The organism is Sphingomonas agri (genome assembly GCF_038148795.1).
Classification (GTDB): Bacteria; Pseudomonadota; Alphaproteobacteria; order Sphingomonadales; family Sphingomonadaceae; genus Sphingomicrobium; species Sphingomicrobium agri.
In genome coordinates this window covers 1-226,439 of the sequence record NZ_JBAPEU010000002.1, presented here as the reverse complement: position 1 = coordinate 226,439, position 226,439 = coordinate 1, and the positions used below count along the sequence as shown (strand labels likewise).

Here is a 226,439-nt window from a genome sequence, read left to right as displayed (position 1 = left end):
GCGACAATTGTACAATCGATGTGGTCGATGAAGGCGCCCCTAGCGCGAACCAGCTCGGCGGCGTGCGCGAGAAACAAAGAGGATGCAGCGCCCTTCCATTTCGCGTCCGAGGGCGGAAAATGTTCGCCGATGTCGCCGAGACCCGCAGCGCCCAGCAGCGCATCGGTAATCGCGTGGAGGACCACATCGGCATCACTGTGCCCGGCAAGGCCGCGGCCATGCGGCACTTCGATTCCCCCGAGCATCAGTGGGCCATCGCCCGCAAAAGCGTGAACGTCGAAGCCTATTCCGGTACGCGGCCGCAGCCGCCCGGCTAGCCATTGCTCGGCCCGCTCGAAGTCGCTGGGGAGTGTCAGCTTGTCCAGTGTTGGATCGCCTTCCACGGCTGCGACCTTCATTCCCGCAGCACGGACGACTGTAGTCTCATCGGTGGGAGAGGGGCCAATCCATTGTGCATAGGCCGATCGGAGGTCTGACAGCCGGAAGGCCTGCGGAGTCTGAACGCGCACCATGGCCGTTCGGTCGACTGCATCACCGAGGCCCTCGCAAATCTTTGCCAGCGTATCGCCGACCGGCAGGACGGGCGCTGCACCTTCGAAGAATTCCAGACTGGCGAGGAGCCGGTCGATGACGCTCATCGGACAGAAGGGGCGGGCAGCGTCATGAACCAGCACGGCGTCGCCCGTTACTTGCTCAAGGCCCTTTCGGACGGAGTCGGCGCGCTCGGCTCCGCCGACAATGAATGTTCCGACATCGAGACCTTCAAGAGCCGCCGAAGCCGCCTTTTCCTGACCCGGGCCGATGACGACGCGGGTCGACTGGACGGACGGATGACCGATCAGCGATTCCACTGCCCAGCGCAGGACGGCTTTTCCGCCCAGCACGCGAAACTGCTTGGGAACGCTGCCGCCCATGCGTGAGCCGCTGCCGGCGGCAACAATGAGAGCGGTGGTGGTCACGGCGGGCGCGTCTAGGGCTGCTTGCCTTGTCCGCCAAGGGCTTGTCCACTATCTCCCGCCGACCCCGAGGGAAAATGACGAGCAAGCTAAAGCCCATCTCGATCGGTCCGATCAGGATCGACGCGCCGGTGATTCTGGCGCCGATGACGGCTGTCACCGACTTGCCGTTCCGGCGGGTCGTGAAGCGCTACGGAGCGGGGCTTACCGTCAGCGAGATGATTGCAAGCCAGGCCATGGTCCGCGAGACGCGGCAGTCGATCCAGAAGGCGATGTGGGATCCGTCGGAAGAGCCCGTCTCGATGCAGCTGGCGGGATGCGAGCCCGAGGTGATGGCAGATGCGGCGAGACTGAACGAGCAGCGCGGCGCTGCGATCATCGACATCAACATGGGCTGCCCGGTCAAGAAGGTGGTCAACGGCGAGGCCGGATCTGCACTGATGCGCGATCTTCCGCTGGCTGCAAGGCTGATCGAGGCCACCGTCAAGGCCGTAAAGGTGCCGGTCACCCTCAAGACGCGGATGGGCTGGAACCACGAAAACCTGAACGCCCCGGAGCTTGCTCGCATCGCCGAGGATCTTGGGGTGCAGATGATCACCATTCACGGGCGGACCCGCTGCCAGATGTACAAGGGCGAGGCGGACTGGTCATTCGTGCGCAAGGTGAAGGAAGCCGTATCCGTCCCGGTGATCGTGAACGGCGATATCTGTTCCATCGACGACGCCCGGGAGGCACTGCGCCAGTCCGGGGCGGACGGCGTGATGGTCGGTCGCGGGGCCTACGGCCGCCCCTGGCTCGTCGCGCAGATCATGTCGGAGCTCTCGGGCGGTGGTCACCACCCGGATCCCAGCCTCGACGAGCAGCTCGAGACGATGCTCCGGCAATATGACGAGATGCTGTCGCTCTACGGCACCCAGACCGGCGTCAACCTCGCTCGCAAGCATATCGGCTGGTACACCAAGGGGCTTCCGGGCTCGGCAGAGCTGCGCAACTGCGTCAACCAGCAGGATGACCCGGCCGTAGTGACACGCATGTTGCAGGAATTCTATGCACCGTGGCTGCGCCGCTCGGCAGCCTGACCCGGTTGGTTCGAAACTGATTGTGTTTTTTATGCAACGGCCGTGCTAGGGCCGCTGGCAGATGGATGCGCGTGCGGCCGACTCGCCGGTGATTTCAGAGCAAGAAAGCTGGCTCCAGAGGGAGCGCGCGAGCGGACGCTTCTACGACCGCCTCGCCTGGGTGATTGCGGTCTTTCTCCTTGGAATGATCGGCCTCAGCATCTGGCTCCTCCGGCGCGGTGCCGAGCCAGGGACCCTGCTTTCCCCGCCGCTCATCGCACTGCTCCTGATTGCCAACCTCCTTCCCGCGATTGCGCTCATGGTTCTTTATTCGCGGCGGATCGCAGTCCGCCGCGCGGAGGAAGGGGGACTTGGCAGCGGCCGTCTCCACATCCGGCTCGTCGCGCTGTTTTCGGCGCTCGCCGCGGTTCCGACGGTGCTGGTGGCGATTTTCGCCTCGCTTCTGTTCCAGAGCGGACTTGAATTCTGGTTTTCGAACCGGGCGCGTACGATGCTCGAGAATACAGTGCAGGTCGCACGCGCAAGCTACGAGCGCGAGGTCGAACGGGTCGAGAACGAGACTGTCACTGCAAGCGCGGACCTGGCCGATTACCTGCGGGCAACGACCATCGATGATCCGCGTTTCGCGGAGGCCTTTGCCCGCAACCAGGTCCTGAACCGCAATCTCTCCGAAGCGATCATCTTCACTTATGGCCCCGACAGGCAGATCCGGACGCTTGCACTCGTCAATCCTTATGACCGGACGCTCGACAAGGTCATCACGCCGGCGAGCATTTCGGAGCTTGCAAAGCATCCGGTCGTGCCGCTCAATTCACCCGACCGCGTGGGAGCCCTCACGAGGCTCCAATATGGGCCCGATGCGTATCTCTACGCGGCGAGGGTGTTCGATCCCCAATTCCAGCAACAGATCCGGAGGGCCAACGGGGTCCTTCGGGACTATCACTTGCTGCAGCAGCGTTCGCGCATCAACCAGCTCCGCTTCAACGCCGCACTGCTGCTTGGCGCGCTGATCATCGTCGGCCTGTCGATCCTTACGGCCCTCCGCCTTGCCGATCGGCTCGTTCGGCCGGTTGGCGAGCTTGTGACGGCGGCAGGCCGTATCGAGGCAGGTGACTTTTCCGTCCGCGTTCCCGTCACGAAGTCGGAAGACGAGGTGCAGACGCTCACCAGCGCCTTCAACCGCATGGCGGGCCGGCTCGAAGAGCAGACGAGCGCGCTCAGAGCTGCAAACACCCAGCTCGATACGCGCCGGGCCTTCATCGAGGCGGTCTTGTCGAGCGTTACTGCAGGCGTGATTGCAGTCGACGGGGCCTCACACATCCGTCTCCTGAACCGCTCGGCCGAAACCCTCCTGCAAAAAGGCGAGGAGGAGATCGAGGGCAGGGACCTGCGCTCGGTCTCACCCGAACTCGACGAGTTCATGCGCGGCGATCAATCCGAGGCGAATGTCCTCATTTCAGACGACGGCGGACAGCGCACGCTCGCGGTGAAGCGCGTTCGCTACCAGGACGGCTCGGTCCTGACCTTCGACGACATCACAGATCAGCTCTTCGACCAGCGGCGCGCCGCCTGGTCCGACATCGCCCGCCGTATCGCCCACGAGATCAAGAACCCGCTTACCCCGATCCAGCTTGCCGCGGAGAGGTTGCAGCGGCGTTTCGCGGAGCAGATTTCTTCCGACAAGGAAACGTTCGAGCGGCTGACTGCGACGATCGTGCGGCAGGTCGGTGACTTAAGGCGCATGGTCGACGAATTCTCGAACTTTGCGCGCATGCCAAAGCCGCTTTTCCGGGACGAGGACGTCCACGAGATCGCAAGGCAGGCGGTCTTTCTCCAGGAGGTCGCACATCCCGGCATCGGCTTTACACTCGAGCCGGCAACCGGCGAGTTTCGCATGGTCTGCGACCGCCGCCAGCTCGCGCAGGCTCTCACAAATGTCGTCAAGAATGCCGTCGAAGCAATTGAAGGACGGAAGAATCGCGGAGAGCATAGTATTGCCGGCGACCGCGTCGATGTCCGCCTTCGCCGCGACGGAGGGAATTTCGTCGTCGATGTCCTCGACACCGGCGTCGGGCTTCCGGAGGATCGCGAGCGATTGACCGAGCCATATATGACGACCCGGGTGAGGGGGACTGGCCTGGGGCTCGCGATCGTCAAGAAGATCGTTGAGGAGCATATGGGGGAGATTGCCTTCCTCGACCGTCCGGGGGGCGGCACGCACGTTCGTATTTCCTTCGACACAGAAAAGCTCGCAGGGCTGGATGCGCATGCAGCGCAGCCCGCCGGCAGTGACAATGATGAGGATGCCTGATGGCTCTTGAAGTCCTGGTAGTCGACGACGAAGCGGACATTCGCGACCTCGTCAGCGGAGTGCTCGAGGACGAAGGCTATGCAGTGCGCACTGCCGCCGACAGCACGCAGACACTCGACGCGATCGAGGAACGGCGGCCCTCGATGGTCCTGCTCGACGTATGGCTGCACGGTTCCAAGCTCGATGGCCTCCAGCTCCTGCAGGAGATCAAGCGTCGCGATTCGACGCTTCCGGTTCTCGTGATCTCCGGACACGGCAATCTCGACACTGCCGTTGCTGCCGTGCGTGAAGGCGCCGTCGACTTCATCGAAAAGCCGTTCGAGGCAGAGCGCCTGATCTACCTGGTGGACCGGGCGACCGAGACCGATCGCCTGCGCCGTGAGAACGAGACGCTTCGACTTCAGGTTGGACAGGAGGACCAGCTGCACGGCAGCTCGGTCGCGATCAACACGGTCCGTGCAACGCTGAAACGGGTCGCCCCGACGGGCAGCCGGGTGCTGATCTCCGGTCCCCCGGGGGTCGGCAAGGAAATTGCCGCCCGGATGATCCACCACTGGAGTCCCCGCGCGCGGGCGCCTTTCATTGTGCTGTCAGCGGCAATGATGAGCCCCGAGCGCGTCGAGGAAGAGCTTTTCGGCAGCGAGTCTGAAGGGGCGGTGCGTCCTGGGCTACTTGAACACGCTCACGGGGGCACGCTGTTCCTGGACGAGATTGCCGACATGCCGCAGACGACGCAGGCCAAGATCCTGCGCGTGCTTACCGATCAAAGCTATACGCGCGTCGGCGGGCAGCGACCGATCAAGGTCGACGTGCGGGTGCTTTCAGCAACGTCCCGCAACTTGCAGGAGGAGATTTCTGCGGGGCGGTTCCGCGAGGACCTCTTCTATCGGCTGAATGTCGTTCCGGTGAAACTGCCGCCGCTTCGCGAGCGCCGGGAGGACATTCCCGAACTTGTCAGTCACTTTCTCGCGCGGTTCGCTGCGGAGCGCCGGATGCCCGCGCCCGGAATATCGGAGGAGGCAATGGCCGCGCTGCAGGCGCACGATTGGCCGGGTAATGTGCGGCAGCTGAGGAACATCATCGAGCGGACCCTGATCCTTGCGCCGGGAGACCGGGCACAGTGCATCGAGGTGGACCTTCTGCCCCCCGAGATCCTCGACAACCAGACCCCGATGGGCGGGGCGAGCACCACCATGGCGATCATGGGCAGTCCCCTGCGCGAGGCTCGCGAATCCTTCGAACGTGAGTATCTCAAGATCCAGATCAGGCGTTTTTCCGGCAACATCTCGCGTACCGCATCGTTCATCGGCATGGAGCGCTCCGCGTTGCACAGAAAGTTGAAGGCCCTCGGAATTGGCGACAAGCGGGAGGGCGAGGAACCATAAGGAGGGCGCTAATGGCGGCACGTTCGCTCAGCCTGCAGGATCATTTCCTCAACAGCGTCAGACGCGCCAAGCTCCCGGTAACGATCTTCCTGGTGAAGGGAGTGAAGCTCCAGGGGGTAGTCACCTGGTTCGACGCCTTTTCGCTGCTGCTTCGTCGGGAAGGCACCTCGCAGCTCGTCTACAAGCATTCCATTTCGACGATCATGCCCGCCGAGTCTCCCTCGGGATTCGTTCCGACATCGGCCGTTGTCGAGGGCCCAAAGGCGACGCTGCAGGACGTATTCCTTGCTGCTGCTGCCCGTGAGAACGAGCGGATGACCCTCTTCCTCGTCAACGGCGTAATGCTTCAGGGATGCGTGATCGGATTTGACCAGTTCAGCCTGGTGCTGGAGCGCACCGGACAGGTGCAGCTCGTCTACAAGCACGCCATTTCAACGCTTCAGCCGGCGCGGCCGCTCAATCTCGGGAACGAACAGGGTTCCGAAACTGCAGCCGAGGAGACACCTCCTGAATAGTTTCGACGGCAACGGCGCGATCGAAGTCGCACGCGGGGAACGGGCGGTAATTGCTGTTCCCGAGTTGCCGAGGGAAGCTTCGCGGCGATCGGCAGACGCTCGTCTCGAGGAAGCCGAAGGCCTTGCCGGCGCGATCGGAATCGACGTCGTCGCGGCTCGTCCCTTTCGGGTGAGGGCGCCGCGGCCGGCAACATTGCTTGGCAAGGGGCAGGTCGAGGAGATCGCCGAACAGGCAAAGGAGCAAGGGGCGGGGCTCCTGATCGTGGACGCCGCCCTGACCCCGATCCAGCAGAAGAACCTCGAGGAAGAGGTCGGCACCAAAGTGATCGACCGGACGGGACTTATCCTCGAGATTTTCGGAGAGCGTGCCGCCACCGCCGAGGGCCGGCTGCAGGTCGAGCTTGCGCATCTCGATTATCAGGCGGGCCGCCTCGTCCGAAGCTGGACCCACCTTGAACGCCAGCGCGGCGGTTTCGGCTTCCTTGGCGGTCCTGGCGAGACGCAGATCGAGGCCGACAGGCGGCTGATCCGGGACCGCATGGCCAAGATCCGGCGCGAACTTGAGCAGGTGAAGCGAACGCGTGCTCTTCATCGCGGCCGACGACAGCGGGCTCCCTGGCCGGTAGTTGCGCTTGTCGGCTATACGAACGCAGGAAAGTCTACGCTTTTCAATCGGCTAACAGGCGAAGCCGTGTTTGCGGAGAACCTGCTGTTCGCGACGCTCGATCCGACCATGCGGGACATTAGGCTTCCTGGCTTCGACAAGGTGATCCTGTCGGACACGGTCGGTTTCGTGTCCGATCTACCCACCGAGCTGATCGCGGCCTTTCGAGCTACGCTCGAGGAAGTGCGTGAAGCGGATCTCCTGGTTCACGTCCGCAACATGGCGCATCCCGACCGCGAAGCGCAGAAGGAAGATGTCGAAGATGTCCTCGCCTCGCTCGGCCTTGCGGAAGAGGGGGCTCCGGTCCGCATCGAGGCATGGAACAAGGTCGACCTCGTTGGCGGGGAAGAACGTCAGCGGCTCTACGAGGAAGCCAGGCGCCGCGACGACGTCGTGCCGATCTCGGCTGTAACCGGGGAGGGCCTCGAGAACTTGCGCGAGCTTATGGCGAAGCGTCTCCGGCACGGCGAGGAGGTTCACCGCATCCGCCTTCCGGCAAGCGCGGGCGAACGGATCGCCTGGCTGCATTCGCGCGGCGAAGTGCTCGACCAGAAACTCGACCGGGACGAGCTTGAACTGTCAGTGAGGCTGTCGCCCGACAACTGGGCACGGTTTCAGGCGCTGGAATCTGCCTGAGCCTTCTTGGCGCGCACCCACAGCGCTTCCTTGTCCTCGAGCGACATGTCGCCGAACCCGGGTTCCTGCTCGATGGAGCGGAACCGCCTTTCGAACTTGCGATTGGCTTCGCGAAGAGCCGCTTCAGGCTCGACGTTGAGATGGCGTGCGAGGTTCACGACGGCAAAGAGAAGGTCGCCGAGCTCGTCGAGCTTGCGGTCGTGATCGGTCTCGGTCTCGAGCTCTGCAAGCTCCTCGTCGATCTTGCTGCGCGGACCGGAAGCGTCCGGCCAGTCAAATCCGACGCGGGCTGCCCGGCGCTGCAGCTTCGCGGCGCGTTCGAGCGCGGGCAATGCGAGGGCAACGCCTGCAAGAGCGCTCTTGTCCGGGCTTGCTGAGCGTTCCTGGGCCTTGATCATCTCCCAGAGATGATGGCCGCCATGCCCGGCATCGCCGAAGATGTGGGGGTGGCGGCGCTCCATCTTGCTGCAGATGCGATCGAGCACGTCCTCGAGTGTGAACAGGCCGGCTTCCTCGGCCATCTGAGCGTGGAACACGACCTGCAGCTGGAGGTCGCCGAGCTCGTCGGCCAGCGCGTCCATTTCCTTGCGCGCGATGGCATCGGCGACCTCATAGGCTTCCTCGATCGTATAGGGAGCGATCGTGTCGAACGTCTGGACGGTGTCCCATTCGCAGCCGCTTGCCGGGTCACGCAGCCTGCGCATGATTGCCCTGAGGCGCTCAAGCGGCACGGGGGGCGTTCCGCGGCTTCATATCAATAAGTATGATAATATGCATTATGTAAAGTTCACTCATAGATCAGGATACTAGAACGAGCCATCGTCCCTCGACGCCCCACCGGCTCAAGGACGACAAATAGTTCATTCCAAGAACGTTCAGATCGTCGTTGTCCGCGATCTCCAGGCCGACGTTCCTGCGCGTGATACCCCCGATGGTCAGCTCATCTGCACGGCCGCTCGCAACACGGACGATCCCGTTGCCGGTGCGGACATAGAGATCTCGGCCCTGGGACACAGGCACGCCCGCACGAAGCGCAGTTTTCCGGTCGATGGTCGTCGTCGTCGCGCCGCTATCGACGAGGAACTTGACGTCACTTCCATTAAGCTTTGCCTGGACCCAGAAATGCCCGTCGATCGCCATCGGGATGCGCGTCTCACGACCTTGGCTGACCGGCGTACCTACGGCTTCCGCTCTGAGCCGCTGCGCGACCCAGCCCAGATTGTCACGGAATGTGAACAGCACGAATCCGGCCGCGAAAATCGCGATCCAGGCCAGCGCCGCCGTGAACAGCTTTGCGGCGGGTTCCCGGCGCGTCATCAGCGCTCCCAGCACGAGCATCGCTGCCATCAGCAGATAGACGCCGCCGAGCATGAGATTGTTGGTCATGAGACGAACTCGAGCCCATCGTAAGCCGGTGCCGCCCAATCAGGCAGCTCGGCAACCAATGTACGATAATCAAGGCTATTGCCCATGTGCACCAGGTATAGCTGGCTCACACCGAGATCTCTTGCGGCGCCAAGCACACCGTCAAGGTGCATGTGGGTAGGATGAGGTTCGCGGGTGAGACAGTCCGCGATCCAGACGTCCACGCCATCGTAAAGAGTCATCATGTCATCAGTTAAACCACTGAAATCTATCGCATAAGCGACTGAGAACCCGTTCTCGTCGAACCGCAGTCCAAGTGACAAGGGGCCGCCGTGGGGCTGGTCCACAAACCTTGTCCGGCATTGGCCAAAGCTCAGTTCCGCGCCGAGCTCGCGCGCCTCGACGATCGGCCTGTAGAGATCCGATTGCTCGAACGCGTAGGCGAAGCGCAGCTCCAGCTCGTCGAGTACGTTGCGCCGTGCATGGAGCGGCACCGGGCCGCCGATCGCCTGGGATACGGGCCGAAGCTCATCGATGCCGTGGCAATGATCTCCATGGGCGTGGGTCACGACGACGCCTTCGAGATGCCCGACGTGGGCTGACAGGAGTTGCTGGCGCAGATCAGGCCCGCAGTCGACAAGGATGTGCTTGCCTGCGCTTTCGACCATGATCGAAGTCCGCAGGCGGGCATTGCGCGGCTCGGCCGGATCGCATTGGCCCCACTGGTTTCCGATCTTGGGCACGCCGGTCGACGTACCGCAGCCGAGAATCCGGACCTTCACGCGGCCTTTTTGAACAGATTGAAGAAATTTGCCGTCGTCGCCTCGGCGAAACCCTCGGGCGTCTCGCCCCTTAGTTCTGCAACGAAGTTCGCCGTATCGGCGACAAACGCAGGCTCACACTTCTGACCCCGATGCGGAACGGGCGCGAGGAAGGGCGAATCCGTTTCGACGAGAATCTGATCTGCCGGCAGCCACTTTGCAGTCGCCTGCAGATCCTGGGCATTCTTGAAGGTCACGATGCCTGAAAGCGAGACATAGAAGCCAAGATCCAGCCCCTTTCTTGCAAGCTGTGCCGAGCCCGTGAAGCAGTGGAGGACGCCGTTTACGCCCCCTTCCCTCACTGCAGCGGACAAGATGTCGGCAGTGTCGTCCTCGGCTTCGCGAGTATGCACCACGAGCGGCAGGCCCGTTTGCCGCGCCGCATCGATATGCGCTTCGAAGCGGCTCCGCTGTGCGGCGCGGTCGGACTTGTCGTAGAAATAATCGAGGCCGCACTCGCCAATCGCGATCACGCGCGGATGCGCTGCGGCCTCGACGAGCACAGCAGCGCCAAGATCAGGATGATTGTCGGCTTCGTGCGGATGAACGCCGACGCTTGCCCAGACATCGGTTTCTTGCTCGGCAAGGCCGACGATGTCGTTCCACTCGCGCTGCCGGGTCGAGATGTTCAAGAAACCGGCAACGCCGCGTTCACGGGCATTCCGGAGCACTTCGGCCTGACGCTCGACCAGCCCTTCGTAGTTCAAGTGACAGTGGCTATCGATCAGCCTCATGCCGCGGCTTCTTCGTCTTCGGGCAGTTCGAGACGCGGAAATATCGGGCTCGGCGGCGAAAGCCTGAAACCGCTGCGGGCGAGATCAACGTACCATGAGCTATCGTCCAGGGCTGCTGCATCCCTCGCGCCTTGCGGGATGCCCATCGAGTCCAGCAGCCTGTCTGCAGACGCAGGAACGATGGGGCGGATGGCGATCGCGAGGTCTCGAATGCACAGGAAAAGCGTCGCAAGGACGGCGTTCATGCGCTCCGGGTCGGTCTTGCGAAGCGCCCAGGGTGCCATCCGATCGACATATTGATTGCACCGGAACACGGCGAGAAGCCACGCCTCGATCCCTTGCGAGAAGGCAAACTTGCCGAACTCCCGGGGCACCTGTGTCCTTGCCGCGTCAAATACCGAGCTCGTCAATTCAAGGTCATCTTCGCTTTGATCGACAACCGGAAGAACGCCGTCTAAATTCTTGGCAATCATCGACAACGTCCGCTGGGCAAGGTTGCCGAAGCTGTTTGCGAGCTCGGCATTCGCGCGGTTGACGATCGCCTCGGCGCTGTAACTGCCATCCTGTCCGAAGGTGACTTCGCGAAGCAGGAAATAGCGCAGGGTATCCACGCCGAAGCGGTCCGCCAGAATCATCGGGTCGACGACGTTTCCGACGCTCTTCGACATCTTCTCGCCGCGGCTCAGGAGAAAGCCGTGACCGTAGACCTCTTTTGGAAGTTCGATGCCGGCGGACATGAGGAACGCAGGCCAGTAGACTGCGTGAAAGCGCACCACGTCCTTGCCGATGAGGTGAACATCGGCGGGCCAGTAGCGGCGCCACAGCTCGGTGTCGTCGGGATAGCCAAGGCCCGTGATGTAATTGGTCAGTGCATCGAGCCAGACGTACATCACGTGATTGTCGCCGCCAGGCACCGGTACGCCCCAGTCGAAGCTCGTCCGGGAAATGCTGAGGTCCTTAAGACCGCTTTCGACGAAACGGACGACCTCGTTGCGACGGCTTTCCGGACGGATGAAGTCCGGATTGGCCGCATAATGATCGAGCAGGCGCTGCTGGTAGTTGGAAAGCCGGAAGAACCAGCTTTCCTCGACTGTCCATTCGACCGGTGTCCCCTGCGGCGAGAGCTTCGAACCATCGTCGCTGCTGACCAGCTCGTCAGGCTCGTAATAGGCCTCGTCGCGAACCGAGTACCAACCCTCGTACCGACCGAGGTAAAGATCACCCCTCTCCTCCATCGCCTTCCAGATCGCCTGGCTCGCACGATAGTGGTCCGGTCGCGATGTCCGGATGAAAAGGTCATAGGAAACATTAAGCGTGTCGCACATGTCCTGGAAAAGACGTGACATCTTGTCCGCCAGAGCTCGCGGCTCAATGCCCTGGTCGCGGGCTGCCTGCGCCATCTTCAGGCCATGCTCGTCGGTGCCGGTCTGGAAACGGACGTCGCGGCCCTGGCTGCGCTGGAACCGCGCGATCGCGTCAGCGGCAATGGCCTCGTAGGCGTGGCCGATATGGGGCGGACCGTTTGGGTAGCTGATCGCCGTCGTTATGTAGAAAGGTTCAGACATGCTCTGCACCCGCACCTAGCGGCGCGTGCCTAGCGCTTCAAGGAAGCGGGTTCGGCAACCTCGGCGAGGATTCCGCCGAGCTGGAATATCGTCGCCGCGGGATCGAGCGACAGCCGCGGCGCGATCACCGCAAGTTCGCGTGCTCTTGCATATGCATCAAGCGCCCGTTCGAGCGATCCGCCCCGCAGCCTCCGGGCCTCGCGGGCGATGAGCGAGGGCGCAAGATCGAGGAAGGCGGCGTAGCGATCCCCGGCGGCTTTCTTGCCCAGCTCCGATGCAAGCTCGGACCGCCTGGCGTTGGTGGGGTCGCCCTGCCTCAGAATTGCAATCGCCGCATCTTCAAGCTTGGCGAGGCCCAGTTCGGCAAAAGCGAGCGCTCGTTCTGCGGAGCCAAACGACATGGCGACGATGCGCTCGCGTTCCGCATTGCCGACGTCCGGCGCGTGCCTCTCAAGAATTGACGTCATGGCGTCGTCCGAGAGCCTCTCGAACTCGAGACGGCGGCAGCGCGAGCGAATGGTGGGAAGCAGTCGTCCAGGTGCATGGCTCACGAGAAAGAACAAGGTGTTGGGTGGCGGCTCCTCGAGGATCTTCAGCAGCGCGTTGGCACCCGATGTCTCGAGGTCGTCAACCGTATCGATGACCGCGACGCGCCACGGCGAGAGCGCCGGAGTCAGCGTCAGGAACTCTCCCAGCTCGCGGACCTGTTCGACGCTGATGTTGCGAGCGAGGTTTCCTGTCTTCTCGTTTACGAGCCGCTCGAGCCAACGCATGTCGGGATGGCTGCCGGCGCTGACGAGCTTCACGATGCGATGTTCGTCGTCCGTCTCAAGGGAAGGAAGATCGAACGGCGGTCCAGCCGCTTCCGCGAGGATCCGTCGCGCCGCAGCCTTTGCAAAACTGGCTTTGCCGACCCCCTTTGGTCCTGCAAGAAGCCATGCGTGGTGGAGCTTTCGCGTCCCCCAGGCGCTCGCAAGCTGTTCGACGGCCCTGTCCTGCCCGACGATCATGCCAGCAGGTCCTCGATCTCTTCGAGCAGGCGCTTCGTCACCTGTTCATGCGATCCAGAGGCATCCACCAGCCTCACCCGCTGGGGCTCCTCGGCCGCGATGATCTGGAAGGCTGCCTCGACCTTGCGGTGATATTCGTCCGGGCGGCTTCCGATCCGGTCGCCGTGCTCGCCGTCCCGAGCCCGGGCGCGGTCGGTGCCGCGGTCGAGCTCAAGTACGAGAGTGCGGTCAGGGAAATCCTCGCCGATGCCAAAGCCGTTGATTGCGCGCACTGCCTCGATCCCCAGACCGCCCGCGCCGCCCTGATAAGCGAGCGAGCTGTCGACGAAGCGGTCGCAGAGCACCCACTGACCCCGCTCGAGCGCCGGACGAATGGTCTTGGCCATGTGATCCGCGCGCGCAGCAGCAAACAGCAGCGCTTCCGCCCTTGCTCCCCATCGCTCTTCGTTGCCCCCCAGCAGGAGTTCGCGAATGCGCTCGGCGCCCTCGCTTCCGCCCGGTTCTCGGGTGATGAGGACGTCAAGACCACGATCGCGCAGTACCCGTGCGAGCGCTTTCACTTGAGTCGACTTTCCGACCCCCTCTCCTCCCTCGAGGCTGATGAAGCGTCCGCGGGCGCTCACGCCATCCCGAACAGCGACTTGAGACCGAGCCAGATGCGTCCGAAGAATCCCGCCCGGCCGACGTCCTCTCCGGCGACCAGCGGGACGATCTGCGGCGGGGTGTCGCCGGTGCTGACGACGAGCTGCGCCACTTCCTGGCCTTTCTGTATCGGGGCGACCAGCGGCCCCTCATAGCGAACCCTCATCTGGACCGCTTCGCCCGAGAGGCCTGCCGGCACGGTTACTGCAAGGTTTCTCGGAGCAACGAGGGGAACTTCGCTCAAACTTCCGAGCTGCACCTTGGCGACGCCCACCTTCGCGCCCTGCTGGAATAAGGGCTTCGCCTGCCAGGCATTGAAACCCCATTCGATCAGCCGGGTGGATTCCTGCACGCGGGCATTCCAGCTCGGAAGCCCTGCCAGAACCTCGATCAGGCGGCGGCCGTTCTGCTCGGCCGAGCCGGTAAAGCCGTAGCCTGCTTCGTCGGTATGACCGGTCTTGAGACCATCCGCACCAGCCACGTGGCCGAGGATCGGGTTGCGGTTCTGCTGGGTGATGTCCTGGTTGGACCCGAGCGTCTTTCCCCAAGTGAAACTGGGGAGCGAATAGAATTCCTTGTACAGCTTGTAATGGTGCTCGATCTCCCAGCGAGCGAGGGTCGCAAGGTCGCGGGCGCTCACATACGTAACGCCATTGTCGGGCCAGCCGTTCGCCGTGCCGAAATGGCTGTTCGTGAGGCCGATGCGCTTGCCAAGCGCATTCATCTGGTCGGTGAACGCCTGCTCGGTTCCCGCGATGCACTCGGCAAGCACCACCGAGGCGTCATTGCCCGACAATGTGACGATGCCCTTCAGGAGGTTTTCGACGCTGACCTGCTCGTTGGGTGACAGGAACATGGTCGAACCCGCCTGGGGTCCGTGCCACTTCTGCCAGGTCTCGGGCCGCACCGTGCACATCTTGTTGAGCGGAAGCTGGCCCTTGTCGATCAGCTCGAAGGCGACATCTGTCGTCATCATCTTTGCCATCGAGGCTGGCGGCATGCGCACGTCGGCATTCTTCGCGTAGAGCGTCGCTCCCGAAGAGAGGTCGATGAGATAGGCGACCTTGGCCGGCGTATCGAATTGGGGGGCTGCTGCTGGCGCAGCGCTGGCGAGAAGGACGGACGCGGCGGTGATGAGGAGGACGGAGCGCGACATGAATGAGTTAACTTCCCGATTCAGCTGGTGACTAGGGCTGTCTATCGCCGGGCAATCGCGTCCGCCAGAACCCCAACCGAGATCGCGTAGAAATTCGAACAATTATAATCGAGGATTGCTCGGTAGTTGGTCGTCGCAAGATATGCGGTCGCATCCGGACCATCGGGTTCGATGAGGCTCGCCATTTCGTTGTTCGGAAGAGACCGGCCTACGGGCGTCACTCCAAGCGCGCGCCATTCGCCCATGGTGAGCCAGCGACTGTGGCGGCGGTAGACCTGCGGGCAACGCGGAGCAGTCGTCCGGCTCACGATTGCAGCGCGGTTGAGGTTTGCCGGAGTACGAACCCTTATTCCCCAGGGCACATTGGGCTTCCATCCCGCATCGCGCATATAGGCAGCGATCGAGGCGAGGCCGTCGAGTTCGTTTGACCAGATGTCGGAATAGCCGTCGCCATCGCCGTCGGCGCGAAGGCGAAGGGCGACGGACGGCATGAACTGTGGATAGCCGGTTGCTCCCGCCCAGCTGCCCTTGAGGCGCCAGCGAGGAACGCCTTCGTCCATCAGCTTTAGCGCTGCCACAAACTCACTTTCGAAGAACTGGCGGCGCCTTCCGTAATAGCCAAGACTTGCGAGTGCCTGCAAAAGGTCGGTGCTTCCGGTGACGGTGCCGTAGCTGGTCTCCAGTCCCCAGATGGCCATGAGGACCGCAGGGTCGACGCCGTAGCGCTCCTCGAGGCTCCGGAGCGCCGAATAATTGTCTGAATAGTTCGCCTGTCCGCGCCTGATCAGGGACTGCGTCACGTGGGAGCTGAGGTACGGCGCCAGCGCTCCGACCACTCCACCCATGTTGTGAGCGACGGGCTCCGTCCGTTCAAGCTCGATCACCCGATCATTGACGCGAAGACCAGGGACGTTCCCTTCGATCGTTGCCTGACTGACCCCCTGCTGGCGAGCGAGCACTGCCAGGCGGGTCTTGTAGGTCGACCAGGGATCGCTCGACACAGCGGGATCCGCGTAGCCCGCGAGCTGCGCGCCCAGGGCGGCCGCGGGCGCGGCAGGATTGGACGAGGGAGCGGAGGCGAGCGAAAGGACGCTCAAGCTTACAACACCCCACCCGTTCAATCCCAACGCGACCTCCTCAGTAGGACCGAGGCTAAAGTGCAAAAGCGGGTTCAGGCCAGCTTGGTTCACCGCTTCTGCTGCACGGCTGGTCGGGAATGTTATGCGCCAGTGCCTTAAGGGAAGCTGGCGATGAGACTTGAAATGCGCGGGCACAGCCGTGAAAGCACTGTCCGACGGAGAGGTGGCCGAGTGGTTTAAGGCAGCGGTCTTGAAAACCGCCGTGGGTTCACGCTCACCGTGGGTTCGAATCCCACCCTCTCCGCCACTATAATAATTCAGCTTGCATTCACGCTACAAATGTAGCACTCTACAAATGTAGCGTGACGAATCCGTCGCGTCGAAGAGGTGCTGAAATGCTGAGCAAGCTGCCGCCGCGTGAACGCCAGATTGTGGACATTCTCTACGAAAGAGGCCCACTTCCCGTCGCCGACATCTGCGATGCGCTTCCCGTCCAGCTGAGCGGATCGGCCGTTCGGGCCATGCTCAAGCGACTCGAAGACAAGGGATTCGTCCAGCGCAGCGAATCTGAACGCGGCTATCTCTACAGCCCGGTTGTCTCCGATACCGTCGCCAAGAAATCGGCGCTGAGCGAAATCGTCCGGGTGTTCTTCAACGGCTCGCCTGCAAGCGCTGCGAGCGCCTTGCTCGGCATGTCGGACAAGCTCAAGGAAGACGAGCTCGACCAGCTCGAAGAAATGATCGCTCGCGCTCGCAAGGAAAAAGGGGGCCAGTGATGCATGTCCTCATAGGGATCGCGTTAAAGTCCCTGCTGATCGCCGGACTGACGCTCGGACTGCTTCAGCTGCTGAAGGGCCGCTCGGCGGCCGAGCGCTCGTGGGTCGCCCATGTTGGGCTCCTCGCGCTCGTCATCATGGCCTTTGCACCGCTCGTGCTTCCAAGCTGGAATGTGGAAGCGCCCGCGATATTGGGCGCACAGGTTCAGCCAGCGTCTGCACCAACGCTGGCGACTGCGCCCGAACCTTCGAGAAGGGCGTCGCCGCCCGTCGTCAGCCAGGAGATCGCGGTGAAGTCGCCAGCGGCCACGTCGCCCTCGCCGTCGGCACTTTCCTCGCTCAATCCGTCGGCCATAGTTGCCGCCCTCTATGCAGTGCCGGCCGCAGTTCTCCTCTTCATCACCCTGCTCGCGCTTGGACGGCTGGTCACTCTCCGGGCGCGCGCCGACGTCCTTGTCGATGGCCACTGGCTCAGTGCCCTTGCCCGCGCCCAGCGCCGAATGGGCTTCAAGCACGGAACCGCGCTTCTCACCAGCAACGAGCTCGCTTCGCCCATCAGCTGGGGCCTGATGCGACCGGTAATTCTGCTCAACAGCCGTGCGGTCGAAGCTGCCGACGAAGCGGAGGCCATCATTGCGCACGAGCTTGCGCACGTTGCGAGGCTCGACTGGATCAAGCTCCTCCTCGCGCGTGTCGCGACTGCGCTCTTCTGGTTCAACCCGCTCGTCTGGGTGCTTGCCCGCGAAGCTCACCAGCTGCGCGAGGAAGCAGCCGACGACAGCGTTCTTGGCGCCGACATCGTCGATACCGACTATGCCCAGCTGCTGGTCGGCGTCGCCCGGCACGAATGCCCTGGCTTGCTCTTGGGCGCGCATGGCGTTGCCCCCTCGAAGAGCTCGCTCGCGCGCCGCGTCGCCCGGGTCCTCGATGGGAAATCGGCGCGCGGTCCCGTCGCACGATCATTCGCTCTTGGGGTTTTCGCCGGCGCTATCCTGGTCGCCGCGCCGCTCGCAGCGCTGACGGTAACTCCAAAGGCCGCGAAACTTGCGAATAGCACGGCACCGCGGACAATCGTCCCAAATGGGCCCTCAAGGATTGCAGACGTCTCGAGTGCTGAGGTTCCGACGGACTTGCCGCATATCATCGCCAGCGGCGTCTCTACATCGGTCGCGACCGCAGTTGCCGCAGTCACGCCCCTCCCTGCTCCCTTCCGCGTCGTTGCGCCCAATGGTGCCACCGTCGAAGGCGCAAACGGAACCCTGGTCGCACGCAGTCCCAATGGAGCAACGGTGACCGTCTTCCCGCCCGATGCACAGGGACGCAGGAAGACCGTCGCACGGGCTCCTGATGGAAGGACGGTCATCAGTTATGCACAGAATGACGTTCGCTCGGACGGTGGCAGCTACAGCGATAGGCGGCAGGAAAGCATTATCGAGAAGGCCATTGAAGCCAAAGCGACGGGGGTCACTCCTGAATATATCGCTGCGATGCGCGCGGCGGTGCCGAGCCTTTCAAGGCTCGAGTTCGCAGACTTCAGCGGCATGAAGGCCGTCGGCGTGACGCCGGAATTTGCCCGTGACCTCGCCGCTGGCTTCCCGCGCATTTCGGCCGACGAGCTGACCGAAGCCCGAGCCGTCGGCCTGACCGGAGGCTATGTGAGCGCGATGCGACTGGCCGGCGTCGAGGGTAACCTCGACGACTTCATCCAGCTGCGCGCGGTTGGTGTTGATCCCTCGTTCGCGGCGCGCGTCAAAGCCTCGGGGATCAAGCCGATTCGCGCCGACGACCTCGTCGAGCTTCGAGCCCTCGGGATTTCTGCGATCCCCAAGGCGCCGCGGACCCCCGCGCCTCCCCGGCCGCCGCAATCGGACAGTGATCCCGGCGGCTGACCGCCGCGCACCAAGCGCTGATTTCACCTGACTTTCCCGGAATTTCGAACCGACCCTCAAGGTCGAACGGGAACTCTTGTCCTCGAGCCTTTCAAAGGAGAACGATTGTGAACCGTCCTCTCGCACTCATCTGCGCCCTGGTCCTTGCCTGCCTCAGCGTCTCGTCGGCCTGCTTCGCACAGCCTGTTGACTGGATCCACTTCAGCCTCGAGACGGAGCGCAGCAATCCGGGCAAGATCCAAGCCAGCTTCCGCAGCGACGTCCGGGGCTATCATGATGACAACTGGTCAACGGGCTTCATGCCTTCCGAGCTCATAGGGCTGGAGGTGTCCTCCTTTCACGCTGCCGGCTCGCGGCCACTTCACTTCGCCGTAGTGCGGGAGGCAGGAAGGCTCGATTGCTCCGGTCACGGAGGCGAGAATTACGCGGCCGGCAATTGTTCCTTCGCAGAGAATCCCGGCTTTGCGCAGCTCCTCGCCGATCGCGGCATTGGACGGCCGAGCCGAGAACAGGCTTTCGGACTGATGGCGGTCAATGCCCGCAGGGAGCTCATCGATGCGATCTCGGCAGCTCGTTATCCGATTCCCCGTATCGACGACCTCATGGCTCTCTCGGCACTGGAGGTCGACAGCCGCTACATCGCCCAAATGGCGCGAGCGGGATATCGCCCGCAGTCGATCGAGCGCCTCATCGAATTCAAGGCACTTGGCGTGACCCCGGAGTGGATCGGCGGCTTCGAGCGGGTCGGCTATGCGAACCTGCCCGGGGACGGCGTCGTGCAGATGCGCGCGCTCGGGATTACTCCCGACTATATCGCCGGCTTTCAGCGGATCGGATACCGCGCGCTTCCAGTCGAGACTCTCGTGCAGCTCAAGGCTCTCAACATCACGCCGGAATTCGTGTCGTCGGTTGCTGGCGAAGGAGCGCCGTTGCCGCCGGTGAACCGGCTCGTCGAAATGAAAATGTTCGGGAAGAGGCGCTGAGCTCGCCTGAGCTTCCGCCGTTTGTGCCGCGCCCAGTGCGCATTGGTCGAAACGTTGGCCGATTGATCGACGGCGCGTCGCGTCAGCCGTGATGCTCACTTAGTCGTCGATCGACCAACAAAGAGGGGATTTCAATTGGTTCGACCGCTGTTGCGCGCAACAGCGGGGGTGACGGCGCTCGCCCTCGCGACGGAAGCACTTGCCCAGAACGGCTCGGTTCAGGCGGTTCCGGCATCCGCGCGTCCCAGTCGGACGACTAGCTATGACGCGTCGTTCTTTGCCCAATATGCGCCCCGCACAGCGCTGGACATCGTGCAGCGCGTCCCCGGCTTCACGCTCGATCTTGGCGCGACGCAGACTAACCAGGGCAGCGTCGACGTCCGGGGTTTTGCGGGTACAGCAGGCAATGTCGTCATCAACGGTGCGCGGCCAAGCACCAAGGCCGAGACTGTCGACGTCACGCTGTCGCGAATTCCGGCGCAGCAGGTCGTGCGCGTCGAACTCGGTCCGGGCGATCTCTACGGTTCCGATTATGCCGGCAAGAGCCAGGTCCTGAACGTCCTGCTTTCACAGCAGTCGGGCATCAATGGGGAGATCACCGCCTCGGCCAAGCGCTGGTTCACGGGTTATGTGAATACCGACATCCAGGGATCGGCGTCGTTCCGGACCGGGCCATCCACATTCAACCTGTCGGCCGGCACGGGGCGTAATCGTCAGCTCGAAGAAGGCGATGATGATCTCACCGTTCCGTCGACCGGGGCGCTCGTCGAACATCGGCGCAAGCACAACAGCTATTTCAACAAGGACCCGTTCGTCACCGCAAGCTGGGCGCTCGAACGCGGTTCGAGCAACGCGCTCCGACTTAATGCACGCTGGCAGCCAAGCAGCTTTGACCTCTTTCAGACAAATCGGGTCTTCACCACCGGGGTTGCGCCGCACGACGACAATCTGATCCAGACCTACCGCGACCCGGTCATCGAGCTTGGTGGCGATGTCACTCGGCCGCTTGGAGGCGGAGCGCTCAAGTTCGTTGCACTGGTCACGCGCCGCAAGCGCAACGATGTCGATCAATATATTCAGCGGGCCGGCCTTCGCGAGGACAACGCGCGGGTGGACGGCGGCTTCGAGCAGACGGTTCGCGCACGCCGGAACGAAACGATCGGCCGGGTCAGCTGGACGAGGTCCAATCTGTGGGGTTTCTCATTCGAAACCGGCGCCGAAGCTTCGTTCAATACGCTCGATGACAATGTCGACCTCTTCGCAATCGACGACGGCGGTCAAAAAGTGCGCATCGATCTTCCGATCGCCAATGCCAAGGTCAGGGAGAAGCGCGGCGAAGTCTATGTGAACGTCGGCAAGACCTTCTCGCCCTCGCTTCGAGTGGACGGTGGAGTGAATTACGAATTCTCCAACCTGAAGGTCAGCGGCGATGCGCTGGCGAACCGGACGCTAAAGTTCCTTAAGCCCAGCCTGACGATCGATTGGAAACCAGGCGGCGGCTGGCACACCGAGCTTTCGGTTCGGCGAACGGTCGCGCAGCTCAATTTCTATGACTTCATCAGCTTTGGAGATCTCTCCGCCAGGCGATTGACCGGCAGCAATGCCGACCTCGAGCCCCAGCGCGCGTGGGAATTCCACGGGACGATCGAGCACCCGCTTCTTGGCGACGGGCTGTTCAAGCTCGACGTCGGACACGAGGTCATCAGCCTGCTTGAAGATCAGATCCTGATTTCTGACGGGCGCGGCAATGCGTTCAGCGGTCCCGGCAATCTCGGCACCGGCAAACGCGATTTCGCAAGCCTCACCGTGGACGCTCCGCTTGGCCGCTTCTGGACGGGGCTTCGAGCAAAGTTCACCGGTACACTCCAGCAAACGCGTGTCGATGATCCGATCAGCCATCAACCACGCAAGTTCAGCGGCTTTTGGCCGACCTGGCAGTGGGATCTGACCGTCCGCCGTGATTCGGGCCCGCTCTCCTACGGTTTCGAGATTAACGACAATCAGCATTTCACCTACTACCGCACTGACGAGTTCGACACGAACTTCAACCGCGGCGCCTACATGACGGCTTTCGTCGAGTATCGGCCAACACCGCGCACGGCGATCAACTTTAGCGTTGATAACCTTCTCGATACGCACGCCGCACGGGACAGGCTCCTGTTCTCGCCCAATCGCGCGCAGCCTGGCTCGATAATCAACGAATTCCGTGACCGGGATCGCCACCGGGCTTTCCAGATCACGATCAAACACAGCTTCGGCGGCGCTGGTGGAGCGAAGGTGGCCAAGTCGAACTGAAGAGACTAAGGAGCCCGCGACTTCTAGACATCGCGAGGATCTGCAGTTGGCGACTTCACGTATCGCGGACGTGCCTGAGCATCACGAGCCCAAGCTTCTGCCGTTCGACTGGCAGGACCCGTTCGACCTTGATCACCAGCTGTCCGATGAGGAACGCCTCGTGCGGGACACGGCGGAAAGCTATGCGCAGGAGAAGCTCCTGCCCCGGGTCACTTCCGCTTATCTCGAAGAGCGGTTCGACCGTGAGATCATGAGCGAGATGGGTGAGCTTGGCCTATTGGGCGCAACCATCCCGCACGAATATGGCGGCGCCGGCCTTGGCTATGTGAGCTACGGCCTCATCGCGAGGGCCGTGGAGCGCGTCGACAGTGGCTATCGTTCGGCGATGTCCGTCCAGTCGAGCCTCGTTATGTATCCTATCTACGCCTACGGCTCGGAAGAGCAGCGGCGCAAATACCTTCCCAGGCTTGCCAGCGGCGAATGGGTCGGGTGCTTTGGCCTCACCGAGCCCGACGCCGGCTCAGACCCCGGCAGCATGCGCACCCGCGCCGAGAAAACGGCAGGCGGCTACCGGCTCACCGGCACCAAGATGTGGATCACCAATTCGCCGATCGCGGACGTGTTCGTGGTCTGGGCAAAGTCGGACGCCCATGGCGGCAAGATCCGCGGCTTCGTGCTCGAGAAGGGCATGGCGGGCCTCACTGCGCCCAAGATCGGGGAGAAACTTTCGCTGCGTGCCTCGATCACGGGTGAAATCGTGATGGACGGCGTCGAAGTGGGCGAGGATGCGCTTCTTCCCGGCGTCGAGGGTCTGAAAGGGCCCTTCGGCTGCCTCAACCGGGCTCGCTACGGGATCAGCTGGGGCTCAATGGGGGCAGCCGAGGCCTGCTATCGTTCCGCCCGTCAATATACGCTCGACCGCAAGCAGTTCGGAAAACCGCTCGCTGCCAACCAGCTGATCCAGCTGAAGCTTGCCAACATGGTGACCGAGATCTCGCTTGGCCTCCAGGCTTCGCTGCGGGTCGGCCGCCGTCTCGAAGCTGGCGAACTGGTCCCCGAGACGATCAGCCTCATCAAGCGCAACAATTGCGGCAAGGCGCTCGAAATCGCTCGCGTTGCCCGCGACATGCACGGCGGCAATGGCATTTCGGCCGAATTCCACGTGATCCGGCACGCCGCCAACCTCGAGACCGTGAACACCTACGAGGGCACGCATGACGTCCATGCCCTTATCATGGGCCGCGCGATTACGGGGCTTAGCGCTTTCTAGGAGAGGGCGCGCTTGCGCCGCCAGAGGCTGATGGGCTCGCCGCGATACAGGCCGTCGGGCCTGCGCTCGAAGCCGAGACGCTGGGCGAGCCTGATCGACGGCGCGTTCTCGATCGAAATGATAGCCGCGATTTCCTCGGCCTCGACGCTCGCGTCAGCCCAGGAAAGCAGCGCCTCGCACGCCTCTCGCGCGAGGCCCTGGCCATGGACTTCAGCGGCGAAAATATAGCCGAGCTCGGGCATGCCTTCGATCGAGGGCCTGATTTCGCGGTGATAATCAAACAGTCCGACATGGCCCACAAACTTGCCGTCGGATTTCCGCTCGGCGGCAAGGAGTCCGGTTCCCTGCAGCTGCCACAAGCCGACCCCGCCGAGCAGCCGCCGCCAGGATTCTTCGCGGTCAAACAGGTGGCCGCCGAAATGCTTCATCACAACGGGATCGGAGAGGATCGCCGTATGCGCGTCGAGATCCTCTTCGATGAAACCGCGCAACGTCAACCGCTCGGTCTCCAGGGTTGGAGCCGAGGTCAGCGGCGAAAAACGCAACGCCTTACTTTTTGCCCAGGGAAAGACCGCCGAAGCGCTTGTTGAAGCGCGCGACCTGCCCGCCTTCGTTCAGCACACGGGCATTGCCGCCGGTCCAGGCCGGATGCACCTTGGGATCGATATCGAGGTGCAGTGTGTCGCCCTCCTTGCCCCAGGTCGAGCGGACCTGGAACTTGGTGCCGTCGGTCATTTCGACATTGATCATGTGGTAGTCGGGATGGATACCGGACTTCATCTTTGATTTCCTTGGCTTAGCTGCTGGTTTCCGACCAGCGGCAACAAGTTTGAGCGGCGCCTCTACAGACACCTGCCTGAAGTTGCAACTTCAACGCTGGATCAGGCCGGCTGCGGCTCCCCTGCCCTCAGTTGCGGGACCAGCCGCTCCGCGATCCGGAAACCGCCGAACAGCAAGGCGGCGTAGAAGAGATCCCCGACCACAGTATTCTGGAAGAACGGGATGGCGGCGACATAGCAAGCCTCGAGGCCTGCAAGAGTGCGCGGATAGAAGCCACTGAACATCCACATTCCAAAGTTGGTGATCACGAAGAAAAGTATGGAGCTGAGGACAGCTGCGCTGCCCACGCGCACGGCCGAAGTGCGCTTCAACGCTACCATGCCGATCATCACGACCAGCGCCACGCTGAAGTAGACGGTTGCCATGCCATGGTAGAAGCCGAGCACGAGATCGCTCAAAAGGAGAGCGCCGAGCGGCGCTGCAAATGCCAGTGGCCGCCGCCCGATATAGGCACCGCTAAATAGCGCCATTGCTCCGATGGGAGTGAAATTGGGCGGATGCGGCAGAAGTCGGAGTGCTGCGGCAACGATGATCGCGCTAAGGAGCGCGATAAGGCGGCTATGGTTGGCGGTCATGGAATCGCCATTAGCCTCGACCCGCGCAATTTGACAGCCCGCCGAGGCGGGGATTAGCAGGGCGCTGACCAGGGTGCCGCCCACAGATCCAGTCTGGCGGGGGCGGTTCAAAGGGAAGCCGGCGAGAATCCGGCGCTGTGCCCGCAACTGTGAACGTCGGGGCGAGATGTCCCGACAAAGTCAGGAACCTGCCTTGGTCGGTCGTCCGTTTCCCCGGCCGGGACCAGCCGCGGGGGCGTGGGCACTCTCGCCCTCTGTGACGACGTCGTCGTCAACGGAGGATCACATGCCCGCACTACCAATCGACACCGACCAGATCGTCATCACTGCATCGCGCGCGCTCGAAGCGGAGGCCGCGACGCCCGCGAGCGTCAGTATCATCGACCAGCAGCGGATCGAGCGGCTCGACGAGCCCCTCGTCGCGGCCTTGCTTCGACTGACTCCCTCGGCAGCAATCGCGACCTCTGGTCCGGCCGGCTCCTTGACCGAGGTTCGCATCCGCGGCGCCGAGGCAAACCACAGCCTGCTGTTCGTGGACGGAATCAAGGTCAACGATCCGGCTTCGGGCGATGCTCCGAGGTTCGAACTTCTCAATGCCGACCTTGCATCCCGGATCGAAGTGGTTCGCGGCCCGCAGTCCGCTCTATGGGGGTCCGAAGCGATCGGAGGTGTCATTGCCGTCAACGGCGTGGATGACGCCGCCGGCGAACGAGCAAGCGTAGAGGCCGGGTCCTTCGGCTTCCTGCGCGGAACCGCCTCGGCAGCGCTGGTTTCGAGCAACGCGGCCGTCGCTGGAGCGGTTGGCTTTCAGCGTGCCACCGGCATCGACAGCTTCAATGGCCACGGCGACAAGGACGGTTATCGCAATCTCTCAGGGCGCCTGCGCGCCTCGTGGCGGCCGGCCCCGAAGGTCGAGATCGGCGCCTCCGGACTGGCGTTGACCGGGCGAACCGAGTTTGACGGCTTCGACCCTGTCACCTTTGCGCATACCGATACGCTCGACAGCAGCCGGAACCGCCTCGGGGCAGCCCGGATCTGGGTGGACATTGGCGCGGAGAACTCCCCCTGGCGGGGGCAGCTGGCGGGGTCGATCCTTGGGTCTTCAAATCGCAATTTTCTCGCCGAGGTCGAACAGAACCGGACCCGCGGAGAACGGCGCAACGTCTCGGCACAGCTCGAGCGGCGCTTCGCGACCGGCGCCGTCAACCACAGGCTTGTCGCAGCAGCAGATCTCGAACGTGAGACGTTCCACGCGCGCGACACCATCTATGGGGGTCTGTCGAACCAGGATCGGAGCCGCAGGCACGAGGCTCTCACCTTCGAATGGCGCGCAGAGGCCAGGAAGGTCACCGCCGATGTCGCCGTGCGAAGGGACATGTTCAACCGCTTCAAGGACGCGACGAGCCTGCGCGCCTCGCTTCTTGCCGAGGTCGGCAGCGGTTTCTCCCTCGCAGGGTCCTACGGTGAGGGTATCGCACAGCCGACCTTTTTCGATCTCTATGGGTTCTTCCCCAATAACTTTGCCGGCAATCCAACGCTTAAGCCCGAAAGCTCGCGCGGCTTCGAGCTGTCGCTGCGTTACCGCAAGGGCCCTGTTGAAGCGGCGGTTACCGCTTATCGCCAGCGGCTTCATGACGAGATTATCGACGTATTCGACGGCGCCACCGGCCTTTTCAGCACGGCCAATTCGACCAAGATCAGTCACCGCTCCGGCCTCGAGGCTGGCCTTGGCTGGCAGGTCGGCCAGCAGCTGCGCCTTTCGGTGAATTACGCCTATCTTCGCGCGACACAGCCGGACGATGCGGCCTTGACCCAGGTCCATGAACTTCGGCGTCCGAAGCACAGCGGTTCAGTTGCGTTTGATGGAAAGTCTGGAAGTTTCACCTACGGCGGCTCGGTGGCCTATGTCGGTTCACATCTCGACCAGCGCGACACCTTCCCCTTCGACCGGGTAACGCTCGGCTCATACTGGCTGGCGGGTGCCCGGCTGGCCTATGCGATCAGGCCGGGAATCGAGGTTTTCGGGCGCATTAGCAACGCCCTTGGCCAGCACTATCAGGACGTGTTCGGGTATCGGACCGAGCCTCGCGCGGTCTACGCGGGCCTGAAGTTCAGCAAGCTCTGACCGATCAGCTGGCGGGCGGATCGGCGATCATCGCCGTGAAGCTCGCCTCTGCTGCAAGCTTGCCCTCGATCATGGCGCGGCCCGTGAACTTGCACACGGTCGACCGCTTCTGGACGAATTCGACCTCGAGTCGGAGGAGAACACCGGGTTCGACGGGCTGGCGAAACTTGGCTCCCTCGATCGCCATGAAATAGACGAGCTTTCCGGTGCCCGCGAGACCGAGCGCTTCGACGGCGAGGACGCCCGCAGCCTGCGCAAGCGCCTCCACGATGAGGACGCCCGGCATGATCGGGCGCCCTGGGAAATGGCCCTGGAAAAACGGCTCGTTGACGCTCACCGCCTTGATCGCGACGATGCCCTTGTCGGGATCGAGGCTCTCGACCCGGTCGACCAGCAACATCGGATAGCGATGCGGCAGCGCCGCCATGACCCGCCTGATGTCCAAGGGGCCCATGGCGGCGCTGGTCGAATGATCGCTCACCGGCGCTTAGCGGCCCTGCGTCTGCTGCTGGGTCGCGGCGGGCGCCGTCGTCTGCACCGAGGGAAGCTGGGCATTGAGCGCCGTCAGAACATCGTTGGTGACATCAAGCGTCGCGCCACTGGCCAGCGTCGCACCCTGCTCGATCATGACGTTGGCGCCGCGGCGCTGCATGACCTGCTGGTAGATCGGGCCGAGCTTGGTCTGGATTTGCTGGGAGATATAGGCCGTGTTGCGCTGGATCTGCTGCTGCTGGCGCTGCAGTTCCTGCTGGCCCTGCTGCTGCTTGGTCTCGAAGGCCGTAATGCGCGCCTTGAGGGCAGCGTCGGGTTCCTTGCCGTTCAGTGCGTCGACGGCGGCCTGGATCGACTTGCCTTCCGTCTGGAGAGGCGCCGCAAGGCTGCTCGAGCGGTTCTGGAGAGCCGTCAGCTGCGAGCGGAGCGCAGCCTGGGCAGCCTGGCAGGCCGTGCACTGGCTTTGAACCTTCTCGAGATCGACGACCGCGACGATCGCCGCGGGAATGGCCTGAGCGTGCGCCGCCGAGGGCAGCACCGCAGAAGCGATCAGCGAAATGGAAAGAAGCAGTTTCTTCATCAGAATTGGGTTCCTACGTTGAAGGTGAAGAGCTTGGTGTCGTCGCCTTTCTGCTTGAGAATTGCCTTCGCGAGATCGAGGCGCAACGGACCGAAAGGCGAAGTCCAGTTGGCACCGATGCCGATCGACAGGCGGGGCTTGGCAGAATTGCCCAAGAAGAGTTCCTTGAAGCCGGGCGAAACGGAATAAAGGGTTGTATCGCACGCCGGGTCGCCGGGGTGCTGCAGTTTTTGAGTAAGGCCCGTCGTCGTACTGATTGGCGTGCAGATGTTGACGATGTCGAGCAGCTGGGGCTGCCTTATGTTCCAGAGCGATCCGACGTCGACGAACGCCGACGGCCTGATACCGAGGCTCTTGAGACCCGAACTCACCGGGAACTCGAGCTCGAGACGACCAAGATAATAGGCGCGGCCACCAATTGCGTCGGTGATGTTCTTGTTGATGTCGAAGGTGCCGAGCGTTCCATCCGTATTATACGGGACACGAACGACGCGAGGGCCGATGCCGCGGATGTCGAAGCCGCGAAGCCCCGGGTCGAAGAAGCGGTCGGTCAATCGGATCGGGTCAGCCCCGGACGCTGGCGCCTTCTCCAGCGGATGGATGTAGCCGCCCTCGCCGTGCAGCGAGACTACCCAGCCGCCTCCGATGCCGTGATACTTGGTCGCATTGAGGCTCGAGCGGAGGTAGCGGACATTGCCGCCGAGACCCGCAAAATCCTCGGACCAGGTCAGGCGCTGGCCGCGCGTCGGGTGAACGCCGTCGGTGTCGTCATAGACGGTCGAGAAGCCGAGCATCGAGGTGAGGCGCTTGCCAATTTCGTCGCAAAGATAACGTCCGGCCTTTATCGGGTCGCACTCGAGGACCCCTGTTACCGGATTGGGGCTGTAGAAGCTCGATTTGTCGAGAGTGACCTTGTCCCACTCGAGCGTGTAGCGGCCGCCAAAACTCCAATATTCGGTGATCGGGAAGCCCATTCGGAGCGCACCGCCGGTGCTGGTCTGCGAATAGGTCGTGTTGCGGTTCGTGCCGACGAAATCGAAGCTGCGATAGTCGCGGCGAAAGAGGTTCGCGCCGACGAGGATCGACTTGTCCATGAAATAAGGATCGACGAATCCCAGCTCGACCGACTTCGAATAGAGGGACCAGTTGACCGACGCATCGACCGTCTGGCCCTTGCCCATGAAGTTGTTCTGGCTGACGGCAAGCTGGACAACGAAGCGCTCGAGGCTCGAATAGCCGCCCGAAAGGGAGAGCTGCCCCGTCGGCTTTTCCTCGACGTTCACACCAAGGACGACCCGGTCGGGCGCCGAGCCCTCCGTCTGCTTGATCTCGAGCTTGTCCTGGAAGAATCCGAGGCTCTGGATCCGGTCCTGGCTGCGCTTCACCTTGAGCGCGCTGAATGCATCGCCCTCGTTCAGGCGGAACTCGCGGCGGATGACCTTGTCCCGGGTGTTGGTATTGCCCGTGATGTCGATTCGCTCGACATAGACGCGCGGTGTCGGATTGACCCTGATCGTGAGGTTCATCAACCGCTTCTCGGCATCGCGGTCGTAAGCCGGGCTGATGTCGGCGAACGCATAGCCGAGATTGCCGGCAGCCTCGTTCAGATTTGTGACGGCATCCTCGACCGCCTTCGCGTTGAACCAGGTGCCGGCCTTCAGCTTCGCGATCTGGAGGACCTGCGCAACGGGGAAGTCGCGAAGGGCGCTCTCGGCCTTGATCGTTCCGAATCGGTAGCGCGGCCCCTCGTCGACCACGTAGGTGATGACGAAATCGCGCCGGTCGGGGGTCAGCTCGGCAAGTGCCTGGACGACCCGGAAGTCCGCATAGCCCTCCGTCAGATAGAAGGCGCGGAGCTTCTGCTGGTCGGCGGCAAGGCGATCAGGATCGTAGGTGTCGTTCGACTTGAGAAAGCCGAGGAAGCCTCCCGCCTGCCGGGTGTACATTTCCTTGCGCAGGCGTTCGTCCGAATAATGGCTGTTGCCCAGGATGTTGATCGCTCGGACCTTGGCAAGGTCGCCCTCGTAAATCTCGAACACGACGTCGACGCGATTCTGGTCGAGCTGGACGATCTTGGGCTCGACGCGGGCTGCAAACCGGCCCTGGCGCCGATAGAGCTCGAGGATCCGGTCGACGTCCGCGCGAACCGCCGAACGCGTGAAGATCTGGCGCGGTGCGAGTTTGATCTCTGGGTTGATCTTGTCGTCCTTGAGACGCTTGTTGCCCTCAAGGATGATGCGATTGATGACCGGGTTCTCGCGGACATTGATTACGAGGTCGCCGGATTCGGCGCCCGTGATCGTGACGTCAGCAAAGAGCTGGGTCGCGTAGAGGTCCTTCAGCGCCTGGTCGAGCGTCTGCGCCGTATAGGTCTGCCCAGGCGAGAGATTCGCATAAGCCCGGATGGTTTCCGGCTCGAGGCGCTGATTGCCGCGCACCGCGATCGACCGCACCGTCCGTTCGACCGGAGCCGGCGTTGCGGCGGGCGCTGGCGGCTGAGCCTGCGGAGCAGCCGTTGCCGGTGCAGCACTGCTCGTCCCCTGCGCAGGGGCAGGCTGGGCCAACAAAGGTCCGGCGGAGCTGCCAAGCACCGTTCCGACCAGAAGCAAAGCGCCGGCGCGCCGGTTAAAAGCCTTCGACCTTGAAATCACGCGTCCCCGCCTTGTGTGCAATTGGTGCAACGGCGCGCTTCGCCGTCAAGCCCCGGTTCCTGCCCTGCCCCAACCGTCCTAACCAATCAAGCGCTGTAGCCGGTCCCACAGGCCAAGCGAGCCCAAATCGTTAATCGTGGTGAAGAGAACCAGTGCGAGGATGACGGCAAGTCCGCCCCGGAAGGCCCATTCGAGCGCCCTGGCGCTGAGGGGCCGCCGCCGGATGGCCTCGACTGCATAGAAGAATAGATGCCCTCCATCGAGCATGGGAACTGGCAAGAGGTTGATGAATCCCAGATTAATTGAAAAGAGCGCAAGCAGCTGGACGAACGGCAATGCGCCGAGCGACGCCTGCTGTCCGGCGATCTGCGCAATTTTGATCGGGCCCCCCACGTCCTCCGTGCCCCGCCTGCCCGTCACGATCTGCGAAATCCCGACGACCATCGTCCTTACGATATCGATCGTGTAGCCGGTCGCGACCGGAAGGAGCTCCAGAGGAGGAACGCGCTCGGTGACGATGTGGGTCTGCATGATCCCGAGCATTCCGACCCGATAGACCTCGCCGAAGCGGTCATGTTCAGTCTGTACTCCGAGCCTCACCGGCACGCTGAGCTCATGGCCCGAGCGATTGATCGTGAGGGTGAGCGCCTCTCCGGGCCGAAGCGAGACGATCCGCTGGATCTCCTCGAAACTCGACACGGACTGGCCCGCGACGGCGTCGATGCGGTCGCCGGCTTTGAGCTGTGCATGCTCCGCCGGAGTGCCGGCACGGACCGATTCGATGACGTTGGGCGAGTGCGGCTTACCGACGATCGCAAACAGTGCAGCAAAGATGAGGATCGCAAGGACGAAATTCGCGACCGGGCCCGCCAGGACGACGAGGAAACGCTGCCATACCGGCCGAAGCTGAAACGCATGCTCGCGCATATCCTCGGGGATGCTCTCGAGCTCGGCAGGATTGCTGGCGGGAGTCATGTCTCCGACGAATTTCACGTAGCCGCCAAGGGGCAGCCATGCGAGTTTCCAGCGCGTTCCCTGCCGGTCCGTCCACCCGGCGAGCTCGCGGCCGAAACCGATCGAGAAGGTCTCGGCCGGAATGCCGAACAGGCGTGCGACAAGATAATGGCCGAGCTCGTGAAAAAAGACGAGCGGACCGAGCGCGCACACGAACGCGATCAGCACGAGCCAGAGTGGTGGTTGCGGAAGCATCGTTAGGAGCAGCTCGCCTTCATCATGGCTCGGGTCCGGCTCCGGGTCACCTGGTCGATTTCCAGAACGTCGCCGATGGAATGCGGCACATCATGACTCGCGCCGCCAAGCGCTTCCTGAACGACCGCGCTGATGTCTGCAAATCCGATTTCGCCTGCAAGAAAAGCTGCGACTGCGACTTCGTTGGCGGCGTTGAGGGTCGTTGGGGCCGCGCCGCCCTCTTCGAGCGCTTCGCGGGCAAGCCTCAAGGCGGGAAAGCGTTGGAGGTCGGGCGCGTCGAAGTCGAGCCGCGCGATCGAAGCAAGGTCAAGGTGCTGCGCCGGTGTGGACATGCGTTCGGGCCAGGCGAGCGCATAAGCGATCGGAATGCGCATGTCCGGGCTCCCAAGCTGCGCCAGTACCGAGCGGTCGACGAACTCGACCAGCGAGTGGATGACCGACTGGGGATGGATCACGACGTCCAGCTGGCTCGACGGGAGGCCGAAGAGATAATGGGCCTCGATGAGCTCAAGGCCCTTGTTCATGAGCGTTGCCGAATCGACCGATATCTTGGCTCCCATCGACCAGTTCGGATGAGCGACCGCCTGCCGCGGCGTTGCAGCGCGCATCGTCTCTGTTGAGGCAGTACGAAATGGTCCGCCGCTCGCAGTGAGGATAATTCTTGCGACATCCTCTCGACGTGCCCCCGCAAGACATTGAAAAATTGCATTATGCTCGCTGTCGACCGGGAGAATCGTAGCATTGCTCGTTGCTGCTGCATCGATCATCAATGCTCCGGCGGTGACCAGCGCTTCCTTATTGGCAAGGGCGACGGTCCTGCCTGCCTCGACAGCGGCCATCACCGGACGTAGCCCGGCACAGCCGACGATGGCGGCGATGACGAGCTCTGCGCTCTCTGTTGCTGCCTCGATGAGCGCCTCTTCGCCGGCGGCCGCGCGGCAGTTGGTCCCGACGAGCAGTTCAGCGAGATCTTCATAGCGGGATTCATCGGCGACTACGGCGAGCCGGGCTCCCGTGCGCCGGGCAATTTGCGCAAGTGCCTCGGCATTGGTCGCCGCCGTTACCACGCCCACCTCGAAACGGTCGCGGTTGCGCTCGATAAGATCGAGCGTCGACTTGCCGATGGAGCCGGTTGCGCCGAGGATGGAAATTCTTCGCATCACGTCAGCCCCAATAGCTGGGCAGCAGCGGTCAGCACAGCCACCGGCACAAGGCCATCGAGGCGATCAAGAGCGCCGCCGTGACCCGGCAGCAACGCGCCGCTGTCCTTGACGCCCGCCCGGCGCTTCATGCCGCTTTCGAAGAGGTCGCCGCCCTGGGCTGCGACCGCAAGGACCGGGGCGAGCGCCAGCAGGGGCAGCCCCAGGCCCGTCGCGAGCGCAAAGGCGCCCCCGAAGATGGTCGCTGCAGCAATGCCGCCATAGAGGCCTTCCACGGTCTTGTTGGGGCTGATTGCCGGAGCAAGCTTGCGTTTCCCGAATTTGCGCCCTGCAAAATAGGCGCCGATGTCTGTCGACCAGGTGACGATGAACGACCAGATGAGGAGCGCGAGACCATGAGCGTCTCGTTCGCGGATCCACAGAAGCGCAAGCGCTGGAAGCAAGGCGTAGAAGAAGCCGCTCATGTACCAGGCGGCGCCCCAACCCCGGACTATTCGGGTCCACTCGTAGAACATCAGTGTCGCAACGGCGGCAACCAGCACTGCAAGAATATTGCCGCCCTCGATAGCGGCAAGAAGCGCCGCCACAACAAGAACGGTCCCCGTCAGGGTGCGAAGCGCAAGTTCGTTCACCGGCCGCCGAAACGGCGTTCGCGCGCCGCATAGATGCTGAGTGCCTGGGCGAACATTTGTTCGTCGAAGTCGGGCCAGAGGACGTCGAGGAACAGCAATTCCGCATAGGCGGCCTGCCACAGCAGGAAGTTCGAGAGCCGCAATTCCCCCGACGTGCGGATCAAGAGGTCGAGTTCGGGAAGGTCCCTCGTCTGAAGCTCGGCGGCGAGGGCCGCTTCGTCGATGGAGGCCGGTTCGATCTCCCCTGCGCGGACCCTCGTCGCTAGTTTCCGTGCGGCCGCGGAAATCTCGGCTCGCGATCCATAGTTGAGCGCGATGACGAGAGTGAGGCGCGTGTTTTCCGCCGTGCGCTCCACGGCTCGCTCAAGACGATCGACAAGCTCGGGACCAAAGGCGCCATAATCGCCGATCAGCTTCAGGCGGACGCGCTCTTTTTCGAGGGTTTTCAGTTCACGCTCGAGATAGAAACGCATCAAGGCGGTGAGATCCGAGATTTCCTCGTCGCTTCGACGCCAGTTCTCCGATGAAAAAGCGTAAACGGTAAGCACTTCCACACCCTGGTCGGCGGCCGCCTGAAGCGCCCGCCGCACCGCTTCGGCGCCCGCACGGTGGCCGGCTGCCCGCGGCAGGCCGCGCTGCTTGGCCCAGCGGCCGTTGCCGTCCATGATGATCGCGACGTGGCGCGGGACCCTGCTGCCCCCTGCGAGCCCGGCCGCGCCCTCCTCGGGGGCCGGCGCGGGACTCACTTGCCGAGGATTTCCTTTTCCTTGGCGTCGGCTGCCTCGTCGATTTCCTTGATTGTGTCGTCAGTCAGCTTCTGCACCTCATGCTCGAGGCGCTTGCGCTCGTCCTCGCTGATCTCGTGCTTCTTTTCGCCGGCTTTCAGATGATCCATGCCGTCGCGGCGGACATTCCTGACCGCGATGCGGGCCTTCTCGGCATATTGTCCCACGAGCTTCGCGAGCTCCTTGCGGCGCTCCTCGGTCAATTCGGGGATCGGAAGACGGATCACCTGCCCGTCCGTGATCGGATTAAGGCCCAGACCAGCCGAGCGGATGGCCTTCTCGACCGGCTGCACGTTCGTGCGGTCCCACACCTGAACGGACAGCATTCTCGCCTCGGGGGTCGAGACGGTGGCAACCTGGTTCAGCGGCATGTTCGTGCCGTAGACCTCGACTTGAACCGGATCGAGCAAGGCGATGGAAGCCCGCCCGGTGCGAAGACCGGCAAGATCGTGTTTCAGTGCCTCGACTGCACCATGCATGCGGCGCTTGAGGTCGGCGGTACTGACTGTGCTGGTCATCTTTTACTCCCCATTCCGGACGACCGTCGCAGTTCCTCCACCGTCGATCACCTGAGCAAGGTTGCCCGGCTGGCGGATGTTGAACACGACGATCGGAATATTGTTGTCGCGGCAGAGCGCGACCGCGGCGGCGTCCATCACCTTGAGGTCGTCGCTCAGCACTTTGCTGAATGTCACGGTGTCATAGCGCTGTGCGCTGGACACCTTCTTGGGATCAGCCGTGTAGACCCCATCGACGCTGGTCCCCTTGAATAGCGCGTCGCAGCTCATCTCGGCAGCGCGCAGGGCCGCTGCGGTGTCAGTCGTAAAATAGGGGTTGCCTGTTCCCGCGGCGAACAGGACGATGCGGCCCTTCTCGAGGTGCCGAAGGGCCCGACGGCGAATATAGGGTTCGGACACGCTGGCCATCGGGATCGCGGAAAGCACGCGCGTGTCGACGCCGAGCTTCTCGAGTGCATTTTGGAGGGCGAGCGCGTTCATGACCGTCGCGAGCATGCCCATGTAGTCCGCCGTCGCACGGTCGAAGCCCTTGGCAGCAGCCGCCATGCCACGGAAGATGTTGCCTCCTCCGACCACGAGGCACAGCTCGTGCCCCTGGGCCTTGGCCGCTGCAATTTCGCCAGCGAGGCCGGCAACCGCTTCGGGGTCGATCCCGAACTGGCCCTGCCCCATGAGCGCCTCCCCGGAGAGCTTCAGGAGAATGCGGTTGAAACGCGGTCGGCTCATGCGGCTGCAGGGTCCCCAAGGATGCGAAGAAGCGGCCTCGCCTTTATGGCGAGCCTGTCCTGTTGCCAACTGCCTTACTTGCGGGATGGCTGCTTCCACGCCTGCCAACACTTGGGCCGCTCAACACAAAAAAAGGGCGGAGCGCAGCCCCGCCCTTCTCTTTCCTTTGCAGCAGATCAGATTCAGGCGACCGGCTCGGCCTTGTTCGCTCCAGCCGCCGCAGCGACCTCGGCAGCGAAGTCTTCCTGCTTCTTCTCGATCCCTTCGCCAAGCTGAAAGCGCACGAAGCCGGCGAGTTCGATCCCGGTACCGGCATTTTTTGCCGTCGCCGCAACGACCTCCAAGACAGGCGTCTTGTTGTCCATGACGAACAGCTGCGAGGTCAGCGCATTTTCCTTCCGGAATTTCGCAAGGCCGCCCTCAACCATCTTCTCGATGATGTTCTGGGGCTTGCCGCTTTCCTTCGCCTTTTCCATCGCGATTGAACGCTCGCGCTCGATCAGGGCTGGATCAAGCTCATCGGCATTGAGCGCCAGCGGGTGCGCTGCAGCGACATGCATCGCGATCTGTTTGCCGATCTCGGTCAAGGTCTCGGCGGGAGCCGCGCTTTCGAGCGCGACGAGGACGCCGATCTTGCCGAGGCCCGGGGCGACCTGATTGTGGACATAGGACACGACGGCCCCTTGCTTCACCTCGAGAATGGCAGCCCGGCGCAGCGACTGGTTCTCACCGATCTTGGCGATGTTGTCCGTCAGCTTCTCCTGGACGGTACCGCCGCCCGGATACTGTGCTGCGGCGAGCGTATCGATGTCGGTGCCCTGCTGGAGCGCGAGCTTGGCGACATTACCGACGAAGTCCTGGAAGATTTCGTTCTTGGCGACGAAATCGGTTTCCGAATTGACCTCCACGACGGCGCCGCGATTACCCTCGACGACGACTCCGACGAGACCTTCGGCCGCGGTGCGGCCCGCCTTCTTGGCAGCGGCGGACAGGCCCTTGGCGCGCAGCCAGTCGATCGCCGCTTCCATTTCGCCGTTCGTTTCAGCGAGCGCCTTCTTGCAGTCCATCATGCCGGCGCCGGTGCGCTCGCGCAGTTCCTTGACAGTCGCGGCCGTGATCTCAGCCATGTTTCGTTCCTTATCTCCCCACTCAACCAAGAGAGGGGCTGAGGGTGGTTACTGGTAGCTCGAAAGGTGGGAATTGCCGGCCAAGCCCGCAATTCCCTTCCCGCCTGCGGGAAGGTTCAGGCTTCCAGCGCTGCTTCGACCGGCGGCTCGGCCATCTCGCCGATATCCTGGCCGCGAGCAGCGGCATTGCCGCTACGGCCCTCGCCAACCGCTTGCGCGACGGCGTCAGTATAGAGGCGGATCGCCCGGCTGGCGTCGTCATTGCCGGGAACCGGGAAGGCGATGCCTGAAGGGTCGCTGTTCGAATCGAGAATCGCGACCACCGGGATGCCGAGCGTGTTGGCCTCCTTGATCGCAAGCTCCTCCTTGTTCGTGTCGACGACGAACATGATGTCGGGAAGACCGCCCATGTCGCGGATGCCGCCGAGGCTCTTTTCGAGCTTGTCACGCTCGCGCGTGAGCTGGAGGACTTCCTTCTTGGTGAGACCGGCCGTGTCGCCTGAGAGCTGCTCTTCGAGGGTCTTCAGGCGCTTGATCGAGTTGGAGATGGTCTTCCAATTGGTCAGCATGCCGCCGAGCCACCGGTGATTGACGAAATGCTGGCCCGAAGCGTTCGCAGCCCCGGCGATCGCGTCTTGCGCCTGCCGCTTGGTTCCCACGAACAGGACCTTGCCGCCGCGGGCAACGGTCTGCTGGACGAAGTCGAGCGCCCGCGCAAACAGCGGTACCGTCTGTGACAGATCGATGATGTGCACCCCGTTGCGGTCGCCGAAGATGTACGGCTTCATCTTGGGGTTCCAGCGATGGGTCTGGTGGCCGAAATGCGCTCCGGCCTCTAGCAATTGCTGCATGGTGACGACCGTGGCCGCCATAGTTCTTCTCCTTCCGGTTCTGCCTCAGCGGAGCCGAATGACCAACCTTACGGCTGGCACCGGTATGTAGGCTCCGCCTGTGGGATGCGCGGCGACCTAGTCGAAGTCGCCCATAGTTTCAAGGCTTTGGTCTGTTCCCGCCAGAGCCTCTTGACATATGAGAACATAACAGGAACATTTGTTCGTCTCGAAGGAGGCTTGAACGTGATGACTGCAGTGCTGGGTACCCTGCCCTTCCTTGCCACCTTGTGGCTTCTCGTCGTGTTGGGCGCGAAGGTTCTTGAGGAAAGCGGCGACAAGATCGTCGCCGCCCTCAAGGGCGAACCGGTGCAGCGAACGATCTTAAATGCCGGTCGGCCAAGGCATCGCTCGCGGCGGCAGAAGCCTACTGGCGCGCGTGCATCCCTGCGCGCCGCCGCTTGACCCGCAGATAGCTCGAAAACGCGACCGGGATCATGAGCAGGTAGACGCCGGCGAGAGCCAGCAACGTCATCCAGGGCGCAACCATCAGGGCCGCTCCGAACAGGGCAATTCCGGCAAGCGCGAATAGCCGCCAAGCAGGCCGGATCCGGATACTTGACCAGCTGTAAGTCGGAAGGCTCGAAATCATCAGCGCTGCAATGAACAGCGTCCATGCCATGACTCCTGGCCATGCCTGGAAACGGCTGTCGCCGGTGATCAGCCACAGGTAAATCGGGACGAAGGCAAGCCCCGCCCCCGCCGGCGCCGGCACGCCCGTATTAAACCCGGCGGATTTGTGCGGCTGCTCGGCAGCATCGAGCCTCGCATTGAACCGAGCAAGCCGCAGCGCGCAGCAAACGGCAAGTGCAAGGGCTGCGATCCAGCCAAAGCGCGGCGCTGTCCGAAGCGACCAAAGGAACAGGATGAGCGCGGGCGCCGTACCAAAAGCGATATTGTCCGATAGCGAATCGAGTTCGGCCCCGAACTTGCTCTGGGCACGCAAGAGGCGCGCGATGCGGCCATCCAGTCCGTCTAGAACGCCGGCAAGGATGATTGATCCCAGCGCTCTTTCCCAATTGCCATTGATCGCAAGACTGACGCCCGTCAGGCCGAAGCAGAGCGCGAGCGCCGTTATCGCGTTGGGGATCATCGCGCGAAACGGGATCCGTCTCGGATCCCGGTCGTCCGTCATTGGCTAAGTCCAGTCAGTGCGGCATCGTTGCCGACTTCCGCAATGACGGTCTCGCCGGCAATGGCGCGCTGGCCAAGAAGAACCCGCGGCGACGTGCCGGCTGGCAGAAAGACGTCGACGCGGCTGCCGAACCGGATGAGGCCGACGCGCTGGCCTGCCTCGACCACGTCGCCCTCGCGCACGAAGGCGAGGATCCGCCGCGCGACCAGGCCGGCGATCTGCGTGAAGCCGATGCGAAGGCCGTCAGACCCTTCAATGAGGAAGTATTGCCGCTCATTGTCCTCGCTCGCCTTGTCCAGGTCCGCATTGACGAACTTGCCCGGTACATAGGCGATGCGCCTGACACGTCCCGTGATCGGAGCGCGATTGATGTGCACGTCGAACACGCTCATGAAGATCGACACGCGCGTATAGTCGCCCTCCTCCAGCCCGTCGGCGCCTCGCAGCTCCGGCGGCGGTCCGACCCTTGCGATCATGGTGATCAGTCCGTCCGCGGGAGAAACGATCAGCCGGTCGCCGCGAGGGGTGGTTCTCACCGGGTCTCGAAAGAAAGTCGCAACCCAGATCGTGCCGCCGACCAACAGCCAACCGAGGAAATGGCTGAGAAGAAAGTAGACTGCGAGTGTCGCGAACGCGGCGATGACCACATATTTGCGTCCCTCGGGATGGACCGAGGGAAAGCGCCATTTGACCGTCGTGGTCGGCAGCGGGGTGTCGTGCTTGTCGAGCGCTGGCATCGCCCACGCCTTAGTGGCCGTTAGCCGCAGGCACAACGCTTCGGTTGCGCGCTTCAAAAGCCCAATCTAAGGCGCCGCCAACTCCTAAAACTCGGGAAAGCAAATGGCCAAGATCAAGGTGAAGAACCCGGTCGTCGAGCTCGACGGCGATGAAATGACGCGCATCATCTGGCAGTGGATCCGCGAACGTCTCATCCAGCCCTATCTTGATGTCGACCTGCTCTACTTCGACCTTTCGATCGAGAATCGGGACGCGACCGACGACAAGGTCACCATCGATGCCGCCAATGCTATCAAGCAACATGGCGTGGGCGTGAAGTGCGCCACGATCACGCCCGACGAGTCACGGGTCCAGGAGTTCGGCCTGAAGAAGATGTGGAAGTCGCCCAACGGGACGATTCGCAACATCCTTGGGGGCTGCATCTTCCGCGAACCCATCGTGATCTCGAACGTGCCGCGTCTCATCCCGGGGTGGACCGATCCGATCGTGGTCGGCCGCCATGCCTTCGGCGACCAGTATCGCGCGACGGATTTTCTGGTGCCCGGCCCTGGCAAGCTGACCATGAAATGGGTCGGCCAGGACGGGCAGGAACTCGACTTCGACGTTTTCGACTTCCCGGGGTCCGGGGTTGCAATGGGCATGTACAATCTGGATGCCAGCATCCGCGATTTTGCCCACGCCTGTTTCAACTACAGTCTGGGTCGCAAGTGGCCGCTCTACCTCTCCACCAAGAATACGATCCTCAAGGCATATGATGGTCGGTTCAAGGACATATTCCAGGAAATTTACGACAACGAATACAAGGGGAAATTCCAGGCTGCTGGCATCGAATATCAACATCGTCTCATCGACGACATGGTGGCCTCGGCGCTGAAGTGGAGCGGTAAGTTCGTCTGGGCCTGCAAGAATTACGACGGAGACGTTCAGTCGGACCAGGTCGCGCAGGGCTTCGGCTCGCTTGGCCTCATGACCTCGGTGCTGATGACGCCGGACGGAAAGACCGTCGAGGCCGAGGCAGCCCACGGCACCGTCACCCGCCACTACCGCATGCACCAGCAGGGCAAGGCAACGTCGACCAATCCGATTGCCTCGATTTTCGCCTGGACGGGTGGTCTTAAATACCGCGGGAAGTTCGACGATTCCCCTGAAGTGGTGCGGTTTGCCGAAACGCTGGAGCGGGTCTGCATCGAGACCGTCGAGGGTGGCCAGATGACGAAGGACCTCGCCATCCTCGTCGGCCCGGAGCAGCCTTGGCTGACGACGGAGCAGTTCTTCGAGGCGATCGTCCACAATCTCGAGGCGGCGATGGCTGAAGAAGGAATCGCCGCTTGAGGTGGAGGCGGCAGGCGTTCTACGTCGCCGCCGGGCTGATCTTGCTCTCGCCGCTTGAGGCGCCGCAGCTGCTCGCCTTTCCCTATGTCGAACAGATCGGGACGCACCGCATCTATTCGGAAGTCCCGATTGAGCCGGAACTGAAGGCGGTTGTGAGGGCCGGTGATGCCCTTGCTGCCCACTCGTCGATTGCGGATGCGGACGCTCATCAGGCGGTCTTCCTCACGAACGGCGGATGGCGCTGGGCGTGGCTCACACTGACGTTTGGGGGCGCCTTTGCAATCTCGCGGCCGGGCTCGGAGGTCATTATTGTCAACCGCAGCAATCCTGCCGCCGACGCCGTCTTCACGCCGCGGAATGTGGGCGGGAAGCGCGCCCTCTCGGCGACCCTCGCACACGAGATGACCCACGGAGCAATCCGCAAGCATTTCGGAATGCTTGCGGACTGGCGTTATCCCACGTGGCTGCGTGAAGGTTATTGCGACTATGTCGCCGGCGGCAGCAGTCTGACCGACGCAGAAGCAAAGAGGCTGACGGCAAGCGGCACCCCCCACCCCGCACTCGTCTATTGGCGCGGGCGAAAGCGTGTGGAATCCGAACTTGAGCGCAACGGCGGCTCAGTCGACGGCTTGTTTGCAAGGTTGGGCGCGTAAGGCGATGAAACCCGTTCGCGCCTGACGCCAAGACCAATCAACCGGCCCGGAATTCGCCTGAGCAGCGGGAAGCGGTCAAGAAGCCTGACGATCAGCGGAGCCTCCCGGATTGGCTCGCCGGGTTTGAGCAGGCGCCCGATGATGTTGTCCTGCGCAGCCTTTTGAGCCCACTGGATCACGCGGGTTGGAAATATGCGCCGTTCCTGCACTTTGCGCAAAAGGGGGTCGATTGCCTGCCCTGCAGCAAGCGGAGCGGCAAGGATGTTCGCAGCTGCCACTGCGTCCTGAACTGCAAGGTTGATCCCGATGCCACCGATCGGTGACATCGCATGCGCCGCATCGCCGATGGCTAGGAGTCCCGGACGATGCCAGCAGGTCAGGCGGTCGAGAACGACGCTCAAAAGCTTCAGGTCGCCGATATCGTCAAGCTGCGTCAGATCAAGATCCGGTGCCGCCTCGGCGACCTCCCTGCGAATGGCGTCGATGCCCTTTGCCTCGTAGGTATCGGCAGCGCCTTTCGGGATTAGGAAGGCACACTGCCAATATTCACTGCGGTCGATCATGACGAGGAGTCGGCTCCGCGCCACGTTGCCGCGCAGTCCGCCTTTTTCAGCCGGCGACTTTGGAATCCGGAACCAGAAGACGTCCATCGGGGCGCCGAGCGTCTCCAGCGGCAGCATTGTGCGAACAATCGAGGTGCGTCCGTCGGCGGCAATCGCAAGATCGGCGCGCACTTCCTGCCCGTTGGCGAGGCGTACTCCCGCTACCCTTCCCCCATCCTCGATGAAACCCTCGACCGGCGCTTCCATCTGAAGGTGGAAGCCCGGGTATGCCTTCGCCTGCTCGCGCAGGAAGTCGAGGAAGTCCCACTGGGGCATCATCGCAATGAAAGGCGCAGGTGTGTCGAGGTGCGACAGGTCGCCGATCATCCATTGCCGTCCCGCGATCCGCAGTTCAGCCGCGTCCAGCTCGCTGTGCGGGCGTTTCAGGAACTGGTCGAGCATCCCGAGCTCGGCGAGGATCTCCATTGTCGATGGATGAACCGTGTCGCCCCGGAAATCGCGGAAGAAATCCGCATGTTTCTCAAGTACGATTACCCGGCACCCTGCGCGGGCGAACAACAGCCCCGCCATCATTCCGGCTGGGCCTCCGCCGACAATGGCCAGATCAAAATCCGACGGCATGACGTCAGCTCTACCGTCAAAGCGATGAAAAGGGCAAAACCGCCAAATGGAGGGTGAATTCATCACGTCCGGCTTTAGCGACGCGCTCGTCATTCTGGGCGCCGCGGGCCTCGTCATTCCGGCGTTCGCGCGGTTGAAGGTGACCCCGGTCATCGGCTTCATCCTGGTGGGGGTCATCGCCGGGCCCTACGCCCTTGGATCACTTGCAAGCAGTCGGCCCTGGCTTCACCTCTTCTCGATCAGCGAGCCGGGCCGGATTGAGCCGTTCGCCGAACTGGGTATCATCCTCCTGCTGTTTTCTGCAGGTCTCCACATCAGTTTTCGCCGGCTTCGTTCAATGCGCGGAGTTGTGTTCGGCGTCGGAAGCGCCGAACTCATCGCCTGCGCGGTACTCATCGCAGCAGGACTATTTCTCAGCGGATCCCCACCCCGCGCCGACGTCATCATCGGCCTTGCGCTCGCCCTTTCTTCAACGGCCCTCGTCCTTCCCATCTCAGGCGTCGAGGGTCCGGTGGGCAAGACGGCATTCGGAATGCTGCTGTTCGAGGACCTCGCGCTGGTCCCCATCCTCTTCGGGATCGAGCTCGCCGCAGGTCACGAGGAAATCAGCGGCCTTTTCCGAACGGCGCTTCTCGGGATCGCGGTCGTCGGCGGAATGCTCATTTTCGGCCGCTTCGCGCTGGCCCCGGTTTTTGCGCAGGCCGCGAGAGCGAAGAATCCCGAGATCTTCCTCGCGATCAGCCTTCTGACGGTCATTCTTGCCAGCCAGGCGACGGGCGCGGTCGGGCTCTCGCCGATCCTTGGCGCGCTGATTGCGGGCGTTCTCATCGCCGAGACTGAATATCACGCCGAGGTTGAGGCGATCACTGCTCCTCTGGCGGGCCTGGCGCTCGGAATCTTCCTTATCACCGTCGGAATGCGGATCGACCTCGCTGCCGTGGTGAGCCAGTGGCCGGTCGTTCTCGGCGCAACGGCCGCCGTGCTGGTGGTCAAGGCTGCCGTGACCTCGGCCCTCGTGCGTGTCTCCGGCGTTCGCCCGGGAGCTTCGCTCGAGGCCGGCATCATGATGGCGAGCCCTTCCGAGACGAGCCTGATCGTTCTCTCGGCGGGCGCAGGAGCAGGGCTGATTTCTCAGACACAGGCAGGCTTCTGGACGACCGTGACGGCGATCGGGCTCACCGTGACGCCAGTTCTCGCCGCCATCGGCAAGCGACTTCGAAGACGCGTCGAGGATGTCTCTGAGAGCTCGGAAAGCGAAATTTCGGGCGCCGGACGGACGGTCATCTTTGGCTTTGGCCGAGTTGGGCGGATCGTCGCCGACATGCTGCGCGAGCATAATCGGCCCTACCTTGCGGTCGACAGCGCCATCGACGCGGTGCGCCACGCGCAAAAGGCGGGCTACGAAGTGGTTTTCGGGGACGTATCGCGCCCAGAGCTCGCCGACCGACTTCAGCTTGGCCATGCCGCCGCGCTCGTGCTGACGATGGATGATCCCGTCCAGGTCGCCCGAATTGCAAGGCGTGTGCGCGGTTGGGTGCCCGAACTGCCGATCATCGCCCGGGCGCGCGACACGGCTCATGCTGCGAGGCTCTACAAGGCTGGGGTCACCGATGCCGTTCCCGAGACGCTCGAGGCATCGCTCCAGCTATCGGAGGCGGTGCTTGTCGACATTGGCCTTGCGATGGGCCCGGTGATTGCCAGCATTCACGAGAAACGCAGTGAGCTGCGTACGAAGATCATGCAGGAAGCCGACCTCGAGGAGGAGCCGCTGCTGGGGCGCCGGCGCGTCGGGAATGCTCAGTCGGCGCGCTCGAACCGAAGCACTCCGGCGACATAGGTCTTGCGATCGGGATTGTCGGCCGGATGCCGGCTGCCGTCGAATACGACGAGCTCGGTGAAGTCAAAGGGCGACACTTGCTCGAGACAGGCAGCATTGACGCCGAACTGGTCTGGATTGGAGCGCCGCTTGTGGTGCGTGTAGATGCCGCACTGCGAGCAGAAATGATGCTCTGCGGTCCCGGTATTGAACCGGTAGGTCGCAAGCATGTCCTCGCCCTTCGTAATCCGGAACTCCGAAGGCGTTGACGTCACTGCAACGGCGCCGGGCATCCGGCAGATCGAACAGGTGCATCGCCGCGCCGAGGCAAAGCCCTCGGCGAGAGTGACGTCAAACTGCACGGCTCCGCAGTGGCACGAGCCCTTGAGCGTGACCCGGTCGGAAGAGCGCTTGTCGATCAGGCTGCAACCTTTTCCAGGGCGCCGCGGACGGCTTCCAGCGCCTCATGAGCCTTGGCGCCCTCGGGGCCGCCTCCCTGGGCCATGTCCGCTCGCCCGCCGCCTCCCTGTCCGCCAAGGGTCGCGACTGCGGCCTTGACGAGATCGACGGCACTGACTTGCCCGGCAAGGTCATCCGTCACTCCGACCGCAACGCTCGCGCGTCCGTCGTTCACGGCAATGAGGGCCGCAATGCCGGAGCCCACACGCTGCTTCATGGTATCAACAGTCGAGCGTAAGTTCTTGGGATCAAGTCCCTCGACGACCTGGCCGAGAAACCTGTGCCCGTTCACGTCCTCGGGTACCGGAGCATCTGCACCGGTAGCAGCGCCGCCCATGGCCAGTGACTTCTTTGCATCCGCAAGTTCGCGTTCGAGCCGCCGACGGTCCTCGACCAGCGAAGCGATCCGGGCCGGCACTTCGTCGGGAGCGCTTTTCAGCGTCGCGGCGGCTTCCCTCAGCTTTGCATCTCGGCCCGTCAGCCACAGCCGGGCGGCCTCGCCCGTCAGCCCTTCGATCCTTCGTACCCCTGCCGAGACGGCGCTTTCGCCTATGATCTTGAACAGCTGGATGTCCCCGAGCGCGCGCACGTGCGTGCCGCCGCAAAGCTCGACCGAATAATCGTTCTCGTCGATCCGGCCCATCGAGAGCACCCGGACCTCGTCTCCATATTTCTCGCCGAAGAGAGCCATGGCCCCGGCGGAAATCGCTTCGTCGGGGGTCATGAGCCGCGTCGTGACCACGTCGTTGGAGCGAATCTGGGCGTTCACCTCGCCTTCGACCGCCTCGATTTCCTCGCGCGTCAGCGCTTTTGGATGTGAGAAGTCGAAGCGGAAGTAATCGGGCGCAACCAGGCTGCCTTTCTGGGTGACGTGGGTGCCAAGATGCCGACGCAGCGCTGCATGGAGCAAGTGCGTCGCACTGTGGTTGGCGCGGACGCGGCTGCGCCGCTCGCCGTCCACCTTCTGATGGACCGTTTCGCCGATGCTGAGCTCGCCCGCCCGGACTTTCGTTCGCAACACCTGAAGCTTGCCCAGGGGCTTAAGTGTGTCCTCAACATCACCAACGAAGCCCTTGAGAGTGGTCAGTTTTCCTGTGTCACCAACCTGTCCGCCGCTCTCTCCGTAGAAGGGTGTCTGATTGAGCAGGATTTCGACCACCTGCCCGATCTCGGCATTGTTGACCCGCTCTCCGTCCCTGATGATCGCGAGGACGACGCCTTCGCCTTCCTCGCCCGAATAGCCCGTGAACTCGGTCGCGCCATATTCCTCGGCAAGGTCAAACCAGACGTCTTCGCTGGCCTTGGCGCCCGATCCTTTCCAGGCGGCGCGCGCCTTGGCCTTTTGCCCGGCCATGGCGAGGTCGAAGCCGGCCTGGTCGACCTTGAGGCTCTTTTCGAGGAGCGCCTGTTCGGTGAGATCGAACGGGAAGCCATAAGTATCGTAAAGCCGGAAGGCGACGTCGCCGGCGAGCGTTCCTCCCGAGGGGAGACCCGCCGTCGCCTCGTCGAGAAGCTTGAGCCCGTTCGCCAGCGTTTGACGAAATCGGGTTTCCTCTTGCTGAAGTGTTGCCTCGATGAGGGGCTGTGCCCGAAGGAGCTCGGGGTAGGCAGCGCCCATTTCTGCAACCAGCGCCGGCACCAGCCGATACATCAGCGGGTCGCTGGAGCCGAGCAGGTGCGCGTGACGCATCGCGCGCCGCATGATGCGGCGGAGTACATAGCCCCTTCCCTCGTTCGCCGGCAGGACGCCGTCCGCAATGAGGAAGCCCGAAGCGCGAAGGTGGTCGGCAATAATGCGATGGCTCGCCGCCATGTCGGCGGAATTGTTGCTGGTCAGCTCTTCACTGGCCCGGATAAGCGCCCGGAACGTGTCCGTATCATAATTGTCGTGGACACCCTGGAGCACCGCCGCGATGCGCTCGAGGCCCATGCCGGTGTCGATGCTCTTCTTGGGCAGCTCGGAGACGATCTCGCCGGCCGCCTGCTCATATTGCATGAAGACGAGATTCCAGATCTCGACAAAACGGTCGCCGTCCTCGTCGGGGCTACCGGGCGGGCCGCCGGGAATGTGATCGCCATGATCGTAGAAGATCTCCGAGCAGGGGCCGCAAGGGCCGTCGTCGCCCATTGCCCAGAAATTGTCCTTTGTCGGGATTCGGACGATCCGGCTTTCCGGCAGACCCGAAATCTTCTTCCACAGGTCAAAGGCTTCATCGTCGGTGTGATAGACGGTCGCAGTCAGGCGATCGGGGCTGACGCCCCACTCCTTGGTGATGAGATTCCAGGCAAGTTCGATCGCCCGGTCCTTGAAATAATCGCCGAACGAGAAATTCCCGAGCATCTCGAAGAAGGTGTGATGTCTCGCGGTATAGCCCACATTGTCGAGGTCGTTGTGCTTGCCTCCTGCGCGAACGCACTTCTGCGAGCTGCTCGCTTGGGAATAGGGCCGCGTCTCGAGCCCAGTGAAAACGTTCTTGAAGGGAACCATTCCGGCATTGACGAACATGAGCGTCGGGTCGTTCTGCGGGACCAGCGGCGCCGATTGCACGCGCGCATGTCCGTTCTTCTCGAAATAGTCGAGGAAGCCGCGGCGGACGTCGTTCGTGGAAGTCATGCCGGCGATGTAAATGCTGCGCTGCGGTGCGGCAAGGCGAGGTCTTGGCAGTAAGGCACCCTTGCCGCTAGGCGCCCTCAATGGTGAAGAAGCCCAAATCGACGATCCCCCGCTACCGGCGCAGGCGCGAGAGGTCCTGGCTCCGAAGGATTGCTGGCTGGGTCACCAAGCTGGTTGTCGCGGTGCTGCTGATTTCGGTTCTCTGGGTCCTTGCCTACCGCTTCATCAACCCGCCGGTTACCGCGACCATGCTCGGCGACATATTGGCTGGCCGGGGCGCTCAAAAGGAATGGATGCCGATGACGCGGCTTGATCGCGACATGGTGCGGGCGGCGATCTCCGCCGAAGACGGGAAGTTCTGTTCCCACCATGGCTTTGACGTTGAAGCCATTGAAAACGCAATGAAAAGGAATGCATCCGGAGGCATAATCCGCGGCGGATCGACGATCAGCCAGCAAACTGCGAAGAATGTCTTCTTGTGGCAGGGCGGCGGATATGCGCGAAAGGGCGCCGAAGCGTGGTTCACGTTCCTCATCGAGCATCTCTGGGGAAAGCGCCGGATTATGGAGGTCTATCTCAACGTGGCGGAGACCGGCATCGGCACCTATGGCGCCAATGCGGGCTCGGAGCGCTATTTCGGACATGACGCCAGCGCGATGAGTGCGACGGAGGCGGCCCGGATCGCGGCGGTACTTCCTCTCCCCAAGGAACGCGGAGCAATCGCGCCCAAGGGCTTCACCCGTCGGTACGGCAACATCATCGCGGCGCGCATCCCCATCGTTGCCCGCGATGCGCTCGATGCCTGCGTCTACAAGGGGACGATCCCGCCGCCGACAAAGGCGCCGCCTTCGGTCACGAAGAAGCCACGGCCGCAGCCGGGCGAAGAATATGAGAGCCCCAGGGCCGCGCCAGCGCAAAACGCGCCCGAGCAAGTGCCGCCGGATTCTGCAGAGCCCCAGACGGCGCCTGCGCCCCAGCCTGCCGAGGCGCCGACCGTGAACATGACCTCGGCTCCGAGCGGATCGGAGCAGCCAGGGAACGGCGCCTAGCCATTGCGCCGAACGGTTCGCGAAGCGGGCTTCGCGACCGGAACGGCGCCTCAGCTCCAACCGTTGACACGGTAAATCCAGCCAAGGAGGAGTTTATGGCAACGCGCACCCAGAATCGCCAGTCCAGTCGCTCGAGTTCAGCGGACGCCTCGAGCGAGAGGCGCAGCGGCGGCAACAGCAGTCGCAGTGCTTTCTCGTGGAGCGAGAACGCGGGCCCGCTACTTGGCGCAGCACTGGCAGGAGCAGCCATCGGCTTTGCTGCGAACTACGGCCGCAAGGCGCTGATGCAGGGCATGGAAGCCCAGGCCGGTGACTGGGACGAGATCCTTACCGCCGAGCATGAGATGGCGCTCGCCATCTTCGACAGGATGCTGGAAACCGACGAGACTCAGACCTTCAAGCGCAAGATGCTCTTCATGAAGCTCTGCCATGCGCTCGACAAGCATGCGCACGCCGAGGAAATGGTTGTCTATCCTGCCCTGCGCGAAGACGATGATGCGGTTGACGCAGACCACCTCGCGGGCGAGCACGGCTACATCAAGACGTTCATCTACGAACTCAACGAGATGGGGCCTGAGGGCCGTAACTGGCTCGAGAAGGTCCGGGAGTTCCGCGACCTCGTCGCCCGTCATGCCCGCATGGAAGAGGAACAGGTCTTTCCCAAGTTCAAGAAGGACATGAGCGAGGAGCAGAACGAGCGGATCACGAGCCTCGTAAACCGCGACGGCTTCTGGATGGCTTAAGTCAGCCTACGAGGGCGAGCCTTGGCGGCTCCTGGACAGAAAGGTCGACGCTCCCCTCGCCTACGACGTTCTCGATACGCGCTGCGAGCTCCGCGTCCAGTGCAAAGTCCCTGCCCGCGATGACCGCGGCCTCGCCGCCGGTGCTTATCGGTACAAGGAAGCGAACCAGGCCGTTCGAACCCCTTGCGCCTGCGAGCTCGCGAGCGGCCCGCTCGGCGGCGGAGCGATCCGCTACCCGCACCGTCATCTGCAGCCTGGTACGTTTTGCAAGTTCTGAAAGAGGCTGGAAGCGCTTGATCGTCACTCGCGGCGTCTCGTCGCCCGAGCGCCTGTCGAGCTCGACGCTGAGCAAACCGCACTGGCCTGCCTTCGCTGCCGCCTCAAGCGCGGTTGTTGCCTCGTCGTCGAATGCCGTTGCGACAAATTGTCCGCTGTTGTCGCTTAACGTCGCCATCATGTAGCGCCGGCCCTTGGTCGAGGTCCGCCAGCGCGTGTCCTCAACCAGCCCTGCCATGCTCGCGCCGACCCTCTCGCCTTCGGCAATGATCACGTCGGTAAGGTCGGCGAAGGTCTTCACCTTGTGCGCGGCGAGCAGGTGTCTGGAGGCATCCACCGGGTGCGCCGAGAAATAATAACCGAAGGCATCGCGCTCGGCCGCCATTCGCTGTGCCAGGGTCCAGGACGCGTCCGACGGCAATCGAATGGGTGCGGCATCGGCCGAGTTGACGCCGAACAAGGCGGTCTGGCCGCTGATGCGCTGGTCATGCGCGCTCGCCGCGTGGGCAAGGATCGTCTCGGCAGCTGCGAAAACGGCAGCCCGATCCGGCTTGATACCGTCGAATGCGCCGGCTCCGGCAAGGCTCTCGAGCTGGCGACGGTTGAGCAGGCGCGGGTTTATCCGCGCTGCAAAATCTTCGAGGCTCCGGAACGGTCCTCCCCGTTCCCGCTCCTCGACGAGCAATTCCATGACCTTCTCGCCAACCCCCTTCAGGGCTCCGAGCGCGTAGCGGACGGCGCCCCCTGAAACAGTGAAATGGGGCTGGCTGACGTTGATATCGGGCGCGATGCACTCGACGCCTCCGCGGCGCATGTCCTCGACGAACATCGCCAGCTTGTCGGTGAGCGCGACGTCGAAGCTCATCGAAGCGGCGTAGAATTCCGCGCGGTGGTGCGCCTTCAGCCAGGCGGTCTGGTAGGTGAGCAAGGCGTAGGCCGCGGCGTGGCTCTTGTTGAAGCCATAGCCCGCGAACTTGTCGATCAAGTCGAACAGTTCGTTGGCCTTGGCCGGTGGAATATTGTTGTGCGTCGCGCAGCCCTCGACGAAGGTCGCGCGCTGCGCGTCCATCTCCGCCTGGATCTTCTTGCCCATGGCACGTCGCAAAAGGTCCGCGCTTCCGAGCGAATAGCCTGCCAGGATCTGCGCAGCCTGCATCACCTGTTCCTGGTAGACGAAGATCCCGTAGGTCTCCTTGAGGATGCCCTCGAGGAGCGGATGAGGATATTCGATCGACTCCTGCCCGTTCTTGCGCCGGCCGAACATCGGGATGTTGTCCATCGGGCCAGGGCGATAGAGGGCATTCAGCGCGATGATGTCCTCGAACACGGTAGGCTTCACGGCAGAAAGGGTGCGCCGCATACCTTCGGATTCCACCTGGAACACGCCGACGGTGTCGCCTCGCTGCAGTAGGTCGAACACTGCCGGGTCGTCCCACGGCAGCGCACCGAAATCGACCTCTATGTCCTGTTCCCGGAGGAGTCGCTGGCCTTCCTTGAGGACCGACAGGGTCTTGAGACCGAGGAAATCGAACTTCACGAGACCCGCAGCTTCGACATATTTCATGTCGAACTGTGTGACAGGCGTATCGGACCGGGGATCGCGGTAGAGCGGGACAAGCTCGGCGAGCGGGCGATCGCCGATCACGACTCCTGCAGCATGGGTCGACGCGTGCCGCGGCAGGCCCTCGAGCTTCATTGCGAGGTCGAACAGCCGCTTGACGTCAGGTTCGGACCGATATTCCGCAGCGAGTTCCGACACCCCGTTCAATGACCGTTCGAGAGTCCAGGGGTCGGTGGGGTGGTTGGGAACGAGCTTGGCCAGCCGGTCGACGTGGCCGTAGCTCATTTGCAGTACGCGGCCGGTGTCTTTCAGCACCGCTCTTGCCTTCAGCCGGCCGAAGGTGATGATCTGCGCCACCCGGTCCCGCCCGTATTTCTGCTGGACGTAGGCGATCACCCTGTCGCGGTGGGTTTCGCAGAAGTCGATATCGAAGTCCGGCATCGACACGCGTTCCGGATTGAGGAAGCGCTCGAACAGCAGTCCAAGCGCCAGCGGATCGAGGTCGGTGATGGTCAATGCCCAGGCGACGACCGAACCTGCTCCCGAGCCGCGCCCCGGACCTACGGGGATGTCGTTCGACTTCGCCCATTTGATGAAATCGGCGACGATCAGAAAGTAGCCAGCAAAACCCATGCCGGTGATGATGCCAAGTTCATATTCGAGGCGTTCGAGATAGCGTTGCCGCTCCTCCCCGTGCCGACCGGCGAGCCGTGCCTCGAGGCCCGCGTGAGCATCCCTCCGAAGCTGCTCGTCCTCATCCTCGCTCAGCCGCGGCAGAATTGGCCTTCGCTTGGGAGCAGCGATCGCACAGCGCCGTGCGATGACCGCCGTGTTGGCGATCGCTTCGGGAAGGTCGGCAAAGAGCGCCTCGATCGCCGCAGCGTCCTTCAGCCACGCGTCGGGTGATGAACTTTGCCGGTCAGCGCTCTCGACGTAGGCCGAACTCGCGATGCAAAGCATGGCATCGTGGGCGGCATGGAAACTGGGGTCCGCGTAGGACGCCGGATTGGTCCCGACCAGCGGAAGATTGCGGGCATAGGCAAGGTCGATGAGCGCAGTCTCCGCCGCCGCCTCGATCCCGTCGTTTCGACGCGAGAGTTCGATGTAGAGACGGTCCGGAAACATGGCCTGAAGGCGATCAAGATAGGCCTCCGCCTTCAGGTGCTGACCATTTGCAATCAACCGTGCGACCGCGCCTTCAGCGCCGGCGGTGAGGGCGATCAATCCTTTGCTGAGGCCGGCGAGCACCGCGAACTCGACGTGCGGCTCCTGTTCGACCGGGCGGTCGAGATGGGCGCTGGAAACGAGCTTGCACAGATTGTCATAGCCCTCCTCATCTTGCGCGAGCAGCACCAGCCAATCGATTCCCTCAACGCCGGTTTCGGGTGGGCGAGAGAGCGCGAGCAGCGTCCCGATGATCGGCTGCACACCCTTGGCGATGCAGGCGTCGCTGAAGGGCATGGCGCCGTAGAGGCCGTTCCGGTCGGTGATCGCGACCGCCGGGAATCCCAGCTTCGCAGCGCGCTCTGCGATGGTCTTGGGCTCCATCGCTCCTTCCAGCATGGTGAAGGACGAGAAGACCCGAAGGGGGATGTAAGGCTCGGTCACAATCCGACTATGGGGTGCTTGGGGACATCAGAAAAGCGAGCGGCCTTCACTTATCCACGGCTTATCGCGGCAACTCCCACCGGCCTTCCATGATGTCGCGGATCTCGTTCATCCTCCCGGTATAGGCATCGCCGATACAGGCTTTCGTCGGGCAATTGTCGCGATAGGCATAGAAGCGCCTCGCCGTATCTCGCAGCAAGGCGCGCTGATCAGGCGAAGCTTCAGCGAAGGCGCGGCCATACTGAGCTGTCATCTGGCGGTCGAGGGCAGCAAGGCCCGGATCGTTGCAGACTGTAAGCTCGCCGCGGGAGTTGGCGGTGTTGCAGTCAAAGCTTGGACGAGCGGTGGGCGCAACGTGGCCCGGAGGCGCAGTGGGCGTCGGGGTTGATTGCGGAGCGGGCACCGGCGGGTTCGCCTCCGGCATTGTCCCGTTTGTTATTTGCGCCGGGGAAGCCGACGGTGATGTCTGGACGCTGCGGGCCAGCGTTGCGAGCGGAGTTACGATCGCGTCGGCGTTGCGCAGCAGGACTACGGTGCCGCTTCCGTCGGCCGCCTGGGCAAGCGAATAATCGATGTCGGAGGAAAGCGTTCGCCGGCCGCCGACAATTGCAACTCCTGGAGGAAGGTCGAGAGAAAGCGAGCCCGTGCAGTTGACCGCGCCCGACGAGGCATCTTGGCTCTCCATCACGGGGTTTTCCATTCGGACCACCGCATAAGCGGCAAGCTTGTCATAGGCTGCCTGATCGCTTCCCCGTACCTGCGCCGCGCGGCGAAACAGCTCGCGCTTGATAAGGTCGTAGGTGCCGCTGCTGGCGCAGAGCTTTGCGCGGCTGCTTGGAGCGGACGTCACGATTTCGCGACCGGTCAGCTTGTCCTGATCACCATTTGGTCGACTAGCGAAATAGGCGATCACCAGGACGAGGACGATCAGTCCGCCAACGAGTCCGATCGCTGTCCAGTTTGTCCAGCGCACGGGCGAATGAACGTCTTCCGGCCGTGGCGGCTCCGTCACTCCAGCCGTCCCTCGTGCAGCCGGACGACCCGGTCCATGCGGGCTGCCAGCCGTTCATTGTGCGTAGCGACGAGCGCCGCGCTTCCTTCCCCTCGCACGAGATTGAGAAATTCCGCGAGCACCGCGTCCGCGGTGTGCTCGTCGAGATTGCCCGTGGGTTCGTCTGCAAGGACAAGCGGAGGCTTGTTGGCGAGCGCACGTGCAACCGCGACTCGCTGCTGTTCGCCGCCCGAAAGCTTTGACGGGCGGTGCTCGAGGCGCTGCGACAGCCCGAGCGCGCTCAGCAATTCCCTTGCACGGGCGGTGGCAGCCTCGACCTCGCTGCCGCGCACCAGCTGCGGAAGGATGACATTCTCCAGAGCGCTGAAATCCGGGAGCAGGTGATGGAACTGGTAGACGAAGCCGAGCATGTCGCAGCGCAGGCGCGTCCTGCCCTCATCGTCGAGCTTAGCCGCTTCGGCGCCGTTAAGGCGGATCGACCCCTCAAATCCGCCCTCCAGCAATCCTACCGCCTGCAGGAGTGTCGACTTGCCCGAGCCTGACGGGCCAAGGAGCGCAACGATCTCCCCGGGCTGGATTGCGAGCTCAACCCCGCGCAGCACTTCGATCGTGGATTCGCCCTGGACGAAGCTTCGCCTGAGATCGCTCGTGAGGAGCACCGCTTCACTCATAGCGAAGCACTTGTACCGGGTCGGTGCTCGCCGCGCGGCGGGCCGGAAACAGCGTCGCGGGGAAGATGAGGAGCAGAGTGACGAGGATGATCGCCGTGATTTCAATCGGGTCGCTCTTGGCGGGAAGGTCGGACAGGATCCGAACCGAGGGGTCCCAGGGGTTGGCGCCGGTCAGGTAGTGCACGGCGTTCACCGCGCCCTGGCGGAAGAACAGGGCGACTGCGCCAAGAATCAGCCCGATGACGATGCCGGTGAGGCCGATGGCAAGCCCGACCGTCATGAAAATGCGCAGCACCGCCCCGCGTGATGCGCCCATGGTTCGAAGTATCGCAATGTCGCGGGTCTTCGAGCGCACGAGCATGATCAGCGACGACGCGATGTTGAAGGCCGCGACGAGGACGACGATGCACACGATGATGAACATGACTACCCGTTCGAGATCGAGGGCCTGGAACAGCGCCGAATTCATTTGCCGCCAGTCAACGATGACTGCCCTTCCCTCGACCAGCTTGCGCAAGGGAGCGATGATCTCCTGGACCTTGTCGGGATTGTTCGTCTGGACCTCGATCATTCCGACCTGGTCGCCCATGAGCAGCAGTTCTTGCGCGTCCTGCATCGGAAGCAGAACCAGCGCTTTGTCATAGTCGTAGACGCCCGTTTCAAAGACCGCGCCCACGGTATAGGTCACCTCGCGCGGAACGGTGCCGACGACGGTCGAGCGTCCTTCCGGATTCCAGAGGGTTATCTGGCTGCCCGGATAGGCGCCGAGCGTGTCTGCCAAGCGCGAAGCGAGTGCGACCTTGTTGCTGCCCGGGGTCACGGAGCGGATATCGCCTGCAACCATGTTGCCGGTGATGGTCTTGTTGGCGCGGATGTCGTCGAGCCGCATGCCGCGCACGAGCACGCCCTCGAACCTTCCGTTCGCAGTCACCATCAATGGTGTCTCGATGAGCGGTATCGCCGAGGTGACGCCAGGGGTGTTCTTCGCCTGGTCGGCAAGCTTCTGCCAACCCGAAAGGCGGCCATCATATCCCTGGATGACCGCGTGGCCGTTAAGACCGACGATCTTGTCGAACAGCTCACCCCGAAAACCGTTCATGACGCTCATGACGATGATGAGGGCGGCAACGCCGAGGGCGACTGCACCGACGCTGAATCCCGCAACGACGAAGATGAAGCCCTCGCCTTTTTGCGGGAAGAGATAGCGGCGAGCGATCATCCGCTCGTAGCGGCTGAGAATCATGCGCTCAGTCTCGCCAGCGCGCTTTCCAGGCTGAGATCCGCGCGTTGACCGGTCCGGCGATCCTTGAGCTCGACCGTGCCCGCCGCGATGCCGCGGGGTCCGATGATGACCTGCCAGGGAAGGCCGATGAGATCCATGGAGGCGAGTTTTGCGCCACCGCGTTCGTCCCGGTCGTCATAGAGAACTTCAACGCCTGCATTGCGAAGCTGATTGTAAAGCCCGTCTGCTGCCGCGATGGTGGCTTCGTCATCCGCTCGCATCGTGACCAGCCCGGCGCGCCAAGGGGCCACTGCTTCGGGCCAGATGATGCCGCCGTCATCGTGGCTCGCCTCGATGATCGCGCCCACCAGTCGCGATACGCCGATCCCGTAGCTGCCGCCTACTGGAGTTACGGCTTCGCCATTGGGCGCGCTGACCGCGAAGCCGAGCGGCTTCGTATATTTGTCGCCGAAGTAGAAAATGTGGCCGACTTCGATTCCGCGTGACTGGCGCAGGTCACCGCCAAGCGATGCCTCGCGGGCTTCGTCGCGCTTCTCGTCGGTCGCCGCATAATCTGCCGTCATGGAGTCGACGAAAGCCTGCAGCTGCGTCTCGTCGCCGGCATCCACCGCATAGTCCTCCGCTGCTCGAAGCTCTTCCCAGTTCTTGTGGAAGAACACCTCGCTTTCGCCCGAAGGCGCGAGAATGATGAACTCGTGGCTGAGATCTCCGCCGATGGGCCCCGTATCGGCCTGCATCGGGATCGCTCGAAGACCCATCCGGGCGAAGGTCCTGAGGTAAGCGACGAACATCCTGTTGTAGCTGATCCTCGCACCCGCTTCGTCGAGATCGAAGCTGTAGGCATCCTTCATCAGGAATTCGCGTCCGCGCATGACGCCGAACCGCGGGCGGATCTCGTCCCGGAATTTCCACTGGATATGATAAAGTGTGCGCGGCAGGTCGCGGTAGCTCTTGATGGACCCCTGCAGGAGAGCCGTAAGCATGTCCTCGTTGGTGGGGCCGTAGACCAGTTCGCGGTCCTGGCGGTCGCGGATCCGCAACATCTCGGGGCCATAGGCCTCATAACGGCCGGTAGCGCGCCAATAGTCCGCGGCCTGGAGCGTGGGCATCAGCATTTCCTGGGCGCCGGCGCGGTCCTGCTCTTCGCGGACGATTTGCTCGATTTTCTTGAGGACGCGGAAACCCAGCGGCAGCCAGGCATAAATGCCCGCGGCGGTCTGGCGCACCAGTCCTGCTCGCAGCATCAGCTTGTGGCTGACGATCTGGGCGTCTGCAGGGCTTTCCTTGAGGAGCGGGAGAAACGCACGGGACCAACGCATGGCGGCGGGCTCTAGGGGGCGAGTCTGCCGCTTGCAACCGCAGCGGCCCTGTGGCCCCGTCGACACAGGCGCGGCACAAACGCAAGCCCATCTCATTTACATCCGTGACAAGGAGGCGGACGGGCGCCTAGTCAGCACTCGTCCGAACGTACTGACCCTTGGGTCGGGTTCGGGGCCGCGGCTGGCGACTGGGGACGCCGCCGCGACACATCCAAGGGGGCTGACGAGCAATCGTCACGCAGGGCGCCCGGATCGCTGGTCGATCCGGGCGTTTGCGTTTCAAGCGCCGCAAGGGCGTTCGGCCCCGTTTCCTTTTGATGAACCGTGTTGACGTGACCCCAGAGTTGGTGGGATCAGCGCTTCCAGCGCCATACGCGCGGACACGCCACGCTTCGGAACAGGAGGAAGCATGCGCACTCTAAGGTTAGCGGCCGTTGTGCTCGCCGCTACGCTCGCAAGTTCATCGGCAATTGCACAGCCGACCGTCATCAACGAGACGGGCCAAGCCACCGAAACTCAAGACCGCCGGGCTGCAGGCGATAGTGACCTCATCTGGAACCTGGTCGGCTGCCTGGGGCTCATCGGTCTGGTCGGCCTCTGGAGGCCCAGCGACAATGATGGTTACACCGACGATCCGATTTGATCGGTAAGCAAAGGGGACATTTTTATATGCGCATGACCACGATTTTCATGATCGCCGCTGCAACCCTTGCTGCTCCGGCAGCCGCGCAGAATACCGGCAGTGCGGCGAACACGACCGACATGACCTCGGCAAATACCGTCAATGCGACAAGCGCCACGACCGTCAACGAGACCGGCAATGCCGCCGCCGTGGCGGCTCCGGCCGCCCCGCCGGCGACTGTCACGACGGAAACCAATACCGCCGTCCAGACCGGCACTGCAGCTCCGACCGAACCCACGGAAAAGAAAAGCTTTCCGTGGGGCGTGATCGGCCTGCTCGGCCTGCTTGGTTTCATCCCCAGGACGCGGCGCGGTAGCTGACGAGGGCATGGTCCCGATTGTCTTCGGGGAGTTGCGCGCCTAGCGGCAATCTCCCCGGAGCATTCGGATGAACAAGGACAAGCGAGGCGAGGCCACCAAGCTCGCGGATGGCGGGCGCCGAAAGGAGTGGCGTGGGCACCTAGTCAACGTTCCCGTCGAGCGCGCTTCCACCATCCTCTTCGACAGTGTCCAGGAACTACACGGCAGCAAGCCGGCACTTGGTCGTTACCGCTACGGACTACAGGGAACGGCGACCCATTGGGCACTTGCCGAAGCCCTGACCGAGCTCGAGCCCGGCGCCGCAGGAACAATCCTTTATCCCACCGGCCTTGCAGCGATCACGACGCCCTTGCTGAGCCTCCTGTCGCCCGGCGACGAGTTGCTGGTGCCTGACAATAGCTATGGGCCGACGCGGAAATTCTGCGACACGGTCCTGAAGCGCTTCAAAATCGGCGTTCGCTATTACGATCCGCTCATCGGCGCCGGGATTGCCGGACTGTTCGCCAGGGAAACGCGCGCGCTTTTGCTCGAAAGCCCAGGTTCTCTCACCATGGAAGTCCAGGATGTTCCGGGCATGTGCGCAGCGGCGCGCGAGCGCGGGATAATCACTCTTCTGGACAACACATGGGCGACGCCCTTGTTTTTCCCGGCCATCGCGGCCGGCGTCGACGTCACTATCCTTGCGGCGACCAAATATGTCGGCGGACATGCCGACCTGATGCTGGGCTGCGCCACTGCAACCGAGCAATTCTATCAGCAGCTCCAGACTGCCGCCTGGGATCTTGGCCATGCCGTGTCTGCGGACGATGCGTGGCTCGGATCTCGCGGCATGAGGACGATGGCGCTCCGTCTCAAGCAGCATGAGGCAAATGCGCTCATGATTGCCGAATGGCTCGAGCAGCGGCCGGAGGTCGGCCGGATACTTCACCCTGCACTGCCGGATTGCCCGGGGCACGAGTTCTGGAAGCGCGACTTCAAGGGCGCGTCCGGCCTATTCACCTTTGAATTGAAGGACGCGGGCAAGGAGAAGCGCGCTCTGTTTGTCGACAGCCTCGAACTATTCGGAATCGGTTACAGCTGGGGTGGGTTCGAGAGCCTGGTCTTGCCCGCGGATCCCTGCCGGACCGTCTCAGAAGCTCCTGCCCAGAATCTGGTGCGCCTACACATCGGCCTTGAAGATCCAGCGGACCTCATCGCCGACCTTGCCGCAGCATTCGATCAGGCGGGACGTTCGCCGTAAATGTTTCCGGCCTGGCTATAGCGGCAGACGAGGACTTCCTCTTTCTGGCCGATTGCCGTCGCGCAGCCCACTTGCTGGGTCGAGCGCCAGATGAGCTGGGTATAGTGGCCGACGTTCTCGACGTCGTCCGACTTGCTGTTGTTCGGGAAGACGCCCGGATGGTAATCCCGCTTCTCTGCCGCCCATAGCTGGACCATGGCCTCGGGCGAGAAGGCGCGCGGCGTGCCAGCCCAGAGATTTTCGCCTTCGGGTTCCTTACCCGGCTCGTCGGGTGAGTGCTCGAAGCGGCCGCTTGCAGCCAGAGCCTTTGCCCAGACGCGGGCTTCCGAGGCGAGCTGATCGTTCCATGCAAGCGGAGCTACTCCAATGGCGGCACGTTCGGCATTGTGCGCGGCGAGCAGGCGCGAATTGAAGTCGGCACGGGTGGCCGTACCGCCGATGAGCACGGGGCTCAGTCCGAGCAGTACTGCCGCTGCGATCCTGCGAGAGTTGTTGAACAGCACATGGCGTGACTATGCCGCACATGCTTTGTGGCGCGTTACTTCTTAAGGTTAACGAGTGACTTACGTCGCGCTTCGGCTGGGCGAAGCGACCTCGACCTCGTCTCCTACCTTTACCGCGTCGAACAATCGCTGCGCGAAGGGCAAAGGCACGCCGATGCATCCGTGGGTGGCGGCTCCCCATCTGACGCTGCTGCCATGGATGGATACGCCGTCCCCTGTCAGCCGGAGCGTATAGGGCATGGACGCATCGTAGAGCGAAGAACGATGTTCACGCGCCTTCGCCAGGATGTGGAGATCACCTGCCGGAGTCCGCTTGTTGTCTCCACCGTAGACGATCACTGCAGTGCCGATCTCATCGCCGCCCCGAAAGACCGAGATGAGCTGTGAACGAAGGTCCACGCGGACCCAGGTCGAACCGGCCCCGATCCCCTTTTCATTCCATACATAGTCGCCAAAGCTCATTGGCGCGGTAACTGCGAGCAGAGAGCGGACAGGCCGGTCCACCGTGCCGGCTGAACGCGCCTGCGCGAGCTGCGCTGCGCTGAGAAATATTCGCCCTTCCATCGGCTTTGGCGAGGATCGTGGAGATCTCGCCGCTAACTGGTGATGCACGCCTTTCGTTGGTGCTGTTGGCGTCCAGGCCCATCCAAGGAGGCAGGCCAGTCCGACGAGGGAGGCTGAGACGACGACCGGCAGCCGTGTCACCTCAGTTCGATGCTGCCCTGAGCGCGAACCGGCGCCCGTGATTGAGATGCCATCCGATGAGGACGAATCCTGCCAGCATCATTGCCCACGTCCCGGGTTCCGGAACGCCCGGAGTTCCCGGAGTTCCAGGCGTGCCCGGAGTTCCAGGCGTGCCCGGAGTTCCAGGCGTGCCCGGAGTTCCTGGTGTCCCTGGTGTTCCCGGAACGCCCGGCGTACCCGGCAATCCTGGGGTTCCGGGCGATCCGATGATTACGCCTGGCCCGCCGGGGAGAATGCCGAACGGGGGCGTTTCCGTCGCGATTATCGTCGGTACGCCCTCGGGAGTTCCGCCCACGATATTGTAGAGCGGATTGGCGGGCAGCAACTCCTGCCCGGCGGGGCCCGCTGGAGCCGCGGCAAGCGGCGCTGCGTGCCCGGGTAGTCTTCGGACCTTTGGCAATGCCCGCTCGTGAAGGACCGGCAAGCGCTTGTGCTTGAGATTGGCAAGCGTTCCTGCAGCCCTCTCGCCGGGCGAGCGAAGGCCGAACAAGGATGCGACCGTGGTACCGACCGCTTTTGCTCCATTGCCGATGCTATTGGCGATATTCTGGCCAGCCGGGGAGATGCCCTCGTTCCCACCGCCCGACCGGAAAATCGCGATCGAAACCGCTGTCGCTACCGCAAGCACCAGGATGGTCGCAGCGATCCAGCGTCGGTGTACGGATAGCCACGCCGTCGACGCTGATGGAGCGGCTGCGGTGGTCATCGCTGCCTTGCCAACGATTCGTGCTGTGCCCCGCTCATCACGTTCGCGATGGGTCTGGGGCGATCAGAAGGACGAAAGGCCCGAACAAAGCCTACCTCTGCGCTGTTAGATTAACGTTAACCTTCTAAATTCGAATTAGTTTCCGGCAACCGGCCGCCCTACTCTGTCTTCGTGAAAGCTGTGGATAAATTCCCTTGGCGCCAGTCCCTAAGAAGGGTGCGCAACCAAAGTTCGCGATCGAATGGATTTGGTAGCGGAGGAGGGACTTGAACCCCCGACACGCGGATTATGATTCCGCTGCTCTAACCAGCTGAGCTACTCCGCCCCAAAAGCGTCGGATTCGCCTCGATCCGAGGCGCCGGAGGCGCGGCATATAGGTTCGGGTGTACAGTCGGTCAACGCGAGGAACCGGTTACGGCTGCTCTCGTTGAGCGGGGAACAGGAAGAGGCTTTGATGGACCCCTTAACTCCGCTCGACACGCTGTGCCGAATCATTCTTAGGGCGCGCGAATATGAAGCGCAGACTGCGAGCGATTACGACAGCGGCGAAGATCCCGACAATGTGGACGACGAGCAGGAAGGAGCGCTCTCCGTCCTCGAGGATGAGATCAACGACAGCGTCGAGGAAGAGCTAAAAGCCGCGTTCGAGGATCTCGGCGAGGACCAGCTAGCAGAGGTGATTGCCTTCTCCTGGGTCGGCCAGGGGACCTACGAAGCGGCCGACTGGGACGAGGCCATGGGAGAGGCTCAGGATCTTGTCAGCGAAGGCGCCGAGGGCGCGATCAGTGAACTGATGGAACAGCCGATGCTCGCCTCCGTGCTGGAATCGGGCCTCGCCGCGTTCGATCTCAGCTGCAATGGAATCGGCGACCTCTCCTAGCTTCCGCGGAACCTCATCGAAGCGAGATTTTCCCACGGACCGTCCAGGTAGCGGTGCAGGCCAAGACCGCTGATCTTCAGCGATCGAGGCCGAAACTCGGGCCGGAGCTTCGCAAGAAGGGCTCGCGCATCCCTGGTGGTCACCTTGTTCTGAATGGTGACATGGGGACGCCACCCCCCCAGATCCTGCGTCCCGAGAAGGCCGTGAAATTCCTCGGCAAGTTCATCGCGGATCCGATCAAGATCGCTCGAGACAATTCGGAATGCCACTCCGCCTCCAAGATCCATCAGGCCTTCGATCGAAGCACGCGGGGCCACTTCGGCAGAACGGCGCGCCAAGGCAGACCTTGCCTCGGATTCAGCCGATGGGGGAAGGGCATGAAACATCGTGAGGTGCGCGGGCAGCCGGTTGCGCTCCGGCGGGTAGTAGGCGCGGCGAAGCTGATCTAGCCACGCCAAGTCGGGAGCAGCGATATCAGCGGTAACGATCAGCGCGCCGGCCACTCGTCCCTGGCGACTTTCTCGAGCTGTTCGAATTGCCGTTCGGTCAAATCCGTGATCACCCTTTGCCCGTCAACTTGCGCCGCATCCCAGGGCAGACGGCGAAGAATTTCCCCCATTCCCGCGACCCCGCCCCGCGAAACGATGATATAGTCGAGACGGCCGCTCGAGCAGCCTGCCATCCCCTCGATGCAGTGCCCCAGCTCCTGGCCTCGAGCAACAACGGGGGCTCGCGACAGCATCGAGATCGGGAACAGGGCTTCGCCCGGAGTCTTCTCGCTTGCCTCCGATGCCGCGCGTGCGCCCTCCTCCACCTCGGCTTGCCGTCCAAGCCAGCGCCAGATGCCGAATATATCGAGAAAGGTGAGGACGGCGTTGGTCCAGAGAAGCGCGGGCTGGTGGGTCATCGCGCCTACTGCAATCCAGCAAAGCGCGCCCAGCGTGAAAACAACAAAACCATAACCCGTCACGCGCGAGCCTAGGTTTGCCGCAGTCATCGACGCGGCAATGATCGTCGCAACGGTCGCGACCCATGAGATGGTGTCAGCCATGCCGCCGCAATGCGCGGACGGCGCTAATGGTTCAGATCTCGACTTGGCTTCCGAGCTCTACGACGCGGTTCGTGGGGAGCTTGAAAAACTCCATCGCGCTTTCAGCGTTGCGCAGCATCCAGGCGAATAGCTTCTCGCGCCAGATCGCCATTCCCGGGCGCGAGGAAGCAAGAAGTGTCTGCCGCGCGAGGAAAAAGCTCGTGTCCATCATTCGGCACTGCGTCCCGATGCCCTTCAACTGCGCAAGCGCCGACGGGACATCGATCTCCTCCATGAAGCCGTAGCGCAGCACGACACGATAGAAGCCCGACCCATAGTCCTGGGTTTCGAGCCGCTTCTCCTCGGCGACGTAGGGAACGTCCTCGATGCGGACGGTCAACAAGATCACCCGCTCGTGCAGGACCTTGTTGTGCTTGAGATTATGCAGCAGCGCATGGGGTACACCGCTTGAGGAGCTGGTCATGAAGACCGCCGTGCCCGGCACTCGTGCAGCGCTCGGAGCGGCCGACTTGATGAAGATCTCCATCGGCAGGCTTGCCTCGTTCATGCGGCTGATCATGAGCTGCCGCCCCTTTGCCCAGGTCGTGAGGAAGGTGAAGGCGATCGCGCCGACCAGCAGCGGGAACCAGCCGCCTGCAGGGATCTTGGTGAGGTTCGAGCTGAAGTACCCAAGATCGACTGCGAAGAAGAGTACGAGCAGCGCGATCACGAGGACGCGGTTCCACTTCCACATGGTGATGAGAACGACCGCGATGAGCACCGTATCGATCAGCATCGCACCCGTGACGGCAATGCCGTAGGCCGCCGCGAGGTTGGACGAAGACCTGAAGGTCACGACCAGCAGGAGGACCATGATCATGAGGGCCCAATTGACGAGCGGTATGTAGATCTGCCCCGCAGCCGCCTCGCTTGTGTGGGTGATCCTGAGACGCGGGACGAAACCCAGCTGGATCGCCTGCTGCGTCACCGAGAAGGCTCCGGAAATAACCGCTTGGCTGGCAATGATCGTGGCTGCGGTCGCGAGCAGTACGAGCGGTAGCCTCAGGCCGTCGCTCGCGAGGTAGAAGAAGGGATCCTTGACGGCCGTTCCTACCTGCGCTGCGGGCATCGAGAGCAGCATTGCTCCCTGACCCATGTAGTTCAGCAGCAATGCTGGAAGCACGAAGTAAAGCCAGGCGATCTTGATCGGACGCCGGCCGAAGTGGCCCATGTCCGCGTAGAGCGCCTCGGCGCCGGTTAGGGCGAGGACGACGGAACCCATGGCGAGGAAGGCCTTGAGCGGCTCTTCGAGGAAGAAGGAGGCTGCGTTGGCCGGATTGATCATTGCAAGGGCGATTGTCGGACGGCCCGCGATGTGCATGACGCCAAGGACGGCCAGGGCAGCGAAATAGACCAGCATCACGGGACCAAACATTGCGCCCACGCGGGCTGTCCCTCTGGCCTGGATGGCAAAGAGGCCGACCAGAATTCCAAGGGCGATCGGAATGACGAACGGCTCGAGGCCCGCATTGACGGTCGTGAGACCCTCGACTGCAGAGAGCACCGAGATCGCAGGTGTGATCATTGAATCGCCGTAGAAGAGCGCAGTTGCGAACACGCCGAGCATGACGATGCCGCTCGCCCACTTCTTCTTGCCGCTGATCGTCCGGTTGATGAGGGCAAGAAGGGCAAGACTTCCCCCCTCCCCTTTGTTGTCGGCCCGCATGATGATCATGACGTACTTGAGCGTCACGACGATCATCATGGACCAGAAGATCATCGAGAGGACCGCCTGAATGTGGAACTGGTCCGGAGTGAGCGGATGATGACCCGCGAAGGTCTCGCGGAAGGAATAGATCGGCGAGGTGCCGATGTCGCCGAAAACCACGCCCACGGCGCCCATCGCGAGCTTGTAGATCGGCCCCTGGGCATGGCCGTGCGCGCTGTCTTGCGGGGCTTCGGCTACTGCGCCCCCGGTCGCGGTGATGTTCATGCTTTGAGGTTCAGACCCGACAGACTGCGAACTCGCATCCCCTGTGCCGCGAGCGAGATCGTCGATCACGGATGGCGCTCCGTAGCACTGCCGTTCCGGGCCCGCAATCGGACGGGACAGGGGCGAAAAGCGCGTCTATAGGCCCGCTCAACCATCTCGAACGGAGCGAACGAATAAATGCGCATCGGAGTGCCAAAGGAAATCAAGGTCCACGAATATCGCGTCGGGCTGACGCCCGCTTCGGTGGCCGAACTGGTTGCTCACGGTCACGAGCTTTTCGTTGAAACCAAGGCCGGAAACGGCATCGACTGCCCTGATTCAGCTTACGAGAAAGCAGGTGCGAAAATCCTTCCTGACGCGAAATCGGTGTTTGGCGTTGCCGACATGATCGTGAAGGTCAAGGAACCGCAGGCCGGCGAGATCGCCTTACTGAAGCCGGGCCAGATCCTCTTCACCTATCTCCACCTCGCAGCCGACAAGCCGCAGGCCGAAGGACTGATGAAGTCGGGCGCCACGTGCATCGCTTATGAGACCGTGACCGGCCGGAACGGCTCGTTGCCGCTGTTGAAGCCGATGAGCGAGGTGGCAGGCCGGATGTCCGTTCAGGTCGGCGCCCATTATCTCGAAAAGGAACAGGGCGGCCGAGGCGTGCTCCTTGGCGGCGTCCCCGGAGTTGCGCCCGCGAAGGTTGCTATCCTTGGCGGCGGCGTATCGGGCGTGAATGCTGCTCAGATGGCGACCGGCATGCGCGCCGACGTGACCATCTACGACATAAACAACGACCGTCTAGCCGAGCTCGACATGTTCTTTTCGAGCCAGATCAAGACCGCCTATGCTTCCCGCGCAGCCATCGCGAACGCAGTCAAGGAAGCCGAGCTGGTGATCGGCGCAGTATTGGTCCCGGGCGCAGCAGCACCCAAGCTTGTGACACGCGAGATGTTGAATACCATGAAGCGCGGCAGCGTCCTCGTCGATATCGCGATCGACCAGGGAGGCTGCTTCGAGACGTCCCACGCGACCACCCACGCAGACCCCGTCTACGAGGTTGATGGCATCATTCATTATTGCGTCGCGAACATGCCGGGAGCAGTGGCACGGACGAGCGCCTTCGCGCTCAACAATGCGACACTTCCGTTCGCCCTCAAGATTGCCAACCTTGGCGCAGACGAAGCGATGCTGCGTGACCGCGATCTTGCGAACGGACTCAATGTCTCGGGAGGCAAGATCCGCCACCAGGCAGTAGCTGAAGCGCTGGAGCTCGCCTACGAGCCTGTTGCCGGCTGAGTTGCACCGGCGCTCGGCCCTTCGCTGAGCGCCGCCACGCCCTTTTCGACCAACGGCCGCCACTGGGCATCCTTCGGTGCTGTCTTCAGGATTTCCCGCCACATTTGCACGGCTGCGGTCCGGTTTCCGGAACGTGCAAGCGCAAGTCCGTAGAAGAACGGCGCTGCCGGGTGTCCGGGGACGAGCTGTTCTGCGCGCTTGTACGCAAGCTCTGCCGGCGGCGTGATGCCCCTCGCATGATCGACCAGCGCATTACCAAGGCCGATCCAGAGCTGGGGATCGCCCGGATAGCGCTTCACCGCATTTTGGAGGATGCCGACGGCGTCCTCGCTCTTGCCGTCGCGCGCCAGGGCTTCCGACATTCGCAGCCAGCTTTCAGCCGGCGTGAAATAGCCAAAAAATGCGTGGCGAGCATCCGTCAGCGGGAAGACATCGTGACCTTCACCGCCTTGCGCCGGCGCCCCTGGAGTATCGGGTCGCCCCTGAAGCGCATAGCCAGAGGCGCCCAGGAGCAAAGCGGCAGCGCTCGCAGTGAGGAGCCCGCCGCGGACGCTCAGCAGCCATAGGACGCCAAGGCTCGCGCCAACGAGGAGGAAGAGGATCATCCAGCCCATCAGCGGCGTCTCCCAAACCCGACGCGGCCGCGCATCAGCCAGGCACCGGCAAGGAGGAGGACGAACGGCGCAAGCCAGAGCGGCCACGCGGCCGGCTCGGCAGTCGGCTTATAGCTGATCCAAGTGCCGTATCTCTGGACGAGCCAAGCGCGGATCGCGGACGGCTTTTCACCGGCGGCGATCCGGCGACGAACAAGATCGCGCATGTCGCCTGCGAGCTCGGCGTCTGAATCGGCAATCGATTGGCCCTGGCAGACGAGGCAGCGCAGTTCCGACATCAATGCCTGCGCTTGGGCTTCCTGCCGCGGATCGGGCAGCTGGCGGTCGGCCCAATAAGCGGGAGGCAGGTTGCTGTCCGCCTGAAGAGGTCGGGCGATGATCAAGACAAGAAGAAGGAGCAGCAGCCTCACCGCAACTGCTCCAGCTCTTGAAGAACTCCAGGAACGTTGGCCGCGGTCAGCGGGCCGATATACTGGCGCCTGATAACTCCGTGGCCGTCGATGACAAATGTCTCGGGAACTCCGGAGGAGCCAAGCGCGATCTGGGTTTCGCTCTGTGGGTCGGATCCGATGCGGGCGTAGGGATCGCCATGCCGGCTGAGGAATCCGCCGATTGCACCGGGCGTATCGCGGACAGCAATTGCGTCGATCTCCACGCCGCGGCGCTTGAGCTCGCCGAGCACCGGGGCCTCGCCTGCGCACGGCACGCACCAGCTTGCGAATATATTCAGCAGCCGCGGTTTTCCTGATGCAAGATCGGAGGAGCCCAAGCCGGCCTTTCCGGGAACCGCGGCTGCAAGCCTGAAGCTGGGCAAGGAGCGTTCGACCATCTGCGAGGGAACTGCAGGGTCCGCAGGCTTGATCAGGCGCCATGCAAATCCAGCCACCAGCCACAAGAGCAGAATGATCGGTATGAAGCGCAGGCCGCGGCTCATGTGTAGCGCTCCCGGCGCCATTCGGCGGCTGCACGTCTGGGAAGCCGGATACCGCCAAGGCGGCCAAGCAGCGCAAGAGCGCCGCCGAGCGCGATCAGTGCGCCTCCGGCCCAGATGAGGGTGACGAAGGGTTTCCACCAAAGACGCAGCTGCCATGCGCCCGAGGCGTCGGGTTTCCCGATGACCGTGTAGAGCTGCCCATTCCAGAAAGTCCTGATGGCCGCTTCGTTGGTTTCCGTCGGCGGGTCCGAGAAGTATCGCGTCTGCGGTTTCAGCGAGATCGCTCCGGCACCCCGGCTGGCGCGCAGTTCCGCCTCGACCGCGGTCCAGTTTTTTCCAGCCGTTGGAGTGACATCCTGCAGCTGGACCATCCAGGGTCCGACGGGAAGGATTTCACCCGGTTTCGCAATCGCCAGCCGTTCGCTTGTGAAGGCACCGTTCGCAGCCATCCCGGCGAGTGCCACGGCGATGCCGAAATGCGCCAGCACCATGCCCCAGGTCGCAAGTGGTGCACGCAGGGGATTTCGCCGGGTCAGTGGCACCACACTTGCACTTGCGAGGAAGGCAGCGACGGCGAATCCGAGCCTAGGCAGAAGCCCGATGTCGGGTGACAGGATGATGGTGATTGCGAGCGCTGCCAGTCCCAGTAACGCAGGCACCGTCAACAGCCTGACGACGGGCCTCCGCTCCCGGCGCCAGCTGAGCAACGGTCCGACGCCGACGAGCAAGGCGAGAATGAGCGCGAGCGGGCCGGCGACCGCGTTGAAATAGGGCGCACCCACCGACAGTTTCTCGCCCGTCGCTGCCTCGACGAACAGCGGATAGAGCGTTCCAACGAAGACGATCCCGAGAATGACGCTGAGGATCAGGTTGTTGGCGACCAGGCCGCTTTCGCGGCTCACCAGCTCGAATGGCGCACCTTCCTTCAAGGTTGCGCCGCGAAGTGCGAACAGGATGAATGCCGCTCCCACGTAAATCGCGAGCAGCAGGAGGAGGAAGGTGCCACGCTCGGGATCGATCGCAAAAGCGTGGACCGAGGTGAGGACGCCCGAGCGAACGAGGAAGGTTCCGACCATCGACATCGAAAAGGCGATGACTGCAAGCATCATCGTCCACGCCTTGAGGGCTCCACGCGCCGCGAGGACATTGAGCGAATGGAGAAGAGCGGTCGCCGCGAGCCACGGCATCAGGGAGGCATTCTCGACAGGGTCCCAGAACCAGTAGCCGCCCCAGCCAAGCTCGTAATAAGCCCAGTAGCTGCCTGCGGTGATTCCAAGCGTCAGAAGGATCCAGGCCCCCAACACCCAGGGGCGCATTGCCCGCGCGAGGCGGCTGTCGACTTCGCCGGTCAAAAGAGCGCCTACGGCAAGGCTGAACGCAACCGATAAACCGACATAGCCGAGATAAAGGGTGGGCGGATGGAAGGCCAGGCCGGGGTCCTGAAGAAGCGGATTGAGGCCTTGTCCGTCCGGCGGCGCGGGAAACAATCGTGCGAACGGATTGGAGGCGATCAGCAGGAAGCCGTAGAAACCGAGCGCCAGAACGGCCTGGCTACCAAGGCCGGCCACCAGCGTCCGTTCGCTTGTCCGTCGCGAGAATAGAGCCACGAACATTCCCGCGATCGCGAGGATCGTGACCCAGAGGAGCATCGAGCCCTCGTGGTTTCCCCAGGTGCCGGCGACCTTGTAGATGAAGGGCTTGGCGCTGTGGCTGTTCTCAAACACCAGTGCGACCGACATGTCGCTCCGTGCAAATACCATGACCAGCATGGCGAAGGCGGCGAGTGTGAGAACCCCCTGCACTACCGCGACCCCCCGCATGGCGCGCGCAACCTCGATTTTGCTCCTTAGCGAAAGAACCATCAGCACGAACTGCAGCGCGGCAAGTCCCGCTGCGAGCCAGAGCGCCGCAAGACCAGCTTCGGCAATCATTTTTCGAGGGTCTTCCCCGCCTTGTGTTCGGCGGCGAGATTGCCGAGTTCGGGGGGCATGTAGCGTTCGTCATGCTTGGCAAGGATCTGGTCGGCAACGAAAGTCCCGTGAACCAGGCGTCCTTCCGCGACCGCTCCGCTTCCCTCGCGGAAGAGATCCGGAACGATGCCTCGAAAGGTAACCGGCGTGCGCGCCTTGCCGTCGGTGAGCGTGAAGCGGATCGTCACCCCGTCAGCCTCGTGTTCGACAGATCCCTTCTCGACCATTCCGCCCAGGCGTGCCGCCTCGCCGTTCGCCGCCTTGCCGGCGGCAATGTCGGCGGGGGTGTAGAAAAAAGATGCCTGGCTCCTGAGGCCCCACATCGCGAGCAGGACCGCGACGAGGATTGCGGCAACGGCAGCCGCAAGCAGCACCAGGCGCTGATTCTTGGCTTTCATTTGGTCTTGAGCGCCTCGACTGCAGCTTCAGCGCGCCGCATCGAGGCGAATGCCCACAAGAGGAGGGCAATCGTCAGTGCTGTCGCGATGCCGTAGGCGGCGAAAACGAACGGCCACGGGTTCATGACCGACCCATACGCCGCATTCGCGCCTCGAGCTTGGTTTCAGCAAGTTCCGCGCGCATCCGCATCAATGTGGCTGCGCCGAACAGACAGGTGAAGCCCACCATTGTCAGCGGCAAGGGCCACAGGATCGAGGCCGCGATGGTCGAGCCCGTGATGCCGATGCTCTCGCCCTGATGGAGCGTTCGCCACCACAGCACCGAATAATGGATGATCGGCAGATTGATCGCGCCCACAAGGCCATAGATTGCGGCGATCCGCCCGTCCCCGCCGCGCTCGCGCTCGGCCGAGCCAAGCGCAATATATCCAAGATAGAGGAAGAACAGGATCAGCATCGAGGTAAGGCGGCCGTCCCATTCCCACCAGGTTCCCCAGGTTGGGCGACCCCAGATCGAACCGGTGATGAGGCAAATGGCGGCAAACACCGCGCCGCCCGGGGCGACAGCTCTCCCGGCGATCGACGCAAGCGGATGGCGCCATACAAGCTGGCTGATGGAGGCCGCAGCAATCCCTCCCCAGCCCGCCATTCCGATCCAGGCCGACGGGACATGGACGTACATGATCCGGACGGTTTCCCCCTGGAGGTAGTCAGGCGGGGTCAGCGTGAGTCCCGCCGCAATTCCTCCAACGGTGAACGTGAGCCCGACCAGCAGCAACCAGGTGGTTGCCGGACGGGCGATGCGTAGAAATCGCGCAGGATTTGCCAGGGCGTGCATTGAGCCGCCGCTTATGCCCTTCCGATGAGCCTTTGCGCCATAGCGTCTGCAACCGCGGCAGGATCACGTCCGCTGTCGGCGCTCTCGGACCAGATCTGGTCGAGCCTCACCGGGATTCCCTCAATCCGCTGGCGCACGAGGCCCGCGTCCCCGTCCCCCAGATATTCGGTGCAGACGTTGATGATGCCTCCGGCGTTGATCACATAGTCTGGCGCATAGAGGATCCCGCGCGCGTGCAGCCGTTCACCGTCTTCCTCGGTCGCAAGCTGGTTGTTCGCGCCGCCGGCCACGATCGGCGTCTTCAGGGCTGCGATCGACTGCTCGGTCAGAATGGCGCCGAGCGCGTTGGGACTGACGATGTCCGCCTCCAGCGCGAGGATCTCGTCGGGTGACACGACCGTGCCGTTGGTTGCGTCCGCGAGCTTCTGGGCCTTAGCCGGATCGACGTCGGCAATGCTGAGCTTCGCGCCTTCGGCGCAGGCGTGAAGCGCGACACCGGTCGCGACACTTCCTGCTCCCTGCATGGCAATATGCAGCCCCGAAAGGCTATCCTTGCCGAGCGCCCGCTTCACTGCGGCCTTGATCCCGAGGAAGACGCCAAGGGAGGTGTGCGGTCCCGGATCGCCACCTACGTCGCCCGTGCTGTTCGGGAGGCCCGCCACATATTTCGTCGAACGGGCGACTTCAATCATGTCCGCGACGTTGATGCCCACGTCTTCGGCGGTGACGTAGCGGCCGCCAAGCTGTTCGACAGCCTTGCCGAACGCATGGAGCATGTCAGGCGTCTTGCTGCGGTCCTCGTTTGCAAGCAGTACCGATTTGCCGCCACCAAGCGGGAGGCCGGCCATTGCATTCTTGTAGCTCATCCCGCGCGAAAGCCTCAGCGCGTCAGTAAGAGCATCATCGTCCTTAGCATAATGCCAGAAGCGCGCACCGCCCGCCGCGGGCCCCAGATGCGTTGAATGGACCGCGATGATTGCCTTCAGCCCGCACTTTTCGTCGGTGATGAAGTGGATCTGCTCATGAGCGTCGAAATCGGGCAAGCCCCAGGGGGTCGTCATGGATGTGTGCTGCTCTTCAAAGGAACCAGGTTCGAAGGGATGGGGCGATCGAGGGGACTTGAACCCCCGACCCTCGGTACCACAAACCGATGCTCTAACCAGCTGAGCTACGATCGCCTCAGAGCGCCTCGGGAACCGCCCTCTGTTGCGGTTTCCATTGGCGCGGGCGCCACTTAGGGTGACGTGCGTTGGAACGCAAGCGAGGCCAAATCCGCCATGAACCCAACGATCGAGAAGTTCGGCTTTCCCGAAACGCTGCTGAAGGAGTTCGGCCATTGGCTGGTGCTCGTCCGCCCGGCCCAAGTTACGCTCGGATCGCTCGTCCTTGCGGCCAAGAGCAATGCGAAAGCCTATTCGGACCTGTCTGCCGACGCCTTTGCGAACCAGGCCGAGGCGATTTCGTACATTGAACGCGTGCTCGCCCGTTTCGTCAGTTACGAGCGCATCAATTACCTCATGCTGATGATGGTCGATCGCGAGGTCCACTTTCACGTGATCCCGCGCTACTCGAGGCCGAGGGGTTGGAAAGACATCGAGTTCGCGGATACCGGTTGGCCGGGTCCACCTCGCCTTGATGTCGCGGTGAAGCTCGATGCCGGGCAATTATCGCAACTGGTTACCGATCTTGGTGCAAATCCCGCGTAAACACCACGCGCATACAACTTAGGATAAGTCTTGCACCCAACGTTGCGGAAGCGCATCGTTCCAAGGGGAGAGACCTCTATGGCGACTCGGCGATCCAGATCGCCCACCGGGAGTGTGTCTCTGCGCGAGACTTTGGTGTCGGCAGGCCTTGAGCCACGTCTGGCGGACGAGCTCGACAGGATGCCGCATCGCGTCGTCCAGGTTGAGCCGCGCCGCCCCTTCAGAGAGCCTGGCGCCCTGCGTGACGAAGTGATGTTCGTTCGCTCCGGCATCCTGTCCAAATTCAAGAGCGATACGTCGGGACGGCGTCAGATCGTCGCACTTCGCTTTGCGGGCGAGGGAATCCTCCCGAGGGCCGGCACCGCGGACTACGGCATCCAGGCTATTGTCCGCAGCGAGGTGATGGTCGGACGAGCGAGCGACTTTGACCCGATTGTCGATGCGCACCCTGAGCTCCAGCGCTTCTTCTGGCGCCTCCTTCAGCGAAACGAGGCGATCGGTTACGAATGGCTGGTCAATTGCGGCCGCCGCGACTCGACCGCACGCGTCGCGCACTTGCTGTGCGAGACTGCTGCCCGGATGCATGCGGGCGATGACCACATGCTCAATCCCTTCACTCAGCAGCAGATCGCCGACATCACGGGGCAAACTTCGGTGAACGTAAACCGGGTGCTCGCCGATATGGAGCGCCAGGGACTGATCAAGCGAAAGGGTCGCGACATCGAGTTCACCGACTGGACCGAGATGCGCCGGGTCGCGAGTTTCCAGCCGGCTTACCTGGAGATTTGAACACAAAGACCACGCCGCTCGCAAAGGCGTGGTGGGCGCGACAGGGATTGAACCTGTGACCCCACCCGTGTGAAGGGTGTGCTCTACCGCTGAGCTACGCGCCCACGCTCGTGCGCCGGGTGCCGGGCAGATAGAAAGCGCGCTTCCCCCTGTCCAGCCGCCTCGTTTCTGCAGTCCTCAAATAGACAGCATTCCAAAACTACTGAACCGCGTCTTTCAGAACCTTGCCAGGCCTGAACTTGGGCTGCGAGCTGGCCTTGATCTGCATCGGCTCTCCCGTGCGGGGATTGCGGCCCGTTGATGCCTTGCGGCGCGTCACGGAAAAATTGCCGAAGCCGACAAGGCGAACTTCGTCACCCCGTTTCAGCGTCGAGGTTATCACCTCAAGCATCGTCTCGACGGCACGCATCGCATCGTTGCGACTAAGCCCCGATCGATCGGCGACATGACCGATCAGTTCCTGCTTGTTCATGCCCCAAGCTCTCCCTCACCGGCGGCCAGACTCGCACGCGCGGAGCGTTGACCTTAACGCAAGACTCCCCGTCCCTGTCCAGTAGCTGTAGCGATGATCCCGTCTAGTTGCGGGACTCTGCGGATGAGCGGGGCTAGTGGCTGAGGACTTCGAATCTCGATCCGCACTGCAGGAGTTGTCATGACGAACGACGCGCCCGACCAGCAACCGAACGGTTCCGGAGAATTCGTCAGCCGGATCGAGACGGAGCTCCTGCGCACACGCAAGGTCCTGATCTTCGGTGACATCAACGACCGTCTCGCGCGGGACGTCTGTTCAAGGTTGTTGCTGCTTGCTGACCGCGACGCTGATCTTCCGATCGATATCTACATCAACTCTCCCGGCGGGCACGTCGAGTCAGGTGACACCATCCACGACATGGTTCGGTTCATCCGCAACGACGTGAACATCAACATGATCGGTACGGGATGGGTCGCAAGTGCTGGAGCCCACATCTTCCTTGCCGGCGCCAAGGACCGCCGCTTCTGCCTGCCCAACACCCGTTTCCTGCTTCACCAGCCGGCGGGCGGCGCCCGGGGAATGGCAGCGGACATCGAGATCGAGGCCCGCGAGATACTGCGCATGCGCGAACGGCTCGTCCGGATCATTTCCGAAGAGACCGGACAGCCCGTTGAGAGGATCAACAGGGACATCAATCGCAACCACTGGCTGACCGCCGAAGAGGCGATCGACTACGGCATGGTGACGAGCATCATCCGCGACCCGCGCGACATTCGGCGAGATTGAAACCCTCAGTGGCGAACGGCCGGTTCACCTCCAGGACCAGGAGTGTGGACGGGCGGTTCTGCGGCATGCTCGTCCTCATCGGCCCATTCGATGGGCTGAAGCGGCTCGGCAAGCGCCCTTGCAAGGACCTGGTCGACATGGTCGACCGGGATGATTTCCAGCCCTTCCTTCACGGTTGTAGGAAGTTCGACGAGGTCCTTCTCATTCTCTGAGGGGATGAGCACCGTCGTGATGCCGCCGCGCAGCGCCGCGAGGAGCTTTTCCTTTAGGCCCCCGATCGGCAGAACACGTCCGCGCAAGGTCACTTCGCCAGTCATCGCGACGTCGCGCCTCACGGCGACGCCGCTCAGCGTCGAGATCATCGCCGTGACCATTCCTATACCCGCCGAGGGGCCGTCCTTGGGGACTGCGCCTTCTGGCAAGTGAACGTGAATGTCCTTGCGCGCGAAGATCGAAGGCTTGACGCCGTAAGCAGGCGCGCGCGCCTTCACAAAGCTCATCGCTGCCTGGATCGACTCCTGCATCACCTCGCCAAGCTTGCCGGTCGTTTTGATCTGGCCCTTGCCCGGAACGGTGACGGCCTCGATGGTCAGCAGCTCGCCGCCGACCTCCGTCCATGCAAGACCCGTGACGGCACCAATCTGGTCCTCTTCCTCGCCCATTCCGTAGCGGAACTTCCGGACGCCGAGAAAATCGCCAAGATTCTCCGCCGTCAGCTCGATTCTCTGGGCTTTGCCTTCGAGAATCTGACGCAAGGACTTTCGCGCCACCTTGGCGAGCTCGCGCTCGAGCGTGCGAACACCCGCTTCCCGCGTGTAATGGCGGATCATCGCGCGAAGAGAATCATCGCTATAGGTCAGTTCCTCGCTCTTCAGCCCGTGGGCATCCATCTGCTTGGGGATGAGGTGCTGCTTGGCGATCTGGACCTTCTCGTCCTCGGTGTAGCCCTCGAGCCGAATGATCTCCATCCGGTCCATCAGGGGCTGCGGCATGTCGAGGGAGTTGGCAGTCGTCACGAACATGACGTCCGATAGGTCGTAATCGAGTTCCAGGTAGTGGTCCTGGAACTTGTTGTTCTGCTCGGGATCCAGCACCTCGAGTAGCGCCGAGGATGGGTCGCCCCGGAAGTCCTGGCCGAGCTTGTCAATCTCATCGAGAAGGAAGAGCGGATTGGAAGTCCCTGCCTTCTTGATGTTCGAGATGATCTTGCCCGGAAGCGAGCCGATGTAGGTCCGGCGGTGACCCCGGATCTCCGCCTCGTCGCGAACCCCGCCGAGCGATTGGCGCACAAACTCACGGCCCGTGGCCCTGGCGATCGATCGGCCAAGCGAGGTCTTGCCGACGCCCGGCGGACCAACGAGGCACAAAATCGGGCCCTTAAGCTTGTTCGTGCGGGCCTGCACCGCAAGATATTCGACGATCCGGTCCTTGACCTTCTCGAGACCATAATGGTCTTCGTCGAGTACCGCCTGGGCCTCGGCAATATCCTTCTTGAGCTTGGACTTCTTGCCCCACGGCAGGCCCAGCAGAACGTCGAGGTAGTTGCGCGCGACTGTCGCCTCGGCGGACATAGGCGCCATTGCGCGGAGTTTCTTGAGCTCGGCATTGGCCCTATTGCGCGCTTCCTTGCTGAGCCGGGTCTTGCGGATCTTCTCGGCAAGCTCCTGGAGTTCGTCGCCGCCCTCTTCGCTCTCGTTGCCGAGCTCGCGCTGGATCGCCTTCAGCTGCTCGTTGAGATAATATTCCCGCTGGGTCTTCTCCATCTGCCGCTTCACGCGGCTGCGGATCTTCTTTTCGACCTGGAGGACGCCAAGTTCGCCTTCCATGAAGGCAAACACCATCTCGAGGCGGCGTGAAGGGTTGAGCTCGCCAAGCAATGCCTGCTTGTCGGCTACCTTGATCGACAGATTGGAGGCAACGGCATCGGCAAGTGCCGACGGGTCCTCGATCTCTCCCAGCTGGATCCCGGTTTCCGGCGGCAACCGCTTGTTGAGCTTCGTATAGTTTTCGAACTGATCGATGACCGAGCGCATCAGCGCCTGGGCCTCGGGCCCGGGATCCTCCTGGTCCTCGATCTCCTCGATCTCAGCCGCCGTGTACCCCTCGCTCGGAACGAGATTGACGAGGCGAGCCCGCTTCACACCTTCAACCAGGACCCGGACAGTGCCATCCGGAAGCTTGAGCAGCTGCATCGCCGTCGCGACAACGCCAAGGTCATAAAGCGCATCACGGTCAGGATCGTCCTCGCCCGGATCGAGCTGCGCGACGAGGAACAGTTCCTTGTCGGCGGCCATTGCCGCCTCGAGTGCAGCAACGGACTTCTCACGGCCGACGAACAGCGGAACGATACGCTGCGGGAAGACAACGATGTCGCGCAGCGGCAGAATGGGGAGAGAGCGAGTCATGAGCCAGTATATGGGCTCCGCCCCTCTCCGGCGCAACAAACGCCAGGAACATTCGGTGGCGGTTGCTCGCTGTTGGGACAGAAGGCAGCCAGAAGGAGACCCTCCATGGCCGAGGATCGCGAAAAGATCAGCACGGGCCCTAACGACAGGCCGCTCAATGAGACGATCGCGGGCACAGGTCCAGGAATTCCGGACGACGCGCTCGCCCCCGGCGAGGAACTTCCCGAGCCCCCGAGCGAAGAGGAAGTGGAACGGATTGCCGAAAAACTCGGTTCTCCAACGGCAGAACGAGACACTCTTCCGCTCGATGGTGAGTAAATCGCGGCAGAAGCGGTCGGTTGATTCTGTAATCGTTCAGTTTCGGTGACTATCTTGTCCCTGTGAACAAACATTATTTGCTCCTCGCGCTCAGCGCGCTGACGATCCCCGCAGCTGGTGCTGCTGCGGCGCAACTGGGCGGCAACTGGTCCGTACCTGGCGCTGTGCCCCCTCCCCCGCCCCTGGCTGCTCCTGCCCCTCGCGCTCCTGTCCAGGAGCCGTGGATGGCACGTCCTGCGCCAATGGGTCAGCCTTGGCAGTCCCCGGTAGCCGAGCAGGGCAAGGCCCCCTCTCTGGAGCCGATCGATCTGCCACCTGCAATCGAGCAGGGCGTCGACATGATCTACATCGACGAGGAGCTCGTGCCCAAGGCAGTGCACGATGACAGTGCCGGCGGCGCAGCGAGCTTCGCCGCCTGGAGCGGTGCCCCCGTTGACATCTTCACCTCGGTAAATCCGATCTACACCGAGCTTCGCCGCGGGCTCGTCAAGTACCAGCAGCGCTGGGGCGACTTGCCCCAGATCCCGGTGCCCGAAGGACCAACGCTCAAGCCCGCAATGTCGGGAGCCCGGGTGGCGGCCTTGCGCACCCGTCTCGGGCTTCCGGACGGAAACAAGTATGACGCTGCTCTCGCCGCCCAGGTCAAGGAGTTCCAGTCGGTCCACGGCATCAAGCCCGACGGCATCGCCGGCAATGGAACGATCCAGGCGCTCAATCGCGGCGCGCAATATTATGAGCAGCTGATCATCATCAACATGGAGCGCGCACGCCGTCTCCCTGCTCCTGAGGAACAGCGCAAATATGTACTGGTGGACGCCGGTGACGCCCGCCTCTCGATGTGGGAGAACGGCCGCAAGGTCGACGAGATGAAGATCGTGGTCGGCAAGGCCGAAACCGCGACTCCGATGATGGCCGCTTACATCAAATATGCGAGCGTGAACCCGTATTGGAACGTGCCGCCGGAGCTCGTGCGAAGCCTCGTTGCACCGCGTGTCGTGGCACAAGGCGTCAAGTACCTGACCGACCGCGAATATCAGGTACTCACCGACTATAGCGACGATGCACAGGCGATCGACCCCAACAGCGTCGATTGGCAGGCGGTGGTCGATGGTCGGCAGGAAGTCCGCCTTCGGCGCCTACCAAGCCCCGCCAATTCGATGGGCATGATGAAGTTCATGCTGCCCAATTACTTCGGCATTTATCTCCATGATTCTCCCGAGAAGGAGCATTTCACAAAGAACGAACTGTGGATCAGCAACGGCTGCGTGCGGCTCGAGGACTACAAGCGCCTCGCCAAGTTCCTGTTCGATGGCGTCGTCCCGCAGGGCAAGAACCCCAAGGTCGAGGACGAAGTGGACCTGCCGCGACCGATCCCCGTCTACATGACCTATCTGACGGCCCAGCCGACGGCCAATGGTGTTCAGTTTATGGCGGATCACTATGGCCGCGACGAGCATCTGATGGAGCGTTTCGGGACGCAGCTGCTGGCGGCCGTTCGCGGCCTCTAGTTCGCGAGGTGTATTGACCGAGTAATACAGACAGCGTATTTGGCCCCGATGCCGCTGGCAGTTCCGATCAGCCCGATGCAGCTCTGGGCCTTCGTGGCCCTTTCACTTATTTTCTTCTGGTTCCTCTTTCGCGCCGCCGCGCGCATGACCAGAGAGCGCGGCGGGAGAAGCGACAGCCGCTCGCGGTTCGGTATCATCCTCCAGTCGATCGGCATCTGCCTTGCGGGATTGGGCCCTGCAAGATCGACGATCTCCTCCTTCAGTCTTGCGGGCGTCCTTGCGACGCTTCTCGTCGTACTGCTCACCGGCGGGACAATCGTCCTGTTCGCGGCAAGCTCGCGTGCGCTCGGCAAGAATTGGAGTCTGGTCGCGCGCACCCGAAGCGATCACGAACTGGTACGCAACGGACCCTACGGATGGGTACGCCACCCAATCTATCTCGGGATGCTCCTCTTTCTTTTGGGGCTTGCGGTGGCCTGGGGCCATTGGCTCCAGCTCGTTATCGCCGTTCCGATTTTCCTTGCTGGCACAGCGGTAAGGATCCGCCTCGAGGAGACGCTCCTTCATCAGAACTTCGGAAATGCGTTCGAGGAATACAGGCGCTCGACGCCGGCACTTATCCCCCGGCTTTTCTAGCGGCGGCTAGGCCGCGTCCCCGGTCTTGTCCTTCTTGGCATAAACGCGGACGGGGTCCTTGCGGCCCTCGACCACATCGCCGTCGACGTGCACCTCGTCGACGCCGTCCATGGAGGGAAGGTCGAACATCGTGTCGAGCAATATGCCCTCCAGGATCGAGCGGAGTCCTCGCGCACCAGTCTTCCGGTCGATGGCCTTCTTGGCAACCGAATGCAGTGCATCGTCGGTGAACTCGAGCTGGACATCCTCCATGTCGAACAGCTTGGCGTATTGCTTGACGAGGGCGTTCTTGGGCTCAACGAGAATCTTCACCAGGGCGGTCTCGTCGAGATCGAGCAGAGTCGCGATCACCGGAAGGCGGCCCACGAACTCGGGAATGAGCCCGAACTTCAGCAGGTCCTCGGGCTCGCAATGCTTCAGGATCTCGCCCGTCTTGCGCTCGTCGGGCGCTGCAACATGCGCTCCAAAGCCCATCGACTTGCCCTGCATGCGATCGGAGATGATCTTTTCGAGGCCTGCAAAGGCGCCGCCGCAGATGAACAGGATGTTGGTGGTGTCCACCTGCAGGAATTCTTGTTGCGGGTGCTTGCGGCCGCCCTGCGGGGGAACCGAGGCGGTCGTGCCCTCCATTAGCTTCAGCAGTGCCTGCTGGACCCCCTCGCCCGAGACGTCGCGGGTGATCGAGGGATTGTCGGACTTGCGACTGATCTTGTCGATTTCATCGATGTAGACGATGCCGCGCTGCGCCTTCTCGACATTGTAGTCCGAGGCCTGGAGCAGCTTTAGAATGATGTTTTCGACGTCCTCTCCGACATAGCCCGCCTCGGTCAGGGTGGTCGCATCCGCCATCGTGAATGGCACGTCGAGGATCCGCGCAAGGGTCTGCGCAAGGAGCGTCTTCCCGCAGCCCGTCGGACCAATCAGCAGTATGTTCGACTTGGCAAGCTCCACCTCATTACCGGACTTGGCCCCATGAGAGAGCCGCTTGTAATGGTTGTGAACCGCGACCGAGAGGACACGCTTGGCGCGATCCTGGCCGATGACATAATCATCAAGGACTTTGCAGATCTCCAAAGGCGTTGGAACGCCGTCGCGGGTCTTCACCAGCGCCGACTTGGATTCCTCGCGGATGATGTCGTTGCAGAGCTCGACACACTCATCGCAAATGAACACGGTCGGACCAGCAATCAGCTTGCGGACCTCGTGCTGCGACTTGCCGCAAAAGGAGCAGTAAAGAGTGCTCTTGCTGTCGCCGCCTGAAAGCTTGGTCATTCCCGTCCTTGCATCTCGGCCGCGAACGACCGTCCTCTAATGGGCATGCTAGCCCGCTTTATGACACAATCAACTCTGCGGGTCGGTTAACGCCGCCCCCGGCCGAGAGGTCCTTTAGATTCAAGAATATGGATTGAGCCCCCGCCACTAGCAAGGCCTCTTGGAGCAACCGGTAACCTTACCGTGTCCCATGATAGACCGCCTGGCGCGAGTTTCTCACCCGCCCTCGTCGTGAGATCAATGCCGTCTGCCGCACGACTGCGCGAGGAACGCAGCCTTTCGCCGCGGCGTTTTCGGACAATTCGGGGGACTGGGGAAACAGGAAGGAGTTCCACATGAAGAAACTGGCACTTACGACTGCCGGCATCTTCTTGCTCGCACCGGCACTAGCCGATGCATCTCAACCAACACCGCCCGCGGAAACGGCCCCTGCAACCAGCGCGATCCAGGCAGCTCCCGCTCAGAAACCCGACGAACCCGTGACGGGACAGCTGCCGGCCTCAGCTGCAAAGCCTGTCGCGCAAACCGACGCGACCTGCGTTTCCCAGGGAAAATCGTCGAACAGCGATGCCAGGGCCACTCACCCCTCGGCAAAGGTCGGGAAGGACACTGGCGAACTTCCGCCGCCGCGCAAGAAAGCCCCAATCGACGCGTGCGCCAGCCAACCCGATCGATGAACGATTAGGCCCCGGCCCCTTTCAACAGGACCGCGAGCGCCTCGCGCATGGCATCCTGGAAGTCGGACCGGCCATAAATGTCATTGTGACCGGCGTTCTCGATAGTCCGATCGAAGACGAGGTTCGGGACGGCATCCCGAAGAGCCCGCGTCCGCTCGCTAGGAACGATCTCGTCGCGTTCGGCAGCGATCATTGCTACCGGCACGTCGCTCTTGTGGAGCGCGCCCGCTGCGTCGATCTCGTGCGTGAAGAAGGGGCCGATGGGCAGCCAGGGAAACATGCCCTGCGCGAGCGCCCTCAGCGAATCGAACGGCGTGACGAGGATCAGTCCGTCGAGCTCCCTGACGCTCGATAGCCGGGCTGCAACGGCAGTACCGATGCTGAAGCCGATTGCAATGACCTTGCCCGGCTTCGACCGCTCCACGGCCGCGTCATGAACGAGGGGCGCGTCCGCGACCAGCGCATCTGCCGAGGGGGCGCCGCTCGAAGGCGGGTAGCCCCGGTAATGAAATGCCGCGACGTCCTCGTCCGGAAAAAGTTCGTGCAGGTACTGGGCGACGTCCTGGGCATTCCACGCATTGCCGCCGAAGCCGAGAATGAGGACGGGATTTGAATGAGACGCCTCCGCGGGCAAGTAAACGCCCTTCACGACTTCATGATCAGCCGTGGTCACGGACAGCCGCTCGGCCCCGTGCGGAAGCGGACCGGCGACCGGGACGGCATGGACCGGAAAGATGAGGTGGCTCTGGAATTCAAACATAAGGCTGCGCTGTTCCGCTTGCGATCGCTATCCCGCGAACGCAGCCTCGATAGCGGGCGTGACACGGTCCACCGTGTAGGGCTTCTCGATTACCGGTGCGTCGTTGAACTCGGGTGGCGGGGGATCGACATGCCCACCGGTCGCGATCACGAACGGAACCTTACGCTCGCGAAGCTTGGTCGCAACCGGCCACACATTCTCGCCCTTGAGGTTCACATCGAGGATCGCGAGATCGAATCCGCCCTTCTCGACCTCGTCGAGCGCGCATTGAACGGTATCGCAGGTGCCCCTCACCTTGTGCCCGAGCGAATCGAGAAAATCCTCGAGCATCATCGCAATGAGTGGCTCGTCTTCGACAATGAGGATGGACCGTTGCCCCGACATTTAAGTCATTCGAATAAAGCGCAAAGCGAAAAGCGCAAATAGCTTATTTCGGCATGACTGCGCGCCGCGCGGCTTCGGCCAAATCGGTGACCGAAAATGGCTTGGGCAGGAAGTTGACGTTTTCAAGGTCGATGGACTTGCGAAGCTGCTCCTCCGCATAGCCCGACATGAACAGGATCTTGAGGTCGGGACGGCTCTCGCGGGCCTTGCGCACCATCGTGGGTCCATCCATCCCGGGCATGACGACGTCGCTGATGAGGAGGTCTATGGGCTCGTTCTTCTCGATGATCTCAAGCGCGTCCTCTCCATTGTCGGCGGTGATTACGGTATAGCCGTGACGCGTGAGGGCTCGTTCGGCGACGCTCCGGACCATCGGTTCGTCCTCCACGAGAAGAACCGTGCCGCTCCCCCAAAGCTCATCCTTCTTGGTTTTGACGGTCTTACGGGTCCGCCCTGCTCCAACCTCTTCGCGGTGAACGGGCAGATAGATGACGAACTGGGTTCCTTCACCGACCCTGGAATCCGCGAAAATGAATCCGCCCGACTGCTTCACGATGCCGTAGACGGTGGAGAGCCCGAGGCCGGTCCCCTTGCCGACTTCCTTGGTCGTGAAGAACGGCTCGAAAATCTTGCCAAGGACGCTCGGTGCAATGCCGCTGCCGGTGTCGGTGACCGAGAGGGCGCTGTAGTCGGCAATCGGCAGAATGTCTGAGCCAAGCTCCGCGACCTGGTCCGCCTTCACCGAATAGGTCTGAATGGTGAGGGTTCCTCCTCCCTTGGTCGCCATCGCGTCCCGGGCGTTGACTGCAAGGTTGACGATCACCTGCTCGAGCTGGCCGGGATCGGCTCGTATCGGCCCGAGGCTCCTGCCATGCTTCACGACGAGCTCGACGGTTTCGCCCAGGAGCCGCTTAAGCAGATGGGACACCTCCGACACGACGTCGGGAAGCTGCAGAACCTGCGGACGCAAGGTCTGTTGTCGGGAGAAGGCGAGGAGCTGCCGGGTGAGGCCAGCGGCGCGGTTCGAGTTCGACTTGATCTGCTGGATGTCGTCGTAGTCGCTATCGCCGGGCGTATGACGCATCAGCATGAGATCGCAGTGACCGATGATCGCGGTGAGGATGTTGTTGAAGTCATGCGCCACGCCGCCCGCGAGCTGGCCGACGACCTGCATTTTGGTGGCCTGCGCCACCTGCCGCTTGAGCTTGGCCTCCTCGCTATTGTCCTTGAGAAGCAGCAGGACCGCAGCATCGCCAAGGCCCCTAAGGCCGGCGATCGTGAGTGCAACCGGTTCGGGCGTCTGGTTTGCAAGCCTCACTGCAAGGTCTCCCGACATTGCCGGCCCCCGCGCATTGCGTCGGACGGCGTCGGCGACCGCTGCCTTGTCTTCCTTGACGACGAGATCGCCAGGATAGACCGGCATCGCCAGTCCCTTGAAGCCCGCGGCCTGGCGGAACGCCGAGTTCATGGTGAGGAAGCGGCCATCGCGGTCGACGAGCGCAAGGCCGATCGGAAGGACGTCGAGCAACGCCTGCAGGTTCGAGGATTCAGCGACCGAATCGGAGGTGTGCGCGTCAAACAGCAAGTAGGTGCCCGCCATGCCCTCGCCTGAAGGATCTGCGCCGACATGAATGGCCCGAAGCGTTCGCGAGTGTTCCTGGTCCGCGACAAGGCGGGCCTCGCCATCAACGATCTCGACGAATTCGCTGAAGCGGGCGCCGGCATGGGTGTCGCCCACAAGTACGCGCTCGGCGAAAAGTCCGTTGGCGGCAAGGATGGTCCCTGTCTCGTCGACAATCGCGGCAAGCACCCCACCTTCGCTGAGGCGCTCGCCGACGGCCCCTGAAAGCCGTCGGACGGCGATAGTCAGCGGATCCGCCGGCTGGGGTTGGGGGAAGCGCCAAAGGAGAAGGTTTTCGAGTGCCCCGACGCGTTCCACTTCGACGGGCGTATTGCCGCTGGTAGTCTCGACGCCCGCAACGCACCCCGCGCCATCACGAAGAGCCATGGTCTGGGCAAGCTTCAGGCCTTCGCGCGCCTCCTCGGCCGCGGCAAGATCAAGCGGGCACGCACTGCCGAAGCGAGTCCGATAGGGTTCATTGACGACCAGAAGAGTCCCCTCGCCGTTCGTCAGCGCGACGGGATCGCGGTTGAACCCGAGCGCGGAGCCCACCAGCGAATAATCAGGGCCCGAAACCAGAGGTTCGGAAGGAACCTTCGGGTGCCCTTGCCTGCGCGCAGCAACGCCAGCGGCAATCCCGCCGGCAACCAAAGCGGCAAGGCCAAGGAGCGGCTGGCCCGCAAGCAGCAGGAGCACCGCCACGGTGAGGCCGGCGGCTGCCGCCAGAAACGGCGCAAGCCACCTGCCCCAGCCGTCGAGGCGGGTCGAATTGATGGTGGGCAGCTCCTGGTACAGCATTAGGCGGGATGCATCCTACCAGCTGTAGCGGCTCCTACCAGATGCGGACGCGGTCTGCCGGGTCGAGATACAGCTTTTGGCCCGGCTTGACGCTGAAAGCCTGGTACCAGGGATCCATGTTCCGAACGACGCTTGTGCGAACCGGACACGGCGAATGGGGGTCGGTGAGCAGTTGCTGGCGAAGTGCCGGCTCGCGGCTCTTGCAGCGCCACACCTGCGCAAACCCCAAGTAGAAGCGCTGGTCTGCCGTCAAGCCGTCGACGACCGGTGGGGCTGCTCCATTGAGAGATGCGATATACGCATCGTGCGCAACCGTGAGCCCTGCTAGATCGGCGACATTCTCTCCCATGGTGAGCTTGCCGTTGACGTGCATCCCGGGCAGCGGCTCGTAGGAATTGATCTGCGCCTCATATTTGTCGAGGCGCGCCGTGAACTGCTTGGAATCTCCCGGCGTCCACCAGTCGATCAGCTTGCCCGTCAGGTCGTATTTCGCGCCCTGGTCGTCAAAATGATGGCTGAGCTCGTGACCGATGACGGCTCCGATACCGCCGTAGTTGAGTGCATCATCGGCGTTCGGGTCGAAAAAGGGCGGCTGGAGAATGGCGGCCGGGAAGACGATCTCGACCATGCCGAAATTGGCATAGGCGTTGATTTCCATCGGGGTCATGCCCCATTCCCAGCGGCGGATCGGACCGCCGAGCTTGCCCAGCTGATAGGCATATTCGAACCGGGCCGAGCGCATTGCATTACCGACAAGGTCATCGCGCTTGATGACCAGCCCGCCCATGTTCCGCCATTGCGAGGGATAACCGATCTTGGGGGTAAAGGCGGCAAGCTTTGCGTGAGCCTTGGTCTTGGTCTCAGCACTCATCCACTCGAGCCGGTCGATGCGATTGTTCATCGCCGTGATGATGTTGTGGACGAGCCGGTCGGCCGCGGCCTTGGTCTCCGGCGGGAAATAACGTCCGACGTAAAGCCGGCTGACATCGTCGCCCATGGTGCTGACCGTGAACGTCACGGCCCGTTTCCAGCGCGGTTCCTGCTGCGGGGTGCCCGATAGGACGGTACCAAAAAAGCTGAACCTCTCCTGGTCGAACCGCTTGGGAAGATAGCTTGCGTAAGTGTCTATCGAGCGGACCAGCAACTGATCCTTCAGCACGCCGAGCGGCGCTCCCGCGATCGCTGCAGCTTCACCGGTGAGTGCTGTCGGCTGGGCAACGACGACCGCGTTGGCCTTGGTCACACCGGCACTTCGAACGAGTCCCGCGAAATCAAACCCCGGCGCCTGCTTGGCGAGCTGGACAAGCGTCATCTTGTTGTACGTCTTGTTCGCATCGCGGCTTTCCGAGCGCGTCCAGTGAGCAGTTGCGATCTTCGTTTCGAGATCGAGGACTGCTTGAGCTCTGGCGCCCGGATTTTGTTCGCCAGCCAGCGTCAGCACATTGGTGAGATGCTGAAGATATTTCGCCCGGGTCTCGGCGAGCTTGGGATCACTCGACAGGTAATAGTCGCGGTCAGGCATGCCGAGACCGGCCTGGGACATCGAAAGAATGTAGGTGGTCGGCGCCTTCCGGTCCTGCGCGACGAACATCCGGAACGGTGCCGAAACGCCGATCTTCTGACCATCGGCGTACAGCTGCGCAAGGCCAGCCTTGCTCTTGAGCGAGCGGATCTGGTTCAGCCACGCTTCGAGCGGCGCCAGACCCTTCGCTTCGATTCCCGCTTCATCCATGAAGCTTGCGTATGCATTGCCGATCTTGCTGCCTGGATCCTTTGCCTGCTCCTCGATGATCGTCCGCGTGCGCTCGCGCGACAGGTCGTCGAGAACGTTGAACATGCCATAACGCGCCTTGTCCGCCGGGATCTGCGTGTTCTTGAGCCACGTGCCGTTCGCATATTCAAAGAAGCTGTCGCCGGGCAAAATGGAGCGATCCATGCCTGAAACGTCAAAGCCGAAGGTCCCATATTTCGGCTTGCCCGTTGGCGCAGTCTGCGCGGCAGCCGGAGCTTCCGGCAAGGCCAGGACCGCGGCGCCTGCAAGAGCAGTGGATGCGAGCGCAAACGCAAAGAGTCGAACCATCTCAATCCCCTCCAGTCGATTCCCTTATCGTTGGACAGGGAACCGGAATCCTCGCGAACGTCAATCGACCACCGCGCATGCTGCTCCTGCGAACGGCGGGCGCGTGCCTGGAAGTGCAAGCGAGACGCAGATCTGGCATCACGAGCGCGACAGCTTGAGAATGCCGCTTCAACGCGAGATAGCGCCGATATGAAAGCCCCTTCCGCTCGTGAGCTTGCAGTTAATCCGGAATGGATTCCGCACGCGATCGAGGAGAGCGGAGAGTGCCTGACCTCGGTGTACGTGCCGGTCGCCTCGCGCAAAGATCTCGTCTTCCTGACTGACGGACAGTTGAGGGGTGCATATCCCAAGGCCAGTGCTCTGCTCGATTCAGTGAGGGCGGAAGCGCAAGCGGCACTCGAAGCGCCGCTTCACTTCATCTTTCACAGCTCCTTCTGCTGCTCGACCCTGCTTGCAAAAGCGCTTGAGAGACCGGGAACGAGCACGAGCCTTAGCGAGCCCAATATCCTCGTGAACCTCGCCGAGCAGGCTGAGCGAGGCGCAATCGCGGCTGAAGGGATGCTCGATCTTGCGCTTCGCCTTCTCGCAAGGCCGGCCCAAGCCGGCGAAACGGTCATCGTGAAACCGTCGAGCTTTGCCAATCGCCTCATCGGACCAGTGCTGGACCTTCGCGCTCGTTCGCGCGGAATACTTCTCTATTCGAGTGCACGGACCTTCCTTTCGTCCGTCGTGAGACGCGGGCTTCTTGGAAGGATCAACGCGAGGAGGCTGTACCGGAGCCTGATTTCCGGGAGCACTCTCGACTTCGGATTTTCCGCGGCCGAGACGTTCGAGCAAACGGATCTCCAGATCGCAGCACTGGCCTGGCTCATGCAGATCGCGCTCTTCGACGAGCTTTCCGGCCGCTATGGGCAAGATCGGCTCTTGCTTCTCGATGCTGCGGACCTGCTGGCGGATCCTGCAGGCGAGCTTGAACGGGTGCAATCCTTCTTCGGCCTCGGTTTCACCGGCGAACAAATCGGTGGAATCGTCGATGGGCCGGTTTTTTCAAGACACAGCAAGAACTCGGCCCAGGATTATGATCCCAAGGTCCGCGAACGGGATCTCGAGGCTCTGGTTGAGGTCCATTCCGACGAGCTCGGAATGGTCCTCCAGTGGCTGGAGGCGGTCGCGGGCCACATGAATGTCCCCCTTCGTCCGCGCCTGCAGGGCCGGGCTGGAGCGCTTGCCCGCTAGGGCCGCGCGCAGCTGTTGATCCGCCGCTGGCGCCACCGGCTGCGCGACCAGAAGCGCCAGACGAAAGAAGCCGCGAAATAGCCAAAGAGCGCCAACGCGGCTGCGATCGTCAGAACTCCGACCGCGATCGAGCCTGATGCCTGGTGGATCCAGAATAGGAGACGACTGAGCTCGCTCGAGAAGCGCTCGACATCAGCGGGATTTGCAATCGCCGCGTCGTGATGCAGCTCCCATGAACCGATGCGGTACGCCGCGTAGTAGAGCGGCGGGATGGTCAGCGGATTGACGACGAGCGTGAAAATGGCAGCGATGGCGACATTCGCGCGTGCCGGAATCGCGACGAGCGCTGCGATGACCGTGTGCATGAAGGGGATGATTACCGCGACGCCAAGGCCGATCGCCACGCCGCGCGGAACCGACCGACGCGTCATGCGCCAGAGGGATGGATGTGCCAGGTGCGATGCAAAGGGCCTCAGAAGGCGATATTGATGAACGGTGTCGCGGGTGGGGATATGCCGAGTGATCCAGTGAAAGCGGCTCGCTGGCGGAGTAGCATCAGCCATTGGACTTGAGCAGCCGCTGCTGCTCCCGCTTCCAGTCCCGCTCCTTCATCGTCTCGCGCTTGTCATGCACCTTCTTGCCGCGCGCCAGCGCCAGCTCGACCTTCGCCCGACCGCTGCCGTTGAAATAGAGCGACAGCGGCACGAGCGTCAGGCCCTGGCGGGTGATTGCGCCCTGCAGCTTGGTTATCTCACGGTTCTTGAGCAATAATTTACGTGGCCGGCGCGGCTCGTGATTGAGCCGGTTGCCGTGACTATACTCCGGAATGTGGCTGTTGATCAGCCAGACTTCCTCGGCATCGACGGTTGCATAGCTTTCCGCGATCGACCCTTCGCCGTGCCGCAACGACTTGACCTCGGTGCCGGCAAGTTGAATGCCCGCCTCGAATCGCTCTTCGACGAAATAATCGAAGCGCGCACGCCGGTTCTCGGCGACGACCTTCTGCTTGTCGAAAGCTTGGGGCAGCGGCTTGGCCATGGCGGCGAGTTAGTGGGCCCGGCCCCAACTTGCCAGCGCGGATGCGAAGAGCTGCCAATTGCGATATTAATTCAGCCATAGCTGAATGGCTTTGCTCGGGGGGTCTTTGGGTGAGCGACGTGTTCGTTTCGTATAAGGCCGAGGACCGCACGCGGATCGCGGCGCTCGTCGAGGCCCTTGAAGCGGACGGTCTCACCGTCTGGTGGGATACGCAGATTGCAGCCGGGTCGGAATGGCGGCGGGACATCGAGGAGCAGCTCGATCAAGCCAAGTGCGTCATCGTCGTGTGGAGCAAGCGGTCGGTTGGACCCGATGGACGCTTCGTCCGGGACGAAGCCAACCGCGCCCAGCGGCGCGGCACCTATCTGCCGATCCGGATCGACGATGTTGAACCTCCCCTTGGCTTTGGCGAACTGCATGCAATCTCAATCCAGGGCTGGAAGGGATCGCGGACGGACGCGCGGTACCGAAACCTCATCCAGGCCGTGCGCGCGGTCGTGGCGGGAAAGCCCCCGCACATCACGCCCGAGCCAAGGGGCGGCGTTTCCAGACGCAGCATGATCATGGTCGGCGCCGGGACTGCACTCGCGGCAGCCGGCGGATGGGCACTACTGAAGCCAAGCGCGGCCAAGGCGTCGAACAGCATCGCCGTATTGCCCTTCGCCAATCTCAGCGGAGATCCGCACCAGGATTATTTCTCGGATGGCATAGCTGAAGAGCTGCGCAGCGCCCTTGCCCGGCTCCCCGGTCTCCATGTCGCGGGGCGAATCTCATCAGAGGCGGTTCGCAACCAGGACGCGGCGAGCGCCGCCCATCGTCTCCACGTCGGCCATATCCTTACAGGAAGCGTTCGCAGGGGACCTGGCGTCGTGCGCATTTCTTCCCAGCTCGTCGATGGACGCAGCGGGCTGGAACAATGGTCGGCGAGCTACGATCGGCCCGAGGGCAACGTGCTCGCCATCCAGACCGACATCGCCGAGAATGTCATATCCGCCCTGAGCGTCGAACTTGGCCGCACTGACGTCCAGGCTCTGACGACGGGTGGTACCGGCGATGCGGAAGCCCACGACCTCTATCTGCGGGCCGTAAGGCAGGCCCAGAGCGACGACAGTGAGACCAGCCTGAAACAGGCAAACGCATTGCTCGACGCCGCTCTCGCCCGGGATCCCAAGTTCGCCAAGGCGCTTGCCGCCAAGTCCCGCAACCTCTCCTATCTCGCCGACGTCGGGAGATCGCCCGAGGAAACCAGGCGCGGTTATGCGGCTGCCGTCGGTGCCGCACGAAGAGCGGTGGCCTCTGCTCCGCGCCTACCGGAAGGCTATGCCTCGCTCGCCGACGCGCTCTACGGCCAGCGCAACGTCACGGCCGCGATACGCACGATCCAAAGGGGCGCCGCGATCGGGCCCAATGACATACAGGTCCTGCAGGCTGCGGTTACCGCATGCGTTGCGGGGGGACAGACGCGCCAGGCGATCACCTACGCTCAGCGAATGGTCCAAATCGACCCCCTGAACCCCCTTTCGCATCGCCGCCTCTATTATGCGCTCTTCTATGACCGCCAGTATGATGCAGCCATCGGCGAGGCACAGCGCACTTTGAAGCTCGCACCCGCGCTCTGGATCCCGCAATATTTCATCGCCCTTTCCCTCATCCTCAAGAACGATCCCAAGGCCGCTCAGCAATATCTCGATGTCCTGCCGGCGGACCTCACGGTCCGCCTGGCTGGCGAGGCGATCGTGGCTGGAAGATTGGGCGACCGACGGCGCTCTGATCAGAAGCTTGATCAGCTAAGAAGCGTCTACGGCGATGCGGCGAGCTACCAGTTCGCCCAGGCCTACGCTCAGCGAGGGGAGCCGGACAAGGCTTTCGCCGCACTCGATCGTGGGCTCAAGGTTGATGATCCTGGCCTCAACACGTTGCGCGTCGACCCGCTGTTCGACCCTGTCCGGACGGACCGGCGATTCAAGGCGATCCTTACCCAGCTTGGTGCGGGCAACAGTTAGGCAAGCCCCGCATGCTCAAGGGCGGCATCAACTGCGCGCCTCGAAGCTTCTGACGCCTCCACGAGCGGCAGGCGCAGTTCGCGAGGAGTCGTCGGACGGAGACGCGAAAGCGCATATTTGGTCGGAGCTGGCGAGGCGTCCGAGAACAGGGCCGCGTGGAGCGGGTATAGCCGGTCCTGCAGTTTCAGCGCGTCGTCCCAGCGTTGCTCCCGCATCGCCTTCTGGAATTCGGAACAGAGCCTTGGCGCGACATTTGCTGTCACCGAGATGCAGCCGACGCCGCCCATCGCGTTGAAACCAAGCGCCATGTCGTCGTTGCCACTGAGCTGGACGAACTCCTCACCGCATTCGAGCCGCTGCGCTGACACCCGGGCAAGATTGCCGGTCGCATCCTTGATCGCGACGATCCTGGGATGCCCCGCTATCCGTCCAAGCGTCTCGACGGAGATATCGGCAACCGTTCGTGAGGGTACGTTGTAAACCACGATGGGAATTGGCGATGCATCGGCAATCGCGGTGAAGTGGGCAGCGATGCCGGCTTGGCTCGGCTTGTTGTAATAGGGAACGACCACGAGAGCGGCATCGGCGCCGACGTCAGCAGCAGCCCGCGTCAGCTCGATCACCACCTCGGTCGAATAGCTGCCGCAACCGGCGATCACAGGAACCCTTCCATTTGCGACCTGAACTGTGTGGGCGATGACCTCACGATGCTCGTCGCGGCTGAGGGTCGCACTCTCGCCCGTCGTTCCGCACGGGACGAGCGCGTTGGACCCCTCGCTGATCTGCCATTCGACAAATTCGGCGAATGTGTCCTCTGCGACACGGCCGCCCGAAAATAGCGTCACGAGTGCCGGAATCGACCCAAAAAACATGAACTTGCCTCCTCACAGGAGAGTTAGACTATCTGCCCTGTCCATTGGTGCGGGGGGCGGCGTTCACGGCCTGATAAGGAGGGGCAAGCCAAGATGTCCAGCATGTGGCGTGCTGCTGCACTCATGGCGGTTCTCCTTGCGATCGCCCCCTCAAGCTCGGCGCAATATGCGCCGTCGATGGGCTATGCCACTGCTCCGAGCAAGGGCGTTGCTTCCGCGCTAGATAGCTGGCGGGTACTTCGCCAGAGCAGTGACTACCGCTTCTCCGACTACGCGAGCTTCCTAATCGCGAATCCAGACTGGCCCGACACCACGCGGATGCGCGGCTGGGCTGAAAAGGCGATGCAGTCCGGCGAGAATACGGCAACCGTCCTAGCCTTCTTCGCCAAGGATCAACCCAGGACCGGGAACGGCTGGGCACGCCTCAGCGAAGCCTATGCCGCTTCTGGGCAGACCTCGCAGGCGCTCGATGCCGCGCGGCGTGCGTGGAGATCGGCAGACCTTAGCGATAGCGACGAGCAGGTCCTCTGGTCTCGCTACGGCGCCGTATTTTCGCGCGTCGACCACGACAACCGGGTCGACTCGCTCCTGTTTGCCAAGAATCCCGATGCGGCGGCGCGTTTCCTGTCGTCGTCAACCCCCGAGCGTCAGGCGGCCTTTGCCGCCCGAATCGCGATGCAGCAGAACGCTTCCGACGCCGACAGCCGATACGCAGCAGTAATCGGTTCGGTTATCAGTGATGCCGGCCTGATGATGGACCGGGTCAGGTGGCTTCGAGCGAACAATTACGCTTCCTCGGCGCAGCAGCTTGCCGCTCGCGACCACCAGTTTGTCTACAAGCCTGCCGATCCCGAGCGCTTCATGGACATGATGATTGCCGTTTCGGGCGACGCGGTCGACCAGCGTAGCTGGCAGGCGGCGTATAACATTGCGAGCCAGCTCGACGACATATTGCCCGCAGGAGCGAACGTCGCCGATCAACCGATCGGCATTCGCGACGACTACACCACCCTCGCGTGGCTTGCCGGGAGTATCGCTCTCGACCGCATGAACAGGCCGGCCAGCGCCATTGCGATGTTCGATCGCTATGCCCGCGCGGGCCGTTCGCTTCAGGTCCAGACGAAGGGATATTATTGGGCCGGGCGGGCGGCGCTCGCCGCCGGCCGCCTCCAGGACGCGAACGCCTATTTCCAGCGCGCAGCAAGCTATCCGGACCTCTTCTACGGGCAGCTTGCACTCGAACGGCTCGGCCGCTCGGTATCGCCGCCTCCGCAAGCTCTTCCGCAATATGTGACGACCTCGGTGCAACGCGCTGCGTTCGACAGTCGCCGTCTGGTCCAGGCCACCCGACTTCTTGGGCAGCAGGGCCGGGCGAGCGAGCAGGCACTCTTCGTAAGGGCCCTTGCCGAATCGCTGGACAATGACACGGACCGTAACCTCGCGGTTCAATTCGGCCAGCAGATCGGCCGGGAGGACCTTGCGGTCTGGACCTCGCGGATGGCGCGCGTAAAGGGCTCGATGTTCTACGTTCGGCAAGCCTATCCCACGCTCCGGGCTCCTGTTGCGAGTGATCTTTGGTCTCTCGCGCACGGAATCAGCCGGCAGGAAAGCTCGTTCGACCCCTATGCGCTGAGCCACGCGGGGGCACGGGGAATGATGCAGTTGATGACCGGTACTGCACGCGAACAAGCGGGCAAGATGGGCGTGGGCTACGACGGCTACAGGCTGATCAGCGATCCCAGCTACAACGTCATGATCGGCTCAGCCTATTTCAATCGCCTCCTCAACACCTGGAACGGCAGCGTTCCGCTCGCCGTCGCTGCCTACAATGCCGGGAGCGGAAATGTACGCAAGTGGATCGACCGCTATGGCGATCCGCGCAGCCAGGTCGACATGCTCAAGTGGATCGAGACCATACCCTACACCGAGACCCGGGCCTACGTTCAACGGGTCATTGAAAACAGCGTGGTGTACGATTCGCTTCGGTCCACGCAGTCTCAGCAGTCAGCGCTTCATGTATCGCGCTATCTTGGGAAGGACCGACCGGCCTGATAGGCCTTGCGCGTGACCGACCGATTCATCACGCCCGAGGGGCTAAAACGTATCCGTGCAGAATATGACGAGCTGTTCGGCATCGAGCGGCCCAAGATCGTCGAGACCGTTTCATGGGCCGCCTCGCTTGGCGACCGCTCGGAGAATGCCGACTATATCTACGGCAAGCGACGGCTGCGCGAAATCGACCGCCGGCTCGGATATCTCGGACGGATCATGAAGGAAGCCAAGGTTGTCGATCCTGCAAGGCAGGAAGCGCGGGACCAGGTGCGTTTCGGGGCGACCGTCGAGCTTGCCGACGAGGAGGGCAATTTGCGGATCCTGACCATCGTCGGCGACGACGAAACCGACGCCGGCGCCGGCAGGATCGGATGGAGTGCACCGCTTGCCCGCGCGATCATTGGTGCGCGGGCCGGAGACGAACGCGTCGTGAGGCTTCCGTCGGGCGAGAAAAGCTACGAGGTGATCGAGATCACGTATCCCGGCTAGGCGAGCCTGGAAGCTCCGACCAGGCGCGGCGGTTCCGACGGCATTGCCCTCGACCAGGCCTCGGCGATCGTTTCGAGTGCAGCAAGTGCCGCCTGCTCCTCGTCATCGCCGTCAATCGTTCGCCATGGCGACCAGCGCGTGTCGGTATTCGACCGCAATTCCTCGAGCGCTCGCTGATAGTCGGGGTCATCGGCCCGGATGAAATCGTTCTGGGCGACCCGTCCCCGCCACGGGCTTCGCCGGCGCTGCTCTAACCGTAGCTCCTGGACGTCCGCGCTCACATCAAAGAAGAGCTTCACCAGCAGCGTTCCGTAGTCGCGCTGCTGGGCCTCGAACTCGTTTATTTCGTCAAAGACCCTGGGGACCGATTCGGCTGGGGTCCGTGCAAGGACGCGGTCTTCGAGCACCCGGCGATACCAGCTGCGATAGAATACCGAAGTGTGCCCCGCTGACGGAAGTTGCCGCCAGAAGCGCGCAAGCCAATGGCCCTCGCTCGCTTCGCGCCGGTCATAGCCCGTCGAGTGCGCGACGAAGTGGCAAGGATCGAATGCCGATGCCAGCTGCTTGAGGGTGAACTTCTTGCCCGAGCCTTCGGGACCCTCGAGCAGGATGATTGCCCGGCGCCCGTGCGCGATCTGGGGAAGCTGGAGCTCGGTCAAGTGGTCCCGTAACGCGCGCAGCGCCGGACCGAGATCTGCCGCCCCGCGTGACCCGCCAAAACTCGCTTCTCGATCAACCATCGAACGGGAAGTTAACGCAATCTCCGCCGGACTCAACGGCTTCGATGAATCCGCACCTCTCAGCTGTCTGCGACGACCTTGATGTGCAGCTCCTTGAGCTGCTTGGGCATCACCGCTGCTGGCGCGTTCATCATCAGGTCTTCCGCTTTTTGGTTCATCGGAAAGAGTATGACTTCGCGGATGTTCGGCTCGTCGGCGAGCAGCATGACGATACGGTCAATACCGGGCGCCGATCCGCCGTGCGGCGGCGCGCCGAATTTGAAGGCGTTGATCATCCCGGAGAAGTTCGTGTCGACCTCCTCGCGGGAGTAACCGGCGATCTCGAACGCCTTGTACATGATGTCCGGACGGTGGTTTCGGATTGCTCCGGAGCTCAACTCCACGCCGTTGCACACGATGTCGTACTGCCACGCGAGGATCTCGAGCGGATCCTTCGTCTCGAGCGCGTCCATTTCTCCCTGGGGCATCGAGAACGGATTGTGGCTGAAGTCGATCTTCTGCTGTTCCTCGTTGAATTCGAACATCGGGAAATCGACGATCCAGCAGAACCGGAACGCCCCCTTTTCGACAAGGTCGAGCTGTTCTGCGATACGGGTGCGCGCAACGCCCGCAAGCCTCGCGGCTTCCTCTTCCTTCCCCGCAGCAAAGAAGATCCCGTCATCGGGGCCGAGGCCCATCTCCTGGGCGAGGCGGTTCATTCCCTCCTCGCCATGGTTCTTGGCGATCGGACCGCCCCACTCACCGCCCTTGTGCGTTGCGTAACCAAGGCCAGCAAAGCCCTCGCCGCGCGCCCACTCGTTCATGTCGTCGAAGAACTTGCGGCTGAGGCCCGCCGTATTGGGGGCAGGCACTGCGCGAACGGTTCCTCCGCCCTCCACGATCTTCGCGAACAGGCCGAACCCTGAACCCCTGAACTGGTCACCCACGTCGCTGATGCGGAGAGGATTCCTAAGATCAGGCTTGTCGGTACCGTACTTGAGGAGGGCTTCATTGTAGGGAATGCGCGGAAACTCCCCTGCCGGCGTGACCGATCGTCCATCAGCGAACTCCGCGAAGACGCCGGACAGAACGGGCTCGATCGCCGCAAAGACGTCATCCTGAGTGACGAAGCTCATCTCGAAATCGAGCTGGTAGAATTCACCAGGACTGCGGTCAGCGCGTGCATCCTCGTCACGGAAGCAGGGCGCGATCTGGAAATAGCGATCGAAGCCCGCGACCATGATCAGCTGCTTGAACATCTGCGGCGCCTGCGGGAGCGCGTAGAACTTGCCCGGGTGCACTCGGCTCGGAACAAGATAGTCACGTGCGCCCTCGGGCGAACTTGCGGTCAGGATGGGCGTCTGGAATTCGGTGAAGCCCTGCTCGATCATCCGGCGGCGGATCGAGGCTATCACTGCTGCACGAAGCATGATGTTGCGGTGGATCTGCTCCCGGCGAAGGTCGAGATAGCGATATTTCAGCCGGATTTCTTCGGGATAGTCCTGTTCACCGGCAACGGGCATCGGCAGCTCGGCCGCTGTCGACTGCACCGTGACCTCTGTCGCGCGAACCTCGATCTCCCCGGTCGGAAGGTTCGGGTTTACGGTTTCAGGGGACCGGGCAACCACCTCTCCCTCGACGGTGACGACCGACTCGACGCGAATGCGATCAAGCACCTTGAAAGCCGGCGAATCCGTGTCGGTCACGATCTGCGTGATGCCGTAATGGTCGCGTAGGTCGACGAACAGCAGGTGTCCGTGATCGCGTTTGCGGTGAATCCAGCCCGAGAGACGGACCGTGTTGCCGACGTTGCTGGCGCGCAGCTCGGCGCAGGTATGGGTACGATAGGCGTGCATGATGGTCGGCTCAGCTTAGCGGAAAATTGTGGAGAAAAACGCGAGCCGCGCTTCACTGTCGCGAACCTTTTTGTCAACCCGCGAGGGCGCCGCTAAAGCCCCCTTCAAGAACCATGCGTATCCATCCACTGATTACCAAGTCCGAAGACCTCAAGGCCCTCGTCGACCGCCTTTCGCGTCAGCCCTTCATCGCCGTGGACACGGAGTTCATGCGTGAGAATACCTACTGGCCTGACCTCTGCCTGATTCAGGTTGCAAGCACCGAAGAGGCTGCAGCGATCGACCCTAAGGCCGATATCGAGATGAAGCCGCTCCTCGACCTGTTCGTCCGTAATGAGGAGGTGCTGAAGGTTTTTCATGCCGGGGGCCAGGATCTGGAGATCATCCATAACCTCACCGGCAAGGTGCCTCATCCGCTTTTCGATACGCAGATTGCCGCAATGGCCCTCGGCCACGGGGAACAGATCGGCTACTCCAACCTCATCGAGAGCCTCCTTGGCCACAGCCTCGACAAGGGCGCGCGCTTCACCGATTGGAGCCGGCGTCCGCTCGACAAGCGGCAGATCGATTATGCAATCGCCGACGTCACACACCTCGCGACGGTGTTCCCGCGCATGGTGGAGAAGCTCAAAAAGACAGGGCGCGGTACCTGGCTCGACGAGGAAATGGAGCGCCTCGCGGACCCATCCAGTTTTGCCTTTGCGCCGGAGGATGCCTGGAAGCGCCTGAAGCTGCCGAGCCGCAACCCGGTCGTACTTGGTCGCCTGAAGGCGCTCGCGGCGTGGCGCGAAACGGAAGCGCGCTCGAAGAATCTTCCGCGCGGGCGGATCGTCAAGGACGATACGCTCAATGAAATCGTCCTTCACCCGCCCAAGACGCAGGATGATCTTGGCCGCGTGCGCGGGCTGTCTGCCGGATGGAAATCAAATGATATCGGCGCGCGGCTGATGTCGGCGATCGACAAGGCAAAACCACTCAATCAGGACGAACTGCCCGACCGCGAGCCGAAGCGACCGGGACTGACGAAGGACGCCGCCCTCGTCAGCGACCTACTGAAGCTGCTGCTGAAGATCCGGGCGAAGGAAACGGGTGTTGCAGCCCGCCTCATCGCCCGCTCGGACGACCTCGAAGCCCTTGCAGCCGGCGTTCGCAGGAATCTCAATATCCTCCACGGCTGGCGCTATGACCAGTTCGGCAAGGACGCTCTGGACCTTGTGGAAGGCCGCCTCGCCTTCGCGATCGAGAACGGCAAGCTCAAGATGAGCCGCGTCACTCTGCAGGAAACGGTCGACGCGTAGAGCCACGCTCCTTGCCGCTCCTGCTTGCGGCCTGCTCGATTACCCAGGCGGCGATTGACGACCGTTTATGCAATCTTTGAAGTTCGAATAGCTCCATCGGCCAAGCCTTAAACCCGCTGGACGGGCTCTCCGATCTTGCGCGCGACTCGCTGTGCCATGCTTTGCTGGGCACCGTGCAGCAGGGTCTTCAGGATGGACTTGCCGTATGGACCGGGCGAGCGTTTACCCGGGTCCAGGCGGAATGATTACGGCAGCCGACTGCGGTTAGGCGGCTTCGCCGATCATCCGCGCGTCCAGCAGCGCGCGGCGGATCGTGGCAAGCGAAATTCGTGCGCGCTCGGCGATCGCATACCGGTCGACCGCCTCCACCGCCCGTTCGGCCGTCCAGTAATCACGGTGCAGGCGCTCGCTCATGAATTTGAGTGCGTCGGCCGCCACGTGAAGACCCCTGTCGGCGAAGTGGAGCTGCATGAGTGCGGCGAACAAGGCATCGTCGGGATGCTCGATGCGAGCCGTCGGCGTGATTGCAAGACGAGTCTTCAAATCGGGGAGCCTGGGCGACCAGACCGGCGGCGGCTCATCGGCGACCATCACGAGCGGCAGTCCGGTGTCCTGGGCCTGGTTCCAGGCGTGGAACAGTTCCTCTTCGTCTCGCTGGTCGGCATCGTCGAACAATCGTCCTCCGGCGCGGTCGACAAAGCTGCGCGCAAGAAGGCTCCGGCCGGACCGGCGGGGGCCGGTCAGTATCGTCGCCTTTACGGGCCACATGCTGAACTTGCGAAAATGGTCGAACGCCTCGCGATTGGCATCACTGACGATGAAGCGTGCATCGCCTTCACTTTGGGGCCAGTCGAGCGGGAGCGCGATCTGGTCCGATCCTCTCCTCACTGCGCGCTCGTCTGGTTCGTCGCGGGCTGCGGCGCCGGAGCAGCCGGTGGCTGGACCGGCGGAGGCGGCATTGCGGGCGGTTTGTCCGTATCGGAGCGGAGCTTCACGACGGTCCCGGATGTCTCGACGACCCAGCCGCGGCCGGTCAGGGCTGCGCCGAGTTGTGAAACATCCCCCTTGTAGGTGACGAGGATGTAGCTCGTTCCGCCCGGATTGATCTGTTGCGGCGTTGCCGACACCACGCCTGGCAGCGTTCTCAGGTGCGCCATCGCGAAATTATAGAAATTGACGTTCTTGCCGGTGACCTGAACCTGATACGACCGGACGGCGCTGACCGGCGCTGCAGGCTTTGCTTCCGGAGCGAGCTGTGGAAGGACTGGCGGAGGCGGAAGATTGAGCGATGGATCGCGCGTGAGGCGGCCGGCAGCGAGGGCCTGCGCATAAAGTGCATCGATACGTTGCGCACCTTCGTTCATCATCGCCGGAATCGCATCGCCGTTGAGCGCCGTGAGCGTGAAGCCGCCGATGATCTGGTTGTCAGGACCATGGCGCGCGATGAAACGTCCTCGCGCGGGACCCCCGGGATAAAGACGCTGCAGCTGAACTTCGGCCACCAGGATGTCCGCAGCTCCATAGGTGTCGAGGAGGTTTCGCCACCAGCCTCGGCCGGGACGCGAAGTCTGCGCCGCATTCACCAGCAGGGGATCGGCGCCCATTCCGCTGATTCGCACATAGGAAATCGGGCTTTGCGAAGTGCGGAACTGCGCCCACGCACGCTGCCAGGCATTGCGTAGCTCTACGCTAGTTGAAGTCCCCCCGGAGATCATCACGGGAATGAGCAGCATCGGAACGGAATGCTCAGCCTGGCCACCCTCGACGCCGAGGAACGGGGCGGCGCGCGCCCTGTCGAACAGGACGCCGAGGTCCGCGATGTAACGATTGGGTCCGATCTGCTCCCGCTCGACATTGATGGAGCTGACAATCTGGTCGAGGGCGCTGTCGGGCAGCGTCGGGGCCTGCGTTACCGGCACGCCGTGCATCTTCGCCCACAGAAGCCTGAAGCCCTGCCGCTGGGCGATGCGCCAACCGGCGAAACGCGCCGACTCCGCATCGGCACCCCCGACGTCGACGTGAATCCCGCCGATCTCCAGCGTGTTCGAGCTGTCCAGCGGAGCGATCCCGCGGTCACTGGTCTCGAGCTGCGCATAAAGCGCGCCGGCAACACCAGCGACGGCGACAAGCAACAAAAAGGGAAGAGCGATACGGCGTGCAATCATTCGGGACGGTCTTTTGGCGATAACGGCGTGGAAATCCAAGCAGCTTGTCTCTACTGCCCGCGGCGATGAGCCAGAAGCCCCTGACTTATGCCGATGCCGGCGTGTCCATCGATGCCGGAAATGCGCTCGTAAAGGCGATCGGCCCAATCGCCCGTTCGACCGCTCGGCCCGGAGCCGATGCCGAGCTCGGAGGATTCGGCGGGTTCTTTGATCCCAGGGCCGCCGGCTACAGCGACCCATTGCTCGTCGCCGCCAACGACGGCGTTGGAACCAAGCTCAAGCTCGCGATCGAGACGGGTCATCATGAGGGCGTCGGCATCGATCTCGTTGCCATGTGCGCGAACGACCTTATCGTCCAGGGCGCCGAACCTTTGTTTTTCCTCGATTATTACGCGACCGGGAAACTCGACACGGGGGTCGCGGCGCTCGTGGTCGAATCGATTGCCGAGGGGTGCCGGCGTGCGGGCTGTGCGCTCATCGGTGGGGAAACTGCCGAAATGCCGGGCATGTACGCGCAAGGCGATTACGATCTTGCGGGTTTCTGCGTGGGCGCCGTCGAGCGCGACAAAGTCATGACCGGTTCCGGCATCCGCGCCGGCGATCTCATCCTGGGCCTCGCCAGTTCGGGCGTGCACAGCAATGGCTTCTCGCTCGTTCGCCGGATCGTCGAGCAGCAAGGATGGGACCTGCAGCGGCCGTTTCCCTCGGAGGACGGGCGAACTCTTGGAGCTGCCTTGCTGGAACCGACCCGGATCTATGTTCGAGCGCTCCTTCCGCTTGTCCAGACCGGCCAGATAAAGGGCTTGGCACACATCACCGGCGGCGGACTTCTCGAGAATATTCCGCGCGTTCTGCCGGATAATTGCCACGCCGCAGTAGACGTCGGACAATGGCAACTTCCGCTGATCTTCTCGCTCCTGGAAGAAGGGGGCCCGATCTCTCCCAAAGAGATGGCGCGCACTTTCAACTGCGGCATCGGCATGGCGGTGATTGTCGCTCCTGAAGCGGCGGCGAAGGTTGAGCGGTCCCTTGAGGGCGCCGGCGAGGCGGTATTTAAGATCGGCCGCATCGAAGAAGGACCCCGCGGCTGTACCGTCAGCGGCCGCAGCGGCGCCTGGAATGCAACCGGAGACTGGTCCGCCACTCATCATGCGTGAGGAGAAGCGTGTTGCGATCCTGATTTCCGGGCGCGGCAGCAACATGCGCGCCCTCGTCGAGCGGGCCGAAGGCTATCGCGTCTCGGTCGTCGGCTCGAACCGGACGGACGCAGCCGGTCTCGACTGGGCTCGCCAGCACGGGCTCGACACTTGGGCGCTCGACAGCAGGAGCTTGGGAAGAGAAGAATTCGACCGCGAGATGAGCGCGGCGCTGGAGGTCCGGGGAATCGGGACCATCGCGCTTGCCGGCTTCATGCGAATCCTGACGCCCTGGTTCGTGGAGGAGTGGCGCGGCAGGATTCTCAACATCCACCCTTCCCTGCTACCGAAATATCGGGGTCTCGATACTCACCGACGCGCGATCGAGGCCGGCGATAGGGTCGGTGGCTGTTCGGTGCACGTCGTGACCGAGGAGCTCGATGCAGGCGAGGTTCTCGGTCAACTCGAAGTACCGATCGTTCCGGGCGATTCTCCCGGAACTCTCGAACGACGCGTGCTCGCGGCGGAACATGAGCTATATCCAATGGTCTTGAGCAAGTTCGTGGATCGATGAGCAGCCCACTGCAAAAAGTGCGCGAAGCGGCGCTCGAGCTCCCCGATACGTCGGAGCGGCTCTCACACGGCCAGCCGACCTTCTTCGTTGCAGGAAAGCAGTTCGCCCAGTTCCGCAGCAACCACCACGGCGACGGAAAGACCGTCGTCTGCGTGCGCACGAGCAGCATCGATGAACAGGCGATGCTGCTCGAGGCCGATCCCCATACCTATTCCAAGCCCGCCTATCTCTCGAGTTGGATATCAATCAACCTTGCTGGAGATGGCGTCGACTGGGACCACGTGACCGACCGGATCGCGGAAAGCTGGGAACTTGCGGCCCCCCGCCGGCTGTTGGAAGCTGGTGGGCGATGACGGATGAAAGAACTCGACGGCGTTGGGTCAACCTTGGCGAACTGATCGCGCTCGCAGCGCTGGTCGTCTCCGCGCTAGGCGTCTGGATCGCCTGGAAAAGCAGCAGCCAGGACAAGACGACGAGCATCGTGGAACAAAAGCCTGCCGTTCCGCTGGCGCTTCGCGGAACGACCGATGCCGACGGACGGACGTTGACCATCATGCCCGCGGATCCCGCGCACGGCCTTGAGGGCCTCACCCTGCGGATTAAGGGGGCGAGCCCGATTGAGGTTGGAAGCGATGGCCGGCTGAATGCAAGCGATCTCCAATCAGCGCTGAAGGACCGCGAAAAGGAACCCAAGGCGGTCACCCTGAGCGTGCCCGTCCACATTGATGCCCGGTATGTCGAGGCCGGCAACGACCGCAGCGGCGGAGGCAGTTACGAGCTACGCTACAAGTGGGAAGGGGGCGGCCTCTTCGGGGGGCGCTCGATCCATCTCATGGGCCTCAGGCGAGGCTGAGCATTGTTCTTTGATCTCCCGTTCGCGGCCGAGGCTTTGCTGATACTCGCCGAGGTTGCAGTCCTGGTACGCGTTCTCATTCGGCCACATCGCGAACCTGCTTCCCGCCTCGCCTGGATCGCCGTCGTCATCGCGCTCCCGCTGCTCGGGATCATCGCCTATCTCATCCTCGGCGAGACCCGGATCAGCGGTCGAAGGCGCGAGCACGGCAGGGACATCGATGCTGCCCTTCCCCGACCGAGCGGCGACAAATCCTGTCTGGCCCCTCTTGCTGCTGGCCCGCACAAGGCGCCTTTCGCATTGGCACAGACGGTCAATTGCCTCGACCCGACCTGCGGAAACCGAGCCCGCATCGCTCGTGACAGTAATGCCGCAATTGATGAAATTGTTGCCGATATCGATGCCGCCCGCCGGCACGTTCACCTGTGCAGTTACATATGGCTCGCCGACAACAACGGTTTGAAGGTGAAGGATGCCTGCATTCGCGCGGCGGCGCGTGGCGTCCACGTTCGGATCCTCGCCGATGCTCTTGGTTCGTGGCGGTTGATCGGGTCGGGCCACTGGCGGGAGCTGCGTGATCGGGGTTGCGACGTTCGTGTCGCCCTGCCCGTCGGAAATCCGATCTGGACCCTCATCCGCGGCCGTGTCGACCTTCGAAACCACAGGAAGCTGGTCGTCCTCGATAATCGCATCGCCTGGTGCGGGAGCCAGAATCTCGCCGACCCCCAATTTCGCATCAAGCCGCGCTACGCCCCCTGGGTCGACATCATGACCCGCTGGGAAGGACCGGTCGCACAGCACAATCAATATCTGTTCGTCTCAGACTGGATGGCCGAAGGCGGCGATGACATCAGCGACTTACTGAGGGAGGAGACAGGAGCCGCGTCCAAAGGCTCGATCCTTGCGCAGGTGATCGGCACCGGTCCGACAGCGAGCTTCGACGCCATGCCTTCCTGCTTTTCTGAATTGATTCATTCGGCCCGCGATGAACTGGTGATCACAACGCCGTATTTCGTTCCGGACGAACAGCTGCTGTTCGCGATCACCTCCGCGGCGAGGCGCGGCGTCAGGACCGTGATGATTGTGCCCCGTCGCTGCGACAGCCGCATCGTCGCTGCGACCTCACGAAGCTATTATGAGGATCTCATCAAGGCGGGTGTCGCCATTTACGAGTATCGCCCCGGCCTCCTCCACGCCAAGACCATGATCGTCGATGGCTCGGTCGGCCTCATCGGCAGCGCGAACCTCGACCGGCGCAGCTTCGAGCTTAATTTCGAAAACAATGTCCTGTTCGCGGACGAAGGCTTCGCTGGCCTCGTCCGTGGGCGGCAGGACCAGTATCTCGCCGATTCCGATCCGATCACTGCCGAGACGATTGCACGGATTGGTCTTGGCAAGCGGATCTGGCAGAACCTTCTGGCTGTGATGAGCCCCGTTCTCTAGCCGACGATCTCTTCCGGCTTGAAGAAGAAGTCGATTTCGATCCTGGCATTCTCGTCGCTATCAGAACCATGGACCGAATTGGCCTCGATCGATTCCGCGTAGGTCTTGCGGATCGTGCCTTCTGCGGCCTGCGCGGGGTTGGTGGCACCCATGACATCGCGGTTACGCTTTACAGCGTCCTCACCCTCGAGCACCTGAACGACGACTGGCCCGGACGTCATGAACGTGCACAGGTCATTGAAGAATGGCCGCTCCCTATGGACTGCGTAAAAGCCCTCAGCCTGGTCACGCGTCATGCGGATTCGCTTCGACGCGATAACGCGAAGACCGGCGTCTTCCAGTAACTTGGTGACAGCGCCGGTGAGATTGCGGCGGGTGGCATCGGGCTTGATGATCGAAAAGGTGCGCGTCACGGCCATGACCGGGCGGTCTCCTGTGTTTGGACGGGATGGAATTTGGTGCGCCGCCTAGCGGTGTCCGTCACGTGCGGCAAGCCTCAGGCCTTGCGAACCCACTTGCCACCTTCCTGCGCCCAGTAGCGGCGTTCGACCCCGCTCCTCCCGGCGAGCAGCTTCCAGGCAAGCCTGGCTTCTTCGAGCGTTGCATCGTCGAACAGGTAGAAGCCGCGGTCATAGGTCAGCGCCGCTTCTCGCCAGCTGCCGTCTGCAATGAGCATATTGCGCGCCTGGTTGGGCGCGTCAGGGCTGTTGGAGAGGAGGATCGGCTGACGGGCGTCATCAACGCCGCCTGCCACACCGTGCGGAAGGAAGCTGCTCGGGCCCTGGTCCCACAACATTCGATCGAGACGAGCGAGAAAAGTCTCGTCGTCCGCGACCACCAGCAGGCGGCCGTTCGTTTCGAGCACTTTCTCGGCGAGGACCGCGATCACCTGCTCGGGCGGCGTGCCCGCTAGCTGATAGAAATCGATCTGCATGCCTGAACCGGATCAGCGCTCCAGGACGTCCGCGACATATTGGTCGAGAAGGCGCACGCCAAAGCCGGTGGCTCCCTTCTCGTAGGTCGAGCCCGGCTTGTCCGACCAGGCCTTGCCCGCCATGTCGACGTGCGCCCACTTGACGCCGTTTTCGACGAACCGCTGGATGAATTGCGCTGCCGTGATCGAGCCGCCCTCTCGTGGGCCGACATTCTTCATGTCGGCAATGGGCGAATCAATGAGACGGTCGAAAGTCTCCGCAAGTGGCATGCGCCAGAGCTTATCGCCGGATTCTTCGCCGGCCTTCAGCAAGGCGGTGGCAAGTTCCTCGTTGTTGGCGAACAGCCCCGCCCACTCATACCCAAGACTGACGAGGATAGCGCCGGTAAGGGTTGCAAGATCGATGATGGTGCCGGGCTTATAGTGGCGCTGGACGTAGGCGACCGCGTCCGCAAGGACGAGGCGTCCTTCCGCATCGGTATTGATCACTTCGACCGTCTGGCCGGACATGGTGGTGACCACGTCTCCTGGCCGCTGTGCGTTGCCGCCCGGCATATTCTCGACCAGGCCGCAGATTCCCACGATGTTCGCCCGTGCCTTGCGCAGCGCCAGCGCCTTCATTGCGCCGGCGACCGCACCGGCCCCGCCCATGTCCCATTTCATGGCTTCCATGCCCGCGGCAGGCTTGATCGAGATGCCACCGGTGTCGAACGTGACGCCCTTGCCGACGAAGGCGGTCGGTTCCGCCTTGTCGGCTCCGTTCCACTTCAGGATGAGCAGGCGCGCCTCGCGCACGGATCCCTGCGCAACGCCCAGCAGCGCGCCCATGCCGAGCTTTTCCATTGCTGCACGGTCGAGAACCTCGGCCTCGAGGCCGCTGCCGTTGACGGAGGCGCGAACGCGCTCGACGAAGGTCTCGGGGTAAATGATGTTTGCAGGTTCGGTGACGAGTTCGCGGGTAAGGGACACACCTTCGGCGACCGGGCCCCAGCGTTGCTCGTAGCGCTTGGCAGCGCCCGCTTCGCCCCCGACGATCACGACTTCATCAAGTGTCGCCTTCTGGTTGTCCTTCAGCTTGGTCCGGTAACGGTCGTAACGCCACGACCGGAGAACCGCCCCGAGGCCAACTCGTGCAGCCGCATCCGAATCAAGTGCAAAACCCGTGAGATCGATGACGGCGACCCTCTCGCCCGACGTCTGCAGTCGTGAAACCGCAGTGCCGCCGAGTTTCTCGGCGGCATCAGGGGAGGTCGGCGTTGCTCCTGTGCCCACCACCAGCAATCGGCGCACCGAACCGTCTTCGGCGATGAACTGCTCCGACACGCTTGCCGGATCGCCCTCGAAACGCTGGCGATCCAGCGCCGTCGTGACTGCCGGCTGTGCGGGGCCCAGCGCCACCAGGGTCGAGCGATCTTTGCCTGCCACCGGCAGCACTAGGGCATAATCGCCTGTCGGCCGTTGGTCGGCGAAACGAATTTGCATTTCAGTCAATCCTTGAATCTGGGCGAACGTGCGCGGAGGGCTTTAGGATGCAAGTTCAGCCTTGGCAAAGGAACGACGAGACATGTCGCAAGCCGATTGTCGGCGGCCTTTTGAGGTGCGATAGGCGGGGCAAGTCAGAGAGAAGAGCGGTAGGCAGGACGGCGTTGGGGGCGAGATTTGTCTGGTGGTCGGCGCTCCCCATGCTCCTGACGGTTCCTTCCGCGGCCAATGCCGCGCAATTGGCCGTCCCCGCGTCCGTTCCCGAAGCACAGGTCACGCCGCCCGACGAAAACCAGGTGGTGGCGTTCAGCGCTGATGAGGTCAGCTACGACAGCGTCGCCGACATCGTGACTGCGAGCGGCGAGGTCCGCATGAACCGGGAAGGCAACTATCTTGCCGCCGACCAGGTCATCTGGGACCGCAAGAGCGGCCAGGTCTATGCGCGCGGCAACGTCGTCATGGTGACACCGCAGGGCGATAAGATCGTCGGCGACAATGTCCAGCTGACCGACACGATGAAGGACGGCACGGTCGACAATCTCCTGGTCGTGCTCGAGAGCGGGGGCCGGATTGCCGCTCGCCACGGAGCCCGGGTCAACGGCATTTCCACCTTCACCAATGCGATCTACACGCCCTGCCCGGTCACCAAGGACTCCGGCTGTCCCAAGACGCCGAGCTGGTCGATCACCGCGGCCCGGGTCATCAATGACCCGAAGAGCCCCAGGATCCGGTTTGAGGGCGGACGGCTTCAGCTGTTCGGGATCAACCTTCCCTTGCTGCCGGTCATCTCGATCGCTCGTGGAACCGAAGGTGCGACAGGCTTCCTCGTTCCGGATTTTGCACTCTCCAGCCGTAACGGGCTCGAACTTGCTTTCCCCTATCACATCCAGATCGGGCCCAATCGCGACGCGACGATCACGCCGCACATTTATACGAGCGTGCTTCCGGCCATCGAGGTCAAGTATCGCGACCTCAACAGTCTCGGCGCCTTCCAGGCCGGCGGCTTCCTGACATACGGGAGGGTCGACCAGACCGACCCGGCAGCAACCTCTGCCGGGCCAAAGCAGCTTCGTGGATATTTCGACCTCAACGGCAAGTGGCAGCTCAGTCCCGAGTGGAGCGTCACGACGTCGCTTCGGATCGCGTCCGACAAGACCGTGACGCGCCGCTATGACATCACGAACGACGATCGCCTGCGCAATGTCGTCAACGTCGAGCGGATTACGCCCGACAGCTACATTTCGATTGCCGGCTGGGCCTTCCAGGGGCTGCGGGTCGATGACCAGCAGAAGCAGATCCCGATCGCGCTTCCAGCGATCGATGCACGGTTCCGCTTCGATGACATCGCCGGCGGCCACCTCGAGGTCGAGGGCAACAGTCTCGCCATCACGCGCATCGACGGCCAGGATACCCAGCGTGCCTTCACGAGCGTGCGCTGGGATCTGAGGAAGCTGACGCCCTGGGGCCAGGAACTGACCTTCACCGCGTACGGGCGCGGCGATGTCTATCACACGGACGAAGCACAGGACACGTCCGTCAGCATATACAGCGGGACCAATGGCTGGCACGCAAGGGCCATTGGTGCGCTCGCCGCCGACGTCCAGTGGCCGTTTATCGGGCCGCTGTTCGGAGGCATCCAACGGCTTGTGCCGAGGGTCCAGCTGGTCCTGACGCCCCAAACTCCGAACATCGATATCCCCAACGAGGATGCGCGTTCAGTCGACCTTGAAGACAGCAATCTGTTCGCTCTCAACCGCTTCCCCGGCTATGACCGTTGGGAGGATGCCTCCCGCGTCACCTACGGCCTCGACTGGTCTCTCGATCGCAAGAACCTGTCGATCGAAAGCACGATCGGACAAAGCTACCGGTTCGGGCGCCTGAGGGACATCTTCCCGGAAGGCACCGGACTGACCGGACGCGTTTCCGATATCGTTGGGCGGACCAGGATCCGTTACGGCCGCTTCATCGACATCACCGACCGGTTCCGCATCGACAAGAACAACTTTGCAGTTCGTCGCAACGAGGTGGACCTTACTGTCGGCACCAGCCAGACCTATGCCCAGATCGGTTATCTGAAGCTCAACAGGAACATCGATCCGACGATTGAGGACCTGCGTGACCGCGAGGAACTGCGCGTCGCTGCTCGGATCCTTCTCACTCGCTACTGGTCAGTGTTCGGCGCGTCGGTCATCGATCTTACGAACAAGGCAGAGGATCCGACGTCGACTGCGAACGGGTGGCAGCCCGTGCGTAACCGTCTCGGCATTCAGTATGAGGACGATTGCCTCGAGCTTGGCGTTTCTTGGCGCCGAGACTATGAGCGCATCGGGACGTTCAGAAAGGGCAGCACCTTCGCCGTTCACTTGGCTTTGAAGGGTGTTAGCCGCTAAGCCTGCGTTCAGCGGGCTTAAGCAATGGCAACCAACCGGGAATCAAGGGAAAATCTCACAGTGGCATCAGCTTTTCGAGTGAACAGGACGCGTGCGTTGTCTGCAGGCGCCGTGCTCGCCTTCGTGGCCGCGAGCAGTGCCATGGCACAGGACAACAACGATGCGTCCCAGCAGCCAGCGTCAAACAGCAGCCAATCCCTGAAGCTGCCGCAAAATCCCGAAGTGTTCGGCAATGCCATGCCGTCCGTCGTCAAGGCCACGGCCATCGTGAACGGGGACGTCATCACCCAGACCGACATCGAACAGCGGTTGCAGCTCCTCGTGATCGCGAACGGCGGTCAGATTCCGCCCGAGGAACGCGAGCGGGTGAGCCAGCAGGTTCTTCGCAACCTCATCGACGAGACGCTCGAAATCCAGGCGGCCAAGCAGGAAAAGATCGACATCAAGCCGTCTGACATCGACAAGACGCTGGTGCGCGTCGCGCAGAACGTGAAGCAGTCGCCGGATCAGCTTGCAGCCTACCTCGATGCCCATGGCTCCAACATCAAATCGATGCGACGCCAAATCGAGGGGGAGATCGCCTGGCAACGCCTGCAGCACGCCAAGATCGAGGTCAGCGTCGGCGACGACGAGGTTAAGGCGGTGCTCGACAAGCTCAACGCGTCGAAGGGCACCGAGGAATATCGAGTCGGCGAGATCTTCCTGTCGGCGACCCCCGCGACACAATCGCAGACGCTCGACAATGCCAACAAGATCCTTGCGCAGCTTCGCCAGGGTGCCTCTTTTGCGGGCTACGCCCGGCAGTATTCGGAAGCCTCGACTGCGGCGGTCGGTGGCGACCTTGGGTGGGTACGTCCAGAGCAGCTTCCCGCGCCGCTCGCGACGGCTCTGCGGCAGATGCCGGCAGGAGCGATCAGCGAGCCGATCCAGGTACCCGGAGGCTTTTCGATCATTGCCGTTCAGGACACGCGCAAGATCCTAACTCCCGATCCGCGCGATGCAGTCCTCAGCCTAAAGCAGGTCTCGATCAATTTCCCAAAAGGAACATCTCGCCAGACGGCGGAGCCCATCGTCGCTCGTTTCGCGGATGCCGCAAAGACGATTGGTGGCTGCGGCGGAGCCGACAAAATCGCTTCCGATTTTCATGGCGAGGTCGTGACGAGCGATCAGGTCAAGATGCGCGATCTTCCCCCTGCGCTGCAGCGACTGATGCTGCCGATGCAGGTGGGCCAGGCAACGCAGCCGTTCGGCTCGCTCGACGAAGGCGTTCGTGTGCTGATCATCTGCGGCCGGGACGAGATGGATCAGTCGGCGCCAAGCTATGACGAGATCTACAACCAGTTGAACGAACAGCGCGTCAACTCGCGTGCACAGCGCTACCTTCGCGATCTGCGCCGCGACGCCGTGATCGAGTTCCGCTGATCGAGCAACATCGTTAAGGCGGCTGCCAATGGTCCGCCAGCTGCAATCCCCGCTCGCCGTGTCGCTCGGCGATCCGGCCGGAATCGGCCCGGAAGTCATCGCCAAGTGCTGGGACAATCGCGACGCCTTTGGCCTGCCGCCGTTCGTTGCCATCGGCGATCCTCGCTCGGTCGCGGCGGTCTGGGACGGTCCGATCGAGATCGTCGACGATCCTCGCCAGGCCGATGCTGCATTCGATTACGGACTGCCGCTCATTCAGCTCAACGCTCCCGAGGCGGATTTGCCCGGGCGGCCGAGCGTCCCCGGCGCGCATACCTCTCTCGATTCGCTTGAGATCGCGGTCGGTCTTGCACGCTCCGGCTCCGCTGCCGCAGTCGTAACCGGGCCGGTGGCCAAGGAACAATTATACGCGATCGGGTTCCAGCACCCGGGCCAGACCGAGTTCGTCGCCGAACGCTGCGGAGTGTCGCCCGGCAACGTGGTGATGATGCTTGCCGGTCCAACGCTTCGGACCGTGCCGGTGACGACCCACGTGCCGCTCATCGCCGTTCGCTCGCATCTCAGCAGCGCGTTGATCGAATCGCGTGGGCGCGCGACGCTTCGCGGACTGCAGCGCAATTTTGGAATACCGGATCCGCGGCTTGCCGTTTCGGGTCTCAACCCGCACGCCGGCGAGGGTGGTCAGCTCGGCCGCGAGGAGCTCGACATCATCGAGCCTGCAATCGCGGCTCTTGCGGCCGAGGGCTGGCGGGTCAGTGGCCCGCACCCTGCGGATACCATGTTCCACTTGCGCGCCCGTGCCAATTACGACGCGGCTCTGTGCATGTATCATGACCAGGCGCTGATCCCGATCAAGGCGCTTCATTTCGAAGATGCCGTGAATGTCACTCTTGGCCTTCCGATCGTCCGGACGGCGCCGGATCATGGCACTGCGTTCGATATCGCGGGCCAGGACCGAGCGGACGCAAGGCCCATGGCGGCAGCAATCCGCATGGCCGCCGAGAATGCCATCCAGCGCGTCGAAGTTCCTTGAGCAAGCCGGTTGAGCCGCTCAGAGAAGTCATTGCCCGCCACGGCCTGAGCGCGAGCAAGGCTCTCGGACAGAATTTCATACTCGACCGACAGCTGCTGGCACGCGTCGCTTCGATCCCGGGAGCGCTCGAAGGTGAGCGGGTCTACGAGGTCGGACCCGGGCCAGGAGGTCTTACTCGGGCGCTCCTCGAGGCAGGCGCGAGCGTGGTCGCGGTAGAGCGTGACCGGCGCTGCATCCCCGCGCTGGCCGAGCTCCAGCATGGCTTCGAAGGAAGGCTCGAGGTCATCGAGGCCGATGCGCTGGAGATCGACGAACCGGCCGTTGTGGGGGAAAACGCACATGTGGTTGCCAACCTGCCCTATAATGTTGGCACGGCACTCCTCCTTAAGTGGCTTGGAGGCGACTGGCCTCCCTGGTGGCGTTCGCTGACGCTCATGTTCCAGAAGGAAGTGGCCGAACGCCTCGTAGCCCAGGCTGGAAGCGATGCTTTCGGCCGGCTTTCGGTTGCGGCGCAATGGCGGTCGCGACCACGCATTGCGATGGTTCTCAATCGCTCGGCCTTTGTGCCCCCGCCCAAAGTGACCTCGGCGGTCGTGCACATCGTCCCGACCGAGCAACCCGACGGCGTCTCGCCGGCTGTTCTGGCGCGACTGACCGCGGCTGCCTTTGGCCAGCGCCGGAAGATGCTGCGATCGAGTCTCAAGAAAATGCCGGCGGCGCTTGAGGCTGCAGCGATGCTGGGGATCGACACCGAGCGGCGTGCCGAAACCCTCGGCATCAGCGAATGGGTTGCCCTCGCCCGGGCGCTCAGCGCCTAGTTCGACTTGGGGCTTTCGGGTACTTTTGCGGCTGCGACAGTCGGGCCGCGGCTGATTGCAGCCGAGAGCTGGGCAACCTGCGGGCAAGCCTTGGCGCTGCAAATCGTCTGCAGTTTCTGGAGGTTTGCCTGCGCGCGTGCAGTCGCACCCATCTCCACCATCGCCTCGCCCTGGACGGCGATCGCGTCGGGATCGTTCGGCTCGAGGAGCAAGGCCTTGTTGGTCATCCGGATCGCCTTGCCGAACAGATGCTGCTTCTCGGCGACCCGTGCGATATCGACAAACGCCCCCCGGTTGCGCGGATCGACTGCGAGCGCGGTCTCGAGGAGGTCTTCCGCGGTCTCGAGCTTGCCGGCGGCAATCTGCTCCTTGGCCTGCCGCTGAAGCTCGATCGACTTGGGCGTGATCTGATCGTCCGTCCGCTGGCCCGCAACCGGCGCCGCCAGTCCAATTCCAGCCAAACCGATCAGCAGAAAGCGAGACAAGGACTGCATCAATTTCTCCACGTATCTCCGTCGACTAGCACGGACGACCGAGCCGCGCGACGAAAAAGCCGTCGGTTTGGTCGTGGCCCGGTGTCAAGAGCTTGCCAACGCCATCCGAACGCCCCGCGGCAATGGCCGTTTGCTCACTAATCCACGATGAACGGTCACGAAGGAAGTCGTCAATCTGCTGTGATCCTTCCCGGGACAGGAGGGAGCAGACTGCATAGACGAGATGTCCACCGGGCTTCACGAGCTCGGCGGCGATGCCGAGCAGCCGGCGCTGCGTTGCAACGAGGCGCGCAAGCCGTTCCGGGTTGAGGCGCCACCGGCCTTCGGGATTGCGGCGCCAAGTCCCGCTGCCCGAGCAAGGCGCATCCACAAGAACAAGGTCGCTGTTCTCCCGCCAATCGGCGAGCTCGGCGAGTTCTCGAGGAGGATTGAGCAGTCGTGTCTCTATCTCCGCTCCGGCCCGCTCTGACCGCGGAGCGAGCTTCGACAACCGACTGCGATTGCTGTCGGTGGCGAGGATCGTTGCTCCCGGAGCAGCCGCGGCCAGCGCAAGCGACTTGCCCCCGGCACCGGCGCAGAGATCGAGCATGCGACTGCCGTTTCGGGCCCCGCACGCGACCGCGACGAGCTGGCTACCCTCGTCCTGGATTTCGACAAGACCTGCGGCGAACGCGGGATGGTCGTCGACCCGGCTATCGGGCGGAAGCCGGATACCCCACGGACTTGTGAGACTTGCCTTGCCGCCTGGAAAAGCCTTGAGCATCTCCTCGCGCGATGTCCGTGAAACGTTGACGCGCAGGTCCAGCGGAGCCCGTTCGAGGAGGGCGGGCCACTCTTCCTGATCGACCAGCGGCGACAGCTCGGCGCGAAGCCATTGAGGTATTGTCCCTGAAGGAGCAGCCTGGTCATCCCCGACAATCGGTTCGGGACCGCGGGGTTCTCCGAACAGCCCCGCTAGACCAGGATCATCCTGGGCGAGACCAAGCATTGCTGCCCGGCCGCTCGGCGGCCGCTCCGCCGAGCGGCGGATCATCCGGAACACGAGCTCGCGTACTGCACGCCTGTCCTTCGAGCCCGCGTAGCGGCGGTGCTTGAAGTAACGCGTGACAATGGTGTCCGCGGGCGGACCATCCTCTCCTGCAGCCCTGATCACTTCGTCCAGGATCTCGATCGCGGCCTGAACGCGCGCTGCGGGAGTCATTGGCTAGCGCGTTGGATAGTTCGGGGCCTCGCGCGTGATGGTAACGTCGTGCACGTGGCTTTCGGAGAGGCCCGCGTTGGTGATCCGCACGAATTTCGCGCGCTTCTGGAGTTCCGCGATGGTGGAAGATCCCGTGTAGCCCATCGCGGCTTTTACCCCCCCGACGAGCTGATGAACGATCTCCCGGACAGGTCCCTTGTAGGGAACCTGTCCCTCAATCCCTTCCGGCACCAGCTTCAGGTGGTCCTTGATGTCCTGTTGGAAGTAACGGTCCGCCGACCCGCGGGCCATGGCGCCGACCGATCCCATGCCCCGATAGGCTTTGTAGCTCCGGCCCTGGTAGAGGAAAATTTCGCCGGGCGCCTCGTCCGTTCCTGCAAGCAGCGAGCCGACCATCGCAGTCGAGGCTCCCGCTGCAAGCGCCTTCGCCATGTCCCCGCTGGTCCGGATGCCCCCGTCCGCAATGATGGGGACGTTGCCGGCCCCCTTGAAGGCATCGATGATGGCAGTGAGCTGCGGAACGCCAATGCCCGCGACGATCCGAGTGGTGCAAATCGAACCCGGGCCAATTCCGACCTTGATCGCATCGGCGCCCGCATCGGCAAGAGCCTTGGCGCCGTCCACGGTAGCGACGTTGCCGGCAACGACCTGGACCGAATTGCTAAGGCCCTTCACCCGCTCGACGGCCGCTGCGACGTCCCGGTTATGTCCGTGCGCGGTATCGATCACGACGCAGTCGCAGCCGGCATCAATCAATGCTTCGGACCGGGCAAATCCGGCGTCGCCGACCGTTGATGCGGCAGCGACGCGCAATCGTCCCTCGGCATCCTTCGTCGCAAAGGGTGCTGCGACGGACTTCTCGATATCCTTGACGGTGATCAGTCCGACGCAATGATTCTCCTTGTCGACCACGAGCAGCTTTTCGATCCGGCGCTGATGGAGGATCCGCCGGGCTTCGGCCTCGCTGGTGCCGATTGGCACGGTCGCGAGATTGTCCCTGGTCATGAGTTCGCTGACGCTCTGACGAGGGTTTTCGGCGAAACGGACGTCGCGGTTGGTAAGGATGCCGCAGAGTTTGCCGGATTTTTCGACGATCGGAATGCCACTGATCCGATGCGACTTCATGAGTTCGAGGGCCTCGGCGAGGGTCTGGTCGGGCGCCATCGTAATCGGATTGACGACCATGCCGCTTTCGAAGCGTTTTACCTGCCAGACCGCCGCTGATTGCTCCTCGATAGTGAGATTGCGGTGAAGCACGCCGATACCGCCCAGCTGCGCAAGCGCGATCGCCATGTCTACCTCTGTCACCGTGTCCATGGCCGAGGACAGGACCGGAATGTTGAGAGGAATTTCGCGGGTGAGGAAGGTCCGGGTATCGGCCTGGCTCGGAAGTACAGACGATTCGAGAGGTTGCAGGAGAACGTCGTCGAACGTCAGTCCGAGCGCAATGTCGGGAGTGCTGAGGAGTTGGGCCATATCGGCCCATGACAGGCAAACCCCGATTCGCCAAGTGGGTGCTAGAGCGCTCCGCCCGTTCGTGAGGATCGGCAATCGAGCGACGGCGAAGGACAAGGAGGTGGAGAAGAATTGGGGTATGCGCCGCCCGCTGAAGTCTAGCCCCCTGCCCGTTCCAGCACCCGTCTCGCGGCCTCGATGTGCATGCGCTCGATCATCTCCGCGCCGAACCGCTCCGCACCGCCGTGAAAGGCTTCAATCAGAGCTCTTGCCCGTTCCACTTCGGCATCCGAGGGCGCGAAGGCACGGTGACAGGGCGCAATCTGGACAGGATGGATGAGGCTCTTTCCGTCGAATCCGAGGCTTCGCCCCTCCTCCGCCTCGCTTAGAAACCCGTCAATGTCCTCGATGCTGTTGAAGACGCCGTCGAACACGGCTGCGCCGGCTGCGCGGGCAGCAAGGACGATCATCTGGAGCGAGGTAGAGATCGGTGCGCGAGCGGCATCGAGAGGCAGGTGAAGGTCCGCCTTGAGATCGTTGGTGCCGGCGATGAGCCCTGCGCAGGTCTTAGCGATTTCCGCGGAGGCAAGGACCCCCCCGGCAGTCTCGATCATCGCAAGTACCGGCTTGTTGGACGTCTCGGCGACATCGCTCACGAGGTGCGCCGAGAGGGCCCGGGGAACGACTACATAGTCTGCACCTGATCGAGCCACCGCGTCGAGGTCGAGCGAATGCCACTGGGTCCCGACGCCATTGATTCTGATCGCCACCGGCATTGCCCAATCGGTCGATACAGCTTCAAGCGCAGCACTTCGGGCGGCTGCTTTGTCTTCAAACCTCACCGCATCCTCGAGATCGAGGATGACAAGGTCGGCACCAGCGTCCCTTGCCTTCGCGATCGCCCGGGGGTTCGAAGCCGGCAGAAACAATAGGGAGCGCACCGCAAACAGGTCGCTCCGCCTGTCGTTTTTTTCTTCCGCTACTGTCATGGCCGTCGCATCATGCCCCGGAACAGGGAGAGCGGGGAAGAGAGATGCTGACCACTTTCATGATTGCCGTTGCGATACTGGTGTTCATCTACGTGATGATGGGCGTCAAAATCGTGCGCCAGGGCTATCGCTATACGATCGAGCATTTCGGGCGCTTCGTTCGCGTGGCAGATCCGGGGTTCAACTACGTGACGCCCTTTTTCTATCGTGTCGGCCGCAGGATCAACATGATGGAGCAGGTCCTCGAAATTCCCGGCCAGGAGATCATCACAAAGGACAATGCGATGGTGGCGGTGGACGGGGTCGTCTTCTTCCAGGTGCTGGATCCGGCGAAGGCGGCCTACGAGGTTGCCGACCTCTATACCGCGATCACGGCGCTCTCGACGACCAACCTCAGGACCGTCATGGGCTCGTTGGATCTCGACGAGACTCTCTCGAGGCGCGACGAGATCAACACCAAGCTTCTGGCAGTGGTCGATCAGGCGACCGAGTCCTGGGGCGTCAAGATTACGCGCGTCGAGCTCCGCGACATCCGGCCCCCTCAGGACATCGTCAACGCGATGACCCGACAGATGAAGGCGGAACGCGAGAAGCGCGCCGTCATCCTGGAAGCGGAGGGTATGCGCCAGTCCGCAATCCTCAAGGCCGAAGGCGAAAAGCAGTCCGCCATTCTCCAGGCCGAGGGCTCGCGCGAGGCCGCCTTTCGCGAAGCCGAGGCACGCGAGCGCAGCGCTCAGGCCGAGGCGGCCGCGACCAAGGCCGTTAGCGATGCGATCGAACAAGGTAGCGCCCAGGCAATCAATTATTTCGTGGCGCAAAAATACGTCGAGGCGGTCGCCGAGTTCGCGCGGTCGCCCAACGCCAAGACGATCCTGTTCCCGGTCGAGGCGACCCAGCTCATCGGAACCCTCGGCGGAATTGCCGAGCTTGCGAGGGAAGCCGTCGGAGGCCAGTCGAGCTCGCCGCCGGCAAGAGGGAGGGCTGTTCCGGGGGTCCCCAAGGCGTCCGAATGAGCATCTCCCCTTTCGATCCCGCATGGTTCTGGCTGATCGGCGGCGTTGTCCTTCTCATTGCCGAGCTCATCGCGCCGGGGTTTTTCCTGATGTTCGTCGGCGCGGCGGCAATCATCACGGGTGTCCTTGCGATCGCGCTTCCGATCAACCTTGCTATTCAGCTCGGCGCATTCGCGGTTCTCGCCATCGCCATCGCCCGGATTGGGGGTCGGAAGGCCTATGCCTCGCGCTACGACCACACTAGCGATCCGTCCCTCAACAATCCGGTTCACCGATTGCTTGGACGTGTCGTGATCGTCGTCGAGCCAGTCGACGGTAACGGCGGAAGGGTCCGCGTCGGAGACAGCGTCTGGCCCGCGCGCGGCGGACCGGCTTCTGTAGGGGAACGGGTCCGGATCGTTGATGTCGAGGGCAATTGCCTCAAAGTCGAAGCCGAGCCTCCCCCGCGTTAGCCTTGGCGGACTGCCTCGATATTTGCACGGTCGAATGCGTGGGCGGCATAGGGTCCGTCCGCGTCCACCCAGTGAAGAAACAGGTGCGCGGACCAGCTATTGGGATTGGGCTCGAGGCGGCCATGACGGTGATTGACGCCCCGATACATGACGGCGTCGCCCGCGCTCATCGGAAGCGATGAAAATCCTTCCCCTCCAAAATCCGCATCGACGTCTGCAAGCGGACGCTCGAGGCGACGCTTTTCAATGCTGAGCGCCCAAGGGACATTCTCGCCGAGCTCGACGGTCAGCGACATACTGTGCTCGCACGCTTCACGGTCGGAATGAACGCGGCAGATGTCACCCTTCTGGTAGATGCGGAAATAGGCATAGGACGGCATCAGCGCGCATGCAGCAACTTGGGCGACGCACGGTGTCAGGCCCCAGAGAAAGCCGGCCATCGGCGGGTATTCGAGACTGTAAACTTCGATCGAGGGCATTGTTAGGAGATTGTTGCTGCGCACGAATTGCCGGGTGCGCATGAGACCAAGGTCCTGTTGCAGGCGACCGCGAAAAGCTGCGAGGACTGCGGGCGGAAAGAGCTCCTTCAGGAGCACGAACCCGTCGTTCCTGTAGTGCGCCCGTTCCGACGCGAGGTCGGTCAGCGGACCTGGCGCTGCATTTGCGACCTGCTGCATTGGGTCGAAATTCCTGATCTTGCTTTCGTGGCTTGGTAGGCGGGCCGGGCCGGTCCTTCAACGGGTCCGTTGCAGCGCAAGATCGAACCCGGTGGGCTCCCTCCGAAAGAGCGGTTACACGAGGTTTCCCATGCTCGGGTCCCAGACTGACCGGCCGCCAGACTGTCACCGGGCTCGTTTGGAGCTCGAACCCTCCTCGACGCCGGCTTGAAGGGCTTGTTCCTAGCGCCTGAAATCACCGCGCGGAAACTTGCGGCCGCGCTTCACCGTCAGAACAACCGTGCGGAAGTTGCGCACGTCTTCCAGGGGATTGCGCGCCAGGACCACCATGTTGGCGAGCTTGCCGGCTTCGATACTGCCCAACTCCTTCTCTTCACCCATGGCTCTTGCACCGGTGATGGTCGCCGATCTGAGAACGGCCAATGGCGGCAGTCCCGCAACGTCGTGGAGAAGCTCAAGTTCGTCGAACAGAGAGGGTAGCGGCTCCTTCAGCGGGGTGTCGCCGTCGGTGCCCGCTGAAATTGCGACACCGGAACGATAGGCCTGGTTCGTGAGCCTGCCGGCCAGCGCAACAGTGCACAATGCAGGCTTGTGCTGCTCGCGGGCAGCGGCCTCCACCTCGCGATACACATGGAGCGTTGCGTCGAGGACGGTCCCCCTGCGAGCCAAATCCGCAAAAAGCTTTGCCATTACGGGATTGTCTTGCCGAAACAGCGAAGCATCGACGGGAAAGCGATGCTGGTAGGCGTCAGGCCGCTTCGCCATGGCCTGATATGCAAGGTAGCAGGTGTGGGAAACCGTATCGACGCCCGCATCGACCACCTCGAACGGCGTTGCCGGAAAAACCATTCCGTGAGCCCAGACGCGCATCCCCTGGCGATGTGCCTCGGCCGTGATCTTCGTCACCAGGCTTCCAGGAAGGTTCGCGTAAATCTTGATCGCGGCTGCGTAGGTGCCCTTGGCCCTTGCGATGGCCAGCTCCATGTCGGTGCTGGCGTCGATCGCCTGCTCCCAGGGAACCTCTCCGCCTTTCGCGCCAGCAGCGATCGCCTGAGTGCGCGGATCGTCGAAAAAGCTCCGCCCCGCCATCAGCGCCGCATAAGCGATGTCGGGAGAAGCAATTTCGCCGACGCGGGCCGCGCGCGTGAGGTCGGCGACTTGTCGCAGGTCATCGGCCATGTCGCGGGTCCCTGTGATGCCGCTGTAAACGTCGCGTCTCAGCCGTGCCTCTGCCTCGGCGCGATCAGGCGGCGTCGCGAGATGCTGATGGGAATCGATGAGGCCCGGGATGAGGAACTTGCCGGCAAGGTCGACCTCCTGCGCGCCGGCAAGCTGGCCAGGGCCAACTTGGCTCTCGCGCAGTACCGCCACTATTCGCTCGCCGTCGGTGAGGACGGCCATGCCCGGCTGCATTCCCCGGCCGGTTCCGTCGATCAGCGAGGCGTTTCTGTAAACAACACGAACGCCCTGGTGAGTCGGCTCGTAGGCCGTGGCACCGATCAGGAAGACAGCAGTCAATAACAGGATCGGACCGCGGAAAATCGTCATGAGCACGCTTGTGCCTTGCGCATGTGCCCTAAGGAAGGGCTGAGATGTCCGGCTCGACGAAACCACGGCGCGCCTTCACCGAGAAGAGCAGGCCTGGCGAATAGAAGCGCTGCGGCCAGTCGCGCCTGCCCATCGGGGAGAGCAGCAGCTCGTTGACGAGCTCGTGCAACGGTTCCGACAAGTCTGCTTCGCCGAGGAAGAGGCGGACACCGCGGAGGAACACGCGGGTAATGGTATCGTGATAGCCCTCACTGTCGCTGTTGACGCCGCCAACGCTCTCGTTGAAGCGCTTGATCAGCACTGGCAGCTCCTGATCGAGATCGATCTCAGGACGGCGCAGCAACAGGTAGGTCGTCGCAGCGATATGGGCTTCGTGAGTCCACTCCGGACGTGCCAACGTGCACGACAGCAATCCTTCGCCGATGTGCACGACATCGGCATCGGATGCGAAAAATCTCGGTCTGTATTCGGTCATCGATCGGGTCCTGGGCTGGGCCCGATCGGCGACCGGGCGTTCAGGCGGCTGTGGCTTGGTTCGCTGCTGCTTGCGCTTTGTGCTGCGCCTTTGGAGCAGCTTGGCGCACGCCCTCGTCGACCTGGTCAGCGAACTGCGCGAAGTTCTCGACGAAAAGGTCAACGAGCTTCGCAGCCATTGCGTCATAATCGGCCGTGCTGGACCAGGTCCCGCGCGGATCGAGGATCGACTGATCAACGCCCGGTACCGACACCGGTACCTCGAAACCGAAGTTCGGGTCCTTGCGGAACTCGGCGTTCTTCAAGCTGCCATCGAGCGCGGCATTGAGAAGTGCTCGCGTCTCCTTGATCGGCATTCGCTTTCCAACGCCGTACTTCCCACCGGTCCAGCCGGTGTTGACCAGCCAGCAATCCACCTCGCCCTTGGCGATACGCTCCTTCAGCAGATTTCCGTAGACCGACGGATGACGCGGCATGAACGGCGCGCCGAAGCAGGTCGAGAAGGTCGCCTGCGGTTCGGTAACTCCAATTTCGGTCCCGGCGACCTTGGCCGTGTATCCGGAAAGAAAGTGATACATCGCCTGGTCGGGCGTCAGCTTCGCGATCGGGGGCAGCACGCCGAAGGCGTCGGCGGTCAGCATGACGACGTTCTTGGGCACCGGCCCCAGATTGTCGTCGGACGAGTTCGGAATGAAATCGATCGGATAGGCGCCGCGGCTGTTTTCGGCGAGCGTCGGATCATCGAGATCGAGCTCGCGGGTCACAGGATCGATCACCACGTTCTCGAGCACGGTCCCAAAACGCTTGGTGGTGGCGTAGATCTCGGGTTCTGACTCGGCCGAGAGACGGATCATCTTGGCGTAGCAGCCGCCCTCGAAATTGAAGACTGCGGTATCCGACCAGCCATGTTCGTCATCGCCGATCAAGGTGCGGTTCGGGTCGGCCGAAAGCGTGGTCTTGCCTGTACCAGAGAGACCAAAAAAGATCGCAGTGTCGCCTTTTGCGCCGATGTTTGCAGAGCAGTGCATCGGCATGATCCCGCGCTGGGGCAGGATGAAGTTCAGCAGCCCGAAGACGGACTTCTTCATTTCGCCGGCATAGGCGGTTCCGCCGATAAGGATCAGCTTCTTCGAGAAATTGACGGCGACCACCGTCTCTGTCCGCGAGCCGTGGCGTTCCGGGTCGGCGCGGAAGCTTGGCAGGTCGATGATCACATATTCGGGGTCGAAACCCGGGAGCTCGCCTGCGTCGGGGCGCACAAGAAGGGTGCGGATAAACAGGTTGTGCCAGGCGAGTTCGTTGATGACCCGAACGCGCACGCGGTGCTCGGGCTGCGACCCGCCATAGAGATCGGCGACGTAGAGCTGGTCCTTGCCGGCAAGCGCCTGGAGGAAATCGTCGTGGAGCCGGTCGAACGCCTCGGGGTCCATCGGCTTGTTGCCGTTGTTCCACCAGATCACGTTTTCGGTAAGCGAGTCCTTCACCGTGAACTTGTCCTGGGCGCTGCGTCCGGTGTGATGCCCGGTGCGAACGACCAGCGGCCCGTCCTTGGCGAGCAGGCCCTCGCCGCGCCGAACTGCATGCTCGACCAGCGGCGCGGTCGTCAGGTTCCAGAAGATTTCCGCGCCGGTAGCAATGCCCTGCGCCTCAAGTCCGCTATGCGGCACGCGATCACTCACGTCGAAATCACCCTTTTTCAAAATGTTGCTGCGGCGGCGGCCCTAAGGCCAGCCGCCGCACGCTCTGGGGCGCCTATAACCCCGAAAAAGTTCCGCGGTCAAAACGGAAGAGCGCCGTTCGCCCCCATTGGGGCCCAAGATGGCGCGAACAGGTCCCGCATCCGAACATATTGCTTCCCCAGCGCGTCATTTGCTGTGCGCCTTGTCTGCTCTCGCGCCTCTGTCTATCCCGGGGGTCCGTCCATCGGCTGAGGCAGCGAAAGGGCCCGATGAGCCAGGTAATCGCCTTGGTCGACGACGACCGCAACATTTTGACGTCGGTTTCGATTGCGCTTCAGCAGGAAGGTTTCGTCACGCGTGTCTATTCCGACCCGCTCGTCGCCATCAAGGCGATCAACGACAACCCGCCTGACCTTGGAGTCTTCGACATCAAGATGCCGGGGATCGATGGTATGGAACTTCTTCGCCGGGTCCGCGAATTCAGCTCGATACCAGTCATTTTTCTCACCTCGAAGGATGATGAACTCGACGAGGCATTGGGACTTGCAATGGGTGCCGATGACTACATCTCCAAGCCATTCTCCCAGCGCCTGCTTATTGCCCGCATCCGCGCGATACTGCGGCGGCAGGATCTCGAGCGGGGCGAAGCGGCCGCCAACAGCACCGAACCCGAGCCGCCGCGTCTCGAACGAGGCCGCCTCGTCATGGATCCTGCCCGCCACAAAGTCATCTGGGGCGGCCGTGACGTCAGCCTGACCGTTACCGAATTCCTGATCCTGGAAGCACTCGCGCAAAGGCCAGGCGTCGTCAAAAGCCGTAACCAGCTGCTAGACGTCGCCTATAACGATGACGTCTATGTCGACGACCGCACCATCGACAGCCACATCAAGCGGATCCGGCGCAAGTTCCGGGCAGTCGATTCCGAGTTCGACTCAATCGAGACCCTCTATGGCGTCGGATACCGTTTCGACGAGTAAAGAGGACGCCGACCTTCGCTTGAAGTGGTCGGGTCGATGGACGCTCGCGCATCGTATTCTCGCGTTGAATCTCATCACGGTGCTGCTGGTTGGCCTCAGCACGCTCTATCTGGACGTCTTCCGAAACCATCTGAGCCGCGAGCGGGTGCGACAGACGCGGATCGAGGCAACTGCAACGGCACTCGCCATCGATGCGGCCGGCCCCGAGGACCAGGAGCCGATCCTTGCGACAGTGACCAAGTCGACCGGAAGCCGGATGCGGATCTACCGGCCCGACGGCCAACTGATTGCCGATAGCTGGCATCTCACCGGGCCCACCTACGAACTGCGCGACCCCTCTACGCAGAAATGGAACAAGGATGTTGCGCGGGCGCTCGACCGCGGCTTCAACGCCATCGTCGGAGCAAGGCCACTTGATGAATTCATCGAGCCGCCAGTCGACCGCCTGCAGTCCTGGCCGGAGGCGGTTCGGGCCGAGGCCACGCGAAAAGCGACCACCGCCGTACGCAGTGCACCTGATCTTACTCCGGTGATATCGGCGGCGGTTCCCCTGAAAGCGGGTATTCTCCTAGCGACCACCAACGACCGGGCCTTCACGCGCACGGTCCGCAGCCAGCGGGCGATCATCGCCGCGGCGATGGCCGTGCTCGTCGCAATATCGATTTTCCTCTCACTGTTTCTGGCGCGCACGATTGTCCGCCCATTGCGGCGACTCGCGGTTGCCGCCCACCGCGTCCGCCTTGGTCGTTCCCGCGAGATCAGCGTCCCCCGCCTTCCCAATCGCCGCGACGAGATCGGCCTCCTTGCACGGGCTGTTGCCGACATGAGCCAGTCACTGAGGCACCGCATCGACAACATCGAAGCGTTCGCCGCCGACGTCACGCACGAGCTGAAGAATCCGCTCGCATCGCTCAGGTCGGCGGTCGACGGGCTCGATCGAGTCGAGGACCCCGAACTCCGGGAGAAACTGAAGCGCATCGTCCGCGAGGACGTCGCTCGGCTCGACCGGCTCATCGGCGACATCAGCGAAGCGGCTCGAACAGATGCCGAGCTTGCCCGCGCACGGTTCGAGAAAGTGGACCTTGGCTTACTGATCGAGAATATCGTCCACGCCTGGGAAACCCGCCGTGAAACGGGCGACGCTAGGATTGCCTTCGCCCGCCCCCGCAAGGAGACTGCGGTCGTCATGGGCAAACCCGACCGCCTCGCCCGCGCCATCAACGCGATCATCGACAATGCGGTGAGCTTCTCGCCTCCCGGAGGCCTGGTCGAGGTTGCCGCGGCCCGGGTCGGCGACAAGGTCCGGATCCGCATCGACGACGAAGGTCCAGGCGTGCCGCCCGAAGCCCGTGAGGCGATTTTTAACCGCTTCCATTCAGTACGGCCCGAGGGTGAGAATTTTGGCCGTCACTCCGGTCTCGGCCTTGCCATCGCCCAGGCAATCGTGAATGGCCATGACGGAGAGATCGACGTGCAGGACCGCGATGACGCCCCTTCGGGCGCCCGCTTCACCATCAGGCTTCCAGCAGCAGACCGTGAATGAATAAGATCGACCCTGCCCCCGGCCCTCGTCTTTCCGCCGAAACAGTCCATGCCAGCACCGTTGCAGTAGACGGTCGCGCGGTCCTCATCACGGGGCCGTCGGGATCCGGCAAATCCGATCTTGCGCTGCGGCTGCTCGATCGCGGCTTCTCGCTCGTCAGCGATGATCAGACCATCGTGAAAAGGTCCGGCGAACGGCTTCTTGCATCGGCTCCAGGCACAATTGCGGGCAAGCTGGAAGTGCGCGGCATCGGGATTGTTCAAATGGAGCACGTCAGCGATGTGCCGGTGGCGCTGATCGTCGAGCTGACGAGCGACATCCAGCGGCTTCCTGATGACAGCCGCGAAAGGCCGATCCTCGGCGTGAAACTGCCTCTCATCTCCACCGACGCGATGACCGCCTCGGCGCCCTCGAAGGTCGCTCTGGCCCTTGATCGAATGGGCCTGAAGTTCAAGTGACGGCAGCGCGGCGACTGCCGCGGCTGCTGCTCGTCACCGGGATGTCGGGGGCGGGCAAGTCGACGGTCCTTGATGCTCTCGAGGACATGGGTTGGGATACGGTCGACAACCTGCCTGCGGACCTTCTTACGCAATTCGTCCACGGCGGGGAGGAATGTCGAACGGCGGACGTTGCGATCGGGATGGACGTCCGCAGCCGCGGGTTCGATCCTGAGCGTCTGCCCGCGCAGATTCACGAAATCGAGGGCGTTGCAGCGGAAATGCTGTTTCTCGACTGCGCCGATGCAGAACTTACCCGGCGTTACGATGAAACCCGCAGAATGCACCCGCTCGCGGCAGACCGGCCTGCCGAGGATGGCATTGCGCAGGAGCGCGGCATTACGTTTCCGCTGCGAACTGCAGCGGATATTGTCCTCGATACGACCGACTTTTCACCGGCGGAACTCCGCGAAGAGCTGCGGGGACGCTACGGAACGGATACGGACCAACCGGTCGTGACCATCGCTTCCTTTGCATTTGCCCGCGGGATCGCTCGCACAGCTGATCTCGTGTTCGACCTGAGGTTCATCTCGAACCCCCACTGGGTGGAGGAACTGAGGCCATTGACCGGCGCTGACACTGCCGTGCGTTCCTATCTGGAACAGGAATCGGCCTGGGGTGAAGCGATGGATCGCATCGAGGCGCTTCTCATCGACTGGATTCCCCGCTACTGGGCCGCGGGCAAAAGTTACGTAACCGTCGCGTTTGGATGTACGGGAGGGCGGCACCGATCGGTGGCCGCCGCCATTGAAACGGCGGAACGGTTACGGCGTGCCGGATTTGCACCGAATGTGCGTCACCGTGATCTCGCCTCGCAACCGAGGGACACGATCGAACGGCATCCCGGGCGCTCTCCGGAGAGCGAGGACGAGTTGAGTCGATGATTGGACTAGTGCTGGTGACCCACGGCCGCCTCGCGGCCGAGTTCGTCACCGCGATGGAACATGTGGTCGGACCCCAGGAAGCGATCGAAGCGATCTGCATCGGACCCGATGACGACATGGAAGGCCGCCGCAAGGACATTGCCTCCGCAATCGGACGTGTGGAACAGGGTCAGGGCGTCATCATCCTGACCGACCTGTTCGGTGGAACTCCATCGAACCTTTCGATCAGTCTCATGAAGAGTGAGAACATCGAGGTGATTGCGGGCGTCAATCTGCCGATGCTGATTCGCCTCGAAGGCGCACGCAAGGTCATGCCCGTGCACGCTGCAGTGGCAGCCGCGCGCGAAGCGGGCCGCAAATATATCTCGGTCGCAAGCGAGATTCTCGGGGAAGCGGCGGCTTGACCGCCGTCAGCCGCGAAGTCCGAATAGAGAACCAGCGCGGACTCCACGCCCGTGCGAGCGCGAAGTTCGTCAATCTCGCAAGTCAGATCGATGCCCGGATCGAAGTCGAAAAGGACGGTAATCGCGTCTGCGGCACATCGATCATGGGACTGATGATGCTCGGCGCGGCAAAAGGCGATTCCATCCTTATCCATGTCGAGGGTGAAGGGGCCTACGAGGCTCTCCTGCAGCTCGTGTCCCTGGTAGAGGACCGCTTCGGGGAGGAATAATGCCTCGGGAAGTCACGGCTTATTCCAATTCGACCGTAAAACTGCTGCGTTCGCTGCGCGACAAGAAATCGCGGCGGGCGGAGGGGCTCTTCCTCGCCGAGGGTTTGAGGATCCTCGCTGAAGCCCGCGACAGCGGCATGTTGCCACAGATCATCGCCTTCTCGAGTGAAGGGGCAAGGCATCCGCTTGCAGCCGAAATCATCGAGGCGACCGAGGCTTCGGGAGGCGATGCCATTGAAACTACGCCCGACATCCTCTCGAAGATGAGCGGCAAGGACAATCCGCAGATGGTCCTTGCTGCCTATCGCCAGCCCGACACATCGCTCGACCACATCGAGCGCGGTAAGGCGCCTCTCTGGATAGTTGCCCAGGCGCTTCGCGACCCGGGCAACATCGGGACGATCCTGCGGACGGGCGACGCGGTGGGGGCTGGGGGTCTGATCCTCCTCGACGACAGTGCCGATCCTTTTTCCGTCGAAGCCGTCCGGGCCTCGATGGGAGCCTTGTTCACGCAGCAGGTCGCGACCGCAAGTTGGGGCGAGTTCGTGGCATGGCTGAGAAGCAGCAAGGCGCAGCTGGTGGGCACCAGCCTCAAGACATCGCGCGATTATCTCGAGGCCGATTACGAGCAGCCCTGCTTTCTGCTGATCGGCAATGAGCAGCGGGGGTTGCCGCCCGATTACGAAGCCGAATGCGACCTGCTGGTGAAAATCCCGATGGCCGGCCGCGCCGACAGTCTCAATGCGGCCGTGGCGGGGGCGGTAATGGCATTTGCAATCAAGGCGAGCTGGCGCCCATGAAGCGCCGCGCGGCTTGCCTCAGGAGACTGCTGCGCTGGCCGCTATGCGACCTCGGATCTCATTCGGCAGCGATCTGGGGCGGGTCGCTGACGTCCTCGTCAGTGAGCTCCAGTTCGTCGTCAGCGTAGCGCGGCAGCGCCTCAACCGGCGTTAGAACGTCGATATCGCGCCTGCCCGCCTCGATATTGAGGTCTCGGAACTTGCGCGCAGTAACGAGAGATCTCGTCTCAAAACTCGCAACGAAGCTATTGTAATTGTTGACCGCAGAAGCGAGCCCCGATCCGACGCGGCGGAGGTCGTCGGCTGCCTTCGCAAGCCTTTCGTAAAGCTCCTTTCCAAGCTCACCGATCTGCCGCGCTTCCTTGGCAAGCCTTTCCTGCCGCCACACCGCTGCAACGGTGCGCGCAATCGCGATGAGGTTGGTCGGGGTTGCAAGAAGAACCTTCTTGTCGAAAGCGTAGTCCCACAAGCCCGCGTCCTGCTCGAGCGCAGCGGTGAGGAAATGCTCGCCCGGGATGAACATCACGACATAGTCGGGCGCATCCTCGAACTGGGACCAGTAATTCTTGGCACCGAGCGTGTTCACATGGGCACGGATGGCCGATGCGTGGGCAGTAAGATGCGTGGCCCTTTCGACCTCGTCGATTGCCCCGAAAGCGTCCTGGTAGTCGTTCAGGGAGACCTTGGCGTCGATGACCAGCGACTGTCCGCCGGGAACCCGAACCACGACATCCGGCCTAAGGCGGCCTCCCTCCCCGTCCGACACGGTGACCTCGGTGGCGAAATCGCAATGCTCGGACAGGCCGCACGTCTCGAGCACGTTGCGGAGCTGCTGTTCGCCCCAGCGGCCCCGCGCCTTGGGAGCGTTTCGGAGGGCATTGACGAGCTTGGCGGCCTCCGCCGACACTCGCTCGGTCCCAGTGCGCATCGCCTCGATCTGGCCTGATAGGAGCCCGAACGCATCGCGGCGCTCGGCTTCCACCTTCTGCACCGTCGTTTCATAGCGCTCCAGCCGATCATGAACCGGCTGCAGGAGGGCCTTGAGGTTCTGGCCTGAACTCTCTTCCGATTGCCGGAAGCGCTGATCCGCGCGCTTGAGGAAGGTTTCCTGGGCTTGCGCGAGCAGCTTGGTGCTGATTTCGGCAAACTGGCTCGAAAGGGCCTCCTTGGCCTCCATCAGTTCGGAAATCCGCGTCTCGAATGCTTTCTCACGCTCCAGCTGGGAGGCCTCGAGGGTAGCCAGCTTGATCACCGCTTCCCGGTTGGCGTCCCGTTCCCTCACCGCGTCGGCGAGCTGCGCACGCAGCCCGTCACCTGCCTGCTTGGCCGCAGCAGCCGAGCGCGCCCCGACCAGCCAGCCGATGATGCCGCCCAGGACAAGCGCGATGAGGACGAAAAGCACAGCTGCCGGACTCATGACCGTAAACCCCGTGGAACGAATAGGGAACTTTACGGCGCATTCCCTTCCTCGACAATAGGAACCGGCTGCCTCACAGCTGGTTCTCCACAGGATTCTCGGGAGCTCTAGACCATGTCCATCCGCAAGATGATCAGCCTGCACCCCGATGTGCAGGACCACGTCAACCAGCCCCTCGGGGACGCCGCGCACCATCTCATGTATTGTGCCCGGATGTGTCTCAGCTGCGCAGACGCATGCGCAGCGGAAAAGATGGACATGCGGCAGTGCATCCGCACCTGCCTTGACTGTTCGGACATTTGCGAAGCCGCCGGCAAGCTCGCCGTTCGCCGGACGGGTTCGAACGATCAGGTGCTGCGCGAGATGCTCGAGCTATGCGCTCGCGTTTGCGACGAGTGCGCAGCGGAGTGCGAAAAGCATGCGAACGAGCATTGCCGGCTTTGCGCCCAAATGTGCAGGGAGTGCGCGGCGGACTGCAGGGTCGCTGCCGAAAGCATTAAGTAGCTTGAGCTGCGTCAGGCGGCCTTAAGTCCCTGTTCTTTCCGCCACTTGGCAAGTTTCTTTAAGACCATGTCGCGCTTGAGGCGCGACAGATGGTCGATGAACAACACGCCGTTCAAATGGTCCATTTCATGCTGGAGGCACACGGCAAGAAGGCCGTCGATTTCCTCTTCGTATGATTTTCCTTCAACATCGTGCCAGCGCGCCCGGATGCGGTCTGGCCGCATCACTTCGGCATATTGCTCGGGCACCGACAGGCATCCTTCCGTGTAGGGAACCTCCTCGTCAGAGTGCCACAGGATCTCGGGATTGATGAAGACCCTGGGGTCCCTGACCGGTTCGCCGCCCTCCTCCTCCGGTTCCTGGAGATCGATGACTAGCAGCCGGACCGGAACGCCCACCTGGACCGCCGCAAGGCCGATGCCGGGCGCCGCGTACATTGTCTCGAACATGTCCGAGACCAGGATTTTCAACCCGTCGTCGAACGTCTCCACCGGCTTGGAAATCTCGCGGAGGACGGGATCGGGCGTCTCATAAATGCGACGGATGGCCATGGCGGGGATTTAGGCTTTCGGATCAGGGGGTTCAAGCAATCGGCCGGCGGGCTCTGAGAGCCTGGGCAAGCGTACCCTCGTCGAGATAGTCGAGCTCACCACCGACGGGAAGCCCGTGCGCCAACTGGCTCAATCGAACGGGAAACGCCTCGAGCCGCTCAGCCACATAATGTGCGGTCGTCTGCCCCTCCAGGGTGGCGTTCATGGCGAGCACAACCTCGTCGATGCCGCCCTTGGATACCCGGGCCACGAGCCGGTCGATGCTGAGATCCTCGGGCCGGACCCCCTCGAGCGCCGAAAGACGTCCGCCAAGCACGTGATAGCGGCCCGGAAACAGGCGCGATCGATCGAGCGCCCAGAGGTCGGCCACCTCCTCGACGACACACAGCGACTTCTCGTCGCGGCGCTGGTCGTTGCAAATGCTGCAAGGGTCGGCCGTGTCGACGTTGCCGCAGACCGAACAGGTGCAAAGCCTGTCGGCGACAGCGCCCAGCGCGGCGAGGAGCGGCTGGAGCGCCGTCTCACGCTTTTTCATGAGATGCAGCACCGCACGCCTCGCGGACCTCGGGCCGAGGCCCGGCAGCCGCGCAAGCGCTTGCGACAATGCTTCGATTTCCTGACTGGCCACGCTAGGCGCTGAGGTAGGAAATTCCGCGCGCTTTCGCCATAGGGCCCTCATGCGCATCGTCTTCATGGGATCGCCGAGGTTCGCAGTGCCCAGCCTCGATGCGCTGGTCGGGAACGGACACGACGTCATCGCGGTCTACTGCCAGCCGCCAAGACCCGCGGGGCGCGGCAAGGGCGAGCGCAAGACTCCCGTGCAGGAACGCGCCGAGAAGCTCGGGATCGAGGTCAGAACACCGCGGTCGCTGCGCGACGAAAAGGAACAGGCGCGCTTTCGCGCGCTTTCCCCCGATGTGGGCATCGTTGCTGCCTATGGGCTGATTTTGCCCAGCGCCATTCTCGAGGCTCCCGAGCACGGATGCATCAACGTCCACGCGTCTCTTCTGCCCCGCTGGCGCGGGGCGGCTCCGGTTCAGCGGGCGATCCTTGCGGGCGACGATGTCACCGGAGTCACCATCATGCAGATGGACGAAGGCCTCGACACGGGCCCAATGCTTTTGAAGCACGAGCTCGATATTAGTGGAATGAACGCTGGAGAAGTGATTGATAAACTGTCGTTTCTTGGCGCGAGCGCCCTGATCGACTGGCTCGAACACCCAACGCCGCCGACCAATCAGCCGGCTGAGGGCGCCACTTACGCATCAAAGATCGACAAAGCCGAAGCGAGACTCGACTGGAACCGGCCAGCCGAAGAACTCGAACGGCAGGTCCGGGCCTTCAATCCCGTTCCCGGAGCTTGGTTCGAGGCCAACGGGGAGCGTATCAAGCTTCTGGGCGCGCAGGTCGAGAAGGCCTCGGGATTGCCCGGCGAAGTCCTCGATGACAACCTGACCATTGCCGCCGGCTCCGGCGCTATCCGTCCGCTGCTCGCCCAGCGGGCAGGCCGCGGGCCAATGAGCACCGGTGAGCTGCTGCGCGGCTTCGCCATTCCGAAGGGCAGCATCCTGCCGTGACGCGCTGGCGACTGACGATCGAATATGACGGCGGGCCGTTCATGGGCTGGCAGCGCCAGGACCACGGGCCATCAGTCCAGCAGGCGCTCGAGGAAGCATTGGAGCGCATGACGGGGGAAGCAGGCCAGTTCATCGCAGCTGGCCGGACCGACGCCGGCGTTCATGCCCTGGCGATGAGCGCGCACGTCGATGTTCTCCGGGAGCTCACGCCGCACCGGCTGCGGGAAGGCCTCAACGCGTTGCTGCGCCCTCAGCCGATTTCGGTCCTGGAGGCGCAAGTCGTCGCAAAGGACTGGCACGCCCGCTTTTGCTGCGTCGGTCGCCGCTATCTCTACAGGATCCTCAACCGCCGTGCGCCGCCCGCGCTCGATGCCGGCAGGGTCTGGCATGTCGCAGTGCCGCTTGAAGTCATCAGGATGGGAGAGGCGGCCGAGCACCTGGTAGGACGTCATGACTTCACCACCTTCCGCTCCGCGCAGTGCCAGTCCGACAGCCCGATGAAGACCCTCGATCACCTCGAGGTCGCGAGGGTCGGGGAGGAAATCCATGTCACTGCGGCAGCGCGAAGTTTCCTGCATCACCAGGTGCGCTCGATGGTTGGCTGCCTGGCGATGGTTGGGCGAGGCCAATGGACGCCTGACGACATGCGCACTGCACTCGAAGCCAGGAACCGGTCAGCGCTTGGCTTCAACGCCCCGCCAGAGGGTCTCTATTTCGTCGAGGCGAGCTACCCCTAGACCAGCATTTCCCGCGCGACGGGGCGGCTTTCCCAGGCCTGCGGGCTCGCCGTTAATCCATAGGCCCCTGCACAGAAGACCGCGATGAGGTCACCAACATCGGTGTGTGGAAGCGCTACCTGGTCGCCGAGCATGTCGTAAGGCGTGCACAGGCACCCGGTAACGGTGACTTCCTCCACCGCCGGTGCGCCGAACCGGGAGGCGACCGCGATCGGGAAATTATCCATCCCGCGGTGACCAAGGCTTCCTGTCGCGCCGATCAGGTGATGCCCGCCCCCGTCCGTGGTTAGAAAGGTCTGGCCGCAGCTTTCGGTCCGATCCAGCACGCGGGTAAGGTAAACGCCGGATTCGCCGACCAGCCAGCGCCCAAGCTCGATGCTGAAACGGGTCGTCGCGAGAAGCGCGGGGGCATTGCACAGGGTCTGGTTGAGCGCTGCTGCAACCTTGTCGATATCGAGCGGCTCGTCGCCCGGTCGGCATGCGACGTCAAATCCGCTGCCAAGGTTGAGCTCGGGGAGCGGAAGGCCGATCGCCTCGGCAATCTCCCCGGCATGGGCAACCGTCACCCGGTGGACCTCGGCGAGGGCCTCGGAATCGAGGCATTGCGCCCCGGCGAACATGTGCAGCCCGCGCCAGTCGACACCGGCCTCGGCGAGACCGATCACGAGCTCGGGGACGCGCTCGGCATCAACACCGAACGGGCTGGGCTTGCTTCCGATCGTGACCCTTCCCTCCTCGATCGCGAAAGGCGGCGTCACCCTCACCGAGATCTTGGGTTGTACACCGACCTTCTCGCCGGCCTGAATAGTCCGTGCCGCCTCGCGCTCGCTCTCGACGCTTACGGTAGCGCCGACCTTCACGGCTGCCTGGATTTCGGCGTCGAGCTTACCGGGCCCTGCAAAGTTCATCGGGATTCCGGTCAGCTGCGCTTCCTGAAGACGTTTCAGTTCGCCCTGCGACACAATCCTGAACCCGTCGATGTACCTGCCGAGAAACTCCAGCAACGGCTCGTAAGGATTTGCAGTCACTGCATAATGGAGTGCAATGCCGTCCGGCATCGCTCCCTTGAACCGGGCGACCTGGGCGCCGACGATATTGTTGTCGTAGACGAACAGGGGCGTTCCGCCCGCTTCAGCCACCAGCTCTTCTGCCGGATAACCGCCGATCAGCAGCTGGCCTTCGTCCGAGGCGGAGAAATAAGGCGGGATCGGACCTGCTGGCTTCACTCGCGATCCCCCTTTGAAAGGCCTTATTCGGCCGCGATTGCCTCATATTCCTGAGCGGCGAGATATTTCTCCACATCGAGCGCGGCCATGCAACCGGTGCCCGCGGCAGTCACCGCCTGGCGATAGATCTTGTCCATGACGTCACCGCAGGCGAACACCCCGGGAACGCTCGTCCGGGTCGTGCCCGGCTCGACGATGATATAGCCTTCGCTGTCCAGCTTCAGCTGCCCCTTGAACAGCTCGGTTGCAGGCTGGTGGCCGATTGCGACGAACGCTCCTTCGGCTTCGACCCGGCTGATCTCTCCAGTGCGCTTGTTCCGAATATCGAGACCAACGAGCGCCTCGGGTTCGCCGCCGGCGACGAACTCCACCACTTCGCTGTCCCAGATCACGTTGACGTGCGGGTTCGCAAACAACCGGTCCTGGAGGATTTTCTCTGCGCGAAGCGAGTCACGTCTGTGGATCAGCGTGACGTCATGGCTGTGGTTGGTAAGGTAGAGCGCCTCCTCGACGGCCGTATTGCCGCCGCCGATCACGGCGACCCGCTTTCCGCGATAGAAAAATCCGTCGCAGGTGGCGCAGGCCGACGCGCCCCTTCCCTTCATGTGCTCCTCGGATGGAAGCCCCAGCCACTTGGCTTGCGCGCCGGTCGCAATCACCAGCGCATCCGCAAAATATTGCGTCCCTCCGTCTCCGCGCAGCCTGAACGGGCGCCGCGACAGATCCACCTCGTCGATATGATCCCAGACGATCTTGGTGCCGACATGCTCGGCCTGCGCCTGCATTTCCTCCATGAGCCAGGGGCCCTGGATCACGTCACGGAAGCCGGGATAGTTTTCCACGTCCGTGGTGGTCGTCAGCTGTCCGCCCGGCTGGATTCCCTGAATGACGATAGGGCTGAGGCCCGCACGCGCAGCGTAGATTGCAGCCGTCAGACCTGCCGGCCCGGAGCCGAGCACGACAACGCGCGTCGAAATGCTGTTGCTCATGCCAAACATCTAGGGCGCTCGAAAGCGCCCCGCAATGTCGGCGTTTATGCGAAAAGTTAAATTGCCCTGCGGCCGGCGATGAAGTTCCAGATCAGCACGACAATGCCAATAATCAGCAGGATATGGATAAGGCCGCCCGCGACGTGGAAGGCGAAAAAGCCCAGGGCCCACAGAATGAGCAGGATGATGGCGATCGTCAGAAGCATGGGTATTCCTCCCTTGGTGTCGCCCGCGTAACGGTCAATTAGCAGGCGCGTTCCAATGGCAGGTCGCTAAACCAGGCGCGACTGTTTGACTGCTGCCTCGATGAACCCCGCGAACAGCGGGTGCGGCTGGAATGGTCGGCTCTTCAGTTCGGGATGGAATTGCACCCCGATGAACCAGGGATGGTCGGGGCGCTCGACGATCTCCGGCAGCTGATTATCGGGCGACATGCCGGAGAAAATCAGGCCCGCCCCTTCAAGCGCATCACGATAGTGGACATTGACCTCGTAGCGATGCCGGTGCCTCTCGCTGATCATGTCCGTCCCGTAGATGGAGCGAACCACGCTGTTGCCATCAAGCTTGGCGGGATAGGCTCCAAGCCGCATCGTTCCGCCAAGGTCCCCTCCCGCGGCACGCTGCTGGAGCCCCTCCTCGCTCATCCACTCGGTGATCATGCCGACGACCGGCTCAGACGTTTCGCCGAACTCGGTCGTAGATGCCTCGGCGATGCCGGCCTGGTTCCTCGCCGCTTCAATGCAAGCCATCTGCATCCCAAGACAGATGCCGAAGAAGGGAATTTCGCGCTCGCGAGCAAACTTCACGCTGGCGATCTTGCCCTGGCTGCCGCGCTCCCCGAAGCCGCCAGGAACGAGGATACCGTGCAGTGGCTCGAGTTCGGCCGCGATTTCCGCCTCGGGATGTTCGAATATCTCTGCATCGATCCATTCGATGTTGACCTTGGCGCGATTGGCGATGCCGCCGTGGACAAGGGCCTCGCGCAGGCTCTTGTAGGCGTCAGGCAAGCCCACATATTTGCCGACCACGCCGATCGTCACCTCGCTCTCGTAATGGTCGATGCGGTCCATGATCTCGCGCCAGCGCCCGAGGTCCGGCTCTGGAGCGTCGCTGATGTTGAACGCGCGCAGGACTTCGTCATCCAGCCCCGCCTCGTGATATTGAAGCGGAACGTCATAGATGTTGCGTGCATCGAGCGCCGGGATGACCGCTTCGGCCCTCACATTGCAAAAGAGCGCGATCTTGGCGCGCTCGCCGTCAGGAAGGGGCTTTTCCGAGCGGCATAGAAGTACCTCCGGCTGAACTCCGAGGCTCGAAAGCTCACGAACGCTGTGCTGCGTGGGCTTGGTCTTGAGCTCGCCCGCCGCGGCAATCCAGGGCACGAGGGTCGTGTGGACGCTGACCGTCTGGTCGCGCCCCAGATCGTTGCGCAGCTGGCGGATCGATTCGATAAAGGGAAGGCTTTCGATGTCCCCGACCGTGCCGCCGATTTCGCAGATGACGAAATCGCAGCCGTTCGTGTCACCAAGCGCGAATTCTTTGATTGCATTGGTGACGTGCGGGACGACCTGCACCGTTGCTCCAAGATAATCGCCGCGCCGTTCCTTCGCGATTATGTCCCTGTAGATGCGGCCAGTCGTGATATTGTCCGATTGGCGCGAGGAAACGCCGGTGAAGCGCTCATAATGCCCGAGGTCGAGATCCGTCTCCGCCCCGTCGTCGGTCACATAGACTTCGCCGTGCTGGTAGGGTGACATCGTCCCAGGATCGACGTTGAGATAGGGATCGAATTTCCGGATTCGGACCTTGTAGCCGCGCGCCTGGAGAAGCGCCCCGAGGGACGCTGAGAGGAGACCTTTTCCAAGCGATGAAACCACGCCGCCGGTGACAAATATGAACCGCGCCATGGGGTCCGAGGCTTAGGGGGACAAGCGCCGCGGGCGCAACCCACGACGCGAAAAAAATTCTGCGCTGACCGCTTACTGGGCCAACGGAACGGCGGGAGCCGGCTGATTCTGTTGCGGATTTGTCGTCGGCTTCGCCGGCGCCGGTTGCACAGGCTGGGATTGCTGGGTCGGTGCGAGCTTGCCGGCCAGCGACGTATCGATCTTCGCCGGCGTACGCGTCGCTCCTGCGATCGCTGCCATGACGATCGACAGAAGGATGAACGTAGCCCCGAGGATCGCCGTCGAACGGGTGAGAAAGTCGGCCGCGCCCCGGGCCGTCATGAAGCCCGAGGAGCTGCCGCCGACGCCAAGGCCGCCGCCCTCGGACCGCTGCATCAGGATAACCGTAATGAGCGCAAGGGCGATCAGCGATTGAACGATCAGCAGGAATGCGAACATGTCGGGCTTTCGAAATTGGAAGATGCGCGCCGCGACTTAGTCGGCGCCGACCATCCTTTCAACACGTTACTGCCCCGGCTTCGTGTGCATGCTGCCTTGAACGGCGCTTCGATCTGTTCGGCCGGCTACCCGACCGTCGCTATCGGCATTGCGGAGCGCTCCGCTGATCGGGAGCGCAGCTTAGCCGGCGGCCGCCGCCTCGATTATGGGGATGAAATCGTCAGCCTTGAGGCTCGCGCCCCCGACGAGGGCGCCGTCGACGTCCGCGATTCCGAATATTTCGCCGGCGTTGGAGCCTTTGACCGAGCCGCCATAAAGGATGCGGACTTCGCTTCCCTTTCCGTACTGTTCACCCAATTTCGCGCGAATCGCAGAATGCATCTGCGCGATCTCGCCGTCGGTCGGAACCTTGCCGGTGCCGATGGCCCAGATCGGCTCGTAGGCAATTGCAAGCCAGGGACCGCCGGCAAGAGTTCGCGGCAAGGAGCCGCGGAGCTGCGCCATCACCGTTTCGACAGCAGCGCCTCTGTCTCGCACCTCGAGGCTCTCGCCCACGCAAAGTATCACCCCGAGACCCGCCGACAGTGCTGCCTCGGCCTTGGCCCTGACGTCGCTGTCGCTTTCCCGCTGCTCATCGCGTCGTTCGCTGTGCCCGACAATGGTGAGGGTCGCGCCGGCATCCACAAGCATTTGCGCAGAAGTGCAGCCCGTATGGGCACCTTTCTCCGACCGATGAACGTCCTGGCCGCCGATCCGGAAGTTCGGGACTGCGCGCGCGGCGCGCTCGACGAGGATTGCCGGGACGCACAGGGCGACGTCGACGGTAGAATAGGGCTCCGAGGCCGCGGCGATCGCCTCGATCTCACGCAGATCCGAGGAAAGACCGTGCATCTTCCAGTTTCCGACGACGAGCTTCCTAAGCACCATGGCTTCCCCTTTTCCCGGCGGCCCCTAGCGGCGCGGCTTGATGCACGCCAGCCCGCCCCCTAAAGCAGCGGCCGTCTTCCAATCGCACCGGGAACCCGATGCTCTCCTTCTTCCGCCGCGTTTCTAAGTCCAAGATTGGTACGGGGGTCATGGCCTTCGTACTCATCGCCATCCTCGGCGGCTTCGCGCTTGCCGATCTGTCAAACTTCGGCACGGGCAATCTCGGGCTCGGCATGGCCAGCGGAACGCTTGCCAAAGTCGGCGACCAGGAGGTGAGCGAGCGGGAAATGTCCGACGCGATGCAACGGCGCCTCCAGCAGGCCCGCCAGCAGCGAGCCGATGCCGACTATGCGAGCGTCATGGGGGACTTCAACCCGCTGTTGGATTCGCTTGTGGACGAGCGGTCGCTGATGGCCTTCGCAGACAAATATGATTTTCCCCTCTCTAAGAGGATGATCGACGCCGAAATCGCGCAGCTGCCCGGCACCAAGGGCCTCAACGGGCAGTTCAGCGAGCAGGGCTACCAAGCTTTCCTGGCCCAGCAACGGCTGAGCGACGCGGAAGTGAGACAGGTGCTTGCCGGCGGCCTGTTGCAGCGGATGCTCCTGACGCCCGTCGTCACCAATGCGCGCGTCCCCGTCGGAATGGCGACGGTCTATGCCTCGATGCTCCTGGAATCGCGGCAGGGAGAAGCGGTCAACGTGCCGCTCGATCCCTTCAAGAGGGGACTGCAGCCGAGCGACGTACAACTGCAGCAATTCTATGCTGCAAATCGCGCTCGCTACATGATCCCCGAGCAGCGCGTCCTGCGAATCGCACGGATCGGGCCTGAGCAGGTCGCGGGTGTCGCTGCCTCCGATCAGGAAGTGACTGCCTATTACAACGCCAACAAGACCACCTATGCGCCGAGCGATACCCGCTCGCTGAGCCAGGTGGTGGTCCAGGACCAGGCAACAGCCAACGCCATTGCGCAACGTGCCAGAAGCGGCGCCACCCTTGCCGCCGCAGCGGCACCGGCAGGGAGCGGAGCGGCTGTATCCACGCTTCAGAACCAGACCCGCGCCGCCTATGCAGGCGTTGCTGGAGACAAGGCCGCCAATGCGGTCTTTGCAGCAGCGAACGGCTCAGTCGTCGGGCCGGTCCAATCCGACTTTGGCTGGGTCATTGTGAAGATCGATTCGGTGGCTGCAGGCGGAGGCAAGACGCTCGATCAGGCCAGGGCTGAAATCGCGACCAAGCTGACCCAGGACAAGCGCAAGTCCGCGATCGAGGATTTGGTCGACAAGGTCCAGAACACGGTCGACAACGGCGGCAACTTCAGCGAGGCGGTGGCGGCCGCGAAGTTGCCAGTGACGACGACGCCGCTCATCACGTCCAGCGGTTCGTCACGAAGCGAGGCTTCATTCAAGTTGCCACCCGAGCTTGCGCCTGCGCTCAAGACCGGGTTCGACATTGCACCCAATGATCCGCCCGAGATCGTCACGCTGCCGGGCGATTCTGGTTATGCGGTCGTATCGCCCGGGCAGGTAATTCCCTCCGCCCCGTCGCCGCTTGCAAGCATCCGCGAGCAGGTTGCGGGCGACTGGATCAACGACGAGGCGAGTAAGCGCGCCAAGGCCGCCGCTACGCAGGTCGCTGCAAAGGCATCGGGAAATGTATCGCTTGCCGACGCGGTCAAGGCAGTGGGAGCGGCAATCCCTGCGCCCCAGCCCGTCGCTGCTCGCCGGATCCAGCTCACCAATGCACAAGGCAATGTTCCGCCCGCGCTCAAGCTACTCTTCGCCGTCGGGCCAGGCCATAGCCGCATGGCGCCTGTGCCCCAGGGCGGCTTCGTAGTCGTGAAGGTTGACAAGGTGGTCCCAGGCAACGCGCTCGTAGCGCCGGGCCTCATCAGCCAGGTGCAGGGAGAACTTAACCAGGCGAGCTCGCAGGATTACGCTCAGCAGTTCATTTCCGACGTGCGTCTCCACATGAAGGCGAAGCGCAACCCGGGCGCGATCGAGGCATTCAAGGCGCGGCTGGTCAGCAGTGGCGGCTGAGCCGGCCGCCACCGCTTGACGTATCCATATTTGTTGCCTACACGTTCCCCGTTCGTTCTTATCGGGGAGTGATTGCCGATGCTCACCGCCAAGCAGCATGAATTGCTGCTCTTCATCGAGAACCGTCTGAAGGAAAGCGGCATCAGCCCGAGCTTCGATGAGATGCGCGAGGCGCTGGATCTCAAGTCGAAGTCCGGGGTGCACAGGCTCATCTCGGCACTCGAGGAGCGTGGCTTCATTCGCCGGCTCCCCAACCGAGCCCGCGCACTCGAGGTTCTCAAGCTACCCGAGACCCGTCCATCAGCAACGATAACCCCGCTCCGGCCAGTGTCTGCAGCGCCGGCAAACGATACGATGGAAATTCCCCTTCACGGCCGAATTGCCGCGGGCACGCCCATCGAGGCTCTTCAGGGAACGGAGACGTTTGCGGTTCCGGCAGCCCTCCTTGGAACGGGCGAACATTACGCGCTTGAGGTCTCGGGCGATTCCATGGTCGAGGAAGGCATTCTCGACGGTGATTTCGCTCTTATTCGAAAGGTGGACACGGCCCGGGATGGCGAAATTGTCGTCGCCCTGATCGACAATGAGGAAGCGACGCTGAAGACCTTCCGGCGTGAAGGGCGAATGATCCGGCTCGACCCGGCAAACAGCCGTTACGAGCCGCAGCGCTACGACGAGAGCCGGGTGAAGATCCAGGGCAGGCTGGCAGGGCTCATCCGCCGCTACTGAAGCGCAGCCGGCACTACTTCGCGGTATGACGGGGGCCCTGACCGAGGCGCTCCGGGAACGCGCGTGCGGTGTCGGCCGCGCTCGGATGGAGGACGCGTGTGGAAGACACGCTTTCCCTATGTTAGGGGCCCTCGTCCATTGCACTGCAGCATGAAGAGAAGAGGAAAGCGCGGTTGAGCGCAAGTGATACGTCGCGGCCGGTCGTTACGCGATTTGCCCCCTCCCCGACCGGCTACCTGCACATCGGGGGCGCGCGCACCGCCTTGTTCAACTGGCTCTATGCCCGCCACAGGGGCGGCAAGTTCCTCCTGAGAATAGAGGATACCGACCGCGCCCGTTCGACCAGCGAGGCGATCGACGCCATTCTGGACGGGATGCGCTGGCTCGAGCTCGATTGGGACGGACACGAATATTATCAGTCGCAGTTCTGGGCCAGGCACGCCGAAATCGCTCGGCTCATGCTCGGAAAGGGGGCCGCCTACCGGTGTTACATGACCCAGGAAGAGCTCGCCGAGCAGCGCGAGAAGGCGAAGGCGGAGCGAAAGCCGTTCCGCATCAGCAGCCCTTGGCGCGATATTGACGAGGAGCAGGCCGGCAGGCCCTACGTCATCCGCCTCAAGGCGCCCCGCGAGGGAGAAACCGCCGTCGAGGACGAGGTCCAGGGTCGAGTGACGGTCCAGAATGCGGAGATCGACGATTTCATTCTGCTTCGCTCGGACGGAACTCCGACCTACATGCTTGCCGTTGTGGTCGATGATCACGACATGGGGGTCACTCACGTGATCCGCGGCGATGATCATCTCAACAATGCCTTCCGCCAGCTGGCGATCATTCGCGCAATGGACTGGCCGGAGCCGACCTATGCCCATGTGCCGCTGATCCATGGCCCTGACGGCGCCAAGCTCAGCAAACGGCACGGCGCGATGGGGGTGGATGCCTATCGAGACGAATTGGGCCTTCTTCCCGAGGCCGTGAACAATTACCTGCTGAGGCTCGGTTGGGGCCACGGGGACGATGAAATCATCAGCCGCACCCAGGCGATCGAATGGTTCGACCTGCCGCAGGTCGGAAAATCCCCCTCGCGCTTCGATTTCAAGAAGCTCGAGAACCTGAACGGTCATTACATCCGCGAGGCCGAAAACGAGAGGCTCGCGGAGCTCGTCGCGCCGAAGCTTGGTCTGTCGGCGTCGCAGCAGGAATTGCTCGCCAGGGCGATGCCGGAACTGAAGGCTCGGGCACACACTCTCAACGAACTCGCCGATGGCGCGCGCTTCCTGTTTGCCGAACGCCCGCTTGAACTCGAGGACGCGGCCGAGGCCCTGCTCACGGCTGATGCCCGAGCGCTCCTCGCATCGGCGCACGAACTGCTTGTTGCACTTGCGAATTGGGACACGCCGTCGTTAGAGGCCGCCATCCGCGAGGTTGCGGAGGCCAGTGGCGTGAAGCTTGGGAAACTTGCCCAACCGCTTCGCGCCGCCCTCACAGGGCGCACGACCTCTCCGGGAATTTTTGATGTTCTTGCGTTGCTGGGGCGAGACGAAAGCCTCGCCCGGATCGCCGACCAGATGGTGGAGCCGAACGAATGACCGACAAAAGCGTGACCCTCGGATTGAACGGGTCCAACTACAATTACGCCGTTCTTGACGGAACGGTCGGCCCGGAGGTCGTCGACATCCGCAAGCTCTACGGCGAAACCGGAATGTTCACCTACGATCCGGGCTTCACGTCGACGGCGAGCTGCGAAAGCGCGATCACCTACATCGATGGCGAGAAGGGGATCCTCCTCCACCGTGGCTATCCCATCGACCAGCTCGCCGAGCACTCGACCTTCATGGAGGTATCCTACCTCCTGCTCCACGGCGAACTTCCGACCAAGCAGCAGCTGGACGAGTTCGTTCATACGATCAGCCGCCACACGATGGTCCACGAGCAGCTTGCAACCTTCTACCGGGGGTTCAGGCGCGATGCCCATCCGATGGCGATCATGTGCGGCGTCGTCGGAGCGCTCTCGTCTTTCTATCACGACAGCACGGACATCACCGATCCCGAGCAGCGGATGATTGCCTCGCACCGGCTGATCGCCAAGATGCCGACGATTGCTGCGATGGCCTACAAGTACAGCCTCGGCCAGCCCTTCATGTTCCCCCAGAACAGCCTCAGCTACACCGGCAACTTCCTCAGGATGACCTTCGGGGTCCCGGCGGAGCCATATGAGGTGAACCCGGTTATCGAGCGCGCGATGCGCCGCATCTTCATCCTCCACGCGGACCACGAGCAGAATGCATCGACGTCAACCGTGCGGCTGGCAGGCTCGTCGGGCGCAAATCCATTTGCCTGCATTGCCGCAGGCATTGCCTGCCTGTGGGGCCCGGCTCATGGAGGTGCCAACGAGGCGGCGCTCAACATGCTGCGCGAAATCGGCCGACCCGAGCGCATTCCCGAATATATCGCGCGCGCCAAGGACAAGAACGACCCGTTCCGGCTCATGGGCTTCGGGCACCGGGTCTACAAGAATTTCGACCCGCGCGCCAAAGTGATGAAGGCAACTGCCGATGAGGTGCTGAAGGAACTGAACATCTCCGACCCGGTGCTCGACGTCGCCAAGGAACTCGAGCAGATCGCGCTTCACGACGACTATTTCATCGAGAAGAAGCTCTACCCGAACGTCGATTTCTACTCAGGCGTGATCCTCAATGCGATCGGCTTTCCGACCGACATGTTCACGGCGCTCTTCGCGGTTGCAAGGACCGTGGGGTGGGTCGCGCAATGGAACGAGATGATCGCCGACCCGGACCAGAAAATCGGTCGCCCAAGGCAGCTCTATGTTGGCCAGACGCAGCGCGACTACGTGCCGTGCAACCGGCGCTAGGCCGCTGGTAGCGTAAGTGTGAACCGCGCGCCTTCCCCAGGCGCGCTATCCAGTGTGACGTCTCCGCCCATGGAGCGGGCGAGCCGCCGCGAGATCGCGAGGCCGAGGCCTGAACCGCCTTCCTCGGAGTGCGCCCGCTCGAAGCGCTCGAAGATGCGCTGCTGATCGGCGGCAGCGACTCCGGGTCCTTCGTCCGCAACGGTTACCGAGGCAGTAGCCGGCGTTCGCGAGAAACCGAGCCTGATCACTGCCCCCTTGGGCGAATAGCGAATGGCGTTTCCAATAAGGTTCACGAGGATCTGGATGACGGCGCGCTGCTCGCCATTGGCAAGGAGTGTATCGCTCGGCTCGAGATCTATCCTTACCTGGCGATCATCGGCCGATGAATCGAGCATGACGACCGCTTCCCCCGCAAGCACTGCAAGGTCGATCGAACGGTCAATGTGGCCGGGCTCCTGACTCATCGAGGTGAGGACCGACAGGAGGTGACGTGCGGCTGCCGCGATGTCGCTCCCGTAGCTCGCATAGTCGCTCCTTAGAGGTCCGTCGGAACGTTCGACGATCCGCTCGGCCGTCTCGATGATGCGGTCGAGCGGCGAGCGCAGCACCTCGTCGAGCGCTTCGTCAAAGGCCGACGGGCGACCGGCAGCGGGCCGTATCGCCGCAGCGTCCGTCTGCATGGTGCCGCGAAACCCGGCGAAGGTCCCGTCTGCGGCCGTGACCACCTCTCCGGCAAGCATGATCGAGCGGGCTTCGTCGGCGCGGCTGCGCGCGTGCTGCCCCGAAAATCCCCGGCGAGCAGCAAGCGCGCTGATTAGCGGCATTTCACCAGCATCGTCTTCTTCAAGCCGGACGACGCGGGTCAGCGGCTGTCCGGCAACCTTGTCCGATTCGACGCCGAGGAGCTCGGCAAGGTCGGATGACAAGGAAATGATGCGCAGTTCCTCGTCCGCAGCCCATTCGCTGCGCGCGCCGCCAGCCTCAACGTCCGTCCCGCCGCCCAGGATCGCGGCGAGCCGTGGGCCGGCGGGCGATCTTATCGTCCACCCCTCGAGCGAAAGCGCGATTTCATCGCCTTCCGGCGTAGCCTCAACCCACAATTCGATGTCGTGATCGGTCGACGCTGCGAGTGCAGGGCGCGACACCGGCATTGCAAGCTTGCGGGCAAGCTGCGCGACCGCGGCGATCTGCGGAAGAGCGAGCAGATCGCCAAGATCTGAGCCCGCCTCGCGCTGGAGCGCCTCCAGTTGCGGATCCGCCGAGATCAGGCGGCCCATGCGATCGAGCCGGCCAAGCACCGGACGCGGTTCGGAAGGAGCGCTAGCCACGTCCCTGTCCCAGCCGCTCGAGAGCTGCGCGGTAGGTCGGTGAGGTCGTCAGCCACGAACGCTTCGCCTGAGCCTGCTCATCGCTCATTGCATCAAAGAGGGCGATTGCAGCGCCAGCATCGGTGATGCCCAGCAAGTCCCCGATGCCGGCAAGAAGCCCCGCGCTGAAGTCACGTGATGTACCAGCGGTCTTCAGGAGAGCCATTACGTATCCGGCTTCCCCGGACAGCAACTCGCCCATGGCCGAATCGGTCGAGATGCCGGCGCGCCGACCCAGAAATTCGCCGATGAACGCTATCTCGCCCTCATTTGCCGCCGCGAGCACAAGCTCGTCGGTAAGGCCCCCGGCCTCATCCAGGAAATGGACCAGCGCAGAGGTTAGGGATTCGATGCTCCGTTCCTCGTCCCGCTTGTCGATGACCTGGTCGGACGCTTCGGCAAGCTCAAGGTCGGCAGCTGCGGCACCAAGCACGCCGGCGACTTCGCGCCGGAGCCCAGCCGCGACCGCGTTCGCGAGCGCCTCGGCGTCAGAAGGCGAAAGATCGTCAAAGGCGATCAGGCACTGGCCGAAGCGGTCCCTTCGGCGGCCGCGGCCGAGGATGAGAGCCATTGCCGCAGCGGCAACAGCGCCATGTTCGTGGCTGACGAGGCCCTGAAGCACTCGAGCTTCGCGGCGCCCGCTGCGAGCGCGGGCGGCAGTCGCAATCCGCTCTTCGTCGGCACGGCGAAGCAGAAGCGCCATGAGGCCGGGTTCATCGAGCAGTCCAGATGCTGTCAACGCCTCGATCAGCGCCGCGTCGCTCTCGTCATTTGCAGCCAGTCGGCCCGCCGGAAGCGCGGCACGGATGGCGCTTGCGACATCTCCGACAAGGCAATGTAGCATGGCGGTCATCAGGGCCCGCTCCTGCTCCGTTAGCCGCTTGGCAGGGTCGAGAAAAAAGTCGCGCCTCACGGTGTGCAAGCGTCCGCGGCCCGCGCTCCGCGCGGGCACGTTCCCGTCCGCTGCCGGAGCAGCAATGGGCCATTCTTCCGGCATCATCATGCCGACATATCGGTTTTGTGTTAACTTCGCGTCAACTCAGAAGGCAGGTGACGTACCCGCTGAACGACAAAGAACGACAGAGCGGCATAGCCGAGTACAGCCAGCAGATAGGCGGTCCAGACTCCTCCGAGCGCGAAGGGAATCGCAAGGAAGATCGCGTTTCTCCGCGACAGCAGCCAGGCTTCGGATGGCATCCCCGATCTCTCTATGCGCAACGCTTCTGCAAAGGCGCAGCCGGCACTCGAGGCCACCAGCGCCCCCCATCCCGTCCCGTGGCGCATCTCCCAGAGCCCTATTGCAAGAAGCGCGAGGCCGGCCGCCGGCCAGAGCGCGAGGCGCGGGAGGGTGCGTGAGGGCAGCGGCCTCAGCCTCAGACTGGCGAGCCTGCTCGCAACGAGGTCGAGCGGAGTTGACAGCAGCAGCAGGACCAGACCGGCGCCCAGCCAGCCCCTCGTAAAGCAAATAGCGCCGCCGAGCGTCAGAGCCAGTGCACCCCATAACAGCCAGGCCGGGCGAACATTGGTCTGCATGAGCTGCTCAGTCGCAATGTCCTCGAGCGGCGGAAGAATGTACCGGCTTGCCCAATCGTCCCGGCCGCCGCGCGAACTTTGGACTAGGAAGCGCTGAAAGTCGGCCAGTTCGGCAGCGCTTTCCACGAGCAGGGGCTCACCGCCCGCTTGCGTCACGGGGACCCGCCGCGCTCCCTCCTGGATGCTCCGCCGCAACAGCGTCGACTGAAGATCCCAGTCGCCGAGCATCGCTGCGGTTGATCCGAGCAAATTGGCATCGACGACGGCAATCCCAGCCCATCGAGACTCGGCATCAATTCGCTCGAAGCGCTCGTGCAATTCGTCGTCAGGCACCGTTCCCACCGAAGGCTCGCTGTCGCCTGCAAGAGCGACTGCAAGATCTACCGGCGGGGCGACGCCGTCACCGATAAGGAGGATTGAGGACCCGGCCTCGAAACGGCTTACGGCTTCGGTGACATCGCTGACCGGAAAGACGCCGATCCCGTCGAGCCGAAGTCTCTCGAACGCGTCCTGAAGCGCCTGCGGGATTCGCTCCACGACGACGACAATCGGGGCTGCCCCCGCCGCTCCCGCGCAGCGGACCTGATATTCGAGCAAGGTGCGACCGGCGAGTGGAAGCAGGGCGCGAAGGCCGCCGCTGTCGTCTTCCTGATAGGCGCCGATCAGCGCGCCGATGGCCATTTTCGCGACTGTCCCTCCCCCGCTTCGGCCCGCACCCGTTATAGTCCCTCTCTAATCGCTTTCGTGAAGCGTCAAAGATGATAAACTGCCGATTGCGATGACACCTACTCCCAAGCGCGCCGAACAATTGCCGCAGGCGCAAGAGGCGGCTGAACCGATCGAGCTGCTCAGTGCGGCCGCGGATTTCGTGGAACCCTCGTTCGACGAGAATCAATGGCGCGAGCAGAATGCGGAGGAGCGCGGGGCCGGAGGCCGGCAAGTGCTCGGCATCGCCTTGTCTGCGCTTGCGATTCTCTGGCTGGCTTACACGGCCTGGTCGGCTGGGCGCGTGCTTGGCGGTCAGCCGCTGTCCTCGCCGCAGATTGCGCAATGGATTGCCGTTGCTGCTGGCCCGCTTGCCCTGCTTGGGCTTTCCTGGCTGATTTTCGGCCGCACGCGCCGCAAGGAAGCAGAGCGATTTACCCGCTCGGTGGTCGTGATGCGCACCGAGGCCAGGAGCCTCGAGGCACTCCTCGAGGTTCTTTCACAGCGGATCTCGGACAGCCGATCCGAGCTGACGATGATCGCTCAGCACCTGATGCAGCTTGGCGATGAGGCTACTGGAAAACTCGGCGGAATCACCCGCGAGTTCGATGGGAGCAGCGAACGGCTGCGTCACCATGGCGAGGCGCTGGACCGCGCGGCGGAATCGGCGCGCAACGACATTGCGGTCCTCCTCGAGGATCTCCCTCGGGCCGAGCAGACGACGCGCGCCCTTGCGGAGGAGTTGCGTTCGGCGGGGGCCGAATCAGCCGACAAGGCCGGGTTGTTCGGCCAGCAGGTCAACGACCTTGCCGAGCGTACGCAAAGTGCCGACGAGCTCATCGCGGAAGTCACTGGCAGGCTCACAGCAAAGCTCGCCGAAATCGAAGCTGCCAGCGCAGCGGCCGTCGGGCGCGCCGGCGAGGCCGAGCGGGCTTGTTCGGGAACGCTCGATGCATTGCTCGAGCGAACGTCGCTGACGCTCGAACAGATCCGCTCCGGGATCGATGTCCAGTCTGCCGCGGTCGCGGCACTCGTCGCTCAGGCGTCGGCCGGTATCGGAAAGGCCGGTGCGGACGCAGCGGAATCGCTTGCAGCCAATATCAACCAGGCGAGCAGTTCGCTCGGCGGACTGTCGAGCCGCGTGGCCGAGCAGGAACGCGCATCACAGCGCATGCTTGCTGAAATAGAGCGGGGCCTTGCGCTCATCGACGAGCGCTTCACCGAGCTCGCCGCAAATGGCGATGAGCGAGCGAACCGTTTCCTCGAATCACTCAGCCGCGCGCGCGCCGAACTCGATGCTCTTGCCACCCACGCGAGCACGCAGGAGGACGTCATCGGCGCTCTTGCCGAACGTGCCGAAGGCCTGAGGGACAGCATCGATCGCCTCGCCGGGGAAATTCGCGATAATGCTGCCACTGCAATCGACGAAGCCCACGGAGGTGCCGAGCGCCTGATCGCCGCGGCCGCGGCCGCCCGCCCCGAGATCGCATGGCTGCGCGAGGCGACGGCCGAGGCAAGCGAGAAGCTGTCCGCAACGGGTGCCCAGATCGTCGAGCAGCGCGACCGGTTCGCAGGCTTGCTGTCGTCGGTTGACAGCGGCGTCGAGGATGCTCAGGCAAAGCTCGCCCAGCTCGCTTCGACGCTCGTTCAGGTCGAGCGCGAAGTCGCAGGTCTCAGCACCGAAACCGGCCCGGCGCTGGTCGCCTCCATGGTTCAGGTCAAGGATGCAGCCGCCCATGCCGCGGACCGCGCACGCGAAGCCATTGCGGCGGCCATTCCCGATGCCGCCGGTAAGCTTTCCGAAGAAGCGGCGGAAGCGGTTGAACGCGTGATACGCCAAACCGTCGAAGACCAGCTTCGTAACGTTGAAATCGTCGCAACACAGGCGGTGGAATCAGCCCGCACAGCCTCGGACCGGCTGACGCAGCAGATGTTCACGCTCGGCCAGACCGCCTCGGCTCTCGAAGCTCACATCGAGCAGACCAGCAAAGAGCAGCGCGAGAAGGACAGCGAAGCCTTCGCCAAGCGAGTGGCTCTTCTGATCGACTCGATGCATTCGGCAGCGATCGATGTCGGCAAGATCATGGCCGACGAGTTCGACGACAAAGCCTGGAATGCCTATCTCAAGGGCAACCGGGGCGTCTTCACGAGCCGCGCTGTACGGCTGATCGGCGGCAGCGAGGCTCGTGCGATCCGCACGCATTACGACAACGATGCGGAGTTCCAACGCTCGGTCAACCGCTACGTCCACGATTTCGAGGCCATGCTTCGGCGCGTCCTTGCCGAACGTGATGGCGGGATCATCGCGGTAACTCTGATGTCCTCTGACATGGGCAAGCTTTACGCTGCCCTCGCCCAGGCAATCGACAAGAAGCGCTAGAAGATCAGCACGACGGGCAGATGCGGCGATAGAAGTCGAGATCGTCCGGCGTGACCCAGCCGTAGCTCCAGTTTGCATAGTATAACGCAAACAGGATCGCACCGACGATGGCCGCCTTGATCAAGTGACGCCTGAGATCGAAGCGGTGCGGCGCGCTATCTGCCTGGCCCACGACCTTTGGAGTCCCCGCTTCCTCGTCTGTCCTGACGCCGAAGGGCAGCAGCACGAAAGCGCTGAAGGCGAAGAAAAGGAAGTAGATCGCGACGATAGAAGTGAACTGCATTCGCCAGCCTATTGCGCGAGCTGGAGCATCGTCACATCGACCAGCGGCTTCTTACCGGTCCAAAGGGTAGCGCAGCGGCGTACTGCAAGCCGAACGGATTCTCGAACGGCTTCCTCCTTGCCGCCCGGACTGTAGGCACGTGTGGCTGCATCGGTCGCGTCGGCGATAAAGTCCTCGCGGTCCTCCTCGACGGGTACTCCAAATGCCCTGACCAGCGGTGTTCCGGCTAGCCGACCGTCTTCGCCGAGCGGCACTGCGACAGTGATCAGCCCGCCATAGGCTATCCGCCGCCGCTCGTTCACGGTCGAGCCGTTGGCGGGAAGGATAACGTCGCCGTCGAGAACCAATTGGCCCACGCGCACCTCGTCCACCTTCTCCGGCTCCCCCGGCGCCAGGCGGATGACATCGCCGTTCTTCTGGACGATCGTGTGTGGAACTCCGTGATCAAGTGCCAGCCGCGAATGCTCGGCAAGATGCCGGGCCTCGCCGTGAACGGGCACGACGATCTCAGGTCGCACCCAATTGTACATTTCCACCAGTTCGGGACGTCCCGGGTGTCCTGAGACATGAACATGCGCCTGGCGCTCAGTGACGATCCGGACGCCGAGGTCCGAGAGCTGGTTCATGATGCGGCCAATCGCAACCTCGTTGCCCGGAATGATGCGCGAGGAGAAAATCACCGTGTCGTCCGGGCTGAGCTTCAAGTCATGGGTTCCGGCTGCGACCCGGCCGAGCGCCGCGCGCGGCTCTCCCTGTCCGCCGGTGGCTATGACGAGCAGCTGACTGCGCGGCAGCCGCATTGCCTCGTCGAACGATATCGGGGACGGAAAGTCCTGGAGGTAGCCAGTGGCCTGACCTACCCGCAAAATCCGTTCAAGCGAGCGGCCTGCTATGCACACCTGACGGCCTGCCTCGCGCGCGACGCGCCCGATTGTCTGCAGCCGCGCCGCGTTTGAAGCAAAAGTCGTGACGAGCACTCGGCCAGGCGCCTCGGCTACCTTCGCAAATAGGCCCGCGTGAACGCTTTCTTCTGAGCCGGACGGCGCATTCTGAAACACGTTGGTGGAGTCGCACACCAATGCAAGAACGCCCTCATCGCCGATTGCACGAAGCGTGTCGGGGCTCGGCGCCTCCCCGATGACCGGGGTCTCGTCGATCTTCCAGTCGCCAGTATGGAAGACGTTTCCGAACGGGGTCTCGATGAGGAGGCCGTTTCCTTCAGGGATCGAGTGAGACAGTGCAACGAAACTGACGCGAAACGGGCCAAGTTCGATGGTCCCTCCACGCTCGACGATGTTGAGCTTCACCTGTCCGGTGAGGCCCTCCTCCTCGAGCTTGCCGGCGATAAGCCCGGCGGTGAACGGCGTTGCGAACAGCGGCGCCTTCAGCTCCTCGGCCAGATAGGGCAACGCGCCGATATGATCCTCATGACCATGGGTGAGGACGATGCCGGCGAGCCGATCCTGGCGGTTCTCGATGAATTCGAGGTCGGGAAGAATGAGTTCGACACCCGGATAGCTTGAGTCAGCAAACGTCAGGCCAAGATCGACCATGATCCATTGGCCGCGGCAGCCATAGAGATTGACGTTCATGCCAATCTCGCCCGAGCCCCCGAGGGCGAGGAAGAGCAGTTCTTCACCAGGGATCATTTGGGACCGTGTACCGCGAGGTCGTAGAGGAGACTCAACCCCTGGATGGTTAGATCGGGCTCAATCGCGTCGAAGACTGGGGCGTGCCGATCGAAGAGTGTCGCAAGGCCTCCCGTCGCAATGACCGTTATCGGTTCGCCCACTTCCTTTTTGATGCGATGGGTGAGGCCCTCGAGCATCGCCACATAGCCCCAGTAGATCCCGATCAGCATCTGTTTCTGGGTCGTCCGCCCGATTACGCTGGTCGTATCGGGCACCTCGATCGCGATGCGTGGCAGCTTGGCCGCGGCGTCTACGAGTGCATCGAGCGAGAGGTTGATGCCGGGTGCGATGATGCCGCCAGTATAGGCACCTGTGGGACCGACAACGTCAAAGGTGGTCGCCGTCCCGAAATCGATAATCAGCAGATTTCCGTCGTACTTTGCATGGGCGGCGATCGCGTTGAGAGCCCTGTCTGCGCCGACATTCTGCGGTTCGTCCACGTCGAGCTGCAGCGGCCACGCCGCGGCTCCTTGTCCCGCGATGACGGCGACCTTTCTGAAGTATTTTTCGGACAGCACCTGAAGGTTGTGGAGGGCACGCGGCACGACTGTTCCGATGATCACTCCCTCGACGTCATCGCGGGCGAAGCCTTCCAGTTCCAGCAGCTGGTGCAGCCACACGGAATATTGGTCTGCGGTGCGCCGCGGGTCGGTCGCGATGCGCCAACGAGCCTTGATCACGCCCCCGCTCACGAGGGCGAAGACGAGGTTCGTGTTACCTGCATCGATGGCAAGGATCATGGCGGCGCCTTAGGCGAACTGGCGCGAGGCGCAAAGGTCAGGCTGTGGCGACCGCCGCGACCGGCTGAACCTCGACCTCGGCCTCGCCCTGCTTGGACAAGTAGGCGTGAATGGAGGCCACGACCTGCGCTCCGTCTCCGACGGCAGCGGCAACGCGTTTGACCGAACAGGCGCGGACATCCCCGACGGCGAAAACGCCCCGCCGGCTGGTTTCCAGCGGCAACCGGTCATCGTCGATTTCTTCCCCCGCGAACACGAAGCCGCGGCCATCGAGCTTGATCCCGGAATTTCGCAGCCAATCCGTATTGGGTTCGGCGCCAATGAACGAAAAAAGATAGCGCACTGCCCGGCGCGTGGAGGTACCCGAGCTCCGGTCCCGCCAGGTGACGGCCTGAAGGTCGTTTCCCTCCCCCTCCAGCGCGGCGATTTCGCACCCGACGACTACCTCGACGTTGGGAAGCGAGCGAATGCGCTCGACCAGATACTGCGACATCGTATCGTCAAGAGACCGCCGGGCAATGAGGGTAACACGTTTCGCCCTGCTCGCGAGAAAGACGGTCGCCTGCCCCGCGGAATTGCCTCCGCCAACCAGCGCGACTTCCTGGCCCCTGCACAGGTCCGCTTCGAGCGGCGATGCCCAATAATGAATGGACGAGCCTTCATAGTGCTCGAGCTGATCGACCCCGAGGCGCCGGTATCGGGCACCCGTTGCGATGACGACGGTCCGGGCCTGGATCTGCTCATTCGTCGCAAGCTTCACGTGGCAAGGTTCGTTCCCGCATTCGAGCGTGACGGCTTCATCGGGAATGGCGACCTCGACGCCGAATTTCTGTGCTTGGCTGAAGGCGCGTCCCATGAGCGCCATGCCTGAAATGCCCGTCGGGAAGCCGAGGTAGTTCTCGATGCGCGCAGAAGCTCCTGCCTGTCCCCCAAAGGAGCGGCAATCGATGACGAGCACCGAAAGTCCTTCGGATGCCGCGTAAACCGAGCTTGCAAGGCCTGCCGGCCCAGCTCCGATCACCACGACGTCATAGAGGCGCTTGGTGTCGATCGGTCCAACAAGGCCCACGCAGCGGGCGAGCTGGTCTTCAGACGGGTTACGGAGGAGCTGGCCGGTCGGACAAAGGACGATCGGCAGTTCTTCAGGCTCGACGTGGAAGCGCTCGACCAGCGTCTGGGCGCACGAATCCTCCTTGGGATCGAGCTGGTGGAACGGATGCCCGTTCCTTCGAAGGAAATTGGTGAGACGCAAGACATCGGCATCAGCCTCGTTTCCGACGATGATCGGCCCCGCGCCGGTCTCGATCAGGCCGACACGTCTCAGGATCAGGGCTCGCATGATCCGTTCGCCAAGATCAGCTTCGCCGACCAGGACTGCGCGGACGCGCTCCGGGGGGATTGCGACAAGCTCGACGTCGGTGAGCGCGACGGCATCGACGAGGTAAGGCCGGCCCGAGAGCTGCGCCAGCTCACCCATGAAGTTGCCGCGTTCGTGGGTCACGATATGGGAAGGCTGACCGCCGATGTTCTGGCTGATCTCGATCTTGCCTGAAAGCACCAGCCTTAACCCGATCCCCTTGTCGCCAACCCGCGCGACATGTTCGCCCGCCCGATAGGAGCGGCGCTCGCCGAAGCGTGAAAGCCGCGCGATCTGGTCATCGTCAAAGCGCAGGAACATCTGGTCCCTGCGGGTCGCGAAAATATCTGTTCGTTGATCCGTCAATTCGTGTCCCTTGGTGAGGGCGCCGGGCCGGCTCGAAGGGCGGCCCGACAGCTCTTCCTCAACTCACCGGCAGCGGTTCGGCGATCAGTGCAGGCGCGGCCTCGGCCGGCTGTCCCACCTGCTCACCCCGGATGAAAGCGAGAATATCGCGGTTGATGTCGTCGGCATGGGTCGTTGCCATGCCATGCGGATAGCCAGGATAGACCTTGAGGGCGCCGTGTTTGAGTAACTTGATCCCGATGAGCGCGGAATCGGCGATTGGCACGACCTGGTCATCATCGCCGTGCATCAGCAGGACCGGCACATCGATCGACTTCAGGTCTTCCGTGAAGTCGGTCTCGGAAAAGGCCTTGATGCAGTCATACTGCGCCTTGATGCCCCCCATCATTCCCTGACGGAACCAGTTACGGATCACGCCCTCGATCGGAAGCACGCCGGTGCGATTGAAGCCGTAAAACGGACCTGAAGCGATATCGAGGTAGATTTGCGCACGGTTCGCGGCGACCCCGGCCCGATATTGATCGAACGCCTCGATCGGCATTCCGCCGGGGTTGGTGTCGCTCTTGAGCATGACCGGCGGCACTGCTCCGATGAGAACCAGCTTCGCGACACGTCCCGCGTCCGCCCGCGCAACATAATGGGCCGCTTCGCCGCCACCGGTCGAATGGCCGACATGAATGGCGTTCCTGAGGTCGAGTTCGCCCGTCAGTTCCTTCAGGTCAGCGACATAGGTGTCCATGTCGTTGCCGGTGTCGGTCTGGGTCGAACGGCCATGCCCACGACGGTCATGCGCGATCACGCGATAGCCCTGGCCGAGAAAGAACATCATCTGATTGTCCCAGTCGTCAGCGCTCAAGGGCCAGCCGTGATGAAAAAAGATCGGCTGTGCGTCCTTTGGACCCCAGTCCTTGTAAAAGATTTCGGTGCCGTCTGTGGTCGTGATGAAAGGCATGGAGGGTTGGCCTCTGCAGTACGGGGCCCGGCCGGCAGGACCGGTGCTGCGTCTCGTGATCGCGCGCGGCACACCATGATCGGGTGAACCGGCTGGAACGCTTCGACTCGGTCGCGAAACGATGCCCGCCTACTACCAAGCGCGGTCGGCGGCGAGAGCCCGACTCGGCAGTCTACCGAAGGGAGATGTCCCCTGCCCTCACCAGCTCGACCGATCCGTCGTCGCGGCGAAGTCTCAACGCGCCGTCTGCTTCAATTCCGTCAAAGCAGCCGGACAGTGTCTCGGCCGCACTCGCGTGAACTGTAAGACTGGTGCCGACCGGGTGGGCTCTTGCAAGCCAGGCCTGGGCCATGAGTGCCGGTTCGCTCCGGCGCCAAAGCTCAAGCAGCCTTGCAAAGCTGCCGGCAAGCAGCGGCGCGAACACGGCCGGCGTGACCCGTCCCTCGAGGCTCGCGCAGACGCGATCTTCCAGTTTCGGCGCGGAGCCCAGGTTGACCCCGAAGCCCACGGCCACGCGTCCGCCGCTCCGTTCAAGGAGGATGCCGGCAAGCTTCCTCCCTCCGAGCATCACGTCATTGGGCCACTTGAGCATCAGCGAAAGCCCGTGAACCGCAACGTCGATGGCTTCGATAAGCGCAAGGCCGGCCGCAAGTGACAGGCTTTGGGCCGGCGGATCATTCGCGCGCAGACTAACGAGCGTGCTGCCATAAAAATTGCCTTTTGCGGGTACCCAGGCGCGTCCCTGGCGGCCCCTGCCCGCAAGCTGTTCGAGCGCTACCAGCCAATCACCTTCAACGGCTCCCGGATCAGCAATCAGGTCGGTATTGGTCGAACCGGCCTGTTCGACGATCCGGATACGGGTCAGAAGAGGCTTCCAGCTGCCTGGTCGGTCAGCGAGCCCAAGGGACCGATGAGCAGATAGCCAAGGGGTGAGACGATGAGTGCTGCCAACAGTATCAAGGCGCCCTGGAGAGGCTCGCGAACGCGCGCATAGGGCTCAGCCGGCTCGTCCATGTACATCACCTTGACGATGCGCAGATAATAATAGGCGCCAACGACAGTCCCCAGAATGCCCGCGACAGCAAGAGCGACATAACCACTCGCAATCGCCGCCCTGAACACCATCAGCTTGGGCCAGAATCCGAACAGCGGCGGGATGCCGGCAAGGCTGAACATGAAGATCGCAAATGCCATGGCGAAGGCGGGACGCGTCTGGGCGAGCCCCGACAGGCTCGCGATCGACTCAACAGGCCGCCCCTCCTCGTCGCGCATCCACAATACACACAGGAAAGCGCCAAGTGTCATCACGACGTAGACCGCCATGTAGAAGAGCACCGACGATGCGCCGCGCTCGCCGCCCGCCGCAAGCCCGATCAGCGCGAAGCCGACATTGTTGATCGAGGAATAGGCAAGGAGGCGCTTGATGTTGGTCTGCCCGAATGCCGCGACAGCGCCCAGGAATATCGATGCGAGCGATGCGAAAATGACGATCTGGCGCCATGCATCGGTGGCCGGGCCGAGCCCTTCGATGCAGAGCCGGGTCGAAAGGAGTACGGCAGCCGCCTTGGGGGCGGTACCGAAGAACATCGTCACCGGCGTCGGCGCACCCTCGTAGACGTCGGGCGTCCACATGTGGAACGGAACGGCGCTTATTTTGAAGGCAAGTCCCGCAAGCACGAATACCAGACCGAACAGCAGGCCCAACGACGGAGCGCCGCGGCCGAAAGCGGCAGCGAGACCGTTGAAGCTCACGGTTCCTGTAAAACCATAGAGGAGCGAGATGCCGTACAGCAGGATGCCGCTCGCAAGAGCTCCGAGGACGAAATATTTTAGACCCGCCTCGGCTGAGCGTTCGTCCGTCCGGCGGTAAGCGGCAAGCACATATGCGGCGAGGCTCTGGAGCTCGAGACCGACGTACAGCGAGATAAGGCTCGTTGCGGAAACCATCACGCTCATGCCGACCGCTGCGAAGACGATCAGGACCGCATATTCGGCCGAATGCTCATGATCACCGTCGAACCAGCCGTGCGCGGCTATGATCGCCACCGCCGCAGCCGGGAATATGATGGCCTTCCCGAAGCTTGCGAACAGGTCCGCCGACACGAAACCCTCGAAAACGGGGCCGCCGTGCGAGGGTGCACCCACCAGAGCCGCGGTGGCGCCAAGAAGAATTGCGACCGCGAGCCAGTTCGTGAGGGCAGACCCCCGACGTCCGGCAAAAGCCGCCACCATCATCAATATCGTTCCGCCGAACGACAGGATGAGCTCGGGCAAGAGCGGGGCTGCAAAGCGCGGGATCAATGCATTGCTCCATGGTCCATGGACATCGCGCCTTTGCCGAGCGTCACCTTCGAATCACCCGCCGGAGCCGATCGCTCGATCCGCGTGATCAAGCGGCCGACGTCGTTGCGGATCGGCAGCAGGAAGCTCTCAGGATAGATACCCATCCAGAAAACCGCGAGCGCGATGGGAGCAAGGAGCCACCATTCACGAAGGCTGAGATCCGGCATTGCTGCCGCATCGGCATTTCGGCGCGTTCCAAAACAGATACGCCAATAGAGCCAGAGCATATAGGCTGCGCCCAGGATGATGCCGGTCGTGGCGACAATCGCCGCCCAGCTCGACGCGCGATAGGTGCCGATGAGGCTCAGGAACTCACCGACGAAATTGCTGGTTGCGGGAAGCCCGACACTGGCCATGGTGAACACCATGAACAGGAGAGCATAGCCCGGCATGTTGTCGGCAAGGCCGCCGTATCGGTCAATCTCGCGCGTATGCAGGCGGTCATAGACGACGCCTACGCACAAGAAGAGCGCACCCGAGACAAGGCCGTGGCCGAGCATTACCAGCATCGCACCCTCGATCCCCTGCCGGTTCATCGCGAACAGGCCGAAGGTGACGAAGGCCATGTGGGCGACCGAGGAATAAGCGATCAGCTTCTTCATGTCGCGCTGCACGAGCGCGACGAGACTCGTGTAGACGACCGCAATACCCGACAGGACGAACATCAGCGGGATGAACTGCGCCGAGCCTTCCGGGAACATGGGGAGCGAGAAGCGGATGAAGCCATAGCCGCCGAGCTTCAGCAGCACGCCGGCGAGGATGACCGAGCCGGCCGTGGGCGCCTGCACGTGGGCATCCGGAAGCCAGGTATGGACAGGCCACATTGGAAGCTTGACCGCAAAGCTCGCCAGGAATGCCAGGAACAGCCAGGTCTGGGCCTCACGGGAGAAATCGTACGCCATCAGCGCCGGGATCGACGTGGTGCCCGCTGTGCCTGCCATGTAGAGCATGGCAATCAGCATCAGGACCGAGCCGGCGAGCGTGTAGAGGAAGAACTTGTAGCTCGCCTTGATCCGCTCGACCCCGCCCCAGATGCCGATGATGAGATACATCGGGATGAGGCCGCCCTCGAAGAATATGTAGAACAGGAACAGGTCCTGCGCAGCGAAGGAGCCCATGATGAGGGCTTCCATCAGCAGGAAATAGGCCATGTACTCGGGAACGCGCTTCTCGATTGCGCGCCAGCTAGCGCCGACGCAGATTGGCATCAGGAAGGCGGTGAGCACGATGAGCATCAGTGCGATGCCGTCGATCCCCAGCGCCCAGCTAACCCCGCCTCCAACCGGATGGAGCTCTCTGAACTGCCACTGCGCGCCGTTCGGGTCGTACTGCGCCCAGACGTAAAGGCTGAGGGCGAAATCGAGCAGCGTCCCGATGAGCGCGATCCAGCGCGCGGCCTCGGCCTTTGCAAAAAGACACAGCACACCGGCAGCGAGCGGGATGATGATCAGCAGACTCAGCAGCGGCAAAGAAGTCACTTGGCCCACCAGATCGCCCACGTCGCCGCACCGATAAGGCCCAGCAACATCACCAGCGCGTAGGAATAGAGATAGCCCGACTGAAGACGGTAGGTAACGCGGTTGCCAACGCCCACCGCATAGGCGGCACCATGCGGTCCGAAGCGATCGATCGTGCCTTCGTCACCGCCGTGCCAGAACAACCGTCCAAGCCAAAGCGCCGGGCGCACGAAGATGAAGTCGTAGAGCTCGTCGAAATACCATTTGTTGGCCACGAACCGGTACACCGCCGGAAACTGCGCAACGAAGCTGTCGGCGGCGCCGGGCGAACGAATGTAGTTGTTCCAGGCGATCCACAGCCCGATCAGCATGACGATCGAGGGGGTGAGCTTGACCCACAGCGGAGACGCTTCAGCAGCTTCCGCGAGCTCCCTGCTGAACGAGACTGCGCCTCGCCAGAACCCGGGGGCGCTTTCGCCGCCGATGAAGATCGCGTGGAACAGCTGGCCCGCGAGGAGAGCACCGAGCGCGAGCAGCACGATCGGCACCAGCATGGTGAGCGGGCTCTCATGGGGGTGGTAGCCGCCGCTGCCGCTGGGCACGTGACGAGGATCATGGGAGCTGTCGCCATGCTCCTCGTCGGGGGCATCGTGATGGCCGTGCAGCGCATGCTGGATATGCTCTGAGGCAGCCCAGCGCGGCGAACCGAAGAAGGTTAGGAAGATCAGTCTCCAGCTGTAAAAGCTGGTGAGGAGGGCCGCGAGCGAGCCGAGCCAGAAGGCGAAGGTCCCGGGCACACTGCCGTTTGCCCAGGCACTTTGCAGGATTGCATCCTTGGACCAGAAGCCCGCGAAGCCGATGCCTCCGCCCACATCGAGGCCGACGCCGGTGATCGCAAGGGTTCCGACCACCATTACCCAGAAGGTGTAGGGGATCTCCTTCCGGAGGGCGCCGTAATAACGCATGTCCTGCTCGTGGTGCATGGCGTGGATCACCGATCCCGCGCCAAGGAACAAAAGTGCCTTGAAGAAGGCGTGAGTGAACAGGTGGAACATCGCGGCGCCATAAGCGCCGACGCCAGCTGCAAAGAACATGTAACCAAGCTGCGAGCAGGTCGAATAAGCAATCACCCGCTTGATGTCGTTTTGCGCGCACCCGACCGTCGCTGCGAAGATGCAGGTGGCGGCGCCGACCCACGTCACTGCATGCATGGCGGTGGGCGACGTCTCGAACATCGGGGAGAGCCGGCAGACCATGAATACGCCGGCGGTGACCATCGTTGCTGCGTGGATCAGGGCACTGACGGGGGTCGGACCTTCCATTGCGTCAGGAAGCCAGGTGTGAAGGCCGATCTGCGCCGACTTTCCCATCGCGCCGACGAACAACAGCAGGCACAGGAGCGTCATCGTGTCGACGCGCATCCCGGCAAAGCCGATCGTCGAACCCGCCATGCCGGGGGCAGCGTGAAGGATCGCAGGGATCGATACTGTGCCAAAGACGAGGAAGGTGCCGAAGATGCCGAGGCTGAAGCCGAAATCGCCAACCCGGTTGACGACGAATGCCTTGAGCGCTGCGGCGTTGGCGGACGGCTTGTGATACCAGAAACCGATGAGGAGGTAGGAAGCGAGGCCCACCCCTTCCCAGCCGAAGAACATCTGTACGAGGCTGTCCGCAGTGACCAGCATCAGCATCGCGAAGCTGAACAGCGACAGATAGGCGAAAAAGCGCGGCTGGCTCGGGTCGTCCGCCATGTAGCCCCAGCTGTAGAGATGGACGAGGCTCGAGACGCTCGTCACCACTACCAGCATCACCGCAGTCAGGGCATCGACCCGCAGTGCCCAGTCCACTGTCAGCGTCCCTGACTGGATCCAGGTCATGACCGGCACGACCACCGGCCCCGCGCTTCCGCTTATGTACTGGAAGAAGATCGGCCAGCTCAGGAATGCCCCGATAAAGAGGGCACCAGTAGTCAGTGCCTTGGCCGCCGTCCGGCCCATCCATCGTCCTAACAGCCCGGCGAGGATCGCCGCGATCAGCGGCAGGAATACGATCAGAAGGACCGGGTGCATCAGCCGTGCATCCGATTGACATCGTCGACGGCGATCGAGCCCCGCCGGCGGAAGAATATCACGAGGATCGCGAGACCGATGGCTGCTTCCGCTGCGGCGACAGTGAGGACGAACATCGCGAGAACCTGTCCTGTAAGGTCGCCCAGAAAGGCAGAGAATGCGACGAGGTTGATGTTCACCGCGAGCAGTATGAGCTCGATCGCCATCAGCATCAGGATAACGTTGCGGCGGTTGAGGAATATTCCGAGCACGCCGATCGTGAAAAGGATCGCCGCTACGGTGAGATAATGGGTGAGGCCGATCACAGCTTCATCCCCTCGCCAACCGCGGGATCAAGAACCTTCACCGCATCGCCTGGCCGACGCCGCAGCTGGCGCGAGGCTTTGGGCGTCCGCGTATCCGAGCGTCTCCGGTGCGTAAGGACGACGGCGCCGATCATCGCCACGAGAAGGATGAGGCCGGCGAGCTCGAAGGCGAACAGGTACCGGCTGTAGAGGAGTTGCCCCAGTGCCACGATATTGGGGATCGGCGGCTTGGGTATCGCATACCCGCTCATCGTCGGGCCCGCCTTCCACGCATTGCCTGCGATAATGACTTCCCCAAGCAGTACGAGTGCAATGATGATCCCGAACGGCAGGTTGCTGGTAAAGCCGCGCCGCAAGGACGCGAAATCAATGTTGAGCATCATCACCACGAACAGGAAGAGCACGGCGACCGCACCCACGTAGACGATCACCACGAGCATCGCGATGAACTCCGCGCCAAGCAGCAGCATCAGACCCGCCGAATTGAAGAAGGCGACGATCAGCCAGAGCACGCTGTGCACCGGATTGCGCGCGAAGATCACCGCCAGTGCACTGGCGATGGTGAGCGTCGCGAACAGGTAAAAGGCGATGGAAGCAATCAAGCGGGGGACCCTGTTGCGGCGCGCTTATCGGTAGGGGGCATCGGCGGCAAGGTTCGCGGCAATGGCCTGCTCCCACTTGTCGCCGTTGGCGAGCAATTTTGCCTTGTCGTAAAGCAGCTCCTCGCGCGTTTCCGTCGCGAATTCGAGGTTCGGCCCTTCAACGATTGCATCGACGGGACATGCCTCCTGGCAAAGTCCGCAATAGATGCACTTCACCATATCGATGTCGTAGCGCGTCGTTCGGCGGCTGCCGTCTTCGCGCGGCTCTGCTTCGATGGTGATTGCAAGCGCGGGGCAGATCGCCTCGCACAGCTTGCACGCGATGCAGCGCTCCTCGCCATTGGGATAACGACGCAGCGCATGCTCGCCGCGGAATCTCGGGGAGGTCGGCGCCTTCTCGTAGGGATAATTGATCGTCGCCTTGGGCTTGAAGAAATACTTCAGCGTCAGCGCGTGACCGCGCATCATGTCCCAGAGGATGAACGATTTGAGCCAATGAATCATGCACCCGCCCCATAGCGCGTAAGCATCAGCCATCCAGAGACGAGCACGACAAAAACCAGGCTAAGCGGCAAAAAAATCTTCCAGCCAAGGCGCATCAGCTGGTCGTAGCGGTAGCGGGGCACCGTCGCCTTCACCCAGCCGAAGCAGAAAAAGAAAAAGCCCATCTTGAGGAACAGCCAGAACAAGCCGGTCAGCTCGGGCGTGAAGAGAAATCCGTAGAGCGGCTTCCAATCTACGGGCGGCAGCCATCCTCCCCAGAAAAGGATGGCATTAAGTGCACACATCAGGATGACATTGGCATATTCGCCCAGCCAGAAGAGGGCGAAGCTCATCGAGGAATATTCGGTCTGGTGACCGGCGACGAGCTCGCTCTCAGCTTCGACCAGATCGAAGGGGGTCCGGAACGTCTCGGCCATCGAGCTGATGAAGAACACCACCCACATCGGGAACAGCAGAAGGTTGAATCCGAACGCGTTGACGATGCCCAGACCGTGCCCCTTCTGCTCGAGCACGATGGCGCTGAGGTTGAATGTACCGGCATAGAGCACGACGCATATGAGTACGAAGCCGATCGAGACCTCATAACTGACCATCTGAGCCGCCGCGCGAAGTGCCGAGAAGAACGGGTATTTCGAATTGGATGCCCAGCCTGCGACGATGACGCCGTAGACGCCGAGCGAACTCGCGGCGAGAATATAGAGCAGCCCCACATTGACGTTTGCGAGCACGACGCCGGGCGCGAACGGCACGACCGCCCACACGATGAGCGCGACCGTGAACGTGACAATCGGCGCGATCAGGAACAGCCCCTTGTTCGCGCTGGTCGGGATGATGGTTTCCTTGAGAAAGACCTTCAGCCCGTCGGCAAAGCTTTGAAGCAGTCCCCATGGGCCAACGACGTTGGGACCTCGGCGAAGGGCGACTGCAGCCCAGATCTTGCGCTCGGCATAGATGATCATCGCCACCGCCAGCATAAGCGGCAAGGCGATGACCAGAATGCCGATGATCGTGGCCAGGAACCACGACCAGTCGTAGGAAAAGCCCCAGCGAACGAAGGTTGCGGTCACTCCGCGGCCTCCTGGAACTGAACGCCCCGGATCAGCTCCTCCGAGCAGCGCTGCATCGTCGGGCTATTGCGGCAGATCGCATTGGTGAGGAAGAAATCACCGATCGGGTACCGGATCTCCGCTTCGGCCTTGGCCGCAAGCTTGGGAGGCGCCCACGGGAGGTCGATCAGGCCCTCGCGGCCAAGCTGCGGATATTCGCTGATCATTTGCGCGCGCAGCTGGTCGTAGCTGTCGAACGGCAGTTTCTTTCCGGCGACTTCACTGACGGCACGGAGAATCGACCAGTCCTCGCGTGCCTCGCCCGGCGGAAACACCGCCCGCTCGCTCCACTGCACGCGCCCTTCGGTGTTGACGTAGGTTCCGTGTTTCTCTGCATAAGCGGCGCCCGGAAGGATGAGGTCGGCCTGCTTGGCGCCCTTGTCGCCGTGATGGCCGATATAGACCTTGTAGGCGCCCTTCAGCCGGTCGGACGGCATTTCGTCCGCGCCGAGGAGCAGAACGAGCTCGGGCTTGGCGGCTTCGAGGTCCGCAAGGCCACCTGCCTGAGCGTAGCCCAGAATCAGTGAAGCCATTCGCGAGGCAGAGATGTGAAGGACGTTGAAACCGTTCCAGCCATCTTTGACAAGACCAAGCGGCTCGACGAGCGCAAGTGCCGCACCGAGGCCCCCGGCGGCGAGCGCGCCGGGCCCGACGATCACCGCCGGACGCTCTGCAGCGGCGAATGCGTCCTTCACTGCCTTGGGAAGCTTGCCAAGGAGCTTGAGATCCTCGCCAAGCCACTCGACCTTCATGTCGAGGTCCGTCTTCGGGCCGATCGCAAAAATCTTCCCGCCCTTGCGCACGATCTTGCGGATGCGGGTCGCGATCAGCGGCGCTTCCCACCGGATGTTCGAACCGGCGAGCAGGACTGCATCGGCACTCTCGATCCCTGCGATCGTCGAATTGAAGGCGACCGCCGAGAGGCTGGTGCAGTCATAGGCAAGACCGGTCTGGCGCCCTTCGAGCAGGTTTGATCCCTGCCCTTCTAGCAGCTTTCGAGCCGCATACATGGTCTCAGCATCGAGAAGGTCGCCGGCAACGGCCGCAACCCTCGCCCCGGCCTTCGTCAGGCGGTCCGCCAGGATCCGGAGTGCGTCGCTCCAGTTCGCCTCCCGAAGCTTGCCCTTTTCCCGGATCCAGGGGCGGTCGAGCCGGTTGCGAACCAGCGCGTCCACATGGTGGCGCGTCTTGTCGCTGATCCACTCCTCGTTCACGTCCTCGTTGATCCGCGGGAGGATGCGCATCACCTGTCGTTGGCGGACATCCATGCGGATGTTCGAGCCGACTGCATCCATGACATCGATGCCATTGACCCGTCGAAGCTCCCAGGGACGGCTCTCGAAGATCTGCGGCCTCTGGAGGAGCGCACCCACCGGACAGACGTCCGCAAGATTTCCCGAAAGCTCACCACTGACAGCCCGCTCGAGATAGGAAGTGATCTGGCTGTCTTCGCCCCGGTAAAGCATTCCGATCTCGTCGACCCCGGCGACTTCCGAGGAGAATCGAACGCAGCGCGTGCACTGGATGCAGCGGGTCATCGCTGTCTTGATGACCGGGCCCATATATTTGTCGTCGATCGCCCGCTTGTTCTCCTCGAAACGGGAGAAACCGCGACCGTAGGCCATCGCCTGATCCTGGAGGTCGCACTCGCCGCCCTGGTCGCAGATAGGGCAATCGAGCGGGTGATTGATGAGCAGGAACTCCATCACCCCTTCACGCGCCTTCTTCACCATCGGCGTGTCGGTGCGAATGGCCTGGCCTTCGGCGGCCGGAAGGGCGCAGCTCGCCTGAGGCTTGGGCGGCCCCGGCGCCACTTCGACTAGGCACATGCGGCAATTGCCGGCGATCGAAAGCCGCTCGTGGTAGCAGAAGCGCGGGATTTCCTTGCCCGCAAGCTCGCATGCCTGCAGCACGGTCGCTCCCTGCGGGACCTCCAGCTCAACGCCGTCGACAGTGACCTTGGGCATTTAGTGAGGCGTTCCTGCAAGCGACAAGGAGGGATTGTTGAGACGCTGATAGAGGGCGTCCGCCAGTGCGGCGCGAAGCGCCTGGCGACCCGCGTCAAGCCGCGTTCCGGCGGACAGGCATCTGGTGAGGCTCGCGGACATGGTCCCGAAGGTCACCGCCTCGTCGCTGCTTCCCGGATCGGTCTTGATTAGTGCCGCGATGGCAGCGGGGTCGGTATCGGCCATGCATGCACCCATTTCGTCGACCGCCGGGTTGCGCCCGGTCGTGACGAACCAGCTGCGAAGATAGCGCTTTTGCTGGAGCGGAAGGGGCTGGAGATGGCCAACCGCCTCCGAGCGAGCAAGGAGCGCTTGCTCGGCGAGCCGTCCACGAAGGAGATCCTGCGAAAATGCAACGTCCTGCGGACGAAACTCGCCGTTCGGGTAAACGCGCATGAAGCAGCGGTTGTCGTCGGCAAGGGCGTGGTAGCTTAGGCTCGCCGAAGCAGCCGAAGTTGCCCCGAGGAGCTGGCGAACCTGCGCGGGACGGCTCTCGGCAAGGCAGGACACAAACCGATGCAGATTGTCAGGGGCGGCCGAGGCAGGCGCAGCCAAGGACGCTGCTGCTGCAACTGCAGCCGCGAGAGATGCATGTCGAACGATCACCGCAGTCTCCATCAGCTTTGGGCCATTTCGAGGCGCGCCTCGGCGGCGCGATCGCGGAGCATAACCCCGCGTATTGACCCGGACGGGCTTTGATAAGGCTGCCTCCAGTACAGCGAGGAAGTGCGAGATGTCCGGCCGTCTCATTCGGCCGCCTCCAACAATTGCCGGCCCGCGCGCTCGGCGATCCGACGTTCGAGCTCGGGGCGAAAGTGGCGCACAAGTCCCTGGATCGGCCAGGCGGCGGCATCGCCCAGCGCGCAGATGGTGTGGCCTTCGACCTGCTTCGTCACGTCGATTAGCTTGTCGATATCGCCGACTTCGGCATCGCCTTCACGCAGCCGCTCCATCATGCGCCACATCCACCCCGCCCCCTCGCGGCACGGAGTGCACTGGCCGCAGCTTTCGTGCTTGTAGAAATAGCTGATCCGGCTGATCGCCCGAACGATGTCGGTCGACTTGTCCATCACGATGACGGCCGCGGTCCCCAGTCCACTGCCGAGCGCCTTCAGTCCATCGAAGTCCATCGGCGCGTCGAGAATCTCGCTCGCAGGTACCAGGGGGACCGAAGAACCGCCGGGAATGACGGCCAACAAATTGCTGAAATCATCAGCGTTCTTTCCGCCTCGGATCCCGCCGCCATGGCGGCTGATCAACTCGCGGAAGCTGATCCCCATCGATTCCTCGACCACGCAGGGCGTGTTGACGTGGCCGGACAGCTGGAAGAGCTTGGTGCCCTCATTTTTCGGATTTCCGATGCTCGCGAACCATTCCGCACCGCGGCGAAGGATGGTCGGAACGACGGCGATGCTCTCGACATTGTTAACTGTCGTCGGACAGCCATAAAGTCCCGCACCCGCCGGAAACGGAGGCTTGAGACGGGGCTTTCCCTGCTTGCCCTCGAGGCTTTCGAGCATCGCGGTTTCTTCGCCGCAAATGTATGCGCCGGCGCCGCGATGGACGAACAGATCGAAGTCATAGCCCGAACCCGCAGCGTTCCTGCCAAGGAGACCGGCTTCATACGCTTCGGCAACAGCACGCTCCAGGACCCGGGTTTCCTGAATGAATTCCCCCCGGATATAGATGTACGCTGCCCGCGCCCGCATCGCGAAAGCCGCAACTAGCGCGCCTTCGATCAGCTTGTGCGGGTCGTGGCGGATGATTTCCCGGTCCTTGCAGCTCCCCGGTTCGGACTCGTCGGCATTGATCACCAGGAAATTGGGTTTCCCGGGCTTGGGCTCCTTGGGCATGAAGCCCCACTTCATGCCGGTCGGAAACCCCGCCCCGCCGCGGCCGCGGAGCCCCGACGCCTTGATGACGTCGATGATGGCATCCTCGCCAACCGACATAAGGTTCTTGGTATCATCCCAGTCGCCGCGCTGCTTGGCAGCCTTCAGCCACGGCTCCTGGAAGCCGTAGACATTCGTGAAAATGCGGTCCTTGTCGGCGAGCGGCCCGGTATAGCCCATCAGAAAGCCCCCGCCTGGTGGGCAACGAAGATGCACACGAGCACGATCACTGCGAGCACTCCAAACTTGATCATTCCGCTCACGAGCTTGAAGGCGAGAAAGGCCAGCACGACAGCAGCGAGGATGGCGAGGATGACCGTCATTTCAGCCGCTTCGCTCCAAGCTTGTTCTGCGCCAGCATCACGATCCCGACGCACAACGCGAGGATGATTGCGATCTTGAGGATCTTGAGCACGATCCCGATCAAAAGGATGCCGAGGATCACGGCGACGATCACGCCGATCACTGCGCCCCCTCCTTCGCCGGACCCGCCATTGCAGTCCATTGCGAGCGATAGTCGTAATTGCGCTCGGCCATCTTCTTGAGCGTCGTGGGTCCGCCCATCGGGCAGCTTGTCTGCCGGTCGACCTGGGGGCCTGCCTTGGGAGCCTTTCCGGAGGCCAGCGCATCGAGGATCGCGCCCATGCTGTCTGCGGTCAGGTCCTCGTAATTGTCGTCGTTGATTTGAACCATCGGCGCGTTTGCGCAGGCACCCAGGCACTCGACTTCGGTCAGCGTGAAAATGCCGTCCTTCGTCGTATGCCCCTTCTCGAGCCCGCGCGAACGGCAGGCCTTGAACAGGTCGTCCGAGCCGCGAAGCATGCAGGGCGTGGTCCCGCACACCTGGACGTGGAAGCGGCCCACCGGCTGCAGGTTGAACATGGTGTAGAAAGTCGCGACCTCAAGAACGCGGATGTAGCTGGTGTCGAGTTCCCGGGCGATGAATTCCATTACCGGGATTGGGAGCCACCCTTGCGTGTCTGTCTCGGCCCCGACCTGCCGCTGGGCGAGATCTAGAAGCGGGATTACTGCCGATACCTGGCGTCCTTCCGGATAGCGGGCGATGATCTCCCTCGCCTTGCGAGCATTCTCGGCGGTCCACTGGAAGCTCTCCCAGCGGGCACGCTCCTGTGCATCGTCGACAAAGGAACCCTGCCCAGCCATCAGCGATCCACCTCCCCGAAGACTGGGTCGATGGCCGAAAGTACAGCGGTCGTGTCGGCGAGCATGTGCCCCTTCATCATCATGTCCATCGCCTGGAGATGACTCATCATCGTCGGGCGGATCTTGCAGCGGTACGGCCGGTTGGTCCCGTCTGCGATCAGGTAAACGCCGAATTCCCCCTTGGGACTTTCGGTCGCAACATACACTTCGCCGGCGGGGACGTGATATCCCTCCGTGTACAGCTTGAAGTGGTGGATCAGCGCCTCCATCGAGCTCTTCATCTCCGAGCGCGACGGCGGAAAAACCTTCCTGTCCGCCGAACCGACTGGGCCCTTGGGCATCTGCGCGAGGCACTGGCGCATGATCTTCGCAGACTGGCGCACTTCCTCGACGCGCACCATGAAACGGTCATAGCAGTCGCTGTTCGTACCCACCGGGATCTCGAAATCCATGCGGTCATAGACTTCGTACGGCTGGGCACGCCGGATATCCCAAGGGATCCCTGCTGCCCGGATCATCGGCCCCGAGAAGCCCCAGGCGATGGCGTCGTCCTTGTGAACGATGCCGATGTCGACATTTCGCTGCTTGAAGATGCGGTTGTCGGCAACGAGCGCAATCGAATCCTCGAAGAGCTGGAACCGGTTGTCGAGCCAGTCCTGCAAGTCGACCAGGAATTTTTCCGGCAAGTCGTAACGAACGCCGCCCGCGCGGAAGTAGTTGGCATGCATCCGCGCGCCCGACGCCCGCTCGTAGAATTGAAGCGTGTCCTCACGCATTTCGAACAGCCACAGGTTGGGGGTCATTGCCCCCACGTCCATGATGTGGCTGCCAAGATTAAGCAGATGGTTGGAGATCCTCGTCAGCTCCGCCATCAGGGTCCGGATGAATTGGGCACGAAGCGGAATCTCGAGCCCCATCAGCTTCTCGATAGCGAGCACGAAGCTGTGCTCCATGCACATCGGGGAGCAATAATCGAGACGGTCGAAGTACGGCAGCGCCTGCGCGTATGTCTTGTACTCGATTAGCTTCTCGGTGCCGCGATGCAGAAGACCGATGTGCGGGTCGACACGCTCGACGATCTCGCCGTCGAGCTCCATGATGAGACGAAGAACGCCGTGCGCAGCGGGATGCTGCGGTCCAAAGTTGATCGTGTAATTGCTGATCTTCTCGTCGCCCGGGTCGCGTACGTGACCAAGATCGTCGCGAAGTTCGATGCCCTCGCCCGACGCGCCGAGGTTGACTTCCACGATCCGGCTGGCCGGCTGGGTCCGGGTGTCGGTCATGACGCGCCTCCGGTCTTGCGCCGTCCCGCACCTCTTGGCTTGGGATCGGGGCCACCGTTTCGCTTGCTGACCTCGTCCTTCGCCTTCTTGGCGCGCGGCTTGCGGGCCTGCAGGGTCGCGGCCTTGTCGGCGGGTTTGCCGGCGCCAGTATCCGAAGGGCCGTCCGTGGTCTTCTTGACGTCTGCCGCTGTCTTCGCGCTCTGGGTCGATGTACCGCCGGGAGCCGGCACCGGCGAGGGCGCCCCCGGCGCTTCGCCGGTTGCCTTCTCGTCGCCCGGAAGACGATATTCCGGGCCCTCCCACGGCATCAGAAAGTCAAAGGTACGGAAGTCCTGCGGCAGCGCCACCGGTTCGTATACAACGCGCTTTTCAGCTTCCGAGTAACGAAGTTCGACATGCCCCGTCAGCGGGAAGTCCTTGCGCTGGGGATATCCCTCAAAGCCGTAGTCGGTGAGTATCCGGCGAAGGTCCGCGTTGCCGCTGAAGGCGACGCCGTACATGTCAAAGACCTCGCGCTCGAGCCATCCGGCGACCGGCCAGAGCCCGGTGACGCTCGGCACCGGCGTCTCCTCATCCGCCGATACCTTCACCCGGATGCGCCGGTTTTTGGTGAGCGACAGCAGGTGGTAGACGACCTCGAACCGTTCGGCGCGCTCGGGATAATCGACGCCGGCGATTTCCATCAGCTGCTGATACTCAAGACCCGGCGTGTCGCGCAGGAGCCGGCAGACTTCGACGATGGAATCTCGGGTCACGACGAGCGTGACTTCGCCGACAAGTTCGCGCGCCTCGACGAGCGCCTTCCCTAGGACCTTCTTGGCCGCCTCGACGACGCCGTCGTCGGGCGCCATCCTGGGCACGTGAGGAGCAAGTTTTACGGCCATCAGCGCTCAATCGTCCCTTCGCGGCGAATCTTCCGCTGCAGCTGCAGGATTCCGTAGAGCAGCGCCTCGGCCGTCGGCGGACAGCCGGGCACGTAGATGTCGACGGGAACGATCCGGTCGCAACCACGCACTACCGAATAGCTATAGTGGTAATAGCCGCCGCCATTGGCGCAGCTTCCCATCGAGATCACGTAGCGCGGTTCGCTCATCTGATCGTACACGCGCCTCAGCGCCGGAGCCATCTTGTTGCAAAGGGTCCCGGCGACGATCATCACGTCCGACTGACGCGGGGACGCGCGCGGCGCTGCGCCAAATCTTTCAAGGTCATAGCGCGGCATGTTCACATGAATCATCTCGACCGCGCAGCAGGCGAGACCGAAGGTCATCCACCACAGCGAGCCCGTCCGGGCCCAGGTGAACAGGTCCTCGGCGGTCGTGACCATGAAGCCCTTCTCATTGAGCGACTGCTGGACCTCGAGAAGCTTCTTCTGATCGACTTCGCCCGGAACCAGGCCCGAAATTCGCGCCAGCTCCTCTTCGGTGGGCATCCGGTCTTCAGGACCGCGGAGCATCACTCCCATTCGAGCGCTCCCTTCTTCCAGGCGTAGGCAAGGCCAAGACCAAGCTCGATCAGGAAAATCACCATCGCAGTCCAGCCGGTCCACCTGGTGAAGTCGAGGCTGACTGCCCAGGGAAACAGGAACGCCGCTTCAAGGTCGAAGACGATGAAAAGGATCGCGACAAGGTAGAAGCGAACGTCAAACTCGGCGCGTGCGTCGTCGAATGCGGGAAAACCGCATTCATATTCACTAAGCTTCGCCGGGTCCGGCTTGTGGGCACCGGTGAAACGGGCGACGATCATCGGGAGCACGACGAACGCCGTGGACAAACCCAATGCGACGATCAGGAACAAGAGGATCGGCAGGTAGCCTGCGGCAACGCTTGCCAAGGGGACACTCCAGGAACGAAAACTTGGCGGCTCTCTAGGACAGGGAACGTAGGCTCGCAACCACTTGACGGCCTATCTCAGCGCCCCGGCGATGAGCTTGTGCAGCCGCGAATGGATTTCACTGTTCGCAGCGACATATTCGCCGCGCTTGAACATCTGGTCCGAGCCGCGATAGTCGCTGACGAAGCCGCCTGCCTCGCGAACCAGAAGCACGCCTGCCGCCGTATCCCAAAGATCAAGATCGTCTTCCCAGAATCCATCCATCCGGCCGGCGGCCACCCAGGCAAGGTCGAGTGCCGCGGATCCAAAGCGGCGAATGCCGGCGACATGGGGCGCAACCGCCGAATAGATCTTTGCCCACTGGGGAATGTCACCGCGTCCCAGAAACGGAATGCCGGTCCCAATCAGCGTTTCTGAAAGGTCGCGCCGTGCAGACACGCGGAGGCGCGCGTCCTGCAGCCATGCACCCCTGCCTTTCTCAGCCCAGAAACTCTCGTCAGTGAGGGGCTGGTAGACAAGGCCCTGGGTGATTTCGCTTCCGCCGCTGGCCTTGCGTTCTTCAACAGCGATGGAGATGGAGAAATGGGGCACGCCGTGAAGGAAGTTGGTGGTTCCGTCGAGCGGATCGACCACCCATCGCGGCTTGTCGGGATTACCGGGAATTTCGCCGCCTTCCTCGAGTAGCATGCCCCAGTCAGGGCGCGCATTGCGCAACTCCTCGACGATGGTCTGCTCTGCCTGCTTGTCCGCCAGGGAGACGAAATCGCCGGGTCCCTTCCGGCTGACCTGCAGTTGCTCGACTTCGCCGAAGTCACGGCGAAGGCGCGGCGCAGCCTTGCGGGCGGCGCGCTGCATGACGGTGATCAATCCTGAATGGGCAACCAATGGTGATCTGCCTAGTCGGCCCGGCGAACATATTCGCGATTGTAAACGTCGACGACGATGCGTGTTCCGCTTGTAATGTGCGGTGGGACCATGACCCGGACGCCATTGTCGAGCACCGCAGGCTTGTAGCTGGATGACGCCGTCTGCCCCTTCACCACTGCATCGGCCTCGACGATCGTCGCTTCGACCTGCTCGGGGAGCTGAACGCTGATCGGCCGCTCGTTGTAGAGCTCCATGACCACGTCCATCCCGTCCTGAAGGAATTCGGCTGCGTCGCCGAGAAGATCCTCGGGTAACGACACCTGCTCGTAGCTATCCTTGTCCATGAACACGAGCATGTCGCCGTCATGATAGAGATACTGATAGTCCTTGGTGTCGAGGCGAACCCGCTCTACCGTCTCGGCGGATCGGAAACGGACGTTCGTCTTGCGGCCGTCGACGAGATTCTTCATCTCGACCTGCATGTAGGCGCCGCCTTTGCCAGGCTGGGTGTGCTGGATCTTCACGGCGCGCCAGATGCCGCCCTCGTATTCGATGATGTTGCCGGGACGGATGTCCACGCCGCTGATCTTCATGGATCGCCTTGCCTGTTGAACTGGATGGAAAGAGCCGCACCACCGGACCCTTGGCCGGCAGATGATCCGCGCCTCTAGCCGTTGCCCTTTTTGCCGGCAAGAAGGGGGTATGGATTGATCGGCATACCGTTCCACCAGCGCTCGTTCGGTCCCATCGTGTTGATTGCGAAGTGAAGGTGCGGACCCGCCGCGCTCGCATCGCCGGTGTGCCCCACCCGCGCGATCACCTGGCCGCGCTTTACCTGCTGGCCTTCGTGCAATCCCGGTGCGTAGCTGGACAGGTGGGCATAATAGAATTCCCACTTCTGGTCGGGCGAGCGCTCGTAGATGGTCATTCCTCCGCGCACGCTATTGAACAGTTTCTCGATGGTCCCGTCGGCAGCCGCTATCACCGGTGTCCCTTCAGCAGCCATGATGTCGATCGCATCATGACGGCGCCCTGCTGCGCGGGCAGCGTCAAACGTATCGGTGAGCTGGTCGGCCCTTACCCCCACGACCGGCAGGGCCAGGCCTGAGGGCGCGACACTCACCTGCTCTGCAACGACGACCGGCGGCGCATTTTGTGGCTTGATGGTCACGACCGGGCCGCTTCGCGCCACCTGCGGCGCGGGCTGCGGCACGACCCCGTAGAACCAGATCCAGAAAATGCTCGTCACGATAGCTGTAAGAAGTGCCGTGCCGATGACTCTGAGCATGGGTTCGCAACTCTCCGCCAATACCGCTGTTGAGTTGCAACGATGGAAGTATCAACTGTTTCCAAAATTCACGTCGGCTGTTCGGGCTGGGTCTACAAGCACTGGCGCGGGCTGTTATATCCCGAAGGACTGCCTCAAAAGCGCTGGTTCGAGCGTTATGCAGAGGATTTCGACACGGTCGAAATCAACGCGAGTTTCTACCGCCTGCCCCTCGCGTCGACGTTCGAAGCGTGGAGAGACAAGGCCCCTCTGGGCTTCCGGTACGCAGTGAAGGTCAATCGTTTTATCACACACATGAAGAAGCTTCTCGACTGCAGGGCCGAGGTGGATCGCTTCATCGCGCTTGCACGGCCGCTGGGAGAAAAGCTCGGCCCTCTTCTCTACCAGCTGCCTCCTAGTCTTCATAAGAACAGCGAGCGCCTTGAAACCTTCGTCTCCCAACTGCCCAGGGACCTCGAGCAGGTGGTCGAGTTCCGGCACAAGAGCTGGTACGATCCCGAGGTCGTCTCCGTGCTCGACAGGCACGGAATCGGCTTCGTCGCGCACGACCTCATGGGCGTGATTTCGCCTCGCTGGGCAAGCGGGAGGACGGCCTATGTTCGCTTTCACGGGGCGGCCGGGAAATATTGGGGTCGTTACTCCGAGCAAGCACTTCTGGAATGGGCGGACTGGTGCCTTGGCCAGGAGCGGCAGGGACGAAGTGTGTGGTGCTATTTCAACAATGACATCCACGGTCACGCCATCGAGGATGCCCGGACCTTGAAGTCGATGGTCGGGCAGATGCGGCGCTGATTGGCAATTCGGGCAATATCAAGCAGATTGGGGGGCGATGGCAGACCTCGAGCCGCCGCCCTATTACGAGGGGCCCACCCCTTTTGCGCAGCAGCGGTCGGATCTGCGTGCCGGGATCGGCCGACGAATTGCGGACAATCTCGATGCAACGCCGAGGCTCTGGAAGCTCTGCTCCAGTGCCAAACAGCCCATACAGCTCTATGTTTGCGATCAGTTTCTGACCGGCGATGCCTGCAGGGGAATGTGCACGAAGATCGACGAGGGTAGTTACCCTTCCCCCCTCTACGACAAGGAAAAGCACGAAGGCGTCCGCACGAGCTACAGCTGCAACCTCAACGTTCACGATCCGCTAGTCGCGGGCGTAGAGATGCGGATTTCAAGCTTCCTCGGCATGGACGGCGCGAACGGCGAACCGCTTCAGGGCCAGCGGTACCAGGAAGGGCAGCGCTTCCGCGAACACGCCGACTTCTTCTACATCGATCAGCCCTATTGGGCTGAATATGAACCTCACGGCGGCCAGCGCACCTGGACCGCAATGATCTATCTCAATGAGCCTGGCGCGGGCGGCGCGACACGCTTCAAGCTGCTCGATTTCGAGGTCGAGCCGAAACTCGGCCGCATCCTCATCTGGAACAACATGGCGCTCGACGGCAGTCCCAATCCCTGGACGCTCCACGAAGGCATGCCGGTCGAAAGCGGAACCAAGTACATCGTCACCAAATGGTACCGCGAACGGCATTTCATTTAGGCGAGAAACTCTCCAAAGGCCCGAACCGCATCAGCAGGGTCTTCCTTTCCCCAAACCGCTTGGCAGACGGCAAGGAAGTCGGCGCCGGCTTTGACGAGCGGCAGCGCATTGTCGGGAGTGATCCCGCCGATGGCGACGCAGGGAATTTCAAACAGGGTCGACCACCAGGAAAGGATCGAGGGCTCCGGCCGATATTTAGACGGCTTGGTCGAGGTGGGATAAAAGGCGCCGAAAGCGACATAGTCTGCGCCCGCTTCACCGGCCTCCATGGCGAGGTGGCGACTGTCGTGACACGTCTTGCCGATCTGTGCCGAGGGTCCAAGGAGCGCGCGGGCTTCCGCGATGTCGCCGTCGCCCTGGCCAAGATGCACCCCGTCAGCCCCAAGCCGCTTTGCAAGCGCCATGCTGTCGTTGACGATGAACGCTACTCCAGCGTCCGCACAGACGCGCTGCAACGGTTCGGCGAGCCGGGCCAGTTCATGATCTCCGACGCCTTTCACCCGCAGCTGGAAGGCTGCTGCACTACCCGGCTCCAGCGCAGCCTTGAGACGGTCGGGGAACATGCCGTCCACCTGCTGGGGGCTGATGAGATAGAGCTTCGCGGCCTCGGTGCGCGGCGCCGGCGGAAACTCTATCGGATCAAACTCGGCCGGGTCCAAGGTCAGGCCGGCATTTCTGACACGGACGCTTCATAGATTTCGTCGATGGCGCTGCCGAGCGTGCTGTTGAACTCCTCGTCGCTCTGCTGGTGACGCAGATCCGAAAGAAGGGCCCGGCTGAAGCTTGCAATCATGCCCGGGTTCTTGCTCAGCTCCCGGCAGGCTTCCTCGCGGCTGAAGCCGCCTGAGAGCGCGACCACACGAAGCACCTTCGGATGCGTGACGAGCGGCTGGAACAGGCCGGCCTGTGCCGGGATCGAGAGCTTCAGCATGACCCGCTCAGCGTCTGCAATCGCATCGAGATTTTGAAGAATTTCCTCGAGCAGGATGGAGTCGGCAGCCTGCCGCTCCGGGCTCTTGATGTTCACCTCGGGCTCGATGATCGGGACGAGGCCCTCTCCCAGAACCTGACGCGCGACGTCGAACTGCTGTCTCACGGCCGCAGCGATACCCTTGCGATTTGCAAGATTGATCACCGAGCGCTCTTTGGTCCCGAAGATGCCGAGCGATTTTGCGCGCCTCAGCAATGAGTCGAGCTCGGGCATGGGCTTCATCAGCTGGACCCCGTCCGCTTCCGCCTCGAGACCCTTGTCGATCTTGATGAACGGCACGACGCCCTGGTCGATGAGGGCCTGGGGCGTCGGCTTGCCCGCCACCTTCCCGTCCATGGTCCGCTCGAAGAGGATCGCGCCGATCACCTTGCCGCTTCCGAAGCATGGCGACGTGATGATCCGCGAGCGCATCTGGTGGATGAGCTCGAACATCTCCTCGTCGCTTCCCCAGGCGCCTTCATCGATACCATAACCCTTGAGCGCCTTGGGCGTGGATCCGCCCGACTGGTCCAGCGCGGCGATAAAGCCGTCACCAAGTTCGATCTTCGCGATCATCTCAGACTGGTTCATATTCGTGCCCCTGCTGTTCGAGGGCGACCACGCCCGGCAGCGGGCGCCCTTCCATCCATTCAAGAAATGCCCCGCCCGCGGTCGAGACGAAGCTGAAATCCCGTGCAACGCCGGCATGGTTCAAGGCAGCGACGGTGTCGCCGCCACCTGCAACCGAAGTCAACGAGCCTTCTTTCGTCAAGGCCGCCGCAGTTTTCGCAAGTGCGACCGTGGCGGCGTCGAAGGGCGGCGTTTCGAAGGCGCCGACCGGCCCGTTCCAAACGAGGGTACGGCAGGTCTTGAGCACGTCGGCGAGCGCCTCGACCGCGGCGGGGCCGATGTCGAGGATCATTTCATCAGGTGCGACCTCGTGCACGTTGCAGGTTCTTATGCTCGCCGGGTTCGCCGCAAACTCCTTCGCCACGACGACATCGTAGGGAAGATGAATGGTGCAGCCGGACGCCTCCGCCCGATCGAAAATGGCATTCGCCTCTCCCGTCAGCTCATGCTCGCATAGCGACCTGCCGACATCGATCCCGCGGGCTGCAAGGAATGTATTGGCCATACCGCCGCCGATGATGAGGTGGTCGACCTTGTCGACCAGGTGACCAAGTACGGCGAGCTTGGTCGAGACCTTGGCTCCTCCGACCACTGCTGCAACCGGCCGTTCTGGATTGCCAAGAGCGCGCTCAAGCGCATTGAGCTCGGCCTCCATTGCGCGCCCGGCAAAGCTTGGAAGATAGTGAGTGATACCCTCCGTCGAAGCGTGCGCGCGGTGCGCCGCTGAGAAGGCATCGTCGACATAATAGTCGCCAAGAGCCGCCATTGCCCTGGCAAGGTCGGGGTCGTTCTTTTCCTCGCCTTGGTGGAAACGGGTATTTTCAAGCACGCCGATGTTGCCCTCAAGCATCGTCGCAATGGCCCGCTGCGCCTCGGGTCCCTGGCAATCCTCGACGAATCGTACCGATCGGCCGGTAAGCCTGTGCACCGGAAGGACGAGCTGCGCGGTAGACATATCGGGTCGTTTCTCACCCTTGGGGCGCCCGAAATGCGATAGCAGCAGAACCACCGCCCCCCGGTCGCTCAGCTCAAGAATGGTCGGCAACATGGCTCGCAGCCTGGTGTCGTCGGTGACTTTCGCCCCGTCCATGGGTACGTTGAGATCAACGCGGACCAGGACCTTCTTGCCGGCAAGGTCCGAGGGGAGGTCATCAAGCGTCTTGAACCTACGCACTCGCTTTAGACCCCGCTATTCCTGCTGAGCATTCCAAGGTTGGTGCAGATCCTGCGACGAAGGTCAAAAGGCCGGTCTTGCAAGGTTTACCGGGCACGAACGTCGCTTCCTTCAACCAAGCTTCGCCATTGCGCAGCCGGTATCGACCATCCGATTGGAGAAGCCCCATTCATTGTCGTACCAACTAACGACACGCACCAGCTTGCCCTCGAGGACTGCCGTCTCGAGGCTGTCGATCGTTGAGCTTGCGGGCGTGTGCATGAGATCGATCGAGACGACCGGTTCATCGGTGTAGTCGAGAATCCCCTTGAGGCGATCGGTTCGCGACGCGTCCTTCAGAATCTGATTGACCTCGTCACGCGTCGTGTCGCGCTTGGGTGTGAACGTGAGGTCGACGAGGCTGACGTCAGGGACGGGAACGCGAATGGCCGACCCGTCGAGCTTGCCCTTGAGTTCTGGCAGCACTTCGCCCACCGCCCGGGCCGCACCCGTGGTCGTCGGGATCATCGACATCGCGGCGGCCCGCGCGCGGCGCAGATCCTTATGGATCTGGTCGAGGATCTTCTGGTCGTTGGTGTAGGCGTGTACGGTCGTCATCAACCCCCGTTCGATGCCCAGGGCGTCGTTCAGGACCTTGGCGACCGGCGCAAGGCAGTTGGTCGTGCAGGATGCATTCGAGACGATGGTGTGTTCGGGTTTCAGCTTGTCGTCGTTGACGCCATAAACGACAGTGAGGTCGACGCCTTTGGCGGGCGCCGAAATGAGCACGCGCTTTGCTCCTGCGTCGATATGCTTTTGCGCGCTTTCACGGTCCGTGAAGAAGCCGGTGCACTCAAGCACGAGTTCAACGCCCTGCTCCCGGTGCGGCAATCTTGCAGGATCCTTCTCGGCTGTGACGTGGATGCGCTTGCCGTTGACGACGATATCATTGCCCTCGGCAGCCACCTCGCCCGGAAACTTCCCGTGCACGCTATCATGCTTGAACAGCCAGGCGTTGGCCTTGGCGTCCGCAAGGTCGTTCACGCTCACGAGGTCGAGGCCGCAGTCGGGACGCTCGAGGATGGCCCGCGCGACGAGCCGGCCGATCCGCCCAAATCCGTTGATGGCGACTTTGGTCATTGAATTCCTCGCTGTTTCATGAAGTCCGTGATGCGGGTGGCGATCTTCTCGGGAGTAAGACCGAAATAATCGTATGCATCGCTTGCCGGCGCCGAGACACCGAACCGATCAATTCCGATCTTCAACCCATGCAGGCCAACATAGCGTTCCCAGCCGAAGGTCGTGCCGGCCTCGATCGAAACCCGGAGCACCTCTCGATTGCTGACATCCGGAAGGATATCGTCGCGATAATCCCAGGGCTGCGCGTCGAAGCGTTCGGTGCAGGGCATGGAGACCATGTCGGTGCCGATGCCCTGCGCTTCAAGGCGCTCTGCGGCAGCGATACCGATCTCGACCTCGGAACCGGTCGCAAGAATGATCACCTTGCGGGCATTCTTGGCGGCCTTCAGGCGATAGGCGCCGCGCGCACTGAGGTTCTCGGGCGCAGCTCCGGTTCGAAGAGGGGAAAGGTTTTGCCGCGTCAGCGCGAGGATGCTCGGCTTCTCGCTCGTCAGCGCGAGCGCCCAGCATTCGGCTGTCTCCACGGCGTCGGCGGGCCGATAGACGTCGATCTGCGGCATCGCCCGGAGGCTTTGCAGATGTTCGATCGGCTGGTGCGTTGGCCCATCCTCGCCAAGCCCGATGGAATCGTGGGTCATCACGTAAATGACGCGTGCTTCCTGCAGCGCCGAAAGCCGAATCGCCGGCCGCGCATAGTCGGTGAACACGAGGAACGTGCCGCCGTACGGGATAACCCCGCCGTGGAGCGCCATGCCGTTCATCGCCGCAGCCATGCCGAACTCACGAATGCCGTAGTAGATGTACCGCCCGCCATAATTCTCTGGCGTCAGCGGCTCCAGATTCTTCGTTTTCGTGTTGTTCGACCCCGTCAGATCGGCCGAACCGCCGATCGTTGCCGGAATGGCGGCATTGATCGCCTCGAGCGCCATTTCGGAGGCCTTGCGCGTGGCAACGGGTTTCAGGTCCGTAAGCAGCTTGTCGAGATAGGGCCGGAGCCACGCATCGCTGACCTTGCCGTTGTACCTCGCGAGGAACTCGTCCTTGCGGGGGCTCGCGTCGAGCCGCTCCTTCCACAAGGCATGGTCAACCCCTCCCCGTTTACCCGCGGCACGCCAGGCGGTGAGCACGTCGTCCGGAACACTGAAGGCCTCGTCAACAAGGCCGAGTTCCCTGCGGGCGGCCTCAACCTCGTCCTTGCCGAGGGCAGCACCGTGAGTCGCTGCGGTACCTTGTTTGTGGGGTGCGCCAAAGCCGATGATGGTCTTGCACCGGATGAGGCTCGGCCGCGGGTCCGCGAGCGCCTTTTCGATCGCGCGGCTGACGTCATTGGCGTCGAGGCCGTCGCATTCGCAGGTATGCCATCTTGCAGCGCGGTGCCTTTCGAGGACGTCCTCGTTGCGCGACAGTTCGGTCGAGCCGTCGATGGTGATGCTGTTGTCGTCCCAAAGGACGATGAGCCGGCCAAGCTTCAGATGTCCGGCAAGGCCGATCGCCTCGTGATTGATCCCTTCCATGAGGTCGCCGTCACCGGCGATCACGAAAGTGCGATGGTCGACGAGGTCGTCCCCGAAGCAGGCATTGAGGTGGCGCTCGGCAATTGCCATGCCAACGGCCATTGCAACGCCCTGACCCAGAGGCCCGGTCGTCACCTCTATGCCCGGAAGCTCGAAGTTCTCCGGGTGCCCTGCAGTCGGGCTTCCAAGCTGCCGGAAGTGTTTGATGTCCTCGAGCGTCGGCCGCGAATAGCCCGTGAGATAGAGCAGCGAATAGATGAGCATCGAGCCGTGGCCCGCCGAAAGGATGAACCGGTCCCGGTCCGGCCAGCGGGGATCGGCGGCGTCAAACTTAAGGTGGCGCGTGAAGAGTGCGGTTGCAGCGTCCGCCATTCCCATCGGCATCCCCGGATGGCCGCTGTTGGCAGCCTCCACTGCATCCATTGCAAGAGCGCGAATAGCATTGGCTAGGCGGCGGTCGGTCGGCTGCATGATCCCCGTCGATGCTGCAAGGCCCTTGCCGGATGGCCGGGCCGATGCGGGCCCTTAGGAAGCTGAGCCGTGAAGCGTCAATGCTTGCCCGACTTTCCTAACTTGCGTAGCGGAGAGTGGATGGACGAAAGCGCGCTCTCTTCAGCACTCGAACGGTCCGATCGTGCGCTTCAGCGGATCGAGCGCGCGCTTGCGGGCCGGCAGTCGTCCGCGAACCGCGACGAGCAATTGCGTGCAAGAGTGCGCGAGGTCGTCGAGGAACTCGACGAACTGATCCGAGAGGCGGCAGCCTGATGGCCCGAATGGTTGACCTGACGATCGCCGGGCGCACCTACCAGGTGGCCTGCCGAGAGGGCGAAGAAGACAATCTGCGCGCCGCCGCTCGCCTCGTCGACGGCAAGAGCCGGGAGGCTGTTGCGGGCCTCGGCACACTGAGTGAAGCCCGGCAATTCCTCTTTGCCTCTCTCCTGCTTGCCGATCAGCTGATCGAAAACAACCCCGGGACGGTGGCTCCCGAGCCTCCGGCGCCGCCGCCGGCGCTGGACCCCAAGCTCGTCTTGCAGGCGGAATCGCTCGCGGACCGACTCGAATCACTTGCGATCGTGCTTGAGAACGAAACCGCGAACTCCTAGATCAGCCGGGACGGGCACTACCCGGTGCGCGCCTTCGGAAAATCCCTGAGGCGATAGAACATCCTAGGGAGCTGTCCCTGCCCCGGTCACGAGGTTTTCCTCTGGGTCGGGAGCATACGGTGCCCACCTGACGTTTTGGCGTCAGAGGATTTTAGGGCAAACGGCCATGGTGGTCCCGTCACCTCCTTTTTCGCCTGGTCCGCGGCCTGAGATGGAACCGTTGGGCAAGGAAGCACTTCGCCGGGCAGCGCTCGAGGCGCGCAAGGCATTCGTGCGCACCCTTTCCGATGCGGATCGGGCGCTGCTCGAGCATCGCCTCGCCGAACATCTAACCTCACTGTTTGCAGGAGTTGCAGTGGTCGGTGGCTATTGCCCGCTGGGATCAGAGATCAGCCCGCTGCCAGCGACCGAGGAGGCCCGCGCAGTCGGCGCGATCGTCGCCTATCCATGCTTCGGAAATCCCGCCAAGCCATTCCGCTTTCTCGCGGGCGACCCGCTGGAGCCCGGCCCCTTCGGGATCATGCAGCCAGCCCGGCGCCATCCGGTGGTTCAGCCTGACCTCGTTCTCGTTCCACTGATCGCGATTGACGGGCATGGCACCCGCGTCGGGCGCGGCAAAGGCCATTATGACCGGGCTCTTACCGGCCTCAAGAAGAATGGCGCGCGCCTGATCGGGGTCGGCTGGTCCATGCAGAGGCTCAGCGAAGAGATTCCCGCAGACGAATGGGACGTCCCGCTGGACGCGTTCGTGTCCCCCGACGGCCTTGAATTGTTCAAGCATCCAAGGTGAGTGCTGCTGTGGCAAAAGCCGCAGTTGAAAATCGGTGACGAACCCCTGATCCTTTTTTCTTAGGACCAAACTCTCCTTCTTTTACCGTATCTTGAGTGTTAACGTGGCAAGGCGCGACTGGTTTTTTAGAGTCGCACAGGGGTGCGCCATGTATTTCAAGGCGATCGCGGTTCTGGTGGTCATCGGCCTCAGCGTCCTACTGTTTGTAGGCATGAGGAAGGAAAACCGCGCCGACGCTGCAGCGGGGAATTGCTACGCGGCGGCGCAGGGCCCCTCTTCCCCGACCGTCTGCGAATAAGGACCTGGAAGACTCCTGATCGGAGTACTGCTATCTCGGCCCCATGGCTGAACCCTCGCCTCGGAAACTTGTCGGGATCGGGCTGATCCTGCTGCTGATCGTCGTCTGGGCGGCGTTCGTCGCAAGCATGGCGCGGATTGTCGGCGCTTGGCCTATGCTTCTTCAGGCGGCTTTCTATCTCGTCATGGGAATAATCTGGATCGTCCCGCTGAAGCCGCTGGTTCGATGGATCGAGACGGGATCGGCCAGGACCATTCGCTGAGGCGACGTTGAATTTACTGTATTAGCTGGCTATAACACCAAAATGGCGACCGTATTGCCTTCTTCCCGTCCGCTGGGCGGGCTGCGCACAAGCGCTACGCGGCTCAAGGGCCGCGCAGCAGCGCTGTGGCACGCGTATCCGCGCGAGACGATCGGAGTAGGCCTCTTCGGTGCAGTTGCCGCTGCCGCGATTGCGGCGACCGCCATTTTCGGAAATGGCAATGCCGATCGCTCGCCGGCAGCGCCGCCGGCGCCGCCGCCGATGATCGTGCGACCGATCGCGCCCGACCAGGCGGTGAAGGTCAATGCACAGATCCCGGTCACGAGCGGTCCCAATCCCGCGGCTTCCCCGTTCGCCTTCAAGGGGAATGCGACAGCGAGGGCGCAAGCGCTCAACTGCCTTGCAAGCGCCGAATATTACGAGGCCGGCAATCAGGACGCGGACGGCGAGCGCGCCGTTGCACAAGTCATACTGAACCGCGTCCGTCATCCGGCGTTTCCGGGCAGCATCTGCACGGTCGTCTACGAAGGTTCGACACGTCCGACGGGCTGCCAGTTCACTTTCACTTGTGACGGCTCGCTCAATCGGCAGCCCGATGCCGAAGGATGGCGCCGGGCGATGCGCGTCGCAGAGGCGGCCCTGAGCGGCTACGTTTATGCGCCCGTTGGCTGGGCGACGCATTATCACGCCGATTACGTCGTGCCCTACTGGGCTTCGACGATGGCCAAGAATGCCGTTGTCGGTGCGCATCTGTTCTACCGCTGGGCCGGCGGCTGGGGGCAGCCCCAGGTGTTCAGCCGTCACTATGATGGGCGCGAGCCGAGCGCCAGGGCGCTAAGGAGTGCCGCGCTCGCTGCCGTTCATGTCATCCCGAACCAGCAGGGCTCGGTTGCTGCCGCCATTCGCGACATTCCAGGAGCAGAACCGCTGAAGCTCGCGCCGTCGCTACGCGGCGATAAACGCGTCGCGGTGCGCTTCAATCTCGTCGCCCGCAAGGCTTCCGAGGAAGCGCCCCACGAGGCCTATACGAAGAAGTTCGAGGTCTCCGACAACCTCAAATGGTCGTTGTCGAGCGATCCGGTTGCGGAAAATCAGCAACCCCTTGGCAGAACGGCCAATGTCTCTCAGCCCCAGGCGGCGAGCGGGACGTCAGCCTCGCGCTAGAGCGGTCCAATTCGCTGCGCCCCCGAAGGGCGCAGCCGATCTCAATCGAAAGCCTTTCCATCTGTCCCGGGGACACCCTCCCCGGGGCCTCGCAGGCAATGGGTGACCGCCTGGTCCAAACTGGACGCACAGCGAAAATGGCGCGAGTGACGGGGCTCGAACCCGCGACCTCCGGCGTGACAGGCCGGCGCTCTAACCGACTGAGCTACACCCGCGTTTTTGGCGTGGCCGCGCACCTAGGAGCGGGGCTTGGGAGTGTCAACCATCGCAGGCTCCATTTCGTGCCGCTCGTCCTCTTCTTCCTCATTGACGTCGCCGGCATGGGTCAAGGTCCCGTGCTCGAATAGGAATCCGGCGATGTCCGGTGTCCCCGCCGCAGCAAAGATCGTCTTCATGATGATGAGCAGCGGAACGGAGAGCAGGGCGCCCGTAGTGCCCCAAACCCAGGCCCAGAAAGACAGCGACACAAGAATCGACAGGGGACTGATCGTCAGCCGATGTCCCACGACCATGGGCGTGAAGAAATTGGCCTCGATGAGGTGGAAGCTGATGAACGCAGCAGGCGGCATCAGGGCCCCCCACACGTCCGGATAGGTCATGAGGCCGCCGAGGAACAGGAGCAGTGCGCAGACGATCGGACCAAGGTACGGGATATAATTGGCGACTGCGACAATGCCGCCCCACATCACCGGCGAGGGCATCCCCAGCCACCAAAGTACAACAGCGGTCAGGGCTCCAAGCCCGACGTTGATGAGCGTGATCGTGCCAAGATAGGTCGACGTCGCATCGACGACCTGCTGGATCACGCGGGCAGTCGTCAGTGCACCCTCAAAGCTCCCGCGGCTCACGATTGTGCGCTTGCGCATCGTCGTCCAGCCAGCGAGGAAAAAGAAGATCACCAGCAGTGCGAAGAACAGCTGGATCAGCAGATGCGGAGCCGAGCTCAGGAGCAGGCTCGACACCGAATTCGGCGTTTCGATCCTGACCGCCCGCCCCTGCTCGTGATTGATCGTGATCTGCGAGGTCGTCCGGTCGATGAACTTGTCCAGATGTTTGTATATCTGGATGACCGGCTCCAGCGTCGATCTCACCTTCGGGATCTTCGAGGGCAGCTGTGCCACCCAGTCCGATGCCGGAATGACGATCGATCCGATTGCGAAAAATGCAAGCAGCAGGAAGATAAGAACGCACAGGCCAGCTGCAGCCTTGGAGGGCATGCCGCGCCGCTCGAACCATTCGAGGAGCGGCACCAGAGCGATTGCGACCACCAGCGCGGCGGTCACGGGCATGAAAAATTCGGCACCGCCGCGAAGAGCAAACGGCAACATGACGATTAGAGCGATGCCAGCGATGAGGGTGAGCGATGCAAGGAGGCGGTCGCGCTTGGCAGTAATTGTTTCCGCCAACATTCGTGCTTCGTCGAGGGTTTCCTCGTCGGGCTGCGCGTGCTTTTTCGTGCGGGCGTCCATTAGGGCAGCATAAGCCGCGACTCTTCGGGCGGCCAGCGAATTGGCGATCGAAACGGGCCCTCGCCGTCGGGGCGGCGGAAGTTCACGCACAGTGGCCGATGACGAGCGGGTGAACCAGCTATTGGCTGGCCGAAAGCGCTCGCTCCTCCGGCGAACATCGCAAGCCGCTAAAGGGCTGCGGTGCGGCAGGCCAGGGCATCGGTTCCCGGGAAAAGATGCCGCGCATGGTGCCCCTGGTCCGACTCGAACGGACACTCCGGTGAAGGAACTCGATTTTGAGTCGAGCGCGTCTACCATTCCGCCACAGGGGCTCCGCGGCTCGGCTCTAGCTAGCGGTGACGAGATCGGGCCGCAATGGTCGTCCGAGTTCCCAAGGTCATGTGCGGGAACGGCGATCAGGCACCGATCCCTTTTGCAGTTGCGCGAACGTGCTCACATATCCACATCAGCCTCATGATCAGCCGTGATCAGTGGCGAAGGTTCGTCGACCATCCGTTGGTCGAGTGGACTTTGTTTGCAATTGGGGTGCTCCTCCTTCTCGTGTCGCCCCTCGTCGGAGCGATTCCGGGCCCGGGCGGCCTCGTCGTTGCAGGCATAGGCCTTGCACTCGTCCTGAAGACCAGCAGCTGGGCCAAGCGGCACTACGTCAGGTTCAAGCGCTGGCAGCCAAAGGCGGGACGCTGGGCGGACTGGGCCCTGAGGCGGCCTAGTGCGCAGCGGCGCGAAGCGCTCCGCAAGGGCGGCGGCCCGGCCATCCGGAATTGACTTGGCGCTGCTCCTCTACTATCGGCGCGCACGACAGCGGCTGCCTCATGGGCGGCCCTTTTTCTTTGATCTTAAAGGCATGAGCGATGAAGCGCACCTTCCAGCCGAGCAACCTCGTCCGCAAGCGGCGTCACGGGTTCCGCGCCCGCATGGCGACGGTCGGGGGCCGCAAGGTGCTGAACTCCCGCCGCGCGCGCGGCCGCAAGAAGCTCAGCGCCTAAGCACGCTCAAGAAGCGGGCGGATTTCCTCGCCGCGAATGCTGGGAGCCGCGCGACTACGCCCGGTTTCGTTCTGCTCGTCCGCGACCGCAAGGATCATGATCCGGCGATGCGCGTCGGCTTCACCGTCACCAAGAAGATCGGCGGCGCGGTCGTCCGCAACCGAATGAAGCGTCGCCTGCGCGCGCTCGCCCGTGAAATCATGCCGCTCAAAGGCGTTTCAGGCGCGGACCACGTGATCATCGGACGGGCGAAGGGCATCGAGCGCGACTTTGAAAGCCTTCGCGAAGAGCTCGTCGGCGCCCTTGAGAGGCTCCGCAAACAATGATCGCCCGAGCGATGATCCTGATCGCCAGGGCATGGCAGAAGGGACCTTCCCAGGTCCTTCCTCCAAGCTGCCGCTATCAGCCGAGCTGCTCGGCCTATGCGATTACTGCAATTGAACGCTATGGGGCCGCCCGGGGCGGATGGATCGCCCTGAAGCGCATTTGCCGCTGCCACCCTTGGGGTGGACAGGGCTACGACCCCGTACCGTGAGGATCATCGAGTGAACGACAGTAAGAACCTGATCCTCGCGATTGTGCTGAGCGCACTCGTGCTGCTCGGCTGGAGCTGGGCCGCGAACCGCTATTTCCCGGCGTCGAACCCGCCCAGCACGAAGATCGAGGCAGGCAAGCAGCAAGCATTGCCGCAGTCCAATGCACAGCCCGTTCCTGAGACGCCAAGGAGGCTGCAGACGGTCGCTGCTGCACTGGGCGCGGCTCCGCGCGTCAGCATTCGAACGCCCATGCTTCAAGGTTCGATCAACCTGAAGGGAGCGCAGATCGATGACCTCCAGCTGCTCAACCACCGGGAGACGATCTCAAGATCCTCTCCGCCGATCCGTCTCCTCTCGCCTCTCGGTGCGCCGGGTGCCTATATCGCGCAGTTCGGATGGACCGCAGAAGGGTCGCAGGCGCCCACCCTCGACACGCTGTGGACAGCGGACAGCCAGACACTGACCCCGAATCACCCGGTCACGCTCAGCACGCAGATGCCCGACGGCGTTCGCTACCAAATCAGGATCGGCCTCGACGACGGGTACCTGTTCACGGTCCAGCGGAGCGTCTCCAACGGATCGGATCATGCGATACTGGTGCGCCCGATCGGGCTCCTGAGCCGCTCGAGCCAGTCCGTTGACCGCTCGACGTGGCAAAACCACGTCGGTCCCATCGGCGTGTTCGATGGAAAGGCGAACTACAGCGTCAACTGGAAGGACCTCGACCAGGGTACCCGCCAGGCATTCGACGGGGTCGGCGGCTGGCTCGGCTTCACCGACAAATACTGGCTGACCGCGCTCGTTCCCCAGGGCGAGATGAACGGAGAGTTCAGGAGGAGCCTAAGCGGAGGGTATCAGGCAGACTTTGCGCTCCCTGAAGTCAGCGTGGCGCCTGGACAAGGCCTTGAGACGACCACCCGGCTCTTCGCGGGGGCCAAGGAAAAAGCCTGGCTCGACCGCTACGAGAATGCGGGCATCGTAAAGCTGTCCAAGTCGATCGACTGGGGATGGTTCGAATTCTTCATGCGCCCGATTTTCGATCTCCTGATGTTTCTCTTCCACACCCTCGGGAACTTCGGACTCGCAATCATCTGCCTGACGCTGATCGTCCGCGCGGTCATGTTCCCGATCGCGCACAAGCAGTTTCAGTCGATGGCAGCGATGCGCAAGGTCCAGCCCAAGCTCAAGGCAATCCAGGAGCGGTTCAAGGACGACAAGCAGCGCCAGCAGCAGGAGATCTTGAAGCTCTACCAGGCGGAGAAGATCAATCCCGCGGCGGGATGTCTTCCGATCCTTCTTCAGATCCCTGTCTTCTACGCGCTCTACAAGGTGCTGCTGGTCAGCGTCGAAATGCGCCACCAGCCCTTCGTCGGCTGGATCAAGGACCTTTCGGCGGCAGATCCGCTGACGCCAGTCAATCTATTCGGGCTGTTGCACTTCACTCCGCCGGCAATGCTTGCAGTCGGTGTCCTGCCCATCCTCGTCGGCGCAACGCAATACCTGTCGATGAAATTGAATCCGCAGCCGATGGACCCTGCGCAGGCCCAGGTATTCGCACTGATGCCCTGGGTGCTGGTCTTCGTCATGGCACCGTTCGCGGCCGGCCTGCAGCTCTACTGGATTACCAACAACGTCCTGACCATGGCCCAGCAGTGGTTCCTCTACCGCAAGTACGGGCTGCATTTCTCGGACACGCATCCGGTTCACACATGAGCAAGCGACCGGATGAGGACCCAATGGAGCGCGCCCGCAAGCTGTTCGCGGGACCGATCGAGTTCCTGAAGTCGGCGCCCGATCTCAAGTTCCTTCCGGATCCGGACGCTCCGGAAGTTGCCTTTGCCGGCCGATCGAACGTGGGCAAAAGTTCCCTCCTGAACGCGCTCGCCAACCGAAAGGGCTTGGCGCGGACGTCGAACACGCCCGGACGAACGCAGGAACTCAATTTCTTCGACGTCGGCATGCCGCTGGAGCTTCGCCTGGTCGACATGCCGGGCTACGGCTTTGCGGAGGCACCCAGGGATCTGGTGAAGAAGTGGCGGTTTCTCGTGAACGACTATCTGCGCGGTCGCACTGTCCTCAAGCGCGCCTTGGTGCTGGTCGATTCAAGGCATGGTCTTAAGGATGTAGACCGCGAGATGCTGCGGATGCTCGATGATGCTGCCGTCAGCTATCACCTGGTCCTCACCAAGGGGGACAAGGTGAAGCCGTCGGCTCTCGGGCGGCTCTATGAAGAGACTGCAAAAGAGGCGGCCAAGCATCCTGCAGCGCATCCCACGATCTTCACCACCTCGAGCGAAACCGGTAGCGGCATCGCCGAGTTGCGAACGGCAATTCTCGAAGCAGCGACAACCTGAGGAGACCACGTGTTCAAGCTCATCATCGGCAACCGGGCTTATTCCAGCTGGTCGATGCGGGGCTGGCTCGCGTGCAAGCAATGCGGTGACGAATTCGAAGAGCTCGTCGTGCCGATGTTTGATGCCGATTGGGAAAAGCGTCGCGAGGGCGACGAGTTCGCCCCGTCGCTCGGCAAGGTACCCATACTCTGGGACAGCGAAATTGTAGTATGGGACAGCCTTGCGATCATCGAGTTCCTGGCGGATCGCTACGGCTCCTCCCTTTATTGGCCAGAGGACGAGGGAGCGCGCGGCATGGCCAGGTCCATGGCTGCCGAAATGCATTCGGGTTTCGCCAACTTGCGCCGCGAATTGCCCATGAACGTCCGAAAGAGCTTCCCGCCAAAGGAGCTCAACGAGGACATACGCTCGGAGATTGACCGGATCCTGCAGTTATGGGCGCAGGCGCGCGCGCGCTTCGGCGGAACCGGCGAGTATCTCTTCGGCGACTGGTGTGCGGCGGACATGATGTATGCGCCAGTGGTCACGCGTTTCATCACCCATGGTGTCGCAGTTCCCAATTTCGCGGGCGCCTACATGAAGGCCGTGCTCTCCCATCCGCATGTCGCCGAATGGATCGACAAGGCACAGGACGAGCCCTGGGTCATCGAGCAGTACGAAACGGGCAAGGCCGCCTAGGAGGGCCTCTTCGTGTCGGCATAGGGCGTGCCGTCACGGTGGACATATTTGCCCTCGGGCGTGAACGCGAGATCGATGTCCGAATAGCCTCCGCCTGTGTTGGTGCCGCCGCCGACAACGATGAAGGTGCAGTCCCTGTCACTCTCATTGCGCAAATGATGGCCATTGGTGCTGCCCTTGGGCCAGGCCGCACAGTCGCCCGCTCGCAGGGTCGTCGGACCGCCGTCCTCGACGAGGACCGCCTCGCCCTCGAGCATGACGAGAAATTCGTCCTCACCATCGTGCCAGTGGCGCTGGGATGACCAGGAGCCGGGCTTGAGCACGACATGGCTCACGCCGAAATCGGTAAGACCTCCCGTCGGTCCGAGCCGCCGATACCAGCGGCCCTGAACCTCGCGGTCGAAAGGTGATGGATAGCCCGTGCGGTTCACCTGGTCGATGGCGTCGAGATCAATCTTCGGCATGGCCCACCTCTTTTGCGGACACTGATAGGTGCCCCTGGTCGCGTTTTGGTTCTATTGGACGACACCTGCTCTGCAAGGAAATATGCGGGGCGCAAGAAGCCGGTCGAAATACCGGTCGATCCGCCGAGGTCAGCCGGAACACCGAACGGGCGCGCCCAAAACCGTCTTCGAGCGGGGTTTAGAAGGTTCCCTTCACCGACAGGGTGAACAACGGGCCCACGAGGTCGTCGTGCCGCTCGATGAAGGCGATCGGCGCGCGGTCGCGAAAGCCCGAATAGACCTTTCGGTTGAACGTGTGCCGGCCGTCGAAGACGTTGTCGACGCTGGCACGCACGGTCAGTCCGAGCACGTTCTTGTCCTCCACGTAGAAGCCTGCGATCCAGGGCAGGTCCAACGTCCGGTAAATTTCGGTCAGGTAATAATATTTCGCGTAGTGCCGATACTGGACGTACACCTCCCAGGCGAAAGGCGTCCGGGGAATGTCGTGACGCAGCTCGGCCATTCCCCAGCGGTCCTCGACGCCGCTAATGGGCCGGGTCCTGCCGGTGAGCGGATCCCGCACCCTCGTCCATTCGGCGCCTAGGTTCAGGTCGAGCTTGGCTCCGTGCCAGCCGACCGGGTCGAAATTGATCGTGCTGGTGGTCTCCGCTCCCCAGCGATCAGCGCGTGGCAAATTCCCGATCCCCTGCCCATCCGTGCCGATAGGGATCACGTCGACGATGTCCTCAACGCGATAATAGTGGAGGTTGAGCCGTGTCTTGCCCCAGCGGCCGAGATCGTGCGCAAGCTCGGTTTCGGCCTCCCAGCTTTGGGGCGGGACGAGGTCGGGGTTACCCGCGTTCTCGCGATCCTGGCTGAGCTGCGGCTGGGCAAGGAAGTCATAGAAACTGATTTGGCCGACGCGGCGGCGAAGCTTGAGGCTGACATCCCAGCCCTTGGCTGCATGCCAGCCGAGCGTGAGACTTCCCTTGGGTCGGAAGAACTTGCGCGGTGGACGATCGTCGTCCGTCCGGTCGAGCCGCGAAATCTCGGCTCCTGCGGCGAACTGAAAATCGAGTGTTGAAGCAAGCGGGCGACTGATCGCCGCAAGCCCTTCGTACCGGACCTCGGTGACCTTGCCGGTGCCCTCGGGGAAAGGGACTTCGACGAATTCCCCCCGATGATCGAGCTGGAACAGGCCGCCGCGCTGATCGAGCGAGTTGAACGCGCGCTCCAAAGACAGCTGCCAATCGTTGCGACCGGTCTTCCAGTGATATTCGGCGCGGCCGATCGTCTCGCCGATGTGCGTATCGCGACTGAACCTGGTCCCGAGCGGGTCTGCGCCGCTGCTGATGAACTGGGTGACGTCCGTTGTCACGATCGGCTCATGCTCCCAGTGCCGAACGCCAATCAGCTTCAGCCGGCCCGGGCCCAGTACGAATTCATAATCGCCGTTGATGTCGGCCGTATAGCCGGCAAGTGACCGCCTGTTGGTTCGGGAGCGAACTTCCCCGGTGACAAACTCGCGCCGATCGGTCTGGAACTGCGGGTTCCAGTACGGCGTGTAACCCAGCGTCAGATTGCCGATCGAGGAGCCGGGCCCGTCGATCCCGAGCTTCAGCTGCGTACTGATCTGCTCATATTCTGAATGGTACCGCTCCTCGCGCGTCTCGGTGAGGACGTGGTTGGGGTCAAGGATCCTTACCGGCCCACCAAGACCGCCGCGCCCATAGTCGTTCTTGACGGACAAGGTGTAATCGACCGGCCCAAGCTTGTTCGAATAGCTGATCGAGCCCCCAAGTATCTCTGGCTCGGTGAAATGGGCGCGGAAGTTGGTGTCCCATTCGAACTGACCGGAGCCGGCCTTGGTCGTCTTGAGGATGATGTTTGCAACCTGGCCCGAGAGCCCTGCGATGCCGAGGCTTGCTGCATCCACGATCTCGATCCGGTCTACTGCCGATGCCGAAGTCCGCTGCAGCTGATCGACTGCGCCGCCGGACTTGTTGGCGATGCGCTGCCCGTTGATGAGAACGTTTTCCGAGGCCTGACCGAGCCCCCGCTCGGTGTTGTCGACCGTGCGAATGGTAAAACTCGGAACCTGTTTGAGCATGTCGTAAGCCGTCTTGGGCGCAAAGCGGGCAAAGTCCGCGGGCGAATAGACGAGCTTTACCCCTGCTGGCGCCAGCTTGTTCGGGGAAGCGGATTGAGCCAGCGATGGCGTCGCAATGAGTGCGGCAGCGCTCGCCAATAGCGACAGTGGAAACCGCTGAGCGGACATGAGCCACCCTCCCCTTTGACGCACTAGCATGTGCTACAAATGTAGCGTGCTACATTTGTAGCGTCGTTGCAAGTCCGAATTTCGAAGCTGATCCGCATCGGTAGCGGGTTATCCCCGCAACGCGCCCCGGCGCGATGTCCGGACAAGCACCTTTGCCTGCCGCACGTAGCTTGGTACGTCCTTCGCGATGGCCTCCCCAATCGACCCGCTGGACCTTGCGTCCGAGCTCATCCGATCACCGAGCGTTACGCCGGCTCGCGGCGAAGTGTTCGACGTGCTCGATCGAGCGCTGACCTCACTTGGCTTCACTATCCACCGATGGGTGATGGGAGATGCGCCAGACGGTCCCACCGAGAACATGGTCGCAATTCGGGAAGGCACAGGTCCTCACTTCGGGTTTGCAGGACATTTGGACGTAGTGCCGCCCGGTGAGGGGTGGATAGGCGATCCCTTTGGCGCCGAGGTCACGGACGGCGTGCTCGTGGGTCGCGGCGCCAACGATATGAAGAGCGCGATCGCAGCATATGTCGCCGCGCTCTCGCGTCTCGACGGGCACCCGGGAACACTTTCACTGCTGATCACCGGTGATGAGGAGGGCTATTCGACCTACGGGACACCCCGGATCATCGACTGGCTCAACGAACGCCAGATCCGGCCGGACATGATCCTCATCGGTGAACCGACCTCGGTCGAGCGGCTTGGCGATACGGTGAAGATCGGCCGCCGCGGCTCGGTCAACATGTGGATCGAAGTGCCCGGGGTGCAGGGGCATGTCGCCTACCCGCATCGCGCAACGAACCCCATTCCGGCCCTGGCGCGCGTCATTGCCGCTCTAAATGCGCTGCACCTCGATGACGGCAACGATCAATTTCCGCCCTCGAACCTCGAGTTCACCGCAATATCGACCCCCACGAGCGCGAGCAACGTGATCCCGGGAAGCGCGACTGCGCAGCTGAACATCCGCTTTAACAATCTTCAACAGGGCGCAAAGCTCGTGAAGCGCGTCGAGGAGATTGCCGATCGAGAAGCGCCGGGCTCGAAGGTGACGGCGCGTATTTCAGGCGAAGCGTTCCTCACCCCTCCCGGACGGCTGTTCGATGTCGTCGTCGACGCTATCGAGGAAGAAACCGGCGCGAAGCCGGAGCTCTCGACCAGCGGAGGAACTTCGGACGGCCGCTTCCTGATCCAGCTTTGCCCGGTCGTGGATTTCGGCCTTCCCAACGCGACGATGCACAAGGTCGGCGAATGCGCTGCCGTGGCAGATATCCACGCCCTGTCGCGAATCTACGAGCGGATCGTGAAGAAGGTTGCCGCCTAGGCGACGGATTTTGCGTCTCGCCCGCGGGCATTGCTGCCCCAGGCCAGAAACTCTTCCTCGAACATCGGCGGCGCGAAGACATAGCCCTGGACGGTGTCGCAGCCCATCGCACGAAGAATGTCCGCCTGAGCGACCGTCTCGACTGCCTCGGCGACGATCTCGCATTCGACACCCTTGATCAGCTGGATCACCGCCTGGACGATGACGCGCGCCTTCTCGCTCGTCTCGATGTCTGCAATGAGCGAGGGATCGAGCTTCACCCGGTCGAGCGGCATCGAACGCAGTCGTGCAAAATTTGAGTAACCGGTACCGAAATCGTCGATGGCGATAAGGGCACCGTCGGCACGAAGGCTCGCGATCTCCTCGAGCACCGGAGCGCTCACCTCCATTGCCGCGCTTTCGGTGAACTCGAGCTCGATCGACGAGAGCGACACGCCGGCATCGCCGAACGCGTGACGCAGCTTCACGAAGAAGTCCGGCCGCTCCACCTGTCGCGGACTTACGTTGAACGCCAGGCGCCCCTCAAATCCGTTGCGCTGCCAGGAACCAAGGTTGGCAGCGACTTCGGCCACCACCCACTCGCCGATCTCGGCGACAAGCCCCGTCCGCTCGGCAATCGGGATGAAGGTCGTAGGAAGCCGCAGGCCTTCGCGCGGGTGGTTCCAGCGCAGCAGCGCTTCGGCCGCGACGAGTTCGCCCGTCACCAGGCTCATTTGCGGCTGGAAGGCGAGGACGAACTCGCCGCGCTGTACCGCCTCCGTCAGCGCTTTCTCCGTATCGACACGCTGCTGGTGATCGGCGGCAAGCTGCGCATCGAACAGGCAATACTGTCCCCCGCCTTTTGCCTTGGCATGATACATGGCGATGTCGGCCGAACGCATCAGCGATTCGATGCTCGTCCCATGTTCAGGCGAGAGTGCAACGCCGATCGAAGCGCCGATGTCGACGCTGTGCGAGCAGAGCTCGAAGGGTTCCGAAATGGCAAGCGCGATACGGCGCGCCACCCGCTCGATTTCGGCCACCGTCTCTATCTGCGGGAAGAAGATGGTGAACTCGTCACCTGCGAGGCGGGCAAGCAGCGGACGAGTCCGTGCATTCGTCACATATTCGGCATTGACCACTACGCGAAGCCGGTTCGCGACCATGATCAAGAGCTGGTCGCCCCGTGCGTGGCCGAGACTGTCGTTGACCAGCTTGAAGCGATCGAGGTCCACGAACAGCATCGCGGACTGGCCCTCCGAAACCTCGCTCATCAGCTTGTCGGCCTCGGAGCGGAAGTGGAGCCGGTTCGGCAGGGACGTCACCGGGTCGTACATGCCGAGGGCATGCGCATTCTCGATGGAAGCGCGGACCTCGGCGAACAGGCTGTCCACCGCTGCCGCAAGCTTGGGCATGGTACGCTGTACCGACGGCGGCGCCGGGGAAACGAGGTCACCGTCCTCGACGGCAAGAAGCCGTTCGCTGAGCGCAGCAAGCGCCCTTGCGCTCTCGCTGTTGGGGCGCTCGGCCGCGACGTAGCTGACGAGAAGGCAGAAAGCGCCGGCCACGAATGCGGCGACGATCTTCTGGTCGACCTGCGTCAAATAGATGAGCGCGCTGAGGGAAAAGAGAAAGGAGGCGCCGCCCGCGGCACATGACAGCGCCGCGTTGCTGATCTTCTGAGCCGTGCCTGCAGTCATCTCGCGTGATGCGCCTCAACGCGGCGAAAAATCTCCGCCGACGTACCCGCGGTAATGAATCGAGGTTAAAAAACTGTCATCGGCCCGAAGGCCTGCGTTTCAAAATGAGATAGAGGCTTCCACCGCCGCCATGGCGGCCGTGTGCACCACGGACCGCGGCGATGTCGCTGGCGTGCCGCGACGCCGCCAGCCAGTCATGCACGGCAGCACGGATCTTCCCCCGTTGAACCGGGGGTTCGCCGGGGCGATGGTGTCCGGTGATGAGCAGGATCACCCGGTCGCCTGACCGAATGGCGTCATCGAGGCCCCGATCAATTGCGCTCCATGCCCGGTCAAGACTCATGCCGTGAAGATCGATGGTCCGGTCCGGCTCGACCGAACCGCTCCGCAGCTTCTTGTCCCAGCTGCCATCCAGCGTCCGCTCGGCGATCGAGACCGGCTTGGATCCTGCATGTCCCGTTCGCCGCGGCCTGGTCGGCGGGTTTGCCGGCGCACTCGCCTGTCTTGGTTGCTCTCCTGGGGCACGGGGAGGCAGATTTTCTCGCGACAGGGGCCGAATCGTAGCGGCGACGCGGGCCCAGAGGTCGGCTTCCTCAGGGCTGAGCGAGCGCACGCGAGGCGACCCCCTTGGGGATCAGGATCAGCGCCTCGCCGGAGGCCGACATTCCACCTGCCGTCGAAACCGCCAGGTCGCCGGACCCCCAGAAGGTGTCGAAGCGGTTGGGTCCCTTGATCGCGCCCCCCGTGTCCTGGGCCACCCACAGGCCCTCGATCTCGGGTCGGTCGGCCTTGCCGAGATAAACAGGAGCACCAAGAGGCACGTAATTGGGATCGGCCGCAACACTTGCATGCGGCGTCACGGGAACATTGAGAGCACCAAGCGGGCCCGGGCCAGTCAGCTCCTTGAAGAAGACGTATGAGAGATTTTCGCGCATCAGCTCCCTGCCCTCGTCGGGGTTGGCGCGGATCCAGTCCTTGATCGCCTGCATGGAAGCCCCGCCCGCCGGGAGAATGCCGCGGTCCCGCAGGAGCCGGCCGATCGCGACGTAGTCGCGGCCGTTCTGGCCCGCGTAGCCGACCCGCATGACTGTGCCGTCATCGAGTCTGATTCGGCCCGAGCCCTGGATTTCAAGGAAGAACAGATCGACGGGATCCTTGGCGTAGGCGAGCTCGAGGCCCTTGCCGCTCAGCGCGCCGTCCTCGATCTCGGCGCGGGTGAAATAGAGGACGCAGCTTCCGGTCGCGTCGATCCGGCCCCGCCCTGTCGTTCCGTCGGACTTCGTGCATCGGACGAGGTCAGGCGGCAGCCGGTAGATAGGCACAAAGCCCGGCCGGGCCGTTCGGGAGCCCTCAATCTCCGGTTCGTAATAGCCCGTTGCAAAGGCGCGGCCATCGCCGACCCTCGTCCAATCAAAGCCATAATAGAAGAAGCCTGGAGCAAAGGTCGGATCGAGCGTGGCGGCTTGCGTGCACAAAGACCGCCAGTCGCTTGCCTGGGTGAGGCCCGATGAGTCAGTGCGCGACATCAGCGCGGGACAACTGGTCCGGAACGCCGCAAGGGCCCGGGCCGCCTGATCCTCGCCAAGGACATGCGGCGTATCGAGCCGAACTCCCGTCTCTGCGGCGTTGCGGCCGACGGGTGCAGAAACGCTCGGTGTCGGCTGGGTCGCAGGAGCCGGAGCTGGTGCCGGAATCGGAACTTCAGGCGGCGGTGTTGGCCGCGTCGCGCAGGCTGCCAGCAGGATGAGAGAAACGAGCGCGGACGCCCGTGCGAACCAACTCACTCTTCCTCGTCGGTCTCGACCAGGAGCCAGTTGGGGTCGCGTGAGCCGGTATCGCGGCGGAATGTCCAAAGGTCGCGGGTCTGGACTGCGTCGCTGAGAGAGCCGGCCACCACCTGTCCTTCCGAGTTGCGGGTCACGGCTGCGATATCGGCCTCGAAACGAACCATGATGATCGCGATTCCCCGTTCCAGGCTCGCCTCGGAAATCACCGCCTGATCGATCGTGACCAGGCGGTTGGCAAGCGTCAGTCCATCCTTGTTGCGCTGCTCCACAGCGCTCGCGAACGCCTCGTAGACGTGAGGTTCGACATGGGACCGGACTGCTTCAAGATCACCCTTCCAGAACGCCTCGAGGATCATCCGATAAGCGGATTTGGCGCCTTCAAGGAAGCGCGCGACGTCAAATGCGGGGTCTGCGGCAAGGATCGCGCGGACGCCCGGACCGGCGGTTGGCACGAATGCCATGTCGCCATTGTCCGCGGGAGCGGCGAGCGGGGCCGGAGGCTGGGCGACGGGCGGCGCAGCGCGCGCGTCGGGGTCGGCCGGCTTCAGGATTGGCTGCTGTTCATGGCCCGTGCGCTCGCCGAGCACGCTGTAGAGTCGAAGCCCGATGAACAAGGCAACCAACGCGAGTATGACGATAACGGTCAAAATCTGATCCTATGTAACTCAGCCGCTCAACATAGTGCGCTTCGGGTAAATATTCCAACACTGCACAACGCGCGACCCGGCATTGCGCCCCATAAATGCGACTGCTAGGCGCTCGATCACCAAACGCCGCACACAAGCAGCGGCTCCGGCACAGCACAACATTTTGTAAGGACAGCATTAATGGCGGACCAGGAACCGACTTCCGGCGGCAATGGTGCGGACAACACCCAGCCTCAGGTTTCCATCCTCGCGCAATATGTGAAGGATCTCTCCGTCGAGAACCCGAGCGCGCCCCAGGTTTATTCCTGGCAGGTCCAGCCAAACCTCGATGTGCAGTTCAACCTCAACGTCCAGGGTGCCGGCGAGGGCGTGCACGAGGTCTCGCTGAAATTCGACATTTCCGCACGCTCCGAAAACGGCGTTCATTTCGTTGTGGACCTGACCTTTGCCGGGCTCTTCGCGCTGCGCAACCTGCCCGACGAGGCACTTCCGCCCTTTCTCATGATCGAGGCTCCGCGGCTGCTGTTTCCCTTCGCTCGGCAGGTGATCTCGGAAGCAGTTGCGAACACCGGCTTCCCGCCCCTCCTCCTCGATCCGATCGATTTTGCCGCAGCTTATATGGCGCAGGTCGAGGCGGCGCAGCAGCAACAGGCCCAAGGCCCCCTCGGGCCCACTGGCCAGCCGGCGCCCGAGGAAGCCTGATCCATCGGAGCATTGACGGGGGATTGAGCCGATGAACCTGGCGCGATCGTTTGGATCCGTCGGCGGACTTACGCTCGCCAGCCGGATTCTCGCGCTCGTGCGCGATTCGCTGCAGGCCCGCTACGTCGGCGCAAATTTCGCCTCAGACGCGTTCCTTGTCGCCTTCCGGCTGCCCAACATGTTTCGGGCCTTCTTCGCGGAAGGAGCATTTTCCTCGGCGTTCATCCCGATGTTCAACCGCAAGCTTGCCGAGAGCGGCGGCGAGCGTGCAGCCGCATTCGAGTTCGCCGAGCGAGCGTTATCGGTGCTCTTTGCCTTCCTTGCGGGCATGACGGTGGTGATGCTGCTCGCGGCGTGGCCGCTGACAGCGCTGCTTTCGGGCGGTTTCCACCGCCAGCATCCGACACACGAGCAGTTTGCCTTCGCGGTTTCGCTCAGCCGGATCACCATTCCCTACCTGATGCTGATCTGCCTTGCTTCGCTCCTCGGGGGCATCCTCAATTCGCTTGAGAAATTCTGGGTCAATGCAGCCGCCCCCATCCTTCTCAACATCGCGATGATCGTGGGCCTGTTCGTGTTTCACGGAACGCCGGCAGAATCGGCGCGAGTGCAGGCGATCGCGGTCCCCGTCGGCGGCGTGCTTCAGCTCGCCTGGCTGTTCTTCGCCTGCCGCGCTGCAGGAGTGTCCCTCCGGCCCCGGGTGCCGCACATCGATCCTGAGGTGCGCCGTCTCATGAAGCTGATCCTGCCGGCTGCGATCGGGGCCGGCGCAGTACAGCTGAACCTCGTCGTTTCGACCGCATTGTCGGGCTATCTTCTGGGCGAAGGCTCGATTTCCTACATCTACTACGCCGACCGGGTGAACCAGCTTCCTCTCGGCATGATCGGCATCGGGCTCGGCACGATCCTGCTTCCAACGATCTCGCGGCTCCTGAGCGGGGGCGAGGATGCCAAGGCGATGGACACCCAGAACCGCGGGATGGAACTCGCCCTGTTCCTGACGCTGCCAGCGATGGTCGCACTGATCGTCGCTGCCGAGCCGATTGTCCGCGGCCTTTTTCAATATGGGCACTTCACGGCCGAGGACACGGTCAAATGCTCATGGGCCCTCGCGGGCTTCTCGATCGGCCTGCCCTCTTACGTCCTCGTGAAGGTCCTGACGCCCGGCTATTACGCCAGGCACGACATGAAAACGCCCGTACGATACGCGGTTCAGTCCGTCGCAGTGAACCTTGTCGGCAACCTCATCCTGATCCCGGTTCTCGCGCGCTATGGCTACGGCCATGTCGGCCCGCCGCTTGCAACTGCGCTCTCCTCCACCACCAACGTGTGGTTTCTTTACGCGACCCTTTCAAAGCGCGGACATTTCGTCCCGGACGACCAGTTGAGGCGCCGCCTCCCGCGTCTCGCCGTCGCTGCGCTGCTGATGGGAGTTGCAATCTACGGCGTGGACCAGTTGCTCGACCCCTGGCTCAACGGCCGCATCTGGGAACGATATGTGGCACTGACGGCGCTGGTTAGTGCAGGCGTCGCAGTCTATGCGGTCGCATGCTTCTTGACCGGCGCCTTCGTGCTCGATGATGTGAAAATCCTACTTAAGCGGCGAGCACGACAGGCATGACCGACACAAGGCGAGTTGTTTCCGGGATCCAGCCTACCGGTGGCCTTCACCTCGGTAACCTGCTCGGCGCGATCCTTCGCTGGGTAAGGATGCAGGACGAGGCCGAATGCCTGTATTTCCTCGCCGATCTTCATGCGCTCACCGTCGATGTCGACCCTTCCGAGCTGCGATCCAACGTCCGGGAAATGGCCGCAGCACTGATTGCGAGCGGGATTGATCCTACCAAGTCGACCCTCTTCCGGCAGAGCGCCATTCCTGCACATTCCGAGCTTGCGTGGATCCTCCAGGGCACCGCCCGTATGGGCTGGCTCAACCGGATGACGCAGTGGAAGGACAAGGCGGGCAAGAACCAGGAAGGCTCGTCCGTCGGCCTGTTTACCTACCCGGTCCTACAGGCCGCAGACATCCTGCTTTACAACGCTTCCCATGTTCCCGTCGGAGAAGACCAGAAGCAGCACGTAGAGCTGACCCGCGACATCGCGCTTAAGTTCAACAATGACTTCGACGTCGAGCTGTTCGTTGCACCCGAACCCTATATCGGTGGAGGCGCGGCTGCACGGGTGATGAGCCTGCGCGACGGACGCTCCAAGATGTCGAAAACCGACCCTTCAGAAATGAGCAGGGTCCACCTCACCGATACCGACGATGCAATCGCGCAGAAGATCCGGAAAGCGAAGACCGACCCCGATCCGCTGCCCGCAGATCCTGCGCTGCTGGACAACCGCCCCGAGGCAAAGAATCTCGTCGGCATCTATGCAGCGGTGAAAGACCAGAGCATCGAGCAAGTACTCGCACAGTTTGCAGGCCAGGGATTTGGCGCGTTCAAGCCGGCACTGGCCGACGCGGTCATCGCGCTCATCGCACCGATCCGTTCGCGCCTCGAGGATCTGCGCCAGCATCCCGAGGAGCTAGACCGCATACTTGCAGAAGGGGCCGCGCGGGCAGCTGCTCTTGGAGCGCCGGTGCTGGCCGCGGCGAAGGTCGCCGTTGGCCTTACCAGATAGCTCCGCCTTGCCCACTGACGCCCAGTCTGCTGAACCGCTGCCCCTGCTCTTGTCCGAGCAGCTCAAGAGCATTGTCGCCGAGGCCGGGCCCGAACGGCTGTCCTTCTCCGAGCTTGCAGCCCGCCTGCAGTGGCGCGCCTGGGGCGGACTTCTGCTCATCTTCTCGGCCATCAACGTGCTGCCGCTGCCTCCCGGCACCAGCGTCTTCTTTGCAATCCCCCTCCTCATTGTCTCCGCACAGATGGTCATCGGACGAGCAAGCCCCTGGTTTCCGGCCCGGCTCGACCGTCGCGGTGTAAGCCGCCAGCTGCTGGCTCGCCTCGTCGTCAAGATGGACTGGGCCGAAGCACGCGTCGAACGCATCTTCAAGCCGCGTCTGCCAGGGCTGACGGGACGAGTTGCAGCGCGGCTCATCGGTGTCGTCTGCTTCCTCCTGGCGCTCCTTGCAGCAATTCCCATTCCGCTGTTCCATGTCGCACCGGCGGCCGCGATCATCCTGTTCGGCCTCGCTCTCATCTACCGGGATGGAGCATTGGTTATGGTGGCGACGGTGGCGGCGGTGCTGAGCGTGATTGTCGACATCCTTATCATCGGATCGGGCGTCGCCATCCTCAGCTACGCGGCTTCGTGGTTGCGGCACTAGCAAGCTGTCGCCCACGCCTCGTCGGCGGAGCGCCACGCTTCATCGACCGTTCACCGCCGTTCGTAGTATGTCGTTCTTACCAACAGAATCACGCCCGCTCGAAGGGAAGTCAGCATGCGTACCCGGAAACTTGCAGCGGCGATTGCGCTCGGCATCGGTGCCCTCGCGCTTTCAGCCTGCGCCGAACAGATCAACACCACCGTCTCACGCTATCAGGCGATGCCCGCGCCACAGGGACAGACGTTCTTCGTCGTGCCGGCAGGCGGCATGGCAAACAATGGCGGTCTGGAATTCCAGCGCTACGCTGGCCTCGTCGCGCAGCAGCTCCAGGCCCGTGGCTACACGCCGGCAAACAGTGCCCAGAGCGCCAACATGATCGTCCAGTTCGGCTATGGCGTCGATCGCGGACAGGTCCGCTACGTCGAGGACCCCTTCTATAGCCCCTTCGGCTACGGCGGTTTCGGGCCCTGGGGCGGCTTCTACCGGCCGCGCTTCGGCTGGGGCTGGGGCGGCGGCTATTACATGGGATGGAACGACCCGTTCTGGTATGGCAGCGGCATCGACAGCTACGTCGAATATCACAGCCAGATCGACCTCCATATCCGGCAGGCCGGAACCAACGCTCCGCTGTTCGACGGCCGCGCCCAAGCGCGATCGGAGACCGACCGCCTCGACGTCGTGATCCCGGGTCTTGTCGATGCGATGTTCACCGGCTTTCCCGGCCGCAGCGGCGAAACGGTGAAGATCACCATTCCGACCCGTCAGGTTCCGCGCAGCTAAGTCTGCGGCGGCCTCAGAAAGAAAGGGCCTCCCGGAGCGATCTGGGGGGCCCTTTATCTATCAGCCTTGCCTTAGTGGTCAGCCTTCGAGCTGGCGCGTCAACAATCGGATATCCGCGTCGAGTTCGGCATCGCTTGCGCGCAGTTTCTCGATCTGGCGGACGGCGTGGATCACGGTGGTATGGTCACGCCCGCCGAAGCGCCGACCGATATCGGGCAGCGACTTGGGAGTGAGCTGCTTCGACAGGTACATCGCGACCTGGCGTGGGCGGGCGACTTCGCGGGCCCGCCGGGCCGAGGTCATCTCCGCCTTTCGAATCCGGTAATGCTCGGCGACCTGGGTCTGGATCTCGTCGATCGAGATCCGGCGCTGATTGGCCCGGAGAACGTTCGCTAGCACCTCTTCGACGAACGCCACGTCGATCTGACGGCCGGTCATCATGGCGTAGGCGCCGATGCGGTTGAGCGCGCCTTCCAGTTCGCGGATCGAGCTCGTCACGCGCCTTGCAAGAAAATCGATTACCGGCCGCGGCATCTCCACGCCGGGAAGCGCCTCGAGCTTGGACACGATGATGTTGAACCGGAGCTCGTAGTCGGCCGAGTTGATGTCCGCGACGAGCCCCCAGGACAGGCGCGAGAGGATGCGGGGCGCAATACCGTCAAGGTCCTGAGGCGCACGGTCCGACGTGATCACCAGCCGCCGGCCGGCAGTGATGATCTCGTTCATGGTGTGGAAGAATTCTTCCTGTGTCGAATCCTTGCCGGCGATGAACTGGACATCGTCGATCAGCAGCAGGTCCGCATTTCGCAGGCGCTGCTTGAACCCGATCGTGTCGTTCTCCTTGAGCGCGCGGATGAACTCCACCATGAACTTCTCGGCCGACATCGAAACGACGCGCGCGCCGCGATTGCGAGCAAGAAAGGCGTGGCCAATCGCGTGAAGCAGGTGAGTCTTGCCGCGCCCGGTGCCGCCATGGATGAATAGCGGGTTGAACGTGACGGTGGGCGAGGTCGCAAGTGTCCGCGCAGCGGTCGCGGCGACTTCATTCGCCTTGCCGACAACAAAGGTCTCGAAGCGGTAGCGCGGATCGAAATTGGGAGCGTTCGGATCCCGTTCCGCGGGCGGCGGCGCTTCCTCGAGAATCAGCAGCGGCGCGGGCCTTGGCGCGTCGGCAGCAGCGATGACGCGAACGTCGCGAACGACCGGCAAGACGGTTTTCCAGGCGAGCGTCAGCCGCTCTCCAAAATGCGAGCGAACCCAGTCTGCCATGAATTGGCTGGGCATGACGATGTCGAGCGTGCCGCCGTCGGGTTCGAACGCGCCGAGCTCGGCCGGCTTCAGCCAGCCATCGAAGGTACGTGCTCCAAGATCGCGGCGAAGACCTGTGCGGATCGATTCCCAGGCCGCTTCGATCGGCGCTGCGACGGGCGCCCCGGCCGGCTCAAGTGACGTACTTACCCCGCCCGATTGCACTGGTCCGCGCCTCCCTCGTCTAAGTCCCCTGCAAGAGGCAACGCGATCCCGCTGCGTGCCGACCGAGTCGCGCGCCTTGGGTCTCTCTTCTCTCTTGCCCCCGGCACGGATTCGCGCCCGGAAAGTCCTTTCTGAGATTGTCAGCGGCTGCTTGCAAGTGCCGTTTTTTCACAGAAGTGAAATAATACAGCTTGACATAGGATTATGGCCGAAACTTAGCGAAAATGGCTGAAAACAGCCGTTTTCTTGGTTACGTAAACGTTAACCCTCGCGCGAATCGCCGGAATTACTGCATTTTTCTTGCAGTCCAGAAACGGGACGGGCCGCCGGTTTCCCGACGGCCCCCGAAACACCCATCTCGGATGGTTTTTTAGCCGAGCGACGCAACCCGCTTTGAAAGGCGCGAAAATTTGCGCGCTGCCGTGTTCTTGTGGATAACACCGCGCGCCACACCACGGGCGATCTCGGGCTGAACGGCCTTCAGCGCTTCAGCTGCTTCCGACTTCTTCCCCGACGCGATCGCCGACTCGACGGCCTTGATGAAGGTCCGGATGCGGCTCACCCGCGAATGGTTGATCGTCTGGCGCGTCGCGTTGCGGCGGATGCGCTTTTTGGCCTGCGGCGTATTCGCCATGAAAGTTCCTCGTTTTTCGTGCGGCTCAATGAAAAAGCGGCGCAAAGCCAAACGGCTGCGCCGACGCGGGCGTTCCCCTACTCAGAGAGGCCCCAAAGGTCAATGCTGGCATTTGGGGCAGTAGAATGTCGAGCGGCCGCCCTGCACGATTCGCTTCACCGTGCCCCCGCGTGCGCAAGCCTCGCCCTCGCGATCATAGACCGCAAATGATTTGGAGAAATATCCCAGCTCTCCGCCAGGAGCCACGAAATCGCGGAGGCTCGATCCTCCTGCGGCAATGGCCTCTGCAAGCACGTCCTGGATAGCAGGGACTAGGCGCTCGAGACGCTTGAGCGAAACAGAGCCGGCTGGACGCCGCGGATGAATGCCTGCGCGGTACAGGGCTTCGCAAACGTAGATATTGCCAAGCCCAGCAACGATGCCCTGGTCAAGAAGGGCAAGTTTGATCGCGGCAGTCCTTCCGGCAAGGCGCCGCTTCAGCTCGCTCGCGCGAAGGTCGAGGGGCTCCGGGCCCAGCGCCCTGAACGGCGGCCAAGCAGCGAGCTCGTCCTTTCGCAATAGGTCGAGCGAACCGAAACGACGGGGATCGTTCAGCGCGAGCCTTCTGCCCTCGTCCGTCTCGATGATAAGATGATCGTGCTTGGCCGTTTCGCCGGGGTCGATCCGCCAGTGCCCCGACATTCCAAGGTGGAAGACGAGAATGTCACCGCGATCAGTTTCGATAAGACCATATTTAGCGCGGCGGCAAAGGGCGGTCACGCGGGCTCCGACGAGCCGCTGACCCAGGTCCATCGGCAGGGCTCGCCGCAAATCGGGCCTGCGCGCCTCGATCCGCGCGATGCGGCGGCCCTTGAGAACATGAGCAAGGCCGCGCACGGTCGTCTCGACTTCGGGTAGCTCTGGCATTGCCACGCGATATGGCGAAGGCGCGGCAACCCCGCTAGAGGCGCACACCCATGACGAAACAGGTCAATTTCGGCGACGAGCTCGTAACCCCCGAGGAAAAGACGCGTCGCGTCGGTGCGGTCTTCAGTTCGGTAGCGCGACGCTACGACCTGATGAACGACCTCATGTCTGGCGGAATGCACCGGCTTTGGAAGGACCGTTTCGTTGTGCGCGTAAAGCCGCGCGCAGGCGAAAAGATACTCGACATGGCAGGGGGCACCGGCGACGTCGCCTTTCGGCTGGCCCGTCGCGGTGCACAGGTGATGGTCGCCGACATCAATGCAGACATGCTCGAGGTCGGGAGGGACAGCGCCCGGCGTCGGAATCTCACCGGCCTTTCGTGGAAGATCGAAAATGCGGAAAGCCTGAGTTTTCCCGACGCGAGCTTCGACGCCTACACGATCGTATTCGGCATTCGGAACGTGTCTGACATCCAGGCAGCGCTCAGGGAGGCGCATCGCGTTCTGAAGCGCGGAGGCCGTTTCTACTGCATGGAATTCTCCTCAAGCGACTGGCCCGGCTTCGCAAACCTCTACGAGACCTACGCCTCCAAGGTGATCCCGCGCGTAGGCAAGCTCGTCGCCCATGACGAGGAGAGCTACCGCTATCTCGTCGAAAGCATCCGCCGATTTCCCAGACCCACTGCCTTCAAGGCTATGGTGATCGACGCAGGCTTCGTTCGGGCTGCTTCAGAACCCATGCTCGGCGGACTGGTCACCATCCATTCGGGTTGGAAGATTTGACCACCAGCGTCACCCATTTGTGGCGTTTGCTGAAGTGGGGCCGAACCCTCGCCAGGCATGGTGCGCTGCGCGGGATCGAGGAAGACCCGTTGACGCCGGCGCCGGTCCGACGCCTCGCGCGGATCGCGCGCTTTGGCGCCCGGATACCGCCCCACCCCGAATATGCCGAGGCCCTCGTCGCGATCGGCCCTGCTGCGGTCAAGCTTGGTCAGGCGCTGTCGACGCGGCCGGACCTCGTCGGGGAGCGGGCGGCAGCCAACCTCTCGCAGCTCCAGGACGACCTTCCCCCCGCCCCTTTTCTCGCAATCAAGCAGACCATCGAGGCGTCCTTCAACGCGCCGCTCGAGACGCTCTTCTCGCGATTCGATGAGGAACCGGTCGGCGCAGCCTCCATCGCCCAGGTGCACCATGCGATCACGACCGAGGGCCGTGAAGTGGCGGTCAAGGTCCTGCGCCCGGGAATCGAGGAGGAATTCGCGAGGGCCATCGAGACCTACGAATGGGCCGCCGCGCACGTTGAACGCTATGGCGGCGAAGCCGAACGCCTTCGTCCGCGTCTCGTCGTCGCCCACTTCCGGCAGTGGACGGCGCGCGAACTTGATCTCCAGCGGGAAGCGGCATCGGCTTCCGAACTGAGGGAAAACATGGTCGCCGAACCCGGCTATTACGTCCCCGAGATCGACTGGCGCCGCACGGCACGGCGGGTTCTGACGCTCGAATGGCTCGACGGCATCAAGCTCAACGACCGGGATGCCCTGATCGCTGCGAAACACGATTGCGGAAAGCTCGCGCAGACGCTCGTTCGTGCGTTTCTGCGCCAGGCCGTCGTCGACGGCTTCTTTCATGCCGACCTTCATCACGGAAATTTATTCGCCCTGTCGGACGGGAGAATCGCGGCTATCGATTTCGGCATCATGGGCCGGATCGACAGGAGGGCTCGCATCTGGCTCGCCGAGATTCTCTACGGCCTCATCACCGGCAATTACCGGCGCGTTGCCGAGATTCACTTCGAGGCACAATATGTTCCCGCGCACCACAACGTGCAGGAATTCGCAACCGCGCTTCGCGCTGCCGGCGAGCCCATTCGGGGACTTCCGGTGAAGAACATTTCGATCGGCCGAATGCTCGAAAGCCTGTTCTCGATCACCCGGGACTTCGACATGCCGACGCAGCCGCATCTTCTGTTGCTCCAGAAGACGATGGTCATGAACGAGGGTGTCGCCTCCGCGCTCGATCCCGACATCAACATGTGGGAGACCGCCGAGCCGTTCATCGGGGAATGGATCCGCTCCGAACTCGGCCCGGAGGCCTATTATGCCGACCGCATCATTGACCTCGTGCGGGCGGTGAAGAAGCTTCCGGAGCTGATTGACCGGCTGGATCAATATTACCCGCCCCGCGGAGCCGCGCCGCCTTCGCCGCCGCTTCCGGATATCGCCGTCATCGAGCATCGCAACTGGTGGAGCTTTGCGGCGGCCGGGGTCATCGGCGCGATCATCGGCGCCCTGCTCTTGTTTATGCTAGTGTAGACGCATGGCTCGGGTCCTGCTCATCGTCGGCGGCGGCATTGCGGCATATAAGTCGCTCGAGCTGGTTCGGCTGTTGAAGAAGTCCGGCCACTCGGTCACGCCCATCCTCACCAGGGGAGGCGAGCATTTCATCACCGCTATGAGCCTCGGCACCCTTGCTGAAAGCCAGGTATTTACGTCGCTCTGGGAGCTTAAGGACGAAATCGAGATCGGGCACATCCAGCTGAGCCGGTCAGCCGATTTCGTGCTCGTTTGCCCGGCCACGGCAGACCTCATCGCAAAAATGGCCGCAGGCATTGCCGACGACCTCGCGACGACCCTGCTGCTCGCGACCGACAAGCCCGTGGTGATCGCGCCGGCAATGAATGTTCGCATGTGGCTGCACCCCGCGACGCAGCGCAACCTTGGCCAGGTGAAAGCCGACGGAGTGCGCGTGATCGAACCGGCCGAGGGCGAGATGGCGTGCGGGGAGTTCGGACCTGGCCGGCTGCCGGAACCCCGTGAGATCGTCGATCAATTGTCCGCACTCTTAAAGTGACCCTGGCCGGCAAGCACATCCTCGTCACTGCAGGCCCGACACACGAGCCAATCGATCCCGTACGGCTGATCGCCAACCGATCCTCGGGCCGGCAAGGCTTTGCGATTGCAGAGGCTGCAGCGGGCGCAGGAGCGAAGGTCACCCTGGTGGCGGGACCTGTTGCACTGCCAACGCCGCGAGGGGTCGAGCGCATCGATGTCGAGACCGCCGAAGAGATGGCCAACGCGGTCTTCTCGGCGTTGCCGGCGGACGGAGCGGTCCTCGTTGCCGCCGTTGCCGACTGGCGCGTGGAGCCCTCTTCGACCAAGCTGAAGAAGGGCCGTGGTCCGCCGCAGCTGCATTTCCTCCCCACTCGCGACATCCTTGCCGAGCTCGGCGCAAGCCGAATGCGTCCTCGCCTGCTCGTGGGCTTCGCCGCCGAAACAGACGATATCGTCCCTCGCGCCATTAGGAAGCGCACTGCCAAGAAGGCCGACTGGATCCTCGCCAACGACGTCTCGGGAGATGTCATGGGTGGACAAAGAAACCAGGTTCACCTCGTCACGGCCGAGGGTGTCGAAGACTGGCCCGAAGGAAGCAAGAAGGAAGTCGCCCTGAGGTTAATCGACCGGATGGCGGCCGAACTTGCGGACATGGAACGAGCTGCTTCTTAATCGACATCAATGCCGTTCAAGAGTAATTGTCGGCGCCTTCAACCTCAGGGGCCGAGATGAAACATCTTCTTTTATTCGCAGCAATCGGACTGACGGCCGCAAGCCCCCAGGCGGTGAGCGTCGAATCCGCGAACGGAGACTGGAGCCACCTCCCCGCCCTCAGCGCACGAGGATACGACCACCTGAACTCGGTCATGATGGCCAAACTCTACGAAATTGCTGCCGAAGGCCGCTGCCGGCTGCCGGGTTTTGCGGCCAATCGCATCGACTTCGACCTGACTTTTGCGGCCCAGTACGACAAGGACGGAAGCCTGCGCCGGATCGTCATTCCAAAGTTCAACTGCGCTGAGGCCGAGAGCGTCATCGGGGGTACGGTCCTGGAGATGCTCGAGGGCGGCGACTATCGCCCGACGGGCAAAAATCCCTATGGCTGGTACCGGGGCAAGTTCAGCTTCAGCTTCGAGGGAAAAAGCCCGATCGAGGCCTAGCGCCGTCCGCAGGCCCGGCAGCTCTGGTCCGCAGGGATGGTAATCGTCCTCCAGGCGAGCCGTTCACCGTCGAACAGATGAAGCTTGCCGGTCTGGTCATCGCCGACCGCGGTCAGTGCATTGATCGCAAGAAGTGCCGCGAAGCTTCCGACCGTCGCGGTCAGCGCTCCCAGCACCCCGAGTTCCGCGCAATTGTCACAATCCTCGGCATCGAATGCGTCCCCCACGAAGCAGCGATAGCAGGGGCGAAGGCTAAAGAGGCCCACCTGGCCCTGGAACTGCACGGCAGCAGCCGACACGAGGGGAATTCCCAGGTCGACGCAGGCATCGCTGACGGCAAGCCGCGTCGCGAAATTGTCGCTGCCGTCGATGACCAGGTCGTGGCTTTCAACGAGCCTTGCGGCATTGTCGGGGCCGATGCGCTCCTGGACCGGGGTAGCCTTCACGAAATGGTTCAGGCGATGCACGAACTGAAGGGCGAGATCCGCTTTGGAATAACCCGCGTCCCGCTCGCGAAAGAGCGGCTGGCGATGAAGGTTGCTGAGATCCACGACGTCCGAATCGATGATCGTCAATCGACCCACCCCGGCGCCCGCAAGGGCCGGAATGACGGAACTGCCGATCCCCCCGGCCCCAACCACGCAGATGCTGGCCGCCTTCAGTTTGCGCTGGCCGGTCCCGCCGATCTGCGGAAGGACAATGTGCCGCGCGTATCGCTCGAGCTCGGCGTCGGAAAGGTTCACTGCCCGGTCGACCCGAAGCCCCCGATGCCGCGCCGAGTATCGCTCAGCGCTTCGACCTCCCGAAACTGCGCCTTGAACACGGGCCCGGGCACGAGCTGAGCAATCCGTTCGCCGCGGCGGACACTGAAAGGCTCGCTACCGAGATTGGCAAGAATGACCTTCACCTCACCGCGGTAATCCTCGTCGATCGTGCCCGGCGTATTTAAGCATGTGACGCCGTGCTTGAGGGCAAGGCCGGACCGTGGGCGTACCTGGACCTCGTAGCCAGTCGGGATCGCGATGGCGAAGCCTGTTGCAACGGCGTGCCTTTGGCCCGGGACAAGCGTCAGATCCTCTGCAGCGACGACGTCGAGGCCCGCCGCCCCTTCCGTTGCGTAGCTTGGAAGCGGAAGGCCCTCCCCATGCGGCAAGCGCCGCAGCTCGATCTCGATCATTTCGCCTTCTTCCGTGTCGTTCGCCGACCCTTCTTCACGGGCGGACCCTTTGCCGAGCGCTCGTCGATGAGGCGAACAGCTTCGTCCAGGGTCATCGACTTTGGATCGCTGGCCTTGGGCAGAGTGGCATTCGTGGACCCATCGGTGACATAGGGCCCGTAACGTCCTGCCATCACCTTAATGTCGCCGCCGCTCGAGGGATGCTTGCCAAGCACCGCGATCGGCTCGCGTGAACCTCCGCGTTGGCGTCCACCCCCGGAGGCCGCGTCGGCAAGCTTCGCGACGGCGGCATTCATCCCGGTGTCGAAGACCTCCGCCGTCGAACCAAGCTTTGCATATTTGCCGTCGTGAGCGAGATAGGGGCCGTAGCGGCCTATGGAGGCGGTGATCGGCTTGCCCGTTTCCGGGTGAGTGCCGATTTCGCGGGGAAGCGAGAGAAGCCGCTCCGCAAGCTCGCTCGTCACGTCCTCGAGCGGCACGTCCTTGGGGATTGATGCCCGCTTGTCTTCTCGTTCCACATAGGGTCCGAAACGACCGCTTTTGAGCGCAATTCCCGCGCCGAGGTCGGTCGGGCCCTCATTCTGTGTCTGCTCGCCGCCCTGGCCGAACTTCTGGGTGTAGCGGCAGTCCGGATAATTGGAGCAGGCGACAAATGCTCCGAACCGGCCGCCGCGAAGTGAAAGCCTGCCGTTTCCGCACTGCGGGCAGACCCGGGGGTCACTGCCGTCCGCACGCGGCGGGTAGAGCCATGGAGCAAGAAACTGGTCCAGAGCCTGGGTGATCTCGCTTGGCTTCTGGTCCATGACCTCGCCCGCCTTGGGCTTGAAGTCCCGCCAGAAGTCTTCGAGCAGCCTGTGCCAGTCGAGGCGTCCGCCCGAAACGTCGTCAAGCTCCTCCTCGAGTTCTGCCGTATAGTCGTAGCTGACGTAGCGCTCGAAGAAGCGCTCGAGAAAAGCCGTGACGAGCCTGCCGCTCTCCTCGGGCACGAAACGCCCTTTTTCCACGCGGACGTACTCGCGGTCCTTGAGCGTCTGAAGCGTCGCTGCATAGGTCGACGGCCGCCCGATTCCGAGTTCCTCCAGCCGCTTGACGAGGCTCGCCTCGGAATAGCGAGGCGGCGGCTGCGTGAAATGCTGAGTGGCATCGACGCCCGTCATCAGGGGAGCATCGCCCTCGCGCAACGCCGGCATGCGCGCGCCCTCCTCATCCTCGGCTTTTTCGTCTCGTCCTTCCTCGTAGAGGGCAAGATAGCCGGCAAAGAGCACGACCTGTCCGGATGCGCGAAGCACCGCCCTACCGGCGCCATGGGCCAGCTCAACTGTCGTTCGTTCCAGCCGCGCGGACGACATCTGGCTCGCAAGAGCACGGTTGTAGATGAGCTCATAAAGCCGTGCGTGATCGCCCGAGGCGGCGCGCGGGCGATCGAAATCGGTCGGTCGAACGGCCTCGTGAGCTTCCTGGGCGTTCTTGATCTTGCTCGTATACTGACGCGGGCGATCCGGCACGAAACCTGCGTCGTAGCGGCTTGTGATCGCCCGTCGCGCAGCGCTTACCGCCTCGGGCGCCATGTCGACGCCGTCGGTACGCATATAGGTGATCAGCCCGTCCTCGTAGAGCGACTGGGCGACACGCATGGTGTGGCTCGCGGAGAAGCCCAGTTTTCTTGCAGCCTCCTGCTGGAGCGTCGAGGTAGTGAAGGGCGGCGGCGGGTTCTTCGAGAAAGGCTTGGTCTCAACCGAGGAGACCGTGAAGCGCCCCGCTTCGACGATTGCCTTGGCGGCCTCGGCATCGCCCCGCGTACCGATCGTAAGCCGCTCGATCTTCTTGCCGTCGAGTTCGACAAGGCGCGCGGTAAAGCGCTGCCCGTCGGTTTCGAAGGCCGCGCTCACCTGCCAATATTCCTGGGAATTGAAGAGCTCGATCTCGCGCTCGCGGTCGACGATCAGCCGGAGAGCGACAGACTGCACGCGGCCCGCAGACTTGGCTCCGGGGAGCTTGCGCCAGAGAATCGGCGAAAGCGTGAAGCCGACCAGGTAATCAAGGGCGCGCCGGGCCCTGTAGGCGTCGATCAGGTCCTCATCGAGCCCGCGCGGCTTCTGCATTGCCTCGGTGACCGCAGAATTGGTGATTGCGTTGAAGGTCACGCGCTGGACGTTGGCGGGCAAAGCCTTCTTCTCGCGAAGCACTTCCTGGACGTGCCAGCTGATCGCCTCGCCTTCACGGTCCGGGTCGGTCGCAAGAATGAGCGTGTCGGCTTTCTTCGCCTCTTCCGCAATCGCCCGCAATTGCTTCGACCGGTCGGGAGAGACCTGCCATTCCATGTGAAATTCCCGGTCGGGATCAACCGAGCCGTCCTTGGCCGGAAGGTCGCGCACGTGCCCGAAGGACGCGAGCACCCGGTGACCGCTTCCCAGATATTTTTCGATGGTTTTCGCCTTGGCCGGCGATTCGACGACAACGAGTTTCAACGAATGTCTTTCTTTACGTACGTACGCGCGATGGTGATGGGCCGCTTGGCCGGGCGTCAACTGGCGCCGCCGTGTCTCCTGGCGGACGGAGCCGTGTAAAACTGCCGGAACAGGACGAGGATCCGAAGCTCTCCCACCAATGAAGGGTGGGTCACGCTAGCGCATTACCAATGCGCGGTTCAGTCCCTCTCTTCAGACGGACGATGTTCTGACGATGCTTCCAGAGCACCAGCACCGCGAAGGCGAAAAGCATGGACGCCAGGCTCGAATGAAGCATGAGTGCGCTGATGGGGGCGCTGATCGCTGCGCTCATTCCTGCGACGGAAGAGAATCGAAGCGTCAGCAGCACGACAATCCAGATGAGGGCGTAGGCGGCGGCGGCGATCGGAAGCAAGACAATGAGCACGCCGAAGAAGGTCGCGACCCCTTTCCCGCCGCGAAACTTGAGCCAGACGGGATAAAGGTGGCCAACTAGGGCGCCGGCTGCTGCGGCGGGCCCCGCCTCAGGAGCAATAAATCGCTGCGCGATGAGGATCGCCGCGGTTGCCTTCAGGCAGTCAAGCACCATCGTCAGGACCGCGAGTATCTTGCTTCCGGTCCTCAGGACGTTGGTTGCACCGATATTGCCGGAGCCGATGTCGCGAATGTCTCCTTTTCCCGCGATGCGCGTCAAAAGCAGACCAAATGGGATCGAACCCATAAGATAGCCGATCGCCAGGGCGACGAGAGTTTCGCGGGACATGAACCGGTTGGTAGCAAACCGGAACGCGGGTGCAACTTGCAGCTCACCGCATGCCACGCCACAAAGTCCCGCGTGGACCCATCGGCTCCGATCCTGTTCTTCGACTCCGGCGTTGGCGGTTTGTCGGTGCTCGCACCAACGCGCGCGCTTCTGCCCAATGCGCCGATCGTCTACGCGGCCGACAGCGCCGGCTTTCCCTATGGCAAACGCAGCGAAGCCGAGATCGCGAGCCGGGTCCCGGCCCTCCTCGGACGGCTCGTAGAGCGCTTCCGTCCCCGCATAGCGGTGATCGCCTGCAATACCGCGAGCACCATTGCGCTGGAGCACGTCCGCTCGGCCCTGGAACTACCGGTGGTGGGAACAGTGCCGGCCATCAAGCCCGCGGCCGAGATTTCCAAGAGCCGGTTCATCGGCGTCCTTGGCACCGAAGCGACCGTTCGCCAGCCATATGTCGACGATCTCGCGGCGAGATTTGCAGCTGACTGCACACTCATTCGTCATGGTTCGCCCGAACTGGTTGAACTTGCAGAAAGGAAGCTTCGCGGCGAAGATGTCCCTGCCGGTGCCGTGCGCCTCGCCGTGCAACCGCTGTTCGAGGCTCGAGGCGGTGAGCGTATCGACACAATTGTCCTTGCCTGCACACACTTCCCACTCCTCGAGGACGAGCTGCGCAGCGCCTTTCCTGGAATAGCCTACATTCACGGAGGCGAAGGCATCGCGCGGCGGATCGCTCATCTCACTCGGGATCAGTCCTGGCCACCCAAGCCGAGCGGCCTCATGCTATTCACATCGCCGGCGCGGCGCCCCTCCCCCGAAGCGCTCGCCTCTTTTGGCATTGAGGACATCCAGCTATTCTGAAAAAATTGAAACCGTTTCTGAGTGGAAATCTCTAAGAGCCGAAGCTAAGGGCGGCATCGAGCGAGTACGGGCATTTGGATTACGAGCGCATCTTCAAGTCCGCGATCGAGCGCCTTCACGACGAGGGCCGCTATCGCGTGTTCATCGACATCCTGAGATCCAAGGGGAATTTCCCAAATGCCCATTGCTTCGGCGGCAATGGGCCAAAGCCGATCACTGTCTGGTGCTCCAACGATTATCTCGGCATGGGCCAGCATCCGGCCGTGGTCGAGGCGATGGAAAAGGCGCTCCACGAAGTCGGCGCCGGCTCTGGCGGCACCCGCAACATCAGCGGAAACACCCATTATCACACCAAGCTCGAAGCGGAGCTCGCAAGCCTTCACGGCAAGGAAGGCGCGCTCCTCTTCACGAGCGGATACGTTTCCAATGAAGCTGCGCTTTCGACCCTCGGGCGGCTCTTGCCTGGCTGCGTGATCTTCTCGGATGAATTGAACCACGCCTCGATGATCGCCGGCATCAAGAGCAGCGGCTGCGAGAAGAGGGTCTTCCGTCACAACGATCTTGAGCATCTCGAGGAACTGCTCGCGGCCGAGAGCCAGGAGACGCCCAAACTCATCGCCTTCGAGAGCGTCTATTCGATGGACGCCGACATCGCGCCGATCGGTGCGATCTGCGACCTCGCTGACAAATATGGTGCGCTGACCTACCTCGACGAGGTCCATGCGGTCGGGATGTACGGCCCCCAGGGTGGCGGAATTTCCGAGCGCGACGCGGTTGCTCACCGGCTCACGATCATCGAGGGCACCCTCGGCAAGGCATTCGGCGTGATGGGCGGCTATATCGCTGCTGATCGGATGATCATTGACTGCATCCGGTCCTATGCGCCGGGTTTCATCTTCACGACGAGCCTTTCGCCGGTGCTGGTCGCGGGCGCGCTCGCCAGCGTCAGGCATCTTAGGGGCTCGAACGAGGAGCGGCTGGTCCAGCAGGAGGCGGCCGCGATGCTGAAGGCCAAGTTCGCGGCGGCCGGCCTTCCTGCATTGCCGAGCACGACGCATATCATCCCGCTGCTGGTCGGCTGTCCGATCAAGGCAAAGAAGATCAGCGACATCCTGCTTGCCGAGTACGGGCTTTACGTTCAGCCGATCAATTTCCCGACGGTGCCGCGCGGCACCGAACGCCTCCGCTTCACGCCCGGCCCCCAGCATTCAGCCGAGATGATGGACACGCTCGTCGAAGCTCTCGCCGAGATCTGGAGCCGCCTGGAGCTGCGGAGAGCGGCCTAGCCATGAACAAGGAAACGGTTGTCCGGCGTGGCACCGATCCGGCGCATCCTTCCATCGAAACGCAGCTCGTCACCGCAGTCGAGCGATCGGAACTCCGGCACAAGCCGTTCGACCATATCTACATCGAGCAGCTGCTCGACCCCGAGACCTATGCAGCGCTCCTCGCCGCCATGCCGGACCGCCGCTTCTACCACGACCTCAAGCACAGGGACGCGGTCCGCAAGGATGGCACCAGCACCCGTCTCAGGATGTATCTCTATCCTGAGCTCCTTTGGCGCCTGCCCGCAAACCTTCGCGCGATATGGACGCCGGTTGCCCGGGCGCTGTGCTCGCGAGAACTCGAAAACGCCTTCAAGCGCAAGTTCCGATCGGCGCTCGAGCAACGGTTTGGGAAGCCAGCCGAGAAGGTTGGATTATATCCAGTGCCGATCCTGCTCAGAGATCAGCCGGGCTACAAGATTTCGATCCACAGCGACGTCGGAAAAAAGGCAATCACAGTGCAGTTCTACCTGCCTGCCGACGATTCCCAACGGCATATCGGCACGATCTTTCACGAAAGCGACAAGGGCGCCGGAGCCAAGAAGACGACGCAAATGCCGTTCATGCCCTCGACCGGCTATGCCTTCCCGGTAGCGCTCACGAAAAGCTGGCACAGCGCGGCGCAAACGAAGAAAGCGGATGGCGAGCGGGTAACGATGATGGTCACTTATTATGTCGCGGAAGGGCTCAAGGGCCTCCTCTATCGCCGAGCGCGCCGCGCACTGCTGTCACTGGGTCTTCACCCCGAGCGCTGAGCCGCGGCAACGAGCGCGCAGCCGCGCGACTTGGTTCTTGCAGAAGCCCCCGTCGATGAGGCCCCCGTCTCAAGGACCAGCGGAGATAATCTTGGTTCGGCCCCTCGGGCGGGCGCCAAACACTGGCGAATCCTCGCCGGCTGCCCTAGTCAGGCATTATGCGCATTGCCCTTGCTGCCGACCATGCCGGCTATCGGCTCAAGGATGAACTCGTCGTGTGGTTGCGCGAGCAAGGCCACGAGGTGACGGACCTTGGAACCAATGGCCCTGAAAGTGTCGATTACCCGGAATATGGAGCAAAGCTTGCCTCCGTCGTCGCGCGGGGGAAAGCAGAACGCGGGATTGCCGTTTGCGGCTCGGGGATCGGCATCTCGATTGCAGTCAATCGCAACTTGCGCTGCCGCTGCGCGCGGGTCGACGACCCGCTCTCGGCCCAGCTTGCCCGCGAGCACAATGACGCCAACGTCCTCGCGCTTGGCGGCCGCCTCATCGGCACCGACATGGCTAAGGCCTGCGTCACCGCGTTTCTGGGTACCGATTTCGCCGGCGGGCGCCACCAGCGCCGCGTCGATCAACTTTCACACGAACTGCAGGACAGCGATTGATGGCCACCGCCGCAGAGCTCGACGCCAACGCCAGTTACCGGGTGCCGCACGGCTTTTTCACCAGCGGACTTTCCGAAATCGACCCTGCCGTCGAGGACGCGGTCCGTGACGAGCTTCGCCGCGAGCAGACCCAGATCGAGCTGATTGCTTCGGAGAATATCGTGAGCAAGGCCGTGCTCGAAGCACAGGGCTCGGTCCTCACCAACAAATATGCGGAAGGCTATCCCGGCCGTCGTTACTACCAGGGGTGCGCCCCTTCCGACGCCGTTGAGACGCTCGCGATCGAGCGCGCCAAGAAGCTTTTTGGCTGCCAGTTCGCCAACGTGCAGCCGCATTCAGGCGCACAGGCCAACGGGGCTGTAATGATGGCGCTCCTGAAGCCCGGCGACACGATCATGGGGCTCAGCCTCGCAGCCGGAGGTCACCTGACGCACGGCGCTCCTCCCGCGCAGTCGGGCAAATGGTTCAACGCCGTTCAATATGGCGTTCGCAAGGACGATCAACTCGTCGATTTCGACGAGGTCGAGCGGTTGGCGAGGGAGCATCGACCAAGGCTGATCATCGCCGGCGGGTCTGCCTACCCGCGTCATTTCGATTTCGCACGCTTTCGCTCGATCTGCGACGAGGTCGGGGCCCTGTTCCTGGTCGACATGGCTCATTTCGCAGGACTCGTCGCGGCGGGCGAGCACCCCTCTCCCTTCGGTCACGCTCACGTGGTGACGACGACCACGCACAAGACCCTGCGCGGTCCCAGAGGCGGTATGGTGCTGACGGATGACGAGGATATTGCGAAGAAGATCAATTCAGCAGTGTTCCCCGGACTTCAGGGCGGGCCGCTGATGCACGTGATCGCTGCCAAGGCGGTCGCTTTTGGCGAAGCGCTCCAGCCGGAATTCAAGACCTACGCCAAGGCAGTTATCGCCAATGCCAAGGCCTTGGCGAACGGCCTTAAGGCCCGCGGCGCCGATCTTGTCGCCGGTGGGACGGATACGCATCTTGCGCTCGTTGACCTCAGGCCGCTGGGTCTCACGGGCAAGGACGCGGACGAAAGCCTCGAGCGCGCGGGCATCACCTGCAACAAGAACGGCGTTCCCTTCGATCCGCTGCCTCCCGTTAAGACCAGCGGCATCCGGGTCGGGTCGCCTGCCGGAACGACGCGCGGCTTCGGCGAACTGGAGTTTCGCGACATCGCGGGGATGGTGGCGGACGTGCTCGACGGGCTCAAGCAGAGTGGTCCGGAGGGCAACGGCGCGGTCGAGCACTCGGTGAACGAGCGCGTGCGCGAGCTGTGCGCGCGCTTTCCTATCTATCAAGGCTGAAGGATGCGTTGCCCCTTCTGTGCGCATGAGGACAGCCAGGTCAAAGACAGTCGGCCCAGCGAAGATGGCGCAGCGATCCGCCGTCGGCGGCAGTGCGAAGCGTGCGGCGCCCGCTTCACGACGTTCGAACGCGTTCAGCTTCGTGACCTCACCGTCATCAAGAAGGACGGCAAACGCGAATCCTTCGATCGCGAAAAGCTCGCCCGCGCGATAGGACACGCGTGCCGCAAGCGCGATATCGATCCGACCAGGATCGACCGACTCGTCAGCGGCGTGCAGCGGCAACTGGAAACCCTTGGCGACGAAGTGGCCTCGGTGCGCATCGGGGAAGCTGTGATGGCGGGCCTCAAGGCCCTCGATCATGTCGCCTACATCCGGTTCGCGAGCATATATAAGGACTTCAGCGAGCCGGGAGACTTCGCCGAGATCGCCGAGCGCGTCGAGAAGGAGGCGATCCCGCCGCCGGGGCACGACAAGTTGCTGTGACCGAACCTGCCAAGCCGATCATCATTCTCGTGCGTCCCCAGCTCGGCCAGAACATCGGCAAGGCCGCTCGGGCCATGCTCAACTTCGGGCTGACCGAAATGCGGCTCGTTGCTCCCCGCGACGGCTGGCCCAATCCTGAAGCAGGACCTGCCGCAAGCGGAGCGGACATCGTGCTCGAACGGGCGCAGCTCTTCGCCACGGTCGAGGAGGCCGTTGCCGACTGTTCGCTGATATTCGCTTCGACCGTGCGCCGACGCGACCTCGTCATGCCGGTCGCCGGACCGGGTGAAATGGCCGACAGCATCACCACCTCTGGCCAACGGTGCGGGATACTTTTCGGACCCGAGCGCTCCGGCCTCGAGACGGAGGATGTTGCACTTGCCAATGCGATCGTCACCGTCCCAATCAATCCAGAATTTGGTTCTCTCAACCTTGCGCAGGCAGTCATTCTCCTTGCCTATGAATGGTCAAAGCGCAGTTCTCTTGTCCAGCCGACGGCCAAGGAGCTCGAGCCCCGCGCACCTCATGCTGAACTTGAAGGTCTCATCGCGCAGCTGAACGAGGAACTCGACACCAAGGGCTATTTCCGCCCTCCCTCGCGCACGCAGGCGACGAAGAACACGCTCCGGACGATCTTCACCAAAGCCGGATGGTCATCGCGTGAAATCAAGGCCATAAGAGGCGTGATCCGTGCACTCGTCGGCCCGGCTCGTCGCCGGGACTGACCACGCAAGCGGGGTCGTTTCACTCAAATTGGATTCCTGCGAGGCGTTCTTGATGTTTGTTGCAGCGTTCTTGCTCGTTTCAGCACAGGCGGCCGCCGGCCAGCAAGCGTCGGTTGCCCCTCCGAGCGCTCCCGCGCAGGCACCGAAGAAGGAAAAGAAGACCTGCCGCGTCGATGATGCGGACAGCGGCTCGCATATGTTCACCGCGTTTGCCTGACCGCCCAGGAATTACAGCAACGCGGCCAGGGCGCCGTGGGTGGTTCGCATTCGGGGATCAGTGGCAAGGCCACGGATTACTGAGCCGCACGCCTTGCTGAATCCTTGAAAACCTTGACCTTGAAGCGGCAGCCCCCTAGGTGCGCCGCTTCGCAATTGGCCCCGCACTCCGGTGAAGCGGCGGCCCTGCCCCGAGCAAGTCGACGGCAGCGCGGCTCCGGAACTTGTGACTACGCAATTGGAGAATTGATGTGACGAAGCGCACCAGCGCCAAATACAAGCTCGACCGCCGGATGGGCGAAAACGTCTTCGGACGGCCCAAGAGCCCTGTAAACCGCCGCGAATATGGGCCCGGCCAGCATGGCCAGCGCCGCAAGAGCAAGCTCAGCGACTACGGCATTCAGCTGCGGGCCAAGCAGAAGCTCAAGGGCTATTACGGCGACATCACCGAGAAGCAGTTCAAGAAGAACTACACGCAGGCAATCGCCATGAAGGGCGACGCCTCGCAAAATCTCATCGGCCTTCTCGAACGCCGCCTCGACATGATCGTCTATCGCGCAAAGTTTGCGCCGACGATCTGGGCGGCGCGTCAGCTGGTCAGCCACGGCCACATCCGTGTGAACGGCGTGAAGTGCAACATCGCCTCGCGCCGGGTTAACGTCGGCGACGTGGTCGAGCTTGGGAGCAAGGCGCAGGAAATGGCGCTGGTGATCGAGGCCCAGAGCCTCGCCGAGCGTGACATCCCTGACTATGTTGTTCCGGACGGCACCGCCAAGATCACGTTCACCCGGGTGCCGAAGCTCGACGAGGTTCCCTATCCGGTGCGGATGGAGCCCAACCTCGTGATCGAGTTTTACTCGCGCTAAGATTTTTCAATCGCGCATCAACGGAAGACAAAATGGGCGGCCGGGTCAATTCCGAGCCGCCCATTTTGCAGTCAGTGGCCGATCGTGTGATCGAGCAACTGTCCGATGGAAAACAAGCGAGCGACTTGGCGCTGGCGCAGCGGACTGTTAGCGCGCGCCCGCATGTTGGAACTCCCACGCCCGCCGCTGCCAGAATGGGCGCCTCACGAGGCGGTCTGGATCGGTTTTCCCAGTGATCCGGAGCTTTGGCTCGGCGATCTCAAGCCGGCGGAACGGGAAGTCGCGGCATTTGCCCAAGCGGTTCATGCCGGCGGCAAGGGAGAGAAGATCTGGCTAGTTGCTGCGCATGAGGGTGCAGCGGCGATCGCACGCGAGCTCTGTCCTTTTGCAGAAGTGATCGTCGAGCCGTTCGGGGACATCTGGCTGCGTGATACGGGTCCAATCATTCTGGGCAGCGACAATGGTCGCAGGGCGCGGGGCTTCTGCTTCAACGGTTGGGGCGGGAAGTACGACCTTGAAGGGGATCAAGACATTGGCGAACGCCTGGCACAGCGCGCCGGCCTTCCGTTCTCCAAGGCAGAATGGATCCTCGAGGGCGGGGCGATCGATGGCGATGGATCCGGTACCGTCATCACGACCGAGCAATGCCTCCTCAACCCTAACCGCAACGTTCTTACCCGCGAGGAGGTCGAGAAACGGCTCTTGGAAGAGCTCGGCTTCGAACGTGTGGTCTGGCTAGGCTCGGGCTTGATGAACGATCACACCGATGGCCACATCGACAATCTCGCCCGGTTCGTTGCCCCCGGCAGAGTTGCCATCCCGACCTGCGCCGGTGATGATCCGAACGAAGCCGTTTACAAGGATGCAGCACGGCGCCTCGGTGACGCGCATCTCGACATTGTCACCCTGCCCTCGCCAGGACGCGTCACGAATGAGGAGGATGACATCATCCCGGCGAGCTACATGAACTTCTACATCGGCAACGCCGCCGTCGTGGTGCCTCAATATGGAGCGGCCAATGACAGGGGCGCCGTCGAGGTGGTACAGGCCCTGTTCCCCGACCGCATTGCAATTGGCCTGCGCGCCGACCACATCCTGACCGGCGGTGGAAGCTTCCACTGCATCTCCCAACAGGTTCCACAATGAACAAGCTCACCGTCGCGGCGCTGCAGCTCTCTTTTACCGAGGATACGGACGCGAACATTCGGGCGGTCAGCGACCTTGTGCGCGAAGCGGCCGGCCGGGGGGCCCGCGTGATCCTTCCGCCCGAACTCTTCGAGGGGCCTTATTTTTGCCGCGTCGAAGACGAAAGCCTTTTTGCAACGGCGAAACCCACTGCCGACCACCCCTCGGTGCGCGCGATGCAGGAAGTTGCAAAGGAACTTGAGGTCTGGATTCCGACCAGCTTTTTCGAGGCCGAGGGACCGCATCACTACAACTCGCTCGCCATGATTGGCCCCGACGGCAAGGTCGCGGGAGTCTATCGAAAGAGCCACATCCCCGATGGCCCGGGCTACGAGGAAAAATTCTATTTCCGCCCGGGCAATACGGGCTTCAAGGTGTGGGCAGGGCCGGATCATTCGACCCTCGGCGTCGGTGTCTGCTGGGACCAGTGGTATCCGGAGACGGCGCGCGCGATGATGCTCATGGGTGCCGAGGTGCTCTTCTATCCGACCGCGATCGGGTCCGAACCGCACGACCCCGATCTCGACACGTCCCGGCTCTGGCGGCGGGCCATGATCGGTCATGCAGTTTCAAATGTCGTGCCGGTGGTGGCCGCAAACCGCATCGGTACGGAGCATGGTCAACGCTTCTACGGCCACAGCTTCATTTGCGACCAGCGCGGCGATATCCTTGCCGAATTCAAAGCGGAGGAAACAGGGGTCCTGGTTGCTACACTCGATCTTGCCGAGGCGAAGAGGCACAGGGCCGCGTTCGGTTTCTTCCGCGATCGCCGGCCAGAGCTTTACGGAAGGCTCGTCGAGGACGTCTAGGCGGGGCGCGCTCCGCAGGAAATGACGCAGGTGCGCACCTTGGGGCGCTCATGGACGTGCAGGCTCTCCGGTTCGCCCGGGATTACTTGCCTTCGGGTGGAATTAGATCCTCCGCCGCGACGATCCGCCACTCGCCGGTCCGCTTGAGCCACGTGTCGGTCCATACGAACCGGCCTTTGGAACCATCCTTGCCAATCCAGCTGTCGCTACCCTGGGCGAGCGCGGTGTCGCCGTAAAAGCGGACGATGACATCGTTCATGGTGTCGGCCGCCATATGCTGGGCGACACGGGGCACATCGGCAATCTCATCGGCCTTTCTAGAGAGCTTGCCCTTCGTGTCGACGCCGAGGAAGTCGTCGGCAAGGATCCTGCGTGCAACCGCGGGATCGCCCTTCACCAGAGATTGTCCCCAGGCCTTTTCCATGTCGCAGATTTGTCGAAGCGCCATCGGATCGTGCCGTCCTTCGCCCGTGCAGGCCGCGGATGCCGGTGCAGCGGCACCAAGAAGGACCAAGCCGATCGAGGCGTAGCCGGTTCTCATGCAACTCTCCCCCCAAATCAGTCCGGACGGAGCCTGATCGCCCTTTCGAACACGCTCTCGAACATCGCTCGATCGAGCCGGCCCGTATTCTGATTGTAGCGCGAGCAGTGATAGCTCGACAGGAGAATCCGGCCGTCGGACGCCTTCGCTTCGGCGCCATGACCGAATTTCGCCGCGGCGGGCCTTAGACAAAGCGCTCTTGCCGCTGCGACATGGGCAATTTGCCCCAGAGCGACCAGCACGCGAACGCCCGGCAATTTTGCCAGCGCCGCCTCGAAATAATTTCTGCAGGTCGCGATTTCGCTTAGCTCCGGCTTGTTTTCCGGAGGGAGGCACTTGACCGCATTGAGGATGACTGCGCCCTCGAGGCGAAGTCCGTCGCCGGGATCAGCGCGATATTCGCCCGTCGCCAAACCGAACTTCAGAAGGGTCGCGTAGAGCAGTTCGCCTGCAAAATCGCCGGTAAAAGGCCTTCCGGTGCGGTTCGCACCATGTTTGCCGGGCGCAAGGCCGACGATGGCGAGCCACGCAGCACGGTCGCCGAACGCGGGAACGGGAGCGTTCCACCAGCCGGGATGCTGGTCGCGGCACTCCTCGCGAAATCTCACCAGCCGTGGGCACAGCGGGCAATTGCGGGGCGCTTCGGCCTCGGGAATTGGCGAGACATCGGCAGGACTGGCGAACTCCATAATGCTGACCTAGGCGAGCAGCCGTGACGGACGCAACGCACCTCTACGCGATCGCGGTCGGTTCAAACCGGCCGCATGGCAGCTATGGACGTCCTGCCGGCGTGGTCGAGGCAGCGATTGCGCATCTCGACCAGGAATTCGGGTTGTTTGACGCATCGCCGATACTGCTCAATGCCGCGCATGGCGGGGCGGGTCGTGATTTCGCCAATGCGGTCGCGATCGTCGAGAGCAAGCTCGACCCTCTCGAGATGCTCCGTCGCCTCAAGAGCATCGAGCGCGAATTCGGCAGGCGTCCGGGCAAACGCTGGGCATCCCGCGTGCTCGACCTCGATCTCGCCCTCTGGAGCGGTGGACGCTTTCGCTCGCGACAGCTTACAGTTCCGCACCGCCGGCTGGCGGAACGCAGCTTCGTCCTCCAGCCACTCGCCCTCATTGCCCCAGCCTGGCGCGTCGGAGCCTTGAAGATCGGACATCTTGAACACCGCCTTGCCCGCCGCGCCCCACGAGGGTAACCGCGGCGCCTAGGTGGGCCCATAGCTCAGTCGGTAGAGCAACTGACTTTTAATCAGTAGGTCGCTGGTTCGAATCCAGCTGGGCTCACCAATAGAAACAACCGGCTGGCGTCGCGCTGCTCGAATTTTGTCCAAATTTTGCGGCAGAAAGATTTAGAGCGTCGGCCGTTTTCGGTTGTTTTTGCAGTGACTCGGCGACTTCGCGACCGAGAGGTCGGGCTCAGCCGAAGGTTGGGATGTGGAAGGCGCCCTTGTTGTCGGCATCGACGAACCCGTCGGGCCAGCGCTGGGTGAC

The 226,439-nt window shown here is 62.8% G+C and carries 226 protein-coding genes, 7 tRNA genes, 3 pseudogenes and 1 riboswitch (1 of these 237 running past the window's edge); of the genes and pseudogenes, 99 read left to right on the top strand and 137 right to left on the bottom strand.

Translation table 11 applies throughout. The annotated features are described in order from the left end of the window. Window positions 1-959 carry the 5' portion of a bifunctional 2-C-methyl-D-erythritol 4-phosphate cytidylyltransferase/2-C-methyl-D-erythritol 2,4-cyclodiphosphate synthase gene (locus V8192_RS07895; protein WP_341632534.1) on the bottom strand. Its footprint begins 181 nt before the window's first position, so the window shows 959 of its 1,140 coding nt (coding positions 1-959); its start codon is at window positions 957-959; its stop codon lies off the left edge, out of view. 74 nt (window positions 960-1,033) lie between these two features. On the opposite strand from V8192_RS07895, the gene dusB reads away from it, so the two are divergent. The 5 genes from dusB (at window position 1,034) to hflX (ending at window position 7,546) form a co-directional block, all read left to right on the top strand. Then, window positions 1,034-2,035 carry a tRNA dihydrouridine synthase DusB gene (gene dusB, locus V8192_RS07890; RefSeq protein WP_341632533.1) on the top strand — a complete coding sequence of 334 codons (1,002 nt, stop codon included), beginning with the start codon at window positions 1,034-1,036 and terminating at the stop codon, window positions 2,033-2,035. 61 nt (window positions 2,036-2,096) lie between these two features. Next, window positions 2,097-4,346, top strand: coding sequence for a sensor histidine kinase (locus V8192_RS07885; protein ID WP_341632532.1), 2,250 nt, complete (start codon window positions 2,097-2,099; stop codon window positions 4,344-4,346). After that, window positions 4,346-5,731, top strand: coding sequence for a nitrogen assimilation response regulator NtrX (gene ntrX / locus V8192_RS07880; protein WP_341632531.1), 1,386 nt, complete (start codon window positions 4,346-4,348; stop codon window positions 5,729-5,731). Before V8192_RS07885 ends, ntrX begins: the two co-directional genes overlap by 1 nt. A gap of 11 nt (window positions 5,732-5,742) precedes the next feature. Continuing rightward, complete coding sequence (gene hfq / locus V8192_RS07875; RefSeq protein ID WP_341632530.1) at window positions 5,743-6,246, top strand: RNA chaperone Hfq; 504 nt, start codon at window positions 5,743-5,745, stop codon at window positions 6,244-6,246. Further along, window positions 6,239-7,546, top strand: coding sequence for a GTPase HflX (hflX, locus tag V8192_RS07870; protein ID WP_341633310.1), 1,308 nt, complete (start codon window positions 6,239-6,241; stop codon window positions 7,544-7,546). Before hfq ends, hflX begins: the two co-directional genes overlap by 8 nt. Here hflX and mazG read toward each other — a convergent pair. The 9 genes from mazG to V8192_RS07825 all read right to left on the bottom strand — a co-directional run bounded on the left by mazG (window position 7,525) and on the right by V8192_RS07825 (window position 15,936). Then, window positions 7,525-8,277, bottom strand: coding sequence for a nucleoside triphosphate pyrophosphohydrolase (gene mazG, locus V8192_RS07865; protein WP_341632529.1), 753 nt, complete (start codon window positions 8,275-8,277; stop codon window positions 7,525-7,527). The genes hflX and mazG overlap by 22 nt on opposite strands. Window positions 8,278-8,344: 67 nt before the next feature. Then, the gene (locus tag V8192_RS07860; protein WP_341632528.1) at window positions 8,345-8,932 is read right to left on the bottom strand and encodes a retropepsin-like aspartic protease family protein; all 588 of its coding nucleotides are present in this window, start codon (window positions 8,930-8,932) and stop codon (window positions 8,345-8,347) included. Beyond that, window positions 8,929-9,693, bottom strand: coding sequence for an MBL fold metallo-hydrolase (locus V8192_RS07855; RefSeq protein WP_341632527.1), 765 nt, complete (start codon window positions 9,691-9,693; stop codon window positions 8,929-8,931). Before V8192_RS07855 ends, V8192_RS07860 begins: the two co-directional genes overlap by 4 nt. After that, complete coding sequence (locus V8192_RS07850) at window positions 9,690-10,466, bottom strand: TatD family hydrolase (protein ID WP_341632526.1); 777 nt, start codon at window positions 10,464-10,466, stop codon at window positions 9,690-9,692. Before V8192_RS07850 ends, V8192_RS07855 begins: the two co-directional genes overlap by 4 nt. After that, window positions 10,463-12,031 (bottom strand): methionine--tRNA ligase, encoded by a 1,569-nt coding sequence (gene metG / locus V8192_RS07845; RefSeq protein WP_341632525.1) that lies wholly within the window; start codon window positions 12,029-12,031, stop codon window positions 10,463-10,465. Before metG ends, V8192_RS07850 begins: the two co-directional genes overlap by 4 nt. Before the next feature lie 29 nt (window positions 12,032-12,060). Beyond that, entirely contained in the window at window positions 12,061-13,041 is a 981-nt protein-coding gene (locus tag V8192_RS07840; RefSeq protein ID WP_341632524.1) for a DNA polymerase III subunit delta', read from the bottom strand. After that, the gene (gene tmk, locus V8192_RS07835) at window positions 13,038-13,664 is read right to left on the bottom strand and encodes a dTMP kinase (protein ID WP_341632523.1); all 627 of its coding nucleotides are present in this window, start codon (window positions 13,662-13,664) and stop codon (window positions 13,038-13,040) included. The genes V8192_RS07840 and tmk overlap by 4 nt, the downstream gene beginning before the upstream one ends. Continuing rightward, window positions 13,661-14,839, bottom strand: coding sequence for a D-alanyl-D-alanine carboxypeptidase family protein (locus V8192_RS07830; protein WP_341632522.1), 1,179 nt, complete (start codon window positions 14,837-14,839; stop codon window positions 13,661-13,663). Before V8192_RS07830 ends, tmk begins: the two co-directional genes overlap by 4 nt. 41 nt (window positions 14,840-14,880) lie before the next feature. Then, window positions 14,881-15,936: a lytic murein transglycosylase gene (locus tag V8192_RS07825; protein ID WP_341632521.1), complete on the bottom strand. Its 1,056-nt coding sequence runs from the start codon at window positions 15,934-15,936 to the stop codon at window positions 14,881-14,883. A gap of 199 nt (window positions 15,937-16,135) precedes the next feature. On the opposite strand from V8192_RS07825, the gene V8192_RS07820 reads away from it, so the two are divergent. The 6 genes from V8192_RS07820 to V8192_RS07795 all read left to right on the top strand — a co-directional run bounded on the left by V8192_RS07820 (window position 16,136) and on the right by V8192_RS07795 (window position 23,131). Continuing rightward, window positions 16,136-16,225, top strand: a tRNA-Ser gene (locus V8192_RS07820). Between the two features lie 88 nt (window positions 16,226-16,313). Next, window positions 16,314-16,694, top strand: coding sequence for a BlaI/MecI/CopY family transcriptional regulator (locus tag V8192_RS07815; RefSeq protein WP_341632520.1), 381 nt, complete (start codon window positions 16,314-16,316; stop codon window positions 16,692-16,694). Further along, the gene (locus V8192_RS07810) at window positions 16,694-18,583 is read left to right on the top strand and encodes a M56 family metallopeptidase (RefSeq protein WP_341632519.1); all 1,890 of its coding nucleotides are present in this window, start codon (window positions 16,694-16,696) and stop codon (window positions 18,581-18,583) included. Before V8192_RS07815 ends, V8192_RS07810 begins: the two co-directional genes overlap by 1 nt. A gap of 107 nt (window positions 18,584-18,690) precedes the next feature. After that, window positions 18,691-19,566 carry a hypothetical protein gene (locus V8192_RS07805; protein ID WP_341632518.1) on the top strand — a complete coding sequence of 292 codons (876 nt, stop codon included), beginning with the start codon at window positions 18,691-18,693 and terminating at the stop codon, window positions 19,564-19,566. Window positions 19,567-19,701: 135 nt separating this feature from the next. Further along, window positions 19,702-21,861, top strand: coding sequence for a TonB-dependent receptor plug domain-containing protein (locus V8192_RS07800; RefSeq protein ID WP_341632517.1), 2,160 nt, complete (start codon window positions 19,702-19,704; stop codon window positions 21,859-21,861). Window positions 21,862-21,931: 70 nt separating this feature from the next. Continuing rightward, window positions 21,932-23,131: an acyl-CoA dehydrogenase gene (locus tag V8192_RS07795; RefSeq protein WP_373276348.1), complete on the top strand. Its 1,200-nt coding sequence runs from the start codon at window positions 21,932-21,934 to the stop codon at window positions 23,129-23,131. Here the strand turns inward: V8192_RS07795 and V8192_RS07790 are convergent. The 3 genes from V8192_RS07790 to V8192_RS07780 all read right to left on the bottom strand — a co-directional run bounded on the left by V8192_RS07790 (window position 23,128) and on the right by V8192_RS07780 (window position 24,546). Beyond that, window positions 23,128-23,676 (bottom strand): GNAT family N-acetyltransferase, encoded by a 549-nt coding sequence (locus V8192_RS07790; RefSeq protein WP_341632515.1) that lies wholly within the window; start codon window positions 23,674-23,676, stop codon window positions 23,128-23,130. The genes V8192_RS07795 and V8192_RS07790 overlap by 4 nt on opposite strands. A 4-nt stretch (window positions 23,677-23,680) precedes the next feature. Continuing rightward, window positions 23,681-23,911, bottom strand: coding sequence for a 50S ribosomal protein L31 (rpmE, locus tag V8192_RS07785; RefSeq protein ID WP_341632514.1), 231 nt, complete (start codon window positions 23,909-23,911; stop codon window positions 23,681-23,683). 101 nt (window positions 23,912-24,012) lie between these two features. Further along, window positions 24,013-24,546, bottom strand: coding sequence for a DUF6580 family putative transport protein (locus tag V8192_RS07780; protein WP_341632513.1), 534 nt, complete (start codon window positions 24,544-24,546; stop codon window positions 24,013-24,015). Between the two features lie 54 nt (window positions 24,547-24,600). Continuing rightward, window positions 24,601-24,756: riboswitch (cobalamin riboswitch) on the top strand. 76 nt (window positions 24,757-24,832) lie between these two features. Here V8192_RS07780 and V8192_RS07775 point away from each other — a divergent pair. Continuing rightward, entirely contained in the window at window positions 24,833-26,671 is a 1,839-nt protein-coding gene (locus V8192_RS07775) for a TonB-dependent receptor plug domain-containing protein (protein WP_341632512.1), read from the top strand. A 4-nt stretch (window positions 26,672-26,675) separates the two neighbouring features. Here V8192_RS07775 and fabZ read toward each other — a convergent pair whose 3' ends face one another. The 11 genes from fabZ to rpsB all read right to left on the bottom strand — a co-directional run bounded on the left by fabZ (window position 26,676) and on the right by rpsB (window position 37,423). Further along, entirely contained in the window at window positions 26,676-27,125 is a 450-nt protein-coding gene (gene fabZ, locus V8192_RS07770; RefSeq protein ID WP_341633309.1) for a 3-hydroxyacyl-ACP dehydratase FabZ, read from the bottom strand. Between the two features lie 33 nt (window positions 27,126-27,158). Further along, on the bottom strand, window positions 27,159-27,743 hold the full coding sequence (locus V8192_RS07765) for an OmpH/Skp family outer membrane protein (RefSeq protein ID WP_341632511.1): 585 nt from the start codon (window positions 27,741-27,743) through the stop codon (window positions 27,159-27,161). Continuing rightward, window positions 27,743-30,394, bottom strand: a complete 2,652-nt coding sequence (gene bamA / locus V8192_RS07760) for an outer membrane protein assembly factor BamA (RefSeq protein WP_341632510.1) — start codon at window positions 30,392-30,394, stop codon at window positions 27,743-27,745. The genes V8192_RS07765 and bamA overlap by 1 nt, the downstream gene beginning before the upstream one ends. Window positions 30,395-30,472: 78 nt before the next feature. Then, window positions 30,473-31,603, bottom strand: coding sequence for a M50 family metallopeptidase (locus V8192_RS07755; protein WP_341632509.1), 1,131 nt, complete (start codon window positions 31,601-31,603; stop codon window positions 30,473-30,475). Between the two features lie 2 nt (window positions 31,604-31,605). Beyond that, a complete protein-coding gene (locus V8192_RS07750; protein WP_341632508.1) occupies window positions 31,606-32,763 on the bottom strand; it encodes a 1-deoxy-D-xylulose-5-phosphate reductoisomerase in 1,158 nt (385 codons plus the stop codon). Further along, complete coding sequence (locus tag V8192_RS07745; protein WP_341632507.1) at window positions 32,763-33,395, bottom strand: phosphatidate cytidylyltransferase; 633 nt, start codon at window positions 33,393-33,395, stop codon at window positions 32,763-32,765. Before V8192_RS07745 ends, V8192_RS07750 begins: the two co-directional genes overlap by 1 nt. Then, window positions 33,392-34,141, bottom strand: a complete 750-nt coding sequence (gene uppS, locus V8192_RS07740; protein WP_341632506.1) for a polyprenyl diphosphate synthase — start codon at window positions 34,139-34,141, stop codon at window positions 33,392-33,394. Before uppS ends, V8192_RS07745 begins: the two co-directional genes overlap by 4 nt. Continuing rightward, complete coding sequence (frr, locus tag V8192_RS07735) at window positions 34,138-34,698, bottom strand: ribosome recycling factor (protein ID WP_341632505.1); 561 nt, start codon at window positions 34,696-34,698, stop codon at window positions 34,138-34,140. The genes uppS and frr overlap by 4 nt, the downstream gene beginning before the upstream one ends. A 3-nt stretch (window positions 34,699-34,701) precedes the next feature. Continuing rightward, window positions 34,702-35,424 (bottom strand): UMP kinase, encoded by a 723-nt coding sequence (gene pyrH / locus V8192_RS07730; RefSeq protein ID WP_341632504.1) that lies wholly within the window; start codon window positions 35,422-35,424, stop codon window positions 34,702-34,704. A 182-nt stretch (window positions 35,425-35,606) separates the two neighbouring features. Continuing rightward, window positions 35,607-36,551: a translation elongation factor Ts gene (gene tsf, locus V8192_RS07725; RefSeq protein WP_341632503.1), complete on the bottom strand. Its 945-nt coding sequence runs from the start codon at window positions 36,549-36,551 to the stop codon at window positions 35,607-35,609. Between the two features lie 116 nt (window positions 36,552-36,667). Beyond that, window positions 36,668-37,423, bottom strand: a complete 756-nt coding sequence (gene rpsB / locus V8192_RS07720) for a 30S ribosomal protein S2 (protein ID WP_341632502.1) — start codon at window positions 37,421-37,423, stop codon at window positions 36,668-36,670. A gap of 207 nt (window positions 37,424-37,630) precedes the next feature. On the opposite strand from rpsB, the gene V8192_RS07715 reads away from it, so the two are divergent. Then, window positions 37,631-37,846 (top strand): hypothetical protein, encoded by a 216-nt coding sequence (locus V8192_RS07715; protein WP_341632501.1) that lies wholly within the window; start codon window positions 37,631-37,633, stop codon window positions 37,844-37,846. On the opposite strand, the gene V8192_RS07710 is transcribed toward V8192_RS07715, so the two are convergent. Both V8192_RS07710 and V8192_RS07705 read right to left on the bottom strand, forming a co-directional pair. Beyond that, a complete protein-coding gene (locus tag V8192_RS07710; RefSeq protein WP_341632500.1) occupies window positions 37,809-38,576 on the bottom strand; it encodes a CDP-alcohol phosphatidyltransferase family protein in 768 nt (255 codons plus the stop codon). The genes V8192_RS07715 and V8192_RS07710 overlap by 38 nt on opposite strands. Continuing rightward, window positions 38,573-39,313 carry a phosphatidylserine decarboxylase gene (locus V8192_RS07705; protein ID WP_341632499.1) on the bottom strand — a complete coding sequence of 247 codons (741 nt, stop codon included), beginning with the start codon at window positions 39,311-39,313 and terminating at the stop codon, window positions 38,573-38,575. Before V8192_RS07705 ends, V8192_RS07710 begins: the two co-directional genes overlap by 4 nt. A gap of 103 nt (window positions 39,314-39,416) precedes the next feature. Between V8192_RS07705 and V8192_RS07700 the strand changes: the two genes are divergently transcribed. Then, the gene (locus V8192_RS07700; protein WP_341632498.1) at window positions 39,417-40,646 is read left to right on the top strand and encodes an NADP-dependent isocitrate dehydrogenase; all 1,230 of its coding nucleotides are present in this window, start codon (window positions 39,417-39,419) and stop codon (window positions 40,644-40,646) included. Continuing rightward, window positions 40,643-41,299 carry a hypothetical protein gene (locus V8192_RS07695; protein ID WP_341632497.1) on the top strand — a complete coding sequence of 219 codons (657 nt, stop codon included), beginning with the start codon at window positions 40,643-40,645 and terminating at the stop codon, window positions 41,297-41,299. Before V8192_RS07700 ends, V8192_RS07695 begins: the two co-directional genes overlap by 4 nt. Here V8192_RS07695 and V8192_RS07690 read toward each other — a convergent pair. Beyond that, on the bottom strand, window positions 41,212-42,483 hold the full coding sequence (locus V8192_RS07690) for an FAD-dependent oxidoreductase (RefSeq protein WP_341632496.1): 1,272 nt from the start codon (window positions 42,481-42,483) through the stop codon (window positions 41,212-41,214). The two genes, V8192_RS07695 and V8192_RS07690, sit on opposite strands and share 88 nt — an antisense overlap. 46 nt (window positions 42,484-42,529) lie before the next feature. On the opposite strand from V8192_RS07690, the gene V8192_RS07685 reads away from it, so the two are divergent. Continuing rightward, window positions 42,530-44,320, top strand: coding sequence for a cation:proton antiporter domain-containing protein (locus V8192_RS07685; RefSeq protein ID WP_341632495.1), 1,791 nt, complete (start codon window positions 42,530-42,532; stop codon window positions 44,318-44,320). Here the strand turns inward: V8192_RS07685 and V8192_RS07680 are convergent. Beyond that, window positions 44,281-44,718, bottom strand: coding sequence for a GFA family protein (locus V8192_RS07680; RefSeq protein WP_444529434.1), 438 nt, complete (start codon window positions 44,716-44,718; stop codon window positions 44,281-44,283). The two genes, V8192_RS07685 and V8192_RS07680, sit on opposite strands and share 40 nt — an antisense overlap. Then, window positions 44,718-47,372: an alanine--tRNA ligase gene (gene alaS, locus V8192_RS07675; RefSeq protein WP_341632493.1), complete on the bottom strand. Its 2,655-nt coding sequence runs from the start codon at window positions 47,370-47,372 to the stop codon at window positions 44,718-44,720. The genes V8192_RS07680 and alaS overlap by 1 nt, the downstream gene beginning before the upstream one ends. Window positions 47,373-47,452: 80 nt before the next feature. On the opposite strand from alaS, the pseudogene mtgA reads away from it, so the two are divergent. Beyond that, window positions 47,453-48,181 (top strand): annotated as a pseudogene (gene mtgA, locus V8192_RS07670) (monofunctional biosynthetic peptidoglycan transglycosylase); the annotation flags it as partial. A gap of 335 nt (window positions 48,182-48,516) precedes the next feature. Then, entirely contained in the window at window positions 48,517-49,164 is a 648-nt protein-coding gene (locus tag V8192_RS07665) for a hemerythrin domain-containing protein (protein ID WP_341632492.1), read from the top strand. Window position 49,165: 1 nt separating this feature from the next. Here the strand turns inward: V8192_RS07665 and dnaE are convergent, their stop codons facing one another. Genes dnaE through proS form a run of 5 tightly spaced genes read right to left on the bottom strand, consistent with a single transcriptional unit; the run spans window position 49,166 to window position 56,854 of the window. Continuing rightward, window positions 49,166-52,612, bottom strand: a complete 3,447-nt coding sequence (gene dnaE / locus V8192_RS07660; RefSeq protein ID WP_341633308.1) for a DNA polymerase III subunit alpha — start codon at window positions 52,610-52,612, stop codon at window positions 49,166-49,168. A gap of 58 nt (window positions 52,613-52,670) precedes the next feature. After that, complete coding sequence (locus tag V8192_RS07655; protein WP_341632491.1) at window positions 52,671-53,621, bottom strand: hypothetical protein; 951 nt, start codon at window positions 53,619-53,621, stop codon at window positions 52,671-52,673. Further along, window positions 53,618-54,292: an ABC transporter ATP-binding protein gene (locus V8192_RS07650; RefSeq protein ID WP_341632490.1), complete on the bottom strand. Its 675-nt coding sequence runs from the start codon at window positions 54,290-54,292 to the stop codon at window positions 53,618-53,620. The genes V8192_RS07655 and V8192_RS07650 overlap by 4 nt, the downstream gene beginning before the upstream one ends. Continuing rightward, on the bottom strand, window positions 54,285-55,535 hold the full coding sequence (locus tag V8192_RS07645) for a lipoprotein-releasing ABC transporter permease subunit (protein ID WP_341632489.1): 1,251 nt from the start codon (window positions 55,533-55,535) through the stop codon (window positions 54,285-54,287). The genes V8192_RS07650 and V8192_RS07645 overlap by 8 nt, the downstream gene beginning before the upstream one ends. Then, the gene (proS, locus tag V8192_RS07640; protein WP_341632488.1) at window positions 55,532-56,854 is read right to left on the bottom strand and encodes a proline--tRNA ligase; all 1,323 of its coding nucleotides are present in this window, start codon (window positions 56,852-56,854) and stop codon (window positions 55,532-55,534) included. The genes V8192_RS07645 and proS overlap by 4 nt, the downstream gene beginning before the upstream one ends. A gap of 409 nt (window positions 56,855-57,263) precedes the next feature. Here proS and V8192_RS07635 point away from each other — a divergent pair, with 409 nt between their 5' ends. From V8192_RS07635 to metC, 3 genes are all read left to right on the top strand, one after another. Further along, window positions 57,264-57,497, top strand: a complete 234-nt coding sequence (locus V8192_RS07635) for a hypothetical protein (RefSeq protein ID WP_341632487.1) — start codon at window positions 57,264-57,266, stop codon at window positions 57,495-57,497. A gap of 32 nt (window positions 57,498-57,529) precedes the next feature. Next, entirely contained in the window at window positions 57,530-57,856 is a 327-nt protein-coding gene (locus V8192_RS07630) for a hypothetical protein (RefSeq protein WP_341632486.1), read from the top strand. A gap of 67 nt (window positions 57,857-57,923) precedes the next feature. Continuing rightward, the gene (metC, locus tag V8192_RS07625) at window positions 57,924-59,096 is read left to right on the top strand and encodes a cystathionine beta-lyase (RefSeq protein ID WP_341632485.1); all 1,173 of its coding nucleotides are present in this window, start codon (window positions 57,924-57,926) and stop codon (window positions 59,094-59,096) included. Here the strand turns inward: metC and V8192_RS07620 are convergent. The 4 genes from V8192_RS07620 to V8192_RS07605 all read right to left on the bottom strand — a co-directional run bounded on the left by V8192_RS07620 (window position 59,075) and on the right by V8192_RS07605 (window position 61,374). Beyond that, window positions 59,075-59,599: a CAP domain-containing protein gene (locus V8192_RS07620; protein WP_341632484.1), complete on the bottom strand. Its 525-nt coding sequence runs from the start codon at window positions 59,597-59,599 to the stop codon at window positions 59,075-59,077. The two genes, metC and V8192_RS07620, sit on opposite strands and share 22 nt — an antisense overlap. A gap of 60 nt (window positions 59,600-59,659) precedes the next feature. Beyond that, window positions 59,660-60,163 carry a L,D-transpeptidase family protein gene (locus V8192_RS07615; RefSeq protein ID WP_341632483.1) on the bottom strand — a complete coding sequence of 168 codons (504 nt, stop codon included), beginning with the start codon at window positions 60,161-60,163 and terminating at the stop codon, window positions 59,660-59,662. A gap of 142 nt (window positions 60,164-60,305) precedes the next feature. Then, window positions 60,306-61,049 carry a PEPxxWA-CTERM sorting domain-containing protein gene (locus V8192_RS07610; protein WP_341632482.1) on the bottom strand — a complete coding sequence of 248 codons (744 nt, stop codon included), beginning with the start codon at window positions 61,047-61,049 and terminating at the stop codon, window positions 60,306-60,308. Between the two features lie 248 nt (window positions 61,050-61,297). After that, window positions 61,298-61,374, bottom strand: a tRNA-Met gene (locus V8192_RS07605). A 129-nt stretch (window positions 61,375-61,503) separates the two neighbouring features. On the opposite strand from V8192_RS07605, the gene V8192_RS07600 reads away from it, so the two are divergent. Beyond that, entirely contained in the window at window positions 61,504-61,929 is a 426-nt protein-coding gene (locus V8192_RS07600; RefSeq protein ID WP_341632481.1) for a DUF3775 domain-containing protein, read from the top strand. Here the strand turns inward: V8192_RS07600 and V8192_RS07595 are convergent. Genes V8192_RS07595 through V8192_RS07585 form a run of 3 tightly spaced genes read right to left on the bottom strand, consistent with a single transcriptional unit; the run spans window position 61,926 to window position 64,952 of the window. Beyond that, window positions 61,926-62,432 carry a 2'-5' RNA ligase family protein gene (locus tag V8192_RS07595; protein ID WP_341632480.1) on the bottom strand — a complete coding sequence of 169 codons (507 nt, stop codon included), beginning with the start codon at window positions 62,430-62,432 and terminating at the stop codon, window positions 61,926-61,928. The two genes, V8192_RS07600 and V8192_RS07595, sit on opposite strands and share 4 nt — an antisense overlap. Then, a complete protein-coding gene (locus V8192_RS07590) occupies window positions 62,417-62,980 on the bottom strand; it encodes a PRC-barrel domain containing protein (protein WP_341632479.1) in 564 nt (187 codons plus the stop codon). The genes V8192_RS07595 and V8192_RS07590 overlap by 16 nt, the downstream gene beginning before the upstream one ends. Before the next feature lie 31 nt (window positions 62,981-63,011). Continuing rightward, window positions 63,012-64,952: a potassium transporter Kup gene (locus V8192_RS07585; protein WP_341632478.1), complete on the bottom strand. Its 1,941-nt coding sequence runs from the start codon at window positions 64,950-64,952 to the stop codon at window positions 63,012-63,014. Window positions 64,953-65,129: 177 nt separating this feature from the next. On the opposite strand from V8192_RS07585, the gene ald reads away from it, so the two are divergent. Continuing rightward, window positions 65,130-66,236, top strand: a complete 1,107-nt coding sequence (gene ald, locus V8192_RS07580; RefSeq protein ID WP_341632477.1) for an alanine dehydrogenase — start codon at window positions 65,130-65,132, stop codon at window positions 66,234-66,236. Here the strand turns inward: ald and V8192_RS07575 are convergent. The 9 genes from V8192_RS07575 to V8192_RS07535 all read right to left on the bottom strand — a co-directional run bounded on the left by V8192_RS07575 (window position 66,215) and on the right by V8192_RS07535 (window position 72,168). Continuing rightward, entirely contained in the window at window positions 66,215-66,850 is a 636-nt protein-coding gene (locus V8192_RS07575) for a tetratricopeptide repeat protein (RefSeq protein ID WP_341632476.1), read from the bottom strand. The two genes, ald and V8192_RS07575, sit on opposite strands and share 22 nt — an antisense overlap. After that, window positions 66,850-67,260: a cytochrome c-type biogenesis protein gene (locus V8192_RS07570; protein WP_341632475.1), complete on the bottom strand. Its 411-nt coding sequence runs from the start codon at window positions 67,258-67,260 to the stop codon at window positions 66,850-66,852. The genes V8192_RS07575 and V8192_RS07570 overlap by 1 nt, the downstream gene beginning before the upstream one ends. Then, entirely contained in the window at window positions 67,257-67,784 is a 528-nt protein-coding gene (locus tag V8192_RS07565) for a redoxin family protein (protein ID WP_341632474.1), read from the bottom strand. Before V8192_RS07565 ends, V8192_RS07570 begins: the two co-directional genes overlap by 4 nt. Then, the gene (locus tag V8192_RS07560; RefSeq protein ID WP_341632473.1) at window positions 67,781-69,715 is read right to left on the bottom strand and encodes a heme lyase CcmF/NrfE family subunit; all 1,935 of its coding nucleotides are present in this window, start codon (window positions 69,713-69,715) and stop codon (window positions 67,781-67,783) included. The genes V8192_RS07565 and V8192_RS07560 overlap by 4 nt, the downstream gene beginning before the upstream one ends. Further along, window positions 69,712-70,152 (bottom strand): cytochrome c maturation protein CcmE, encoded by a 441-nt coding sequence (gene ccmE, locus V8192_RS07555; RefSeq protein WP_341632472.1) that lies wholly within the window; start codon window positions 70,150-70,152, stop codon window positions 69,712-69,714. The genes V8192_RS07560 and ccmE overlap by 4 nt, the downstream gene beginning before the upstream one ends. Beyond that, entirely contained in the window at window positions 70,149-70,277 is a 129-nt protein-coding gene (locus tag V8192_RS07550) for a hypothetical protein (protein WP_341632471.1), read from the bottom strand. The genes ccmE and V8192_RS07550 overlap by 4 nt, the downstream gene beginning before the upstream one ends. Beyond that, window positions 70,274-70,990, bottom strand: a complete 717-nt coding sequence (ccmC, locus tag V8192_RS07545; RefSeq protein ID WP_341632470.1) for a heme ABC transporter permease CcmC — start codon at window positions 70,988-70,990, stop codon at window positions 70,274-70,276. Before ccmC ends, V8192_RS07550 begins: the two co-directional genes overlap by 4 nt. Window positions 70,991-71,001: 11 nt before the next feature. Further along, the gene (locus V8192_RS07540) at window positions 71,002-72,051 is read right to left on the bottom strand and encodes a Glu/Leu/Phe/Val family dehydrogenase (protein ID WP_341632469.1); all 1,050 of its coding nucleotides are present in this window, start codon (window positions 72,049-72,051) and stop codon (window positions 71,002-71,004) included. Window positions 72,052-72,091: 40 nt separating this feature from the next. Further along, window positions 72,092-72,168, bottom strand: a tRNA-His gene (locus V8192_RS07535). Between the two features lie 99 nt (window positions 72,169-72,267). Here V8192_RS07535 and V8192_RS07530 point away from each other — a divergent pair. Together V8192_RS07530 and V8192_RS07525 are read left to right on the top strand one after the other, a co-directional pair. After that, a complete protein-coding gene (locus V8192_RS07530) occupies window positions 72,268-72,696 on the top strand; it encodes an HIT family protein (RefSeq protein WP_341632468.1) in 429 nt (142 codons plus the stop codon). Between the two features lie 180 nt (window positions 72,697-72,876). Beyond that, window positions 72,877-73,485 (top strand): Crp/Fnr family transcriptional regulator, encoded by a 609-nt coding sequence (locus tag V8192_RS07525; RefSeq protein WP_341632467.1) that lies wholly within the window; start codon window positions 72,877-72,879, stop codon window positions 73,483-73,485. Between the two features lie 29 nt (window positions 73,486-73,514). On the opposite strand, the gene V8192_RS07520 is transcribed toward V8192_RS07525, so the two are convergent. Together V8192_RS07520 and V8192_RS07515 are read right to left on the bottom strand one after the other, a co-directional pair. Then, window positions 73,515-73,589, bottom strand: a tRNA-Val gene (locus tag V8192_RS07520). Between the two features lie 95 nt (window positions 73,590-73,684). Then, window positions 73,685-73,957, bottom strand: coding sequence for an HU family DNA-binding protein (locus V8192_RS07515; protein ID WP_341632466.1), 273 nt, complete (start codon window positions 73,955-73,957; stop codon window positions 73,685-73,687). Between the two features lie 180 nt (window positions 73,958-74,137). On the opposite strand from V8192_RS07515, the gene V8192_RS07510 reads away from it, so the two are divergent. Continuing rightward, a complete protein-coding gene (locus V8192_RS07510; protein ID WP_341632465.1) occupies window positions 74,138-74,743 on the top strand; it encodes an ATP-dependent Clp protease proteolytic subunit in 606 nt (201 codons plus the stop codon). Between the two features lie 5 nt (window positions 74,744-74,748). On the opposite strand, the gene lon is transcribed toward V8192_RS07510, so the two are convergent. After that, window positions 74,749-77,148 carry an endopeptidase La gene (gene lon, locus V8192_RS07505; protein WP_341632464.1) on the bottom strand — a complete coding sequence of 800 codons (2,400 nt, stop codon included), beginning with the start codon at window positions 77,146-77,148 and terminating at the stop codon, window positions 74,749-74,751. 105 nt (window positions 77,149-77,253) lie between these two features. On the opposite strand from lon, the gene V8192_RS07500 reads away from it, so the two are divergent. The 3 genes from V8192_RS07500 (at window position 77,254) to V8192_RS07490 (ending at window position 79,610) form a co-directional block, all read left to right on the top strand. Continuing rightward, window positions 77,254-77,466 (top strand): hypothetical protein, encoded by a 213-nt coding sequence (locus V8192_RS07500; RefSeq protein ID WP_341632463.1) that lies wholly within the window; start codon window positions 77,254-77,256, stop codon window positions 77,464-77,466. Between the two features lie 224 nt (window positions 77,467-77,690). Beyond that, entirely contained in the window at window positions 77,691-78,974 is a 1,284-nt protein-coding gene (locus V8192_RS07495; RefSeq protein ID WP_341632462.1) for a L,D-transpeptidase family protein, read from the top strand. A 48-nt stretch (window positions 78,975-79,022) separates the two neighbouring features. Continuing rightward, window positions 79,023-79,610, top strand: a complete 588-nt coding sequence (locus V8192_RS07490) for a methyltransferase family protein (protein WP_341632461.1) — start codon at window positions 79,023-79,025, stop codon at window positions 79,608-79,610. Window positions 79,611-79,616: 6 nt separating this feature from the next. On the opposite strand, the gene clpX is transcribed toward V8192_RS07490, so the two are convergent. Next, a complete protein-coding gene (gene clpX, locus V8192_RS07485; protein WP_341632460.1) occupies window positions 79,617-80,882 on the bottom strand; it encodes an ATP-dependent Clp protease ATP-binding subunit ClpX in 1,266 nt (421 codons plus the stop codon). A gap of 335 nt (window positions 80,883-81,217) precedes the next feature. Here clpX and V8192_RS07480 point away from each other — a divergent pair, with 335 nt between their 5' ends. After that, window positions 81,218-81,559 (top strand): hypothetical protein, encoded by a 342-nt coding sequence (locus tag V8192_RS07480; RefSeq protein ID WP_341632459.1) that lies wholly within the window; start codon window positions 81,218-81,220, stop codon window positions 81,557-81,559. A 4-nt stretch (window positions 81,560-81,563) separates the two neighbouring features. Here V8192_RS07480 and V8192_RS07475 read toward each other — a convergent pair whose 3' ends face one another. Genes V8192_RS07475 through V8192_RS07460 form a run of 4 tightly spaced genes read right to left on the bottom strand, consistent with a single transcriptional unit; the run spans window position 81,564 to window position 87,202 of the window. Continuing rightward, complete coding sequence (locus V8192_RS07475; protein ID WP_341632458.1) at window positions 81,564-82,319, bottom strand: alpha/beta hydrolase; 756 nt, start codon at window positions 82,317-82,319, stop codon at window positions 81,564-81,566. Between the two features lie 27 nt (window positions 82,320-82,346). Next, window positions 82,347-82,703, bottom strand: coding sequence for a response regulator (locus V8192_RS07470; RefSeq protein WP_341632457.1), 357 nt, complete (start codon window positions 82,701-82,703; stop codon window positions 82,347-82,349). Window positions 82,704-82,746: 43 nt separating this feature from the next. Then, on the bottom strand, window positions 82,747-85,122 hold the full coding sequence (locus V8192_RS07465) for a hybrid sensor histidine kinase/response regulator (protein WP_341632456.1): 2,376 nt from the start codon (window positions 85,120-85,122) through the stop codon (window positions 82,747-82,749). Between the two features lie 34 nt (window positions 85,123-85,156). After that, window positions 85,157-87,202 (bottom strand): M13 family metallopeptidase, encoded by a 2,046-nt coding sequence (locus V8192_RS07460; protein WP_341632455.1) that lies wholly within the window; start codon window positions 87,200-87,202, stop codon window positions 85,157-85,159. Window positions 87,203-87,391: 189 nt separating this feature from the next. On the opposite strand from V8192_RS07460, the gene V8192_RS07455 reads away from it, so the two are divergent. Then, window positions 87,392-88,438, top strand: a complete 1,047-nt coding sequence (locus V8192_RS07455; RefSeq protein WP_341632454.1) for a hypothetical protein — start codon at window positions 87,392-87,394, stop codon at window positions 88,436-88,438. On the opposite strand, the gene V8192_RS07450 is transcribed toward V8192_RS07455, so the two are convergent. Next, the gene (locus V8192_RS07450; protein ID WP_341632453.1) at window positions 88,435-89,001 is read right to left on the bottom strand and encodes a DUF2062 domain-containing protein; all 567 of its coding nucleotides are present in this window, start codon (window positions 88,999-89,001) and stop codon (window positions 88,435-88,437) included. The genes V8192_RS07455 and V8192_RS07450 overlap by 4 nt on opposite strands. Next, window positions 88,994-89,476: an SsrA-binding protein SmpB gene (smpB, locus tag V8192_RS07445; RefSeq protein WP_341632452.1), complete on the bottom strand. Its 483-nt coding sequence runs from the start codon at window positions 89,474-89,476 to the stop codon at window positions 88,994-88,996. Before smpB ends, V8192_RS07450 begins: the two co-directional genes overlap by 8 nt. Window positions 89,477-89,586: 110 nt before the next feature. Here smpB and V8192_RS07440 point away from each other — a divergent pair, with 110 nt between their 5' ends. Beyond that, complete coding sequence (locus V8192_RS07440; protein ID WP_341632451.1) at window positions 89,587-91,479, top strand: TIR domain-containing protein; 1,893 nt, start codon at window positions 89,587-89,589, stop codon at window positions 91,477-91,479. Here V8192_RS07440 and dapA read toward each other — a convergent pair. Next, a complete protein-coding gene (dapA, locus tag V8192_RS07435; protein ID WP_341632450.1) occupies window positions 91,476-92,351 on the bottom strand; it encodes a 4-hydroxy-tetrahydrodipicolinate synthase in 876 nt (291 codons plus the stop codon). The two genes, V8192_RS07440 and dapA, sit on opposite strands and share 4 nt — an antisense overlap. Window positions 92,352-92,444: 93 nt before the next feature. On the opposite strand from dapA, the gene V8192_RS07430 reads away from it, so the two are divergent. Next, window positions 92,445-94,403 (top strand): lytic transglycosylase domain-containing protein, encoded by a 1,959-nt coding sequence (locus V8192_RS07430; protein WP_341632449.1) that lies wholly within the window; start codon window positions 92,445-92,447, stop codon window positions 94,401-94,403. A 6-nt stretch (window positions 94,404-94,409) separates the two neighbouring features. Beyond that, on the top strand, window positions 94,410-94,892 hold the full coding sequence (gene greB, locus V8192_RS07425; RefSeq protein WP_373276334.1) for a transcription elongation factor GreB: 483 nt from the start codon (window positions 94,410-94,412) through the stop codon (window positions 94,890-94,892). Here the strand turns inward: greB and V8192_RS07420 are convergent. Both V8192_RS07420 and aspS read right to left on the bottom strand, forming a co-directional pair. Continuing rightward, the gene (locus V8192_RS07420) at window positions 94,889-95,632 is read right to left on the bottom strand and encodes a polyphosphate kinase 2 family protein (protein WP_341632447.1); all 744 of its coding nucleotides are present in this window, start codon (window positions 95,630-95,632) and stop codon (window positions 94,889-94,891) included. The genes greB and V8192_RS07420 overlap by 4 nt on opposite strands. Before the next feature lie 59 nt (window positions 95,633-95,691). Continuing rightward, window positions 95,692-97,467, bottom strand: coding sequence for an aspartate--tRNA ligase (gene aspS / locus V8192_RS07415; protein WP_341632446.1), 1,776 nt, complete (start codon window positions 97,465-97,467; stop codon window positions 95,692-95,694). Window positions 97,468-97,580: 113 nt separating this feature from the next. Between aspS and rnd the strand changes: the two genes are divergently transcribed. Continuing rightward, window positions 97,581-98,765, top strand: a complete 1,185-nt coding sequence (gene rnd, locus V8192_RS07410; protein WP_341632445.1) for a ribonuclease D — start codon at window positions 97,581-97,583, stop codon at window positions 98,763-98,765. Window positions 98,766-99,029: 264 nt separating this feature from the next. Here the strand turns inward: rnd and V8192_RS07405 are convergent, their stop codons facing one another. Together V8192_RS07405 and V8192_RS07400 are read right to left on the bottom strand one after the other, a co-directional pair. Beyond that, window positions 99,030-99,653, bottom strand: a complete 624-nt coding sequence (locus V8192_RS07405) for a P-loop NTPase family protein (RefSeq protein ID WP_341632444.1) — start codon at window positions 99,651-99,653, stop codon at window positions 99,030-99,032. Continuing rightward, window positions 99,650-100,930, bottom strand: coding sequence for a heavy-metal-associated domain-containing protein (locus tag V8192_RS07400; RefSeq protein ID WP_341632443.1), 1,281 nt, complete (start codon window positions 100,928-100,930; stop codon window positions 99,650-99,652). The genes V8192_RS07405 and V8192_RS07400 overlap by 4 nt, the downstream gene beginning before the upstream one ends. A 65-nt stretch (window positions 100,931-100,995) precedes the next feature. Here V8192_RS07400 and purM point away from each other — a divergent pair, with 65 nt between their 5' ends. Genes purM through cls form a run of 5 tightly spaced genes read left to right on the top strand, consistent with a single transcriptional unit; the run spans window position 100,996 to window position 104,936 of the window. Then, entirely contained in the window at window positions 100,996-102,087 is a 1,092-nt protein-coding gene (gene purM, locus V8192_RS07395) for a phosphoribosylformylglycinamidine cyclo-ligase (RefSeq protein WP_341632442.1), read from the top strand. Beyond that, window positions 102,080-102,640: a phosphoribosylglycinamide formyltransferase gene (gene purN, locus V8192_RS07390; protein WP_341632441.1), complete on the top strand. Its 561-nt coding sequence runs from the start codon at window positions 102,080-102,082 to the stop codon at window positions 102,638-102,640. The genes purM and purN overlap by 8 nt, the downstream gene beginning before the upstream one ends. Continuing rightward, on the top strand, window positions 102,637-102,993 hold the full coding sequence (locus tag V8192_RS07385) for an MmcQ/YjbR family DNA-binding protein (RefSeq protein WP_341632440.1): 357 nt from the start codon (window positions 102,637-102,639) through the stop codon (window positions 102,991-102,993). Before purN ends, V8192_RS07385 begins: the two co-directional genes overlap by 4 nt. Then, window positions 102,990-103,493 carry a hypothetical protein gene (locus tag V8192_RS07380; RefSeq protein ID WP_341632439.1) on the top strand — a complete coding sequence of 168 codons (504 nt, stop codon included), beginning with the start codon at window positions 102,990-102,992 and terminating at the stop codon, window positions 103,491-103,493. The genes V8192_RS07385 and V8192_RS07380 overlap by 4 nt, the downstream gene beginning before the upstream one ends. A gap of 3 nt (window positions 103,494-103,496) precedes the next feature. Further along, the gene (gene cls / locus V8192_RS07375; protein ID WP_341632438.1) at window positions 103,497-104,936 is read left to right on the top strand and encodes a cardiolipin synthase; all 1,440 of its coding nucleotides are present in this window, start codon (window positions 103,497-103,499) and stop codon (window positions 104,934-104,936) included. Here the strand turns inward: cls and ndk are convergent. The 3 genes from ndk to V8192_RS07360 form a co-directional block, all read right to left on the bottom strand. Further along, the gene (gene ndk, locus V8192_RS07370; RefSeq protein WP_341632437.1) at window positions 104,933-105,355 is read right to left on the bottom strand and encodes a nucleoside-diphosphate kinase; all 423 of its coding nucleotides are present in this window, start codon (window positions 105,353-105,355) and stop codon (window positions 104,933-104,935) included. The two genes, cls and ndk, sit on opposite strands and share 4 nt — an antisense overlap. Window positions 105,356-105,432: 77 nt before the next feature. After that, window positions 105,433-105,870, bottom strand: a complete 438-nt coding sequence (locus V8192_RS07365) for a DNA polymerase III subunit chi (protein WP_341632436.1) — start codon at window positions 105,868-105,870, stop codon at window positions 105,433-105,435. A gap of 12 nt (window positions 105,871-105,882) precedes the next feature. Next, entirely contained in the window at window positions 105,883-107,352 is a 1,470-nt protein-coding gene (locus V8192_RS07360) for a leucyl aminopeptidase (RefSeq protein ID WP_341632435.1), read from the bottom strand. Window positions 107,353-107,552: 200 nt separating this feature from the next. On the opposite strand from V8192_RS07360, the gene V8192_RS07355 reads away from it, so the two are divergent. Genes V8192_RS07355 through rsmA form a run of 4 tightly spaced genes read left to right on the top strand, consistent with a single transcriptional unit; the run spans window position 107,553 to window position 113,015 of the window. Continuing rightward, entirely contained in the window at window positions 107,553-109,742 is a 2,190-nt protein-coding gene (locus tag V8192_RS07355; RefSeq protein ID WP_341632434.1) for an LPS-assembly protein LptD, read from the top strand. Between the two features lie 24 nt (window positions 109,743-109,766). Beyond that, window positions 109,767-111,164, top strand: a complete 1,398-nt coding sequence (locus V8192_RS07350) for a peptidylprolyl isomerase (protein WP_373276333.1) — start codon at window positions 109,767-109,769, stop codon at window positions 111,162-111,164. Window positions 111,165-111,192: 28 nt separating this feature from the next. Further along, window positions 111,193-112,197 carry a 4-hydroxythreonine-4-phosphate dehydrogenase PdxA gene (gene pdxA / locus V8192_RS07345; protein ID WP_341632432.1) on the top strand — a complete coding sequence of 335 codons (1,005 nt, stop codon included), beginning with the start codon at window positions 111,193-111,195 and terminating at the stop codon, window positions 112,195-112,197. Further along, window positions 112,194-113,015, top strand: coding sequence for a 16S rRNA (adenine(1518)-N(6)/adenine(1519)-N(6))-dimethyltransferase RsmA (gene rsmA / locus V8192_RS07340; protein ID WP_341632431.1), 822 nt, complete (start codon window positions 112,194-112,196; stop codon window positions 113,013-113,015). Before pdxA ends, rsmA begins: the two co-directional genes overlap by 4 nt. Here rsmA and V8192_RS07335 read toward each other — a convergent pair. From V8192_RS07335 to V8192_RS07320, 4 genes are all read right to left on the bottom strand, one after another. Then, window positions 113,012-113,509: a tetratricopeptide repeat protein gene (locus V8192_RS07335; protein WP_341632430.1), complete on the bottom strand. Its 498-nt coding sequence runs from the start codon at window positions 113,507-113,509 to the stop codon at window positions 113,012-113,014. The genes rsmA and V8192_RS07335 overlap by 4 nt on opposite strands. Before the next feature lie 25 nt (window positions 113,510-113,534). Continuing rightward, complete coding sequence (locus tag V8192_RS07330; RefSeq protein WP_341632429.1) at window positions 113,535-114,710, bottom strand: RsmB/NOP family class I SAM-dependent RNA methyltransferase; 1,176 nt, start codon at window positions 114,708-114,710, stop codon at window positions 113,535-113,537. A 3-nt stretch (window positions 114,711-114,713) separates the two neighbouring features. Further along, window positions 114,714-116,186, bottom strand: coding sequence for an IMP dehydrogenase (guaB, locus tag V8192_RS07325; protein WP_341632428.1), 1,473 nt, complete (start codon window positions 116,184-116,186; stop codon window positions 114,714-114,716). Window positions 116,187-116,323: 137 nt separating this feature from the next. Then, complete coding sequence (locus tag V8192_RS07320) at window positions 116,324-117,154, bottom strand: HpcH/HpaI aldolase/citrate lyase family protein (RefSeq protein WP_341632427.1); 831 nt, start codon at window positions 117,152-117,154, stop codon at window positions 116,324-116,326. A 44-nt stretch (window positions 117,155-117,198) separates the two neighbouring features. Here V8192_RS07320 and V8192_RS07315 point away from each other — a divergent pair, with 44 nt between their 5' ends. Both V8192_RS07315 and V8192_RS07310 read left to right on the top strand, forming a co-directional pair. After that, the gene (locus tag V8192_RS07315; RefSeq protein WP_341632426.1) at window positions 117,199-118,167 is read left to right on the top strand and encodes an SPFH domain-containing protein; all 969 of its coding nucleotides are present in this window, start codon (window positions 117,199-117,201) and stop codon (window positions 118,165-118,167) included. After that, a complete protein-coding gene (locus V8192_RS07310) occupies window positions 118,164-118,619 on the top strand; it encodes an NfeD family protein (RefSeq protein WP_341632425.1) in 456 nt (151 codons plus the stop codon). Before V8192_RS07315 ends, V8192_RS07310 begins: the two co-directional genes overlap by 4 nt. Here V8192_RS07310 and V8192_RS07305 read toward each other — a convergent pair. The 4 genes from V8192_RS07305 to V8192_RS07290 all read right to left on the bottom strand — a co-directional run bounded on the left by V8192_RS07305 (window position 118,616) and on the right by V8192_RS07290 (window position 122,997). Further along, window positions 118,616-119,296 (bottom strand): hypothetical protein, encoded by a 681-nt coding sequence (locus V8192_RS07305; protein ID WP_341632424.1) that lies wholly within the window; start codon window positions 119,294-119,296, stop codon window positions 118,616-118,618. The genes V8192_RS07310 and V8192_RS07305 overlap by 4 nt on opposite strands. Window positions 119,297-119,518: 222 nt before the next feature. Continuing rightward, on the bottom strand, window positions 119,519-120,844 hold the full coding sequence (locus V8192_RS07300) for an amidohydrolase family protein (RefSeq protein WP_341632423.1): 1,326 nt from the start codon (window positions 120,842-120,844) through the stop codon (window positions 119,519-119,521). Between the two features lie 28 nt (window positions 120,845-120,872). After that, the gene (locus V8192_RS07295) at window positions 120,873-121,319 is read right to left on the bottom strand and encodes a hypothetical protein (RefSeq protein ID WP_341632422.1); all 447 of its coding nucleotides are present in this window, start codon (window positions 121,317-121,319) and stop codon (window positions 120,873-120,875) included. Between the two features lie 40 nt (window positions 121,320-121,359). Further along, window positions 121,360-122,997, bottom strand: coding sequence for a phosphoenolpyruvate carboxykinase (locus V8192_RS07290; protein WP_341632421.1), 1,638 nt, complete (start codon window positions 122,995-122,997; stop codon window positions 121,360-121,362). Between the two features lie 269 nt (window positions 122,998-123,266). Here V8192_RS07290 and V8192_RS07285 point away from each other — a divergent pair, with 269 nt between their 5' ends. The 7 genes from V8192_RS07285 to V8192_RS07255 are packed head-to-tail and all read left to right on the top strand — an operon-like array spanning window position 123,267 to window position 128,371. Next, on the top strand, window positions 123,267-123,974 hold the full coding sequence (locus V8192_RS07285) for a response regulator transcription factor (RefSeq protein ID WP_341632420.1): 708 nt from the start codon (window positions 123,267-123,269) through the stop codon (window positions 123,972-123,974). Next, the gene (locus V8192_RS07280) at window positions 123,946-125,517 is read left to right on the top strand and encodes a stimulus-sensing domain-containing protein (protein WP_341632419.1); all 1,572 of its coding nucleotides are present in this window, start codon (window positions 123,946-123,948) and stop codon (window positions 125,515-125,517) included. Before V8192_RS07285 ends, V8192_RS07280 begins: the two co-directional genes overlap by 29 nt. Continuing rightward, window positions 125,514-125,975, top strand: a complete 462-nt coding sequence (locus V8192_RS07275; protein WP_341632418.1) for an HPr kinase/phosphorylase — start codon at window positions 125,514-125,516, stop codon at window positions 125,973-125,975. The genes V8192_RS07280 and V8192_RS07275 overlap by 4 nt, the downstream gene beginning before the upstream one ends. Continuing rightward, window positions 125,972-126,898 carry an RNase adapter RapZ gene (gene rapZ / locus V8192_RS07270; RefSeq protein WP_341632417.1) on the top strand — a complete coding sequence of 309 codons (927 nt, stop codon included), beginning with the start codon at window positions 125,972-125,974 and terminating at the stop codon, window positions 126,896-126,898. Before V8192_RS07275 ends, rapZ begins: the two co-directional genes overlap by 4 nt. Then, window positions 126,895-127,302 carry a PTS sugar transporter subunit IIA gene (locus tag V8192_RS07265; protein ID WP_341632416.1) on the top strand — a complete coding sequence of 136 codons (408 nt, stop codon included), beginning with the start codon at window positions 126,895-126,897 and terminating at the stop codon, window positions 127,300-127,302. The genes rapZ and V8192_RS07265 overlap by 4 nt, the downstream gene beginning before the upstream one ends. Beyond that, window positions 127,299-127,571: an HPr family phosphocarrier protein gene (locus V8192_RS07260; protein ID WP_341632415.1), complete on the top strand. Its 273-nt coding sequence runs from the start codon at window positions 127,299-127,301 to the stop codon at window positions 127,569-127,571. The genes V8192_RS07265 and V8192_RS07260 overlap by 4 nt, the downstream gene beginning before the upstream one ends. Beyond that, window positions 127,571-128,371, top strand: a complete 801-nt coding sequence (locus V8192_RS07255) for a TrmH family RNA methyltransferase (RefSeq protein ID WP_341632414.1) — start codon at window positions 127,571-127,573, stop codon at window positions 128,369-128,371. Before V8192_RS07260 ends, V8192_RS07255 begins: the two co-directional genes overlap by 1 nt. 58 nt (window positions 128,372-128,429) lie before the next feature. On the opposite strand, the gene V8192_RS07250 is transcribed toward V8192_RS07255, so the two are convergent. Next, window positions 128,430-129,788 carry a DNA recombination protein RmuC gene (locus V8192_RS07250; protein ID WP_341632413.1) on the bottom strand — a complete coding sequence of 453 codons (1,359 nt, stop codon included), beginning with the start codon at window positions 129,786-129,788 and terminating at the stop codon, window positions 128,430-128,432. Between the two features lie 114 nt (window positions 129,789-129,902). Between V8192_RS07250 and V8192_RS07245 the strand changes: the two genes are divergently transcribed. Then, complete coding sequence (locus V8192_RS07245; protein ID WP_341632412.1) at window positions 129,903-130,292, top strand: four-helix bundle copper-binding protein; 390 nt, start codon at window positions 129,903-129,905, stop codon at window positions 130,290-130,292. An 11-nt stretch (window positions 130,293-130,303) separates the two neighbouring features. On the opposite strand, the gene def is transcribed toward V8192_RS07245, so the two are convergent. Both def and recR read right to left on the bottom strand, forming a co-directional pair. Further along, window positions 130,304-130,843 carry a peptide deformylase gene (gene def / locus V8192_RS07240; protein ID WP_341632411.1) on the bottom strand — a complete coding sequence of 180 codons (540 nt, stop codon included), beginning with the start codon at window positions 130,841-130,843 and terminating at the stop codon, window positions 130,304-130,306. A gap of 31 nt (window positions 130,844-130,874) precedes the next feature. Further along, a complete protein-coding gene (gene recR, locus V8192_RS07235; RefSeq protein WP_341632410.1) occupies window positions 130,875-131,471 on the bottom strand; it encodes a recombination mediator RecR in 597 nt (198 codons plus the stop codon). A 49-nt stretch (window positions 131,472-131,520) separates the two neighbouring features. On the opposite strand from recR, the gene fmt reads away from it, so the two are divergent. Together fmt and truA are read left to right on the top strand one after the other, a co-directional pair. After that, the gene (gene fmt, locus V8192_RS07230) at window positions 131,521-132,420 is read left to right on the top strand and encodes a methionyl-tRNA formyltransferase (RefSeq protein WP_341632409.1); all 900 of its coding nucleotides are present in this window, start codon (window positions 131,521-131,523) and stop codon (window positions 132,418-132,420) included. Next, window positions 132,417-133,157: a tRNA pseudouridine(38-40) synthase TruA gene (truA, locus tag V8192_RS07225; RefSeq protein ID WP_341632408.1), complete on the top strand. Its 741-nt coding sequence runs from the start codon at window positions 132,417-132,419 to the stop codon at window positions 133,155-133,157. The genes fmt and truA overlap by 4 nt, the downstream gene beginning before the upstream one ends. On the opposite strand, the gene V8192_RS07220 is transcribed toward truA, so the two are convergent. The 6 genes from V8192_RS07220 to tpiA form a co-directional block, all read right to left on the bottom strand. Beyond that, on the bottom strand, window positions 133,154-134,383 hold the full coding sequence (locus V8192_RS07220) for a type III PLP-dependent enzyme domain-containing protein (protein WP_341632407.1): 1,230 nt from the start codon (window positions 134,381-134,383) through the stop codon (window positions 133,154-133,156). The two genes, truA and V8192_RS07220, sit on opposite strands and share 4 nt — an antisense overlap. 23 nt (window positions 134,384-134,406) lie before the next feature. Continuing rightward, on the bottom strand, window positions 134,407-135,372 hold the full coding sequence (gene trxB, locus V8192_RS07215; protein ID WP_341632406.1) for a thioredoxin-disulfide reductase: 966 nt from the start codon (window positions 135,370-135,372) through the stop codon (window positions 134,407-134,409). A 56-nt stretch (window positions 135,373-135,428) separates the two neighbouring features. Next, a complete protein-coding gene (locus tag V8192_RS07210; RefSeq protein WP_341632405.1) occupies window positions 135,429-135,578 on the bottom strand; it encodes a lmo0937 family membrane protein in 150 nt (49 codons plus the stop codon). Window positions 135,579-135,644: 66 nt separating this feature from the next. Then, entirely contained in the window at window positions 135,645-137,279 is a 1,635-nt protein-coding gene (pyrG, locus tag V8192_RS07205) for a CTP synthase (protein ID WP_341632404.1), read from the bottom strand. Between the two features lie 72 nt (window positions 137,280-137,351). After that, complete coding sequence (gene secG, locus V8192_RS07200) at window positions 137,352-137,717, bottom strand: preprotein translocase subunit SecG (RefSeq protein ID WP_341632403.1); 366 nt, start codon at window positions 137,715-137,717, stop codon at window positions 137,352-137,354. 180 nt (window positions 137,718-137,897) lie between these two features. Beyond that, a complete protein-coding gene (tpiA, locus tag V8192_RS07195; RefSeq protein WP_341632402.1) occupies window positions 137,898-138,644 on the bottom strand; it encodes a triose-phosphate isomerase in 747 nt (248 codons plus the stop codon). Window positions 138,645-138,742: 98 nt separating this feature from the next. On the opposite strand from tpiA, the gene V8192_RS07190 reads away from it, so the two are divergent. The 4 genes from V8192_RS07190 to V8192_RS07175 all read left to right on the top strand — a co-directional run bounded on the left by V8192_RS07190 (window position 138,743) and on the right by V8192_RS07175 (window position 144,281). Beyond that, on the top strand, window positions 138,743-140,683 hold the full coding sequence (locus tag V8192_RS07190) for a peptidylprolyl isomerase (protein ID WP_341632401.1): 1,941 nt from the start codon (window positions 138,743-138,745) through the stop codon (window positions 140,681-140,683). Between the two features lie 78 nt (window positions 140,684-140,761). Next, window positions 140,762-141,412: a transcriptional repressor LexA gene (gene lexA, locus V8192_RS07185; protein WP_341632400.1), complete on the top strand. Its 651-nt coding sequence runs from the start codon at window positions 140,762-140,764 to the stop codon at window positions 141,410-141,412. 173 nt (window positions 141,413-141,585) lie between these two features. Continuing rightward, window positions 141,586-142,998, top strand: a complete 1,413-nt coding sequence (gene gltX, locus V8192_RS07180; RefSeq protein ID WP_341632399.1) for a glutamate--tRNA ligase — start codon at window positions 141,586-141,588, stop codon at window positions 142,996-142,998. Beyond that, on the top strand, window positions 142,995-144,281 hold the full coding sequence (locus tag V8192_RS07175) for a citrate synthase (RefSeq protein WP_341632398.1): 1,287 nt from the start codon (window positions 142,995-142,997) through the stop codon (window positions 144,279-144,281). Before gltX ends, V8192_RS07175 begins: the two co-directional genes overlap by 4 nt. On the opposite strand, the gene V8192_RS07170 is transcribed toward V8192_RS07175, so the two are convergent. Genes V8192_RS07170 through V8192_RS07160 form a run of 3 tightly spaced genes read right to left on the bottom strand, consistent with a single transcriptional unit; the run spans window position 144,278 to window position 147,862 of the window. Continuing rightward, window positions 144,278-145,609, bottom strand: a complete 1,332-nt coding sequence (locus V8192_RS07170) for a sensor histidine kinase (RefSeq protein ID WP_341632397.1) — start codon at window positions 145,607-145,609, stop codon at window positions 144,278-144,280. The two genes, V8192_RS07175 and V8192_RS07170, sit on opposite strands and share 4 nt — an antisense overlap. Further along, complete coding sequence (locus V8192_RS07165; RefSeq protein WP_341632396.1) at window positions 145,602-146,651, bottom strand: DUF2336 domain-containing protein; 1,050 nt, start codon at window positions 146,649-146,651, stop codon at window positions 145,602-145,604. Before V8192_RS07165 ends, V8192_RS07170 begins: the two co-directional genes overlap by 8 nt. Before the next feature lie 20 nt (window positions 146,652-146,671). After that, window positions 146,672-147,862 carry a hypothetical protein gene (locus V8192_RS07160; RefSeq protein WP_341632395.1) on the bottom strand — a complete coding sequence of 397 codons (1,191 nt, stop codon included), beginning with the start codon at window positions 147,860-147,862 and terminating at the stop codon, window positions 146,672-146,674. 127 nt (window positions 147,863-147,989) lie between these two features. On the opposite strand from V8192_RS07160, the gene V8192_RS07155 reads away from it, so the two are divergent. Then, window positions 147,990-150,266, top strand: coding sequence for a coiled-coil domain-containing protein (locus V8192_RS07155; RefSeq protein WP_341632394.1), 2,277 nt, complete (start codon window positions 147,990-147,992; stop codon window positions 150,264-150,266). Between the two features lie 4 nt (window positions 150,267-150,270). On the opposite strand, the gene V8192_RS07150 is transcribed toward V8192_RS07155, so the two are convergent. The 26 genes from V8192_RS07150 to V8192_RS07025 form a co-directional block, all read right to left on the bottom strand. Further along, window positions 150,271-150,549 carry a DUF1467 family protein gene (locus tag V8192_RS07150; protein ID WP_341632393.1) on the bottom strand — a complete coding sequence of 93 codons (279 nt, stop codon included), beginning with the start codon at window positions 150,547-150,549 and terminating at the stop codon, window positions 150,271-150,273. An 8-nt stretch (window positions 150,550-150,557) separates the two neighbouring features. Beyond that, entirely contained in the window at window positions 150,558-152,198 is a 1,641-nt protein-coding gene (locus tag V8192_RS07145; RefSeq protein WP_341632392.1) for a ribonuclease J, read from the bottom strand. Beyond that, entirely contained in the window at window positions 152,195-152,980 is a 786-nt protein-coding gene (locus V8192_RS07140; RefSeq protein WP_341632391.1) for a type III pantothenate kinase, read from the bottom strand. Before V8192_RS07140 ends, V8192_RS07145 begins: the two co-directional genes overlap by 4 nt. 37 nt (window positions 152,981-153,017) lie before the next feature. Continuing rightward, window positions 153,018-154,703, bottom strand: coding sequence for an FAD-dependent oxidoreductase (locus V8192_RS07135; protein WP_341632390.1), 1,686 nt, complete (start codon window positions 154,701-154,703; stop codon window positions 153,018-153,020). Window positions 154,704-154,761: 58 nt separating this feature from the next. After that, window positions 154,762-155,655: an alpha/beta fold hydrolase gene (locus tag V8192_RS07130; protein WP_341632389.1), complete on the bottom strand. Its 894-nt coding sequence runs from the start codon at window positions 155,653-155,655 to the stop codon at window positions 154,762-154,764. Between the two features lie 172 nt (window positions 155,656-155,827). Then, complete coding sequence (locus tag V8192_RS07125) at window positions 155,828-156,505, bottom strand: biotin--[acetyl-CoA-carboxylase] ligase (RefSeq protein ID WP_341633307.1); 678 nt, start codon at window positions 156,503-156,505, stop codon at window positions 155,828-155,830. A gap of 11 nt (window positions 156,506-156,516) precedes the next feature. Beyond that, window positions 156,517-157,956 (bottom strand): NADH-quinone oxidoreductase subunit NuoN, encoded by a 1,440-nt coding sequence (gene nuoN / locus V8192_RS07120; protein WP_341632388.1) that lies wholly within the window; start codon window positions 157,954-157,956, stop codon window positions 156,517-156,519. Then, on the bottom strand, window positions 157,953-159,476 hold the full coding sequence (locus V8192_RS07115; RefSeq protein WP_341632387.1) for an NADH-quinone oxidoreductase subunit M: 1,524 nt from the start codon (window positions 159,474-159,476) through the stop codon (window positions 157,953-157,955). Before V8192_RS07115 ends, nuoN begins: the two co-directional genes overlap by 4 nt. Further along, window positions 159,473-161,524, bottom strand: coding sequence for an NADH-quinone oxidoreductase subunit L (nuoL, locus tag V8192_RS07110; protein ID WP_341632386.1), 2,052 nt, complete (start codon window positions 161,522-161,524; stop codon window positions 159,473-159,475). Before nuoL ends, V8192_RS07115 begins: the two co-directional genes overlap by 4 nt. Then, window positions 161,524-161,829, bottom strand: coding sequence for an NADH-quinone oxidoreductase subunit NuoK (gene nuoK / locus V8192_RS07105; RefSeq protein ID WP_341632385.1), 306 nt, complete (start codon window positions 161,827-161,829; stop codon window positions 161,524-161,526). Before nuoK ends, nuoL begins: the two co-directional genes overlap by 1 nt. Then, complete coding sequence (locus V8192_RS07100) at window positions 161,826-162,431, bottom strand: NADH-quinone oxidoreductase subunit J (RefSeq protein WP_341632384.1); 606 nt, start codon at window positions 162,429-162,431, stop codon at window positions 161,826-161,828. The genes nuoK and V8192_RS07100 overlap by 4 nt, the downstream gene beginning before the upstream one ends. A 24-nt stretch (window positions 162,432-162,455) precedes the next feature. Then, window positions 162,456-162,935, bottom strand: coding sequence for an NADH-quinone oxidoreductase subunit NuoI (gene nuoI, locus V8192_RS07095; RefSeq protein ID WP_341632383.1), 480 nt, complete (start codon window positions 162,933-162,935; stop codon window positions 162,456-162,458). Continuing rightward, window positions 162,932-164,002 carry an NADH-quinone oxidoreductase subunit NuoH gene (gene nuoH, locus V8192_RS07090; RefSeq protein WP_341632382.1) on the bottom strand — a complete coding sequence of 357 codons (1,071 nt, stop codon included), beginning with the start codon at window positions 164,000-164,002 and terminating at the stop codon, window positions 162,932-162,934. Before nuoH ends, nuoI begins: the two co-directional genes overlap by 4 nt. After that, on the bottom strand, window positions 163,999-166,008 hold the full coding sequence (nuoG, locus tag V8192_RS07085; protein WP_341632381.1) for an NADH-quinone oxidoreductase subunit NuoG: 2,010 nt from the start codon (window positions 166,006-166,008) through the stop codon (window positions 163,999-164,001). The genes nuoH and nuoG overlap by 4 nt, the downstream gene beginning before the upstream one ends. Then, window positions 166,009-166,797, bottom strand: coding sequence for a hypothetical protein (locus V8192_RS07080; protein ID WP_341632380.1), 789 nt, complete (start codon window positions 166,795-166,797; stop codon window positions 166,009-166,011). It lies immediately after the preceding gene. Further along, the gene (gene nuoF / locus V8192_RS07075; protein ID WP_341632379.1) at window positions 166,794-168,119 is read right to left on the bottom strand and encodes an NADH-quinone oxidoreductase subunit NuoF; all 1,326 of its coding nucleotides are present in this window, start codon (window positions 168,117-168,119) and stop codon (window positions 166,794-166,796) included. The genes V8192_RS07080 and nuoF overlap by 4 nt, the downstream gene beginning before the upstream one ends. Further along, complete coding sequence (locus V8192_RS07070; RefSeq protein ID WP_341632378.1) at window positions 168,119-168,262, bottom strand: hypothetical protein; 144 nt, start codon at window positions 168,260-168,262, stop codon at window positions 168,119-168,121. The genes nuoF and V8192_RS07070 overlap by 1 nt, the downstream gene beginning before the upstream one ends. Then, window positions 168,259-168,405, bottom strand: coding sequence for a hypothetical protein (locus tag V8192_RS07065; RefSeq protein ID WP_341632377.1), 147 nt, complete (start codon window positions 168,403-168,405; stop codon window positions 168,259-168,261). Before V8192_RS07065 ends, V8192_RS07070 begins: the two co-directional genes overlap by 4 nt. Continuing rightward, window positions 168,402-169,103: a complex I 24 kDa subunit family protein gene (locus V8192_RS07060; protein WP_341632376.1), complete on the bottom strand. Its 702-nt coding sequence runs from the start codon at window positions 169,101-169,103 to the stop codon at window positions 168,402-168,404. Before V8192_RS07060 ends, V8192_RS07065 begins: the two co-directional genes overlap by 4 nt. Then, window positions 169,103-170,386 carry an NADH-quinone oxidoreductase subunit D gene (locus V8192_RS07055; protein WP_341632375.1) on the bottom strand — a complete coding sequence of 428 codons (1,284 nt, stop codon included), beginning with the start codon at window positions 170,384-170,386 and terminating at the stop codon, window positions 169,103-169,105. The genes V8192_RS07060 and V8192_RS07055 overlap by 1 nt, the downstream gene beginning before the upstream one ends. Further along, a complete protein-coding gene (locus tag V8192_RS07050) occupies window positions 170,383-171,270 on the bottom strand; it encodes an NADH-quinone oxidoreductase subunit C (protein ID WP_341632374.1) in 888 nt (295 codons plus the stop codon). The genes V8192_RS07055 and V8192_RS07050 overlap by 4 nt, the downstream gene beginning before the upstream one ends. Next, on the bottom strand, window positions 171,270-171,818 hold the full coding sequence (locus tag V8192_RS07045) for a NuoB/complex I 20 kDa subunit family protein (RefSeq protein WP_373276347.1): 549 nt from the start codon (window positions 171,816-171,818) through the stop codon (window positions 171,270-171,272). The genes V8192_RS07050 and V8192_RS07045 overlap by 1 nt, the downstream gene beginning before the upstream one ends. A gap of 23 nt (window positions 171,819-171,841) precedes the next feature. Then, window positions 171,842-172,219: an NADH-quinone oxidoreductase subunit A gene (gene ndhC / locus V8192_RS07040; RefSeq protein ID WP_341632373.1), complete on the bottom strand. Its 378-nt coding sequence runs from the start codon at window positions 172,217-172,219 to the stop codon at window positions 171,842-171,844. 72 nt (window positions 172,220-172,291) lie between these two features. After that, window positions 172,292-173,104, bottom strand: coding sequence for an inositol monophosphatase family protein (locus V8192_RS07035; protein ID WP_341632372.1), 813 nt, complete (start codon window positions 173,102-173,104; stop codon window positions 172,292-172,294). Between the two features lie 11 nt (window positions 173,105-173,115). Next, complete coding sequence (gene efp, locus V8192_RS07030; RefSeq protein ID WP_341632371.1) at window positions 173,116-173,679, bottom strand: elongation factor P; 564 nt, start codon at window positions 173,677-173,679, stop codon at window positions 173,116-173,118. 74 nt (window positions 173,680-173,753) lie between these two features. Then, entirely contained in the window at window positions 173,754-174,374 is a 621-nt protein-coding gene (locus V8192_RS07025) for a M23 family metallopeptidase (RefSeq protein WP_341632370.1), read from the bottom strand. A 42-nt stretch (window positions 174,375-174,416) separates the two neighbouring features. Here V8192_RS07025 and V8192_RS07020 point away from each other — a divergent pair, with 42 nt between their 5' ends. Both V8192_RS07020 and V8192_RS07015 read left to right on the top strand, forming a co-directional pair. Continuing rightward, on the top strand, window positions 174,417-175,166 hold the full coding sequence (locus tag V8192_RS07020; RefSeq protein WP_341632369.1) for a DUF72 domain-containing protein: 750 nt from the start codon (window positions 174,417-174,419) through the stop codon (window positions 175,164-175,166). 37 nt (window positions 175,167-175,203) lie between these two features. Next, the gene (locus tag V8192_RS07015) at window positions 175,204-175,914 is read left to right on the top strand and encodes a prolyl hydroxylase family protein (RefSeq protein ID WP_341632368.1); all 711 of its coding nucleotides are present in this window, start codon (window positions 175,204-175,206) and stop codon (window positions 175,912-175,914) included. On the opposite strand, the gene thiE is transcribed toward V8192_RS07015, so the two are convergent. The 5 genes from thiE to tkt all read right to left on the bottom strand — a co-directional run bounded on the left by thiE (window position 175,911) and on the right by tkt (window position 181,792). Next, window positions 175,911-176,573 (bottom strand): thiamine phosphate synthase, encoded by a 663-nt coding sequence (thiE, locus tag V8192_RS07010; RefSeq protein WP_341632367.1) that lies wholly within the window; start codon window positions 176,571-176,573, stop codon window positions 175,911-175,913. The genes V8192_RS07015 and thiE overlap by 4 nt on opposite strands. 2 nt (window positions 176,574-176,575) lie before the next feature. Then, on the bottom strand, window positions 176,576-177,475 hold the full coding sequence (locus V8192_RS07005) for a fructose bisphosphate aldolase (protein WP_341632366.1): 900 nt from the start codon (window positions 177,473-177,475) through the stop codon (window positions 176,576-176,578). Continuing rightward, a complete protein-coding gene (locus V8192_RS07000; protein WP_341632365.1) occupies window positions 177,462-178,688 on the bottom strand; it encodes a phosphoglycerate kinase in 1,227 nt (408 codons plus the stop codon). The genes V8192_RS07005 and V8192_RS07000 overlap by 14 nt, the downstream gene beginning before the upstream one ends. A 111-nt stretch (window positions 178,689-178,799) precedes the next feature. Further along, entirely contained in the window at window positions 178,800-179,807 is a 1,008-nt protein-coding gene (gene gap / locus V8192_RS06995) for a type I glyceraldehyde-3-phosphate dehydrogenase (protein ID WP_341632364.1), read from the bottom strand. After that, window positions 179,804-181,792 carry a transketolase gene (gene tkt, locus V8192_RS06990; RefSeq protein WP_341632363.1) on the bottom strand — a complete coding sequence of 663 codons (1,989 nt, stop codon included), beginning with the start codon at window positions 181,790-181,792 and terminating at the stop codon, window positions 179,804-179,806. The genes gap and tkt overlap by 4 nt, the downstream gene beginning before the upstream one ends. Window positions 181,793-181,912: 120 nt before the next feature. Here tkt and V8192_RS06985 point away from each other — a divergent pair, with 120 nt between their 5' ends. From V8192_RS06985 to V8192_RS06960, 6 genes are all read left to right on the top strand, one after another. Beyond that, the gene (locus tag V8192_RS06985) at window positions 181,913-182,086 is read left to right on the top strand and encodes a hypothetical protein (RefSeq protein WP_341632362.1); all 174 of its coding nucleotides are present in this window, start codon (window positions 181,913-181,915) and stop codon (window positions 182,084-182,086) included. Beyond that, entirely contained in the window at window positions 182,086-182,424 is a 339-nt protein-coding gene (locus V8192_RS06980) for a cell division protein ZapA (protein ID WP_341632361.1), read from the top strand. Before V8192_RS06985 ends, V8192_RS06980 begins: the two co-directional genes overlap by 1 nt. A 211-nt stretch (window positions 182,425-182,635) precedes the next feature. Further along, window positions 182,636-183,214 (top strand): 5-formyltetrahydrofolate cyclo-ligase, encoded by a 579-nt coding sequence (locus V8192_RS06975; protein WP_341632360.1) that lies wholly within the window; start codon window positions 182,636-182,638, stop codon window positions 183,212-183,214. Between the two features lie 148 nt (window positions 183,215-183,362). Then, window positions 183,363-183,512: a hypothetical protein gene (locus tag V8192_RS06970; RefSeq protein WP_341632359.1), complete on the top strand. Its 150-nt coding sequence runs from the start codon at window positions 183,363-183,365 to the stop codon at window positions 183,510-183,512. Between the two features lie 43 nt (window positions 183,513-183,555). Beyond that, on the top strand, window positions 183,556-183,774 hold the full coding sequence (locus V8192_RS06965) for a DUF2842 domain-containing protein (RefSeq protein WP_341632358.1): 219 nt from the start codon (window positions 183,556-183,558) through the stop codon (window positions 183,772-183,774). Window positions 183,775-183,816: 42 nt separating this feature from the next. Beyond that, the gene (locus V8192_RS06960) at window positions 183,817-184,938 is read left to right on the top strand and encodes a cell wall hydrolase (RefSeq protein WP_341632357.1); all 1,122 of its coding nucleotides are present in this window, start codon (window positions 183,817-183,819) and stop codon (window positions 184,936-184,938) included. A 138-nt stretch (window positions 184,939-185,076) separates the two neighbouring features. Here V8192_RS06960 and V8192_RS06955 read toward each other — a convergent pair. The 3 genes from V8192_RS06955 to V8192_RS06945 all read right to left on the bottom strand — a co-directional run bounded on the left by V8192_RS06955 (window position 185,077) and on the right by V8192_RS06945 (window position 186,718). Continuing rightward, window positions 185,077-185,153 (bottom strand) — tRNA-Asp (locus tag V8192_RS06955). A gap of 21 nt (window positions 185,154-185,174) precedes the next feature. Continuing rightward, complete coding sequence (locus tag V8192_RS06950) at window positions 185,175-186,407, bottom strand: AI-2E family transporter (RefSeq protein WP_341632356.1); 1,233 nt, start codon at window positions 186,405-186,407, stop codon at window positions 185,175-185,177. A 225-nt stretch (window positions 186,408-186,632) separates the two neighbouring features. Then, window positions 186,633-186,718, bottom strand: a tRNA-Leu gene (locus V8192_RS06945). 142 nt (window positions 186,719-186,860) lie between these two features. On the opposite strand from V8192_RS06945, the gene V8192_RS06940 reads away from it, so the two are divergent. The 7 genes and pseudogenes from V8192_RS06940 (at window position 186,861) to V8192_RS06910 (ending at window position 190,961) form a co-directional block, all read left to right on the top strand. Next, on the top strand, window positions 186,861-187,172 hold the full coding sequence (locus tag V8192_RS06940) for a hypothetical protein (RefSeq protein ID WP_341632355.1): 312 nt from the start codon (window positions 186,861-186,863) through the stop codon (window positions 187,170-187,172). An 86-nt stretch (window positions 187,173-187,258) separates the two neighbouring features. Then, on the top strand, window positions 187,259-187,393 hold the full coding sequence (rpmH, locus tag V8192_RS06935; RefSeq protein ID WP_341633306.1) for a 50S ribosomal protein L34: 135 nt from the start codon (window positions 187,259-187,261) through the stop codon (window positions 187,391-187,393). Window positions 187,394-187,446: 53 nt separating this feature from the next. Further along, window positions 187,447-187,719, top strand: a pseudogene (gene rnpA, locus V8192_RS06930) (ribonuclease P protein component); the annotation flags it as partial. Next, the gene (gene yidD, locus V8192_RS06925; protein WP_341632354.1) at window positions 187,716-187,928 is read left to right on the top strand and encodes a membrane protein insertion efficiency factor YidD; all 213 of its coding nucleotides are present in this window, start codon (window positions 187,716-187,718) and stop codon (window positions 187,926-187,928) included. The pseudogene rnpA and the gene yidD, both read left to right, overlap by 4 nt. Window positions 187,929-187,938: 10 nt before the next feature. Next, window positions 187,939-189,642 carry a membrane protein insertase YidC gene (gene yidC / locus V8192_RS06920; RefSeq protein WP_341632353.1) on the top strand — a complete coding sequence of 568 codons (1,704 nt, stop codon included), beginning with the start codon at window positions 187,939-187,941 and terminating at the stop codon, window positions 189,640-189,642. Between the two features lie 23 nt (window positions 189,643-189,665). Then, window positions 189,666-190,283: a ribosome biogenesis GTP-binding protein YihA/YsxC gene (yihA, locus tag V8192_RS06915; protein ID WP_373276332.1), complete on the top strand. Its 618-nt coding sequence runs from the start codon at window positions 189,666-189,668 to the stop codon at window positions 190,281-190,283. 9 nt (window positions 190,284-190,292) lie between these two features. Continuing rightward, complete coding sequence (locus tag V8192_RS06910) at window positions 190,293-190,961, top strand: glutathione S-transferase family protein (RefSeq protein ID WP_341632351.1); 669 nt, start codon at window positions 190,293-190,295, stop codon at window positions 190,959-190,961. Here V8192_RS06910 and V8192_RS06905 read toward each other — a convergent pair. Both V8192_RS06905 and V8192_RS06900 read right to left on the bottom strand, forming a co-directional pair. Then, window positions 190,958-191,425 (bottom strand): cupin domain-containing protein, encoded by a 468-nt coding sequence (locus V8192_RS06905; RefSeq protein WP_341632350.1) that lies wholly within the window; start codon window positions 191,423-191,425, stop codon window positions 190,958-190,960. The genes V8192_RS06910 and V8192_RS06905 overlap by 4 nt on opposite strands. Window positions 191,426-191,603: 178 nt before the next feature. Beyond that, window positions 191,604-193,682 (bottom strand): TonB-dependent receptor plug domain-containing protein, encoded by a 2,079-nt coding sequence (locus tag V8192_RS06900; protein ID WP_341632349.1) that lies wholly within the window; start codon window positions 193,680-193,682, stop codon window positions 191,604-191,606. A 187-nt stretch (window positions 193,683-193,869) separates the two neighbouring features. On the opposite strand from V8192_RS06900, the gene dapE reads away from it, so the two are divergent. After that, window positions 193,870-195,000, top strand: coding sequence for a succinyl-diaminopimelate desuccinylase (gene dapE, locus V8192_RS06895; protein WP_341632348.1), 1,131 nt, complete (start codon window positions 193,870-193,872; stop codon window positions 194,998-195,000). Here dapE and V8192_RS06890 read toward each other — a convergent pair. From V8192_RS06890 to V8192_RS06875, 4 genes are all read right to left on the bottom strand, one after another. Then, entirely contained in the window at window positions 194,997-196,679 is a 1,683-nt protein-coding gene (locus V8192_RS06890) for a putative bifunctional diguanylate cyclase/phosphodiesterase (protein WP_341632347.1), read from the bottom strand. The genes dapE and V8192_RS06890 overlap by 4 nt on opposite strands. 76 nt (window positions 196,680-196,755) lie before the next feature. Continuing rightward, on the bottom strand, window positions 196,756-197,292 hold the full coding sequence (locus tag V8192_RS06885; RefSeq protein ID WP_341632346.1) for a Smr/MutS family protein: 537 nt from the start codon (window positions 197,290-197,292) through the stop codon (window positions 196,756-196,758). Then, on the bottom strand, window positions 197,273-198,463 hold the full coding sequence (gene mltA / locus V8192_RS06880; RefSeq protein ID WP_341632345.1) for a murein transglycosylase A: 1,191 nt from the start codon (window positions 198,461-198,463) through the stop codon (window positions 197,273-197,275). The genes V8192_RS06885 and mltA overlap by 20 nt, the downstream gene beginning before the upstream one ends. Beyond that, window positions 198,460-199,113: a Tim44/TimA family putative adaptor protein gene (locus V8192_RS06875; protein ID WP_341632344.1), complete on the bottom strand. Its 654-nt coding sequence runs from the start codon at window positions 199,111-199,113 to the stop codon at window positions 198,460-198,462. The genes mltA and V8192_RS06875 overlap by 4 nt, the downstream gene beginning before the upstream one ends. Window positions 199,114-199,293: 180 nt before the next feature. Here V8192_RS06875 and secB point away from each other — a divergent pair, with 180 nt between their 5' ends. From secB to V8192_RS06850, 5 genes are all read left to right on the top strand, one after another. Beyond that, window positions 199,294-199,815 (top strand): protein-export chaperone SecB, encoded by a 522-nt coding sequence (secB, locus tag V8192_RS06870; RefSeq protein ID WP_341632343.1) that lies wholly within the window; start codon window positions 199,294-199,296, stop codon window positions 199,813-199,815. A 31-nt stretch (window positions 199,816-199,846) separates the two neighbouring features. Continuing rightward, a complete protein-coding gene (gene murJ / locus V8192_RS06865; protein ID WP_341632342.1) occupies window positions 199,847-201,436 on the top strand; it encodes a murein biosynthesis integral membrane protein MurJ in 1,590 nt (529 codons plus the stop codon). Continuing rightward, entirely contained in the window at window positions 201,433-202,440 is a 1,008-nt protein-coding gene (gene trpS / locus V8192_RS06860; RefSeq protein WP_341632341.1) for a tryptophan--tRNA ligase, read from the top strand. The genes murJ and trpS overlap by 4 nt, the downstream gene beginning before the upstream one ends. A 49-nt stretch (window positions 202,441-202,489) precedes the next feature. Further along, entirely contained in the window at window positions 202,490-203,083 is a 594-nt protein-coding gene (locus V8192_RS06855; protein ID WP_341632340.1) for an exopolysaccharide biosynthesis protein, read from the top strand. Window positions 203,084-203,197: 114 nt separating this feature from the next. Beyond that, a complete protein-coding gene (locus V8192_RS06850) occupies window positions 203,198-203,863 on the top strand; it encodes a DUF4136 domain-containing protein (RefSeq protein WP_341632339.1) in 666 nt (221 codons plus the stop codon). Between the two features lie 78 nt (window positions 203,864-203,941). On the opposite strand, the gene dnaA is transcribed toward V8192_RS06850, so the two are convergent. The 3 genes from dnaA to mutM form a co-directional block, all read right to left on the bottom strand. After that, window positions 203,942-205,336 (bottom strand): chromosomal replication initiator protein DnaA, encoded by a 1,395-nt coding sequence (gene dnaA, locus V8192_RS06845; protein ID WP_341632338.1) that lies wholly within the window; start codon window positions 205,334-205,336, stop codon window positions 203,942-203,944. 370 nt (window positions 205,337-205,706) lie between these two features. Next, complete coding sequence (rpsT, locus tag V8192_RS06840; protein WP_341633305.1) at window positions 205,707-205,970, bottom strand: 30S ribosomal protein S20; 264 nt, start codon at window positions 205,968-205,970, stop codon at window positions 205,707-205,709. Between the two features lie 99 nt (window positions 205,971-206,069). After that, window positions 206,070-206,876 (bottom strand): bifunctional DNA-formamidopyrimidine glycosylase/DNA-(apurinic or apyrimidinic site) lyase, encoded by an 807-nt coding sequence (mutM, locus tag V8192_RS06835; protein ID WP_341632337.1) that lies wholly within the window; start codon window positions 206,874-206,876, stop codon window positions 206,070-206,072. Between the two features lie 50 nt (window positions 206,877-206,926). Between mutM and V8192_RS06830 the strand changes: the two genes are divergently transcribed. From V8192_RS06830 to V8192_RS06815, 4 genes and pseudogenes are all read left to right on the top strand, one after another. Further along, window positions 206,927-207,658 carry a class I SAM-dependent methyltransferase gene (locus V8192_RS06830; protein WP_341632336.1) on the top strand — a complete coding sequence of 244 codons (732 nt, stop codon included), beginning with the start codon at window positions 206,927-206,929 and terminating at the stop codon, window positions 207,656-207,658. Further along, window positions 207,655-209,187, top strand: coding sequence for a 2-polyprenylphenol 6-hydroxylase (gene ubiB, locus V8192_RS06825; protein WP_341633304.1), 1,533 nt, complete (start codon window positions 207,655-207,657; stop codon window positions 209,185-209,187). Before V8192_RS06830 ends, ubiB begins: the two co-directional genes overlap by 4 nt. Window positions 209,188-209,191: 4 nt before the next feature. Continuing rightward, window positions 209,192-210,378: pseudogene (gene coaBC / locus V8192_RS06820) on the top strand (bifunctional phosphopantothenoylcysteine decarboxylase/phosphopantothenate--cysteine ligase CoaBC). 56 nt (window positions 210,379-210,434) lie between these two features. Next, the gene (locus V8192_RS06815; protein WP_341632335.1) at window positions 210,435-210,866 is read left to right on the top strand and encodes a hypothetical protein; all 432 of its coding nucleotides are present in this window, start codon (window positions 210,435-210,437) and stop codon (window positions 210,864-210,866) included. Here V8192_RS06815 and V8192_RS06810 read toward each other — a convergent pair. From V8192_RS06810 to plsY, 4 genes are all read right to left on the bottom strand, one after another. Further along, window positions 210,863-211,609 (bottom strand): HesA/MoeB/ThiF family protein, encoded by a 747-nt coding sequence (locus tag V8192_RS06810; protein WP_341632334.1) that lies wholly within the window; start codon window positions 211,607-211,609, stop codon window positions 210,863-210,865. The genes V8192_RS06815 and V8192_RS06810 overlap by 4 nt on opposite strands. Continuing rightward, on the bottom strand, window positions 211,606-212,043 hold the full coding sequence (gene dut / locus V8192_RS06805) for a dUTP diphosphatase (protein ID WP_341632333.1): 438 nt from the start codon (window positions 212,041-212,043) through the stop codon (window positions 211,606-211,608). The genes V8192_RS06810 and dut overlap by 4 nt, the downstream gene beginning before the upstream one ends. Next, window positions 212,040-214,511 (bottom strand): type I DNA topoisomerase, encoded by a 2,472-nt coding sequence (topA, locus tag V8192_RS06800; RefSeq protein ID WP_341632332.1) that lies wholly within the window; start codon window positions 214,509-214,511, stop codon window positions 212,040-212,042. The genes dut and topA overlap by 4 nt, the downstream gene beginning before the upstream one ends. 151 nt (window positions 214,512-214,662) lie before the next feature. Then, entirely contained in the window at window positions 214,663-215,253 is a 591-nt protein-coding gene (gene plsY, locus V8192_RS06795) for a glycerol-3-phosphate 1-O-acyltransferase PlsY (protein ID WP_341632331.1), read from the bottom strand. A gap of 72 nt (window positions 215,254-215,325) precedes the next feature. Between plsY and murI the strand changes: the two genes are divergently transcribed. From murI to aguB, 11 genes are all read left to right on the top strand, one after another. Continuing rightward, on the top strand, window positions 215,326-216,111 hold the full coding sequence (gene murI, locus V8192_RS06790) for a glutamate racemase (RefSeq protein ID WP_341632330.1): 786 nt from the start codon (window positions 215,326-215,328) through the stop codon (window positions 216,109-216,111). A gap of 74 nt (window positions 216,112-216,185) precedes the next feature. Next, window positions 216,186-217,397: a 5-aminolevulinate synthase gene (gene hemA / locus V8192_RS06785; RefSeq protein ID WP_341632329.1), complete on the top strand. Its 1,212-nt coding sequence runs from the start codon at window positions 216,186-216,188 to the stop codon at window positions 217,395-217,397. A gap of 2 nt (window positions 217,398-217,399) precedes the next feature. Then, complete coding sequence (locus V8192_RS06780; protein ID WP_341632328.1) at window positions 217,400-218,191, top strand: hypothetical protein; 792 nt, start codon at window positions 217,400-217,402, stop codon at window positions 218,189-218,191. Between the two features lie 158 nt (window positions 218,192-218,349). Then, window positions 218,350-218,796, top strand: coding sequence for a ribose 5-phosphate isomerase B (gene rpiB / locus V8192_RS06775; RefSeq protein WP_341632327.1), 447 nt, complete (start codon window positions 218,350-218,352; stop codon window positions 218,794-218,796). Further along, window positions 218,796-220,115: a serine hydroxymethyltransferase gene (gene glyA, locus V8192_RS06770; protein ID WP_341632326.1), complete on the top strand. Its 1,320-nt coding sequence runs from the start codon at window positions 218,796-218,798 to the stop codon at window positions 220,113-220,115. The genes rpiB and glyA overlap by 1 nt, the downstream gene beginning before the upstream one ends. 3 nt (window positions 220,116-220,118) lie before the next feature. Further along, window positions 220,119-220,601, top strand: a complete 483-nt coding sequence (nrdR, locus tag V8192_RS06765; protein ID WP_341632325.1) for a transcriptional regulator NrdR — start codon at window positions 220,119-220,121, stop codon at window positions 220,599-220,601. After that, window positions 220,598-221,326: an RNA methyltransferase gene (locus V8192_RS06760; RefSeq protein WP_341632324.1), complete on the top strand. Its 729-nt coding sequence runs from the start codon at window positions 220,598-220,600 to the stop codon at window positions 221,324-221,326. The genes nrdR and V8192_RS06760 overlap by 4 nt, the downstream gene beginning before the upstream one ends. 52 nt (window positions 221,327-221,378) lie before the next feature. Beyond that, window positions 221,379-221,543 carry a hypothetical protein gene (locus V8192_RS06755; protein WP_341632323.1) on the top strand — a complete coding sequence of 55 codons (165 nt, stop codon included), beginning with the start codon at window positions 221,379-221,381 and terminating at the stop codon, window positions 221,541-221,543. Between the two features lie 250 nt (window positions 221,544-221,793). Then, entirely contained in the window at window positions 221,794-222,408 is a 615-nt protein-coding gene (gene rpsD / locus V8192_RS06750) for a 30S ribosomal protein S4 (RefSeq protein WP_341632322.1), read from the top strand. 162 nt (window positions 222,409-222,570) lie between these two features. Further along, a complete protein-coding gene (locus V8192_RS06745; RefSeq protein ID WP_341632321.1) occupies window positions 222,571-223,554 on the top strand; it encodes an agmatine deiminase family protein in 984 nt (327 codons plus the stop codon). After that, window positions 223,551-224,402, top strand: coding sequence for an N-carbamoylputrescine amidase (gene aguB / locus V8192_RS06740; RefSeq protein WP_341632320.1), 852 nt, complete (start codon window positions 223,551-223,553; stop codon window positions 224,400-224,402). Before V8192_RS06745 ends, aguB begins: the two co-directional genes overlap by 4 nt. Window positions 224,403-224,484: 82 nt before the next feature. Here aguB and V8192_RS06735 read toward each other — a convergent pair whose 3' ends face one another. Beyond that, window positions 224,485-224,943: a nuclear transport factor 2 family protein gene (locus V8192_RS06735; RefSeq protein WP_341632319.1), complete on the bottom strand. Its 459-nt coding sequence runs from the start codon at window positions 224,941-224,943 to the stop codon at window positions 224,485-224,487. 17 nt (window positions 224,944-224,960) lie between these two features. Further along, window positions 224,961-225,632, bottom strand: coding sequence for a uracil-DNA glycosylase (locus tag V8192_RS06730; RefSeq protein ID WP_341632318.1), 672 nt, complete (start codon window positions 225,630-225,632; stop codon window positions 224,961-224,963). A gap of 23 nt (window positions 225,633-225,655) precedes the next feature. Here V8192_RS06730 and folK point away from each other — a divergent pair, with 23 nt between their 5' ends. Both folK and V8192_RS06720 read left to right on the top strand, forming a co-directional pair. Then, complete coding sequence (folK, locus tag V8192_RS06725) at window positions 225,656-226,144, top strand: 2-amino-4-hydroxy-6-hydroxymethyldihydropteridine diphosphokinase (protein ID WP_341632317.1); 489 nt, start codon at window positions 225,656-225,658, stop codon at window positions 226,142-226,144. A gap of 15 nt (window positions 226,145-226,159) precedes the next feature. Next, window positions 226,160-226,235, top strand: a tRNA-Lys gene (locus tag V8192_RS06720). The last annotated feature ends 204 nt before the right edge of the window (window positions 226,236-226,439 follow it).

Coding starts and splice junctions, on each gene's coding strand:
- dusB (WP_341632533.1), top strand. CDS start 1,034: ATGACGAGCAAGCTAAAGCCCATCTCGATCGGTCCGATCAGGATCGAC.
- V8192_RS07885 (WP_341632532.1), top strand. CDS start 2,097: ATGGATGCGCGTGCGGCCGACTCGCCGGTGATTTCAGAGCAAGAAAGC.
- ntrX (WP_341632531.1), top strand. CDS start 4,346: ATGGCTCTTGAAGTCCTGGTAGTCGACGACGAAGCGGACATTCGCGAC.
- hfq (WP_341632530.1), top strand. CDS start 5,743: ATGGCGGCACGTTCGCTCAGCCTGCAGGATCATTTCCTCAACAGCGTC.
- V8192_RS07860 (WP_341632528.1), bottom strand. CDS start 8,932: ATGACCAACAATCTCATGCTCGGCGGCGTCTATCTGCTGATGGCAGCG.
- V8192_RS07850 (WP_341632526.1), bottom strand. CDS start 10,466: ATGAGGCTGATCGATAGCCACTGTCACTTGAACTACGAAGGGCTGGTC.
- metG (WP_341632525.1), bottom strand. CDS start 12,031: ATGTCTGAACCTTTCTACATAACGACGGCGATCAGCTACCCAAACGGT.
- V8192_RS07840 (WP_341632524.1), bottom strand. CDS start 13,041: ATGATCGTCGGGCAGGACAGGGCCGTCGAACAGCTTGCGAGCGCCTGG.
- V8192_RS07830 (WP_341632522.1), bottom strand. CDS start 14,839: ATGTCGCGCTCCGTCCTCCTCATCACCGCCGCGTCCGTCCTTCTCGCC.
- V8192_RS07815 (WP_341632520.1), top strand. CDS start 16,314: ATGCTGAGCAAGCTGCCGCCGCGTGAACGCCAGATTGTGGACATTCTC.
- V8192_RS07810 (WP_341632519.1), top strand. CDS start 16,694: ATGCATGTCCTCATAGGGATCGCGTTAAAGTCCCTGCTGATCGCCGGA.
- rpmE (WP_341632514.1), bottom strand. CDS start 23,911: ATGAAGTCCGGTATCCATCCCGACTACCACATGATCAATGTCGAAATG.
- V8192_RS07780 (WP_341632513.1), bottom strand. CDS start 24,546: ATGACCGCCAACCATAGCCGCCTTATCGCGCTCCTTAGCGCGATCATC.
- V8192_RS07775 (WP_341632512.1), top strand. CDS start 24,833: ATGCCCGCACTACCAATCGACACCGACCAGATCGTCATCACTGCATCG.
- fabZ (WP_341633309.1), bottom strand. CDS start 27,125: ATGGGCCCCTTGGACATCAGGCGGGTCATGGCGGCGCTGCCGCATCGC.
- V8192_RS07765 (WP_341632511.1), bottom strand. CDS start 27,743: ATGAAGAAACTGCTTCTTTCCATTTCGCTGATCGCTTCTGCGGTGCTG.
- V8192_RS07755 (WP_341632509.1), bottom strand. CDS start 31,603: ATGCTTCCGCAACCACCACTCTGGCTCGTGCTGATCGCGTTCGTGTGC.
- V8192_RS07750 (WP_341632508.1), bottom strand. CDS start 32,763: ATGCGAAGAATTTCCATCCTCGGCGCAACCGGCTCCATCGGCAAGTCG.
- frr (WP_341632505.1), bottom strand. CDS start 34,698: ATGACCAGCACAGTCAGTACCGCCGACCTCAAGCGCCGCATGCATGGT.
- pyrH (WP_341632504.1), bottom strand. CDS start 35,424: ATGAGCCGACCGCGTTTCAACCGCATTCTCCTGAAGCTCTCCGGGGAG.
- tsf (WP_341632503.1), bottom strand. CDS start 36,551: ATGGCTGAGATCACGGCCGCGACTGTCAAGGAACTGCGCGAGCGCACC.
- rpsB (WP_341632502.1), bottom strand. CDS start 37,423: ATGGCGGCCACGGTCGTCACCATGCAGCAATTGCTAGAGGCCGGAGCG.
- V8192_RS07715 (WP_341632501.1), top strand. CDS start 37,631: ATGACTGCAGTGCTGGGTACCCTGCCCTTCCTTGCCACCTTGTGGCTT.
- V8192_RS07710 (WP_341632500.1), bottom strand. CDS start 38,576: ATGACGGACGACCGGGATCCGAGACGGATCCCGTTTCGCGCGATGATC.
- V8192_RS07705 (WP_341632499.1), bottom strand. CDS start 39,313: ATGCCAGCGCTCGACAAGCACGACACCCCGCTGCCGACCACGACGGTC.
- V8192_RS07700 (WP_341632498.1), top strand. CDS start 39,417: ATGGCCAAGATCAAGGTGAAGAACCCGGTCGTCGAGCTCGACGGCGAT.
- V8192_RS07690 (WP_341632496.1), bottom strand. CDS start 42,483: ATGCCGTCGGATTTTGATCTGGCCATTGTCGGCGGAGGCCCAGCCGGA.
- V8192_RS07685 (WP_341632495.1), top strand. CDS start 42,530: ATGGAGGGTGAATTCATCACGTCCGGCTTTAGCGACGCGCTCGTCATT.
- alaS (WP_341632493.1), bottom strand. CDS start 47,372: ATGACTTCCACGAACGACGTCCGCCGCGGCTTCCTCGACTATTTCGAG.
- V8192_RS07665 (WP_341632492.1), top strand. CDS start 48,517: ATGGCAACGCGCACCCAGAATCGCCAGTCCAGTCGCTCGAGTTCAGCG.
- V8192_RS07650 (WP_341632490.1), bottom strand. CDS start 54,292: ATGAGTGAAGCGGTGCTCCTCACGAGCGATCTCAGGCGAAGCTTCGTC.
- V8192_RS07645 (WP_341632489.1), bottom strand. CDS start 55,535: ATGATTCTCAGCCGCTACGAGCGGATGATCGCTCGCCGCTATCTCTTC.
- proS (WP_341632488.1), bottom strand. CDS start 56,854: ATGCGTTGGTCCCGTGCGTTTCTCCCGCTCCTCAAGGAAAGCCCTGCA.
- V8192_RS07635 (WP_341632487.1), top strand. CDS start 57,264: ATGCGCACTCTAAGGTTAGCGGCCGTTGTGCTCGCCGCTACGCTCGCA.
- V8192_RS07630 (WP_341632486.1), top strand. CDS start 57,530: ATGACCACGATTTTCATGATCGCCGCTGCAACCCTTGCTGCTCCGGCA.
- metC (WP_341632485.1), top strand. CDS start 57,924: ATGAACAAGGACAAGCGAGGCGAGGCCACCAAGCTCGCGGATGGCGGG.
- V8192_RS07615 (WP_341632483.1), bottom strand. CDS start 60,163: ATGGAAGGGCGAATATTTCTCAGCGCAGCGCAGCTCGCGCAGGCGCGT.
- V8192_RS07610 (WP_341632482.1), bottom strand. CDS start 61,049: ATGACCACCGCAGCCGCTCCATCAGCGTCGACGGCGTGGCTATCCGTA.
- V8192_RS07600 (WP_341632481.1), top strand. CDS start 61,504: ATGGACCCCTTAACTCCGCTCGACACGCTGTGCCGAATCATTCTTAGG.
- V8192_RS07590 (WP_341632479.1), bottom strand. CDS start 62,980: ATGGCTGACACCATCTCATGGGTCGCGACCGTTGCGACGATCATTGCC.
- V8192_RS07585 (WP_341632478.1), bottom strand. CDS start 64,952: ATGAACATCACCGCGACCGGGGGCGCAGTAGCCGAAGCCCCGCAAGAC.
- ald (WP_341632477.1), top strand. CDS start 65,130: ATGCGCATCGGAGTGCCAAAGGAAATCAAGGTCCACGAATATCGCGTC.
- V8192_RS07575 (WP_341632476.1), bottom strand. CDS start 66,850: ATGGGCTGGATGATCCTCTTCCTCCTCGTTGGCGCGAGCCTTGGCGTC.
- V8192_RS07565 (WP_341632474.1), bottom strand. CDS start 67,784: ATGAGCCGCGGCCTGCGCTTCATACCGATCATTCTGCTCTTGTGGCTG.
- V8192_RS07560 (WP_341632473.1), bottom strand. CDS start 69,715: ATGATTGCCGAAGCTGGTCTTGCGGCGCTCTGGCTCGCAGCGGGACTT.
- ccmE (WP_341632472.1), bottom strand. CDS start 70,152: ATGAAAGCCAAGAATCAGCGCCTGGTGCTGCTTGCGGCTGCCGTTGCC.
- V8192_RS07550 (WP_341632471.1), bottom strand. CDS start 70,277: ATGAACCCGTGGCCGTTCGTTTTCGCCGCCTACGGCATCGCGACAGCA.
- ccmC (WP_341632470.1), bottom strand. CDS start 70,990: ATGCACGCCCTGGCAAATCCTGCGCGATTTCTACGCATCGCCCGTCCG.
- V8192_RS07540 (WP_341632469.1), bottom strand. CDS start 72,051: ATGACGACCCCCTGGGGCTTGCCCGATTTCGACGCTCATGAGCAGATC.
- V8192_RS07530 (WP_341632468.1), top strand. CDS start 72,268: ATGAACCCAACGATCGAGAAGTTCGGCTTTCCCGAAACGCTGCTGAAG.
- V8192_RS07525 (WP_341632467.1), top strand. CDS start 72,877: ATGCCGCATCGCGTCGTCCAGGTTGAGCCGCGCCGCCCCTTCAGAGAG.
- V8192_RS07515 (WP_341632466.1), bottom strand. CDS start 73,957: ATGAACAAGCAGGAACTGATCGGTCATGTCGCCGATCGATCGGGGCTT.
- V8192_RS07510 (WP_341632465.1), top strand. CDS start 74,138: ATGACGAACGACGCGCCCGACCAGCAACCGAACGGTTCCGGAGAATTC.
- lon (WP_341632464.1), bottom strand. CDS start 77,148: ATGACTCGCTCTCTCCCCATTCTGCCGCTGCGCGACATCGTTGTCTTC.
- V8192_RS07500 (WP_341632463.1), top strand. CDS start 77,254: ATGGCCGAGGATCGCGAAAAGATCAGCACGGGCCCTAACGACAGGCCG.
- V8192_RS07495 (WP_341632462.1), top strand. CDS start 77,691: ATGGCACGTCCTGCGCCAATGGGTCAGCCTTGGCAGTCCCCGGTAGCC.
- V8192_RS07490 (WP_341632461.1), top strand. CDS start 79,023: ATGCCGCTGGCAGTTCCGATCAGCCCGATGCAGCTCTGGGCCTTCGTG.
- clpX (WP_341632460.1), bottom strand. CDS start 80,882: ATGACCAAGCTTTCAGGCGGCGACAGCAAGAGCACTCTTTACTGCTCC.
- V8192_RS07480 (WP_341632459.1), top strand. CDS start 81,218: ATGAAGAAACTGGCACTTACGACTGCCGGCATCTTCTTGCTCGCACCG.
- V8192_RS07475 (WP_341632458.1), bottom strand. CDS start 82,319: ATGTTTGAATTCCAGAGCCACCTCATCTTTCCGGTCCATGCCGTCCCG.
- V8192_RS07470 (WP_341632457.1), bottom strand. CDS start 82,703: ATGTCGGGGCAACGGTCCATCCTCATTGTCGAAGACGAGCCACTCATT.
- V8192_RS07465 (WP_341632456.1), bottom strand. CDS start 85,122: ATGCTGTACCAGGAGCTGCCCACCATCAATTCGACCCGCCTCGACGGC.
- V8192_RS07460 (WP_341632455.1), bottom strand. CDS start 87,202: ATGGTTCGACTCTTTGCGTTTGCGCTCGCATCCACTGCTCTTGCAGGC.
- V8192_RS07455 (WP_341632454.1), top strand. CDS start 87,392: ATGAAAGCCCCTTCCGCTCGTGAGCTTGCAGTTAATCCGGAATGGATT.
- V8192_RS07450 (WP_341632453.1), bottom strand. CDS start 89,001: ATGGCTGATGCTACTCCGCCAGCGAGCCGCTTTCACTGGATCACTCGG.
- smpB (WP_341632452.1), bottom strand. CDS start 89,476: ATGGCCAAGCCGCTGCCCCAAGCTTTCGACAAGCAGAAGGTCGTCGCC.
- dapA (WP_341632450.1), bottom strand. CDS start 92,351: ATGTTTTTTGGGTCGATTCCGGCACTCGTGACGCTATTTTCGGGCGGC.
- V8192_RS07430 (WP_341632449.1), top strand. CDS start 92,445: ATGTCCAGCATGTGGCGTGCTGCTGCACTCATGGCGGTTCTCCTTGCG.
- V8192_RS07420 (WP_341632447.1), bottom strand. CDS start 95,632: ATGGTTGATCGAGAAGCGAGTTTTGGCGGGTCACGCGGGGCGGCAGAT.
- aspS (WP_341632446.1), bottom strand. CDS start 97,467: ATGCACGCCTATCGTACCCATACCTGCGCCGAGCTGCGCGCCAGCAAC.
- rnd (WP_341632445.1), top strand. CDS start 97,581: ATGCGTATCCATCCACTGATTACCAAGTCCGAAGACCTCAAGGCCCTC.
- V8192_RS07400 (WP_341632443.1), bottom strand. CDS start 100,930: ATGATTGCACGCCGTATCGCTCTTCCCTTTTTGTTGCTTGTCGCCGTC.
- purM (WP_341632442.1), top strand. CDS start 100,996: ATGAGCCAGAAGCCCCTGACTTATGCCGATGCCGGCGTGTCCATCGAT.
- purN (WP_341632441.1), top strand. CDS start 102,080: ATGCGTGAGGAGAAGCGTGTTGCGATCCTGATTTCCGGGCGCGGCAGC.
- V8192_RS07385 (WP_341632440.1), top strand. CDS start 102,637: ATGAGCAGCCCACTGCAAAAAGTGCGCGAAGCGGCGCTCGAGCTCCCC.
- V8192_RS07380 (WP_341632439.1), top strand. CDS start 102,990: ATGACGGATGAAAGAACTCGACGGCGTTGGGTCAACCTTGGCGAACTG.
- ndk (WP_341632437.1), bottom strand. CDS start 105,355: ATGGCCGTGACGCGCACCTTTTCGATCATCAAGCCCGATGCCACCCGC.
- V8192_RS07365 (WP_341632436.1), bottom strand. CDS start 105,870: ATGCAGATCGATTTCTATCAGCTAGCGGGCACGCCGCCCGAGCAGGTG.
- V8192_RS07360 (WP_341632435.1), bottom strand. CDS start 107,352: ATGCAAATTCGTTTCGCCGACCAACGGCCGACAGGCGATTATGCCCTA.
- V8192_RS07355 (WP_341632434.1), top strand. CDS start 107,553: ATGCTCCTGACGGTTCCTTCCGCGGCCAATGCCGCGCAATTGGCCGTC.
- V8192_RS07350 (WP_373276333.1), top strand. CDS start 109,767: ATGGCAACCAACCGGGAATCAAGGGAAAATCTCACAGTGGCATCAGCT.
- pdxA (WP_341632432.1), top strand. CDS start 111,193: ATGGTCCGCCAGCTGCAATCCCCGCTCGCCGTGTCGCTCGGCGATCCG.
- V8192_RS07335 (WP_341632430.1), bottom strand. CDS start 113,509: ATGCAGTCCTTGTCTCGCTTTCTGCTGATCGGTTTGGCTGGAATTGGA.
- V8192_RS07330 (WP_341632429.1), bottom strand. CDS start 114,710: ATGACTCCCGCAGCGCGCGTTCAGGCCGCGATCGAGATCCTGGACGAA.
- guaB (WP_341632428.1), bottom strand. CDS start 116,186: ATGGCCCAACTCCTCAGCACTCCCGACATTGCGCTCGGACTGACGTTC.
- V8192_RS07320 (WP_341632427.1), bottom strand. CDS start 117,154: ATGACAGTAGCGGAAGAAAAAAACGACAGGCGGAGCGACCTGTTTGCG.
- V8192_RS07315 (WP_341632426.1), top strand. CDS start 117,199: ATGCTGACCACTTTCATGATTGCCGTTGCGATACTGGTGTTCATCTAC.
- V8192_RS07310 (WP_341632425.1), top strand. CDS start 118,164: ATGAGCATCTCCCCTTTCGATCCCGCATGGTTCTGGCTGATCGGCGGC.
- V8192_RS07305 (WP_341632424.1), bottom strand. CDS start 119,296: ATGCAGCAGGTCGCAAATGCAGCGCCAGGTCCGCTGACCGACCTCGCG.
- V8192_RS07300 (WP_341632423.1), bottom strand. CDS start 120,844: ATGACGATTTTCCGCGGTCCGATCCTGTTATTGACTGCTGTCTTCCTG.
- V8192_RS07295 (WP_341632422.1), bottom strand. CDS start 121,319: ATGACCGAATACAGACCGAGATTTTTCGCATCCGATGCCGATGTCGTG.
- V8192_RS07285 (WP_341632420.1), top strand. CDS start 123,267: ATGAGCCAGGTAATCGCCTTGGTCGACGACGACCGCAACATTTTGACG.
- V8192_RS07280 (WP_341632419.1), top strand. CDS start 123,946: ATGGCGTCGGATACCGTTTCGACGAGTAAAGAGGACGCCGACCTTCGC.
- V8192_RS07275 (WP_341632418.1), top strand. CDS start 125,514: ATGAATAAGATCGACCCTGCCCCCGGCCCTCGTCTTTCCGCCGAAACA.
- V8192_RS07265 (WP_341632416.1), top strand. CDS start 126,895: ATGATTGGACTAGTGCTGGTGACCCACGGCCGCCTCGCGGCCGAGTTC.
- V8192_RS07255 (WP_341632414.1), top strand. CDS start 127,571: ATGCCTCGGGAAGTCACGGCTTATTCCAATTCGACCGTAAAACTGCTG.
- V8192_RS07250 (WP_341632413.1), bottom strand. CDS start 129,788: ATGAGTCCGGCAGCTGTGCTTTTCGTCCTCATCGCGCTTGTCCTGGGC.
- V8192_RS07245 (WP_341632412.1), top strand. CDS start 129,903: ATGTCCATCCGCAAGATGATCAGCCTGCACCCCGATGTGCAGGACCAC.
- def (WP_341632411.1), bottom strand. CDS start 130,843: ATGGCCATCCGTCGCATTTATGAGACGCCCGATCCCGTCCTCCGCGAG.
- fmt (WP_341632409.1), top strand. CDS start 131,521: ATGCGCATCGTCTTCATGGGATCGCCGAGGTTCGCAGTGCCCAGCCTC.
- trxB (WP_341632406.1), bottom strand. CDS start 135,372: ATGAGCAACAGCATTTCGACGCGCGTTGTCGTGCTCGGCTCCGGGCCG.
- V8192_RS07210 (WP_341632405.1), bottom strand. CDS start 135,578: ATGCTTCTGACGATCGCCATCATCCTGCTCATTCTGTGGGCCCTGGGC.
- pyrG (WP_341632404.1), bottom strand. CDS start 137,279: ATGGCGCGGTTCATATTTGTCACCGGCGGCGTGGTTTCATCGCTTGGA.
- secG (WP_341632403.1), bottom strand. CDS start 137,717: ATGTTCGCATTCCTGCTGATCGTTCAATCGCTGATCGCCCTTGCGCTC.
- tpiA (WP_341632402.1), bottom strand. CDS start 138,644: ATGGTGCTTAGGAAGCTCGTCGTCGGAAACTGGAAGATGCACGGTCTT.
- V8192_RS07190 (WP_341632401.1), top strand. CDS start 138,743: ATGCTCTCCTTCTTCCGCCGCGTTTCTAAGTCCAAGATTGGTACGGGG.
- lexA (WP_341632400.1), top strand. CDS start 140,762: ATGCTCACCGCCAAGCAGCATGAATTGCTGCTCTTCATCGAGAACCGT.
- V8192_RS07175 (WP_341632398.1), top strand. CDS start 142,995: ATGACCGACAAAAGCGTGACCCTCGGATTGAACGGGTCCAACTACAAT.
- V8192_RS07165 (WP_341632396.1), bottom strand. CDS start 146,651: ATGATGATGCCGGAAGAATGGCCCATTGCTGCTCCGGCAGCGGACGGG.
- V8192_RS07160 (WP_341632395.1), bottom strand. CDS start 147,862: ATGGCCATCGGCGCGCTGATCGGCGCCTATCAGGAAGACGACAGCGGC.
- V8192_RS07150 (WP_341632393.1), bottom strand. CDS start 150,549: ATGCAGTTCACTTCTATCGTCGCGATCTACTTCCTTTTCTTCGCCTTC.
- V8192_RS07145 (WP_341632392.1), bottom strand. CDS start 152,198: ATGATCCCTGGTGAAGAACTGCTCTTCCTCGCCCTCGGGGGCTCGGGC.
- V8192_RS07140 (WP_341632391.1), bottom strand. CDS start 152,980: ATGATCCTTGCCATCGATGCAGGTAACACGAACCTCGTCTTCGCCCTC.
- V8192_RS07130 (WP_341632389.1), bottom strand. CDS start 155,655: ATGCCTTTCATCACGACCACAGACGGCACCGAAATCTTTTACAAGGAC.
- nuoL (WP_341632386.1), bottom strand. CDS start 161,524: ATGCACCCGGTCCTTCTGATCGTATTCCTGCCGCTGATCGCGGCGATC.
- nuoI (WP_341632383.1), bottom strand. CDS start 162,935: ATGATTCATTGGCTCAAATCGTTCATCCTCTGGGACATGATGCGCGGT.
- nuoG (WP_341632381.1), bottom strand. CDS start 166,008: ATGCCCAAGGTCACTGTCGACGGCGTTGAGCTGGAGGTCCCGCAGGGA.
- V8192_RS07080 (WP_341632380.1), bottom strand. CDS start 166,797: ATGAGACGGCCGGACATCTCGCACTTCCTCGCTGTACTGGAGGCAGCC.
- nuoF (WP_341632379.1), bottom strand. CDS start 168,119: ATGGGCTATACCGGGCCGCTCGCCGACAAGGACCGCATTTTCACGAAT.
- V8192_RS07070 (WP_341632378.1), bottom strand. CDS start 168,262: ATGACGGTCATCCTCGCCATCCTCGCTGCTGTCGTGCTGGCCTTTCTC.
- V8192_RS07060 (WP_341632376.1), bottom strand. CDS start 169,103: ATGGCTGGGCAGGGTTCCTTTGTCGACGATGCACAGGAGCGTGCCCGC.
- V8192_RS07055 (WP_341632375.1), bottom strand. CDS start 170,386: ATGACCGACACCCGGACCCAGCCGGCCAGCCGGATCGTGGAAGTCAAC.
- V8192_RS07050 (WP_341632374.1), bottom strand. CDS start 171,270: ATGGCCGTAAAACTTGCTCCTCACGTGCCCAGGATGGCGCCCGACGAC.
- V8192_RS07045 (WP_373276347.1), bottom strand. CDS start 171,818: ATGCCCACCGAAGAGGAGCTGGCGCGAATTTCGGGCCTGGTTCCGGGC.
- efp (WP_341632371.1), bottom strand. CDS start 173,679: ATGAAGATCAGCGGCGTGGACATCCGTCCCGGCAACATCATCGAATAC.
- V8192_RS07025 (WP_341632370.1), bottom strand. CDS start 174,374: ATGCTCAGAGTCATCGGCACGGCACTTCTTACAGCTATCGTGACGAGC.
- V8192_RS07020 (WP_341632369.1), top strand. CDS start 174,417: ATGGAAGTATCAACTGTTTCCAAAATTCACGTCGGCTGTTCGGGCTGG.
- V8192_RS07015 (WP_341632368.1), top strand. CDS start 175,204: ATGGCAGACCTCGAGCCGCCGCCCTATTACGAGGGGCCCACCCCTTTT.
- V8192_RS07005 (WP_341632366.1), bottom strand. CDS start 177,475: ATGAACCAGTCTGAGATGATCGCGAAGATCGAACTTGGTGACGGCTTT.
- gap (WP_341632364.1), bottom strand. CDS start 179,807: ATGACCAAAGTCGCCATCAACGGATTTGGGCGGATCGGCCGGCTCGTC.
- tkt (WP_341632363.1), bottom strand. CDS start 181,792: ATGCAGCCGACCGACCGCCGCCTAGCCAATGCTATTCGCGCTCTTGCA.
- V8192_RS06985 (WP_341632362.1), top strand. CDS start 181,913: ATGGACGAAAGCGCGCTCTCTTCAGCACTCGAACGGTCCGATCGTGCG.
- V8192_RS06980 (WP_341632361.1), top strand. CDS start 182,086: ATGGCCCGAATGGTTGACCTGACGATCGCCGGGCGCACCTACCAGGTG.
- V8192_RS06975 (WP_341632360.1), top strand. CDS start 182,636: ATGGAACCGTTGGGCAAGGAAGCACTTCGCCGGGCAGCGCTCGAGGCG.
- V8192_RS06970 (WP_341632359.1), top strand. CDS start 183,363: ATGTATTTCAAGGCGATCGCGGTTCTGGTGGTCATCGGCCTCAGCGTC.
- V8192_RS06965 (WP_341632358.1), top strand. CDS start 183,556: ATGGCTGAACCCTCGCCTCGGAAACTTGTCGGGATCGGGCTGATCCTG.
- V8192_RS06960 (WP_341632357.1), top strand. CDS start 183,817: ATGGCGACCGTATTGCCTTCTTCCCGTCCGCTGGGCGGGCTGCGCACA.
- V8192_RS06950 (WP_341632356.1), bottom strand. CDS start 186,407: ATGGACGCCCGCACGAAAAAGCACGCGCAGCCCGACGAGGAAACCCTC.
- V8192_RS06940 (WP_341632355.1), top strand. CDS start 186,861: ATGATCAGCCGTGATCAGTGGCGAAGGTTCGTCGACCATCCGTTGGTC.
- rpmH (WP_341633306.1), top strand. CDS start 187,259: ATGAAGCGCACCTTCCAGCCGAGCAACCTCGTCCGCAAGCGGCGTCAC.
- yidD (WP_341632354.1), top strand. CDS start 187,716: ATGATCGCCCGAGCGATGATCCTGATCGCCAGGGCATGGCAGAAGGGA.
- yihA (WP_373276332.1), top strand. CDS start 189,666: ATGGAGCGCGCCCGCAAGCTGTTCGCGGGACCGATCGAGTTCCTGAAG.
- V8192_RS06905 (WP_341632350.1), bottom strand. CDS start 191,425: ATGCCGAAGATTGATCTCGACGCCATCGACCAGGTGAACCGCACGGGC.
- V8192_RS06900 (WP_341632349.1), bottom strand. CDS start 193,682: ATGTCCGCTCAGCGGTTTCCACTGTCGCTATTGGCGAGCGCTGCCGCA.
- dapE (WP_341632348.1), top strand. CDS start 193,870: ATGGCCTCCCCAATCGACCCGCTGGACCTTGCGTCCGAGCTCATCCGA.
- V8192_RS06890 (WP_341632347.1), bottom strand. CDS start 196,679: ATGACTGCAGGCACGGCTCAGAAGATCAGCAACGCGGCGCTGTCATGT.
- secB (WP_341632343.1), top strand. CDS start 199,294: ATGGCGGACCAGGAACCGACTTCCGGCGGCAATGGTGCGGACAACACC.
- murJ (WP_341632342.1), top strand. CDS start 199,847: ATGAACCTGGCGCGATCGTTTGGATCCGTCGGCGGACTTACGCTCGCC.
- trpS (WP_341632341.1), top strand. CDS start 201,433: ATGACCGACACAAGGCGAGTTGTTTCCGGGATCCAGCCTACCGGTGGC.
- V8192_RS06850 (WP_341632339.1), top strand. CDS start 203,198: ATGCGTACCCGGAAACTTGCAGCGGCGATTGCGCTCGGCATCGGTGCC.
- rpsT (WP_341633305.1), bottom strand. CDS start 205,970: ATGGCGAATACGCCGCAGGCCAAAAAGCGCATCCGCCGCAACGCGACG.
- mutM (WP_341632337.1), bottom strand. CDS start 206,876: ATGCCAGAGCTACCCGAAGTCGAGACGACCGTGCGCGGCCTTGCTCAT.
- V8192_RS06830 (WP_341632336.1), top strand. CDS start 206,927: ATGACGAAACAGGTCAATTTCGGCGACGAGCTCGTAACCCCCGAGGAA.
- V8192_RS06815 (WP_341632335.1), top strand. CDS start 210,435: ATGAAACATCTTCTTTTATTCGCAGCAATCGGACTGACGGCCGCAAGC.
- dut (WP_341632333.1), bottom strand. CDS start 212,043: ATGATCGAGATCGAGCTGCGGCGCTTGCCGCATGGGGAGGGCCTTCCG.
- plsY (WP_341632331.1), bottom strand. CDS start 215,253: ATGTCCCGCGAAACTCTCGTCGCCCTGGCGATCGGCTATCTTATGGGT.
- V8192_RS06780 (WP_341632328.1), top strand. CDS start 217,400: ATGAACAAGGAAACGGTTGTCCGGCGTGGCACCGATCCGGCGCATCCT.
- rpiB (WP_341632327.1), top strand. CDS start 218,350: ATGCGCATTGCCCTTGCTGCCGACCATGCCGGCTATCGGCTCAAGGAT.
- glyA (WP_341632326.1), top strand. CDS start 218,796: ATGGCCACCGCCGCAGAGCTCGACGCCAACGCCAGTTACCGGGTGCCG.
- nrdR (WP_341632325.1), top strand. CDS start 220,119: ATGCGTTGCCCCTTCTGTGCGCATGAGGACAGCCAGGTCAAAGACAGT.
- V8192_RS06755 (WP_341632323.1), top strand. CDS start 221,379: ATGTTTGTTGCAGCGTTCTTGCTCGTTTCAGCACAGGCGGCCGCCGGC.
- V8192_RS06745 (WP_341632321.1), top strand. CDS start 222,571: ATGTTGGAACTCCCACGCCCGCCGCTGCCAGAATGGGCGCCTCACGAG.
- aguB (WP_341632320.1), top strand. CDS start 223,551: ATGAACAAGCTCACCGTCGCGGCGCTGCAGCTCTCTTTTACCGAGGAT.
- V8192_RS06735 (WP_341632319.1), bottom strand. CDS start 224,943: ATGAGAACCGGCTACGCCTCGATCGGCTTGGTCCTTCTTGGTGCCGCT.
- V8192_RS06730 (WP_341632318.1), bottom strand. CDS start 225,632: ATGGAGTTCGCCAGTCCTGCCGATGTCTCGCCAATTCCCGAGGCCGAA.